This window comes from Micromonospora sp. NPDC047074 (assembly GCF_040643815.1).
In the GTDB taxonomy this organism is placed as follows: domain Bacteria; phylum Actinomycetota; class Actinomycetes; order Mycobacteriales; family Micromonosporaceae; genus Micromonospora.
In genome coordinates, this window is record NZ_JBEYVB010000003.1 from 114,648 (window position 1) to 345,333 (window position 230,686).

Below are 230,686 nucleotides of genomic sequence, written 5' to 3' on the forward strand. Positions count from 1 at the left end.
CACGCCACCGGCCAGGTCACGTCAACGGCCGGTCACCACTACTGGTTGCCAGACGTGGGACGGTGGGTCACCGCCGACACGCTCAAGCCGGGCATGTGGCTCAGGGCCTCGTCGGGCGTCTGGGTCCAGATCAGTGCGGTGGACCATGAACGGCGCCATGAGCGCGTCTTCAACCTCACCGTCGACGCTGATCACAACTATTACGTCCTGGCCGGCGGCCAGACGATCCTGGTCCACAACGAGTGCCCGGACTACGACGAGCAGGCCTACGAGCGCGCCAAGGAGCTTCACGAAGGCCTCAAGAAACCGAACAAGGAAGACGGCGGCTATGCCTACAAGAACGACACCACAGCCGTTGTCATGGCGCGGGACCAGGCTGGCGACATCCGGACGGTAGTGGCCTCCAACCGGAAGCACGTTCCAGGGGCCATCAAGGACCGGTTGGGCGCTGGCGAGGTTCACGCCAACGGTCGGGGGCACGCGGAGATGACCGCCCTGAAGTACATCGACGACCAAGGGTGGGAGTTCCTTGGCGGTGCGGCCAACCGAAACGTCTGCGCATACTGCGAGAACGCAGTCCGTGATCGCGGCGCATCGCTGAGGGGAGCCAAGTTCCTCGGCTTCGTGCAGACCTTGGGTGGTAGGTTCGCCTTCATGGGTGAGAGAAGGTTCAAATGAGCCTGACGGATGATATGCGTCAGGCACCCCTGCTCGACACGTTGGCTCGGCAGAGCGCGGCAGCACTGGTCCTGGTTCGGTACTGCAATTTCCATCAGGATCCGAAGTTCTCTCCCTGGTTCGAGCAGCATCGAGAGGTCCTGTCCAGGTCGGTTGACCTCGCCACGCGTATCTGCCGGCAGGGCGCGGAGCGATCTACGGAGATTGTGGACGATGTGACTGCCCTCCGAGGCAGCTTGGGTGAGGTGATCGACGGAAGTGACCCGGACGGGCCACCCTTTGAGACGGAGGTCGTTGATCATCTGGTCCTGGCTACCGAAGTGCTGGACTTCGTGGCTGCTCCGGATGGTTTGGATGAGTTGCAGGAGGTATTCGAGCGCGCGGAGGAGTTGGCGGAAGCTGCGAGGGAATTGGGGGAGACAGACTTCCCCGGCGGCGAGTGGGAGGTCGTGGACTTCGTCGGTTTGGAGAGTGAAGCCCGGCAGGCTGATCTTGCCGAACTGCGAAGCGCCCAGCAGGACGGGCGTGATCCGAACCCTGCCAACCTGCTTTCCCGCAGTGAGTCTTTTGCTCGGCGCTACGCTGAAGTGATCGAAAGATGCTATTCGGATGAAGATGCGGGTCGCTCGTAGAGAGCGCTGATCTGAGCGGCGCCCGTCCCCTCGGGGCGGGCGCCGACTCATGGGCGGACTGTGTCCAACGAATGGGCGTGGGTACTTGGATGCAGGCCGGTGTGGCTGCCGAAGAATCGTGCTGTGGCCGGCACGGCCAAGAGACCGCGTTGGCGTGACCCATTGCTGTGGACAAGCCGGGTGCGGCGCCGGAGGGTGAGGAGCCGTACAACGCGTTCCGGTTCAACGCCTCCCGGTGGGGCGGGGACGGGCAACCAGGTGCTGCGCGAGGAGGGCATTGATAAGCCGACAGAGGAGAAGGAGTTGACCGCTGTTTGCTCGACGCATGCACCCGCCACTGTGGAGAGTGAGAGTGCGGGCCCATCCTGGTCGAAGTCGGCCCGCTGTCGACTTGCCCACCATGGGCTGGCTCCTTCCCGCCGCCGACGGGCTGCCGTAATCCATGGGGCGACGGGCGAGTTGATCAGTCCGTCTGCGTCCGGGAGCGCTTTCGATCTCCGATTCGTTACGGCGACACGCCTGCGAGATATATTGACGTTTGTCACATTCAGACTCTTGTTTTCTGCCTTGTAGCTCCCGCAGCGGTCCCACTAGCCTGGGCGCGCTCAAGCTTCAACGGGGGAGCGGCGCATGAAACTACAGATTCGGCTTCTCGGCAGTGCGGAGCTGTGCGTTGACGGCCAGCTCGTCACGCCCGGCGCGGCGAAGCGACGCGCCGTCCTCGCCGGTCTGGCACTGGAGGCCAACCACCCGGTCTCCTTGCCGAGGCTGGCCGACATGGTCTGGTCCGACATTCCACCCGCCTCCGCGATGCCGAACCTGCGTTCTCACGCCGCCGGGCTTCGGCGGGTGGTGGGCGACCGGCTGGTCGCCCGCCCGAACGCCTATGAGCTGCGGCTTTCGTCGCACGAACTGGATGTGACCGAGTTCCACCGGCTGGTGGGCGAGGGGCGGGCCCTGCTGGCCACGCCCGATCCCGCCAGTGCCGTCGGCGTCCTCACCGCCGCACTGGGGCACTGGCGTGGGATGGCTGGCGACGGCCTGCCCCGGGGCACCGCGCTGGACAACCGGTGGGCGAGCCTCGACGAGCAGCGGCTCCAGGTCTTCGAGGAGCTCGCCGAGGCCCGGTTGGCCGCTGGTGAGCACGGCGAACTCCTGCCGGAGCTGCGCGGGCACCTCGCCGCGTACCCGCTGCGGGAGCGCGCCTGGGCGCAACTCATGCTGGCGCTCTACCGCTGCGGGAACGTCCCGGCGGCGCTCACCGCCTACCGGGACGCCCGGGCCACGCTCGACGAGCAGCTCGGCATCGAACCGGGCGAGGAGCTGTCAACCCTGCACCGCGCGATGCTCGACCGGGCGGCCGAGCTGGCGTACACCCCGCCGTTTGCGCCGGCCACGACGACCGTGCGGGCCACGCCGGTGCCGGCACCGGTTGTGGCCAGGTCGGCGCCGCCCCGCCCCGGCGGGCCCGCCGGGAGCGCCGGCTGGGCGGTGCCCCGTGAGCTGCCGGCCGCTCTTGTCACGTTCGTCGGACGGGCCGGCGAGACCGCCGAGGTGGTCGCCGCCGTGCGCGGTGCGGCCCCCACCACCGTGGTCGTCACCGGCGCGTTCGGCACGGGCAAGACCGCCCTGGCGGTACGCGCGGCGCACACCGTCGCCGCGGACTTCCCCGACGGGCAGGTCTTCGTCCAACTCGGCAACCGGGCTCCGGCGACCCCCGGTGAAGTGCTGGCCCGGGTGCTGCGTGCGATCGGGATCGCCCCAGGTGACGTGCCCGCGAACACCGACGAGCGGGCCGGCTGGTTCCGGTCGCTGGTCGCCGGGCGACGGCTGCTGCTGGTGGTCGACGGGGTCACCCGCGCCGCCCAGGTTCGTCCGCTGCTCCCGGCCGGGCCCGGCCCGGGCCTGATCGTGGTCGGGCAGCGCCGATTGGGCAGCCTGGACGGCGTCCGGCGGGTGACGCTGCGCCCGCTCGCCGCCGTCGGCGCACGTGACCTGCTGGCGGCGCTCGTCGGCCCGGAACGGCTTGCCGCCGACCCGGTGGCCACCGGCGAGCTGGTGCGACTCTGCGCCGGGTCGGTCCTCGCCCTGCGGGTCGCCGGCACGCGCCTGGCGGCCCGTCCGGGGCAGTCGGTGGCCGCTCTGGTCGGTCAGCTCGCAGACGGGCGGGAACGGCTGGACCTGCTGGACTACGAGGACCTTTCGGTACGGGCCAGCCTGCACACCGCCGTTGCCGCCGTCCGCGCCGACGACGAGGTGGCCGGTCGGCTCCTCGCCCTGCTCGGCGCGACGCCCGACGCACTGCTCCAGCCCGAGCGGGTCGCCCGGCAGCTCGGGATCTCCGCCGCGCGGATGCGCCGCACCCTGGACGAGCTGGCGGAGGCGTATCTGGTCAAGCCCCACCGTGGCGGGCCCGGGGGCCACCTGCTGCCGGAGCTGGTCCGGGAGTACGCCGCCGAGTTGGCGGCCGAGCGGACGGTCGGGGTGCCTCCGTTGACGGGCCGGCGGGTGGACCCGCTCGTCGCCTGACGGAACTCAGGAGACCTCGCCGCGCACGATCGCCACCGCCACCCGGCAGAACTCGTCCATGTCGGGCTGGAAGCCGGCGGCGATGTCGGGGTGCAGCCCGGAGCGGGTCTCGTCCAGCAGCCGCTGGCAGACCTGCTCGACCGGCTCGCCGGCGTAGCTGGCGCTGACCCGGTCCGTGGCTGCCTGCAACGCCGAGGTCAGCTGGTCCTCCAGGGGGCCCCGCAGCTTCTGCTGAACGGGATCCAGCCCACGGGGGTCCAGCGTGACATGTGGCTCCGACATCGGCGCTCCCTTCGTCGGCGTCCGCGGTACCCCACCGCGGCCCTCGGTCAAACCACGTTCGGTACGGCGGCCACCCGTACCTGGTACGAGAAGTCCTCCGCCGGCTCCTCCGCGTACGACAGCCGGCGGATCTGCCGGTCGTCGTCGTAGAGGGCGACGTCCACGAGGACGCCGAGGTGGGCCAGGCCGATGCTGGCGACCCGCTTCTTGTCCTGGAGCACCGCGCACACCCCGCCGAGCAGGGTGCTGGCGTCGGAGGTGCGGTGCCCCGGCGGGCAGCGCAGCACGAGGTCCACCTCGACGGGCCCGGACAGCGGGGTCCAGCCGGTGCGCTGGGCCGCGGCACAGGCCGCCTGGAGCAGGGCGCGGACCCTCGTCGCCTGCCGGTGCCCGGCGGCGAAGATGGACAGCGCCTCGGTCTTGACCGGTGGCAGGCCGCTCACCTCGAACGTCAGGGCGAGAGCGCGGGTGTCCTGCACGACGGCACCTCCTCGTTGGGGACGATCCTGCCCAACCGGTGGAACGGCGGTGGGAAGTTCCCGTGAGAACCCACCGATCGGGGCGGGTCGGGTCGGCCGGAGGCGTGTCGACGTCGACGGCGAACGCGCTGGCTGTGAGCTAAGGAAACGCTAGTGCACCCGGCGGGCCCTGGGTAGCTCCGTCGCTCACTGGCTGGGACGCGGCGCGAAGGCGCGAACTTCGTCGCCCTCCGGGTCGGCGAGGATCCACCAGTCGAGCGCGTCGTCCGGCTCGCGCAGCAGCGTCGCGCCGGCCCCGAATAGCGCCGTCGGGTCCGGGGCGGTGAGGTACGTCCCGGACTGCGCGCTACTTCCGCGCCATCCCGGGACTGCGCGCTGCTTCCGCGCCATCCCGGGACTGCGCGCTACTTCCGCGCCACCCCGGGACTGCGCGCTGCTTCCGCGCCACCCCGGGACTGCGCGCTACTTCCAGGAAGTAGTGGCGTCCCGGGCACGCCGACCCCACTACTTCCAGGAAGTAGCGCGATCTTGGCGGCACGGGCACGGGCACGGGCGCGGGCGCGGGTCGGGCACCGGCGGTCGGGTGACGATCACCCACCAGAGCGAGCGGGCAGGGGCCGGGCGCGCAGGCGGGCGGGTGCGCGGGCAGGCAGGGGCCGGGCGGGCTGGCGGGCGGGTGCGCGGGCGGACAGGCGGGCTGGCGGGCTGGTGCGCAGGGGGGTGGGGTGGGCGGTCTAGTGGCGGGCGCGCTTGACCTCGTGGAAGGCGGGCATGCGGATCAGCGGGAGCAGCGAGTCCCAGATGGTCAGGGCGTCGTCGGTGCCGGGGACCTCGGTCAGGATCGGGCCGTGGATGCCGCGCTCGGCGCCCGGCACCATGAGCACCGGCGCACCGATGTCCGGGCCGGCCGAGGCGTACGCCAGGGCGTGCGACTCGCGTACCGCCTCGTCCCAGCGGGCGTCGTCGAGTGCCGGCGCGGCCTCGCCGAGGCCGGCCGCCGCGACGGCCGCGTCCACGGTCCCGGCCGACAACGGGTTGCCGGCGTCGTGGGTGCGGGCGCCGATTTCGGCGTAGAACCGCGCGATGTCGTCGTGGCGGCCCTCGGCGCGCAGCGCCTCCACCAACCGCAGGGCCCGGCTGGAGGCGGTCATCGCGTCGGCGAACTCCGGCGGCACCCGGCCCGAGTTGAGGATGGCCAGGCTGAACGCCCGCCACTCGATGTGCAGCCCCCGGGCGTCGGCGACCGCGACCAGCCAGCGGGAGGTGCGCCAGGTCCACGGGCAGGCGGGGTCGAAGAAGAAGGTGGCGTCCATCGGCCGAGCCTACGGGCGGCCGGCGCGACCCGCATGGCGGTGGCCTGCGCCACAGCCGCTCCGGTGGCCGTCGTCGCGGCGGCGTCAGGTTTCGCGTCCGCGCAGGTCGGGCAGTGTTGGGACCACGAACGTGCGGGGCGACGGAACCGCTGGTCAGAGCCCCCGAACAGCTCGCCGCGCGCCGGGGCGCGGAGCTCACCCCGGCCATGGCCGACACGAGGGGAGGGGTGATGAGCGACCCGGACAAGGCTGGGCGCCGCCGCCGGCCACGCGTGCGGGCGGTGGCGGCGGCCGCGGCGTTGACGCTGGTGGCGCCGCTGGCGGCTGCCTGCGGTTCCGGCGAGGACGGCGGTACGCCCACGATCAACCTGTACTACCCGCCGGAGCAGAACCTGCAGAAGGTCGTCGACGACTGCAACGCGCAGGCCCGGGGGCGCTACGAGATCGCCTACCGGGTGCTGCCCCGGCAGGCCGACGACCAGCGGGTGCAGTTGGTCCGCCGGCTGGCCGCGCAGGACACCGGGATGGACGTCCTCGGCCTCGACGTGACCTGGACCCAGGAGTTCGCCAGCGCCGACTGGATCCTGGAGTGGACCGGGCAGGACAAAGCCGAGGTCGAGCGGGGCACCCTCGCCGGCCCGCTGGAGACGGCCCGCTACGCCGACAAGCTCTACGGCGCGCCGAAGAACACGAACGTCCAGCTGCTCTGGTACCGCAAGGACCTCGTGCCACAGCCGCCGAAGACGTGGGACCAGATGATCTCCACCGCCCAGGAGCTGAAGCAGCAGGGCAAGCCGTACCAGGTGCTCACCATGGGCGCCCAGTACGAGGGTCTCGTCGTCCTCTACAACACCCTCGCCGAGAGCGCCGGAGGCAAGATCCTCAGCGACGACGGCAAGCAGGCCGTGATGGACGCCGGCACCGTCCGGGCGTTGGAGCAGCTCCAGCGGTTCGCCACGTCGGGCGTGACGTCGCCGTCGTTCAGCAACGCCACCGAGGACCCGGTGCGGCTGGAGTTCCAGTCCGGCAACGGCGCGTTCCAGGTGAACTGGCCGTTCGTCTACCCGGCGTTGCAGGAGGCCGACCCGGAGCTGGCGAAGCAGGTCGGCTGGGCCCGGATCCCGGGCGTCGACGAGAACACCCCGAGCAAGGTCACCATCGGCGGGGTCAACATGGCCGTCAGCGCGTACTCCAAGCACCCCGAGGAGTCCTTCGAGGCGGCCCGGTGCATCCGCAGCGAGCAGAACCAGAAGTTCTCCGCCGTCAAGGACGGGGTGCCGCCGACCATCGAGAAGGTCTACGACGACCCGGAGATGGCCGAGGCGTACCCGATGCGGGACACCATCCTCGAGGAGCTGAAGGAGCCGGCGGTGCGCCCGCTGACCCCGGCGTACCAGAGCATCTCCACCGTCATGTCGGCGATCCTGTCGCCGCCGTCGGAGATCCGGCCCGAGCAGACCGCGGACGAGCTGCGCGACGCCATCGCCGACGCCCTCGAATCGAAGGGGGTCCTGCCGTGAGCGAGCGCACGATGCCGACGCGGGAGGCAGCCACCGCCGACCGCCGGGAGGCGGCGGCATGAGCGTGAACGCCACGCCGGCCGGCGCCGACGCGACCGCCGAGCAGACCTCCAGCGCCCGGTCCGGCCGGGACGCGAAGGTGCCCGCGCAGCGGGCCGGTGGCGGCCGGAAGGCCCCGCTGAGCGAGAACAAGAAGGCCGAGCGCCGGCTGGGCTGGTTGCTCTGCGCCCCCGCCGCGCTGGTCATGCTGCTGGTGACCGCGTACCCGATCCTCTACTCGGTCTGGCTCTCCCTCCAGCGCTTCGACCTGCGGTTCCCCGACGAGCGCGAGTTCGTCGGGCTGGAGAACTACGCCACCGTGCTGACCAACGAGTTCTGGTGGACGGCCTTCGGGGTCACCGCGCTGATCACGGTGGTCACCGTCGCCGTCGAACTGGTGCTCGGCATGGGGCTGGCGCTGATCATGCACCGTACGCTTGTCGGCCGGGGCATCGTGCGGACCGCCGCGCTGATCCCGTACGGCATCGTCACGGTGGTCGCCGCCTTCTCCTGGCGGTACGCGTGGACGCCGGGCACCGGCTACCTGGCCAACGTGTTCGGCGACGGCGCGCCGCTCACCGAGCGGGCCAGCGCGTTGGCGATCGTGATGCTGGCCGAGATCTGGAAGACCACGCCGTTCATGGCCCTGCTGCTGATGGCCGGCCTGGCCCTGGTGCCGGAGGACCTGCTGAAGGCCGCCTCCACCGACGGCGCCACCGCCTGGCAGCGGTTCACCAAGGTGATGCTGCCGGTGATGAAGCCGGCGATCCTGGTCGCGCTGCTGTTCCGCACCCTGGACGCGTTCCGGGTGTTCGACAACATCTTCGTGTTGACCGCGGGCGGCAACGAGACCTCGTCGGTGTCGATGCTCGCCTACAACAACCTGATCCGGGGCCTGAACCTCGGCATCGGGTCGACGATGTCGGTGCTGATCTTCCTCACCGTGGCGATCATCGCCTTCGTCTTCGTGAAGCTGTTCGGTACCGCTGCCCCCGGCAGCGACGACGGGGAGAGGCGCTGAGATGGCCGACACCACCTCCCGGGCGAAGCTGCGCTGGGGCCTGCTGGACGCCGTCGTGGTCGTCTTCGCGTTGGTGCCGGTGCTCTGGATCATGTCGCTGTCGTTCAAGACGCCGGCGACCCTGACCGACGGGAAGTTCATTCCGCAGGAGTGGACGCTCGACAACTACCGGACGATCTTCCAGACGGACCAGTTCGTCCGGGCCCTGGTCAACTCGATCGGCATCGCCCTGATCGCCACCGTGATCGCCGTGGTGCTCGGCGCCATGGCCGCGTACGCGATCTCCCGGCTGGACTTCCCCGGCAAGCGGCTGCTGGTCGGCGTCTCCCTGCTGATCGCGATGTTCCCGCAGGTGTCGCTGGTGTCGCCGCTGTTCGAGATCGAGCGGCAGCTCGGTCTCTTCGACACCTGGCCGGGCCTGATCCTGCCGTACATCACCTTCGCGCTGCCGCTGGCGATCTACACGCTGTCGGCGTTCTTCAAGCAGATCCCGTGGGACCTGGAGAAGGCGGCGAAGATGGACGGCGCCACCCAGGCCCAGGCGTTCCGGCGGGTGATCGCCCCGCTGGCCGCGCCGGGACTGTTCACCACGGCGATCCTGGTCTTCATCTTCTGCTGGAACGACTTCCTCTTCGCGATCACGCTGACCTCCACCGAGCGGGCCCGCACGGTGCCGGTGGCGCTGTCGTTCTTCACAGGCGAGTCGCAGTTCGAGGACCCCACCGGGGCGATCTGCGCCGCCGCCGTGGTGATCACCATTCCGATCATCCTGTTCGTCCTCTTCTTCCAGCGCCGCATCGTCTCCGGCCTGACCTCCGGCGCAGTCAAGGGATAGGTGGTACTCATGGCTGACATCGTGCTCGACAGGGTGAGCAAGAAGTTCCCGGACGGGACCGTCGCGGTGGCCGACGTCGACCTGGAGATCGCCGACGGCGAGTTCGTCATCCTGGTCGGGCCGTCCGGCTGCGGAAAGTCCACCACCCTCAACATGATCGCGGGCCTGGAGGACATCAGCTCCGGCGAGCTGCGCATCGGCGGCCAGCGGGTCAACGACAAGGCCCCCCGCGACCGGGACATCGCGATGGTGTTCCAGTCCTACGCCCTCTACCCGAACATGACGGTGCGGGAGAACATGGCCTTCCCACTGCGGCTGGCCAAGCTGGACAAGGAGACGATCCACCGGAAGGTGGAGGAGGCGGCGAAGGTCCTGGAGCTGTCGGCGCTGCTGGACCGCAAGCCGGCCAACCTCTCCGGCGGGCAGCGGCAGCGGGTGGCGATGGGCCGGGCCATCGTCCGGCAGCCCAAGGCGTTCCTGATGGACGAGCCACTGTCCAACCTGGACGCCAAGCTGCGGGTGCAGATGCGCACCGTGGTGTCCCGCCTGCAGAAGAAGCTCGGCACCACCACCGTCTACGTGACCCACGACCAGACCGAGGCGATGACCCTCGGCGATCGCGTGGTGATCATGCGGGGCGGCGCGGTGCAGCAGGTCGGCCCGCCGCAGGAACTCTACGACCACCCGCGCAACCTCTTCGTCGCCGGCTTCATCGGCTCGCCGTCGATGAACTTCCTGCACGCCGCGGTCGAGGACGGCACGCTGCGTACGGCCCTCGGCGACGTGCCGATCGGCGAGCGGATCCGGCGCGAGCTGGAGGGGGCCGACGCCCCGCGCGAGTTGATCCTCGGCATCCGGCCGGAGCACTTCGAGGACGCCGCGCTGATCGACGACGACACCCGCCGCCGGGGCATGGAGTTCGAGGCGCCGGTCGACATCGTCGAGTCGATGGGCTCCGACAAGTACGTCTACTTCAGCGTCGAGGGGGAGCGCGCCAGCGCCGCGGAGCTGGAGGAACTGGCCGCCGACGCGGGTGCCGACTTCAGCGGCGAGGGCGCCAACCTGGTGACCCGGCTGTCGGCCGAGTCCCCGGTCGAGGAGGGCCAGACGCGGCGGGTCTGGTTCAACCTGGAAAAGATCCACCTGTTCGACCCGACCAACGGACGCAACCTGACCCTGCACGAGGGGCGCGCGGCCGGCGCGCTCGCCGACTGACATCCCGACGAGCGGGCGGGTGGGTCGGACCGACCCACCCGCCCCGTTGCCGTGCCGGAGGTCAGCGGCGTCGCCGGCTGCGCTCCGGGATGTCGGCGTCGACCTTCTCCCGCCGGATCTGGTCGTCGATGGCCTGCTCCTCGACGACCTCGTCCTTGGCCAGGTGGACCCGCTCGACGGGCACCGTCTCCTTACCGACCACCGGCCGCTCGGCCCGCAGGATCATCTCCTGTTCGGCCTCACCGATATCGGCACGGACGCCGCGCGCGTCGCGGGCCGCGATGGGCTCCCGCTCCACGTACACCTCGTCGTGCTCGACCGGCACGGTGGTGTGCACGTTCTCGGTGACCACGTACTTGCGCAGCCGCGCCGTACCGGCGGGCTCGCTCTCCGTGCCGACCCGCAGCCGCTCCTCGGACCGGACCAGGTCCTCGCCGGCCGCCGGTGCCCGCCCTCGGGCAGCGGTCGGCGGGGTCTGCGGCGCCAGGCGGTAGTGCGCGTAGAGCTGCTCGATCTGCGCCGTGTCCAGCGGCTGGTCGGTGCCGGCGTCCACGGACGGGGCGCCCTTCACGGTGGACTTGTCGTAGTCGACCGCGAGCCCGCCGTCGGTGATCCGCGCCTTGTCCAGTGGAGCCATCGACTCCTTGTGGCCGGTCAGGCCGGTCCGCACGCTGACCCAGGTCGGCTCACCGGCGGCGTCTGCCCAGATCTGACCCACGCTTCCGATCTTCGAGCCGGAGCGGTCCTTGACGTCCTGGCCGTACAGCGAGCTGGCCTGCTGTTCACTGAGCCTCATGGTCGTCTACCTCCCTCTCGTGGCACCAGCCGGATACCCGGCCGCCGGGAGCGGATTCGTCGATGGCCCGTCGGATAGGAGCAGCGCCCTCGGTCGGGGCGGGACCTGCGGTGACGGTGGGCCCGGCGGGGGTGGATGGGGCACCGGGACGGATGGGGCTGCCGGGGCGGCGTCCCGGTGCGCCCGGGAAGGCGACGACCGGCCTCAATTGGCCCAGAGCACCCGTGACGGCAGGTGCAGGAAGTCGGCGTAACGGCTCAGGACGCCCTCCACCCGGGCCCGGGTGGGCTGGTCGACGGCGGTCAGCGGGTGGACGGTCACCGTCACCCGGGTCTTGCCGACCGTGCGCTTCCAGGTGCCCATGACCCGCCCGTCGCGGACGACCGTGGCCTGGAAGACGCCGTTGCCGCCCGGCACGATCGCGTCCTTGTGCGCCGGGTCGAGCATCAGCGAGCGGTCCTTGAAACCCAGCAGGTATTCGTCGAACCCGGGCAGCACCAGCAGGTCGTCCAGCGGCTCGCGGGGCGCGTCCAGCAGGGCGGCGTCGGCCAGCGCCTCCTCGCCGTCGACCCGTACCGGGGCCAGGGCGTCGCCGGCCGCCGCGAAGCCCCGGCGCGCGTCGGTGAGCGTCAGGCCCGTCCAGCCGGCGAACTCCCGGGCGGTGACCGGCCCGTGGGACCGCACGTAGCGGTGGGCGAGGATCGCCAGCGCCTCGTCCCGCTCGGGCCGGCGTGGGGCGGGCGCCCACTCGTCGAGCAGGGCGAAGGTCTGCTCGGTGCCGACGTTTGGCGCGAGGCAGGTGACGCCGCGGATGCTGGCGTAGCAGAGCAGGTGGTAGCCGCGCTGGGCGCCGGTGTCGATGCCGGCTGCCGCCAGCGCGGTCAGGCACTGCGCCCGGGTGAGCCGGCCGCCGCCGGCCAGCGCGGCGCCGAGCACGTCGACCGCCCGGTCCGTCTCGGCGTCGCTCAGCCCGAGCTGCGTGCGGCGGGTCGCCATGCCGGCCAGCACGCGTACGCCGGTCAGCTCCAGCATCCAGCGGGCGTCGCGGGTCGGCACCAGGTGCACGGTGCCCCGCATCGGCCAGGTGCGCAGGGCCTCCCGGCGTTCCAACGCGGTGTGCACGGCGGCGTGGTCGAAGGTGGGCAGCCGCACCCCGAGCGACCACATGCCGCTGGCCAGGTCCTGCGCCTGCATGGCCCCGAACCACTCCACCACGTCGGCCACGCCGTCAGGCCGGGTGGTGGGGTGCGGGCGGAGCAGGAGGCTGGTCATCCGCAGCGCGAGGGCCTCGCGGCCGGTCAGGTCCACGGGCATCGGAGCTCCTCGCGTCGGGTGCGGCCCTAGCCTAGGAGCCGCCTCCGACATTCGACGCATGGCGCCGGTCGTAGCGGGAAAGCGGGCCGCCAGTAGGCGCACAACACGTGCGCGCCCGGAGGGAGCGACATGACCGCGTCCAGCGAGCCGGCCCGGGGTGCCGGCGTGCCGACCCGTGCCGGCCGGACCGGCACGGCGGCGAAGACCAGCGCCGCCGCGACCTTCGCCCTGGTGTTCGGGGTGGCCGCGCTGATCAGCGTACTGACGGTGATCCTGTCCTGGATCGGCCTGCTGCTCGGCGTCATCGGGGTGATCCTGGGGATCGTCGGGCTCAAGATGGCCCGCCGGCCAGGGGTGACCGGGCGGGGGGTGGCGATCGGCGGCCTGGTGCTCAGCGCCCTGGCGGTGCTGATCGGGTTGGCCTTCGCCGCGGGGATCACCACGTTCCTCAACAACGAGGACGCGGTCAACCGGATGCAGGAGCAGGTCGACGACCTGCGCGACCGGCTCGACTGACGGGCGCACCGACGCGGGGACGGATTCCCTGATCGCGCTGCGCCGGCGACGCTGCCGGCGGAGCGCGATCCCCCGTTCAGGTCGGCCGGTGTCGGGCGGCTGCCGGTCCCGCCGGTACCGGTGCGACCCAGCATTCCCGCCCCGGTGGTCGCGCCGCCACGGAGAGCATCGAGTCTTGCGGATATCTTGAGCTGTCCGGCCGCGCCGGCAGCCTGGCGAGCAGGCCCGGCCCAGGCGGGCGATGCCCGAATGACCGTTTGGCGGGGCGGGCACCGGGTAGTCGCCGGAGCTGACCCGACAATGACGGAGGGAACATCCGATGGCTGCCCAGACCAAGGTCGCGGTGATCTACTACAGCGCGACCGGCATCACGTACCAGATGGCGCAGGCCGCCTGCGAGGCCGCCGGTGAGGCCGGCGCCGACGTGCGCCTCCGCAAGGTGCACGAGCTGGCGCCGGACGAGGCGATCCGCTCCAACTCGGGCTGGCACGCGCACCACATGGAGACCCAGGACGTCCCCGAGGCGCAGCTCGACGACCTGTCCTGGGCCGACGTGGTGATCTTCGGAACCCCGACCCGGTACGGCGTGATGGCCGCCCAGCTCAAGCAGTTCATGGACACCACCGGGCCGCTGTGGTCGCAGGGCGCCCTGGCGAACAAGGTCTACGCCGCGTTCTGCTCGACGGCCACCTCCCACGGTGGGCAGGAGGCGACCCTGCTGTCGATGTTCAACGTCTTCTACCACTGGGGCGGGGTGGTGGTCACCCCCGGCTACACCGACCCGAGCCAGTTCGTCGCCGGCAACCCCTACGGCGCCTCGCACACCAGCAACAACGGCGACACGGCACCGGACGACATCGCGCTCGGCGCCTGCGCGTTGACCGCCAAGCGGGCGGTGCTGATCGGTGCCGCGCTGAAGTCGGGCCTGGCCGGCTGATCCGGCACCGGCAGGCCGGCCGGGCCGGCGGCGACCGACTGACCGGCCGGGCCGGCGGCGACCGGCGGCCCGGGCGAGGGCTCTCGACCCGCCCGGACCGCCGGTCGCAGGCACCTCTACCCCCGATCGGCGCGGCTATGCCCGCTCGGTCGCCCCCGACAGCTTCCCGGCCCCCGGCGACCGCTCGGCCGGTGCCGGCAGCAGCCCGGTCAGCAGATCGGCGAGGACGGCCAGGCCGTCGGGGCTGAGCACGGACTCCGGATGGAACTGCACCCCGGCGAAGCCCCGGCCACGCAGCGCGTGCACCGCGCCGTCCGCCGCGTCCCGGGCCACCTCCACCGGGCCGTACCCGGTGGCCAGCCGGTCGGCGTCGGCGAGCGCGGTGAACGAGGAGTAGAAGCCGACCCGGCGGGGCGCGCCGAACAGTTCCACCTCCCGCTGGAGCCCCTGATAGGGCGCGTCCCGGCGGTGCAGCGCCAGCCCGAGCAGGCCGGCGAGCAACTGGTGTCCCAGGCAGACGGCCAGCGTCGGCCGCCCCTCGGCGAGCAACCCGGCGAGCAGCCCACGCATGGTGCGCATCTTGGGCTCGGCGGTGCGACCCGGGTCGCCCGGGCCGGGGCCGACCACCACCACGTCGTGGTCGGTCACCGCACCCACGGCGTGCCACGGCCGCAGCGTCACGACCAGGCCGAGGGCGCCCAACTGGTGGGCCAGCATGCCGGTGAAGGTGTCCTCGCCGTCGACGATCAGCGCCCGCCTGCCGCGCAGCCCGGGCAGGGCGGCGGCGCCGGGGGACCGCTGGTCCAGCCAGAACCGCGCCAGCGGCGCGTTGCGGGCGGCCAGCGCGGCCCGGACCGCCGGGTCGTCGGCGAGGCGTACGGCGGGATCCGGGCCGGCCGCGGGCGCCTGCGGGCCGAGGCCGAGCGCGGCGAGCACCCCGGCCGCCTTGGCGTGCGTCTCGGCCACCTCGCCCTCGGCGGTCGAGTGCCGGACCAGGGTGGCCCCCACCGGCACCCGCAACTCGCCGGCCGGGGAGATCTCGGCGGTACGGATCAGGATCGGTGCGTCCAGGGTCTGCCGGCCGGCGTCGTCGCGCCCGAGCAGTGCCAGCACCCCGGCGTAGTAGCGCCGCCCGGTGCGCTCGTGCCGGGCGATGACGCGGCAGGCGTTCTCCATCGGGCTGCCGGTGACGGTCGGCGCGAACATCGTCTCCCGCAGCACCTCCCGCACGTCCCGGGTGCCCCGGCCGGCGAGCAGGTACTCCGTGTGGGCCAGGTGGGACATCTCCTTGAGATACGGCCCCACCACCTGGCCGCCGTGCTCGGCGACCGTGGCCATCATCTTCAGCTCCTCGTCGAGGACCATGTACAGCTCCTCGACCTCCTTGGGGTCGGCGAGGAAACGCAGCAGCGCGGCCCGGTCGGGGGCCGCCCCGGTGTGCCGGAACGTGCCGCTGATCGGGTTCATCATGACCAGGCCGTCGTCGACGCTGACATGGCGTTCCGGGCTGGCTCCGACCAGGACGCGGGTGCCGGTGTGCACCACGAAGGTCCAGTACGCCCCGCGTTCGGCCAGCAGCAGCCGGCGTAGCGCGGCGAGCGCGGCGACCAGTGGCGGGCCCTGCACGGTGGCCCGCATGGTCCGGTGGATGACGAAGTTGGCGCCCTCGCCGCGCCCGATCTCCTCGGCGAGTACCCGGCCGACGGTGGCGGCGTACTCGTCGTCGCCGATGTCGAAGCCGGCGTCGGCGGTGCGCACGGGCGCGTCGGGCAGCACGGTGAGCGCCTCGGCCAGGCCGACCCGCTCGTGCCGGTCGATCTCCAGGCACTCCAGCGGGACGCCGTCGTCGACGCAGGCGAAACCACGCTCGGCGACCTGCCGGAACGGCACCAGCGCCAGCGTCCGGGGGCCTGGGGCCTTGGCCCCGTCGGGCAGCGGGATGTCGGCGAGCCGGTCGGGCACGCGTACCGTGCCGGTGAACAGCTCCAGGTGCGTGGCGTCCTCGCGTCGGACGAGCGCGAACGGGCCGGGATCGTCGCCGTCGGCGATGGCGGCGAGCAGCGCGGGCAGGCGGGTCATCATGGTCTCCTCGGGCCGGGCGGCGGCCGGTGGGGCGACCGGAGGGCCGGGGGAGAGACCGGCGGCCGCCTCGTCGGGCGGCCGCGTGGGAAGCTACGCGCGGGGGATGGCCGCCGGGTCGGCGGGCCACCAGCAGGACAGGTGCGCGAGCATGTGATCAACCCTACGCGGCCCCCGGGGCGGCGGGAAGCCGATCGGGCGTACGGCCCATCCGCTGGGACGCCGGGACGCGGCACACCGGGTAACTTGACCGGCGATGAACATTCTCGCGCTCGATCTGGGCACCTCCTCGGTACGCGGACTCGTGCTGGACGCGGACGCCCGGCCGCTGCCCGGCGTGCTGGCCCGGCGCCGGGTCAGCCTCGCCGTGGACGACGACGGCACCGGCACCCTGGACGGCCCCGGCTACCTGGCCCTGCTGGCCGAGTGCCTGGACGAGCTGGCCGCCGGCGGTCACCTGCGCGACGTGTCCCTGGTGGCGACCTCCGCGCAGTGGCACTCCGTGGTCCCGCTGGGCGCCGACGGCGCACCCCTCGGGCCCGTGCTGACCTGGCTGGACACCCGCCCGTCGGCCCTCGCCGGGGCACCCGGCCCGGCCGACCCGGCCGACTTCCACCTGCGTACGGGCACGTGGTGGCACCGCTGCTACTGGTCGGTCCGGCTGCCCTGGTTGCGGGAGCACACCGGCTCCCGGATCGCCCGGTTCGCCGGCCTGGTCGAGTACGTGCTGGGCGAACTGCTCGACTCGGCGCCCATGTCGATCTCCCAGGCCTCCGGCACCGGCCTGCTGGACCTGCGGACGCTGAACTGGGACCCCGAGGCCTGCGAGCTGGCCGGCAGCCGGGCCGACGAGCTGCCCGAGCTGGCCCCGGCCGGGTGGCGGGGCCGGCTGCGGTCGGCGTACGCGCGGCGTTGGCCGCAGCTCGCCGACGCGCCGTGGGCCGGCCCGGTGGGCGACGGCGCGGCGTCGAACGTCGGCTCGGGCTGCGTCGAACCGGACCGGGTCGCGGTGACGGTCGGCACCTCGGCGGCCGTCCGGATGGTGCAGCGCGTCCCGGCCGGGGCCGTCATGCCGCCGCTGCCCGAGGCGCTGTGGCGCTACCGGGTCGACCACGACCACGTGGTGACCGGCGCGGCGTACTCCTCCGGCGGCAACCTCTTCGCCTGGGCGGACCGGGAGCTGCGGCTGCCCGGGGGCGCCGAGTTGGAGGCCGCCCTGGCCCGGGTGCCACCCGGCGGCGGTCGGCCGGTGAACGTCCGCTTCGGCGGGGACCGGCCGCCCGGCCTGGTCCCGGCCGGCTCGGGCGAGGTGCGGGGCCTGAGCTTCGGCACGACGGCGGTGGAGATCCTGGCCGGGCTGATGCGGGGTCTGTGCGACCTGGTCGCCGACGACCTCGTGGTGCTGGAGTCCACCGTCGACAGGCCGGTCGAGGTGGTGCTGGGCGGTGGCGCGGTGGCCGCCTCGCCCTGGTGGCGGGCCACGTTCGCCGAGGTGCTCGCGCCGCGGCCGGTGCGGCACGGCAAGCACCCGGAGGTCGGGGCGAGCGGCGCGGCGCTGGTGGCGTTGGGCCGTGTCGGTGACGCCCCCCGGCTCGCCGCCATCGGCCGGACGGATGAACCCCCCTCACCCTCCTGAGTCGCACCTCAGCCCGGCCCGTTGACACCGCTCGCGTGCCTGGTTGGATGGACTCGCTCCCCGGCTCGCGGCGGACGCGAGGCACGGAGGGGGAAGTGTGGGGGCAGGTCCGGACCTGGTGAACGGCGGCGTGCCGCACCATCGCCGGCGCCCGTTCGACGTCCGGGTCGTGGTGCACCGCCGCCGCTCCCCGTTCCGGTTGCGGGACTGGCGGATGAGTACCAAGCTCGCCACCGTGCTGGTCATTCCGTCGGTCGCTTTCCTGGTGCTGGCCGGGGTGCAGACGCACACCCTGGTCGGCCGGACGACCGCGCTGGGCGACTTCGCCCAGCAGGTGGGCATCGGCAGGCAGATCGTCGCGGTGGTGCACCAGCTCCAGCAGGAACGCGACAGGTCCGCCGGTGAGCTGGGGGAGCTGCGCCAGGGCGGCACGGGCGCCAGCCGGGACGCGGCGATCGTCGCGCTGAAGCCGTTGCAGCGCGCCACCGACCAGGCGCTGCGCGAGCTGCGGCGGGCCGCCGAGCCGCTGGCCGACGCCGACGCCTCCTGGCGGGTCGCCTACTCGGAGGTGCTGGAGGCCTACGACCAGGTCATCTACATCAGGGCCGCGATCCCCCCGGCGGTCCTGAGCAGCGACACCATCCTCAGCAACTACCACCGGGTCGTCGAGGCGCTGCTCCGCCTTCTCGCCGAGCCCTCGCCGGGCGAGAACCGGCCCGTCCTCAGCGACGCGGTGCTGCGCTACGTGCAGCTCGCCCGGGTCAAGGAACTCTCCTCGCGGGTGCGGGCCCAGCTCTACGAGGCCGCCCGGGCCGGACGGTACGGCGTGGAGGACCAGGTGGTCCTGACCGACCTGCGGGCCCAGCAGTTGACCGCGTTGGGCGCGTTCCGGGTCGCCGCGACCGCCGGGCAGATCCGCCGCTACGACGAGACCGCCGAGGACCCGGCCTTCCTGGCCGCCACCCGGCTGGAGGAGCGGAGCCTGCCGACCGGCGGCGCCACGCCGGCCGTGCTGCCGGCTCCACAGTGGTGGGCGGCCAGCGAGCAGCGTCAGGAGCTGTTCCGTCAGGTCGAGATGTCGGTGCTCGACGACGCCGTACGGCAGGCCGACGACGCCAGCGCGACGCAGCTGCGTACGACGCTGCTGGTCGTCGGCGGGGTCGTCACGGTGCTGCTGGTCGCGCTGCTCATCTCCGTGCTCGTCGGCCGCTCCGTCGCCCGGTCGATGCGGCTGCTGCGCGGCCAGGCGCTGCGGATCGCCCAGACCGAACTGCCGGACACCCTGGCCCGGCTGCGCACGGTGACCGGGGGCGTCCCCACGATCGAGGTCCCGCCGCCGGTGGTCCGTTCGCTCGACGAGCTCGGCGAGCTGGCCGAGGCGTTCGTCGCGGTGCACCGCAGCGCGGTGGCCGTCGCCGTCGAGCAGGCGACCATGCGGCGCAACGTCAACGCGATGTTCGTCAACCTGGCCCGGCGCAGCCAGGTGCTGGTGGAACGCCAACTGGAGCTGCTGGACGACCTGGAGCGCGAGGAGAGCGACCCGGACCAGCTGGAGAACCTGTTCAAGCTCGACCACCTCGCCGCCCGGATGCGCCGCAACGACGACAGCCTGCTGGTGCTGGCCGGCACCGAGTCGACCCGCCGGTGGAACCGGCCGGTGGGGCTCGGCGCGATGCTGCTGGCCGCCAGCGCCGAGATCGAGCAGTACCAGCGGGTCCGGCACGCCACGGTGGCCGACCTGCACGTCGTCGGTCACGCCGTCGGCGAGCTGGTCCACATTCTCGCGGAGCTGTTGGAGAACGCCACCTCGTTCTCGCGTCCGGACACGGTGGTGGCGGTCAACGCCGGGGCCGACGGCGCCGGGGCGGTCATCGACATCATCGACCAGGGTCTCGGCATGAGCCCGACGGCCCTGGCGGAGGCGAACGCCGTGCTCGCCACCCCGCCGGCCGCCGACGTGGCGACGGTCGAGCGGATGGGTCTGTTCGTGGTCAGCCACCTGGCCGCCCGGCTCGGCGTCGAGGTGCGCCTGCGGGGCGGCGAGGACGGGATCGTCGCCACGGTGCGACTGCCCGGCGACCTGCTGGCGTCCGCCCCGGAGCGGGAGACGCCCGTCCCGGCGCGGATGCTGTCCGCCACGGCCCGGGGCTCGGCGCCGGACGGGCTGCCGGTGGCAGGGCGGCGACCGGCCTGGAGCGGTACGGCCCCGCGGGGCGAGCTGCCGGTGGCCGGGCGGCGGCCGGAAGGCGTCCCGCACACCGCGGCCCGGCCGGTTCCGGCCCGGGGCCAGGAGTCGCGCGTCCCGGCTGCCCGATCGACCTCGCCGGCCGGTGCAGGCTGGTGGTCCCGGCAGGGCCCGGCGCCCGGCCAGGTGCCGCAGACCTCGCCCACCCCGCCGGCCGTGCCGGTGACCGGTGGGACCAACGAGCGGGGCCTGCCCGTCCGGGTGCCGATGGCACAGCTCACCGCCGTCAGTCGGCCCGAGCGGCCGGCACCGCCGGTACGCCACGACCCCGACCCGGAGGCGGTCGGGGGGATGCTGTCCCGGTTCTACGGCGGGGTACGGCGGGCCGAGGCCGAGGAGACCACGGAGATTGTCATGCCGCCGGGCGGCGTACGCACCGAAGGGGGACATTGATGACGACGTTGAGCCGGGAGGCGCGCGACCTGAGCTGGCTGGTCAGTGGGTTCACGGAGCGGGTGCCGGGGGTGGTGCACGCGATCGTGGTCTCCTCCGACGGCCTGCTGGTCGCGATCTCCGACCACCTGCCCCGGGACCATGCCGACAAGCTCGCCGCGGTGACCTCCGGGCTGATGAGCATCACCGCGGGCGCGGCGCAGATGTTCGACGGGGACGTGGTCAAGCAGACGGTCGTCGAGATGGGGCGCGGCTACTTCCTGGTCATGCAGGTGCGCGACGGCTCCATCCTGGCCACGCTGGCCGGGGCGGACGCCGACATCGGCGTGGTCGGCTACGAGATGGCCCGACTGGCCAAGCAGGCGGGGGAGATGCTCACCCCGGCACTGCGGGCGGAACTCCAGCAGGCCCTGCCCCGCTGACCCGGGGGCGGGTGCGTCCGTCGGCGGGCGCACCCGTACCCCGGCACCCGCCGACGGCGCCGGGGTACGGGTGCCGCCGGTCAGAGGCCGTTGGCGGCGATGACCTGGCGGTACCAGTGCGCGCTGCGCTTGGGTACGCGCCGCTGGGTCGGGTAGTCCACGTAGACCAGGCCCCAGCGCTGCTCGTATCCCGCGTCCCACTCGAAGTTGTCGAGCAGGGACCAGACGTGGTAGCTCTCCAGCGGCACGCCGTCGGCCACGGCCCGGTGGACGGCGGCGAGGTGGTCGCGCAGGAAGGTGATCCGGCCGCTGTCGTCGACCGTGCCGTCCGGGCCGAGGGTGTCCGGGCTGGGCAGCCCGTTCTCGGTGACGGTGAGCGGGACCGGGCCGTAGTCGCGGGTCACCCGGGTGAGGACGTCGTACATCCCGTCGGGGTAGATCTGCTGCCAGGGCGCCTGCGAGGTGGGCCAGCGCGGGGTCGTCCGGCCGTCGCCGGTGAGGTAGTACGGCGTGTAGTACTGCACGGCGAGCAGGTCCACCGGCGTGGAGATGGTCGCGAGGTCCCCGTCGTGGATGCCGCGGGCGAGCCGGCTGTCGGGGCCGAGGTCGTCCAGCACGTCCTGCGGGTAGCGGCCGGTGAGGATCGGGTCGAGGTAGAGGCGGTTCTCGTAGCCGTCGTAGAGCCGGGCGGCGCGGGCCGCCTCGGGCGAGTCGTCGGCCGGGTAGCACGGGTGCAGGTTGAGGGCCGGGCCGATCCGCCCGGAGCCGGTGGCACGCAGGGCCGCGACGGCGAGCCCGTGGGCGAGGTGGAGGTGGTGGGCCACCAGGTACGCGGCGGCGGGGTCCTGCCGGCCGGGGGCGTGGTGGCCCTCGAGGTAGCCGTTCTGCACCACGGTCTTCGGCTCGTTGATCGTCAGCCAGACCGGCACCCGGTCGCCGAGCGCGCGGAAGACGATGTCGGCGTAGTCGGCGAACCGGTGGGCGACGTCGCGTGACTCCCAGCCGCCCGCGTCCTGCAGGGACTGCGGCAGGTCCCAGTGGAACAGCGTGGCCATCGGCGTGATGCCCCGCTCGTGCAGCCCGTCGACGAGGCGGCGGTAGAAGTCCAGGCCGCGCTGGTTGGGCGCGCCGGTGCCGTCGGCCTGCACGCGCGGCCAGGAGATGGAGAACCGGTAGCTGCCCAGCCCGAGGTCGCGCATCAGGTCGAGGTCCTCGGCGTACCGGTGGTAGTGGTCGGCCGCGACGTCACCGGTGTCGCCGTTGCGGGTGCGCCCCGGCGTGTGGCTGAAGGTGTCCCAGACCGACTCGCCCCGGCCGTCATCCTTGGCCGCGCCCTCGATCTGGTACGCCGATGTGGCTGCGCCCCAGACGAAGCCCGGGGGGAAGCGTAGGCCGCCCGCCGGCGTCTCGTCGGTCCGCGACGCGGTGTCGTCGGACCGGTTCCCGCCGCCTGCCTCGACACCGGCGGTGCCGGCGTCCGACCCGGTGCCGGCGGCGTCGGGGGCGGTGGCGGGAAGCGCGGCGCCGTGAGGCTGGCGCCGGGTGGGCATCGACATCGGTTCTCCTCGTGGTTACGTGGCCACCGCCGGGCCGGGAGCGCTCCCAAGCATAGGGCAGAAGCGCCCGGCCGGTCGCGTCCGGCCGGGCCGGGGCCGGGCGGTGGCGACCGGAGCTGGCGAAAGGGCGGTGTGGCGTACGCCGTGGGCGGCGGCGCGGGAGCGGGGGCGCGGGTGCGCGCCGGCGCTCGGCCGGCCGGTCACGAGGCGCCGGGGCGGGGCATCGACCGGTCGGTTCGGGGGCGGACAGCGGACGAGGCCGGTCGGAACGGCGACACGGCCAGTTCCGTCGGCCTCTTTTCCCATCCTGGGAGGGGGTTTAGTGTGGGGACGGGGGAGGGCAACCCCCGTCCCCACCGTTGCTGCACACGCACGGGCGGAATTGGCGTCCTGCCGTGCGTGTCGCGCGGGAGCCGGGCCACGCGAGTGGCTAGAGGATCCACCTCCCTCCACGTTGGCGGGATGGCTGACGGCGGCGTCCGGGCTGGCCCGCCGTCAGCCTTCGGGCTGATTCCCCAGGTTCCGTCGTCGGACGGTTCCCGGGTGATCTTTCAATTGGAACTCTGTCGATGGAAGCGCTCCCATTGACCGATGCTGCGACTGTAACGCCCGTCACGGCTTTGTGAAAGCCCCAAAACGAGATCGAAACATGTTGCTGCTCCCATGCGCCTGTGGCCATTGTGGGAGCGCTTCCATACATGGCACACTGTTCGCCACCGCGACGCGGAGCCAGATCGCGCACGCGTGGGTCGCCGAGGGCAGCCGGTGTCTCCGGTACGGCATCCGCGCAGCCGGTGGAGTCGCCGCCCCGCAGGGGCGCGCCCGCCGGACCCGGCCTCTGGGCCGGGCGACCACCATCCCGGGCGCCTCGCATCCCCGTTCGCGGGCAGGCGCCCCGCCGGGGTTCCGTCCCCGGCCAGGTCCGAGGAGACACCGCGCACATGAGACATCTGGCAAGACGTCGCCGCCTGGCGATGGTCGCCGCAGCCGCGCTCGCCGTCGGCGGGGTGACCCTGCCGGCCGGCGCCGCGCAGGCCGCGCCCGCCTGCGACGTGGTCTACGCGACCACCGACTGGAACAACGGCTTCACCGCCAACGTCACCATCAAGAACCTCGGCGATCCGGTCAACGGCTGGACGCTGAAGTTCGCCTTCCCCGGCGACCAACGGGTGACCCAGGGCTGGTCGGCCAAGTGGAGCCAGACCGGCAAGGAGGTCACGGCCACCAACGAGTCCTACAACGGCAACCTCGGCACCGGCGCCTCGACCAGCATCGGCTTCAACGGCTCGCACAGCGGCACCAACCCGAAGCCGACGTCCTTCTCGGTCAACGGCGTCACCTGCGGCGGCACGCAGCAGCAGCCGCCGACGGTCGCGCTGAACGTGCCGGCCGGCCCGTTCGAGGCCCCCGCCGACGTGCCGCTGACCGCCACCGCCAGCGACCCGGACGGCACGATCAGCAAGGTCGAGTTCTACCGCAACGGCCTGCTGGTCAACACCGACACCACCGCCCCTTACGCCTACACGCTGGAGGACCTGCCGGCCGGCGCGTACACCGTGCAGGCCAAGGCGTACGACAACGCGAACCTGACGGCCACCGCGGAGAAGGCCTTCACCGTCGCGCAGGCGTCCGGGCCGGTGCTGGTGGCGACCCCGTCGGCGGTGAGCGTGGCCGAGGGCGGCAGCTCGTCGGTCAACCTCAAGCTCAGCGCCGCGCCGACGGCCAACGTGCCGGTGACCCTCGCCCGCTCCGGCGACACCGACATCACCGTCTCGCCGGCCTCGGTGACGCTGACCCCGGCCAACTGGAACACCGGGGTGAACGTGACCGTCGCGGCGGCGGAGGACACCGACACGGTCGGCGGCACCGCCACCGTCACGGCCTCGGCCACCGGCTTCGCGCCGCTGGCGATCACCGCCACCGAGATCGACAACGACACCGGCGGCGGGGACAACACCTACGTCAAGCGCTTCCTGGACCAGTACGGCAAGATCAAGAACTCGGGCTACTTCAGCCCGGAGGGCGTGCCGTACCACTCCATCGAGACGCTGATCGTCGAGGCGCCCGACCACGGGCACGAGACCACGTCCGAGGCGTTCAGCTTCTGGCTCTGGCTGGAGGCCCAGTACGGGCGGGTGACCCAGAACTGGGCCCCGTTCAACAACTCCTGGAACGTCATGGAGAAGTACATCATCCCGTCGCACGCCGACCAGCCCACCGCGGGCGCGGCCGGCACCGCGCAGTACGCGGCCGAGCACGACCTGCCCAGCCAGTACCCGTCGGCGCTGGAGCCGTCCGTGCCGGTCGGCCAGGACCCGCTGCGCGCGGAGCTGCAGAACACCTACGGCACCGGTGACATCTACGGCATGCACTGGCTGCTCGACGTGGACAACACCTACGGCTACGGCCGCTGCGGCGACGGCACCAGCCGGCCGGCGTACATCAACACCTTCCAGCGGGGCACCCAGGAGTCGGTGTGGGAGACCGTGCCGCAGCCGTCCTGCGACACCTTCGCCCACGGCGGCCGGTACGGCTACCTCGACCTGTTCGTCAAGGAGGCGAACGCGCCGGCGAAGCAGTGGAAGTACACCAACGCCCCCGACGCCGACGCCCGCGCCGTGCAGGCCGCGTACTGGGCCCTGACCTGGGCCAAGGAGCAGGGCAAGGAGGCCGACGTGGCGGCCACCGTGGCCAAGGCCGCGAAGATGGGTGACTACCTGCGGTACGCCATGTTCGACAAGTACTTCAAGAAGATCGGCAACTGCGTCGGGGCCAGCACCTGCCCGGCCGGCACCGGCAAGGACTCGGCGCACTACCTGATGTCCTGGTACTACGCCTGGGGCGGCGCGTACGAGCCGAACCAGAACTGGTCGTGGCGGATCGGCTCCAGCCACAACCACTTCGGCTACCAGAACCCGTTCGCGGCCTGGGCGCTGACCAACATCAACGAGCTGAAGCCGAAGTCGCCGACCGCGGTCGCCGACTGGACCAAGAGCTTCGAGCGGCAGCTGGAGTTCTACACCTGGCTCCAGTCCGCCGAGGGCGGCATCGCCGGTGGCGCGACCAACAGCTGGGGCGGCCACTACGGCCAGCCGCCGGCCGGCACGTCGACGTTCTACGGCATGTACTACGACGTCGACCCGGTCTACAACGACCCGCCGTCGAACCAGTGGTTCGGCATGCAGGCCTGGTCGATGCAGCGCATCGCCGAGCTGTACCTGGAGACCGGCAACGCCAAGGCCAAGGCCCTGCTGGACAAGTGGGTGCCGTGGGCGATCGCCAACACCACGGTCGGCACCAACTGGTCGATCCCCTCGGACATGAAGTGGACCGGCCAGCCGACCACCTGGAACCCGGCCAACCCGCAGCCCAACACCAACCTGCACGTCGAGGTCACGGTGAAGGGCCAGGACGTCGGCATCGCCGCCGCCTACGCCCGCACCCTGATCGCGTACGCGGCCAAGTCGGGCAACGCGGCGGCGAAGAACACCGCCAAGGGCCTGCTGGACGCGCTGCACGGCGCCAGCGACGCCCAGGGCGTGTCCACGGTGGAGAAGCGGGGTGACTACCGCCGCTTCGACGACACCTACGACGCCAGCACCGGCCAGGGCCTCTACGTGCCGCCGGGCTGGACGGGAACGATGGCCAACGGTGACGCCATCGCACCGGGCAAGAGCTTCCTCGACATCCGTTCCTTCTACAAGAACGACCCGGCCTGGCCGAAGGTCCAGGCGTACCTGGACGGCGGACCCGAGCCGGAGTTCAGGTACCACCGGTTCTGGGCACAGGCGGACGTCGCCATGGCCTACGCCGACTACGGCAAGCTGTTCCCCAACGGCTGAACCGACTCCTCCGGGTGGGCGGCGCGGCCCGTCCACCCGGAGGCCGACCGGGCCTGGGGGAACAGAGACACCCGGTCGGCAGACGGCCTGACTCCCACGGTCAGGCCGGGGTGGGCCGGTCAACTGGCCGACGCAGCGGGGCAGCCGGCCCACCCCACCAGCACCCGGATATGCACCCGGCGCGAAAACGCCCGAAAAACCGGCCGCCACGGGATCACGTGTGGGACCGGGACGGAGTAACGTACGTCACCGGAGAGGCCGCTCCCCCCGTGGCGGCCTCTCCCTCAATTTTCCTGCGGCTCCGCCGGAGCCCGGGTCGGGTCGACCGGGTGTCGCACCCCCGGATGCCCGGCCGGCAGCGACCGGCGCACCACCACCCAGCTCACCGCGAGCACCGCCGCCACGAGCGGCCAGGACAGCGCGACCCGGGCCACCGCCAGCGCGACCACCTGGCCGCCGAACCACAGCGGCAGGAAGACCGCCACCCGCACCACGTAGCTCGCCGCCCAGACCCAGCTGCCCCGGCCGTACGCGCGCAGCAGCGCCGGGTCCCGCCGCCACCGGGTCCGCTGGCCGAGCACGGCGCCCAGCACCACCCCGAGCAGTGGCCAGCGGACCACGATGCTGACCACCCAGGCCAGCGCGCTGGCCGCGTTGGACAGCAGTTGGACGAGGAAGAAGTCCTCGGCGCGGCCGGTGCGCAACGCGACCAGCGCGGCCACACAGACCGCCAGCAGCCCGATCAGCACCGAACGTGGCCGGTCGCCCCGCCTCAGCCGCCAGCCGGCCAGCGCCGTGCCGGAGACCATCGCCGCGCCCACGCCGGCCCACAGCGAGTGCCCGCCGAGCAGCCAGCCGACCGCGAACGCCACCGGCGGCAGGGTGGCGTCGACCGCGCCCCGGCGCCCGCCGAGCAGGTCCGTGAACGTCTCCGGCCGGTCCGCCGGGCTCGTCTCCGGTTCCGGTGTACGCGTCACCGCACCTCCTCAGGTCCGCCACCAACCTAGCCGCCCACGCGCGGCGGGCCACCCGCCGATCGGGGAGGGCGGCCGGCCGCTACGGTGTGCGGGTGCGAGCGACGCCGAGGGGTTGGACCGCGGTCTGGTTGGTCGTCCTGGCGATCGTCCAGGCGGCGGCCTTTCTCGCCGTGTGGCGGGTCGCCGTGCACGTCGAGGTCGGCCAGTGGGTCGACACCGTGGCCCTCACCGGCAACCGGATCGGCCAGGACCGCATCGAGGACCCGGTGGACCAGATCCTCAACGCCATGTCGGTCGTCTCGCTGCTGGCGGCGACCGCGGTGATCGGCTTCATCGCCCTGATCCGGGGCCGGATCGCGCTGGCCGTCACCGCGACCCTGCTGATCGCCGGCGCCAACGCGACCACCCAGCTACTCAAGTACGGCCTGGCCCGGCCCGACTTCGGGATCGACCCCGAACGGATCTACGCGGGCAACAGCCTGCCGAGCGGGCACGCCACGGTCGCCGCGTCCGTCGCGGTCGCCCTGGTGCTCGTGCTGCCGCGCAAGGTACGGGTGTTCGGCGCCTTCCTCGGTGCCGGCTACGCCGCGATCGCCGGGGTGGCCACGCTCTCCGCCGGCTGGCACCGGCCCAGCGACGCGGTCGCGGCGTTCCTGGTGGTCGGGGTCTGGGCGGCCCTGGCGGGGCTGCTGCTGCTGATCACCCAGCGGGAACAGGCCCAGGTGGAGTCGGCCGACGCCCACCGGGCCGCCGCGACGGTGCTCGGCGTCGGCGGCGTGCTGGCGCTGGTGGCCTGCGGCATCGCCCTGGCCTGGCTGGTCGACCTGCGCGGCACCCCGCCCGCCGAGCTGGCCCGCCGGCCGCTCTTCGTCGGCTACGCCGGCACTGCCGCCGGGATCGCCGGGACGATGGGCGTGGTGATGGCCCTGGTGCTCACCGCCGTGCACCGGCTGGTGCCCCGGGTCAAGGGCTGACCCCGCTCAGCGGCGGTAGGTGCCCACCATCGTTCCGCTGGCGAGGTCCCGCTCGGCGAGCATGCGGTGCACGTCCTGCGCCTGCGGCGCGTCGGGCAGCTCCAACGGCCGGTCCAGGGCGTAGAGCCGGAAGAAGTACCGGTGGGGGTCGTCGCCCTGGGGCGGGTGCGGGCCACCCCAGCCGGTCGTGCCGAAGTCGTTGGGCCACTCCCGGCCGCCCACCGGCACCCCGCCCTCCGGCGCCCCGGCCGCGCTCGGCGCGATCCCGGTGACCAGCCAGTGCAGGAAGGGCGTCTTCCCGGCGTCCGGGTCCTCGACGAACAGGACCAGCTCGGCCGCGGACTCCGGCACCTGCGCCCACTCCAGCGGCGGCGACACGTTGCCACCCTCCTTCGAGAAGCGGCTCGGCAGCATGTCGTGGTCGTTGAACGCGGTGCTGCGCAGCATGATCCCGGCCATTCCTGGCGCTCCTCTCGTCGATCCCGGCGGCGCGTACCCGCCGGACCGGCGCCGAAACGGCGGGGGCGCGAGGTCGGTGTGAGAGGGTCCCGGGGCGGGAAGGCACGGGGGAGGGGAAGACCGTGGAGAACGTACGGGCGGCGTTCCGGGACGAGTGCGAGCGGCTCGGCGAGGCGCTGCGCGGCATCGACGAGGCGGATCTGGACCGCCCCACCGACTGCCGGCCGTGGACCGTACGCGAGCTGCTGGCGCACGTGCGCACGGGCGCGGGACGGCTGGTCGACATGCTCGCCGCGCCGGCCCCGCCCCGCGCGGTCCTCGACGCCGCCGGCTACTTCGGCGCGGCGAAGTTCACGCCGTCCGTGGACGCCGCCCGTGTCGACAGCGGCCGGCGGGAGGCCCGGGAACTCGACGGGCCGGCGCTGGTGGCGGACTTCGACCGGGCCTGGCGGGCCGCCCTCGACGCCGTCGACGCCGCGCCGCCGGGCCGGGTGGTGCGCACCCGGCACGGCGACGCGATGGCGCTGGCCGAGTTCCTGCGTACCCGCGTGGTGGAGGTCGGCGTGCACGGCCTGGACCTGGCGGCGGCGCTGGAGCGGCGGCCGTGGCTGACGCCGGCGGCGGCGGCGGTCGTGGCCGACCTGCTCACCGGTGGGCGGGCCGTCCCGCCCGGGTTGGGCTGGGACCGGCTCACGCTGATCCGCAAGGCGACCGGCCGGGCCGGCCTCACCGACCAGGAGCGGGCCGCCGTCGACACCGCCGGCTTCCGCTGGCTCTCCTTCGGCGGCTGACCGGGCGGCCCGGCCGGGGCCCAGCGCGTGCGCGCCGCCCGCCTGGAACGCTGTCACGAACGCCCACGGCATCGGGTGCGGCGGCGCGGTCGAGCGGGTCAGGCGTCGGCGCCGAGCTGGTCGGCCGCCGGGCGCGGCGCGGGCACGTGCGGGGCGGCCCGGCGCAGGTGCTCCAGCACGACCGGGTCGATCCGGCCCGGCACCAGGCGCTCCTCCAGGTTCTCCAGGCCGGCCCAGGCGAAGAGCGCCTCCTCGGGCCGGGCCGGATCGACGGGGTGGCCGAGCGCGGCCAACAGGGCGCCCACCTCGGCGGCGACCGCTCCCGTCAGGTCGAGCAGGGTGGCCGGGTCGGGCCGGCTGAAGAGCAGGGTGTGCACCGCGAGCAGCCGGCGCAGCTCGGTCACCGGATCGGGGTGGTCGTCGACCCGCAGGTCGACCAGGACGTCGCTGCCGTCGTACCCGCCGCCGCGCTCGACCACCAGCAGCCCGGCGCTCTGCCGGCCGCGCCGGTCGCCGCCGGCCCGGTCCCCGGCGCGCAGCGCGGCGAGCAGCCGGTCGGGGAACGGCAGCGCGTCCCCGCCCAGCCAGGTCTCCCGCATCGCGTCGATCACCTGTGGGCCGACGAGGATGTTGCCCTGGGCCGCCCAGCCGTCCCCGGCCTGCCCGCCGGCCCAGGGGTGGCAGCTCGGACCGGTCCAGGTCGCGCCCGCGCCGGAGGCGGCGACGACGCCGAGCTGACGGTGGGCGCGGTCCGGGTCGGCCGCGACCAGCCCGGCCACGACGTCGGCGGCGGCCACCCCGGTGCGCAGCATCGTCAGCCCCTGCGGGCGGTAGGCGAGGTTGACGTGGGCCTGGGTGGCCAGCGCGCCGACCTCGACCTCGGCGGCCGGGACCAGCGCGCCGGCGGCCAGGAACCTGCTGGCCACGGCGACGCCGTACCGGCGGCCGTCGGGGCAGCGGGCGACGAGCGAGAAGGTCACGCATGGAGATTATCCCGCGCCACCGGGTAGGGATCGTTGCGCGCGGATGGCTAGAAGGGTGGCGCTGCCGCCTCCGGCGGTGCACCCCTCGCCCGCCGGGCGTCGGCGATCGCGACCGCGACCAGCACGGCGACGACCAGGGCCGCCGACACCAGCAGCGGCAGGCGCGTCAGGACCGGCACCGGGGCCAGCAGCACGATCGCGGCGATCCACCGGGAACGGGACACCCGGCCGAACACCTCGTACTCGAAGCGGGCCCGACCGACCAGGAAGAGCGCCGGCCCGCCGATGATCATCGCGATCCAGGACGCCTCGGGATTCTGCAGCGGATGCTCGACCGCCAACTCGTAGCCGATCGCGGTGCCGGTCAGGCCGACCACCATCACCAGGTGGGTGTCGGCCGCCGACCGGCCGATGGTGTCTGGTTGCCGGGCCTTGCGGACGGCCTCGCCGAGGATCTGCCCGGCCCGTTGGATGTAGATCCGCCAGAGGGCGATCGAGGTGGCCAGCGCCAGCGCGAAGGCGGCGCTCTGGGCGATCCCGTAGACGCCCCCGCTGTAGGCGAGACCGGCCACCAGGATCGTCTCGCCCAGTGCGATGAGGAAGAACTGCTGGTACCGCTCGGCCAGGTGCTCGCCGGCGATCTCCCACTTCGACCTCCTGGACCGGCCCAGGCCGGGCACCGGGAAGCCGAGCCGCGCGGCGACGTACTCGCCGGCGAGCGCCGCCGTCCAGCAGATCACCCGCGGGGTGCTGGGCAGCAACGCCCCGACGATCCACAGCACCCCGCTGGCGCCGTAGGTGATCGTCATCCGCAGCTTGAGCCGCCGGAGCGGATGGGGGCCCAGCACCACCAACAGGGTCAGCGGCCGGGAGACCTGCGCCACCACGTACGCCACCGCGAAGGCCATCCCGGTGGCGCGGAACGCCTGGGTGATCGCCACCCCCATCACCATGCTGCACACCAGCGCGTTGACCACGATCAGTTGCAGCCAGATGTGGTGCGGGTCGTACCGGCTGGTGGTCCAGGCCGTGCCCTGCCAGACCGTCCAGAGCGCGAAGAGCAGCAGCAGGGTCTTGCCGCCGCCGGTGAGCGGCGCCCAGCCGACGTTGCCCCCGGGGTCCAGGGCCAGATCCTCGAACGCGCGGGCGGAGATGCGGGTGAGCGCGAAGACGAACACCAGATCGAAGAAGAGCTCCAGGAAGGTCGCCCTGCCCGGCTCCTCCGTGCTGAGTGTCAGCTGTCGCGTGCCGCGGGTGGCCATGATCAGCGGTCGCCGCCGGCTAGGGTGCCCACCAGGCAGTCGTAACACCCCCGCCGGGTCCGACCGGCGGTATCCGGGAAACTGGTCAGTCCCAGCGGAACAGGAACGCGGCGACGGTCGCACCGACGACTGCGCTGATCGCCAGACCCGCCAGGTTCGACGCGTCGACCGAGGCCCCCGACCAGGCGTTGGAGAGCCCTTCGACAGTGGCGCCGAACGGCAGCCACGAGGCGACCCGGGCCACCGGCTCCGGTAGGGAATCGGGGCCGCCGAACAGCCCGCCGACGGCCCCGAGGGCGAAGAAGGCGATCAGGCCGATGGCGACCGACGAGTTCGGGGTGGGCGCCACCGAGGCGACGATCATGCCCAGCCCGTACATCGCGGCCACCGAGAGCCCGGCCACGGCGAGCGCCATGCCGACGTCGGCCGGCGGACGCGCGCCGAAGCCGACGACGGCGATGGCGTACGCCAGCCCGATCCCCACCACCGCCTGCGCCAGGCTCACCACCATCTGGGCGACGAGCACCATCGTCGGCGACGCCGGGGTGACCGCGAGCCGGCGCAGCAGACCACTGCGGCGGTAGTAGGCCAGGAAGCTCGGCATGTTCACGATGCCGATCGTGGCGAGGACGATCGTGAAGACCAGCGGGAGGACGTAGACCTCCAGCGCCGAGCGTCCGCCGGCAACCTCCTGGTCGCCGGCGGCAGCGGCGTTCATGATCAGGATCAACAGCGGCAGCACGATCGGTACGACCAGCCCGGCCGTGTCCCGGGCGACCATCTTCGCCTCGCACCCGATCAGGGTCAGCCACGAGCCTGCCCCGGGCCGCCGTACGGTCACCTCGTTCATGCGTTCTCCTCCGTGACGATTTCCTTGCCGGTGAGGCGGACGAACGCCTCCTCCAGGTTTGCGACGCCGGCCTTGGCGACCAGCCCGGCGGGGGTGTCCAGGGCGACGATCCGGCCGGCGTCGAGCAGCACGACCCGGTCGCAGAGCCGCTGGACCTCGTCCATCGCGTGGCTGACCAGCAGCACGGTCTCGTCGCGCAGCCCCTCCACGCCCGCCCAGATGTGCCTGCGGGCACGGGGATCCAGCCCGGTGGTGAGTTCGTCGAGGATCACCACCCGCGGGCGGCCGGCCAGGGCGAGCGCGATGGAGAGGCGCTGCTGCTGGCCGCCGGAGAGCTTCTCGAACCGCGTCCTGGCCTGCCCCCGCAGCTCGACCAGGTCGAGCAGTTCCTCGGCGGGCCGCGGATCGGGGTAGAAGCTGCGGTAGAGGCCGAGCAGCTCACCCACGGTCAGGGCCGAGTGCAGTTCGGCCTCCTGCAACTGCACGCCGAGCAGTTGGCGTACGGCGGCGCGATCCCGGCGCGGGTCCCGGCCGAGCACCCGGACGCGTCCCCGGTCGGGGACCCGAAGGCCGGCGATCAGCTCGATCATCGTCGTCTTGCCAGCCCCGTTGGCGCCCAGGACGCCCAGTACCTCACCGGGGGCCACCGCCAGGCTGACGTCGTCGACGGCGACGACCTCGCCGTACCGTTTGGACAGGTTCTCGACCTCGATGGCAGGTTGGCTCATGCTCCCCATGCTGGTCGGCGCCACCCGCCCGCCGCCTGTGCCGGAGGTCAGCTCCGCCGGCCATGACTTTCGGCACCCGTGGCACGCCGGCCGCGGCGGCTAGGGTGGCCGCATGCGTCGGCTCGGCCTGGATGAGTGGTCCGGCCTGGTGATGCTCGCCGTGTGCGTGGGCGTCGGGTCGCCGGTGATGTTCGGCCTGGTCGAACCCGACATCCCGGTGCCGGTGTGGATGGGGCTCTTCGTGGTCACCCTGGGCGCGGCGCTGGGCGCCGTGGCCGAGTGGGGCCGGCCGTCCCGGCGGTGGACCGCCTACGGCATCGCGGTGGCCGCCGGCTGGGGCGTGGTCGCGACCGCACCCCGCGCCGGCATGCTGCCGATCCTGCTGGTGGTGATCGCCTCGCTCGGGCCGGAGGCCGTCCGGTTGCCGGTCAACCTGCTGGTGGTCGCGCTGAACACGGCCGTGATCACCCTGACCGTCAGCCGGGTCCGCGACGGCCTGGTCGAGCCGCTCACCGCCGGGGTGTTCTACGGGCTGATCCAGATCGCGACGACGTTCAGCGTCACGGCGGTCCTGCGGGAGCAGCAGCACCGTCGGGAACTCACCCGGGCGCACGTCGAACTGCGCGCGGCCAGCCTGCTGCTGGCCGGGTCGGCCCGCACGGCGGAACGGCTGCGCATCTCCCGCGAACTGCACGATCTGCTCGGCCACCAGCTCACCGTCCTCACCCTGGAGCTGGAGGCCGCCCGGCACCGTGCCGGCGACCCGGCACGGGAGCATGTCGAACGGGCCGGGAGGGTGGCCCGCGAGGTGCTCGCCGACGTCCGCGACACCGTCAGCGCGCTGCGCGCCGAGCCCGCCGCTGATCTCGCGGCGGCGCTGCGCGACGTCGGCCGCGACATCCCGGGGCTCGACGTGACGGTCGAGGTGGGGGAGGACGTCGAGGTGAACGAGGAACAGACCGCGGCCCTCGTCCGGGCCGTACAGGAGATCATCACCAACGCCCTCCGGCACGCCTACGCCCGCGAGCTGGGCGTCACGATCGTGCGCGACGGTGACGCGATCCGACTGACCGCGGCCGACGACGGGCAGGGCGCCCGGGACGTGGTCCCCGGCAACGGGCTGCGGGGCCTCGCCGAGCGGTTCGCGGCACTCGGCGGGGAGATCGCGTACGACGGCGGCGCGGGCTTCCGGGTGACCGCCCGGATGCCGGCCCGGTGACCCGCATGGCCCAGCCGGACGACCCGGGCGGCTGGAACGACCGGAGTGCCGGCGTGACCAGGGTCGTCGTGGTCGACGACCAGACGCTGGTCCGGCAGGGCATCCGCACCCTGCTCGACATGGCCGGCATCGAGGTGGTCGGCGAGGCCGACGACGGCGAGGCGGCCCTGGACGTGATCGACTCGACCCGGCCGGACGTCGTCCTGCTCGACCTGCGCATGCCGCGCCGGGACGGCATCTGGGTCCTGCGACGGCTACGCGAGCGCGAGGCGGACGTACCGGTGCTGGTGCTCACCACCTTCGACGACGACACCCTCGTCCTCGACGCCCTGCGCGCCGGAGCACGGGGCTACCTGCTCAAGGACGTCACGCTGGAGCAGCTGACCCGGGCCGTCGAGACCCTCGCCGCGGGCGGAACGCTCATCGCCGTGTCGATCACCGATCGGCTCCTGCGCGCCATCCGCTCGGCGCCGTCCCCGGTCGGGGTGAGCGCCCCACCGTCGCAGGAACTCACCGAGCGGGAGCTGGACGTGCTGCGGCTGGTCGCCGAGGGCTACACCAACCGGGAGGTCGCCGGCCTGCTCCACCTCGCGGAGGGGACGGTCAAGAACCACGTGTCGGCGATCCTGCTCAAGCTCGGCGCCCGGGACCGCACCAACGCGGTGCTGCGGGCGCTGCACGAGGGCGTCCTGCGGTAGTGCCGACGAGTGGGATCCCCGACGGGATCTTGCTCTGCGGCCCGGCGAGCGGGCACCATCGACCGATGACGACGCGATGGGGCATGACGGTGCCGTTGGACGGCATCCCGCTCGCCGACCATGCCGCGGTCTACGCGGCGCTCGACGCCGCCGGGTTCACCGACGTCTGGTCCTCCGAGGTCAACGGGGCGGACGCGTTCACCCCGCTGGCGCTCGCCGCCGCCTGGCAGCCCCGGCTGCGCCTGGGCACCGCGATCACGCCCGTCTTCACGCGGGGGCCGGGTCTGCTGGCGATGAGCGCGGCGGCGCTCGCCGACGCCGCCCCCGGCCGGTTCGCGCTCGGCATCGGGGCGTCCTCACCTGTCGTCGTGGGCAACTGGAACGCGGTGCCCTTCGACGAACCGTTCCGGCGCACCCGGGACGTGCTGCGGTTCCTGCGCGCCGCGCTGTCCGGCGAGACGGTCGACGGCGAGTTCGACACCTTCGCCGTACGCCGGTTCACCCTGGACCGGAAGCCGGCCGTGCCGCCGCCGCTGCTGCTCGCCGCGCTGCGGCCGGGGATGCTGCGGCTGGCCGGGGCCGAGGCCGACGGCGTCATCCTCAACTGGCTCGCCGCCGACGACGTGCCGCGGGCACTCGCCGAGGTGGGGGAGCGGCGCTCCGGCTTCGACGTGGTCGCCCGGATCTTCGTCTGCCCCACCGAGGACGCCGCGCACGCCCGCGCCCTGGGCCGCCGGCTGATCACCAGCTACCTCACCGTCCCCGCGTACGCCGCGTTCCACCGCTGGCTGGGCCGGGAGGAGGTGCTCGGGCCGATGTGGCGGGCCTGGGCCGCCGGCGACCGGCGCGGCGCGGGCGCGGCGGTGCCCGACGAGGTGGTGGACGCGCTGGTGCTGCACGGCTCACCCGAACACTGCCGCGAGCAGGTCCTGCGCTACGCCGACGCCGGCATCGACGTGCCGGTGCTGGCCCTGCTGCCCACCCCCGGGTCGGCCGGCGGCGGTGCGGCGGCGCTGGGCGAGCTGGTCACGCGGCTGGGCGGGGGTGAGCGGCGGTGAACCTGACCGACCGGGTAGTGATCATCACCGGGGGCGCCGGCGGCATCGGCTCCGCCCTGGCCCGCCGCTTCGCCGCCGAGGGCGCGGCCACCGTGGTGGTGGCCGACCTCGACGCCGACGCGGCCCGCGCGGTGGCCGACGGCGTCGGCCCCGTCGCCCACGCCGTCGGGCTCGACGTGACCGACGAGGAACAGGTCCGGGCGCTGGTCGCCGACACCGAGCAGCGGTACGGGCGGATCGACCTGTTCTGCGCCAACGCGGGCGTCACCGCCGGCGGCGGGATCGAGGTCCCCGACGCCGGCTGGGACCGCGCCTGGCGGGTGAACGTGCTCTCCCACGTCTACGCCGCCCGGGCGGTCCTCCCGGCGATGCTGGCCCGGGGCGGCGGCTACCTGCTGCACACCTGCTCGGCGGCGGGCGTGCTGACCTCGGTCGGCGACGCCCCGTACGCCACCACCAAGCACGCCGCCGTCGGTTTCGCCGAGTGGCTCTCCGTCACCTACCGCGACCAGGGCGTCCGGATCAGCGCGCTGTGCCCCCAGGGCGTCGACACGCCGATGCTCGCCGGCGGGCTGGCGGCCGGCCACCTGGGCGCCCGGGTCATTGCCGCCTCCGGCGCGGTGCTCACCACGGACCAGGTCGCCGACGCGGTGATCGCCGGCCTCGCCGAGGAACGCTTCCTGATCCTGCCGCACCCCGAGGTAGCCGACTACGCCCGCCGCAAGGCCGAGGACCCGGACGGCTGGCAGTCCGGCCTCCGCAAACTCGTCCGCCGGCTGCGGGGGTGAGGCCGCGGCCTGCCCTCTTCCGCTTCGGCCTGGGGCCAGTAGTCTGCGGTCGGCCCCGAACGGGCAGTTATCGGAAAGGTGTCCTGGCGTTGGCCGCGTCGCCCAATCCTGTTTGGACGACGCTCCAGGATCGTGAGATGTGAGGAAGGCGAATCAATCACCTTCACCGCTCACGACGCATCGCCGGCCGTTAGTCCCGCTTCGAATGCGGCCAGGAAGTCCAGCTGTCTCACCTGGAGCCTCGCCCTCATCGATCCCGGGCTACGCATACCGCCTCCGACATGCAAGGTCAGGATGAAGGGCTCACTATTTGCTGCCGACGACGCGGGCCAGCTCACCCCGAGAGCGAATGCCGAGCTTGGGATAGATTCGGGACAGGTGTGTCGTCGCAGTCCGGGGAGACAGGAACAGGTGCTCGGCAATGTCACGGTTGCTGAGCCCTTGCGCGGCCAGCCGCGAGATTTGCATCTCCTGTGGGTGAGGCTCTGGACCGCGCCGGTCGACCGGCGCAGCGTTTCCCCGGACGCGCGCAACTCGGCCCGGGACCGGTCGCCCCACGCCGTCGCGCCGAGCGCGTCGAAGGTGGCGGCTGCTGCTGACTTGAGGTCGGGCACGACGTGTCCATGTCAGAGCGCCGTTGTCTCGCCAGTTGTGCATGGGTAGCCGCATCCTCGGTAGTGGCAGGTTCGGACTTGGTGTTGGCGTCTTCTGCGCCAGTAGGACGGCCCAGACTCGCTCGGGTGGGTGAGTTGATCGCACTACGAGTGCGGTGAGCAGTCTTCGGATCTCCGGTACGGTGTAGCCGATCATCATGCTTTCGGTGGGGCTGGTTTCCCTTTTGTGGCAAGGGATCGGGCGACAGACAGCCAGGCGTGGGCGGCCATGGACAGGGTGATGTGGGCGTACCAGGCCCGCCAGTCGCGGATCTGGTATTCGTCGAGGCCGGATTCGTTCTTGGGCCTGCTGGACGGGGGTCGGCCTGTGGTGAAAGGTGCTCGACTTCCGCCCCGGCACCCTCGAACGCTGAGGGCTCGGCCCGGATGAGCTGCACGCGGTCAACCCGCGGCTGGCCGTCGCCCGGATCAGCGGCTTCGGCCAGATCGGCCCGTACGCGCCCCGGCCCGGGTTCGGCACCCTTGCCGAGGCCATGAGCGGGTTCGCCGCAGCCACCGGGGAGCCCGACGGGCCACCGACCCTGCCGCCGTTCGGCCTGGCCGATTCGGTCACCGCGCTCGCCGCCGCGTACGCCATCATGCTGGCCCTACGCGGCCGGGACCTGACCGGCCGGGGCCAGGTGGTTGACCTCGCCATCATCGAGTCGATCATGGCGATGCGCGGCCCGCAGATCACTTGGTGCGACCAGCTCGGCACGTGCAGCCCCGGCTGGGCAACCGTTCCAACACCCCCCCGCAACACCTACCGGTGCGCCGACGGACGCGATGGCTGTCTCTCATCTACGCAACACGCCCAATGCCGGGCAGGTCGTACCCCACTTCCGTGGACGCGACCCCAGGTCAGTGGGCCTGGCGGGGGTGCGGTCGCCGGCCCGAAATCGCCGGAGCGAGGTGGTGTCGTCGAAACGAGGTCTTGACGAGCCGGGAAGTTTGACATTTTATAAATCCTGCCGATGCAGGAGGTCTCATGTCAGCTCGCACCCGTCTCGTCGCGGCCGTCGCCGCAGGGGTTCTCACACTCACCGTCGCCGGCTGTGGTGATTCGGAGAAGGTCGATTCCCCCGATGCCACCTCCGTCACCTACCTGACCTCCTTCGGGACGTTCGGTCGGGACGCGTACGCGTACGTCGCCCTGGAGAAGGGCTACTTCAAGGAGGCCGGGCTCAACGTCACCATCAAGCCCGGCACCGGCACCGTCGATGTCATGAAACTGATCGGGTCGGGGCAGGCCGACTACGGCCCCGGCGACCTCTCCGGGGTCATCACCACGCTGGCCAACGAGAAGATGCCCGTGCGCGTGGTGGCCGCCATCCACCAGCGGTCGATGGCCGGCATCGCCTCGCTCGACAAGGCGATCGACTCGCCGGAGAAGCTGCCCGGTGCCAGCATCGCGGACAGCTCCGGCTCCACCAACATGATCATTTTCCCGGCGTACGCCAAGGCGGCCGGCATCGACCCGAAGTCGGTGAAGTTCGTCCCGTCCTCGCCGCAGTCGCTCCCGCAGCTGCTCGCCGCCGGCTCGGTGGACGCGATCGGCCAGTTCGCTGCCGGCAAGCCGCTGCTGGAGAAGGCGGCCGGTGGCAAGACCGTCACCATGCTGCCGTACGCCGACAAGCTCCCCGACCTGTACGGCAACGGCCTGCTGGTCTCCGCCGCGAAGCTGGAGAACAACCGCGCAGAGGTCGAAAAGTTCACGGCAGCGCTGGTCAAGGGCCTGCTCTACGCGGTGGAGCACCCCGAGGAAGCAGCCCAGCTGCTCAAGAAGCACGACCGGACGGCCGACGAGAAGGTCGCCGCCGCCGAACTCACCGAGATGAAGCCGTACGTCCTGGGCGACAGCGGACCGGCCGGAAAGCTGGACCGGACGCGGGTGGAGGCGATGATCAATCTCCTCGCCGGCACCGGCACCCTCAAGTCGACGCCGAACGCCGACGACATCGGCGTCTACGACATCGCAAAGCCATAACCACCTCTTCGACGGCGGTGCGCGCGGCTGGTTGCGGCGCGCACCGCGAGGGGCGAAACCATGATCGGAATTCGTAACGTTTCGCAGATCTACCGCACCCGAGCCGGTGACGTGGAGGCCCTGCGCGAGGTGTCGCTGGAAGTCGCCGACGGCGAGTTCGTGGCGATCGTCGGGCGGTCCGGGTGCGGCAAGTCCAGCCTGCTGCGGCTGGTGGCGGGCCTCCAGGAGGCCACCTCGGGCGAGATAACCGTCGCCGGCACCACGATCCGGGGGCCACGGCGGGACATCGGCTTCATGTTCCAGCGTCCGGCCCTGCTGCCGTGGCGGTCGGTCATAGACAACGTGCTGCTGCCGACCGAGGTGTTCAAGCAGGACCGACGGGACGCCCGGACCCGCGCCCACGAACTGCTCGACCTGGTCGGGCTGAACGGCTTCGAGAAGCGCCTGCCGCACGAACTCTCCGGTGGGATGCAGCAGCGGGTCTCGCTGTGCCGGGCCCTCATCCAGCAGCCGCGCGTGCTCCTGATGGACGAACCGTTCTCCGCGCTCGACGCGCTCACCCGCGCCGACCTGACGGTCGAACTCCAGCGCCTCCAGATGAAGCACGCCTCGACGGTGCTCTTCGTGACGCACTCGGTCGACGAGGCCGTGCTGCTCGCCGACCGGGTCGTCGTACTCAGCCCGCGACCGGGCCGGCTGCGACAGATCGTGGGAATCGACATCGCCCGCCCGCGCTCGCTGGGACGCGACGGCCACTCGGCCGAACTCGGCGTGCTGCGCGCCCAACTGCACGACCTGCTCATGACCCCCGAGGAGGTGGCACGGTGACGGTCACCGAAACCCGTCGTACCAGCCGCGACAAACCGGGCGTTGCAGCCCGCTGGGCCCAGCAACTTCCGCCCGTGCTCGGCGTCGTGGCCGCCACCGCCCTGTGGTGGGCGATCACGGTCGTCTTCGAGGTGGAGAGCTTCATCCTGCCGTCCCCGGTGGAGGTGGCGCAGACCATGGTCGAGGAGTCCGCCTACCTGTGGGACAACACCCTGGTCACCCTCGCCGAGACGCTGCTGGGCTTCCTGATGGCCATCGCGATCGGGGTGCCGCTGGCGCTGATCGTCACCGCCTCGCGGATGCTGGAACGCACCGTCTACCCGCTGTTGCTGATGCTCAACGCCGTACCGAAGGTGGCCGTCGCGCCGCTGCTGGTGGTGTGGATGGGCTTCGGCCAGTTCCCCAAGGTCTTCCTGGTCTTCCTGGTCTGTTTCTTCCCGATCGTCATCTCCACCGCCGCCGGCCTCAGCTCCACCCCGGCCGACCTGGTGGAGCTAGGCCGGTCGCTGAAGACCAACTGGTGGCAGACGTTCCGCATGATCCGGATGCCGGCCGCGATCCCGCAGCTCTTCGTCGGTCTCAAGCTCGCCATCACCCTCGCCGTCATCGGCGCGGTGATCGCCGAGTTCGTCGGCGCCACCGAGGGGCTCGGCTACGCGATTGTCGCCTCCGGCGCCAGCGCCGACACCGCGTTGGCCTTCGCCGCAATGATTCTGCTCGGAGTGATGAGTGTCGTGCTGTTCTACCTGCTCGCCGCGGTCGAGCGGTTCTTCGTACCGTGGGCGGACCGGTCTTGAGCGCGCCGAACTTCCCGTCGACGGTCCCGGTCCGGTGGCTCACCGACTCCGTCGCCTCGGTCTTCCGCGCACTGGGCTACTCCGAGCAGGCGGCCGGCCTGGTCGCCGGCTCCCTCGTGGACGCCGACATGCGGGGCATCCCCTCGCACGGGGTGATGCTGCTGCCGATGTACGTGGACCGGATCAGGGCCGGCTCGGTCAGCCGGGCCGAGCAGGCCGAGGTGGTCCGCGACAAGGGCGCCATCGCGGTGCTCGACGCCGGCCACGCGTTGGGGCAGCTGACCGGTGACCAGGCGATGCGGCTGGCGGTGACGAAGGCGCAGACGTACGGCGTCGGCGTGGTCACCGTCCGCCGGGCGTTCCACTTCGGCGGGGCGTTCCGCTACGTGGAACTCGCCGCGAACACCGGCTGTGTCGGCATCGCGGCGGCCAACACCCGTCCGCTGATGCCCGCCCCTGGTGGCGCGTCGGCGGTGGTCGGCAACAACCCGCTCGCGGTGGGCGTACCCCGCGCGGGTGGCAAGCCGGTGATTCTCGACGTGGCGCTCTCCGAGGCCGCGCTCGGCAAGGTCCGGCTGGCTGCCGGCGAGGGCCGCGAGATCCCGGCGAGCTGGGCGACCGACGCGCAGGGGCGGCCCACCACCGATCCGGCCGCCGCCCTGAAGGGACTGCTGCTGCCGTCCGGCGCCCACAAGGGATACGGTCTCGCGCTCATGATCGACGTACTGACCGGGGTGCTGTCCGGTGGGGCGTACGGCCGGGGCGTCCAAGGCCTCTACGCCGACGTGTCGGTGCCCAACGACTGCGCGCACTTCTTCCTCGCCCTGGACGCCGAGGCGTTCGCCGAGGACGCGGAGGAGCTCGCCCGCCGGGTCGACGACCTGGCCGACCAGGTGCTCGGCTCCGCGCTGGCGCCCGGCACGGAGCAGGTTCACCTGCCCGGTGACATCGAAGCCAGCCGGTACGACCGGGCGTCGCGCGAGGGTGTCGCGCTCCAGCCGTCGGTCTTCGCCGGACTGGCGGAGGTCGCCGCCGGGCTGGGTGTGCCGCTCCCGTCACCGGCCAACGCCGGCTGACCTCGGTCGACGAAGGAGGAAGGAAGTCATGCAGGCCAGTTTCGACGCCACCGGCGAGGTGCTCGTGGTCACCGGCGGCGCCAACGGGATCGGCGCCGCCCTCGCCCAGGCGTACGCGGACGCCGGGGGCACGGCCGTCGTGTTCGACGTGACATCGGGCCAGCCGCACCCCAGGGTGCAGGAGTACCGGGTGGACGTGTCCGACCGGGACGCGGTGCACGCTGCCGTCGCCCGGGTGCTCGCCGAGCACGGACGGATCGACGCCCTGGTGGCCGGGGCGGCGGTGCAGCCGCGGTGCGACGTGGTCGACATGGACCCCGAGCAGTGGCGCCGCACGCTGGCGGTCAACCTCGACGGGGTGGTCTGGTCCGCGCAGGCCGTCCTGCCGGGCATGATCGCCCGCCGCTCGGGCGCGATCCTGGTCTTCGCCTCGGGCCTGGCCACCGCCGGCCGAGCCCAGGCGTCGGCCTACGCGGCGAGCAAGGGGGCGTTGATCGCCTTCGCCAAATCGCTCGCCGCCGAGGTCGCCGAGCACCGGATCCGGGTGAACACCGTCTTCCCCGGGGTGGTGGACACCCCGCAGTTCCAGCAGGCCAACCCGACCGGTGGCGAACGGGAGCACTGGGCGCGGGCCACCGGCATCGGCGCGCCGGCCGACGTGGTCGGTCCGCTGATGTTCCTGCTCTCGCCCGCCGCGACCATGACCGGATCCACCCTCACCCGTGACCGGGCATACCCGAGGAGCGAAGCACAATGAGCAGCACGACCGAGCAGTTGCCGGTGGGCATCGTGGGCGCCGGGCCCGTCGGCCTGGTCACCGCGCTGGGCCTGGCACACTACGGCGTGCCGGTGGTCATCTTCGAGGAGGACGAGCGGCTGTCGCTCGACACCAAGGCCGGCACCGTCCTCACCCGCACCCTGGAGGTGCTGCACCGGTACGGCGCCCTGGACGACGTGCTGGCCGGGTCGCTGCGCATCGACGAGATCGGCGAACTGGACCGGGCCACGAACACCCAGACCCTCAGTGTCCGGACCGGGGACCTCACCGAGGACACCCGCTTCCCGTTCGTCATCAACATCCCGCAGCACGAGCTGGAGCCGATCCTGCGGCAGCGGCTCGAAGCCACCGCCCCCGGCGCGCTGCACATGGGACACCGGATGCTCGACTTCGTCCAGCACCCGGACCGGGTGGACGTGCGGCTGCACACGGCCGAGGGGGAGCGGACGGTTCCGGTGCGGTACCTGCTGGGCTGCGACGGCGGCCGGTCCGTCGTCCGGGACCAGATCGGCGCGCGGGTCGAGGGCGAGACGTACCAGGAGCGCTACATGCTGGTCGACCTGAAGGTCGACCTGGACGTGGAGAACCCGCGCGACTACCCGTACCTGGCGTACTTCGGTGACCCCCAGGAGTGGATGATCCTGGTCCGCCAGCCGCACTGCTGGCGTTTCCTCTATCCGCTGCCGGCCGGGCAGGCCGAGCCGGGCCGGGAGGAACTGGCCGACAAGGCGCGCCGGTTCATCGGGGACACCAAGAGCCTGGAGATCGTCGGCACCAACATCTACAACGTGCACCAGCGGGTGGCCGACCGGTGGCAGGACGGGCGGGTCTTCCTGCTCGGCGACGCCGCACACCTGATCACCCCGATGTGGGCGCTGGGCCTGAACACCGGTGTCCTGGACGCCTCCAACCTGCCCTGGCGGATGGCCTGGGTGCTGCGCGGCTGGGCCGAGCCGAGCCTGCTCGACGGTTACCAGGTCGAGCAGGAACCGGTCGCCACCAAGGGCTCCGCGGCGATGGCCGCGGCGGCGCGGGCCTACATGGCCCGGCGCGCGGACGACCCGGGGGTGATGACCGCCGGCAACTGGGGCAACGCTTTCACCCGCGCCATGCTCGGCGTACGTCTCGATGTGGGCGGCACAGGCGACTGGTCGATGGTCGCCGCCGGTGACGAGCCGCTGCCGGTGCTGGCCGGGGCGCGCAGCCCCGACCTGCCGCTGGTCGGCCAGTCCGGCACGGTGCACCTGCACGACCTGGCTGCCGACGCCTTCGTGGCGCTCTACTTCACCGACCCGCGCCGGGGTCCGGCACTGCCGCCGCAGGAGTCGCCCGCGCTACGGCACTACGTGGTGAGCCGGTGGGACGCGCCGCACGACTCCGGGCTGCGGGACCGGGCGCTGTTCGACCCGGGAGACCGGGTGCGGCGCCGCTTCGGGGTCGACAACGACACACTGGTGCTGGTCCGCCCCGACGGGCACGTGGGGGCGATCGTCCCGTTCGACCCCGTCTCCGGCATCGACACGGCCGCCCAGCTCTACGCCCGGGTCACCGGCTGCCCACCGCCCGTGACCCGGACCGACAACACGCTCGTCTGCGAAAGGGATGACAATGAGTAACTACGGTCACGCGACCGGCCCGGACGGAACCCAGGTCGAGCTCGGTGCCGTCGGCCAGCAGGTGGTCTTCGAGAACGACCAGGTGCGGGTCTGGGAGATCAGCCTGGCGCCCGGCGAGCAGCAGCCCTGGCACCACCACCTCAACCCGTACATGGTGATCGCGCTGGAAGCCGCCGACAACCGGATTGACGCGCTCGCCGGCGGCGACCCTCGCCTGGTGCACGAGGACATCGGCGGGGTGGTCTACCGCGAGCCGGGAGAGATCCACATGCTCACCAACAACGGCACCACCCGGTACCGCAGCCGGCTCGTCGAGCTGAAGTGCCTGGGGGAGAACCTCGTGTCCGGTCAGGGCGAGCAGTGAGCGACCTGCCGCTCGTACCGACCCCGCCGGTGCCGGCCGGCGTCGACCCGCAGGAGTGGGCCAACAACCTCTCCGAGCCGTCGAACTACGGCGGCGAGGCGGCCGACCGGTCGAGGGAGGAACTGGTGCCCGGCCCGGACGGCCTGGTGCTGGCCCGCTTCCGCGAGATCCTGCTCCAGACCGACGAGCTGGACTGGGCGGACAAGACGCTGGCCGGCCTCTCCCACAAGGCGCTGTGGCGCAACGAGGAGACCGAGGCGTCCATCTCGCTGATCCGGTTCCGCAAGGGCGCCGGCATCCCGCTGCGCCACTCCCACGCGTCCAACCAGTTCATGTTCTGCCTCAGCGGCCGCTACACCTACGTGCCCACCGGCCTCACCCTCACCCCGGGCTCCTTCTACTGGAACCCGAAGGGCAGCCTGCACGGGCCCACGCTCGCCGAAGAAGAGAGCGTCCTGCTGGAGATCTACGACGGGCCGCACTACCCGACCCAGCCGGACTGGTACACCGACCCGGCGGACGCCCGCTAGCTCCACCTCGAAGAAAAGAAGATGACGATGCCCAAGCAGCAGATTGTTTCCCCCGAGCTGGCCGCCCCGAACGGTCACTTCGCCCAGGCCATCCAGATCAGGGCGCGGGGCCGGATGGTGTTCGTGTCCGGCATGACCGCCCGCAACCGTGAGGGCGGAGTCACCGGTGTCGGTGACGTGACCGCCCAGACGCACCAGGTCTGCCAGAACCTGCGCGCCGCGATGACGGCTGCCGGCGGGACGCTGGAGGACATCGTTCGGGTGGACGTCTACGTCCGCAACATGGAGGACTTCAAAGCCATCCACGAGGTGCGCCGGCAGTACTTCACCGGTGAGCCGCCGGCCTCGACGATGGTGGAGGTCTCCAAGTTCGTGAACAAGGACTACCTGATCGAGATCAACGCGATCGGCGTGATCGACGACGAGCAGGACGCCTGATGAAGCTCGCCAGCGTTCGTACCGAGGCCGGCCGGCGAATCGGGGTGCTGGACGGCGACACCGTCGCCGTGCTCCCCGCCGAGATGGGCGACCTCGACGAGGCGATTCGTGGTGGCGCGGACGCGTTGGAGAGCGTCCGCGCTGCCGCGCGGCAGGTCGCCCCGGTGCCGTTGGCCGAGGTCCGGCTCGACGCGCCGCTGCGCCGGTTCAACCGGGACATCCTCTGCACCGGTTGGAACTACTGGGACCACTTCGAGGAGTCGCGCGGCAAGCGGGAAGGGCAGGACCCCGCGGAACGGCCGAAGCACCCGACCTTCTTCACCAAGGGCCCGGACACGGTCGTCGGCCCGTACGACGACATTGCGTACGACCCGGAGATCTCCGCCAAGTGGGACTACGAGGCGGAGGTGGCGCTGGTCATCGGTGCGGACTGCCGTTCGGTGAGCGAGGCGGACGCGCTGTCGTACGTGGCGGCGTTCTGCGTGGCCAACGACGTGTCGCAGCGCGACCTGCAACGCGCGCACGGCGGCCAGTGGCTCAAGGGCAAGAGCATCGACGCCACCATGCCGCTCGGGCCGTGGCTGACCACCGTGGACGAGGTGCCTGACCCGGCGAACCTGCGCATCCAGTGCGAGGTCAACGGCGTACTGCTCCAGGACGCTTCGACCGCGCAGATGGCCTTCCCATTCGCCCGCATCATCGCGGAACTGAGTTGGGGAATGACGCTGCGGGCCGGCGACGTGGTGCTCACCGGCACGCCGAGCGGCATCGGGAACGCCCGTGACCCACAGGTGTTCCTCAACGACGGGGACTTGGTGGTGACCAGGGTCGAAGCGCTCGGTGAGCTGCGCAACCGGGTGCGGCTGACGAAGCTGCACTGACCCACGACGGGTGCGGGGCGGCGCAGCGTGGCGCCGACCCGCACCATTCCACAGCGACGAAATTGGTACCATTTCCAGGCCCTGATGCGTTTGTGGGAACACCCGACCACCCCATGAAACATGGGTCATGCCCCGCGAGAACGGGACGAGCACGGCATCCCACCAGCGGCTCTATCCGGAGGCAAACCGTGGCAACAACCCATCGTCGACCCGTCCTGAGCGACGCCAACGACGACGGCCGGGCCGGTGCCGGTGGAGCCGACGGACAGCACCGCACCCTCGCCGACTCGGCGACCGCGGTCCTGCACGAGGCGATCCTCACCGGTCGGCTGCCGGCCGGCACCCCGCTGCGCCTCAACGAGATGGCCGACCTGCTCGGCATGAGCATGAGCCCGGTCCGCGAGTCGATCCGGCGGTTGGCCGCGCTCGGCCTGGTCGAGGTGGTTCAGCACAAGGGTGCCTGGGTCATGCCGCTGACCGTCGAGGATGCGGTCGACACCCATGAGACCCGGATCGCCATGGAAACGGCACTGATCGAGCGGGCGGCGACCCGGTTCACCGCCCAGGACGCCCGGCGGGCCGAGGCGGCACTCGACGAGCACGTCGCCGCGTCCGCGCGCGGCGACGCCACGGCTGCCCGCAGGGCACACACCGAGTTCCACTTCACCATCTACCGGGCGGCCGGATCGCGTTGGCTGCTGCGCGGCCTGGAACCGGTCTGGGAGAACAGCGAGCGGTACCGGTTCGCGACGGTCACCCCGACGGGGCAGAACGAGGAACGGCTCCGCGAGCACCGGGCCATCCTCGACGCGTGCGTGGCGGGGGACGTGGCGGCGGCGGTGGCCGCCGTGCAGGTCCACATCCAGCACGCGGCCGACCGGGTGATCGGCAAGATGAACACCGACGCCGCCGCGGTGCCTGCCGCCCGGGCCACAGGACACGCGCCGATCGGAAGCTGACCGTCGGCGTCACCGCGTCAGCCGGTGGCACCGCCCTCCAACCGTCGGGGCACCTCCGCCCCGACGGACCGTCCACCGTGGGCGGCCACGCCCGCCACCGTCCCGTACCGTCGGCGCGTCTCGTCGTGACCGCCGGTCGGGCCAACCGTTAGGAAACCTCGTTGCCTGGCATCGACATGCACGCCCACCTCGCCCCCGACCTGCGCCCGGCCGACCTGCCAGGGGTCGCGGTCGACGACGACGGCGTCGCCGTTCTCGGCGGCAACCGGGTCGGCCCGCCCGACCTGTACCACCCGGACCGGCTCGAGAAATACCTGGACCAGGCGGAGTTGGACGAGGCGATCGTCAGCGTGCCGCCGCCCTTCTACCGTCAGCGGCTGTCTGGGCCGGAGGCGGCGGCGTGGGTCCGTTCGGTCAACGACGGCCTGCTCGCGGTGGTCGCCGACCGGCCCCGGCTCACCCCGCTGGCGTACCTGCCGATCGAACATCCCGAAGTGGCCCTCGCCGAGTACGACCGGATCGCCGCAGACGACCGCTGGGCCGGGGTGGTGGGCGCCGCCGGTGGAGACGCCGGGCCGCTCGACGGCCCGCCGCTGCACCCCCTGTGGCAGCGCCTCGACGCGGACCGGCGCACCGTGCAACTGCACCCCGCGCACTCCGCGGACCCCCGCCTGGAGCCCTACTACCTGGCCAACCTGCTGGGCAACCCGGTCGAGACGACGGTGGCAGTGGCCCAGCTCGTCTTCGGCGGCGTGCTCGGCGGGCACCCGGGGATCCGGTTCGTGCTGGTGCACTGTGGCGGTTGCGTGCCGGCGGTGGTCGGGCGCTGGGAGCGCGGTCACACCACCACTCGACCGGGCGTACCGGTGCTGTCGCCCACCCCGGCCGAGGCGGTGCGCGCCCTCTACGTCGACAATCTGGCCCACGACCCTCAGGTGGTCGACCTGGCGGTGTCGGTCTTCGGCGCGGATCGGCTGGTGCTCGGCAGCGACTGGCCGTTCCCGATGGGCACAGACGCTCCGTCCGCCACGGTGGCACACCGTGGTGCTGACTACGCCCGGCAGGTGGCCACCGACAATGCGGCGCGGGCTCTGGGGCGGGCACCCGGCGGTCGGTGACGGGTCGGGGCGAGGACGCCGTCGAGCTGCCGTGTTCACCCGGCATCGGGGCCTGACAGCGGTCCGTTGTGGCCTGGTACTGCAACGGCAGTAGGCGAATCGAGTTCGGCTCGTGTTCGTTGGTCTGCCGGTGACGGATCCGTGATCGCCGAGGTGACGCGAAACGGTCCGGCACCGGCCGGTGTCGCGCACCTGGCGACGCAGGTCGGCCTGACCCGATGACGTTGCGTTGCAGGTGGGCTTCGTCTCTCAGCGGCAGCCCAACTGGGATGGCCTGCCTAGCATCGCAGCCATGACCTACCAGCCGATGCCCGCGCCCGCCCCGAAGTCCGGCCGGACGACCCGCACGATCCTGATCGTCGTCGCCGTGGTGTTGGCGGTGTGCTGTGCGGGCGGCGTCGGTGGCGGCTTCTGGCTCTACCGCACCTACGACAGCGCGGCTGAGCCGGCCCGCGACGCCACGTCGGCGTACCTGGACGACGTGCGGGCCGGCAACTACCAGGCCGCCTACGGGCGGCTGTGTGCGAGCACGCGCGACGTCACCACCCCGGAGGAGTTCACCCGGGTCCAGTCCGCGCAGGCGAAGATCACGAGCTACACGTTCAGTGGTACGAACGTGTCCAACCACAACGGCCAGGTCCGTGGGGTCGTCACCGTCCGGATCGTCCAGGAGACGGGTGCGGAGGTCACCTGGAGCATCCCGCTGGTCAAGGAGGGCGGCGAGTGGCGTGTCTGCCCGTAGCCCCGCGCGGGGATCCGCTCACAGGCGGACGATCTGACCCACGCGTGGCGGCGTCCGGCCGGCGAGCGTCTCCGACCAGGCGCGGCGCAGGGCGTCGGGGCCGGCGTCGACCCGGACGTCGAGCCAATCGCCCACGACCCCGGCGAACCGCTGCCAGGCCTCGGCGAACCGCCGGTCGAGCCCGTCGCGGCCCCAGTCCTGGCGGCGCTTGCGGATCTGCACCGGGGCGAAGAAGACCTCCCCGGCGGCGTCGGCGTTCGGAATCTGGGTGGTGAGGCCGACCGCGACGTCCCGCACGAGCAGGTCGCCGAGGCGCGCCCGCAGGGCGGCCCGGGTCGATGGCGCCCCGGACAGGTCGAGATAGACGGTCGGTACGGCGTCGAGGGCGTCGATGTCGTCGTAGGTGAGGACGTCGTCGTAGCAGCCGAGTGACCGCGTGAACGCGAGGTTGCCGGGGGAGGTGAGCCCGACCAGGCGCGGGCCGCGCCCGTGCAGCTCGAACGCGGCGGCGTACGCGGTCTTGCTGGACGCCGACGACAGCACCAGGGCCGCCGCGCCGTGGAAGTCGTGATCGACGACCCGGTCGGCCAGCATGAACGAGGTGAAGAACAGCGGCCGGAACAGGACCAGCAGGTCCTCCTGGTCCTCCCGGTACGCCGGGTCGCCGGTGGTCGACCGGTATCCGTTGTACGGCGAGGGCAGGTCGGCGCGGTGCCCGCTCGCGTCGCGGAAGCCGGCGGCGTCCACCCGGTCGGGCCGCACCACCAGGTGACCCGCCGGCGGCAGGTAGCCGTAGACCCGCTGCCCCGCCGGGACCCCCGCGACCGTCGACTCGACCACCTCGGCGAAGCCCCACAGCGGCGGGAGCCCCCACTGTGGCCCGAGCCCTCGCGGGCCGGGCGGGAAGAACTGCCAGTACCGCATCGAGTCGCCGAGCACCGCGTACGTGATGTTGTTGGCGGTGAGGCCGACGCGGTCGACCCGCAGCAGCGCCTCGCCGTCGGTCAGGGCCGGCGTCGTGCCTTCGGTGAGCGTGGTCCGGCCCAGGTCGTCTCGGGCCACGGCGAACGTCCAGGAATCAGGCATGAGCCGACGCTAAGCAGCCCCGGAACCCGAGACAAGTGCACTGTGAGTGCAAAATCCCACTCGCAGTCCGGTTGACGGCCCGGCCCGTCAGCCGGGGCTCAGCGGGGCCAGCGCAGCGGGCCGGGGTGGACGGACCACAGGACGCGGCGCCACCAGGGGCGGGCGGCGCGCAGCGCGGCGGCGTAGTCGCCGGCGGTCGTGACGGCCCGGGCCGCCTGCTCCTCGGTGGCCGTGCCCGGGGCGAAGGCCACCTGGTTGAGCAGGCCGGCCAACTCCACCAACCGCGCGTCGAGATCCCCCGCGCCCGGCAGCACCGCCCCCGCAGAGACGGGGCCGGCGGGCACCGGGTCCGGCGGCGGGCCGGACATCCCGGTCCCGGCACCGGACACCCCGGTCCCGGCACCGGACACCCCGGTCCCGGCACCGGACACCCCGGCTTTGGCACCGGACATCCCGGCCCTGGCGTCGGCGACGGCCCGGCGGGCGTGGGCGGCGACCTCCGTGGCGGCGAGGTCTCCACCGACCGGCCGGCCGGCCAGCCGCAACGCGTCGGTGACCACCCGCCAGGCGCCGGCGATGCGCTGGCCGGGGTCACCCCGCTCCAGCCACGCCCGGCTCCGCGCCCGGCGCAGCACCAGCAGGGCGACCAGCGCGGCCACGACCAGCAGCAGCGTGCCGCCTGCCCCACCGCCGGCCAGCAACGCCGTCGACGGCCCGCCGGTGCCGGCCCGGCCGCCCGGCGCGGCCACCGGCGCGGGCGGCTCCGTCGGCTCGACCGTCGGCTCCGGCACCTCCGACGGGGGCGGATCCTCCGGCGTGGGACGGAAATCCTCCTCCACCGGGCGCGGCTCCTCGTCCGGCCGGGGCAACGGGTCGAACGGCACCCAGCCGAGCCCCGTGAAGAGCACCTCCGGCCAGGCGTACGCGTCGCCGGCCCGGACCGGACCGTCGCCGCCGGTCCGGAAGCCGACCACCACCCGGGTCGGCAGCCCGGTCAACCGGCCCAGCACGGCGAACGCCGCCGCGAACTGCTCCGAGGTGCCCCGCTGGCCACCGGCGTTGCGCGGCCCGAAGAGGAAGAAGTTCAGATTCGGGTACGCGTGCCCGCTCGGCGCGTCCGCCACCAGCCGGTAGTGCTCGGCCAGGAACTGCTCCACGGCGAGCGCCCGCGCGTACGGGGCACCATTGGACTCGGCGAGCTGCTCGGCGAGCCGGCGCAGCGGATCGGGCACCCCGTCGGCGACCCGCAGCACCCGGGCCACCTCCTCGCCGGCCGGCACGTCCGCCGTACTGAGCAGGTTGAAGTCCGGCGTCTCCACCGCCGACGTCACGGTGTACCGCAGCCCCGGCGCCAGGCCCTCCGGCCGGATCAGCGTCCCGGTCGACGGGTCGTACGCCACCCGGGCCCCGGTCACCTCCCGAGGCGTGGCGACGGCGGGCAGCAGCCGGCCGCTCAGCTCGGCGACGGTGATCTCCTGCCGTACCGTCCGCACGGTGCTGTCCGGAGCCGGCACGGTCGACGGCAGGATCCGCCCCGCGTTGCGGTACGTGGCGCCGACCCGCCAGGTCACCCCGTCGTAGTCGCTGAGCACGGCCAGCCGGATCGGCGCCGGACGGTCGCCGGCATCCGGCCCCGCCGCATCCTCCTGCTCCGGCGCGGGGCTGGGCGGCCCGGACGACGGGACCGTGCCCGACGGGTCGGTACGCACGTCGAGCAACTGCTGGCCCGGGTTCAACGCCCAGCCGGAGATGCGGATGAGCGGGCTTGAGTCCAGCGTCTCCACCTGCGGCGGCTCGACGTACCGCCGGGGGTCCACCGGCCGCCCGTCGACCTGGCCGGCGAGCAGCGGACCGAGCAGGGCGGCCAGCGCGACCACCACCGCCAGCCCGGCGGCGGACGCGGCGGCGAGCCGGGCCCGGACGGCGGCGCGGACCGCCGGCGCCAGCCCGGCCGCCGGGTCGTCGCCGGCCGTCGCCGGGCCGGCCGCCGGCACCGCCAGGCCCAGCACCGCCACGGCCACGAAGGCCAACGTCGACCCGATCGCCGGATCGGCGTTCGGGCCGACCACGTAGAGCGCGGCGGCGTAGAGCAGCACCGGCGGCAGGTAACCGAGCAGCACCCGGCCCGCCCGCAGCGCCACCTCCGCCGCGGCGAGACCGGCCAGCCACGCGGCGACCACCGGCACCAGCACCGTGTCCGGGGTCGGCTCCACCGGGATCATCGCCGTCAGCAGCCGGGGGATCCCGTTCGTGGCGGCGTCCGCGGTCACCTCGGCCAGCCCGCCCGGCAGGTCGGCCCGCGCCGCCGTCAGCCGCAACGACCAGGCCGTCCAGCCGGCCATCGCGACCACGGACAACGGCGCGACCAGCCACGACGGCAACCGGCGGGCCGCCACGCTGACCAGCACCGCACCGAGGGCAGCCCCGAGCACCAACCGGGCCAGCAGCGGGCCGGCGTAGACCCGGCCGAGCACCGCGCCGGCCAGGCCGATCATCGCGACCAGCGCCAGCGGCACCGGAGCCGCCCGCAGCCCCCGCAGCAGGGCCCGCACACTCACCACCTGCGCACCCCGTCCCACTCCGCGGCGAACGCGGCACCGTCCACGGCGTCGATCACCACCAGACCGGCCGCGCCCGCAGGCGTCGACTCCGCCGCCCCGAAGACCCCCACCACCACCGAGGCGTACGCGGCGCGCAGCGCGCCCACCACACCCAGGCCACCCCGGCCCCCCGCACCCGTGAGGAAGACCAGCGTGTCGCCGAGCCGCTCCCGCCGCAGCCGGGCCGTCGCGGCGTCGAGCACGTCGTCGTCGACGAGCCGCACCGCCGCCAGCCGGTCCAGCGGCCCACCGGCGTGCGCCATCCCGTCACCCGCCGCACCCGGACCGTCCGGCTCCGGGGCGACCAGCAGCAACACCACCGGCAGATCCGCGCGGTACGCGGCGACCAGCACCGAGGCGGCAGCCTCGCACGCCGACTCGAACGACTCGGCCACCCCCGCGACGCGCTCCGGATGGGCGGCCGCCCGGTTGTCCAGCAGCACCACGATCCGGGGCAGGCTGGTGTCCACGTTCTCCCGCACCATCAGCTCACCCACCCGGGCGCTGGTCCGCCAGTGCACCCGGCGCAGCTCGTCACCGACCACGTACTCCCGCAGCGAGTCGAACGTGATCGACCCGTGCGGCACCCGGTCCACCCGGCCGTCCAGGCTGCGCCCCGCGCCCGTCGGCACCGCGTTCAGCGGATGCACGCGCGGATGCACCCAGACCGGCACCGTGTCGCCGTACGGTCGGGCCAGCGCCACCAGGCCCAGCGGGTCGCGCCGGGTCACCCGCAGCGGCCCCACCGGCACCACCCCCCGGCGGGCCGTCGGCACGTCGTAGCTGACCGTCGTGTCCCGGCCCGGCCGCAGCCGCAGCAGCGGCACCGGAACGGCCCGGTCCCCGCACCGGTCCTCGGCCACCAGGCTCGCCGCCCGCAGCCGCCCCGCGTTACGCACCGTCAGCGTCATCACCGCCGGCTCACCCCGCGCCACCCGGTCCGGGTCCGCGCTGCGGGTCACCGCCAGCCGGGGCCGCCGGGCCGCCGTCAGCACGGCGTAGCCGACCGCGATCCCGGCCGCCGCGCCGAGCAGCGTCAACTCGGGGTACGCGAAGCGGAAACCGGTGCCGACCAGCACGACGGCGGCGACGAGCAGCCCGACACCTCGGGCGGTGAGCGCGGACACCTGCGTCGCCGGTCAGCCCTGGGCCGGGGCCGGCTGGCCCGAGGGCAACGGCACCGGCACCGAGGCGACCGCCTGGCGCAGCACCTCGGCGGCGGTCACCCCGCGCACCTGCGCGTCGGGGGTGAGCAGCAGCCGGTGCGCGAAGACCGGCTCGGTCAGGGTCTTCAGGTCCTCCGGCATGATCCAGCCCCGCCCGTCGATCAGCGCGTACGCGCACGCCGCCCGGGTCAGCGCGATCACACCCCGGGGACTGACACCGACCCGCACCTGCGGGTGGGTACGCGTGGCCGCGGCCAGCCGCACCGCGTACGCGTAGAGCGGCTCGGCGATGTGCACCCGGCGGGCCATCCGGACCATCTCCCCGACGGTGGCCGTGTCGGTGACCGCGGTGAGCGCCTCCGGCGAGCGGACCGTCGCCCCGCGCAGCACCTCCACCTCCACCGCCTCGTCGGGATAGCCCACGGAGAGCTTCACCAGGAACCGGTCGAGCTGGGCCTCGGGCAGCCGGTAGGTGCCGTCCATCTCCACCGGGTTCTGCGTGGCCACCACCAGGAACGGCTGCGGCACCGGGTGCCGGACCCCGTCGACCGTGACGGTGCGCTCCTCCATCACCTCCAGCAGCGCCGACTGGGTCTTCGGCGACGCCCGGTTGATCTCGTCGGCGATCACGATGTTGGCGAACACCGGCCCCGGATGGAACTCGAAACCCCGGGTGGCCTGGTTGAAGATCGTCACCCCGGACACGTCCGACGGCAGCAGGTCGGGAGTGAACTGGATGCGCCGCCACTGCCCCTGCACCGTCGCGGCGACGGCCCGGGCCAGCGTGGTCTTGCCGACCCCGGGCACGTCCTCCAGCAGCACGTGCCCCTGGGCGAAGAGCGCGGTCAACGCCAGCCGGACCACCTGCGGCTTGCCCAACACCACCGCGTTGACGTTCTCGGCCAGCCGGGCGGCGAGGGCGGCGAAGCCCTGCACCTCCTGCTGGGTGAGCGGTTCCTGGGTGTTCACGCGGTGGTGCTCCTCGCCTGGGTGGGTCAGCAGGTGGGCAGGACCTTGATGTCGTCGCCGCCCTCCAGGTTGAGCCAGGCCCAGGGGATGTAGTTCTTCCCCTTGTACTCGACCTGCACCCACCAGGTGCTGCGCTTCTCGTTGTTGTAGATGTAGGCGTAGACCTCTTCGCCCTGCTTCTTGCAGTACGCCTTGAGCCGGGTGCCGTTCGCTACCCAACCGGCCTGCCGGTCGTCGTCCTGCCGGGTGATCTCGAAGATCTCGTTGCCGTTGCGCTCGCCCGGGATCTCCCGGCTGCAGTAGCGGGCCTCCTCGCCGGACGAGCCGTTGCGGCAGGTCGCGATCCCGTACAGGGGGTCGGTGCTCTGGGCGCGGCTGACGGTGCCCTTGCCGGCGGCGTTGCTCGCGGTAACCGTGAACGTGTACGCCGTGCCCGGCGTCAGGCCCGTCATCGTGATGCTGGAACAGTTGCCGGCCTTCGCCGGCTCACCGGGCGTGCTCAGCGTGCACGACACCTGCCCGCCGCCGGCGTCCACGGTGAACGTCACCGTCGCCGACGTGGCCGCCGCCGACGAGCCGGTCACTGTGACGCGCGGCTGGGCCACCGTGCGCGCCGTGGTGGTGGCCTCCGGGCCGGGGCCGGCCTCGTTGACCGCCTTCACCTTCACGGTGACGTTTTGGCCGTCGCCCAACCCGTCCACCGTGACCTGGGTGTCCGTCACCTCGCGGGTGCGCCCACCCACCTCCACGACGTACTTCGTCACCGGCCGGCCGTTCGCCTCGGCCGGCGACCACTGCACCGCGACGGTGCCCGGCCGGTCGGCCACCGTGGGCGCCCGCAGGTCGGCCGGGCGCTCCGGCGGCGCGTACGGCACCACCGTGTTGCTCACCGGCGAGGCCGCCGAACCGGCACCCTTGTCGTTGACCGCCACCACCGTGAACGCGTACTGCGTGCCGTACTCCAGCTCACCCGCCGGCACCACCAGCTCCGTCCTGCGGGACTCGCCGGCCGGGGCGTTGCTGCCCGCCGAGGTGGCCGTGACCACGTACTTCGCGATCCTGTTGCCCTGCCCGTTGGCGGCCGGCCACCTCACCAGCACCGTGCCGTCGGGCCGCTCCTTGGCGGTGACGCCGGCCGGCGGATCCGGCACCGCGGCCGTCGGCGTCACCGGGTTGCTGGTCCGCGCCGGCCCGTCGCCCTTCGCGTTGACCGCGTGCACCGAGAAGCGGTACGTCTCACCGTTGGTCAGGCCCTTGATCTCCACGGCCCGCTGGTTGGCGCCCACCTGCACCCGCTGGCCGGCGCCCTGCACCACGTACCGGATGATCTCCGCCCCGTTCGCCGGGGCCGGCCGCCAGCTCACCCGGGCCTGCGCGTTGCCGGCGGCGGCGGTGACGCTGCGCGGCGCACCCGGCTTGCCCACCTTCGGCTTCTTCGGCGGGGGCGGCGGCGGGGGAGCCGGCGGCGGGTCGCCGCCGAGCACGTCGTTGGCGTACTTGTCGACCTCGCGAACCTGGTGCCGGTCGTTCACCACCCGCGCCGTCGCCGACTCGGGGGCGTTGATGAAGAGGTGGTTCTCCCGCACCTCCAGCTCCAGCGGCCCGGTGCCCCGCCCCCGGATCGTGTCGACGAGCTGGCCGTTCGAGTCGAACGCGTAGACCGTGCCGGACGCCTCGTCGGCGCAGTAGTACCGGCCGGCCCACGCCACGGCCGGGCTCAGCTTGTCGCCCGTGCCCGGCACCGTGAACGCCCGCACCGCGCCACCACCGTCGACCACGTGCACCCGCCGCTCGCCCGGCACCGTCACGGGCACGTCCGGCCCGCTCGTCCGTTCCGGCAGCGCACCCGGCGCGGTCATCGTCAGCGGCGTCGTCCGGACCTTGCCCCGCTGCACGGTGACCAGCGCCCCGGCGGTGCGGTCGAGTACGGCGACACCGTCGTCCAGCGTGGAGACCACCAGCTCGTGACTGGCCGCCGCCACGTCGTACGTCTCGACCCGCTTCGGACTCAGGCCGGCGCCCGCCGGGGCCGGCGACGCGGTCGTGGAGGGCAGCGCCGCGGCGGTGATCGCCGAGACGGTGCCCTCGCCGGGCACCGCGATCCAGAGGCGACCCGCACCGTCGAAGGACCCGCCGGTGATGCCCGGCGGGTAACGCACCGGCTCGCCGACCGGGGTCAGCGACCGTGGGTCGAGCTGCCGGACGATGCCCTGCACGGCGTCGACGACGAACGCCGCGTCCTCGTGCAGCGCGACGCTCACCCCGAGCCCCGGCGTGGTCGGGGTGGTCGCGGTGATCTGGAGGGTGGCCAGGTCCAGCGAGCTGACCTGACCGGTGTTCAGGTCCCGCAGGACCAGCAGCCGGTCGGTCTGGACGACCTGCACCGGGTGCCGGCGGGCGCCGGGGATCCCGACCCGCGTGTCGACCCGGGCGGTGACCCCGTTGACCCGGGCCATCTCGCTGCGCGCGGCGCTCCACAGCCAGGAACTCGCGTCGTAGCTGGCCACCGCGTTGTCGGCCGCGCCGAGCCCGTGGAGGGTCAGCCCCATGGCGGCCAGCAGCGCGGCCACCGTCGCGATGGTGACCAGACCACCGCGCATCCGGCGGGGCCGGGAGCGCGGCGTGCCGGCAGCGGTGTGTGCGGCGTCATCGATGGTGGCCACTACCGGCTGCCTCCCGTGTCGTCCCTGGCAGGTGGCGCGCCCTCCACGGGCGACCCTCCCCTGAGCCGGCTGCCATCATATGGCCCGGTCGGGGGCGGGGGAACCCGCACCGTCCCCCTGTGGACACCGAGCGTGTGCGCCGCGACGTGGCAGGTCAGCTCGACGAGGCGCCGCCCTTGCGCTCCGTGCACACCTGACCCGACGTGGCGAACGAGTCCGTCGAGTAGACCGCCAGGACCGTGAAGCAGTAGTCCACCCGCGAGTTCAGCCCGTTGACCCGGTAGCTGGTCTGGCCCGGGTCCACCGTGGCCATCACGCCCAACGACTGCCCGGTCCGGCCGCCGGCCACCATGAACGGCACCCCGCCCCTGGCCGGGTCCGTCCAGCTCAGAGTGATCGTCGCCGAGTCGTCCTTCAGCGTCAGGCCACCCGGTGGCGGACCGGCGGCGGCCCCCGTCGTCGCGACCGGCGCGGCGGGTTCGGCCGGGGGCGCCGCGTCCCGGTTGAGCACCACGACGCCCACGCCGACCAGCGCCGCGACGGCCAGGACCGCGACGACCACCGCGACGATCACCGCCGTCCGGCTCCGGCCGCCCTCCTCGGCCATCGCGGGGTACGCCAGCGGCGGCGGAACCGGTGGCGGCACGACGGACGGCGCCGGACCCGGCTGCGCCTGGTGGGTGGCGCCCCCCGGCGAGGAACCGGCCCGGTACGGCTGCGCCCGCATCGGGAACGTCTCGTCGATGTCGAGGTACGCGGGCGGCTGGTCACCGTCCTCCTGCCGCTCCGGTTCCTCCAGCGCCTCCTCGCGTTCCAGCTCCGCCCGCGCCAACTCCTCGTCGACGTCCAGGTGGTCGTCGTCGGCGTTGCCGTCGTCGGCCGTCGGGCCCGTCAACGCCTGCGGGGGAGCCGTACTGCTCCACGGCGGCGCGGTCATGCCCCACGGCGGCACGGGCGATCCGCTCACCGGCTGCGCGACCGGAGGCGGCGCGCTCACCGGCTGCGGACGCGGCGGTGGCGCGGCGAACTGCTGCGGGTGACCGGGCGGTGCGCTGACCGGTGGCGCGCTGATCGGCGGTGGGGTCACCGGCGGGCGCGGGACCACCGGCGGGGCCGGGATCGCGGCTTGTCCGGACACCGGTGCCGAACTGACGGCCCGCGGCGGCCCGCTGACGGGGAGTGCCGGCGGTGCGCTGACCGGCTGCGCGGCCTGCGGTCGCGCCGTCGGTGGAATCCGGTCCGGCTCCTCGGGCGACCGCTCGGAACTCTCCGCGCCATCCCGGTCGGCGGGCACGCCACCGGCCCGGGCGATCTCCTCCGCGAGCAGCGGCTCGATCTGCTTGACCTGGATGGTCGGCTTGGCCCAGCCGGGCCCCGGTGCCGGGGGATCCGGCACCTCCGCGGGAGCCGGGGCCGGGGTGTCCGCCGCTCGTACCGCCGAAGCCTGGGCGGCCGGCGCGGTGGTCGGCGCTGGCTCGGCGGCAGGTGTGGTCGCTTCGGGAGCCGGCGGCGCGGCAGCCGCCACGGCGGCCGGTCCGACTGCCGACGCCGCAGGGGGCGGTTCGGCCGTCGACGGTGACTCGGTCGCCGTCTCGGCCGGCGCCGGCACTGCCGCCGAAGGCTTGGCGGTCGACGGTTCCGGCCCGGCGGTGGGCGGCGCCGGTGCGGTGGGCGATGCCGTTCCCGTCGGCCGGGCGGTCACCGGTGTCTCGTCGGCGGCCCGATGGCGCGGGGGAGCGGCGGGGCCGGGGCGAGCTGCCGCGACCTGCGGCTGCGCGGCGGACTCCGGGTTCGGGTCGGGAACGGTGGGGGGCGTCGGCGCGGTGGTCGGCTGTACCGGCGTCGCGACGACGGGAGGGGAGGCCGCATGTCGGGGGACCGGCGGGGCGGGCGGCGTCGCCCGCGCCACCACGGCGGGTGGAGACGACACCGGATGCGGTACCGGCGGAGAGGACACCGGGCCTGGCACCGGCGGCACCGGCCGTGCGGTCGCCCTCGTGGTCGGGACGACCGGTGGCGGCGGTACCGGTGGGGCGGGGACGGGCGGGCTCGGCGGCGCTGGCGTCGACGTGCCCGGCGTCGCGGACGGTGTGGTCGGCCCGGATGGCGGCGCCCAGGGCGACTGCGGCGGCGTCGGCCCGGGACGCTGCGACGGGACGCTGGGGGGCGGCGGCACGGGCACCGGCGGCACCTGCGCCGGCCGCGCGGGGGTGGCAGGCGAGGGCGGCGGAACGACCGGGGGCGGCGGCACCGCGGCCCGACCCGTCCCCGGTGGCACTGCGGCGCGGCCCGGGACGGAGGCACGGCCCGGCCCCGGTGGCGCGGGCACGTTCGGTGGCGGCGGGATCGTCGTGGGCGGCGGGACGGTGGGCGGCGCCGGTGGGATCCGCTGCGGTGGAACGGCGTACGGGGCGACCTGACCGGACCCACCGACGTGCGGCGCGACCGGCGGCGCCGGGTGCGGGGCGGCCTGCGGCCGGGCCGGCGCGTGCGGCGGGGCCGGCGGCGCCCAACCCATGTGCGGCGGGGCGGGAACCTGCGGCGGAGGCGGGACCTGGGCGTGCTGCGGTGGCGCCGGGTACGGCTGCTGCGGCGCGGGCGGCACCTGCGGTGCGTGGGGGGCCGGGTGCGGCGGGTACGGGGACGGCGCGGCGTGCGGTGGCGGGGGAACAGACGCGGCCCGACCCTGGACGGGCGCCCCCGGAACGGGCGGGGGCGGCGGGATCGGCGGCTGGTACGAGGGCGGCGCTGGGGCCGGCGGGCCGCTGGTGACCTGCGGTGGCGTCGGCTGCGCGACCGGCGGCACCGGTGGGCGCGCGACCGCCGCCGGCTCGTGCGGCCGCCAGGAGGTGGAGAGAACCGCCAGCGACATCGTCGGCTCGGAGAGCGCCGACACCTGTGACGGCACGACCGGTGGAGCGGGCTGCGGAACGGGCGCGGCGTCGCCGAGATACTGCCGCGCCGTGCGTACCGCCGGGTGGTCGGCACCGAGCACGGCGGGCCCCAGGCTGGCGACGCGGGTGTAGTTGCGGCGCGCCTCGTGCCGGTTGCCCAACTCGTCCGCCACGGCGGCCAACTCGAAGGAAAGCGCCAGCATCAGCGGATCGGCGGGCGGCCAGAGGCGCTCGCCGGCGGCGTACGCCTCCTCGAGCACCCGGCGGGCCGAGCCCGGGTCATCCGCCTCCCGGTGCAGGCGAGCCAGCAGGTGTGCGGTGCTCAGCACATCCGGGTGATCCTTGCCGTACGGCGGTCGGGCGGCGCCGACGGCGTCGGCGAGCAGTCGACGGGCGGAGTGGAGATCGCCCGCGGCACGCAGGGCGAGGGCCCGGTGCTGAACGGCGGCCAGTGGAGAGGGATGGGACACGTGGCCATGCTGCCGCGTGAGACCCGCCGGACGCTACCCAGGTCCACCGGTTGGCTGCGGTTCGCCCTGCTCCAGGCACCACTCCGACCTGCGCACTCCGGCCGGACGGAAGCTGATGTGCATGATCCATCCGGGGCGTGTACAGTAACTCCCCGTGCGGCCCACCAGGGGCGGCCGGTGGGTGACAGGCCCGACCCGGTCGACACGGTAGGCTGAACGAGTAGGTCCGGGTGGCGGAATGGCAGACGCGCTAGCTTGAGGTGCTAGTGCCCGTATAGGGCGTGGGGGTTCAAGTCCCCCCTCGGACACGTACAGTTACCCTACAGTAATCAGCGTCAGGCTTGGCCTCGACGCTGATTTTGTTTTGCCCGGGGTCGTAGGTGAGGGCGAGCCGTAGCTCGCGGTACAGGGTGCTCTTGTCCCCGCTGTGGGCGTTCCGCAGGGTGTTGCGGATGTCGTCGAAGGTGCCGACGAGGCTCCGGATGTCGTCTTCGGTGAGGCGGGCGGGAGCCCGTTGTTGTGCTGCTGCTTTGTCGCGTTGGGCGAGCGCGGCGGCGCGTTGGGCGTTGACGTCGGCCATCCAGGTGGCGACGCTGGCGGGGTCGCCTCCGGCGTCTGCGATGGCGCGGTACTGAACGAGTTTGGCGTCACACGCGGCAAATGATCTTGTTCACGGCGATGATTTCCGGCGCGACGTTGTCGGGTCCGGTGTGGGGTTGGGCGGCGTGGGGCCGGCGGATGGTGTCGGTCAGTCGGTGCGGGGCGAACGCCTTGAGGAGCCAGCTGTCGAGTGCGGGGATGATGTCTCGTTCCGCGACGTAGACGTTGCGGGGATGTTGGACGTGGTTGGCGAGGGCGTACTCGTTGGGGTAGCGGCACCGGTAGTAGGCGGTCTCGTGCGCCTGGTGGCTCTGCATCCTGCGGCCGCACAGCCCGCAGAGCATGAGTCCGCGAAGGACGTAGTGGTGGCGCACCTTGCGTGGTCGGGTGCCGGTGCGGCCTCGTCCGCTGGCCGCCATGGAGACGCGGCCGTAGAACGCGAATCGCTTGTACGCGTCCGTCGACCATCAGGGATTGGGTGGCCGGCGGACGCACTGATACACGGATCCAGGCATACCGGCATGAAGTGATCAAGCGCCGGTGGACTCGACCGGTCCCTGACGAGCATTGGCTGAGGAGCGTTGCAGCAAGGCCAGCAGCGCACGAGCCACGGCGTCAGTCAGCTCCGGTTCGCTGCTGAACTCGCTCATCAGTGCGACATCACTCGGGTTGGGATAGCGGTTCGATCGCGCAGCCTTCTGCGCGAGCCTTTTCCAACCTGATCTTGCAGGTCAGCATCGGTAGGCCGAGGGCCGGGGATCCGGTCCATGGCGGTGGCCAGGTCGTCGGCGGCCGACGCGAGCAGGGCTATCGCTTCCTGCACGTACCGCCATGCGGTGCTCACGCCGGCGGCGAATCGGGCAGTGAGTCGGGTGTAGGGGTCACCGCTGGATGCGGCCGGGTGTCGCGTCGAGCCGGTTGCCTTGTGGTGGGGTGATCTGGAGCTGGGCGACTACAGCGTCCGCACGCTTCGCGCTTACAGCTTCGCCGCCTTGACGTGGCTGCGGGTGTTGTGGGCCCTGGAGACGCCGTGGGACCGCGCGGGGGAGTCGGATGCAGCTGCGATGGTGGGCTGGCTTCCCCGGGCGGCGAACCCGCAGTCTTCTGGGGCCGGCATCGACGGCCTCGGCTTTCCGAGGCGGATCAGGCCGACCCCGACGAGCACGACCACCATCCCGATGGCGATCCGGAAGCTGAGAACCTCGTCGAGCACGATGGCCCCCAGCGCTACCGAGACCACCGGCAGCAGATAGCCGACCGTCGCGGCGCTGGTGGCGCCCTCGGCGGCGATAATCCGGTAGGTGAGGTGGAAGGTGAACCCGGTGGCGACGACGCCCAGGAACACGACGGCGATCAGGGTTTTCGGGCCGATCTCGATTGACGTCAGACCGCCGGCCGGCAGAGTCGACGCGGTCAGGCCGGTCGCCGCGATGAGCTGCGCTGCGGACAACGAGATGGTGGGGATGCCCTTGCCGACCAGGTTGCGGCCCATGTACGCGAAACCGACGGCATAGCTCGCCGCTGCGGCGACGATGGCAAGAGCGCCCCATCCGACCGGCCCGGTCGTCTGCCACGGCGCGAAGATCAGCGCAACTCCGGCGAACCCGAGCAGGAGTCCGCCCAGCCGGACCGGCCGCAACCCACGCTCCGAGCCGATCACGATGCCGATCAGCATGGACCACAGCGGCGTCGTCGCGTTCAGTACACCGGCCACCCCGGAGTCGATGGTCCGCTGGCCGATGCTGAACATGGCGAACGGCAGGGCGTTGCAAAAGAAGGCCGCCACGACGATGTGACCCCAGACCGCCCCACCCCGAGGCAGCCGTCGACCCGAGCCGAGGCACGCGACCAGCAGAGCGGCCGATCCGAGTACGCACCGGCTGATGGTGACCTGGACCGGAGTCAGGGCGTCCAGGGCCAGCTCGATCCAAAGGAAGGTCGATCCCCACAGCAGGGCGAGCACGCCCACCCGCATCCACGCCCATGTCCTGCCCACAGCACCGTTCACCCTGGCCTCCTTGGTCCCTTTCCGTGAACACTGCCGCGCCCCACGGAAAAGAAAAAGCAAAAGGTTCTGCATGAGCGTTAAGCTCTGCTACATGATGGATGTGAGACGCATGCAGGTGTTGCGGGCGGTGGTCATCAGCGGGTCGGTGACCGCGGCGGCAGCGCACCTCGGCTACACCCCCTCCGCCGTCAGCCAGCAGGTGGCAGTGCTGGAAAAGGAGGCCGGGATCGCGCTGCTCGAACGAGTCGGCCGAGGTGTCCGGCCCACGGCGGCGGGCCGACTGCTCACCAGGCACGCGGCCATCATCAGCCAGCATGTCGCCGAGGCCGAGACCGCATTGGCCGATTTGCGCGCCGGGCGTACAGGCCGGCTGACGATCCGCTACTTCGCCTCCGTCGGCCCAACCCTGCTGGCACCCGCCCTCGCCCGACTCCGGCGCGAGTACCCCGGTGTGACCATCGATGCCAAGGTGACCGATCCCAATGATCTGCTGCCGAACGTGGAGCAGCACAGCGGCGACTTGACCATCGTTGTCCGCCGACCAAGCGACGAGAGTCACCAGGGCATCCGCGTGGTGCGCCTGCTCGACGACGCGTACCGGGCCGTGCTGCCCACCGGACACCCGCTCGCCGCGCAACGGATGATCGACCTAGCCGACCTCGCCAGCGAACCTTGGGTCGGCAGTGAACCCCCCGGCCTCTGCCTGGAGCCCATCATCGATGCCTGCGCCGCGGCAGGCTTCAGCCCGCACATCGTGGCGCAGTCGGAGGACTACGCCACGGCTCAGGGATTCGTCGCGGCTGGCCTCGGCGTCAGCCTCATCCCCCGACTGGGACTGGGCACCCGCCATCCTGGCGTCACCATCCGCCGGGTCCGTCGCCCGGAGCCAATCAGAACGATCTACGCCGCGGTCCGGGAGATCTCGCTGGCGCAGCCCGCACTGGGCGCGCTGATTGACGCCCTCACGGACGCCACAAGAGAGTGAAAAGATAGGCGTCCCAGGTGGCGGTCGCGACACGGCTGATCCATCGGAAGACTCTTTGCGCGGTAACGGAGCCGTGCCGTACAGAAATGTCACGGCGCCGACGAACTCCGGGGACGGGCCGACCGGGCGTTATCTGCTCCGCGAAGGTAATCCTCACACCTCCCCGACGCCCATGGCCGCCGCTGAGCTTGCCCGCCCCGCCCCGCCCCGGCGCTACGCAGACCCGGCAGCCGGCGCGGCATCGACCAAGCCGTCGAGGAACCACGGCAGGTGCTGCCCAGCCACAGTCAGCCACGATTCGTACCCCACATGCCGACCCCACGCTCGCCGACCACCACCACCGGCCCGGGACGTTGCGCTGTCCCCTGGACGTCAGAATCGACGGCGCGGCGCCACGTCCTCAAACAACATCGACACCACGGAGTCCTGGACTGAGTGACGCGTCAGATCGAACATGCTCATGCCGCTGAAGTCCCGCAAGGTCAGGTGCGTGCTCATGCCGCGATCCGCGCGCCACGCAGTGGCACCACAACAGATCAAGCCAGCGCCCGGTCAAGCCGATGTGAGTGCGTGCGGGCACGGTGTGGCGCCTGCGATACCTGGTCGACGACTGTGCATGGTCGTTATGCGCGGCGGCTGGCCGATGTCAGGTTGGGTGGCCATGAGGTGCTGGTCGCGTTGACGGTCCGCCGATTCGTTTGCGGCAGCAGCTGTCAGCGGCGACATTTGTCGAGCAGGTGCCCGGCCCGACTCGTCGGCATGCCCGTCAGACCGTCTTGGCGACGGGCGACCTGGAAGCCGTCGCGGTGGCGCTGGGCGGTCGAGCGGGCAGCCGGTTGGCGCAGCGGTTGGCGGTGTCGGTGTCGCGGATGACGTGGATCCGGATGATCCGGCCGGATGCCCGATCCGTCGCCGCTGACGCCGACGGTGCTGGGCGTGGACGACTTCGCCCCCCCGTCGTGGCCACCGATACGCGACCGTGCTGATCGACATGCGTACCCACCGGCCGATCGACGTCCTGCCCCGACCGCACCGCCGACACCCTCGCCGCGTGGCTGCCCGAGCATTCTGGCGCTCAAGTCGTGAGGCCCGCCAGCTAAGTTCGCGCTCCCGCGAACGCTGAAAAGAACCCCCAGCTTCGGGTCATACAGTGAAGGATTTATTTCCACCCATGCCGTTGGTACTGTGCTGCCGTGCCCGTCCCCCGCACCGTCAACACCCCACCAGATGACCGCGCATCGACCATAGAGCCCACGCCCTCCGCCGTTCGGCGGGGTAGGCCGGCACGCTTCACCGAGTCCGGTCTCGGGTGGCTGCTTCTCCTACCGTCCGTCGTGGTTTTCGCGTTGTTCGTATTCTGGCCGCTGGGACGCACCCTGTACCTGTCCGTCCACGGCAACGACCTCTTCGGTGCCCCGTCGGTGTACGTCGGCGCCGAGCACTACCGGGAGTTGCTGTCCGCCGAGTTCGGCAAGGTGCTGGCCACGACGGGCCTGTTCACGCTCTTCTCCGTGGTGCCGGCTGTCCTGGGCGCGCTCTTCGTGGTGCTGCTGCTGGAGGCGCGCATCCGTGGCGTACGCGTGTTTCGCACCGCCTTCGCGCTGCCGTTCGCGTTCTCGGTGGCGACCGCGTCGGTCATCTTCGCCGTCATCTACAACCCTGCGATCGGCGTGGCGAACGGCCTGCTCGGTTCGCTCGGGTTCGACCGGGTCAACTGGCTCACCGACCCGTCGATCGCGCTGCCCGCCGTCTGCGTCGCGACGGTCTGGATGAACTTCGGTTACAACGTCCTCGTGCTGTCCGCCGGCGTCGCGGCGATCCCGCCCGAGGTGGTCGAGGCGGCGCGGCTGGACGGCGCGTCCGGCTGGCGACTGGCGTCCCGGATCACCGTGCCGCTGCTCTCCCCGCAGCTGTTCTTCCTCGTCGTGGTGTCCACCATCCACGCGTTGCAGAGCTTCGGGCAGATCCACATCCTGACCAAGGGCGGCCCGGACCAGGCCACGACGACGCTGGTCTACTCGATCTACGAGAAGGCGTTCGCCTTCGGGTCCTCCGACTTCGGGTCGGCCAGCGCGCAGGCCGTCGTGCTGCTGGTCGTCATGCTCGGCTGTACGGCTGTCCAGTTCGGCGTCCTCGAACGGCGGGTCCACTACCGATGAAAAAGTTCAGCCTCGGGCGCGTCGCCGTCTACGTGGTGCTCGGCTTCGCCGCGATCCCGGTCCTGTTCCCCATCTACTACGGCTTCGTCGGGGCCGTGATGGGCCCCGGTGATCTGGCGACCTACCCACCCGCTCTGGTGCCGCACGAGCTCTACTGGCAGAACGTCACCGACGTCTTCCGTTCGGTGCCGCTCGGCCGGTTCTACGTCAACTCGGCCGTCCAGGCCGGGGCCATCACGGTGGCGCAGATCGTCACCAGCATCCTGGCCGCGTACGCCTTCGCGTTCCTCCGCCTGCCCGCGAAGGCGGCGACGTTCGGTCTGTTCCTCGCCACCCTCATGGTGCCGTGGGAAGCGATCATCATCCCCAACTACCTGGCCATCTCCGGTTGGGGCCTGGCCCGGGGCGGGTTGACCTACCTCGGCCTCGTGCTGCCCTTCCTCGCCTCGGCCTTCGGCACGTTCCTGCTGCGGCAGGCCTTTCTGCAGTTCCCCACCGAGTTGCGGGACGCCGCGGTGATCGACGGGTGCGGTCACTGGCGCCTGTTGTGGCGGGTCATCGTGCCCCTGTCCAAGCCCTCGATTGCGGCGGTCGGGGTCTACGTCTTCCTCTCGGCGTGGAACCAGTACTTCTGGCCGCTGATCCTGATCCGTGACTCCGAGTACCAGACGCTGCAGATCGGCATTTCGCAGCTCAACGACGCCGAGGTGGCGCAACCGGGTCTCGTCCTCGCGGGCGTCGCGTTGTCCCTGCTCCCGACGTTGGCTGTCCTGCTCTTCGGTCAGCGCTACATCGTCCGCGGCCTCACCGCCGGCGCACTGCGTTAACTCAAGAAGTGGAGAACCCGTGAGACAACCCAAGCTCCGTCGGGCCCTGGCGGCGTTCGCCGCCCTGGCCGCCACCGTCGCGCTGACGGCGTGCGGCGGCTCGGGGTCCGGCACCGATTCGGCCACGGATGCGCTCGAGGCGCCGGGCGCGGAGGTGCTGGAGAAGGCCACCGACAAGACCACCATCGAGTTCTGGCACGGGATGAAGGGCGCCAACGCCGCGGCGATCGACAAGCTGGTCGCCGACTTCAACGCCCAGAGCGGGGGCAAGGCCGAGGTCAAGGCGATCTACCAGGGCAACTACGACGAGACGATCGCCAAGTACAAGGCCTCGGTGCAGCAGAAGAACACCCCGGCGCTGGTCCAGATCTACGACATCGGCTCCCGGTTCATGGTCGACTCCAAGCAGACCGTGCCGATGTACAAGTTCATCGAGAAGGACAACTTCAACGCCGGCGACATCGAGCCGAACATCGCCAACTACTACTCGATCGACGGCAAGCTGCAGTCGATGCCGTTCAACACGTCCACCCCGCTGCTGTATCTGAACAAGGAAGCCTTCGTCAAGGCCGGCCTCGACCCGGCGAAGCCGCCGCGGAACCTCGACGAGATCGGGGAGATGGCGAAGAAGCTGACCGTCAAGGACGCCGGCGGCAAGACCCTCCAGTACGGCTTCGGCGCCGCCATCTACGGCTGGCTGGTGGAGCAGTTGATCGCCACCGACGGCAAGGAGTACTGCGACAACAGCAACGGCCGCAAGGGCCTGGCCACGAAGGTGCAGTTCGACCAGGAGACCGGCGTGCGTGTCGCGCAGTGGTGGGCGGACCTCGTCAAGGGCGGCTACGCGACGAACACCGGCCGCAAGACCGACGACGCCCAGGCCGCCTTCAAGGCCGGCGCGGTGGCGATGCACCTGGAGTCCACCGGCGCCATGCGCGGCTACATCGACGCGGCCAAGGGCAAGTTCACCGTCCTCACCGCGCCGTACCCGAAGGCGAGCAGCTCGGCCACGGGCGGGCCGATCATCGGTGGCGCCTCGCTGTGGATCAACGGCGTCGGGCACAGCGACAAGGAGAAGCGGGCCGCCTGGGAGTTCGTGAAGTTCGCCTCGAGTCCGCAGCAGCAGGCCAAGTGGCACACCGGCACCGGGTACGTGCCGGTCAACGCCAAGGCGCTCGACGAGCAGATCGACAAGGACTGGGTGGCGCAGTATCCGCAGTTCAAGACCGCGGTGGACCAGCTGCACGCGCTGCCGCCGTCGGTCGCGTCGGCCGGCTGCCTGCTCGGCGTGATGCCGCAGGCCCGCAAGGCCTCCGAGGACGGCCTGGAGGCCGCCATCGTCGGCAGCAAACCGGCCGACCAGGCCATGAAGGACGCCGCCGCGAGCGTGCAGCCCGCGATTGACAGCTACAACAAGTCGGTCAGCTGACCGACGCGGGGACACCTCGGGTCGAGGGGCCGGCTCCGTCGGGGCCGGCCCCTCGATGCCCGGCCCGGCCGCACCGGTCCCGCCGGGTCAGACGAGGTACGCGTGCAGGTCGACGATCGCGCCGTCGGCGCGGTGCAGCCCGGCCGAGTCGCCCTTCGTGCCGTTCCAGACGGCGGCGGCGCGGCCGTTGTGACAGTTGGCCGCGTCATCGGTGCCCGGCCCGGTCCACACCCGCAACAGCCCACCCGGCGGGATGACGTAGCCGTCGCCCACCATGACCCGATCCGATGACTGGCTCCGCAGGTACCAGCCGCTGACGTCCACCGGCTGCCCGGAGACGTTGCGCAGGACGACATGCTCGCCGGCCCACGGCGGCTCGTCGCCAGGGGAGTGGTGGACGACGTCCTGGACGACCACCCCCGCCGCGTCGGGCAGCGGGTCGCGGCCGTGGAGCAGGTTGTTCAGGGCGTACGGGTAGTTGGTGATCATCCCGTCGACGCCGGCGTCGAGGGCCCACCGCCACAACTCCGGCGCGTCGACGGTCCACGGCACGACGGCCAGGCCCGCCTCGATGACGCGGGCCACGTCCTCGGGCCGCAACCGGCGGATGTCCGGGTTGACCGAGAAGACCCACTCGGCCAGGTCGGTCAGCCTCCCGCTCGCCGGCACGTCGTAGGCGATCAGCGCGACCGAGACGGCGGGCAGCCGGGCGTGGAAGTCCCGGATGGTCTGCTCGTCGAAGGAGCCGACGACGAGCGGCTGCCGCGGCCGGCCGTGCGGATCGGTCCAGTCGCGACGCCGACGCAGCCGGGCGGCGACGGCTCCCGCCAGCCCCGGATTCAGCGCGGGCGCCTTCAACTCGAGGTTCAGGCCGACCCGGCCCCCGAGCAGGTCCAGCAGGTCATCGAGCGTCAGGATGTGCTGGCCGCTGAAGGCGTCGTCGTACCACCCGCCGGCGTCGAGCTTCTTCAGCTCGGCGAGGGTGAAGTCGTGCACGTTCCAGGGCGCACGGTCGGCGAACGCCAGCCTGGCGTCGGTGGTACGGGCGAGCGTGACATCGTGGATGATGACCAGCTCCCCGTCGGCGCTGAGCTGCACGTCGGTCTCGACGTAGTCGGCGCCCTCGGCGATCGCCAGCTCGACGGCGGCCGCGGTGTTCTCCGGCGCCATGCCGGACGAGCCCCGGTGCGCGTACGTCATGCGCGGCCGGGGAGTCGCCGCCGTGGCGACCAGCGCGCCGGACCGTGCCGGCAGGATGGCGCTCATCCAGGAACTCCCTCGGCTCGGGACCGCCGGCTCCGGTGGTTGCCGGCTCGACGCCGGCAGGTCGGTTGGCCTGGTCGAGGAGCGCGGTCGCCGGTCGGCGTGGTCGGCGCGCCCTTGACGTGCGTGTCGCTGAAGAACTGCGGCCCGATCCACGCGGGCAGTGCCGCGGAGACCGCACGCCCCATCAGCACCCCGGCGACGTCGGTGATCGGGTTGTGTCGCCCGGTCGGCAGCGGCCCGACCACGACGCCGAGGTCGCCGGCGCGGCGGCCGGATGGCACCATGTTCGTCACGGCGACGCAGTCTAGTGCCGCACCCTCGGTCGCCGGCGCGGCGCGGCCCTCCGCGCATGCCGGCAAGCGGCTGAACCTGGACGCGGCGACTTTCCGACACCCCCCCCGCCAGCGGCAGAGGACGGGCGGTCGGCGTCGGCGCCGCTGGAGGTTGGCCCCCTCCCACGCAGCACTCTTCTCGCCGCAGAAGACGAGGCTCAGGAGTCGGTTCCCGGGACGACCAACCATTCGCGCGGGTTCCTGGCCGTCGCACGCGGCTGTGGACGTTCCTGCACGATCTCGCGCTGTCTCTCGGTGGGCAACCCGAGCTCGTGCAGCACGTTGCCGGCTGCGGTGCGGCACTGGTGTGGGCTCAAGCTGGGATCGGGCCATGTTGACCGGCGATCCTGTCGCAGACCTGCTCGTGGTGTATCCGTCGACGGCCTTGAACGACATGGTCGCCCAGGCTCAGCGTGCAGTGCTGGGTGGTGAGGGTCGTACGGCGCGTCACCGGGTTGGTGATCGGGCACGCCTCGCCGGGAACGGAGGTAGCGCACGCCGCCCGCTGTGGCCGAGTCGACATCGGGTCCGCCTGCAGGGCACGACGAGGGCCGGCACCGTGTCGGCGTGCCAGACGTGTGCGGTGCCGGGTGGATCGTGACGCGGTGAACGGACACGTCGTCGGCGTCGAGCACTGTGGTGGGAGGTGGCTCCGGTAGCGCCCGGTTGGCTGCTCCGGACCACCTGGGGAATCGACCTCCCCGCGATCGCTCGCGCGCTCGGGGCCGGCAGGCCCATGCGCATTCGCGGCACCTGGTGCGGGACCCGTCTCGCTAGCCGGGCCATCACCGCCGCGCTGACCGGACCGGCCATCACCACGGCCAGGTCGTTTGTGAGAAGTGACTCCGTGCGGATGGGGGGCGTGGAAGGTCTCCTAGAGTGGGTATTCATGCTTTACGGCAGGTCGGCGGAGGTCAGCGCACTCGACAAGGTGATCGCGTGGGCTCGCGACGGCTCTGGCGGTGCTGTGGTGTTGCGGGGCGAGGCGGGGGTGGGCAAGACGGCCCTGCTCGACGCGGTGGCCGTGCGGGGCGGCGCGATGCGTCTGCTGCGGACCACCGGCGTCGAGGCTGAGACCGACCTTGCGTTCGCAGCGCTGCACCAGGTGCTGTGGCCGGTTTCCAGCATGCTCGACGCGCTGCCCGAACCGCAGCACGACGCTGTGCGCGCGGCGCTGGGTCTCGCCGCGGGCACTGCTGGCGATCGGTACCTGCTGGGCGCTGGCGTGCTTTCGCTGTTGGCCGAAGCCGCCGCGCCGGACGGGTTGATCTGCGTGGTCGACGACTTCCAGTGGATCGACCAGGCCTCGGCCGACGCACTGCTGTTCGCCGCCAGGCGGCTGGCGACCGAAAAGATCGCGATGTTGTTCGCTGTGCGCGGGGACGCTCCGGTCAAGGGTGTGCCGCTGACGGTGGAGGTGCGTGGCCTGCCCGGAGCCGCCGCGGCCAAGATGCTGGAGTCCTGCTGCGGTGCGCAGCCTGATGTGGCGCGGGAACTCGTCACGCTGACCCGCGCGAACCCGCTCGCGCTGGGCGAGATCGCCGCCCGCCTGACACCCGCGCAACTCGCCGGACGCGACCCGCTGCCCGACCCGCTGCCCGGGGGTGCCCTGCTGTTCGGCGATCGGGTGGCGGCGTTGTCCGCCTCTGCCCGGCTGCTCGCACTGGTCGCCGCCGTGCAGGCTGACCTCGTCCTGGTCCTGAGCGCCACCGACCGGTTGTCCGCCGAGCGAACGGTACGGCCCGGAGAGAACATGGGGTCGTGGACTGGGCGGATGGCGCTGGCCGAGCTGGAGGAGTCCGGGTTGGCCGAGCTCTCGGGTACGCGCGTGCACTTCCGTCATCCGCTCATCCGGTCGGCGGTGCACGAGGCGGCCAGCCCGGCCATGATCCGCCGGGTGCATGCTGTACTGGCGGAGCTTACCGAGGGTGACCGTCGCGCCTGGCACCTGGCCGGAGCCGCCATGGGCCAGGACGAGCGGGCTGCCACCGAGTTGGTGGCCGCCGCGGAGCTGGCGCGCGACCGCGGTGGATACGGGACCGCTGCCGCCGCCCTGGCCCGGGCCGCCGAGCTGACCCCCGAGCCGCGCGCCCGTGCTGCCCGCCTGAAGGACGCCGCCGTCGCGGCCTGGCTCGGTGGCCGCCCGGGGCAGGCGGAGTCGCTGCTCGCCGAGGCCCGCCACCAGGCTGGCGCGGATGCCGGCCTCGCCATGGAGATCGCCCAGCTGCGAGGCCGGTTCGAGCTGAACTCCGGTGACGCCGCCGAAGCCGTGCGGATCCTGGCGGCGGGCGACACCCTGGAGATGCTGGCCGATGCCGTGGAGGCCGCCTCGTACGTCGGCGACACGGCCGCCATCATCGAGCTCGGGCGGAGGGCGGCCGCACACCGCGAGGGATTCTTGCGGGACACGGTGGCCGGAATCGGCCTGGCGCTGGACGGCGACGCTGCCGGGCCGGGTCTGCTGCGGCGGGCGCTGGCACGGGTTGGCGAGCTGGGGGAGGCGGCGGAGTATCTGTGGGCGGCGGCCGCGGCCAGCCAACTGGGCGAGTCGGATCTGGCGACCGAGATGGCCGAGCGGGCCGGTCGGGTGGCCAGGGTGTCGGGGATGACCGGGCAGTTGCCGGTCGTGCTGGAGTTCGTGGCGACGGCCGAGCGCATCGCCGGGCGGCTGGCAAGCAGCCAGGCCATCTCCGAGGAGGGCCTGGAACTGGCCCGCGAGGCCGGCTATGAGAACACCGTGGCCGCGCACCTGGCCAACCTGGCGGTCCTGGCGGCGCTGCGAGGCGAGGAGGAGACCTGCGAACGGCAGGCCCGCGAGGCGCTGGCCATCGCCATACCGCATCGAGTGGGTCTGCGGGCAGGGGTCGCCGCGTACGCGCTGGCGCTGCTCGACCTGTGCCTGGGACGCTACGCGACGGCGCATGACCGCTTCACGGCCATCGCCGCGGCGGGACCGGGGGTCGGGCATCCCACCGTGGTGTGGCGGACGGCGCCGGATCGCGTCGAGGCCGCCGTGGGCGCGGGCGACGAGGTGGGTGCGCGGACGGCGCTCGAGGCGTACGAGCGATGGTCGGCGTACGCCGCGACGCCCGAGTCGCGCGCCCTGCTGGCCCGCTGTCGGGGCTTGGCCGAGTCGTCCGAGGAGGCCTTCGGCGAGGCGCTGCGGCTGCACACCAACCCGTTCGAGGCGGCCAGGACGGCTCTGCTGCTGGGTGAGCGCCTGCGCCGCGCGCAGCGGCCGGGCGACGCGCGGGCGCATCTGCGGATGGCGTGGGAGACGTTCGAGCGGGCAGGCGCGAGGCCGTGGGCGAGGCGCGCACAGGGTGAGCTGCGGGCGGCGGGCGAGAGCGGGCAGGCCCCGAGCTCGGCCATGCTGGACGCGCTGACCCCGCAGGAGTTGCGCATCGCGGGCCTGGTCGCCGACGGGTTGTCGAGCAAGCAGATCGCTGCCCAGCTGTTCCTGAGCCCCCGCACGGTCGAGTATCACCTGTACAAGGTCTATCCGAAGCTGGGCATCGGCTCCCGCACGGAACCGGCGCGACTAGTAGTTCTACAGAAGGCGCCTGCGGCGGAAGAGGACATGCTCTGAGACATGCATGAGGTGAACATCTGGAGTGAAGAGTTCGGCGCCGTAACGGATGCGCCGATCTTGTTGATTATGGGGTCGATGTCGCAGGGCGTCCTGTGGCCGGACGAGTTCGTTGGCCGCCTTGTCGCCGGAGGTCGCCGGGTGATCCGGTACGACCACCGTGACACCGGCAAGTCGGGCACGGTCGACTTCGCGGCGGAGCCGTACACGTGGGACGACATCAAGAACGACGTGTACCGCGTGCTGGACACCCACGGTCTGGAGAGCGCCCACCTGGTCTGTCACTCGGCCGGCGGGCTGCTCGGTCAGTTCGTCGCGTTGGAGCAGCCGGAGCTGGTGCGCTCGCTGACGGTCATCGGCTCCTCACCGCTCGGCGGCGGGGAAGGTCAGGTGATCCTGCGGGCTCTGCTGGGGCAGCCGCAGCCTGAAGGCAGCCTGCCCGAGCCGGCGCCGGAGTTCGTGGCCTTCTACCGCGCGCTGATGGCTGCCGCACCGCCAGCGGACCGGCGCTCCCAGATCGACACCATGATCGCCGAACAGCGCGTGCTGCACGGCACCGGGCTGCCGTTCGACGAGGACGCGGCGCGTCTGCTACAGGAACGAATCTTCGACCGGGCCCGCGACCTGTCGGCGGTAACCAACCACCGGCTGGCCGCAGCGGCCAACCCGGACTTCGAGCCGGTGGGCGTGCTGCACCAGCTGAAGGTGCCCACGCTGGTCATCGAGGGCAGCCACGAGCCGGTCAAGCCGGGCCACGGCGCGATCATCGCCGAGCAGATCCCAGGAGCACGGCTGATGATCACGGCGGGCATGGGGCACACGCTACCGCCGGAGGTGCACGAGGAACTGGCCACCGCCATCCTCATGCACGCAGCCGGGTAACAGCTATCTGACGGCACAGTGTGTGCTCTGGCGGGAGCGCCACGGCGGGGACGAAGGCGTTGAGGAGTCGGCGGATCTCGGCGACGGTCAACGCAATGATCTCCGGGTGAGGGTCGGGCTGTTGAGCGGCGAGGGATGGTCAGGACGGCCAGTGCCAGCATGGCCAGGGTGATGAGCCGGTGCCAGCCAGTCCAGCCCCGGAGCTGGTAGTGGTCCAGGCCGACCTGGCCCTCGCCGGTCTGGAACAACTCCTCGATGCTCCGGCGGGAGCCGGCCACGGCCACGAGGGTGAGCAGCGGGCCGGGCGGGATGACCAGCACAGGTAGAAGGCCAACTCGCCGGTGGTGCGGTTGCGGCGGATGAGCAGCCACGAATGCTCGTCCGGCCGGATGGCGGTGGTGATCCAGGTCCACAGGTGGTCGCGGGGTCCGTTCGCTCTCAGCCCGCAACTGTGCGGCTGCCACTCGGCGGCCGGTATCCGCGCGGCGAGGTCGTCGACGCGGATCAGGGTGCGGCCGTCGTTGACCGTCACGCGTCGGTCGCACCAGCGTCGAGGGCGGCGGCGATCATCTGCCCGGCCAGGGCCGGTTTCGTAGCGAACCCGACGTCGTCCGGGACGCCGGCGGCGGTCAGACGGTCCGGACGATCCCACCAGGTCGTCTCCGGTAGGTAGAGCCGGCGGTCGATCAGCGCCCGCCCCGGCAGGTGAGACACAGGCCAGGAATACCCCGGCCTGGGTGTTCTCCACCCGGCCGTCGGTACCGGTGTACTGCCGCTGCACCCCGACCGGGCACACGCCCTTCTCCAGGAAGCCGGTCTTATCGGTGACCAGCACTGCGTCGGGGTGGCCGTGACCTGATTGTCGACGTCCGCGAACTGACCGCCGAGCTGGCCGGCGGGCGACCGACGATGTGCCCGGGTGGGACTGGTGGCCGGACGTCATGATCTTGATGCGATCGTGTGACCCGGCGTTGAGGGAAGGTTCCGTCGTCGTTCAACCGGGTCCGTGAGCGTTCTTCACGGCCTGCCCAGGGCCCATGTCGCGACTACGTCAGGGATCTCCCACATGAACCGGAAACCTCACCGGCTGACCGCTGTCGGTGTTCCCCTCGCCTCTGCCGCTCTGCTCGCCACCACCCTCGTCGCATCCGCGCAAGTGGCGCCGCCCCCGGTGCCGACCTCGCCGGTGGCGTACCCCGTCGCGGACATCCGGAAGGCCCTCAAGATCGACTGGCTCGACAACGGGATCACGGCCCACCGCGGCTGGTCCGGTGCCTACCCCGAAAACACGATGATCTCCATGGAGAAGGGCATCGAGCTCGGCGCCGACTGGATCGAACTCGATGTCTTCGTCAGCGCCGACGGCCAGGTCGTGGTGAACCACGACACCACCACGGGCCGGACCGGTGACCAGAACCTTCTCATCGAGAAGTCCACCTGGGATGAGCTGAAGACCGTTGACGTGGCGCATGCGTTCCGCCAGCAGTACGGCCTCTCAGACAAGGAGTTGCCGTTCACGCGGATGCCACTCCTGTCCGAGACGCTCAAGATGGTGAAGAAGCAGGGCAGGACCCGCGTCTCCATCCAGCCCAAGACCATCCCCGCCGTCGATGCCGCCGTCGCGGTCGTCAAGGAGCTCGGCGCGGAGCAGTGGGTGGGCTTCAACGACGGCAGCCTCCCGGGAATGAGCCGGGTCAAGGAACTCGACCCCAACCTGCACGTCTTCTGGGACACCAACACCGCTGACATCGACGGCTCCATCGCCACTGCGCTTGACCGGGGCTTCGAGGCGATCGTCATGAACCAGTCCCGGGTCAACCCGGAGTCGATCCGCAAGATCCAGGCGGCCGGGATGGAAGCGGGCGCCTGGACAATCAACGACATGGGGGTCGCGAAGAAGTTCTGGGACTGGGGCATCGACCGCGTCTACACCGACCACGCCCGCGAAGCGCTGATGGCGACCGGCCAGGACACCCGCCCCGGTCTCAGCCGCAACCTGATCGCGCACTGGACCTTCGACGACACCGGCAAGGGCTGGCGCAAGGGCATCACCAGCGGCGACACCCCCAACCCGCGCCAGGACGGTCGCCTGACCGGCTACGGCCTGAAGGCTGACCCGTCCACCGGCGGCAAGCTCGGGGGCGCCGTCGAGTTCGACGGCTGGCGCGAGTACGTCGATGTCCCGGCCATCGTCGTTCCGGCCGGCTCCGGGGCCCTGACCGCGTCCACCTGGTTCAAGCCCGCCGCACCCGGTTCGACCCGCCAGACAATCTTCGAGACCAGCGGCCAGTGGTCCATCTCGCTGGAACTCACCGCCGGCACCGGTCGCCTGAAGTTCAGCATCCAGGACGGCACCGAGATCATTGCCGAATCCGGCACCACCCCCACGGCGAACGAGTGGCACCACGCCGCCCTGACGTACGACGCGGCAGCCGGCCAGGCCCGCCTCTACTTCGACGGCGCCGAAGTGACCAGCTTCCCGTACGACGCGAAGGAGCCGGTGACCTCCACGACCGGCCTCGCGAGCAACACCGGCCTGCACTTCGGTACCCACCGCGACGCGAACGACCGCTGGTTCAGCGGCGCCATCGACGACACGGCCATCTGGAACCGGGTCCTGACCGGGGGCGAGATCGACTGGCTCTGGAACGGCGGCCTCGGCCATGCCGTCCCGAAGCAGTAGCGCGGCCAAGCCAACCGCGCTCGGCCGCGCACACCACAACTGAACAACCTCGAGAAGCACTGGGGGTCGCGGTCTCAGTTGTGGCCACGACCCCCAGGGCGGCCGTTCATTGCTTGGCTCGCCACCCTGCTGTTCACCGACGCCGGTTATCCGCTGCGCGCCCTGCGGTGGAACCTGACGGAGATCTGCCGGGCGCTGGGCGACGAGGGTACGGCCGACGGCGACCTGGTGACGCCGACGTTGAGGAACAGGTTCGGCCGAGGTGACGCGGGCGCGACGTGCCCTGTCCAGGTCTCGTGGTACCCGCGGGGGCGCAGGCGCATCCGGGGCAACGGGAACTGGCCCGGTAGCGGAAAGGGCTGCGTCGACGAGTTGACGCTCTGGTGTCGTGTGCGCCGCCGCTGCCGTCAGAACCGGGGCGGCTGCGAAGAAGCCGGCGTCAGGATCCCGCCGGCCCGGGTACGCACCGCGTGCGCCGCTGCCGCGGCGTTGCGGACGACCTTGCTGGTGTCGTGGCTGACCATTTCCCGGTCCTGCTTGACGATGCGGCCGTCGATCAGGACGGTGTCGATGTTGGCCGGGGTCGCCGACCGGACGACGGTCGATTCCAGATCACCGATCGGCGCGATGTTGATGTCGTCGGCCCGGATCAGCACGATGTCCGCCCGCTTGCCCGGCGTGATCGACCCGGTCACCGCGTCCAGGCCCAGCGCCCGCGCACCGTTGATCGTCGCCATCTCGATCGCCTGCCGGAACACCACGGCCGGCAGGTCAGCGGTGTCCGTGCCCACGTACGGGATGCCCAGGTTCCAGGCCACGTTCATCGACTCGAACATGTTGATCGGCGCCAGCGACGAGGCGTCGAACGACAGCGAGACGGTGATTCCGGCGGCCAGCATCCGCAGCAGCTGACCGTGGAAGCCGCCGGCGGTGCCGAGACGCAGTTCGGAGTGGACCGAGAAGCTCACCGGCGACTTCGTGCGGACCATCGCCTGCCGGTCCGCCTCGTCGAACGGCAGGGCGTGACACAGGAGGAAGTCGGGTCCGAGGTAACCCATCTTCTCGATGTCGGCGGCGTGCACCGCGGTGGTGGGCCCCTGCCCGGAGTGGACCGAGACGGGCAGCCTGCGCTTGCGGGTCTCGGCCATCTCAAGGTGGAAGTTCGCGAGTTGGCCGGGGCCGCGCAGGTTGACGCCGAGGTGCACCAGGCCGTCGAACGGTGACTTCTTGCCGAACCACGTGCGCTGCACCCGGTCGATATCGGCGAAGTCGATCGGTTGGGTGGCGGGTTGCCCGTCACGGTGGCCGTACGAGTACCGCGCCCGGACGAGGCCGTCGGCATGCGCCTGCAGTTCGGCGTCGGCGTACTCCGGCCCGCGGGTGTTGTGCGACCAGTTGTTGACCGTGGTGATTCCGGCACCGGCGCACTCGACCAGACCGAGCAGCACGCTGTCGTAGAAGTCGTCGGGCTGATAGGCGGCGACAGTCGCCGACTTCGCCGCGAAGTACTCGAAGCCCGTGGAGACGAAGTTTCGTCCCAGCGCACTCCACATGTGGTAGTGCGTCTCGACGAATCCGGGCATGGCGATCATGCGGGAGGCGTCGATGACCTTGGCGCCGCGGGCCCGCAGGCCGGCACCCACGGCTACGATCCGACCGTCCTTGACCTCGATGTCGGCGTTGGCCTGCGTGCCGATCTTCGGGTCGACGGAGACCAGCGCCGCACCTTTGATCAGATAGTGGCCGCGCGGTGGCTTCCCGCCGGAGCCGCCACCACTCGGGACACGCCGTGGACCGGCAGCTGCCGCCGGCGACGGCACGGCCAGCGACGTGACCGCGGTGGCGCCGACTGCGGCGAGCAGTGCCCGACGCCCGATGGCCGGTACCGGACGGCCACAGTCGTCGAACAACGGCGCGCTGCCGATGGCATCCGTACCCCCATTGACCTGCTGCGATGGCTCATTGCCTGGCTTGACCGACATGCCGGGGACCGTAGAGAGCGACAGTTTCGAGTTACCTGGCAGTCCCGTTACCGGGCCGTTTCACGAGACACCGACAAGACGACAAGGGACCTGAACCAGGCATATCCGTCCGGTTGACGCAAGGCGCGCGGAACTGCTGCCAGGAGCCACGAGCCAGGGCGACGACGGCGTCGCCGCACCCATCGAGGTGCCCGGTGCCCAGCCCGCCCTACACGCTCATGCCCTTCATGATCAGCAAGACCTCGACGTAGATCAGCGACGGGGACATGGCGTGGTCCTCGCGGACCTTCGGCTCGTGGGTCCGGGCGTCGTCGGCGGCAGGCGAACTCCAGTTTCCCGCGACGGTCGCCTCCGTCCGCTGCGGGGCGTCGGCGATGTGGCGGCGGCGGGCGACCCGGACCTGTACGTCGCGCGGCTCTGGGGCGAGGTGTAGCCGGATCTTCAGCCCGGTGGGAGAGCGGCGGTGCGCCTGGCTCCACTGGCCTGCAGCGGTGGGCGACGTCGGATGTCCGGCGACGTCATCACCATGCATGAAGAGGGGTCGGTGGCGGTTACCACCCTGTGATCTGGATCATATTGTTACTCAGCGTCGTGCGTCGATCATGGCGTGTGAGTGCGCCGCTCTCGCGCGCGCTGCCTGCGTTGGTTCGCCGACCGTGACCAACCGTGAACCCGTGTCGCTCCCGCCGGTCGCTTCGTCGCGGCGCCGGCGGGCGACGATGGGAATGCCGCAGTAACGTCGAGCCCGGTCAATGTCGAACGGGGGACTCGTGATTTCGCTACTCGGCCCGCTCGTATTTCAGTGCGACGGTGAACTCCATTCCATCGCTTCCTCGAAGCGCCGTACCCTGCTGGCGGTCCTGGCGACGAGAGCGAACATGTTCGTACCGTTGCAGCAGTTGGTGGAGGATGTGTGGGACGGCGTGCCCCCGCCGTCGGCGGAGAACCTGATCCGGCAGTACGTCCTGCGCCTGCGCCGGCTGCTGGAGTCGGGGACCGGACCAGCGCACACGGTCATCGAGACGCGGCCCTCCGGGTACCAGTTGAGCGCACCGCGAACCGAGGTCGACAGTCACCTGTTCCGGGATCTCGTGCGGGACGGCACGGCGGTCCTGCGCCGGGGCCGGCACGAGGAGGCGATCGCCCTGCTGACCCGGGCGCTCGGCCTGTGGCGCGGTTCGGCGCTCGTGGACGTGACCCCGTCCGCCCTGGTGACTGCCGAGGCCATGCGGCTGGAGGAGTGCCGCGGCGCCGCGACCGAACTGCTGATGGAGGCGCGGCTGGCCCGTGGCGACCATCAGAGCGTGGTGGACGAGCTGACCTATCTGGTCGCCGCTCATCCGCAGCGTGAGCGCCTGCGGGGGTTCCTCATGTCGGCGCTGGCCGCTACCGGCCGCCGCGCGGACGCCCTCGCGGTCTATCGGGACGGGCGGCGCCTGCTCGTCGACGAGATCGGCATTGAGCCGGGCCCGGAGCTGCGGGCTCTGCACCAGCGCATCCTCGCCGACGGCGGCACCGAGGCGGCGCCGTCCCTCGCCGCCGCGGTCGAGCCCGCCCCGCCGAGTCGGCCCTGCGACCTGCCGGCCGACGTCGTCGATCTGGTCGGCCGGAACGCGCTGGAGAACCGGATCGAGGCGGAGAGCCTGCGCATCCTGGACGGCGCCCGGCGTGGCGGCGCTCCGCGCGTCCTGGTGATCTCCGGCGCGACAGGTGTGGGCAAGACGGCACTCGCCGTCCGGGTCGCCCACCGTATCGCGGAGCATTTTCCGGACGGGCAGTTGTGCGTGTCACCGGCGGATGCGGAAACCGAATTGCCGCGCGTGCTGCGGGCCCTGGGTGTGCCCGCCCGCCGAATTCCCGGCTCAATGCAGGAACAACACGAGTGCTATCGGGCCACGTTGCGGGACCGGCGAATGCTGATTCTGCTCGACGACGCCTCCGACGAGTCCCAGGTGCGCTTCTGGCTGCCACTCGGTCGGCACAGTCTCGTGCTGGTGACGAGCAGATCGGTGCTCGCCATGCTCGGCGGCGCCGTACGCGTCACCTGCCCACCGCTGCGGCAAGCGGACAGTGTCGAGTTGCTCCGCCGTACCGTCGGCGGTGAGCGTGTCGACGCGGACGTGTCCGGGTTCCGAGACCTCGCCCTCTGGTGCACGGGCGTCCCCATGGTGCTGGAGGCCGCCGGGGCGTTGCTGCTGCGGCGACGGGACTGGTCCGCCCATCACCTGGTCCGCCGGCTCTCCAACGGTCGTCCCCTCGACGAACTCCACCTGGAGGGGCACGCCGTCCGGTGCCGGCTGGAGCGCAGCTACGAGCGGCTGCGCGCGATGGAACGTCGCCTGCTGTCCTGGCTGGTCCGGGCCGGTGATCCGACGCCTCCACTGCCCCGGTTCGCCGCGGAGTGCCAGGTGGACCCGGCCGACGCGGAGCGGGCGATGGAACGGCTGCTCGACCTGCACCTGGTGGACGTGCAGGTGCGCGCGCCCGGTGAACCGGTCCGGTACGTGCTGAACCAGGTCACCCGGGCGCTCGCCTGGGAGAAGTCCGGCGCGGAGGGACGGCCGGCACACTGACGGCGGCCGTCGTGGCCACACACCGGGCGCTAATCGACCGCAAAGCACGACTAAAGCGAGGGTAAATCTGGCCGGGGCACAGCCCAGGCATGACGCTCCTGCACTCCGATCCCACGACCACCCGGGCACCGGGTGCCCTCCCTCCCGTATCGCCACGACTGAAGGTCGGCGCAGTCGACCCCACCCTCTACGACTGCCTCGCGGTCAACCTGGCGGTCCTGGCGCAGGCGCACCACGGCGCTGTGGCCGCATCGGCCGCCGGGGCGGAGCTGAGGTTCGCCGCCAGGACGACGGCGAGCGGCCTGCCGACCGTGGAGCCGACCGTCTCGCAGCACCTGCGGACCGCGCGTACGGCGCTGGGCATGACGCTGCTGGACGACAGCCGTGTCAACGCCCGGGACCTGGCTGGCGCTCCCGCCGGAACTCCCGTCTACGTCGTGGCCGACGCCTTCCATCTACCCTGGGTGCCCTACCACGGCCACCGGCACATGGAACACAGCTTCCTGCTGTGGTTCGGCGCTGGCGGCGCGGCAGTGGCGGACGCCTACCACAACGAGACGCCCTGGGGACCGGCCCGGCCGCTGGTCCGGCGGTTCGAGGTGGACGAACTCCTCGCCGCGCTCCCGGCCGGCCTGCGCGTCGTCCAACTCGCTGCGGGACCGGCGCCGGAACCGGGCGAGGCGACGCTGTCCGGTTTCGACGCCGCCGCGATCGACAGCTACGCCGACGCGTACGCCGATCACGCCGACCGGCTCGCCGCGCTGGACCGGCTCACCCTGGAGACCTGGCTGCTGGCCCGGCAACGCCGGCTGCACGCGGCGTACCGCGCGGCCGTCGGCTCCGCCCCGCCGGCCGCGGAGGTTACCGAGCACCTGCGTGCCTGGTCCGCGCTGGCCGAGGCGGTGTTCCTGGCCGAGCGCCGGGTGCGGCGCGGGCGTGCCGAACCGGCCGGGCTGAGCGACCGGCTCCGCGCGTTGCTGCACCGCGACCGCGAGCTGTTCGGCCGGCCCGCCGGAACCGGCGTCTCCGACCCGGTCCGGGAGGTGGTCACCCGGGCCGTGGCCGACGTGCTCGGCGTGCCGGTCGCGGCGCTGCCCGGCGCGGACCTCACCGCGCTGCCGTCGTTCACGTCGTTCAGCGTCGTGGAGATCGTCGAACGGATCGAACGGGACCTGGACGTCGAGTTCGACGCCGCCGACATGGTGCCGGAAAGGCTCCACCGCGTCGACGCCCTCGGCGCGGCGGCCCAGCGCGCGCTCGACGCCCGCGACGGCATCGCGGGGGCCCGCGCATGAGCCGCCGACCGACCCTGGTGCACCACCTGCTGGACGACGCCGCCGGGCGCTGGCCGGACCATCAGGCCGTCTCCGGCGGCGACCGGCAGGTCACGTACCGGCGGTTGTACGAGGACAGCCTGCGACTGGCGGGCTGGCTGACCGAGCGGGGCGTCGGCCGGGGCGACCGGCTGGTCGTGGTCGCGCCGGGCAGCCCGCCGGTCGCCGCGCTGCTGTTCGCGGCGTCCCGGATCGGGGCCGTCTTCGTGGTCCTGCACGAACAGGTGACGGGCGCCCCACTGCGCCACGTGCTCACTGACTGCGAACCGTCGCTGCTGGTCAGCGCCGAACCCGCTGACCGGGAGACGGCGGCGCAGCTGGGTGTCGCGGTGGCGCATCCGGACGAGGTGGACGCCCGGTGCGACGCGGCGGACGGCCCGCCCGCGACGCCCACGAAGCCCGAGCCCCTGACCGTGGACCCGGTCTGCCTCGTCTACACCTCCGGTACGACGTCCCTGCCGAAAGCGGTCGTCAGCGCCCACCAGCAGGTGGTGTTCGTGACCGGCGCCATCGGGTCGCAGCTGCGCTACCGCGACGACGACGTCATCTACTGCGCCCTGCCGCCCTCCTTCGACTACGGCCTCTACCAACTCTTCCTCGCCGCCGGCAGTGGCGCGCACCTGGTGTTCGGGCGCAGCGCGCAGACCGGCCCGCTGCTGCTGCGCAGCCTGTCGGCCTGCCGCGCCACCGTGTTCCCGGCGGTGCCGGCGCTCGCCGAGGCGCTGGCCCGGCTGGTCCGCCGGGGCGGCGCCGGCGACCTGCGGCTGCGCCTGCTGACCAACACCGGGGCGGCGATGGCGACGCAGACACTCGGTGTCCTGCGCGCCGCCCTGCCCGGCCTGCGGGTGCAGCTGATGTTCGGCCTGACCGAGTGCAAGCGCACCGCGATCATGCCCCCGGACGGGGACCTGCGGCGGCCGGGCGCCTCCGGCCTGCCGCTGCCCGGCACCGAGGTGTTCGTGGTCGACGAGGAGGGCCGCCGGCTGGGCCCGGGGGCGGTGGGGGAGTTCGTCATCCGTGGACCGCACGTCATGCTCGGCTACTGGCGCCGACCGGAGCTCACCGCCGAGCGGTTCCCGCGCCGCGACGGCCTCTTCCCGGAGCTGCGCTCGGGCGACTACGGCTGGCTGGACGACGAGGGCTACCTGTACTTCGACGGGCGCCGCGACGACATCTACAAGGAACGCGGCTTCCGGGTCAGCGCGACCGAGGTGGAGACCGCCGCCCACCGCGTGCCGGGCGTCGACTCGGCGACTGTGCTGCCGCCTGAGCGGAGCCGGGGCGCGGTGCTGGTGGCCGTCACCACGCGCCCGTCCGACGAGGTCCTGGGCGCCATGCCGGCGTACATCGAGCCGTTCAAGATCCCCCAGCGCTGTCTGACCGTCGACGTCCTGCCGCTGACCCGCAACGGGAAGGTCGACCGCAAGGCCCTGACCGTGCTCGCCGAGGAGGGTTCCGATGCTCGGTGACTCCACCGTCCTGACCGCGGAGCTGGCCGAGGAACTGGTCACTCCGGCATACCTGTACGACCTGGCGGAGGTGCGCGGCAACCACGACCGTCTGGTGAACGCACTGCCGGCGGGGACCGGCCTGTACTACTCGGTCAAGGCGAACCCGCATCCCGCGGTCCTCGCTCAACTACGTGACAGCGGCGCGCGGGCGGAGGTCTGCTCGCCCGGGGAACTGGCCGCCGTGCTGGCGGCCGGCTGGCCGGCCGGCGAGGTGCTGTACGGCGGCCCCGGCAAGCGGGACAGCGACGTCGACTCCGCGCTGGCGCTCGGCGTGCGGACGTTCTCGGTCGACTCGCCGGAGGCCCTCGACCAGCTCGACCGCCTCGCCGCCGGGCGGGGTGTCACCTGCCAGGCGCTGGTCCGGATCAACGACGACCGGCCGGTGCCCGGGCAAGGGCTGGCCATGACCGGCGTGCCGTCCCAGTTCGGCGCGGACGCCGCCTGGGTGGTCGCCGAGCCGCGGCGGTTCGCCGGACGTCCGCACGTGACCGTGGTCGGCCTGCACCTCTACATGGGCACCAACCTGGTGCGGATGGACGACCTGGTCACCCAGTTCGCGCGCTCGGCCCGTACCGCGCTGCGGGTGACGCAGGCGCTCACGCCGTACGGGATGGATTTGCGGGTGCTCGACCTCGGCGGCGGCTTCGGGGCGCCGTTCGCCACGGCCGGGACGGCGGTGAGCCTGGACGGTCTCGCGCCGCGCCTGGCCGAGCTGTTCGACGAGACGTTCCCGGCGTGGCGCGACGGCCGCCCGCGCCTGGACTTCGAGTCGGGGCGGTACCTGGTCGGCACGGCGGGCACCCTGCTCGTGCGGGTGCTCGACGCCAAGACCTCACACGGCCGCCGGGTCGTCGTCCTGGACTCCGGCATCAACCACCTCGGCGGGATGTCCGGGCTGCGCCGGCTCCCGCCGCTGCGCCCGGCGCTCGTCCGCCGCCCCGGCGCACGACCGGACATCGACGACGACGTCACGGAGACGCTCGTCGCCGGTCCGCTGTGCACACCGCTGGACACCTGGGCCCCGGCGGCGCCGCTGCCGCCACTGCGCCCCGGTGACCTGCTCGCCGTGCCGAATGTCGGCGCGTACGGCCTCTACGCCAGCCTGGTCGCCTTCCTCGGCCACCCGATGCCGACGGAACTCGTGGTCGACAGCGAGAAGTCTCCCGGATCGGTGCTGCACGCCTCCCAGCTCACCCTCGCCCGGGCGCAGCGCCCGGGCACCCACTCGCGGAAGGAAACCCGTCATGAACGATCGCTTCGCCCAGGTCGTCACGCCGCACCTGAAGTTCCTCGGTGACCGGCCGCTGACGCCGGAGGCGTCCCTGTCGGCCCTCGGCATGGACTCCATGCAGGCCATCAACGTGCTTTTCGACCTGGAGGACGCCTTCGAGGTGTCGCTGCCCGACGATGAGCTGAACGAGCAGACCTTCGCCACCGTCGGCAGCCTCTGGGCTGCGCTGTTTCGGGCCGCCGACGCCCAGGGCGTGGCGCTGGAAGAGCGGGCGGCCGCATGAGCGCGCCGGCTCTCACCGAGGCCGCACGCCGCCCGGCGACGACCCTGGCCGACCGCGTCGAGCAGGTGGCCGCGGTGACCGCCGCGCACGCCCGCCGCACCGACGAGCTGGCCAGCTTCCCGGTCGAGGCACTGACCGAGATGAGGCGTACCGGCCTGTTGGGACTGCTGGTCCCGGCCAGGTACGGCGGCCTCGGCGGCACGGTCGACGACCTGCTGACTGTCGGCATCCGGCTGGGCCGCGAGGACATGTCCGCCGCGATGGTCCTCGCTATGCACTGCCAGCAGGTCGCCGCGCTGGTGCGGTTCGCGGCGGGACCGCTGTCCATCCGCCTCCTGCCCGCGATCGCCGAGGGCCGGGTCTACCTGGGCTCGGTGACCACGGAGGCCGGCAGCGGAGGCCATCTGCTGACCTCGGGGACCGGGTCGCGGGCGGACGGTGGCCGGCTGGAGTTCGACAGGTTCGCGCCGATCGTCACCGGTGGCGCGTACGCCGACGGTTTCCTGATCACGATGCGCAGCCCGGACGCCGGCCCGGAGGGGGGCGTCTCCCTGGTGTACGCGGACCGCGACCAGCTCGCCGTGGAACAGAGCGGCGACTGGCAGCCGCTGGGCATGCGGGCCAGCCACAGCGTGGCGCTGCGGCTCACCGGCGCGGTGCCGGACGACCAGGTCGTTGGTGCTCACGGTTCCTTCCGGACCGTGGCCACCACGGTGTTCGCGCCGCTGGCCCACCTCGGCTGGTCGGCCTGCTGGCTGGGCACCGCGGCGGGGGCACTGTCGCGCGTGCTCACGCTGCTCCGCTCCGCCGAGGGGCGCAAGCGTTATGACGTCTCCTCGGAACTGCTGCTCAGCCGCCTGTCCCGGGCCCGCCAGCGGGTGGACACGGTGCACGCCCTGTTGCGCCACACCGCCGCCGCGGTCCGGCAGGCCGACGACGTGTCGAGCACCCGGATCCAGCTGCAGCTCAACGCCCTCAAGATCACTGCTGCGGAGCAGTGCCACGCGGCGGTCGAGGACCTGATCGACGCGGTCGGGCTGCGGCACGGCTACCTGAAGGACTCGCCGACCGGCCTGGAGCGGGCCCTGCGTGACCTGCGTTCGGCGAGCCTCAACTACAGCAACGACCGCCTGCATCTGGCCGATGGCCGACTGGCGCTGCGCAACCCGGAGGTCACCCTTGTCTGAGACACGACTGGGTCCGACCGCCGATGCCGCGCCGCCGACACCGGACCACCCGGCGCGCGTACGGGCCACGCTCGCGGCGCAGCCCTCCGCGGCCTGGTGCGTGCTGGGCCGGGCCGGCCTGCTGGAACCGCTGTATCACGGCACTCCCCGGCGAATCCGGCGAGATCGGCTCGCCGGCCTGCTGACCGAACTGGACGCGGCCCGGCCGGTCGGGCAGACGCTGTCGGTGTGCGTACAGGCCGCCACTGTCGTGCCGCTGCTGGACGAGATGGCGGCCCACTCGCCGGTCGCCGCCGCGATACGCGACGCCGCGCTCGCCGGGCACGCCACTGTCGCGCTGGCCGCCACCGACGCCGGCCCCGGCTCCGATCTCGCCGCGCTGGACTGCCGCCTCACCATCGAGGGCGCGGACGTGATCCTGGACGGCCGGAAACGTTGGATCACCAACGCCACGGTGGCCGACCATCTGCTGGTCCTGGCCCGGCACCGGCCGGGCCGGCACTTCACCAGCTTCACCTGGGTCCTGGTGCCGGCCACCGCGCCCGGCGTCCGGGTGGACCCGGCGGACACCCCGCTGTTCACCGGCGCCGGCCTCGGCGAGGTGGAGTTCACCGACGTGCGCCTGCCCGCCGCGCACGTCGTGGGCCGGCGGGGTCACGGTCTGGCCGCCTTCGCCCGGCACATCGCCACCGAGCGGCTGGCCGGGGCGCTGTGGGGCGTGGCGCTGTGCCGCCGTGTGGTGGCCGCCACCGCCGAGCGGCTCGCGCACCGTGTGGTGGTCGACCAGCCACTGGTCCGGCATCCCGTGGTCCGGCAGTCACTGGCCCGCGCCGTGGTGCGGACCCGGCAGCTCGCCGCGCTCTGCGACGACCTCGGGCCGCGGGTGACGAACGGGCCCGACGCCGGGGCCGCGGCGGCGCTCAAGGTGGCGGTCGCGGACACGACGCGCGAGGTGCTCGACCTGTGCGGCCAGTTGCAGGGCGCGGACGGCTTCGGTCCGGCCGGTACCCAACTGACCCGCGCCGAGGCCGCCGTGTTCGGCATCGGCGGCGGCACGACCGAACTGGTCCTGGACGTCGTCGCCGACCACCTGGACCCGCTGCTGAACGGAGCGGCGGCGTGAGCGCCCGCGTCGCCGCGCCGTGGCCCGGCGTGCGGCTGACCGTGAGCACCGTCGCGGCGTCCGCCCCGCCCGGCGGCGACACGGCGCACCCCGCCGACCAGCGGCACGCGTACGCCATGCCGCCCTGGCGCCGCGCGGAGTTCCTCGCCGGCCGGGCGCTGCTGCGCCGGCTGCTGGCGGCGGTCGCGCCGCAGGCGGCCGACGCCGAGGTGGTTCCCGACCGGCGGGGCCGTCCCGAGCTGGCCGGCTGGCCCGTCGGGGTGAGCGTCGCGCACGACCGGGGCGTCGTCGCCGCGGCGGTGGCACTCGGCCGGTCGGTCGGGGTCGACGTGCAGCAGCCCGCCGCGACGCCGTCGGAGGGCATGGCCCGCCGCCTGCTCGGCCCGCGCCGCGCGCTGCTCGCCGCCGCCCGGCCGGAGGTGATGGCCACGGAGTTGGCCTGGATCTGGACGGCGCAGGAGGCGTGCGTGAAGGCCGCCGGCACCGGTATCGCCGGCAAGCCCTGGCAGATCGACGTCGCGCCGTACGCCGGCCGCGGGCGGTGGGGCCGCTATCTGTGGGTCAGCCTGCGGGGAATGTCGGCCGTCCCACTCAGCTGCGCCGTGGGGCCCGCCGGCAGCGCCCCGCCACCTGACGAGGACGGAAGCCATGACTACTGACGACACGATGTTCGCCCGCTTCAGCCGTACCGCCCGCCGATGCGGTGACCAGGTGGCGCTGGAGGTGCGAGGGCGCCGGGTCAGCTACGCGGAACTCGACGAGCTGAGCGCCCGGCTGGCGGACCTGCTGACCCGGCGGCACGGCCACCCGCCCGGCCCGATCGGGCTGCTGGCTCTGCGCAGCGTCACCGCGTACGCGGGTTACCTGGCGATCCTGCGCTGCGGCCGTACCGTGGTGCCGTTGAACCCGACGTTCCCGGCGGCGCGCAACGCCGTGGTGGCGCGCGCCGCCGGACTGGCCGGGGTGCTGGCCGACGGCGATGCCGCGAGCGCCGACCTCGGGGTGCCCGCGACGGTGGTGCCGGACCCGGGGGCGCTGCCGCCCGCGCACGACGCGGCGGCGCACGGCACGGCAGACGACCTCGCGTACGTGCTCTTCACCTCCGGCTCCACCGGCGCGCCGAAGGGCGTGCCGATCCGGCACCGCAACGTCACCTCGTACCTCGACCACGTGGTGCCGAGGTACGAGGTGGGCGTCGGCAGCCGCCTGTCGCAGACGTTCGACCTGACGTTCGATCCCTCGGTCTTCGACATGTTCGTCGCCTGGAGCACGGGCGCGACGCTCGTGGTGCCGGACCGCCGGGAGCTGCTGGCCGTGCCCGAGTTCGTCGAGCGGCGCGGGATCACGCACTGGTTCTCCGTGCCGTCGGTGGTGTCGCTGGCGCACCGGCTGCGGCGGCTGCGCCCCGGCTGCATGCCGGGGCTGCGCTGGAGCCTGTTCGCCGGCGAGCAGCTCACCCTGGCCCAGGCCCATGCGTGGGCGAGCGCGGCGCCGGGCAGCCGGATCGGCAACGTCTACGGGCCGACCGAGCTGACCGTCACGTGCACCGAGTACCGTCTGCCGGTCGACGTGCGCGAATGGCCGGTCACGCCGAACGGCACGGTGCCGATCGGGCGGCCGTATCCCGGCCTGGAGCACTTGATCCTGGACGACGAGGGCCGCCCCGCCGACGAGGGCGAGCTGGTGGCCCGGGGGCCGCAGCGCTTCCCCGGCTACCTCGATCCGGCCGCCGACGCCGGGCGGTTCGTCCACTTCGACGGAACGCGCGCGGTCCCGTACGACGGCACCGGCCCGCTCACCGCCAAGAACTGGTACCGCACCGGCGATCGGGTGGTACGCCAGGGCACGGACCTCGTCCACCTGGGACGGCTCGACCAGCAGGTCAAGGTGCAGGGCTACCGGGTCGAGCTGGGCGAGGTCGAGGCGGTCCTGCGGGACCAGCCCGGCGTACGCGACGCGGTGGTGCTCGCGGTCGCGGACGCCTCGGGCCACGTCGACCTGTTCGCCGCGTACACCGGCGCCGGGGACGACCCGCAGCGCCTGCTCGACCGCCTGCGGGAGCGGCTGCCCGGCTACATGGTGCCGCGCTCCGCGACCCAGCTGGACGCGTTCCCGCTCAACCCCAACGGAAAAGTCGACAGGCGCGCGCTGGCCACCAGGATCTCCCCGGCTGGCCGCGCCCGTAGCCCGGAAGGATCGTCATGAGCATCGCCGTCGCCCGACCGCCACGAGCCGCAGTCGACCCCGCACGCTTCCGCGCCGTCATGGCGGAGTTCCCGACCTTCGTCACGGTGGTGACCTCCGCCGGCAGCGGCGGACCGGTCGGCTGCACCGCCAACGCGGTCCTGTCGCTGTCGCTCGACCCGCCCAGCGTCGTGGTCTCGCTGGCCAGCCGCGGGCACACCGTGGTGCGGGTCCTCGAACGGGAGATGTTCGGCATCAACGTGCTGACCTGGCGTCAGCGCTCCCTGACCCGGCGCTTCGCCAACGGTGAGCCCTGCCGCCGCTTCGACGACGTGCCCCATCACCGCAGGAACGGGGTGCCGATCCTCACCGACGCCGCCGCGAGTCTGGTCTGCGTCCTCGAACGGCAGGTGCCGGTCCACGACCACACCCTGCTGATCGGCCGGGTGATCGAGGCGACCACCGGCCCGGACACGCCGGCGCTCGTCTTCCACCGCAACACCCAGCACCCGCTGCTGCAACTGCCGGAGGACCTGCGATGACCGGCTCCGTACGGACCCGACCCACCGCCGCCGGGGCGGCGTCGCGGACCCGCCACGCCGCCGCCACGACGGCGCGGTGGTCGCCGCCCGGCCCCGGCGCCGTCGACGAGGCCCTGATCCGGGGCATGGTCGCCAATTTCTGCCTGCGGCACCACGTACCCGGCGCGATCGTCGGACTGTTCGACACCCGCGGCCCGCGGCACACGTTGACGGTCGGACGGCTGAGCGCGGAACTGCCGGCCGGCACGGTCGGCCCGTCCTCGGTCTTCTCCACCTACTCGGTGGCGAAGCTGCTCAACGCCAGCATGCTGTGCCTGCTGCACGAGGCCGGAGAGGTCGACCTGGACGCCCCGGTCACCCGGCACCTGCCCGGGCTGCGCCTACGCCCCGGCACCGACCCCGATGCGCTGACGCTGCGGCACCTGCTCAGCAACAGCTCCGGCCTGGTGCCCGACCGCACCGACCACGACGGGCTCAGCCGCAACCAGGAGGACCTCGGGCGGGAGATCGTCGCGCAGGTGCGGCGGCTGCCGTTCGTCGCCGAGCCGGGCGCCGTGTTCGCGTACAGCAACGCGGGCATGTCCCTCGCCGGGCACGTCGCGGAACGGGCCACCGGCCTGGGCTTCGCCGAGCTGATGCGGGAACGGCTGCTGGAGCCGCTGGGCATGGAACGCACCACGTACGACCCGGCGGTGGCGATGACGCATCCGCTGCTCCAGCACCACGTGATCGGCGCGGACGGTAGACCGACCGTGGCGCACCAGCCCAGGGCCGGGGTCCGACACCAGCCGGCGGGACTGTGCTTCTCCACCGTCCCCGACCTGGCCCGCCTCGGCGCGGCCCATCTGCGTCAGGCGCGCCGGCCGGGTGAGCCGGACCCGGTCTCCGGTCTGCGTGGCCTGGCGCGTGCCCACGAGCCGATGGTGGACGTACTGGTGGAGAGCGACCTGACCTACGGGCTCGGCACCCTGGTCACCCGCCGGGGCGGCCGGCGGTGCGTCGGCCACGAGGGATTCAACCCCGGCATGTGGTGCAAGCTCATCGCGGTGCCGGCCCACGGCGTCGGGCTGGTGTGGGCGGACAACCGTGGCCCGGAGCTGCGCACCGAGCGGTACCGGGTCATCGACCGGATCCTGGCCCAGTTCGGCGTCGCGCCGGTGGACCGGCGGCCGGCCGCCGGGCCGGAGCTGCCGGCGGCAGCCGTGACCGGGCGGTACGTCCGGGTCGGCGCCGCGCCGATCGAGGTGGACCCGTCCGGCCCGGACGGCATCCGGCTCACCTGCGGCGGGCGGCAGGCGCGGCTGACCCGATCGGCCCCGCAGGTGTGGTCCGCCCCGGCGGGCCCGCCGCTGGAACCACCGTGGGCACCGCACATGGACAGCACCAGCCTGGCCGCCGGCTTCCGGATCGCGCCCGCCAGCGGCTCGGTCAGCCACCTGCAGTTCAACGGTCTGCCGTACCGGAGGGCGAACGGATGAGCACCGGACGTGTTCGTCCGTGCCCCGCCGGGGGCAACAGGAGTGGCGACCCAGAGTGCGACGGCTCGACGCCAGAGGAGTCCCACCGATGCCGACCACACCGCGCACCGCCGACGACAGCCCGCTCGCGCCGGCCCCGGCGGCCCCGGCCCGGCCGGCACGCCCCGGCGGCGTCCTCGCCCGGTACACCACCGCCGCGGTCGCGGTCCGCCTGACCGACGAGGGCGCGCGGGTCGCGATGGTGCTGCTGGCCCTGGAACGAACGGGCAGCACCGCGTACGGGGGGCTGTTGGTGGCCGCGCTGATGGTGCCGCACGTGGTCGCCGCCCCGCTGGTCGGCGCGGCGGCGGACCGGGTGCGCCGCCGGCGGCTGTTCTACATCGGCTCGCTGACCGGGTACGCGGCCGCGCTGGCCGGTGCCGCCGTGCTGGTGGAGACCTCCCGGCTGTTGACCGTGGCGCTCGTGATCGTCGCCGGGTGTTTCGCGCCGCTGCTGATCGGTGGCCTCACCAGCCTGCTCAGCGAGCTGGCGCCGGACCGGTTGAAGCGCGCGTACGGGCTCGACTCGGCCTCGTACAGTCTCGCCGGCATCGCCGGACCGGCCCTGGCCGCCGTCCTGGCCGGCCTGGTCGGTGCCACCACGACGCTGATCCTGCTGGCCGGGGTGGTGCTGCTCGGGTGCGTGACGCTGTGGACCCTGCCGTTGCGCACCCGCCCGCCCGGGTCGCGCGAGGGCGGGCACGCCCCGGTCCTGGCCGCCGTGCCGGTGCTCTGGCGGCGCCGCGCGCTCGGGGCGGTCACGCTCGGCACCAGCCTCGGCCAGCTGGGCATCGGCGCGATGCCGGTGATCGCCGCCTTGCTCGCCCGCCACTACGGCGACGCCTCGCTGACCGGTGTCTTCATGTCGACGGCCGCGGTCGGCGGTCTGGTCGGCTCGCTCGTGTACGCCCGGTACCCGCTCCGCGGTCCCCAGCCGGAACGGGTGGTGGTCGTGGCCCTGCTCGCCACCGCGGTCCCGTTCGCGCTCGTCCCGCTGATGCCCTCGATGTGGCTGACCCTGCCGCTGTTCCTGCTGGTCGGCCTGATCAACGCGCCCCTGTTCTGCGGCCTGCTCGAGGTGCGCGAACGCGAGGCCCCGCGCGACGTGCACACCCAGGTCTTCGCGCTCGGCGCCGGCCTGAAGAGCACCGCCGCGGCGGCCGGCGCGGCGCTCGCCGGGGTGCTGACCGGCTGGGGTACGGGCGCGCTGCTGTTCGGCGTCGCCGCGTGCCACCTGCTCGGTGCCCTCACCGGCGAGGCGGTCCTGCGGCGGGCCGATTCCCCCGTTTCCACGTCACCCCTGGAGAAGATGTCGTGAGAATTCTGTTCGCACCGCTGGCCGGCGCCTACGGCATCGGCGGGATCACCCGATGCCTGGCCGTGGCCGAGCAGTCCGTCATGCGCGGGCACGAGGTGGCCTTCCTGGCGCCCGAGAACTACCCGCTGCTGGACCGGTATCCGTTCGGTCGCCGGTACGAGGTGCCCCGGCCCAGCCGTCCGGTGCCCAGAGACGGCAACTATCTGTCGTTCGCCGAGGCGCTCTACGTCCGGGGGATGACGCAGCCGGACTACCTGGAGGCCGCCGTCGCGGCCGAGACCGAGGCCGTCGAGCGGTTCCAGCCGGACATGATCTTCACCGAGTGGCAAACCACAGTCGCCGTGTCCGGCGCGCTCACCGGCGTGCCGTTTGCCGCGACCGTCGCCACCCCGGACGTCACCCGCCTGGTCGGCGGGTACGACGACGCGCGTTTCGACCACGTGCACGACGCCTACGCCCGGTTGTGCCGCTCGCACGGCGTCGAGCCGGCGCCCTCGGTGGAGAGCCTGCTGCACGAGCGCGCGGCACTCAATGTCGCACCCACCGTGCCGACGATCGAGCCGCTGCTCGCCGCTGTGCCCCGGACCCGGTACGTGGGGCCGCTGCTGTTCGCCCCGCTGGAACTGGCGCCGCTGCCCGGACGGGTGGACGCGGACGGCACCACGCACGTGCTGGTGTACCTGGGGGTGGGCACGTTCACCGTGGAGGACCTGCTCCCCGAACTGGCCGAGGCGTTCCCCGCGCCGAAGCACCGGGTGACCGTGGCCGCCTCACACGACCGGGTCGCCGGCCGGGCTGTGCCATTCACCACCGGTCACATCACCGTGGCCCGGGGCTTCGGGATCACTCGGGCGTTGCGCGACACCGACCTGCTGATCGCCCGGGGTGGACAGAACGGGCTGATGGCCGCGCTGCTCGCCGGCGTACCGGTGATCGGCGTCCCGGGGGAGCACGTGGAGCCCCGCTTCAATCTCAACGTGCTGGCGGCGCACGGCGCCGCGTACGTCGTCGACGAGCCGCGCGCGAGCGCGCTCAAGGAGGCGGCGCAGCAGTTGCGGGCCAGCGGCGCCGCGCGGCGGGCACGGCTGCTCGGCGAAGCGCTGCGCCGCACCGGTGGCGGCGTTGCCGTCGTCCAGGCCCTGGAGGAGACCATCCTGACCGCACCCGTGCGGGACAGGAGTGTCCGGTAGACCGGACGGCCGGCCTGCTGGCCCCGATCGTCATCCCGACCCGCGACCGCGCCGACATGCTGGCGCTCGACCCTGGACCACCTGATCGGGCGACCGGGCCATGATCGGCCTGATGTACGGCTCGCGGGTGTCAGGAACATCGCCAGACGACGGCGATCGCGTGGTGATCGTTGCCGTTCCTGTCCTCTTCCGCTTCCTGACCTTTCCCGGCCGTCGCGCTGACGGCGGTGGTCTTTTCCGAGATCCGAGGCCCTCATCCGCGAAATGCATGAGCGGGGTCCTGGTTCAGGCGACGTTGGCGGTGGCCAGGACTTCGTCGCCGAAGACTTGGCCTCATGCGCCGAAGCTCTTGTTCGAGGTGAGCAGGGTCGAGCGTGCGGCGGTGAAGGGCTGGTGCCGCCAGACCGACAGCGGCCGACGGTCGACGACGACCTGGGCCGCGGCGGCCCGGTTCAGCAGCGCCTGCAACGGGCCGCCGCCGAGTGCGGGGCGGTTGCATGGTGGTGGTGTGTCGCCGGTGGCGGTCGCCCGGGTGTGTCCGTCGGGCAGGCCGTCCGAATGGGCAGGGTCAACGACCCGGGCAAAGACGTCGAGGATCTGCTCGATCTGTCCGCGAGGATCTCACCGACCCGGCCGGCGGCGGCTCGGAACGTCCGGGCTACCGCCGGCCGGTGCTCACGCGGAGGTGGTCCGCCAGGGCTGGTCGGTCCGGGCGTGGTCGAGCGCCCAGTCCAGGGCGAGGTCGGCGACTGCCTCCCAGCCGGGCGCGCCGCAGGTCCAGTGGTCGCGGCCGGCGAGTTCCTGGTAGTCGGTGACCGCGGGTGAGCGGTGGTAGTGCCGGGCGTTCGACCTGTTCACCGACGGCGGCATGATGTGGTCCTTCTCGCCGGCGACGAACAGCAGCGGCGCCCGGTCGGCGTCGTAGTCGACCCAGGTGTCCTGGTGGCCCGGCTTGAAGTTGGCGAACAGGCCGTACTCGAAGATCCAGTGCCCGGGGGCGGGGATCGCATACCGCTCCCAGACCTGCCGGGACTCCTCCTCGGTGAGGGTGTTGGTGAAGGCGTAGTGGAACTCCTTCGCGGTGAAGCCGACGGCTTTCTTGCGGTTGGCCGGGTTCTTCAGCGCCGGGAACAGGGACCGCGCCTGGGACAGCGGCTGAACCCGTACGCCCTCGGTGGGTGCGGAGTCGATGACCACACCGGCGGACCCGAGGCCGCGCGCGAGCAGAAGCTGGGTCAACGTGCCGCCGAACGAGTGGCCGATGATGATCGGCGGTGTGGCCACCGCTTCGATGACGCTCGCGAGGTGGTCCACCGTCTCGGGAACGGTCAGGTTCGCGATGATTTCGGGCTTGTCGCGTAGTGCCTCGACCTCGATCTCGAAGCCGGGGTAGGCGGGTGCCAGGACGGTGAAGCCCTTGGCCTCGTAGTGGGCGACCCAGTCGGCCCAGCTCCGGGGTGTGACCCAGAGGCCGTGGACGAGGATGATGGTATCGGGGCGGCGGTTCGTCTCGGTCATGTCGGGTGCTCCTCAGTTGTCGATGAAGGCGAGCAGGTCGGCGTGCAGGCGGGCGCGGTCGGTGTCCGGCAGTGCGTGTCCACTGCCCTCGTAGACCTTGAGGCGCGCCCCGGCGATCATCTGGGCCGAGCGTTTGCCGCCGACCTCGAACGGGACGATCTGGTCGTCGTCGCCGTGGATGACCAGGGTCGGAACGTCGATCTTGGCGAGGTCGGGCCGGAAGTCGGTGGCCGAGAACGCCGCGATGCACTCGTACGCCGCCCGATGGCCGCAGGCCATGCTCTGCGACCAGAACGCGTCACGGAAGCCCTGGTCGACGTCGCCGGTGCGGTTGTGGCCGAAGAACGGGCCGTCGGCGAGGTCCCGGTAGAGCTGGGAGCGGTTGGCGCGCTCGCCGGCCCGGATGGCGTCGAAGGTCTCGATCGGCAGCCCTTCGGGGTTGTCGTCGGTGTGCACCATCAGTGGGGGTACGGCGCCGACCAGTACCACCTTGGCCACCCGCTCGGTGCCGTACCGGCCGACGTAGTGGACGATCTCGCCGCCGCCGGTGGAGTGCCCGACGAGGGTGATCTCGGTGAGATCGAGCTTCTCGACAAGGCAGGCCAGGTCGTCGGCGTAGGTGTCCATCTCGTTGCCGTGCCAGGTCTGGCTGGACCGGCCGTGACCACGGCGGTCGTGGGCGATGGCCCGGTGGCCGTGCTCGGCCAGGAACAGCGCGGTGGCCTCCCAGGCGTCCGAGTTCAGGGGCCAGCCGTGACTGAGTACGACCGGCGTGCCGTCGGTCCCCCAGTCCCGGTAGAAGATCCGTGCGCCATCGTCGGTTATCACATAAGGCATGGGCCCCTCCTCGTGTCCGGTGCGAGCCGCTGCCAGCCTGCTGGTCCGGGTGGCCCTCGCGGACCACGTACGACACGTAGTCGGCCAGGCTCAGCTACCCCCGAGGCGGTCCGCGAGCTGCCGTCGCGAGGAGATGCCGAGCTTCTGGAAGACCTTGCGGAGGTGGTAGTCCACCGTGTTGACGCTCAGAAACATCGCCGCCCCGATCTCGGCGTTGGTGTGGCCACCGGCGGCGAGTTCGGCGACGGTGAGCTCCTGGGACGTGAGCCCGGCGGGGCGTCCGGGCGCCGCCTCGCTCCAGGTGTCGCCCAAGGCCTGCAACTCGCGACCCGCGCGGTCGGCGAACGCGTCGGCGCCCGCCTGGCCGAAGATCTCCGCCGCCCGTCGCAGGTGCGGGCGGGCGTCGGCGCGCCGTTTGGCCCGGCGCAACCACTCCCCGTAGGCAAGGTGGGCCCGGCCCTCGTCGACCAGCGCGCGGCAGCCGTCGAGGGCAGCGACGGCGGTGCGGAAGTGCTGCTCCACATCGGCGCCCGAGGCTGCGGCCTCGACCACCGCGCGGGACCTCGCGGCCACACCCCGGGCCCACGGTGTCCGGCAGGCGTCGGCTTGTTCCTCGAGCTGGACGACGGTGGCCCGAGCCTCGGTGAGGTGGCCGCTGCGGGCGGCCGCCTCGGCGAAGTCCGGCCACGTCGTCGCGGTGACGTGCAGGAACGGGTCGTCGATGAACGGTTTCAGCCTCTCGTAGGCGTCGGCGTTCCGGCCTTCGGCGATGTCGACGGTGGCGAGCACGGCCAGCGCGGCGGCCTGCACCCCACCGAAACCCATCTGGTATGTCGAGTCGGCCAAGGCCAGGGCCTGATCGCGGGCGGCTGCGGACCAGGCCAGCACGGCCACGTTGACCACGTGCTCGGCGTCGTAACCGATCGCCCGGCGCAACTCGCGCACCTGCTCCATGTACTGCACCGCCCGCCGCGGTGTGCCACCGGTCGCCTCGGTCATCGACAGCACCCACAGGGCGTTGTCCAGCATCTGGAGCGCGCCCGCGTCACGGGCCGCATCGGCCCACCTTGTCACCAGTCGATGCCGGACCTCGACGTCCCACACCGCCGTCGCCAGGGCGACACAGCTGTGACCGAACTTGAGGATCTCGGCGGCGTCCATCCGCTCGTAGGCGTCCAGAGCAGCCCGGATCGGCACCACCGCAGCACCGTAGGGCTCGAGAATCAGGGCGCTGACGGCACGCAGGATCGTCGCGGCGTACCCCTCCTTGACCTGGGCCCCCGCAGCCAGCCGGCGACCGAGGTCGGTCCAGTTCAGGCCGATGGTCAGCCGCTCCGAGGGCAGGGCACACTCCCAGGCCCTGATCAGGCAGGCCTGTTCCAGGTCGGCGTCCTCGCCCCGAAAGAACTCGGCAGCGGCGAGCATGTCGGCGGCGGCATGCGTCAGCGCGGGCGCGGCGACAAACAACGAATAGTCGGCCCCGACGGCGCGAAACCGCCCCCGGGACACCGAATCGAGCAGATCCTCGTCAATCTCGTCGATGAGGTCCTTGGCCAGCTGACTGGTGCCCGCCGCCAGAGCTGCCTCGGCGGCGCGCACCAGCCGCGCGTACTTGCGCCCGCCGGGCAGGCTCAGGGCGGACGCCTCGACCAGCACCCGGGCACGCGAGGCGAACCCGCCGCGCTGGGCCGCCAGGTCGGCGACCAGTTCGAGGCGCTGCGCGACGTCCTCGTCGGCGCCGAGCGTCGCCTTGGCCGCGTGCCAGACGGCCTGCTCGACCAGATCGAGCTTCTCGGCGACGCCGGACAGGGCACGGTGCGCCCGCCGGCGTTCCCTGCCATGGGCCGCGTTGTACGCCGCGGACCGGACAAGTGGGTGCCGGAACCGCACGGCTCGGCTCAGCTCGACCAGACCCGCCGCCTCGGCCGCTTCCGCGATGTCGTCGGGTAGGCCCAACTCCCGGGCGGCCCTGGTGATCAGATCGAGGTTCCCGGTGGATTCGGCCGCGGCCACCAGCAGCCAGAGCCGTACGTCGTCCCCGAGCAGGCGCACCTGTAGCAGGTAGTGCTGCTCAAGGTGCCGTCCGATGGGAAGCGGCTCGTCGACGAAACTGGACTCGGTGAGCTGCCGGACGGTCAGCTCACCGGCCAGGTCGACCAGGGCGAGCGGGTTGCCGCCGGTGGCGGCGACCACCTTGACGGCGACCGCCGGATCGATGGGCGCGGGCAGCGACCGGGTGAGCAGCCGCATGGCGGCCTCCTGCGGCAGGCCGGTCAGCCGGGCCGTCGCGATCCCGGCCGTGCGGGCCAGGACCTGTGCCGTTTCGCGGCTGGCGAGCAGCAGCGTCACCGGCTCCGCCTCCAGGCGGCGCCCGACAAAGGCGAGGACGTCGAGGGACTCCGCGTCCAGCAGATGCGCGTCGTCGACCACGCACACCACCGGGGTGACCTCACCCGCCGCGCCCAGCAGGCCCAACACTCCGAGGCCGACGAGGAAGCGATCGGGCGCCGGACCGGCGATCTCACCGGAGGTGACCAGCAGGGCCTGCCGGTGCCGGTCGGGTACGGCGGCGAGGTGCTCGCGCAGCGGGCGGATGAGCCGCTGAACGGCCGCGAACGGCATCGTCATCTCGGCCTCGTAGCCGTCGACCCCGACGAGCTGCATGCCCACCATGCTGCTGGTCGCCGCCGTGAGCAGTGTGGTCTTACCGATCCCGGGCTCGCCGAGTAGCAGCATCGCGCCGCCCCGGCCGTTGCGTCCGTTACCGAGGAGCGTTCCGAGTTTGCCCAGCTCCTCGTCGCGACCGAGTATGTTCACGATTCCCCCACCGATACCGCCGCCGATGGGCACGACCATATGGAGGTAAGCGGTCCGGCCGACATACGTGGGGTGACGTAACTTCAGCTCGCCGGGCCGGCGCCCGACCGCTCCTGAGCGACCAGATCACGAAGCTGCGTCCGCGACGGCACACCCAACTTCGGGAACGCGTTGTAGAGGTGCGTGGACACCGTGCGGGCCGACAGGAACAGCGACGCGCCGATCTCGCGGCTGGTCATGCCGGCCGCGGCCAGCCGGACCACCTCACGTTCCCTGACCGGTGAGCCCGGCCCAGGCCGACGGCACGGGGTCCTCCGTAACCACACCCGCCGCCCGCAGCTCGGCGGTGGCCAACTCCCCCCACGGCCGGGCATCGAGCCGTTCGAAACCGGCCAGCGCCAACTGCAGTTGCGTCCACCGATGCCAGCGCCTGCGCGGGCGGTTGGTCGCTCGCGCACGGCCAGCGCGCACAGCACGCCTGTGACCTGGGCCGCAGGCAGGTCCGCTCTGATCAACTACGCTGCTGGAGCTGTCGCACGTGACCGGAGGACGCACATGGCCCGCCCCTACGATCCCGGACCGAAGCAGTTCGTCTTCTCCGTCGGGGACGGCAACGATCAACAAGTCTCGGTGGGCGACCCCCAGGAGGCCTACGTGGCGTTCTCTGCGTTCTTCCGGGGTCGAGAGTCCGACACCTACACCATCAGGGACGAACCGGCGGGGCAGAGTCTGGTACTCATGCCCCGGCTGGGGGTGATCTCCCGGATCAGGGACGCGGACCAACCTCGGTCGGAACACCTCCGAGTCGGCAGGGCCAACCGCTACCTTCCGGGCGCGATGCTGTTCTTCGAGAACGGATACGCCGGCCTCGACCGCTTCGGTCAGTGGTTCTCCGACCTCTCGGACCTCGACGCGTCACCGGAAGCCCGCGGTGCCGCCCGCGCCGCCACGATCACGACGGAAGCAGCGGCAATCGAAGAAGTCGCCCGGATCTGGGCAGATTCGGGGATCGTCGACCCGAGCGACAAGTACTACGTCTTCTTCGACTCGCATGATGTCGACGATGACCGGGCCGAGCGAGCCGAACTGCTCCAGTTGATCGAATTCCTCGGTCTCGAACGAGTCGACGCCCCGGCCGAGGCCGCCGGGGGCGAAGTCTGGGTGCGCACCGACCCACGCCTCGACGTCGAATGCGCACGGTGGTCGTGAACAGGTGGTGCAGGGTGGGCTGCGACATCGCCGCGAGACTCGCCATGGCTGCGAAGCACCACCCATGCCCAGCCGGTGCCGCTCCCGGGAAGCCTGAGCGATGAGAGACGTCGTCTTCACGCGTAGCAGCGGCTGGATCCCGAACGTGATCCGCGAGGACGGCGAGCTGAAGCTGACGCTTGCCGCCGGGGCCGACGCCAACCATGAGCCTCGCACGTTCACGTTCCCGATCTCCGAAGCCCATCTTGCGGTGATCCGGGAGGACCTGGCCAGGCACCTGCTGCTGTGGAGTGCGGTCCTTCCGCTGTGCGACGCTGCCGGAACCCGGGGCCGGCTCGACGAGGACGCTGCCGTCGCGCTCCTGGACCCGGTCCTGCTCTCCTCGCCCGCGGACGTCGACGCGCTCTTCCGGCGCATCCGGTGGGACAGGGGCCGGCTCGTCGCCCATGGTGCCGACATCGATCTACTCGATCGCGGTCGGGTCTGCGAGGCGATGCGCGCGGCGACGGAGGGGTCGAACGAGAAACGTGCGCAGGAGTATCACGCGGACCGCCGTCGCGCCGAGCGCGGAGCAGTCCTCGGGCCACTCGACGCCGCGATTCTGCGGTACACGGGCCAGTATCTGCATGGCGCGACGATTCCCAGGCGGCTGCCCGATGCCGTCGACCCCGCGCTGCTGCCCCAGGTGATGCGGGTGATCGCCACCGCGGAGCAGGCGTGCGCCGGGATGCGGATCGGCCTCGATCCGCGGCGGGGACACCGGGCCACGGACAAGCGCGACTGGGATCGGATGGCGGCGACGGTCGACGCGGCCGTGCGCCGCGCATACCCCGAACTTGTCGATGACGCGGTGCGTACGGTGAGCTTCCTGATGTGCTCGGAGGCTGCGGACCGTTCCAGGAGCACCCCGGTGGAAGACGACGAGGCTGCCGACGACCACGCCGGCCTCGGTGGGAGTGCGAGAAAGACGGCCCTGTCGTTCACCGATGACAAGGGCGGCGAGAAGAAGTGGCTACGGGACGGTCCTCGCACTGCCTCCGCCGAGTTCTGGCAGTTCGTCGCCGATCGCTCTGCCGCGGACAACGAAGTGTTCACCATCGAGGACGAGGAGATGGGCGAGGGGATCCAGCTGCACTTCTACGCGGACTCCATCGCCCGGATCACGACGGTGCGGCACGGGGAAGCCGGGTCGGATCCGCAGTACCAGGTCGAGTACAGCCTGGTCGACGGGATCGGCGGGTACCGGAACCTGGTGAGCGCCTTCGTCTGCGGCGGCTGCGCCGCACTCGAACAGCACGGGCCCTGGATGTCGGATGTCGCCGAGTTCGAGCGCGCGCGTCGTCGGCGCGACGCCCGGTAGGCCCAGAGGAGACCCGCGCCGCACCGTTCTGTCGGAAGGTCTTGAGATTCTCGGGACAGGACCTCGGCGGTGCGGTCGTACCCAGGACGCGGACGCGGCGGTTGGCGTGCTCGATCATCGCGAGCACGCCAACCGCGCTCTCGTCAGGGTGACGGCCCCGAAGAAGTCGCAGGCCAGCAGGGCGTCGGCCGGTGAGCGACGCTGACGACCGACTCCGGCAGACGGGAGGCCTGGAGCCAACCGTCCCGGCGGTCTCCCACCGTTCGCCGCCTCTTGCCGGATCGGATCCGGTAGCTGCAGCTGGTCGCGGCATGGGTCGCCTCCTGGAGCGGGGCGGCCAGGCCCGACACTATGCGCGTAAGGTCCTTGCCCTTCCACTCCGGATCACGGTTGCCTCACTACCGGCAGGGCGCCATCACGCCGCCTGTCAGCGGGCTGCGGCTCGTCGAGCAGGCCGAACTCGGCCAGGCGCGCCAGAAGGGAGTCGAAGCGGTCAGTGGTCATCCGTTTCGCCTCGATCTCCTCGGGTGTCTCGAGCGCGCGACCCCGACGCGTCCACACGCGGCCGGTCGTTCGGTCCGCCATCGTGAACGAATCCGTCCTTGATGGACCTCGCATGAGCAGTGCCACCGTATCGGCGCCAGTCACCACGCTGTCGATCGATCGATGATCGAGCGTGTAGGCGGCTTCAGCCTCCGCCTCCCAGATGGTCGTCGGGGTCGACACCTCGAGTCCCGAGGAGACGTCTGCCGGAGGTCGCGGTCGATGCAGCTCGTGTCCGATGCGCCCGTGGACGATCAGGTTGGTGAGTGGCCACCGGTGGTCGTGAGGACGGTCGAACGCCTGGTCCGGGTAGAGGTGGAGCCGGATGCGGAAGCCCCGATCGAGGGCGTCATACAGCACGATCTGGTCGATGTTGTCGAAGTGCTCCGCCATGGCGAACAGGTCGGGATCGCACCGCACGCGATCGAGCAGCGTCGACAGGACCCGCGGACGTGCCGCACGACGCAGGATGGCGAGGTTCACGTCGTGAGCCACCTCCAGGTCGTCCCATGGCAGCGCCGGGATCTCGTCCAGCCATGCCAGGTCGGTATCGGCGTGTTCGGTCACATCGACCTCGGTCGGGGCGGCAGCGGCGGGAGTGCGATGTGACGCTCGATCCGAGCCGGGTCCCACAACGCGGCAAGGGCGATCGAGCGGGGACAGTGGTAATAGGCCTCCTCCACCTTGATGACGAGGCCCTGGATCATCCTGAGCTTGGGGTCGATGCGCTCGCCGCGAAGGTCATCCACCAGCTCGAGGACCTGGTCCTGATCCACCACTCGGGCTACCCCGTTCACTCGCACGGTGTCGTTCACGCCGGGAATGAAGAAGACCAAGCCAACCTGGGGGTTGGTCTGGATGTTCCCGAGGCTCTGGAACAACCGGTTGCCCCACCGATCGGGGATGAGGAGGTGTTGATCGTCGAGCACCCGGACGAACCCGGGTTCACCACCGCGCGGCGACGCGTCCGCCGCGCCGGTGCCGTCGGCCGTGGCCATCACGAGGAACGGCGACAGGTTGATGAACTGCTCGATCCAGGGGTGGAGCGTGCCGCGTACCTTGGCCGCGACCCGGGGTTTCGGATCACCGAAGATCCGGCGGAACGGTTGAGGATCCGCGGCACGCGATGCCCACGTGGTGCTCCGGCTCTCCCCGGACGTGACGGCGCCGAGCACAGAGGTATCGAGATCCTTGAGAGACTCGAGTACCAGAGTGGCAATCGCGAAGCGCGGATTGAAGCGATCAGCGGCCTCGGGAACGGCGACGACCGCCATCTGGGCTGACACGCCAGCGAGGACGCCGTTGAGCGAGTCCTCGATCACCACGCATTCGCCGGGTGACGCACCGAGGGCGGCGGCGGCCCGGAGATAGGCGCCCGGGTGGGGCTTGCCGTGTTCGTCGTCTTCGGCCGAAAACACGGCGTCGAAGAATCGGTCGAGGCCAGCGCCCGCGAGCGCATGCCGAATCACCGACTCCGGCGACGATGACACGACGGCGATCGCTCTCGACGCACGCGCACAGGTCGCGACGGCGTGATCGGCGCCGGGCTTCACCGCCACTCCCTCCCTCAGCCTGCGGCACACCGCGGCGACGATCTGCTGCTCGACGTCGTCGGGGTCGGCTCGGATGGGGGCCCGATCGAACCAGTAGGCCACCATGTCCCTTTGCCGCATTCCGCGCGTCGCCGCCTGCATCTCCGCGGTGAGGTGCAGGCCGAGCGGACCGAACACTTCACGCTTTGCCGCGTCCCAGATCGGCTCGGAGTCGATCAGAAGCCCGTCCAGGTCGAATAGGACGACCGGTTGCATCAGCTGAGGCGGTCTTCGATGACGCCCATCGCGATGAGCTCCCGACACCAGTGGTCGAATACCTCGCGTCGCATCTGACGCTTCGATCGGCGCGTCGCGGATTCGCCCTGCTCGCCGACCCGCCAGAAGAACGTGCCGGCCGACGCCTCCAGCGGCTCGAACTCGCCGGGGACCGCACCGGCCAAGGCTTCGGCCTGCTCGTCGGCGGACAGTTCCGACGCGCGGTCCTCGCGGAACAGGACCGGTGCTCGTTCCTTCTCCGCTGGGCCGCGGAGGATCAGCGACACGGTCCCGGCTTCGACGAGCGGCGTCGAGTGGACGGCCTCGTGGTGAATCGTGAACACGTCGCCCGGACCGTCTTCATGGATCCACACCGGCACCACGTCGTCGAGCGAAGTGCCGGCGCCGAAGTCACCGCTGACCCGGTAGGTGCGGTGGAGGTAGCGGCCTCGGAGTACCAACGTGCTGAACGAGAAGCGGTGTTGATGAGCTAGCTCCTCCTGGTACTGCTTCGACAGGCGGAGCCTGAGGCGGAACTGCCGTTCGGGGTCGTCACAAAGGACGATCTTGTCTTCGACCGTGTCTTCCTCGCACTTGGACCAGAGCACAGGATCGGCGGGTGCGCCGTAGACCAGCGCGGTCATCAGCTCTCGATCCGCCGCTATCTCGCGTAGCATGGCCTCGCAGCGCGACGCCGTCCCATCAAGGTCGCTCCAGTCGAGTCGGTCGACTTCCGGAAAGAGGCTGGCGGATGTGGTCTGCATGCCCAGTTTCTCCTTCATTGGCGATCAAGCGAGGACGAGGCGGTTGAACCGCTCCCGCAGGGAATGGAGTGCCTCTTCGCCGAGGCCGACCTTTGCCCGACGCTCTGCTGGCTCCTGCTCGGCTCCGAACCTCCACCAGACCCGTCGGGTCTCGGCATCGAGGATAATCGACCGCGACTTCACGGCGGGTCCCCGGAGGAAGAGCGAGAACGTATCGGGCTTGGTGAAGGTGGTGTGGATCACAGAGTGATGGAGGCTGTAGCAGTTGCCGGGTCGTTCGTCGCGCACGAGCATCGGCTCGATCACCTCGAATGCTTTCTCGGCTGTTTCCGACTGGTGGAGATCCATCACGCTGAGCGCGTCCGCTTCGGACCGTGAAGCGTAAAGGTCGGTGTCGAGCCGATGCCACGTGTGCCGGTAGCCCCCGGTCAGGATCACGCTCGAGAACGAGAACCGGTGGTCGTGGGGCCGGTCGCGATGGACGTCGGTCGAGCAGTGAAGGCGCAGGCGGAAGCCCTGGTCCGGCGCGTCGTGAAGCACGAGATAGTCGAGCAGTTCATGATGCTCCGCCATCGCGCGCAACGCCGGGTCGTTGAGCGAGCGGTCAACCACGTCGGCGAGCACCGCTTTGTCGGCGGCGATCCGCTGGATGAGATCTCGCGTTCGTCGACCGGTTTCCTCGAAGTCATCCCAGTCGAACTGGGCGTGCTCGATCTCGGCTAGCAGGGAGGACATGGTTTTCAACTCCTCGTTCAATCGTCGTTCGAAGATCCTGGGCCTCGTCATTCACGCGTCCACCGAGAACTCGTCCGCCCCGTAACTGAGCCGTAGATGCCCGGCGCCGGCAGATGATCAGTCGCCTCGATCCCGCTCCCAATGGGTCAACGCCGCGTCCAGCACCTCGACCATGACGTCAAGATCGTCATCGGAGATCACGAGCGGCGGGTGAATATTGAGAACGTCCGGCGCCATGCCCGTCGCCGCGACGATGAGCGCGGCCTTCGGGTGCACCGTCAGGCACAGTTGGCGGACCTCGGGCGCGGTGACGCCGGCCAGTTCGACTCTGGCCGCGGCACCGAACGCGGCGACGCCGCGCACCGTGTCGGGATGGCGCTCGCGCACGGCGTTGAGCCGGTCGAGCATGCGAGCCTCGAGGCGAGTCATGTCGGCGGTCGGGTCGGCCCAGCCCTCCCAGCGGTCCAACACGGCCTGCACCACGGCGAGCGCGTGCGGGATGCCGATATATGTGGAGGAGTGGCTGCCCGGCCGGTACGTCTGCGGGGCCGCCAGCGGTTCACGAGCCCACACCGCGCTCAGCGCCGCCGCCCCGTTGGTCAGTGCCTTGCTCGTCACCACGATGTCCGGTTCGACACCGGCACGCTGGAAGCCCCAGCGCGGGCCGGTACGGTGCATGCCGGTGAAGATCTCGTCCGCGATCACCACGGCGCCGTTGGCCCGCGCGTGCTCGACCGCCGCGCGCAACAGCCGCGGGTCGGGCTCGACCATGCCGCCGACATTCTGGATGGACTCGAAGACGAGAGCACTCACGCGCCGGCCGTACCCGGCGCCGCCCACTCCCGTCACCTCCGAGCCCCACCGCGTCACCGCGTGGACACAACCGCTGGCACAACCCGCCGCCGCGCCGTCGTGGTGGCTGCACCGCCCGCAGTCGGGGCTGGGCAGGCGGACCACCTCAAGACCCCAGGCCGCCAACAGCTCGCGGTAGCGCGGGCTCGAACTGAGCATGCTGGTGACCCCGGACCGGCCGTGGAAGGCACCCTCGAACACCAGGACGGTGCCGGGACCCACGGCGCTGAAGGCGATCCGCAGCGCGGTCTCCATGCCCTGCGCCCCGCCGAGATCCAGCTCCACCCGACCGGAAGCGCCGAGCACGCCACCGAACAGCCGTTCCAGCCGTTCCAGTACGGACACGCGAAGCTCGGACTCGCAGAACGACGGCAGTGCCGGCAACTGTTCGCAGACACGCAACGCGTCGCGCAGGATCTGCGCGTCGTAGCCCCACGCCACAGTGCCGTTGGCCGCCTCCGCGTCCAGGTAACGGCGGCCGTCGGCGTCGGTCAGATAGCAGCCGTCGGCCCCGACGAACCGAGGTACCTGGGCCGCGCGGTAGATGAGGTTGCCCGCCCCGACATGCGCGGGAATGTCGCGACGTGTGGCCGGGATCGTGGAAAGGGTCATCGAGCGCTCAACCATTCGTCCGGCCGCGCCGTGGGGATGACGGCGGCAACGTTCGGCTCATTGCATTCGATCCAGCAGGTGAGCACGGTCAGCAGGTCCCACCGCGCGGCGCCCGGTGGCAGCGGGACGCGCACCAGGGCGGCCAGCCAATCGCCGATGTGCTCACGGCTGGCAGACCGACGGGCGTGCGCACCCCATTCGTCATCGCGGTGCCGCAGGCGCTCCAGGCTGGCCCGTAGGTCGAGATCATGGGCCGGAATCTGCGCCTCCAGGTCGGCCACCAAGGTGGCCACCCGTCCGGCGGCCCGCTCCAGTACGGCAGGGTCGGTCTGCGCACTCCTGGTCAGCGCCTCGGCGCACCAGTCCCATCCGGCATCGAAGGCGAACAACTGCAACTGCCGCACCAGGTCGGCCGGGTCGTCAGCGGTGTGGACGAAGTTGAACAACCCGTTGACCCGACCGAACCGCTGGCGCAGGTCGGCCGGGTGGGCGCCGGTCGGGTCGGCGGCGCCCTTCTGGGCGGTCAGGCGGACGCTCGCGGGCAGCCAGTCGGGTCGCTGGTGATCGGTGAGCAGCACCAGCAGGCTGTCCCCGGAGCCCAGCAGATGGTCGACCACCGCGATGCGCTGCTCCGAGGCGGCGTTGAACTGGTACCGCCACACCTCGCGGGTCAGCACTGGATGGAACCGGACGGTGGTCGCCGCCACCGGCAACCATCCGCGCTCCCGCAGCGTGTCGATGATGAGCTGGCATCGCCGGCCGGCCACCGCGTCGGGCTTGAGCACGACAAAGGTCAGGTCATGCGCCACCGACAGCGCGCCAACCGTCGAGAAGTGCAGCAGCCCCTCGCGCAGGTACGGATCCACCAGGTACAGCCGGTGCTTCCTGTCGTCCGCGGTGAGCGAACGCAGTACGTCGGACGGCACCGCGCTCGTGCCGGGCTGGCTCAGAGTATCGAGGTCAGACATGGTCGATCCGCCATCCGCCGAGGGCCGTCGCCTGGCCGTCGACGGCCACGACCGGGCTGCCGTCGGCGTGCCGGTCGGTCGTCAGGGCCAGCCGGCCGGCCGCGTAGGCCAGGACCGTCCACTCCAGGCATGGCCGGTCGCTCGCCTCCTTCTGCCGCAGCTCCTGCTCCCACGCGTCCTCCGGCGTCGCCGCGCGCCCCGCGGTGGACACCGGCGGGCCCTGGCAGAGCACGGCACCCCCGTCCTGGCTCTCGTCAACGAGAAAGCAGGAGGTACGCGTGGTCGCGTAGCCGAGTCCGATCGCCGTGCGCACCGGGTCGCGCCCGACGAGCACCCGGCGACCGGCGTCGTCGAGCGCGCTCAGGTCGCCGGGGTGCTGGTTGATGATGCGGCCGCGGTAGCGGTCGAGAAGGTCACCCTCGATCCACCGGTGGTAGGCGAGCACGATCAGGTCCAGGTCGCCGTGCTGGTCCTCCCATCGGCGCAGCCGCCGGCTCAGACCGTCGTGCCACAGCCGGGCGCGGCGACGGTACTCGGCACGCGAGGCCGCGTCCGTGGCCGCCGAGGCGAGGCCGCACTGCTCGTCGAAGTCGCCCGGCCAGGCCTCGATGCCGTGATCACGGGCGACCTGGAGCGCCTTGACCGTGGTGCCGTGCGACGCGACGAGACACACCTCGACCGTCTCCGGCTGGCGCCGGGCAAGGTCGATCAACGTGCTCAGATTGGCCCCCGTGGCCGACACGAGTACACCCACCCGAATGGGCCCACCCGCGCTGAGCCTCGGCAGGACGACGGGGACGGGCGCACTCACCGGCCGCTCGCGACGAGTTCGCCCCACGCGGCCGTGGCCGTTGCGGTCAACCGCTCGTCCTCTTCGATGCCGAGGGCGCGATGCGCCGTGCCGGCCGCCAGTGTCCACAGCTCAGAACCGACGATGTCACGGTCGACGGCGTTGCGCATCTGCCGCGCCAACGGCTGCGAGCCGGCGGCGACGACGCCGAGTTCCTGGTACCACAGGCCATTGTCGGCGTTGGGGAACAGCTCCTGGCCGCCGAGGCGGGCCGAGTCGCATCGGTCCGTCATGATCATCGAGTTCTCGATGCCCATGAGACGTACCGCGCGGGCCGCGATCGCGCCATCGACGTGCTCACCGTCGAAGTTGATGCACGCGGCCAGCCGCCCCGCAGCCGCCTCGTTCATGATCGCCGCTGGCACAGGCCCGGCGATCTCCGCCATGTCGGCGAGCGTCCAGCCGGGAAGGTCGTAGGCGGCGATGGTCGCCTCGCGCGTCTGCCGTGCCCTGCTGGTCCGAAAAGCGTGCCGAATGTTGAGTGGCATGTCGTTGAACAGGTGGTCGGTGATCACGCGCGCGCCGGACCCCTCCCACGACGTCGACCACGCCAACTCCACCATCTCGGTGACCAGCTCGGCGCTGCGCTGCGGGTCCGCGCGGGTGAAGTGGCCCAGCGCCGGACGGACGCCATGTTGCACGAGCGTGGGCACGATCCAGTCGAAGCCGGGATGGCGCGCGAGCACCTCGCCGTAGAAGTCGGAGGCGAGCGTGAACGCGTCGGGCGACATCACCATGTAGACCAGGCCCAGGTTGCCCAGCCGCGCCAGGCGCTCCCATTCATGTCTGGTCGGGGCCCATACGGTCGCGGCGGGGGTGCCACCATGGCTGGCGAGCAACGGACCCTCGAGAGCGATGCCCCCCACGTGCGGCAGCCGGCCCGCCCGGCGCAGTGTCGCGAACCGGTGCATGAACCGCTCGAAGTCGTCGAGCCGGTCGCGGTGCAGGTAGAGCGTGGGGATGCTCACCACCGACTCGGCGATGCACATCTGTTCCAACAGCTCCAGGTCGAGCTGGGCGAACTCGGAGAAGTCCACCCCGGCGAAGCCGTGGCAATGCACTTCCACCGGCAGCCCGGTCAATTTGCCGAGCTCCTCACCTGAAATTTTGTCCATTTGTCTCACATCGATTCGGCAAGCGTTGGCGACAGGCACCGCCGGCGGCGTGACGCATGCTGAACCCGCCATTGACTCCACCCGTGACAGCCCCTGGACGTTGTTCGCTCGCCATCCACGTCATTGTGGATAGCCGAGCGCCTACCGACGACACCGGAGCGCGAGGACGGCTGCACGGATCATCGATAAGTCGGCATCTATCTTGCGCTGCATCCTACTCACAGCGCAACGCCGTTTGTGACCCCGCGATGACCCGGCGATCACACTTTAGGTGGGTTCCGTGCCGGGTGGCGGGGTGGCACGCAGGGCCATTGCGTGTTCGGCGGCAGCGTCCTGAGAATGGGGTAATTGGGACGAATAACCTTTGTGAAGACAATCGTGGCGGGTGGGCCCACATAGGTGATCGTCGAGATCTTCACGCTTCCGGGCGCCTCTGATCAGCAGTGGTCCGGGGAGGCGGGAGTTTGCCGTGGTGATCGTCGTGACCTCGTGTGTGAGGCCTGCATCACATGCAAGACCCTGGACTGATTCGGCAGGATCTGCGTATGCGCACTGGCCAGGGTCGCGGTGATGCCCGCGAGCGACTGTTGTGATCAATCAACCGACGACACTGCTTGTATGTCGAGGCCCTTCAATCTTGCCGGTGCGGAATGGTTGACGATCGCAGGCCCGTCATGAACGATTGTCGGGGCGCCACTCGAGGGCTGCCGAAGTACGGGGGAGATACGCCAAATGGGCTTACCGACCAACGTGGACGCTTTCGATCTCGACTGTGATCTTCTATCCGTGGAGACAGAGTCCGGCCGGAGCCGGGCCGAATCCACGATATTTCGCGAGCACGGCCAAGAGCCCGGCGATGGCCAGAAGCAACTGCTCGTCGGCCGTACGCTGGAGGCCGGCGGCGACGCGACGACGGAGTGTTTCGGCCTTGCCGGCGCTGGACCCGCGCTGGCCGCGCACGTGGCCGATCTCGCGCGGCAGGGGCTCAAGACGGGCGCGCTGGCGCCTCCCGGGGCTCGGCGCAACAGGACGCGGGAGATTTCACTCTCCCGGCGAAGCCACTGTGACATGTCGATGGGCGGACGGGGTCTCGTCGTTCCCGTCGACGAGGCCACGGACGACATGGCCGAAGTGCTCGGGTAGCTCGCCGAGCCCGGCCTGGTCCAGGTGGTGGGATGACGTCTCCCTGGCTCACCCGGACCGCACCCGCCTCACCCCGCTACGCACCACGGAACGCTTGCTGGAAGGGACGTGTGAGCTGATGCTGGACGCCTTGAACCGCATGACGATCGACTGGTCCGACCTGCCGAAGGCGCGACAGCAGACCAAGGAGGTCCTGCTCGCGCTGGCCGAGGACAAGCAGGCTCTCGGTGAGCTGCTGGCACGTGCCCGCGAGGAGGAGGACCTGTTCGACAAGTGCGAGCACCACAAGCTGCTCGACAAGCTGGTCGTCTACGACGCTCTTGACCGCGGGTTCCGGATCCGGGTCCACGTCTCCACCGATGATCATCGGGACCGGCCGCACGACCACCGGTTCTCCTTCACCTCGCTGATCATGCGTGGGGGGTACCGCCACGTGCGCCACCAGTTGGTCGGGCGGGCCGAGGACATCCCGGACGACGTGCAGAACGACTGGGAGGCCCGCGACACCGACGTGCGGGTCGTGCCGCTGTTCGTGACGAACGAGGTCGAGGGAAACTGCTACACGCTGCACCACAACGAGATCCACACGACGTTCACCACGCCGAATACGGTGTCGCTGTTCCTGCGGGGTCCCGCCGAGAAGGAACGGTCCATCATCACCGAGCGGGAGACCGGCAAGGTCTGGTGGCGGTTCGGTGAGGACAAGGAGAAGGAGTCCCGCCGGGCAAGCAAGCGCATCTCCAAGGAGTACTTCGACGATCTCGCGCAGCGGCTGCGTGCGCTGGAGGTGCTGTGATGGCCAGCCTGACGAGCACGAGCACGAGCACGAGCACGAGCGTGGAGGCTGACGCCGTCGCGTTCATGGAGTCCCTGCCCGTGGTGCGCTGGGACGACATCGAAGCGGCCGCCGAGGTCGCCGAACGCATCGCCCGCCGCATCGGCGAGGACAAGGAAGTATTGCGTCTGCTCGTCGACCGAGTGCTGCGCACGCCGGAGCTGCGCGAGCAGTGCGCGTGTCATGCGCTCGACGACAAGATCGTCATCTGGGATGAGCCGGAGAAGGGCCTGCAGATCCAACTGCGGTTGGCCAACACCAGTCAGTACGAGCGTGTGCACAACCACCGGTACAGCTTCACCGCCCTGATCCTCGCGGGCGCCTACAACCACACCCTGTACGCCACGGACCAGCCATTGGACGAGACGGCCGACGTGACCCGGTTCTGGCCGCACTTCCTGCGCGAGGAGCAGGCTGGTCGGTGCATCACGCTTGACCATGAGCAGTTGCACACGACGACCACCGAGCCGGAGACCGTCTTGCTTGTCATCCAGAGCACTGCCCAGAAGCAGCGAGCCTTCGTGCTTCGCCAGGACGACGGGACGGTGTCGTACCGCCACGGCGCCGCGGAAGAGACTGCTGAACGCCGGGCCGAGATGCGTATGAGCGACGAGCGGCTCCAGCACTGGATCACCCGCCTGTACGCGCTTGGCGTCCTTTGAGTATCACGGAGGGCGTGCTCCGCTACGGCGGCTCGCCGTGGCAGCGCATCGACATCTACCGGGCTGCGGAGCGCGAGGATGGTCCGCGGGTCGTCGTCGTGCACGGCGGATTCTGGCGCCACGACCGAACGGCTCGCGACTTGGAGCCGCTGGCCGTGGCCATGGCTCGGCGGGGTTGTCAAGTGGCGGTCGTCGAGTACCGGCCGGCGTGGGACGGCGGTACGTGGCCGGGCGTGGCCGAGGACGCCACGGCTGCCCTGGACACGCTCGTGCACGACGACAAGGAGTGGGCGAACGGCCGCTTCGTCGCCCACTCGGCGGGAGCACACGTGCTGTTGTCCGGGCTTGCAGGCCGGGCCGGCGGGCACCGGGCCGTCCTGCTCGCGCCGGTCGTCGACGTGGCGCTCGCCGCAGCCCGTGGGCTGGGCGACGGCGCGGCGGTGGCGCTGACGGTCGCACACGTGCGAAAGGGGGGTGCGATTGGCGACGCCACTCCGCGACTGAGCCCGGCCGATGTGTCGATGTTGGACGTCGTCGTGGTCGTCGAGGACCAGGTGGTGCCTCTCGACGTGGTCACGACACAGGTGGCGGCGTGGACGGCAGCGGGCCTGCCCGTACAGGTGCGCGAGATGGCCGGCGCCGGGCACATGCATCTGGTCAATCCGCAGCGACCGGCTGGTGCGGAGATCGTCGCCAGCCTGGCTGCGGTCTAGCTCTCCAGGAGGGGAGAACCACGGTGGACTCGCCGCCTTCGCCACAGCTGACCGATACCGTGCGTGTCAATGGCCCGGATATCGAACGCCGCTGCCCGAACGTCGTGCTCGAAGCCTGGCAGGAGGCGGTATGAGCACTCATATCTGCGTCTGTAACCGCGTCACTGAAGACGAGATCGTCAGCTGGATTCAGCGAGGTGTCGTCACGATCGACGGCCTCGGCGAGTACTGCGACGCCGGCACCGCCTGCGGCGACTGTCAGGACATGCTCGAAGAGCTGATCGAGGACTTTCGGACCGACGAGGTGACCTCGCGACGCGCGCCGGAGGAACTGATCGGTTCCCGCTGACGGCGTGCTGGACAGCTCTGGCGAGAGGCTGTCCAGCAGGCTGACGGACATCCCCCGGCCGTGTCGTGCGTCGCGACCGCCAGCCTCTGCGGCGGATACGTCACGTCGCTTCGGGCGCACCGGACCGACTTCTGCTGACACGGATCCCAGGCTCGGGAGGAACCATGAACACCGACCCGTTCGCCGTGCCTGAGAACGGCGGCACAAGTCTGGGCTGGAGGTGCGTTCGCCGGTGGCGGCTGTGGCTCGGGTCGACGTTCGAGTGTGCGTCTGAGCATGCCGACGAACTAGCGGGCCGCCTCCGATCGCGCGGCGCGGCGGATGTCGAGCAGGTGGTGTTCGCCCTCGTGGATGGTGTGTCGGCCGAGCCACAGCAGCGTGCGGGCCTGCGGTCGCGGCCACGGGTAGACCCCGGTGCGGGCGAGTTCCGCGGGGCCGAGCACGCCGATCCGGGCGGCCAGGTCCTCGGCGGTCGCGCCCAGCGCCGCCAGCACGGTCGCGGGATCCTGCTCGTTGTACGCCTCCGCCACGGCGCGCTCGTCGCGTCCCATCGGGGCGAACTCAGGCTCCTCGACACGCAGCGCCAGCGCGAGGCGTTCGGCCTGCACGCCGAGCACGTCGCGGACGTGGCAGGCGTACTCCAGCGGCGACCACACCCCCTCGGCCGGTCGCCGGCGCACCTGCCGCACCTCGGCGAGGGCGGCTGAGTATCGCCCGCCGAGCGTGCGCAGGAGCGGCGGCAGTTCGTCGGCGGAGACCCCGGCGTAGTCGAAGCCGCACTCGTCGCACCGGTCCACAGGCCGAGGCTAGCGGCGTTGCCGTCCGCCGTCACACCCCCGGCCGCCGCGCGGCGGCCGGGGACGGACCCGTCCGGAAACGTGGCGGCCAGCGCCGCCGACAGCCGCCAGAGCCCGGGCTCACCCGGTCGCGCGGTCCGGTAGTGCGCCCAGGACGGCGGGGAGGGCGCGGTACGGCCCGTGCGGTACGGCCCACCGCATAGTTTCCTCGGCCCACCCGGCCCGACCGGTCCGACCGTTCGGTCTGACACTCAGTCACCATGCCGACACAGGCGTTGTGAGTATTTCCCGCGATCGATGTGCTGGCGCGGACCAGCGCCGTCGGTGACGGCCATCGGACGAACGAGGTGTCTCATGGTGGCTCTACGACGGCTGCTCGCCGTGGTGGTCGCGACGGCGGTGACCGTCGCGTTGGGGTTGGTGTGGACGGCGGCCCCCGCCCAGGCCGACGAGGCGTGGGAGAGCGCGTTCAAGAACCTGATGTCGCGTACGGCCACCTGGGCCGACGGCGGACTGTCCCAGCTGGGGCTGCTCGGTCAGCCGCTGCCCCTGCTCGGCGTCAGCCCCGGCGCGCTCGTCGACGCCGACACGCTCGTGGACAAGGCGTCCGACGCGCTGGCCAGCGGCCTGACCAAGGACGACATCGATCTCGGCGGCGGCACCCGGCTGACCAGCTCGGTGAGCACCAGCGGCGGCGACCACCTGCTGGACGTGCTGCTGACCACGAAGCGCGAGGTGGTCGACAAGGACCTCACGCTGGCCGGGGTGACGCTGGACAAGGCGGTCAGCGTCACCGGCTGGGCCACTGTGCACCTGCGGGCCCGGCACACCGCTGCGGGGGAGACCTACCTGGTACGCGACGGGGACACCCCGCGCATCGACATCGACGCGGCGGCGCGGCTGCGCGCCGACCTCGACCAGGCCACCGCCTCGGTCGGCATCCTCGGGGTCACGCTGACGGCCGGCAGCACCCTCACCGCGCGTACCCATCTCAAGGTCACCGTGACCGACCCGGACGGCGACGGCCGGCTCGCCTTCGACTCGGCCGCCGGCGCGAACACCGGCGAACTCGGCGCGGCGGGCTCCCTCGCCGGCCTGGTGCAGGTGGCCCTCGACAACTCCGGCGGGGGGAAGATCTCCGACACCGAGACCGAGCCCGGCCCCGGTTCGGTGCACGGCGTGGTCAAGCTCGGTGCGGCCGTCTCCGGCGCGCCCTTCGCGCTGCCCGCCGTGGCGGCGACCGTGAACGTCGACTGGAACGACATCTCCGTCGGCGCCCCCACCGTGACCACCAGCGGGCTGGACGAGACGATCGCCAAGTTCCGCAACATGAGCCCGCTGGATCTGGCCTCCGGGCTCGCCCAGCTCGCCGCACTGCTCAGCGGCGTGCAGCAGAGCGGTCCGGCCGGCAACCTCAACCTGCCCTTCCTGCGCGGCACGTTTGCCGATGCGGTGAAGGTCAACGAGAGGCTCACCGACTTCCTCCGCGAGCACGTCCACCCGCGTCCGGACGACCCGCGGTTCGACCCGGACACCGACGACCCGGCCCTGGCCGGACAGCCGAAGTTCAGCTCCGTCCAGCAGCTGCTCGCCCTGCTCGCCGCCGAAGGGCTGCCGGTGGACAACCTCTCCTTCGACGACGACAAGCTGGTCTTCCGGGTCAAGCTGGAGCGGGAGTCCACGGTGGAGGTGCCGCTCGATCCGGGTGCCGCGGAGCTGTCCGGGCGCGGAGCGACCTTCGCCGCCAAGGGCTTCAGTGTCAGCGGCAACCGGTTCGCCCCCGGCGCGCTGGTCGGTCAGCGGGTGGTCGCCGGCACCTCCGCCGGTACCGTCGCCGCCAACACCGCCACCTCCGTCACCCTCACCCAGGACTGGATCGGCGGGCAGCCGCCGAACGACAGCGCGTGGGTGATCAGCGGCTCCAGCCCGAACATCGGCGCCGTCGAGCTGGCCGGCACCCTTGCCAAGCCGGTCGGCGGCGACAAGACGGTCGGCCTGCGGGCGGCGAACGCCCAGGCCAGCTTCGCCGAGGTGAAGCCCCGCTACAGCGCGTCCGTCACGCTCGTGCTCGACCTGCGCGACGACCTCGGCAGCCCGGAGGCGAACGCCGACCGGGTGCTGCTGCGCACCGACCCGGCGACGCCGCTGTTCGCCGCCGATTTCCCGATCACCACCGGGATCGACTTCTTCGCCACCGCCGGCTTCCTCAAGGTCAAGCTCGGTGGCGACCTCTCCGTCGGCCCGGCCGCCGCCGGCGAGCGGATGCTCCAGGTCAGCTTCAAGCAGGCACAGGACATCAGCCTCGGCACGCTCTTCGCGCGCTTGAAGTCCGACCCGGGGAACCTCCTGGCCGTGTCGTCGTCGGTGAAGACCACCGGCCGGGTCACCGTCAGCGTGCCCGGCGCCACCGGCGCCCTCGGGCAGGGCATCGGCGTCGACGTGAGCTGGAAGGCCGGAGGGCAGCCGGTGGTGGACACCTCGGCGCTGGCCGGGCTGATCGCCGCCGACTTCGACTCCGACGATCCGAAGGCGCTCTTCGCGGTCGTCGTCGAGGCGCTGCGGCTGGTGAACGCCGCGCTGTCCCAGCCCGGCGGCGGAAGCGGCCCGCTGGACAAGGAGATCCCGCTGCTCGGCCGCTCCGCCCGGCAGTTGCTCGGTGGCGACGAGAGCGGCGTCGGCAAGGACGTCACGTTCGTCGCCGACGGGGCGAACTTCCTGCTCAAGGACGCCTCCCGGGACGGTGACTCCGGCTTCGACGCCCGGCTCGCCGGGCGGACCGTCGTGGTCGGCAGCAAGGCGTACCGGGTGTTGGCGCGAGTCGACGGGCAGACCCTGCGCGTCGACGCGGCCGGCACGCCGAAGCCGGCCGACGGCAGCGCGTACGCGCTGCGCCCGGAGTTGGCCGACGCGCTGGACCGGCTGCTCGCCTCGCCCCCCGACAACCTCCAGGACGCGCTGGACGTGCTCAACGGCGCCATCGGCGAGGACAGCGGGATCAGTTTCACGCTGGACGAGCGCGCGGGCGGGCCGTTCCTGCGGCTCGGGCTGGACTGGAAGCGCAAGTTCCACACCGGTGGCCCGCTCAACTTCGCCTGGGACGCCCACCGCGAGCTGGTCACCCTGGACAGCTCCGGCACGTTCGCGGTCGACGTGGACGCCCGGGCGCAGCTCGGTCTGCTACTGCCCCTGCGGCTGAACACCGCGCCGTTGCTGGACCACAGCTCCTCGGCCAGCGTCACCGTCGCGGGTGGGGTCACCGACGCGGCGATCGCCGCGCGCGTCGGGCCGCTCGCCCTGGACCTCGGCAAGGACCCGGACTTCGCCACCGTCAAGGCCAACCTCAGCGTCGGCCTGGGCGGGCTGACCGAGGACGGGCCGATCAGCGGCCTGCTCGGGGTGACGCCGCAGTTCACCACCGCCGGCGTCGACTGCGGCGACGGGGTCGGCGGCGCGAACGTGCCGCTGTGCGCGAAGGCACCGCTGTTCGTCAACAACTGCGACCCGGCCGACGACACCAATCTGCTCACCCTCACCGTCGGCCTGGACCTCACCCCCACCCCCGGCCTGCCGAACCTCGACTCCTGCTTCGCCAACCTGTCGCTCAAGCTCACCGACTTCAACGTCGGCATCGACGGGTACCTGGCCAAGGTCGAGGAGGCGTTGCGGCTGGCCAGTTTCGACGGCAAGCTGCCCCTGGTCGGCGACGACCTGCAGCAGGGCCAGCGGTTCGTCGCGCAGCTGCGCGAGGACGTCAAGGCCGCGATCGGGCCGGTGCTGGCCAACGCCACGCTCGACAGCGCGGGCGTGCAGACGGCCCTCAACGAGGTGCTCGCCGACCTGGACCCGGGCGTGAGCGCGGTGGTCAGCTGCCGCGGCGGCGTCGCGGCGCCCTGCGCGTCCGAGGACTTCCAGGCGATCCGGATCAAGCTCACCACCTCCAAGGGCGCGCCCTCCGCGGCCGACGGGTGCAAGGCCGCGAGCGCGTCCGACGAGTGCCTCAACCTCAACGTGCCGCTCGACCTGGGCATCCCCGGCCTGTCGCTCAAGGCGAAGAAGGGCGCCCCGGACGGCATCCAGGCCAAGCTGGGCTGGAAGCTGCACCTGGACCTGGTGCTGGACCGGGAGGAGGGCTTCTACGTCCCCACCCACGACGGTGACACCTCGCCCGAGGTGCAGGTCGGCGCCCAGTTCGACATGACCGGCGACCTCGCCGCCCAGCTCGCCTTCATCCAGGTGAAGGCGACGAAGCGGAGCACCGACCCGCTGGTGAAGGCGTACTTCGGCATCGACCTGAAGGGCTCGACGGGGGAGAAGAGCTGCTTCGACCCCACCGTCACCGCCGACTGCACGGCCAACCCGGACGACCGGCTCACCCTCGCCGAGTTCGCGGACCTGGGCTCGCTGCTCGCCACCGACCTCACCGCCCAGGTCAAGATCGACTGGAAGCTGGCGGCGGCCGTCGACACCGGCGGCGAGGACTCCGCGCTGCCCGGCATCAGCGCCACCTTCGGGCTGCAGTGGGGCCTGGAGCACAAGCGGGGCGGGCTCACCGCGACGGGCGACGGCGTCACCACGCCGCTGAAGGTGACGTTCACCGACATCGCCCTGGACGCCGGCGCCTTCTTCGACAAGATCCTCAAACCGGTGGTGGAGAAGCTCAAGGCGGTCACCGGGCCGCTGCAGCCGGTCATCGACACCCTGTACGCGCCGATCCCGGTGCTGTCGGACCTGTCGAAGGCCACCGGCGGCCCCGACATCACCCTGGTCTGGCTCGCCAAGACCTTCAGTACCCTCAACGGCGGGCCGAAGCTCGACTTCGTCGACACCGTGCGCGCCGTGGTCACGTTCGTCAACCGGATACCCGACTGCGACTCCGGCTGCTCCATTCCGCTGGGCTCGTTCAAGATGGACAGCGCCAAGGCGCTGACCACGGAGGTCTCTCCCGCCTCCGCCGAGGGCCTGATCGACCGCACCTCCGAGTACCACCCGGCCTCCGGCGCACAGGTGAAGGCGAAGGTCGACGAGGCCGCCGGCGACGATGGCGAGAAGCTGTTCACCCCCGCCGCCGACGGCAGGAGCAACGCCCAGAAGACGGGCTTCAGCTTCCCGGTCTTCGACAACCCGGGCTCGCTGTTCGGGCTGCTGCTCGGCCAGGACGTCGAGCTGGTCAGCTTCGACTCGGGCCCGCTGGAGCTGGGCTTCAGCTGGCGGCAGTCGTTCGGCCCGGTCTACGCGCCGCCGCCGGTCTTCGTCACCCTGTCCGGCAGCGCCTCGGTGACCGCCCGGTTCATCGCCGGCCTGGACACCGCCGGCATCCGGCACGCGGTCGAGGCCGCCACCGACGGCACGTCCGTCGACGCGGTGAGCCTGCTCGACGGGTTGTACTTCAAGACCTCCGACAGCAGCGGCAAGGCCGTCCCGGTGGTCACCCTGCGCGGTGAGATCGCCGCCGGGGCCGAGGTGAGCGTGTTGATCGTCAAGGTCGGCATCGAGGGCGGCATCCAGCTCACCGTCGGCTTCAGCTGGAACGACCCGAACAACGACGGGAAGTTCCGCACCCGCGAGTTCCTCCAGGCACTCCTGGTCAACCCGATCTGCCTCTTCACCACCAGCGGGCGGCTCTCGGTCTTCCTGCGGGTCTACGTCACCATCGACCTGTTCCTGTTCAAGAAGAAGTTCGCCTTCACCCTGGTCGACGCGACCCTGCTCGACTTCCGGGCGCAACCGGACTGTTCCCCGCCACCCCCGGAACTCGCCGGCACCGTCGGGGACACCCTGGTCGTCTTCGCCGGCAAGTTCGGCAAGAAGGAGCAGCGCGGGCACGAGGTGTGGGACAACGACGCCGACACCTACGCCGGTGACGTGGTCAAGGTGTACGCGCTGCACTACGCCGACGCGGGCACCCCGGGCGCCACCGACGACTTCGACGGCTTCGCGGTGGAGGCCCTGGGCCGCCGGCAGGAGTTCCTCGACCCGGCCCTGACCCGGGTGGTCGTCGACGGGCGCGGCTACGAGGTCGCCGACCCGGACAAGAGCTCCCTGTCGGTGCTGCTGCTCGGCGACGGCGACACCAGCGGCGACGGCACCAGGACCTCCGCGTTCGACAGGACCGCGGTGGTGCTCGGCTCCGACGGCAAGGACCGGATCAGGACCGGGACCGGGCCGGCGTACGTGGACGGCCGCGGCGGCGACGACGTGATCGTCACCGCCGAGGCGGCCGGCGTGGTCAGCCGGGTCGCCGGCGGCGCCGGGAACGACAGCATCACCACCGGCGACGGCGACAACGTGGTCGCCGGCGACAGCGGCCTCGGCGGCACCGACCGGGGCGCCACCACCGTGCGCACCCCGGCGGGCGACCGGACCCTCGACGGGTTGGTCGACTGGACGACCCTGGACGCCCCCACCGGCGCGCAGGCCGGCGCGGACGACCAGGTCACTGTCGGGCACGGCGCGAGCACCGTCTACGGCAACGGCGGCGACGACACGCTCGGCGTGGTCGTCGACGACCGGCCCAACGGCGGGAACACCATGGTCGGCGGCCCCGGCGCGGACACCGTCAACGGCGGCAGGGGCGACGACACCATCCACACGTACGGCACCGACGTCCCCGCCGATGCGGACCAGGCCGGCACCGGCGACGCCGGGCTGGTCAACCAGGTCGACACCGGCGCCGGTCAGGACACCGTGCACGGCAGCGCCGGGGTGGACCTCGTCGTCTCGCACTCGGCCAACGGCCAGACCGGCCGCGTCTACGGCTACGGCGGCGACGACGTGCTGGTCGGCGGCTACGGCACCGACGAGCTGTTCGGCGGGCCCGACGAGGACTACGTGATCGCGGAGCCCGCCCAGGTCGGCGAGCCGGACGGCTCGGACGGCTACGGTCCGTTCCGTCAGGTCGTCCACGAGCCGCTGCCGGCGGGCACGCAGCCGCAGACCAAGCTGCTCGTCGGCGGTCTCGGCAGCGACCACGTGATCGGCGGCGACGGCGGCGCGACGGTCTTCGGCGACCGGCACCTGCCCGCCGAGACCTGCGCCGACGCCACCCTCGCCGACGCCCAGCCGGCCCCCGCCGACCAGGGCGCCGCCGACCTCGTCCTCGGCGGCGCCGGCGTCGAGGTGGTGTCGGCCGGTGGCGGCAACGACCGGGCCGACCTCGGCGGCGGCGACGACCGCGCCTGCGGCCAGCTCGGCGACGACACCCTGCACCTCGGCGGTGGCGCCGACCGGGCCTGGGGCGCGGCGGGCGTCGACCAGCTGCACGGCGACGACGGCGACGACCTGCTCTTCGGCAACGCCGGTGACGACGGCCTCTTCGGCGGCACCGGCGCGGACACCGCCGAGGGCAACGCCGGCCGCGACCAGGTCTTCGGCGGCCGGGACGGCGACGTGATCTACGGCGGTGGGCGCACCGCCGGCGCGACCGACGGTGCGGACCACCTGTACGGCGAGGAGGGGCCGGACCGGATCGTCGGCGACAACGGCACCCCGCGCCTCGGCGACGTCGGGCCGTACCCGCTGGACCTGGCCGGCGACGTGGCCGGGGCCGGCGCGGGGGACGTGATCTCCGGCGGGGGAGACGACGACCTCGCCTACGGCGGGCTCGGCGACGACCGGATCGACGGCGACCTCGGGCACGACCAGCTGGAGGGCAACAACGGCGCCGACACGGTCCACGGTGGCCACGGCCGGGACGAGATCGTCGGCGGTTCCTCGCAGGAGCCGGCCGCCGGCGCGGGCCGGCCCGACGTCGGCGACCAGCTCCACGGCGACGGCGACAGCGACCTGATCGCCGGGGACAACGCCCGCTTCGCGCCGGCCGACGCCGACGCGACCCGGGTGACGCAGGGCCGGGCCGGCCCGCCGCGCAAGGTCACCCTGTTCGACCTCGGGTTCACCCCGGCGGCCGGCACCAGCGGCGGCGACCTGATCTTCGGTGGGGACTCCGACGACGTCATCTTCGGCCAGGGCGGGCCCGACCGGGTGCACGCCGGCGGTGGCGCCGACTTCGCCGAGGGCGGCCCCGGCGTCGACTGGGTCGAGGGCAACCACGGCGACGACGACCTCGTCGGCGGTTCCAGCACCGCGTACGACGGAACCGGAGCGGCCACCACGGGCCAGCCGGACGCCGCGGACGCCGTCTTCGGCGGACCCGGGTCCGACGCCGTCATCGGCGACAACGGCGCGGTGCTGCGCCCGCTCGCCGGTGAGCAACCGACTCCGGTGACCGTCCGGGTCGGTGCCGGCGGCGTGCCGTTCGGCCCGCGGATCGTGGTGCTGCTGGACCGGGCGGCGGCCACCGCCGGCCGGTACGGCGACGACCGGATCAGCGGCGGCGACGGCGTCGACACGCTGTGGGGTCAGGACGGTGCCGACGCCCTGACCGGTGACGGTGACGGCGACTACCTGGAGGGCAACGGCGGGACGGACGTCCTGCGCGGGGACAGCGCCCTCGGCGCGGCGGGACGGTCCACGGTCGCCCCGCTGCCCGACCCGGGCTGGCCGGGCGACCCGGCGGCCCCCGCCGACCTCGTCGGCGACGGCACGCCGGCCGGGCAGGACGACCTGATCGGCGGCAGCTCGGCCCCGGGCTTCCGCGACGGCGCGGACGTTTTGGAGGGCAACGGCGCCGACGACGTGCTCCTCGGCGACAACGGCTCGCTGCTGCGGAGCGTGACCACGGTCGACGGCAGCCCGACCGAGCGGGTCTACACCGAGCGGTACCCGACCGGTGCCGTGCCGGCCGACGCCACCCGGGCCCGTACCCACGATCCGGCGCTGCCCGGCCCGTCCACCCGGTTCTGCACCACCGCCCAGGCCACCTGCGAGCCGGCCGGCGCGTTCGGCGGCGACCAGCTCTACGGCGACGCCGGCAACGACGGCGTCTGGGGCCAGGACGGCGACGACGCCATCCGCGGCGGCGACGGCGACGACGACCTCTTCGGTGAGCTCGGCGCCGACACCCTGTACGGCGACGACGGCCGGGACGCCATCCTCGGCGACCGGGGTGGCGTGGTGAGTCAGTACCTCAACGCGGACGACGTGGCGGCGCTGGGCTTCACCGTCACGCTGTCGTCGGTGCCGCAGGAGACGTACACCGGATTCCGGGCCGGCGACTACGACCGGCGCGTGGATCTGTCGCACGACACCGACGGGGACGCCTGGATCGGCAGCGCCACCTCGGCGCCGATGCCGCACTCGGGGTTGACCGCCGGCTCGGGGGACCGGGTCCGGGGCGGCGCCGGGGCGGACAACATCCACACCGGGTTCGGTGACGACGTCGCCAACGGCGACAGCGGCGGCGACCAGCTCTTCGGGTCGGCGGGGTCGGACGTCCTGTGGGGCGGCAAGGGCTGCGACCCGGTGCTCGACGCGGCCAACCCGCAGTGCCAGGTGAACGGTGTCTTCAGCGCCGCCGCCCGGGGCGACCGCGACCAGTACGTCGACCACCTCTTCGGCGGCGCCGGAGCGGTCGACGGCCCGGCCGTGACCGCGGTGCTCAGTTCCGACCTGCTGGACTTCCGTCCCCGTGGGGCGTACCCGGACAACTGCGCGGCCGGGGCCTGGCCGGCGGACCTGGCGTCGGGCACGGTCGACCCGTGCCTGTGGTTCGAGATGACGAACCTGGACGACGCCGCCGTGGCCGACAACCAGCACCACCACGGCACCGACTGGATCTACGGCGGCTGGGACCGGGACGTGCTGCAGGGTGACGTGACGGCGAACGGCCCGAACAACGGCGACCGGCTCTTCGACTGGAACGGCGCCTACAACCTGTACACGCACTGCAACGCGGCCAACGGCGGGTTCAACGACATCCGCCAGCACAGCCCGGCCATGCAGAATTTCCTGACCCGGGTGGCCTGGGCCTCCGGCGCCGGTCGCAGCCCGACCGACGTCACCACGGCCGGCACCTCGGCGTTCCTCGAGTTGTCGTACGTCTATCCACGCGACACCCGCGAGGGGGGTGCCGGACCGGCGTTCCCCGGCACACCGGGGCACTTCGACCAGCCGTCCTGCACGGACTGATCGCGCCGATCGGACCGGGCCCGGCTCTCCGTCGGGAGGGCCGGGCCCCGTCGCCGGTCCGTGCTACCCGCGGAGGCGACGACCTACCCCCAGGAGTCGGACGTCAGAGGCGGACCCTGCTGAGGTAGTGCACACCGGTTGCCGCCTCGGCGATCGCCCACTGCCGGGCGGCCCGGTCCGGGTCGTTGCCGGGCGCCACGATGGGTGCGAAGTGGACGCGCTCGTCCCACTTGCGCTGGGACGGTCCGTGGAAGGCATCGGACCGGGCCCGGGGGTCGGTGGCGGCGAAGAGGATCGGCAGCGCGCCCGCCTCGGCGCTGCGCGCGACCAGGGCGCCCAGCGCCGCCACGAAGACCCGCTCGGCGATGTTGCCCGGGTTGTCCTGCATCCCGGTCCAGGCCATCCCCGGGTGGGCGGCGAAGCTGCGGACCGGCGAGCCCGCGGCGCGCAGCCGGCGGTCCAACTCCTGGGCGAAGAGCAGGTTGGACACCTTCGACCGGACGTACTGGCGCAGCGGCTGGAACGTTCCCGTGGCGGCCAGGTTCTCGTCGTCGGTGCCGGAGCGCACCTGCCGGTAGAAGTTGGAGCCGACCGTCACCACCCGGGGCAGCCGGTCCGGGCGAAACCGGTTCAGCAGCAGCCCGGTCAGTGCAAATGGTCCCAGGTGGTTGGTGGCGATCACCCGCTCGTACCCCTCGGGGGTGAGCGCGCGCTCCCGGGCAGGGGTGCCGGCGTTGTTGATCAGCGCGTCGATCCGGCGGTGGCCCAGCGACTCCGCGAAGGTACGGATCGAGCGTGGGTCGGCGAGGTCGAGCCGGTGCACCTCGACGTCCCCGCGCATCTCCGCGCGGACGCGCTCGCCCTTTGCGGTGTCGCGTACCGCCATCAGCACGGTCGCACCCGCCTCGGCCAGCCGGGTCGCGGTGATCCTGCCGAGCCCGCTGGTGGCACCGGTGACCACGACGGTCCGTCCGGTCTGGTTCGGCATGTGGTCCAGGGTCCAGGTCAGCGCCATCGCCATCTCCTTAGCGGATGAACTATCCGTTCCTGCCGCAGAAGCTAGCACGAGAACGGATAAGTTATCCTCCAGGTGTGTCTCCCACCACGAACGCGGAGAGCCTGCGCGCCGACTCGGCCCGGGTCCGCGCCCGCATGCTCGCAGCCGCCCGGGACCGCATGGCCGCTGGCGGCCCCGACCTGTCGATGAACGCGGTGGCCAAGGCGGCCGGCGTCGGCGTGGGTACGGTCTACCGTCACTTTCCCACCCGGCAGGTCCTGCTGGAGTCGCTCGCCGCGCAGAGCCTGGAAACTCTGGTCGCCGACGCGGTGGCGGCGTCCCGCGAGCCGGACGTGGGCACCGGCCTGGCCGCGCTGCTGCGGGTGGGCCTGCGGATCCAGCTCTCCGATCCGGCGCTGGCCGAGGTGCTGGCCACCGCCGACGCGGCCTGCGACGAGACGGTGGACCTGAGCCGCGACCTGGCCGCGGCCATCGCCACCCTGCTCGACCGGGCCCGCGCCGAAGGCGTGATCCGCCCCGACCTGACCGCCGACGACCTGCGGCGCCTCCTGTGCGGCCTGCAGCACGCGGTGCGGATCGGCGGCACCGACGACGCGGACCGCTACCTGGACATCCAACTGGCCGGGCTACGCCCCTGAGCCGGCCAGTTGGTGCTGGCGGTGGCAATGCCGGTGCCATGGCGGAAGGCTGGCGCACGTCCGGACCGTCCTGATTGGTCAGAGGGATCGCCAGGTGGCCTACCCGGTGACGGTGACCTTTAATTGGGCGACATTCAAGATCACAGTCACCCTGAAAAGGGCGAGGCTAGGATCGGGAGATGCCCTTGACCGCGGAGGACGTCGACCGGTTCGAGGCCTCCAGGCCGCGCCTGGAAACCATCGCCTACCGTCTTCTCGGCTCCGCCGGGGAGGCCGAGGACGCCGTGCAGGAGACGTTCCTGCGCTGGCAGGCCGCCGACGTCGACCGCATCGGGGTCCCCGAGGCGTGGCTGACGAAGGTCCTCACCAACCTGTGCCTCAACCAGCTGACCTCCGCGCGGGCGCGCCGCGAGACCTACGTGGGCCAGTGGCTCCCCGAGCCGCTGCTCGGCGGGGACCCGATGCTCGGCCCGGCCGAGACCGTCGAGCAGCGCGAATCGGTGTCGTACGCGGTCCTCACCCTGCTGGAGCGCCTCGCCCCGCGGGAACGGGCGGTGTACGTGCTGCGGGAGGCCTTCGACTACCCGCACCGCGAGATCGCGGAGATCCTCGACATCACCGAGGCCGCCAGCCAGCAGATCCTCCACCGCGCCAAGAAGCACGTCGCGGACGGCAAGACCCGTACCGAGATCGACAGGGCCGCCGCCCGGCGGATCGTCGAGGAGTTCCTGGCGGCCGCCACCAGCGGCCAGACCGAGCCGCTCGTGCGCCTGCTCACCGCGGACGCCATCGCGATCGGCGACGGCGGCGGGAAGGTCCCGGCCCGCGCCAGGGCGTTCGAGGGCGCCGTCGCTGTCGCGAAGTTCCTGCGGGGCCTGTTCAAACCCAGCGAGGCCAAGCGCGCCATCGTCGGCGGCTCCCCCGAGGTCCACGCCTGGACCGCCAACGGCGAACCCGCCGTCGTGGTCGTCCTGGACGGCCGGGTCGTCGGCGTCATGTGCCTGGAGGTCACCGCCGAGGGCATCGCCGCGTTCCGTAACCAGGTCAACCCCGACAAGCTCGAACGCGCAACCGCGCAGTGGGCGACCTCCGGCCACGGGGAGCCCCTGTTCCACGCCTTCTGAACGCTCTGTGAGGTGCTTCACGTCGTTCCCTGTCAGGAAACGGCGGGCCGCCCGGTTCAAGTGGCAGACCCGCAGAAGACAGGAGCAGCGAAATGCCGCACCGCATCCTCGTTCTCGGAGCCGGATACACCGGAGCCATCGCCGCCGGCCGCCTCGCCAGGCGGCTCCGCCGCGAGGACGTCGCCATCACCCTCGTCAACTCCGAGCCCGACTTCGTCGAACGCGTCCGCATGCACCAGCTGGCCGCCGGCCAGGACCTCAGGCTCCGGCCACTGCGCGGAATGTTCGCTGGCACCGGCGTCGAACTGAAGCTTGCGAAGGTCACCGGTGTCGACGCCGACCGCAGGACGGTCGCCGTCGTCGACGCGAACGGCGCCGGAGAACTCGCCTACGACACGCTTGTCTACGCCCTCGGCAGCGGCTGGAACACCCAGGGCGTCCCCGGGGTCGCCGAGCACGCCCACGAGATCGCCAGCCGGCCGGGAGCACTCCGGCTGCGCGAGCGCCTGGCCCACCTCGATGCCGGGCTGGCCGTGGTCGTCGTCGGTGGCGGCCTCACCGGCCTGGAGGCCGCGACCGAGATCGCCGAGGCCCGCCCGGACCTCGACGTCGCCCTCGCCGCCTCCGGCGGCCTCGGCGACTGGCTCTCGCCGAAGGGCCGTAGGCACCTGCGGAACGTCTTCGACAAGCTCGGCATCACCGGGTACGAGCACTCCGCCGTCACCGCCGTCGAAGCCGATCACGTCGCCACCGCCGACGGCAACACCATCCCGGCCGCGGTCACCGTGTGGACTGCCGGCTTCGCAGTCCACCCGATTGCGAAGGCGACCGCCCTGGAGGTCACCGGGACCGGCCAGATCGTGGTCGACCGGACCATGCGCTCAGTCTCGCACCCCGATGTGTATGCCGTGGGCGACGCCGCCTACGCGATGGGGCCGGCCGACAAGCCGCTACGAATGTCGTGCGCCTCGGGCAGCCCGGGCGCGTGGCAGGCCGCCGACGCGATCGCGGCGCGCCTGACCGGCGGAAAGCTCCCGAACGTCTCGATCCGCTACGTCAACCAGTGCGTCTCGCTGGGCCGCAGGGAGGGCTTGATCCAGTACGTCACCGCCGACGACCGCACCAGGCGGGCGGTCCTGACCGGACGCCTCGCCGCCGTCTACAAGGAGTTGGTCTGCAAGGGGGCCGCCTGGGCCGTCGCCAACCCCACGCTCGCACTGCCGACCCGGCGCCGCCGCGTCGAGCGGGAGCAGGCCGCGTCGGCCTCGACCGTCGAGAGGCTGGCGTAGCGCCCGAAGCGAAGCGGGCACCCTCCGATACGGGGGCGGGCCCGCTTCGCCGCCGGTTGACCCCTTCCAGGGGTGGGGGATCATGGGAGGGTGACGTTCGCGGTGCATTACCTCGTGCCGGCGGCCGGTCTGCTGCCCGTGCCGGCCGGCGACGATGTGCTGGTGTTCGACGTGACGCTCGCCGTCGAGGCGGGGGAGCGCAGCGTCGTGTTCTCCGTGTTCGCCGAGGGCGCCGGCCTGCGGATCGCCACCGACCTCGACCACACCGCGCTGCTGCGCCGCGAGCCGGCCGAGGTCGCCGCCGTCGCGGCGGTCGACGCGTGGGTGCTGGAGCGGGCGCCGCGCGCGATCCGGCTGCACGAGCTGCTGCTCGACGTGCTGCCGCCGCGGGCGGACGCCGAGCGCTGGTTGGCCGCCCGGGACCCGGCCGGCGACTACTGGCGGGCGCTGGTGCGGTCGCGGTGAGGCTCCGCGCGGGTCAGATCATGCCGGCCCGCAGCGCGTACGCGACCGCGTGCGAACGGTTGCGCAGCTTCAGCCTGTGCGTGACGCCGTAGATGACGTTCTTGACGGTCCGCTCGGAGTAGCAGAGCTTGCCGGCGATCTCGCCGGTGTCGAACCCGTCCGCCATCAGTCGCAGCACATCGACCTCGCGCGGGGTGAGACCGGAGGCGTTCAGGCCGTTCGGGGCGAGCACCTCGCGCTGGAGCCGTTCGATGTGCTTGAGCAACTCGCCGACCAGGTTCGGCGGCATGACGCCTCCACCGCTGGCCGCGGCCAGCACGCTGTGCGCCAGTCGCTCGGCGGTGACCGCCGCTCGCGGCAGGATGGCCACCACCCGGCACTCCACCGCCGTGAGCAGCTCGCTCTCGGTGATCTCACGGAGCACGAGGACCACTGGCAGGCCGGTCTCCGCAGCCGAGCGTCGCAGCGTCGCCACCACGTCCACGGTCAGCTGCTCGCAGCCGAACACCAGCACCTGCGCACCCGCGCGATCGTCGGCCGGCAACAGCTCGATCGCCGGACGGGACCGCAGGAAGCTGTCGAGCCCCGCATAGCTGAACGGGTCTGACGCCTGCAGGACAAGCCGAACCTTCTCCACCGGAACCTCCGCGTCTCATGGCTGCGGCGAAAGTCTGCGAAACGACCCTTCAGAAAATCTCCACGCCGTCTTCACGGCTGGTCGCCGGCACGTGAAGGGTTGCGGCCACCGCGTTCAGCGGTCGGTGGGCCGAGGAGTCCCGGGCGGCACCACCCGGGCCCGGCGCAGCGCCTCGATGTACTTGGGAATCTCCGTCGCGGCCAGCTCCAGCCGACCGGGCGCGAGCTGGTCGGCGAAGACGGCGTCGACGACGTCCAGGGCGAGGTCGTCGGGGATCTCGTCCACCCGCTGGGTCGGCACGTGCCGCCAGATCCGCAGGACCCGGAGCCGGGCCCGTACCGCGGAGAGGGTGCGTTCCAGCTCGGCTATGACCTGGTCGGCCTGCGCCGCGTCCAGCACGAACCGCCCCTCACGGGCGAGGGTGAGCAGAAGCTCACCGGCGAACGGGTCCGCCGGTGGATTCGGATCAGCCGACACCGGTCGAGTGCAGCAGGCCGCCGGCGGAGGCGGAAGGCACCGCCTCCGGGTGTGCCCGGACTCCGGTCCGATCTGCCCGGTCTTCCGCCCGCCGTGCTCCGGCCTGCCGGGTGGACGGCGCGGGCTGCCGTCAGCCCGACGATCATCCTGACTGGCAGATGCCGTCACGGATGGTGGACAATCGGCAGGTGGGGAGTAAGCGGGTGGGGCGTTCAACGAGATTCCGCCGGTAGCGGGGTGCCAGACGCCCCCGACCGTTTCGCGGGGCTTCAGGCACTCGAAGCAGCGAGCTAAGGGCAGCCATGTCAGCGGAGCAGGTGGGGATCGACCTCCGTTTGTTGGGTCCGGTGCGAGCCTTGCGGGACGGGGCCGAGCTCGTGCTCGGCTCGGCACGTCGCACAGCCGTACTCTGCGTGCTCGCCCTGCACACCGGGCAGGGTGTCTCCCGCGACCAGCTGGTCAGCGCCGTCTGGGGTGCGGACGCGCCGCCCAGCGCGACCGGCAACATCTACACGTACGTCTCCACGCTGCGTCAGATGCTTGAGCCGACCCGGAGCCGGTGGACGGCGGGACGGCTGTTCAGCTCGGGCGGCGGCACCTACCAGCTGCATCTCTCGCCGGACTCCGTCGACGTCCTCAGATTCCAGTCGCTGCGCGAGGCGGCCCAGCGGCAACGCTCCGCCGGGCACACCGACGCCGAACTGGCCACCGTGGCGGCGGCCCTGCGCCTGTGGCGTGGCGAGGCGCTCGCCGGGGTCCCCGGGCCGTTCGCCGAGGGACAGCGGCTGCGCCTGGCCGAGCTGCGGCTCGCCACCACCGAGCGGTACGCCGAGCTGCTGACAGGCAGCGGCCGCCACGGGGAGGCCGCCCAGCTTCTGCGCGAACTGTCGACGGCCCATCCGCACCGGGAGGACCTGCGGGACAGACTCGCCGGGCTGCCGGCGGCGGGCCGGCCCGCGAGCCGATCCGTCGTGACAGGCGGCGGTGTGCCGGCCGTCGGCGTACCGGTCGCCAATGGTCGCGTCGAGCCGGCCGGCGGGTCGGAGCTCCCTACCGGAGGCGTCCCGGTGGCCAAATCCGGGCCCGGTGTCCGGACCGGCGCCGACCTGCTGCTCGGCCGCGGCGCGGTACTGCACCGGCTGCGCCGGGCCTTGACCGAGGTCGCCACCGGGCGGGGCGGCAGCATCCTGCTCGAAGGTCCGGCCGGCATCGGCAAGACGGCCCTGCTCACGGCCGCGCTGCCCACCGCGCCGGAGGGGTGCCGCATCGGCTGGGCGGTCGGCGACGAGGTCGCCCGGGATACCCCACTCGGCACCCTGCGCGACTGCGTCGAGTTCGCGCTGGCGGCCGGGCCGGAGCATCCCACGGTGGAGGCACTGGTCGCCGTGTCCGCACGACCCGAAGGGCCCGACGCCGATCAGTCCGCCGGCGCCCACCTCGCCGATCGTGCCGGTGCCGACGGGACGGACGAGGTGGACGCCGAGCGCCGCCGGGCCGCCCGGGCGGACGCCGACGCGGCGGCCCGGGCGGTGGAACTGGTCCGTCGCGCCACGGCCGAGGCACCGCTCATCCTCGTCGTCGACGATCTGCACTGGGCCGATCCGACCACGCTGCGGGCCTGGGCCACGCTGGGCGGGCAGGCGAGCGAGCTACCGCTGCTGCTGGTGGCCGCCGTCCGGCCCGGCGCGGGATGGGCGGCCGAGCAGTCCGCCGCCGAGGTCGTCACGTTGGGCCCGCTCGACTCCGGCGCGGCGGGCGCACTGGTCCGGGCGGTCGCCCCGCAACCGCCCGAGCCCCAGGAGCTGGCCCGGATCCTCGACGATGCCGGCGGGCATCCGGAATACCTGCGGCAGCTCGCCGCGGGCGGGATCGACCCGTTCCCGGAGGCCGGTCTGCTGGCGGCGGTCAGGGCGCACCTCTCGCCGTACCCCGAGGAGACCCGCCAGGTGCTGCGGGCCGTCGCGTTCCTCAGCGCGTACGAGGTGCGGGCGCCGGGCACGCAGCCGGCCGGCTGCACGGTGGCCGAGGTGGGCGCGGCCACCGGGCACCACCTCGACGATCTTGCCCGGCTGCTGGCCCCGGTGCGGGCCGCCGGGATCCTCGCGCCGGGGGACCGGCTGCGCTTCCGGCACCGGGTCGTGGTCCGCACCCTGTGCGGGAGCACGCCGGCCGCGCTCCGGGTCACCCTCTGCCGCCTGTACGCGGGCCGGCTCGCCGCGGCGGGCACGGCGCCCGAACGGGTGGTGGCGCTGATGCTCGCCGGGGATGTCCCGGTCGACGACTGCACCGGCGGCTGGCTGGCCGAGCACGTCGAACGGGTCGCCGAGGCGGCACCGCAGATCGCCATCGCCGCGCTGGCGCAGGCGCATGCCCAGCACGCTCTCGACCCCGCCCGGCGGCTCACGCTCACCGCCTGGCTGGCCCGGCTGCTGCTGCGGGAGGACCGCAACGCCGCCGCCGAGGCCGGCTGGGTCGCCGCGCGTACCGCCGATCCGGAGCTGGCGGGTGAGATGCGCTGGATCGCCGCGCACAGCCACGAGCGGCGGGGCGACTTCGAGACCGCGGCAGAGATCGCCCACGTGGCGTTGCGGGAGCGCCGGATCGGCCCGCGGTGGATCGACCGGCTACGGGCCCTGCTCGGCCGGATCCGGCCGAGCCTGCCGGGCAATCCGACGGAGCCGCACTTGTCCCGGTCCGGGCTCCTCGGCGAGGGAAGGACCACCGTCCCGTGACCGGTGGCCCCGTCCGTCGCGAGGTCCGGTTCCCGTACCCCAATTCGAAGGGTCGATGGTGACCACCGCGGAAGAGCCGCTGCGGGTGTCCGTCCTCGGGCCGGTCCGGGCCTGGCGCGGTGATCGGGAACTGTCGTTGGGGCCGGCCCGGCAACGGCTGGTCTTCGCGTTGCTCGCCGTAGCCGTCGGGCGCGACGTCGGGCGCGACGAGCTGATCGCGGGGGTGTGGGGACCGACGCCGCCGCCCACCGCGGTGGGCAACGTCTACACGTACGTCTCCGGGTTGCGTCGTAGCCTCGGACCCGGCGCGCTGACCTCCGGTCGGGGCGGTTACGCCCTGCGCCTGCGTCCCGAGGACCTGGACAGCGAGCGGTTCGAGGCGCTCAGCGCCGAGGCGGAGCGGCTGGGTGCGGCGGGCGACCGGGCGGCCGCCGTGGCCCGGCTCGACGAGGCGCTGCGGCTGTGGCACGGCGAGGCGTACGCCGGGCTCACCGGTGATCGTTTCGACGCGGAGCGGATCCGGCTCGCCGAACGGCGACTCGGCGCCGCCGAGCGGCGTGCCCGGCTCCTCGTGGAGTTGGGCGACGACGGCGTGGTGGCCGACCTCGCCGTGCTGGTCCGCGACCACCCCCTGCACGAGCCCCTGCACGAGCTGCTGATGCTCGTCCTGCACCGCAGCGGCCGGCGAGCCGAGGCGCTGGAGGTGTACCGGGCGGCCCGGGACACGCTCCGTGCCGAGCTCGGCGTCGAACCGGGCGTCGCCCTCGCCCGGCTGCACGAGATCGTCTCCGGCGCCCCGCCCGGGTCGCGCCCCGATTCTGGGGCACCGGCCCGATCCGAGCCCGTGCACCGGGCGGCGCCGGACGGGCCGCGTCCGCCGGTCCTTCCCGGCCGGGAGACCGAGCTGCGTCGGCTGCGGGAACTGGTGGCGGCGGTCGCCGCCGGTCAGGGCACCGTCGTCTGGGTCGAGGGCGAACCCGGCATCGGCAAGACCGCGCTGCTCCGCGCCGCGTTCGACGACGCGGCCGAGCGAGGCTGCCGGGTCGTCTGGGGGCTCGCTCAGGAGCTGGACCAGGACGTCCCGCTCTCGGCGGTGATGCGGGCGTTGGGACTGCCGGCCGATGCCGCCGCCGGTCACCCACCCGCCGCCGGGCCGGGCGGGATCGCCGGGGTGGCCGGGACCGTCACCCCGGCGACGTCCGAGCGGGTGCTGGCCGAGGTGCGCGCCGCCTGCGCCACCACTCCTCTCGTGCTGGTGCTCGACGGTCTGCACGTCGCCGACCGGTCCGGTGCCCCGTTCTGGGAGCGGCTGGTCGCGGTCACCCGCCGGTCGCCGCTGCTGTTGGTGGCTGCCGCCCGGCTGGAGCCGGGCGCCCGGGACCTGGCGCGGCTGCGCCGCGCCGTCCAGGCCCGGCAGGGTCACCTGCTCCAACTGGAGGCCCTGCCCGAGAGCGTGGTCGAGCAGGTGGTGACCGGTCTGGTGGGCGTGCCCCCCGGGCCGAACCTGGCGAAGGTGGTCGCCATCTCGGCGGGTAACCCCCGCTACGCCCACGAGCTGACCACGGCCCTGCTGCGACGGGACGCGGTGCGGGTGGCCGACGGTAGGGCCGACATCCCCGACTCCACCCCGATCGACGCTCCGCGCCCGCTGCTCGCGATGATCCGCGCCGCCATGGACAGCCTCACCGCCGACACCCAGGAGGTGCTCCGGACGGCCGCGCTGCTCGGTGCCCGGTTCTCCGTCGACGACGTCGGCGCGGTGGCCGGTCGCTCCGCCGTCGACCTGGTGTCGAGCCTGGAGGAGGCGCTCGCCGCGAGGGTCGTCGTGGACGCCGGCACCGACCTGGCGTTCCGGCACCGGTTCCTGCGGCAGATGCTGTACGAGAGCATCCCCGCCCCGGCCCGGTCGGCGCTGCACCGGCACACCGCCGAGGTGCTGGCGAACGGCGGCAGCCCGGTGGGTCGGGTGGCCGAGCAACTCGCCGCGGCGATCTCGACGGTGGACGGCTGGGTGGTGTCCTGGCTGGTAACCCATCACGTCGAGCTGGTCCGCCGGGCACCAGGGCTCGCCGGCGCGCTGCTCCGCCGGGTGCTCGACACCGACCTGCCCGACCCGGGGCAGCGGGAGCGTCTGCTGGTCTCGCTGGTCCGGCTCGAGTTCCGGCACGGTCGGCCGGCACTGGCCGCGGCGCGGGAGGCGTTCCGGCTCGCCTCGGACCCGGCCGACCGCGCCGAGATGCGTCACCTGCTCGCCGCGATGACCCATCGCAGCGGTGACGTCGCGACGGCGCTCGGCATCCTCGAGGAGGCGCTGGCCGACCCCGCCGTACCCGCGCTCTGGCACACCCGGCACCGGGTGCTGCTGGCCAACCTCCACCGGGGTCCGCTCGACGACCTGGACCGGGTGGACCGGACGGCGACCGCGCTGCGCACCGCCGCGCTCGCCGCGAACCAGCCGTACGACGCGGCGTTCGCCCTGCAGACCACCTGGTTGACCAACACCATCCGGCGCGACCACGAGCGGGCGCTGGAGTACGTCGATCGCGCGCTGGACATCATGCGCGACAACCCGGCCTTCAGCGGCCTGTACCTGGACCTGCTCGACAACCGGACGTTCACGCTGCAGAACCTGGACCGGCTGGACGAGGCCGAGCGGACGCTGCGCGAGGCCGCGCTCCTCGCGTTGCGGCACCGGCTACCGGCCGGACTGCACGTCGCCGCGGCGGTGCAGCACTACTGGTCGGGCCGCTGGGACGACGTGTCGTCCGTGGTCAGCGCGGTCACCGAGGACCCGGCCGGGTCCACTCTGCTGGGCACCCGGGAGCCGGGTGCGGTCGCCATGCTGCTGCACGGCGCGGCCGCGCTCGTCGCCGCCCGCCGCGACGACGCCGTGTCGGCCAGCGGGCACCTGGACTCGACCGACCTCACGCCGGCCACCGGGGCCGAGCGCGAGAGCTGTGACTTCCTGCTGGCCGCCCGCGCCCTGATCGCCGAGCAGCAGGGCCGCCCGGAGCAGGCCCTGCGCATCCTCGACCCGCTGCTGGTGCCGGCGTACGCCCCGTTGCTGCTGCGGCACCAGTGGCTGCCCGACACCGTCCGGCTCGCGCTGGCGCTGGATCGACGCGACGTGGCCGAACAGGCGGCGGCCGTCTGTGCCGACGAGGCGGCCAGGGAGGTCCGGCCGGTGCGGGCGCATCCGGCGGCGGCACGATGCCGGGCGCTGCTCACCGGCGACCCGGAGCCCGCGCTGGCAGCGGCGGCGCACTACCGCGCGGTCGGCCGGGTGGTGGAGTTGGCCGCCGCGCTGGAGGACGCCGCGGTGCTGCTCGCCGCCGGTCGGCGTCCGCACGCGGCGGCCCGGGCCGGCGGCGAGGCGGCGGACCTGTATGCCGTGCTCGGCGCCCGGTGGGATCTGCGCCGCGCCCGTCGCCGGCTGGGCGGGTACGGCGTGGACCTCTCCGCCGGCCGGCAGCCGGAGGGGCGGGACGCTCAGCGGACCTCGATCTCGTACAGGGAGTAGCCGTAGTTGCCGGAGCGCTGGGTGCCGTACATCCGGATGTAGCGGCCCGCCGCGCCGTCGGTGGCGATCCGCTCGACCCCGCCCTGTCCCGCCGAGGTGCGGTGCACCGTCGTCCACCGCCGGCCGTCGGGGGAGACCTCCAGCCGGTAGCCGGTGGCGTACGCGTGTTCCCAGCGCAGCACGACCTCGTTTATCTGCCACTGCGCGCCGAGGTCCACGGTCAGCCACTGGTTGTCGCTGAACTGGCTGCCCCATCGGCTCAGGTGGTTACCGTCGACGGCGTAGCCGGCGGCCCACACGTGACTCTCCACGCCGGAGGAGGTCGCGGGTCGACCGAGGGCCAGATTGCGGCCAGAGGTGTTCACCGAGGCCCGCGTCGCGGGGCTGGCCGCGGGACTGGAGGGCTCGTTCCCGGCGGCCGGCGCGCTGCGCGTGCGGGCCGGGGTGGGTACGGCCGAGGGCGGCGGCGTCGGCTCCGGGGCCGGCGTCTGCGCGGACACCGCGCTCGTCGGCGACGGCGGCAGCGGCAGCGACCCGGTGGGCGGCGACGTGACAGGTTCCGCCTCCGGTCGGAGGTCGGTGGTGGCGACCACGCCGGCGACCGTCAGACCGACGAGCACCGGCAGCGCGGCGAGGGCGATCAGCGCCGCCCGCCTGTGGCGGGCCGGCCGGGTCGGACGTTCGGGCACCGCCGCCCGGGGCTGGTCGACGGTGGGCGCCGCCGCCCCGGACCGGGTGCCCAGCAGCATCGCGAGCAGCTCCGGGGCGGTCGGCCGGTCGGCCGGCTCCTTCGCCAACGCCGCGCGTACCGGTTCCTGGAGGGGCTCCGGTAATCCGTCGAGCTGCGGCGGCTGGGTGAGGATGCGCGCCGCGGTGGCGGATGGCGAGTCGCCGTGGAACGGCGTCCTCCCGGTGCCGGCGAAGGCGATCACACAGCCCCAGGCGAACACGTCGGCGGCAGCGGTGACCGGCTTGTCCGACTCGCCCGAGAATCGCTCCGGGGCCATGTAGGCCACCGTGCCGACCATGACGTCGGTGCGGGTGTACTTGCTGGTGACCTCGAACGATCGCGCGATGCCGAAGTCGATCACCTTGGGGCTGCCGGGTGCCAGCAGGACGTTGTCCGGCTTGAGGTCGCGGTGGATGATGCCCGCCCCGTGGATGCCGGTCAGCGCGGTGGCGATCCCCACCGCGAGCGACTGCAACGCGCCACCCCGTAACGGACCGCGTTCGGCGACGACCTCGTCCAGGCTCGGGCCGTCGATGTACTCGACGACCAGGTACGGCGGGTCGTGGTCGAGGTCGGCGTCGAGGAACTCGGCGGTACAGAAGGGTGGCACCTGCCGGGCCCGCTCGACCTCGCCACGGAAGCGCCCGGCGAACTCGGGATCGGTCGCGAGGTCCGGATGGATGAGCTTGATCGCGGCATAGCTGCCGTCGTCACTCTCCGCGAGGTAGACCAGGCCCATGCCGCCCCGGCCGAGGCGGCCGACGAGCAGGTAGTCACCCATCCGCTCGGGGTCGGTCGAGTGCAACGGGCTCACGCGGTACGCCGTGTCGATTGTGTCTCCCTCTTGGACGGATCCGACGGATCCGCGCGAGCGCCTACGCCGGCATCGTCAGGTATATCAAGACATCGACCCGTCGACAACGACACGTACCGTGGCCGGCCAGCGCTCCCGCCGGCGCGGCGGGATGCCGCGCGACGCTGATGCCGACGACCGAGTTTGGCTACGCTCCGTCACGCGATGCCTGGGAGGTGGGTGAGGCGGGGCACCGTCGCCTCGCCGACCCGGCCACGTCGGCCGGTCGCCGTCCATCGGTCGTGACAACGGAGCAGCGAGGTGAGCGCGAGGTCGTCGAAGGGACCGCGCTGGCGGACCGGTTCTTCGGCGGTGAGTTCACGCAGCAGCAGGCGGCCGGGGCGATCCCGATCCGGTTGCGCCACCTCCAGCACCTTGAAGCGGGTACCGGGCAGGAACAGCACCCGGCTGGCGGCGCGATGGTCGTCCGCCGGCTCCAGCAGCCGGGTCCGGCGGGCGGTCATCGACCAGAGCAGCACGTCGACGTTTCCCGGGACGTTCATGGGCGGCTCGGTCAACGCGTGGGTGAACCCCCAGTCCGTCAGCGTCTCCCGCGCGGCGATCTCCCGCAGGTCTTCGCCGGAGAGCGTGGCGGAGAGGCAGGCGGCGCCCCGGTGCGACGGCAGCCGGGCGACCCCGGCCGCCACGCACCGGGCGAAGTACACCGCGTCGCCGGCCGACCCGGCGCGCAGCGCCCGGTCCACGGCCTCGCCCCGGGCCGACAGGTAGAGGCGTACGGCGACCGTGTCGACCAGGGAGTCGCCGCCGGCGTGCAGACGGGGATGCTCGGCGAGCAGCCGGGAGATCGCGCTGGTGGCGCCGTCGAACTCCTGGCCGAACCGTTGTCGCAGCCACGACCGCTCCGCGTCGAGCCCGGTCGAGGTGGTTAGCCCCTGCGCGTCAGGCGCCGGTGTGGTCTGGAACCGCAGGGGTCGCCGGGCGGCATCCGGTCCGCGGGTCGCGCTCTGTGCCGGAACCGCGGCCGGCGGCTCGGCCGGACCGGGTCGGGTGGCGGGATCCCGGTGCGGGGCGGCCGGGCCGGAGGGGGCGGCAGGCAGCGGGTCCGGCCGCGCGGGCAGCCTCGGGCTCGCCGCCGGTGTGGCGGCCGACGGTTCCGGCGCAAGGGGTTTGCCGGTGGGATCGTCCGCCTGTGCGGGCTGGTCCCAGAGCGGGGCGACGACGGCGGGGTCCCCCGGACGGCCGGGCGCCACCCGGACCGGGACCGGCAGATGCGACACGACGACGGGCGGGCGCGACGGGGACCCGACAGGCAGACGCGGCGGGGACACGACGGGCGCGCGCGACGGTGCCGCGACCTCGCCGAGGCAACCGCCGGCCGTTCCCGCCGGCCGGCCGCCGAGCGCCTCGGTGCCCCCGGTGGTGGCTGCGGCGGCGGCCTGCGCGGTGGCGGTGGTGGCGGGCGGCCGCACCGCGACCGGGCCGGGTCCGGCTTCCGGCAGGTCCGCGACGGGCGCGGTCAGGAAGTCGGCGGCAGCGACGTTCGGTCCGCCGGCCACCGCCCGGGTGTCCGACGTCGGCACCCAGGACGGGGACTGTGGCCCGGGAACGGACATCATCGCGAGCGCCTCGGCGGGCGGGGGCGCCACCTCGATCGACTCTCCCAGAGCCAGGTCCGCGGCGGTGAACCGGTAGGTCCGGCCGTCACCCAGGTCGCCCTGGGCGCTGCCGCCGGATCGTCCTCGCCGCCCGGCCGCCACCGCCGACGCGAGGTGCAGGGTGCTGCGGGCCCTGGTCGCCGGATCCAGGCGCGCGGCCAGGTCCTCGGCGAGCTCACGCAGGCGCGGGACGCGGGACGGGACCGTGTCGTCGACGATGAGGGCGTGCCGGGCGGGATCGGCCGGACGGGCCCGGATCCGGCCGGCGGCGCGCGGCGGGTCGTCGGTGCGGATCCAGAGCCCGGACTGGACGATCTCGACGACCGCGTCCGTGGCGTAGCGGTGGACCAGTGGGCCGACCGGGTCTCCGAGCAGCGCCGGGGCGCGGTGGCTGAGGATCCGTGGCAGCTTGGCGGCGGCGCCGGGGGTGGGGCGGGGGGTGAAGGCGAGTTCCCGGACGAGGACCTGCCAGCCGAGGCGTCCGTCCGGCGTGACGGTGTGCATGTGCGTACGGTCGGGGCGCCCGACGGGGACGCCGCCGAAGCAGACGACCGGCGTCTCCAGCACGTCCGCCAGCCGTTGGCCCAGAGCCTCGCCCGCCGGCAGCTGGACCGGCCCGTACTGCACGAACCGGGCGTGTCGCCGGCCGTCCGGGTCGAGTCCGCGCCAGAAGCGGGCGACGTCGTCTATGGCGAGGGGCGGCGTGCCGGGGCAGCCGAGGACGACCGTCATCGCCTCGGGCTGGCAGGGCAGCACGGCCACCAGCCACTGCCAACGGGAACTGACCACGGCCGGATCGCGGGTGTCGCGGATCCACACTCCGCCGGGGATGGGTTCGACGGCGGCCACCGCGCTGGTCGGCCGGAACCGCGTGGCGGCGGCGTCCCAGGCCGGGGCGGGGAACCGCTGGGACTCCCAGGCCGGCGTCCGGCCCGGCCGATACCGCACCCAACCGCTGCCCTCGGCGGCGTGGGCGAAGATGGTCCCGGCCGCCGCGCGGACGGTCCGCCCGTGCGGCGTGACGACCGGACGGCGTAGCCGGTCGCAGAGCCACTGCGCGGCGAGGGCACCGGTGTCGGCGGACGCCCCGCAGACGACGAGCCGGATGCCCCGCCGGCTCCGTTTCAGCGCCGCGGCGACCGACCCCCAGGTGCCGATCGGCAGGTCGTCGTGGAGATCGAGTACGACGATGTCGTTGTCGGGGTCCTCGGCGACCGCCAGGGCCAGCGACCGGGCCTGGACGCTGATGCGCTCGTCGGCGTGCAGGACGAGCGCGTTGCCGACCCGGTGCCGGAAGACCCCCGCCGGCGCCTGGCCGCGAGGGGAGTGCATCATCCTCATTCGACTGGTCCCCTCGTACGCCCGGCACCGCGCCGGTCAGTAGAGATTGATCTCGACTGCGCCCATCTTCTCCTCGGCCAGCGTGGCCGCGTTGGCGGCGGCGGCCCGGATCGACTGGGCGATCGCGTTCTGCAGGGCCGTCACGTCGCGGGTGTCGAACACGGCGGGACTGACCTGCACGGCCCTGAGCTGTCCGAGGCCGCTGGCCAGCACGACCACGGTGCCGTCGGCGGAACTGCCGGTGACCAGGGCGTGTTCGAGACTGGCCTGCGCGCTGCGCAGCCGCTGTTCGAACGCGCGGCCAGCCTCGATCATCTCCTCGCGCGAGGGCTGCGGCTGCGACATGACGTCTCCTCTCAACTGACCGCGGCGAGGCCGCCGTGGTGGCGGGCCGCCAGGACGGCCGGATCGTTGCGGCTGACCAGTCCGTTCAGGTCGGCCAGCGCGAGGGTGCGGGATCCGGTGGACCGGCTCAGGCTCCGGGAGAGCAGGTGGGCGGCGCGTACGGTGCGCTCGGGCGCCCGCGCGGCCAGCCCGGTGAGCGCGGCCCGGACGTCGTCGGGGATCTCGTGGCCGCGCCGCACCAGGTGCCGTGCCACGACCTCCGCCAGTTCGGCGACGGTGAGTTCGGGGATGCTCCACTGCTGCCCGAACAGATCGGTGAGAGTGGGCACCGCGGCCCCGAGCCGGGTCAGCACGGCCGGCTCGGCGGCCAGTACGACGACGGGGTCGCCCAGCCCGGCACGCAGCTGCCCGATCAACGCCTCGACGATCTCCGGTGCGCCGCCGGTGCCGTCGTCGACGTAGTCGATCATCAAGGTGCCGCCGGTCGCGTCCTGGAGCGCGGCCCGGACCAGGCTGTGGACCTGCCCCGGCCACTGGGGCGCGAGGTGCTCGACGGTCGAGACCCGCACCACCTGGCCGACCGCGACCAGGTCCAGTTCGGACAGGGCGGCGGCGTAGAGCCGGACCAGTTCGCCGCGGCCGCTGCCGGGCCCGCCGGCGAGCAGGACGTTGCCGTGTCTGCCGTAGGAGCGGCGGCGGTTACGCAGCTCGCACAGCCGCAACAGGGTCGCGCCGGCAGCCTCGCGGGCGTCCACCGCACCGACCAGCCGGCAGATCCGCTGCCAACTCTGGGTGGCGTTGATCGCGCCGGTCGGGTTCTGGCTCGGGTCGGGGCGGCTGTTCTGCTCGACGGGCAGATCGTCCAACAGCTCCAGTTCGGGGGCGAGGTCCTCGACGGTGAGCCGGTTGATCTGGGTCTCCTTGGTCGGCGGAGTGACCGCCAGCCGGGACGCCTGGTTGTTGATCATCGCCTCGAACAGCTTGCGGGCCACCCGACCGTTGCCGAACGTCGAGGTCCTCGGGGTCCGCTCGAAGTAGGCGGTCAAGCCCTCGACGGCGTCGTCGGTCAGCTCGAAGTAGTGCTTGCGGCACAGGTTCGAAGTGATGGTGACCAGCTCGTCGACCGAGTAGTTCGGGAACTCGATGGTCCGGGTGAACCGGGAGGCCAGACCGGGGTTGGAGGCGAGGAACCGCTCCATCAGTTCCGAGTATCCCGCCACGATCACCACCAGCTCGTCGCGCTGGTCCTCCATGATCTTCATCAGCGCGTCGATCGCCTCCTGCCCGAAGTCCGGGCCCGACCCGCCGGAGCCGGCCGACAGCGTGTACGCCTCGTCGATGAAGAGCACCCCGCCGATCGCCTTGTTGACCAGCTCGGTGGTCTTGATCGCGGTCGAGCCGATGTACTGGCCGACCAGGTCCGCCCGGGCCGCCTCGATCATGTGGCCCTTGGCCAGGATGCCCAGCTCGGCCAGGACCGCGCCGTAGAGCCGCGCGACCGTGGTCTTACCGGTTCCGGGCGGGCCGGCGAAGACCAGGTGCCGGCTCATCGGTGGCATGGGCAGGCCCATCCGCTGCCGGACCTGCGCCATCTTGATCAGGTTGATCAACGCGGTGACCTCCTGCTTCACCCCGCGCAGACCGATCAGGCCGTTGAGTTCACGCAGCGGTCCGCTCAGCTCCCCGTCCGTCGGTTCCGATGCGGCGGGCCCGTCCGGGTCGGGAACCTCGGGGGCGTACCCGGAGCCGACGGGGGCGGGGGAGGTGGGCGCCACGGACTGGGCGGCCCGTCCCGTGGTCAGCGCGGTGACGGTCAGGTGGGCGTCGTCGGCCTGGCGGACGTCCTCGCCACCGCTGTCCCGAGCGACACAGCGGGTGATCGACACCGGCTCCGTGGTGTCCACGTCGAAACCGGCGGCGCCGCTCTCCAGCACCTCGCAGTCGGTGAAGGTGCCCCGGGAGCCGCGCTCCAGCCGTATCCCCGCCTGGCGGGCCCGGCGGATCCGCACCCGGTCGGCGGTCACCGCGCCGGACGCTCCGACCTGAAGGCCGTCCCCCGTCACGTCGGTGCACTCGGCGTCCTGCAGCCGCAGGTCCGCGTCGTCGGCCACCCGCACACCGGCTCCGTCGAGCGCCGCCGACCGCAGGTCCAACGTCGCGCCGGAGCCGACCACGACGCTGGCGGCCGCCGTACCGCTGAACCGGGCGTCGCGGACGGTGCCCCGCGCCGAGTCCCGCAGGTCGAGCGCGACGGCGTCGCCGGCGTCGATCACCAGGTCGGCGCCGTCGAGGCCGGCACCCTCGGTGACCAGCAGCCCGGAGCCGGCGGTGACGGCGAGGCGCAGCCGCCGCACGGTCGTCGAGGCCGCACCGGTCAGCACCGCCGCCAGCTCGCTGCTGCCCCGGATGGTGATCCCCTCGAACCGGGGCGCGCTCCTGTCCTCGACGGTCACGCCGACCGGCGAGTCCAGGAAGACGCAGTCGGTGAACGTCGGCTCCGCCGCACCGGTGACGTGGGCGGCGCTACGCCCGGCGGAGCCGAACGTGCAGCCCCGGAAGGCCGGGGCGGCACCGCCGGCGACGTGTACGGACTGGAAGAGCGCGCCGGTGAACTCGGAGTCCGTGACGACCGCGTCGATCTCGCCGCGCATGAACACGTCGACGTTGGCACTCTCCCGCACCCGCAGGCGGTTGATCCGGGCGTGACCGCGCTGCTCGACCACGAGCGCCGGTTTGCCGGCGGCGGTGATCTCGCACTGCTCGACGACGAGCCGGCCGTCACCGTTCACGCAGATGCTGTTGGCACCGGTCCGCTCCACCGTGCAGCGGCGCAGTGTCAGGGATCCCTGGTCGCTGACCACGATCCCGGAGGTGGCGACGTCGCGGATCACCGTGTCCTCCACCGTGCTCGCGCCCGGCGCGGTCACCACGATCGCGGCACCCGAGGAGGAGCTGACCTCGCAGTTGCGCAGCGCGATCGTGCCCTGCAACCGGGCCAGCAGCGTCACCCAGGCGGTGCCCTCGACGCGACAGCCGTCCAGGGCCGCCTCACCGGCGTACGCGTCGACCACGGCGAGCTTCGGGTCGGCACTCGACAACGAGATTCCCCGCACCTGGGCGCCCTCACCGTGCACGGCCAGGACGCTGCCCTCCTCCACGTGCACCTCGACGTTGGCGCCCGGCTCGGCGGCGATGGTGATCCGGTTGCCGACGACCAGCTTCTCGGCGTACCGGCCGGAGTGGACGGTGATGGTGGCACCCGGCTCGGCACGGGCGACCGCCGCGCCGATCGTGGCGTACGCGCCGGGCTGTCCGCCGCCCACCGTCAGGACCTGTCGACTCATCGCGGAATCACCCCTTCTTCCCGGCCGGCGGGCGGACGAGGCCGGGCAGCGTGCCGAAGCGGCTGGCCGAGGCGGTGCCGATCCGCGTGCGGGCGTCCGCGCCGGCCCACCGGTCGAGGCTGCGGCGCAGGGACGTGACGGCCAGATCGTCGAGCGACAGCCGCTTCTGGTCGACCCGGCCGTCATCGTCGATCTCGTTGGCGCCGATCTCGCGGAGCAGGATGACGCCCCGGCGGCCACCGGCCGGTTCCGCCGCCTCCAGGATCTTGAAGTGGGTGCCGGGCAGGAACACCACCCGGTCCTCGACGCGCTCGTCACCCTCCGGCTCCAGCAGCGCGGTACGGCGGGCGGTCATCGACCAGATCAGCACGTCGGTGTCGCCGTCCTGACCGGCGCAGGGTGCGGTCAGCATGGTGACGAAGCTCCAGTCGGTGACCAGGCGTCGCCCCCGGTACAGGCGCCACTCGTCGCCGCCCGGCGAGGCCCGCACGACGGTGCTGCCACGGAACGACGGCAGCCGGGAGAGGCCGGAGACCGCGCAGCGGGCCAGCGGGACGTGCGGACCGGTCGCGCCCGACCGCAGCCCGGCGTCGATGCCCGCGCCCCGGCGGGTCAGGAACAGCCGGGTCGCCACCGAGTCGACGAGGATGTCGTCGGCGGCGTTGTCACCACCGCCCTTCATCCCCGGGTGTTCCGACATGATCCGGGCGACCGAACTGGCCATGCTGTCGAAGTCCCGGCTGAGTGAGCGGCGCAGCCAGGCCCGCTCATCCGCCAGCCCGTGGCTGGGCACCAGGGCGCAGGCGTCCGGCGTCACCACCGGCTGGAGCCGATGACCGGCCGGGTCGTCTTCCGTCGGCGGCCCGACCGTGCGAACGGACGCCGTCTCCGTCGGCACCTCCACGACCGCTGCCACCGACACCTGCACGGGCACGGCTGGCGGCGGCGCGGGCGGGACCGCCGCCTCGGCCGTCCGGGGCGTCTCCCCGGGCGCCGGAACCGGCGCGACGTGGGGGATGGGACCGGCGGGCGCCGGCACGCTGGGCGGGGCGACAACGACAGGCGGCGCGGGTACGACAGGCGGCGCGGGAACAGGAGGCGGCGGGGGGATGACAGGTGGCGCGGGTACGACAGGCGGCGCGGGCACGACGTCGCCGGTTGCTTCGATCGAGGACTCGGTCGGAATCTCGACGGGAGCTGGTGGGACCACCGGAGCGGGCGCGGCCATCGGGGTGGCGGGCGCGACCGGCGGGACCGGGGACAGATCGAGCGGCTGGGGGATGGCCGTGACGCCGACGGTCGGGGGTGCCGCCGGCACGTCGGGAGCGGCGGGTGGAGCGGCTGTCGGCGGCGTTGGCGGCTCCGGCGCCAGGTTCGCCCCCGCGTGGCCGCCCGGCTTCTGCCCCGGCACCAGCGCCGAAGCCGGGAACAGTGCGCTGGACTGCCCCGTGCCGTGGTCGATCCGAGCCGCCAGGTCCTCGGCGAGTTCCCGCATCCGCGCCTTCCGGGGCGGCGCGGTGTCGTCGAAGATCATCGTGATGCCGTCGGGGTCGAGCGGCGTCGCCCGGACCCGTTCCGAGTTCCCCGGCTCCTCCGCCGGGCGGACCCACAGCCCGGCCTCGATCACCTCGACCACCGCGTCCGGGGCGTACCAGTACACCCGGGGCGCGATCTCCTCGGTCCACTGCAACGGGCCACGGTGGCTGAGCAGGAGCGGCCGGCGGGCCAGCGAGTTGGGGTGCGCCCGTGGGGAGTAGCCGAGTTCCAGGGCGAAGGGCGGCCAGCCCAGGACGCCGTCCGCGCGTACCGTCCGGATCTCGAACCTGCCGGGCGCGCCGATCGGGACTCCCGGATAGCAGACGACCTTCGTGGCGAGCACGTCGGCGAGCGTCTGGCCGAACGTCTCACCCTCGGGCATGCGCACCTCGCCGTACTGCACGAAACGGGCCCGCAGCCGGCTGTCCGGGTCCAGGTCGCGCCAGAACCGGACCACGTCGTCGAGGGAGAGCGGCTCGGTGCCGGGGCAGCCGAGCAGGACGGTCATCGTCTCCGGCTGGCACGGCAGGTCGGCGACGAGGCGACCACGGTGCTCGGCGACGACCTCCGGCGCCCGTACGTCGTGGATCCACACCCCGCCGGGCAGCGGCTCGATCTCCCCGGTGGAGCTGGAGGCCCGGCGCTCGGTCGCGGCCGTGTCCCAGACCGGGGTCGGGTACCGCTTGGAGTCCCAGGCCGGCGGCTTGCCGGGCCGGAACCGCACCCAGCCGCTGCCCGGCTTCGAGTGCACGAAGAGCGCGCCGGCCGAGCCCCGGATCAGACTGCCGTCGGGCGCGATCACCGTACGGTTGAGCCGCTCCGACAGCCACTGCCCCGCCATCGCCGCCGTGTCGTCGCGTTGCCCGCAGGCGATCAGCCGGATACCGCGACGGCGGCGCGGCAGGACACCGGCCATCGACTCCCAGGAGCCGATCGGGATGCCGCTGCCCAGGTCCAGCACGACCAGGTCGTTCTCGTCGTCCGCCACCACGGAGAGCGCGAGGGACTGCGCCTCGCCGCTGATCTCGTCCGGGTGGTGCAGAACGAGCGCGTTGCCGACGGTGTGCTGCACCACGTCGCCGGGCTCTCTCCGCCCGCCGCGCAGCAGATCTCGGATGGATGCCATGCGCTACCCCCTAGCAGGACCATTGACGGCGGTACGGCTGAGCACCGGGCCCTGCGGCACGACCGCCAGCAGGTCCCTCGGAAACGGAACGGCGGGCGCCGAGGTGAGCTTCAGGGCGGCGACCGTGTCCGGGTCGGCGAGCCGGTACGCGATGCCCTGATCCGAGATCAGCACCACCTCGCCGGCGGGGCCCGCCTTGGGCACCGGCGTCACCGTCATGCCGGAGCCCGGCTCGGCCAGCACCACGGACGTGCCGTCGGCACCGACCCCCGACGCGTGCCGGTCGGCGAGCACCAGCTCGCTGACGACCCGTTCCGCGTCGACCGGCCGCTGCCGAAGGCAGAGCACCCGGCCGCCGGGATCCTGCCACCGGTGGCCGGTCAGGTCGGGCAGCCGGTCGGTCAGCGTCCGGTCGCCGGAGCGCGGTGCCCCGGCGACGTCGGCCGCTTCCACGGTCACCGGCGCGTCGCCACCGCGCACCGAGGCGAGGACGAACTCCATCCGGTTGACCGGTGCCAGCCCGTCCTGGCGGAGCACGAAGAGCTGCTCCGCGCCGGCGGCGGGTTGCTGCCGGAACAGCGTGCCCACCGGGTGGACCCGCCCGCCGACCCGTGGGCCCGGGCTGCCCGCGCCCGGGATCCGGGCCGGACCGAGCGTGACGCCGGTCGGCAGCCCGTCCAGCCAGGCGGTCGGCGCGACGGCCGCCCGGGCGTTGGCGGCGCCGAGGGCGACCAGCACCGAGTCGTCGGCCACCGGGAACTTGTACGGCCCGGCGAGCAGGAACGTGCCGCCGCCCGCGTCGCGTACCACCGCGAAGGTGTTCCCGGTCAGCGGCGCGGCTGCGGCGCGCGGATCGAGGTTCACGCCGAGCCCCGCCCGGGGTTGGTCCACCACCGAACCGGGCAGGCAGACCAACCACGGGCCCCGGAGCAGCGCGGCGGCGGCGGGAACGGCCTGCGGCGCGCCGGCGATGCCGATCTCCGGGCCGCGGGGCAGATCCTTGAGCGAGTTGCGCGAGATGAGCTTCACCGTGGCCGACGGGCCCTGCAACAGCATCGCGGAGGTCAGGTTCGGCGTCGGGTACAGCACGCCGTCGCGGTAGACGTACCGGACGCCGCTCTCCTTCTCGACCAGGATCGCGCCGGCCTGGCGGTACGCCCGGCTGCCGCCCGGGACGAGCCAGCCGTAGACGGCGAACCCGCCGCCGGCCAGGAGCACCACGATGATCCCGATCAGCAGGCCGGTCAGGGCCCGCTGCCCGGGGATCTGCGCGCTGGTCGGGTCGCCCTGCACGAGCGCCGAACTCAGGCGCCCCATCATGAAGCTGTGGGCGTGGACGTGGTCGCGCTGGGTCTGCATCGCGGCTACCCGAAGAGCCCGCGAGCCCAGGCGTAGACGCCGAGGACCTGCGCCAGGATCGGCAGGACGGCCACGCCGGTGGCGACGTCGAAGAAGGTCGCCGCGTACTCCCAGAACGGCAGCATCCGCCGGGGCCAGGGTCGCAACGCCGCCATCACGAGCGGCACCAGCAGCCCGACCAGGGCGCTGAGCAGCACCCAGCGCCAGGCGGGCGACAGCATGTCGGCAAGCTTCGTGATGACCATGAGGCAGCCGACGGTACCGGCGGCGACGAGCGCACAGCGCTGCCAGAGACCGAGAAAGGTACGCGAGCGCAACAGGATTGCACTGGCGACCACCAGCACGAAGCTCCACCCCGCCCAGCCGCGCACGCTCATGGTGAAGTGGAACAGCACCGGCAGCACCAGCGCCGCCGTGACCGTCGCGACCGTCAGGTAGGTGTCCGCGTCGTCGGTGCGCCGGTGCACCTGGTCGGACGGCGCGGGCGCGATGTCGTACGACATGTCCTCGCTGGTCTTCGGCAGTTGCGGACCGCGCAGGCGGGACAGCTTCACCGCCATCCGGGGGGCCAGCACGATCACGACGAAGACCAGCAGGACGGCGACGGCGGCGGCGCGTGGCATGCTCATCCCGCTGCCGTCGCGCATCAGCAGGATCACCACGGTGACCAGGCCGGTCACCCCGGTCACCAGCACCGGCGGGGCCGGCAGGTGGGGCGCGAAGGTCCGTTGCGCGAGCAGCAGGGCGGCGGCGACGGTGAGTACGGCGACGGCGGCGGCGAGGATCGCCGCGCTGGTCACCGCGATCCGCTCCGGATCCCCGTCGACCGCGCTGGACGCGGCGACCGCCGCGAACCCGGCCGCGCCGCCGCCGAACAGCAGCGAGAACGCGCCGTCGTCCAGGCGGCGGCCGCAGAACAGCGCCGCGGCCAGTGACGCGGCGCCCAGCACGGCACCGGCCACGACCTGTGGCAGGGCCGGGCCGTGCGCGGTGAGCACCGCGGCGACGGCCCCCATGAGGACGACCGACAGCAGGATGAACAGGATCCGCCGGTACTCGGGCTGCCAGCGGTCGTGCCGCCGGTTGACGGCGATGGCGATCCCGTCGGCGAGGTCGTCGAAATCCAGCTCGGGCAGCGGGTCCTCGGCCGGTCGGAGGTGCAGTTCCTCACCTTCGAGCCAGTCCAGGCTCTCCGGGGTGCCGGCCAACTCGAACGGTGCCTGGCCGAGGCGCTGCAACACCCAGGCTCCCTCGCCCACGCCCGAATCGGGCCGCTGGCCGCTCTCCGTGGTCTGCTGCACCAGAAGCGGCAGCAGGGCGGCCACCGTGGTGGTCGCCGGGACCGCCAGATCGACCCGGCGGGCCGGACCGACGATGGTGACCCGGCAGAGTTCGGCGCTGAGCGTGGCGCTCACCCGTGCTCCTCTCTCATGCGACATGTCCGGTCTGGATCAGCTTCACGCTGCGGCGGGTGACCAGTTGGGCACGCCCGGGCGGCAGCCTGCGCGGCACCGCCTCGCCGAGGAACCGGCCCTCTTCCTTCGGGTACGACAGCAGCGCGGCCGGGGTGCCGAGTTCCCACATCCGGCGCAGGACCGGGTCCATCATGGCCCGCATCGCGCCCGAGGTACTGCGCGCGATGATCACGTGTAGCCCGATGTAGACCCCCTGCGCCAGCAGCGGCAGCACCGGGTCCAGCGCGGAGCCGGGAGCCGTCGAGCGGGTCATCAGGTCGTAGTCGTCGACGACGACGAACAACTCCGGCCCCTCCCACCAGTCGCGCCGGCGCATCCGCTCCGAGGAGATGTCCGATCCGGGCACCCGACGGTTCATCGAGACGGCTGTCTGCCCGGCCAGCTCGTGGAGCCGGTCGCCGGTGAAACCGAACCCGACCTGGTAGTCGGGGGTGATCGCGGTGTCGAGGTCGCGCCGCGAGTCGCCGAGGACGACCTTGGCCTGCTCCGGCGTGTAGTGCCGCTGGATCGCCCGCAGCACCAGCCGGAGCAGGTTCGACTTGCCGGTCTCGTTGTCGCCGAGGACCAGCAGGTGCGGGGTGGTCATGAAGTCGTGCCACACCGGCGCCAGCCGCTGTTCGTCCCGGCCGAGACACACCCTGAAGGCCGGCTCCGGCACCGGCAGGCTTTCCACCGGCAGCTGGGTGGGGAGCAGCCGGACGCCCGGGGCGCCCGGGCCGGGCCAGAACGTGGTGATCTCCTCGACCGTCGCCTTGGTCGCCTCGGCGAGGTCGTCGACGGACGAGCTGCCGTCCATCCGGGGCAGCGCCGCGAGGAAGTGCAGGCCGCCGCTGGTCAGGCCCCGCCCCGGCTGGTGCGGCACGGTGGCCGCCCGGCGCGAGCCGACGTCGGACTCCATCGAGTCCGCGAGCCGCAGCTCCAACCGGGTGCCGAGCAGGTCCCGCAGCCAGGTGCGCATCTCCGACCACCGGGTGGTGGAGACGATCACGTGGATGCCGAACGACAGCCCCCGCGAGGCCAGCTCCTGGAAGCGGGTCTCCAGGTCGCCGAAGTCCTGCTTCATCGTGTACCAGCCGTCGACGACCAGGAAGACGTGCCCGTACGGGTCGTCGATCTCGCCCCGGGCCCGGGCCGCCAGGTAGGTGCCGATCGAGTCGAGGCCGCGGTTGGCAAACTCGTACTCGCGGCGCTCCATGACCTGCCAGACCTCCTCGACGGTCCGGACCACCCGGTCGCGTTCCATCCGGGTGGCGATGGAGCCGATGTGCGGCAGCCCGGCGATCGAGGCGAGCCCGCCGCCGCCGAAGTCGAGCCCGTAGAACTGCACCTCGCGCGGGGTGTTGGTGAGCGCCAGCGCGAGGATCACGCTGCGCAGCAGCGCGGACTTGCCGCTCTGCGGCGCGCCGGCGATGCCGACGTGCCCGTCCGCCCCGCCGAGGTCGACGGTGAGCAGTTCGCGTAGCTGGTCGGCGGGGCGGTCGACGAGGCCGACCGGCACCCGGAGCCGCCCCTGGGCGCTCGGGTCGTCCACGGTCATGCCCCGCACCGGGTCCGGTACGACGCTGGGCAGGAGCGTGTCGAGGCTGGGCGCGGTCGACAGCGGCGGCAACCACACCTGGCGGGCCGGCGGACCCGAACCGGCGATCCGGTCGAGCAGCACCTCGACGAGGCTCGGCCCGGTGACGCTCCCGGTCTCCTCCGGCTCGGTCTCCTCGACCGGTTCGGCGGTCCGGACCCGGCCCGGATCGTGGCGGACCGCGACCTGCCCGGTGACGAACGGGACGACCTCGGCGAGGATCCGTTCCTCCTGGTCGTCGTCTCCCTTGCGCAGCCCGCTGCCCTGGTACGGCCCGGACACGTAGGCGGACTTGAAACGGACCAGGTTGGAGGTGTCGATCTTCAGGTAGCCGTTGCCGGGCTCGGGCGGCAGCTCGTACGCCTTGCCGACGCCGATCACCGAGCGGGACTCCATCGACGAGAAGGTCCGCAGGGCGAGCCGGTACGACAGGTGGCCCTCGACCCGGTTGATCCGGCCCTCGTCCAGGCGCTGGGAGGCGAGCAGCAGGTGCACGCCGAGCGACCGACCGAGCCGGCCGATCGAGACGAACAGGTCCATGAACTCGCTCTTGCTGGAGAGCAGTTCGCTGAACTCGTCGACGATGATCAGCAGGACCGGGAACGGCACCAGCTGGGCACCGGCGGCCCGGGCCTTCTCGTAGTCGAACAGCGAGGCGTACCCGCTGGCCCGCAGCACCTCCTGGCGGCGGGTCATCTCCCCGTTGAGCGCGTCCTGCATGCGGTCCACGAGCGGCAGCTCGTCGGCGAGGTTGGTGATCACGGCCGAGGTGTGCGGCAGCTTCTCCATGCCGAGGAAGGTCGCCCCGCCCTTGAAGTCCACCAGCACCAGGTTGAGGATCTCCGAGGAGTGGGTGGCGGCCAGCGCGCAGACCAGGGTCCGCAGCAGCTCACTCTTGCCGGAGCCGGTCGCACCGATGAGCAGTCCGTGCGGTCCCATCCCGCCCTGCGCGGACTCCTTCAGGTCCAGCTCGATGACCTCGCCGCCCTCGGTGACACCGATCGGCACGGTGAGGCGGTTGCGCTGCGGCGCGCGGGTCCGCCACAGCGCTGCGACGTCGAAGGTGTGCGCGTCGCGGATGCCGAGCAGGGTGGTCAGCTCGAAGTCGCTCTCCAGCGGCTCCTCGACCGCGTCCAGGACGCCGCTGGTCCGCTTGGGGGCGATGATCCGGGCCAGCGCCGCACACTCGGCGACACCGAGCCCGTCGGGCACCGCCGAGCCGGTGGTCTCCCCGGCGGGGAACGTCACCAGATCGCCGTCCAGGGTCAACCGCAGCACCTTCGGTCCGCCCGGCATCCGGCCGGTCAGGTCCAGCAGGACCATGTTGCGGATGCCCGCGCCGAGCAGCCGCGAGCCGTCCGGCAGGTCGGCCAGGTGCGCGACGATCACCACGAACGGCTCGGCGGACGACGGCCGGGCATCCCGGTCGTGGTCCCCCCGATCGGCCATCTCCAGACCGATCAGGTCCATCAGCTCCTCGTGGCCGCCCGCGAACAGCCGTACCGGACCGGCCGCGTCGAACGCGGTCGGGTGGGCGTTGTGCGGCAGCCACTTGATCCAGTTCCACGGGCCCCGGTGGACCTCCGGCGCCAGCACCGCCACCCGCAGCTCGTCCGGCGCGTGCAGGGTGACCAGCGCGGCGACCATGGCCCGGACCAGGTCGACGGCCGCGTCGGCGTCCCCCTCGAACTCGACGCTGGTGAAGCTGCGCAGGCCCACCGAGGTCGGGACGCCGGAGACCGTCCGGTACGCCTCGGAGAACCGGCGCAACGAGATCGACGCGAGCGGTTCGAGATCCTCGATCGGCTTGGTCTGCGGGGGCAGGAACCGCAGCATCGCGTTCTGCCGGCCGAGCCCGATCCGGACCCGGCCGAAGTCCTCGTGGCTGGGCCGCCGTTCCCAGAGCCGGCTGCTCATCGCCACCGACCAGAGCCAGTCCGGCTGCGGGTGGGTCCAGATCACCGCCTGACGCTGCTGCTCGGCCGCCGTGCGCGCCTGCCGGCGCAGCTGGGCGATGTACCGCAGGAAGTCGCGCCGTTCGCCGCGCATCTGGCGCTTGCGTTCGGCGGCCGCCCGGCCGATCTGCAGCAGACCCATGAGCAGCATCCCGGCGGCCATCGCGCCGCCCATCACGTACATCACCGGGGCCCGGCTGTAGAGGCCGAACATGGCCATCATCGCGCCCATGCCGAGCCCCATCGGCACGATCATGGCGAACGAGCGGAAGTCGAGCGGTGCCTCCTCCGCCATCAGCGGTGGTTCCTGTAGCTCGATCTGCCCGTCCGGGGCCTCCGGGCCGGTCGCGCGGGGCGGGCGTTTGACCGTGACCGTACTCATGCCGGTGTCCTGTCTCCACTCACCCGAGCACCCCCGATCCCGCGCCGCCGCCGCCCCAGGCCGAGTCGTCCTGCCGGAGCAGGTTGACCGCGTACCGGTCACGGCGGAGCCGCTCGGCGGTGAGGTACTCGTCCTCCTCGTCGGTCTGCTTCGCGTGGCGGCGCCTGGCGGCCTCGCGCGCCTCGGCCTCCTCCCGCTCGCGCCGGGCCTCGTCCATCGCCCGCTGCTTCTCGCGCATCAGTTCGAGGCGTTCCGCGGCGGTGTAGTCCGGGCCGCCGCACATCGCCGGCCGTCCCACGCCGGGCGGCGTCGTCGGGCGTTCCCGCTTCCACGCCTTCATCGGCATCGAACCGATCTCGTCAGCCACCGGTCGTCCTCTCCGCATGCTCGACGTCGCCGTACAGCCACCACGCGCCGCCGGTGTCGTCCCAGCCCGACGTGTCGGCACCCGCCCCGGCCGGCCGTACGATCGGTACCCGGTCGGCGTCCGGGGGCGGCTCGGTCCCGGTCCAGGTCGGCTTCTCCTCGCGGAGCAGTTCGGCGGCGTCCGGACGGTCGACCGGCGTCCGCTTCTCGTCCCCGGTCCCGGATACCGGAAGAGGGACGCCGACGACCGCGGCCGGGGCCGCCGGGGTGACGTGGAAACCCGTCCCACCGGACGCCGTGTCGGTCAGCGCCGCCGGACCGGCGGGCGGGTCAACGCCGGCGGTCGCCCAGTCGGCGCTTTCCCCCTCGACCAGACCGGCGGCATCCGGACGCTCCGGCGTCGAACCGTTGCCGGCCCCCGCCCCCGGCGCACCGGGAGCACCCGGCATCGGCGGCAGTCCGGCGATCGGCACGGGCCCGGTGACGGGCACAGCCGGCCCGGGCCCGGTGACGGGCGACGGCGGAGCCGGCACCGGCGGATCGCCGGGTCCGGGCCGCTCCCCGAGACCGGCACCACCGGCGGCGGCACCTCCCGGAGCATCCGGAACGTCCACACCTCCCGTGGCCGGCTTCCAGTCCGCCTCGTCGCCCTCCACCAACCCGGCTGCATCCGGACGCTCCGGCGTCGAACCGCCCCCGGTGCCCGTCCCCGGCGCACCGGGAGCACCCGGCATCGGTGGCACCAACGGCACACCACCACCCGGAACCCCGCCGACCGGCGGCAGCCCACCCGGCACCTGCCCTGGCGGAGGCCCACCCGTCCCCGGGCCGCCGGGGGTGGCACCGCCGGGGGCGAACGGGTCGCCGGGTTTGGGGCTGCTCGGGGCCCAGTCGTCCTGGTCGCCTTCGACCAGGCCGGAGGAGTCCGGACGCTCCACCGGCGATCCGCCGCCCTGACCGGCGCCGGGCGACCCGGGCATCCCCGGCATCGGACCCGGCACCGGTGCGCCGGGCAGCAGCGGGGTACCGCCGGGCAGTTGGCCCCCACCCGGCAGATCACCGCCACCGGGCACACCACCGGGCAGTTGACCCCCGCCCGGCAGACCGCCCCCGTCGGGCAGGTCGACACCGCCTGGCGGGTCGACACCGCCCGGCAGGTTGCCACCGCCCGGCACGCCGTCGGGCAGGTCGACCCCGTCGGGCGGCGTGGGCGGGCCACCGACGCCGCCCGGTACGTCACCGATGACCGGCGGGGCGGGCCGGTCCCGGTCGTCGTTGCCCGAGTTGCCGGCGTTCGGCGGGGGCGGGATCACCGGCGGGACCACTCCGCCCGGTCCTCCACCACCTCCGCCGGAACCGCCTCCCGGCGGACCTTCGAGCACCGGGGGGTTGAGGCTGGGTAGGCCACCGCCGGGCAGACCGGCGCTCGGCGGAGGGCCGAGGGACGGTCCGTCGTCCAGTCCCGGCGGATCGAACCGCATGTTGCCGGGCGGGTCCGAGACAGGCGGGTCGTCCGTGGAGAAGTCGGAGTCGCCCGAGACGGGCGGCGGCTCGTACGGGGGTGGCTCGTACGGCGGCGGATCGGGTGGAGCCTCGTACGGCGGCGGATCGGGCGGCGGCTCGTACGGCGGCGGATCGTACGGTGGAGGATCCGGCGGCGGCTCGTACGGCGGCGGATCGGGCGGCGGCTCGTACGGTGGAGGATCGGTCGGGGGGTCCACCGGGCCGAGGCTGCCGTCGCCCTCGGGCACGTTGACCGAGCCGTAGTTCAACCGCGCGTACTGCTTCGCCAGTTGCTGTGCGACCTGGAGCATCTGGTCGGTCATCGGTCGGGCGAACCGGGTGGAGCTGATCGCCACGTTGCCGCCATCCGTGTGGTTGGCACCATCGGCAGCGGCGATCTGCGCCCACGCCACGTCGAGGTAGTCGAGCTGCTCCTGCGCCCATTTGAGGTAGCTGGCGTTCATCATGAGCTGGTGCGGCACGCTCGCGGTTCCGGGCATGCCGTCACCACCGAGCAGCCGTTCCGCCTGGTTGCCCAGGAACTTGCTCAGGTAGTCCATCTTCGCCAGGAACGCGTCGGCCGCCGTGCCCTGCCAGGCCCGCTCCTCGCCGGCGATCGCGTGCGCGTGGGAGCTGATGAAGGTCTCCAGCCAGTGCAGCAGGTTGTACGCCTGCTGGAAACCGTTGGCCGCCTCCATCAGGCTCGGATAGCTGACCAGGCCCTCGGCGTACGCCTGCCCCGCCTCGTTCTCGATCGCCGACCCGCCCTTGACGGCCGCCTTGATCCGACGCCACCCGGGTGGGTCCATCCGCGCCCAGGTCTCCAGGTCGTTGACGTCGTCGATAGCCGTGTTCGGCGGAGGAAAGGTCGCCGGCGGGTCCACGGAGTTGGTCCAGTCGTCCTGCTCCGAGTCTGAATCTGGCATGCCCTACACCAAGCCCCTAGATGAATTCGAAGACGCCGCCGTGCGGCACCGGGACGTCCCGGCCGAGCGCGACGTCTAGTTGTCTCCGCCGCCCGATTCGTCCCCGCCACCGGGACCGTCGCCGTCACCGCCGTCGCCACCGCCGTTGCCACCCTCGCCCGAGGAGTCGATCTGGCCGAAGTCGTCGATGCCGTTGATGTGCCCCCACGGATCGCTCAACGCGTCGCCGAGTTCCTCCTCGGTCATCGCGTTGAACTCGGCGGTGTGCTCCTCGAAGTCCTTGCCGGTGCGGACGTTGCCGTCCTCGGTGAGTTCGTAGGAGTCGGCCATCTCGAGCAGGCTGAGCCGGAGGGTGTAGAGCGTCTGGTGGATCTTCTCCAGCAGGCCCTGGGTGTCGCCGACCAGGCCCACGCTCTCGCCGCCCCCCTGGATCTTGCGCCGCATGATCTCGGCCACCGCGAACTTCCCGGGCCGGACGTCCAGGGTGGCGAGTTCGTCGCCGACCCGGAGCATGAGGCTGCCGCCCCGGCCGTTCGGGTCGTCGAAGAGCTCGCCGATGGAGTTGGCGAAGTACCGGATGGCCGCGGTGCTGACCAACAGGTCCCCGGCCGTGTTGTCGCCACCGCCGGTGTAGACACTGACCTCCGGCGGGTCGATCGACCCGTCGATGTCGAGGTGGTCGGACTCGTCGAACTCGTCGAAGTCGACGGAGTCCTCGTCCGGGACGTCGTTCTCCTGGAAATCCGCGACCAGCGCGTTCCAACTGTCGATGTCGACCACTTCCGCCTTGTACCAGTCGTAGGCGGCCTTTTCTTCGGCGGTGTACTCCGACCAGTCGACCTTGTTGAACTCGCTGTCGCTCGACATGATGTCGGCCTGGACCCGGTCGATGACCGCCTGGATCCAGCCGTCCGGATGCTCCTGCGGGAACCCGTCGACCTCACCGTTGTTGAACTTGTCGAGGATGCCGATGTGATCGATGGCTCTGTCGTTGGGATAGCCGAAATCGATGGAAGCCACCCGTCCACAACCTTTCCGACGTGGCCGACTCTAGGAAATTCGGTGCCCGGGGAGCGCCGGCCGCCGGGGGACACCGGCCCCGGCAGCCGGCCGGCGATCAGCCGCCGCGAACGTCGTTCCAGATCTTGGTGTGCCGCTGCTCGGTGGTCCCGTAGTTGTCCGAGATCGCCAGCAGCGTCTGGCGGGCCTGTTCCAGGTAGACCGTCATCTGTTGGGCGGCGGCACGCCACTCCACCTTCGCCACGTGGTAGGCGCCGCGGGCGTCACCGCTCCACTGCTCGATGCTCCGCTCGACGTTGCGCTCCATCTCGTCCAGCGAACCCGAGATTTGTCCGTTGATCCGATTCATGTCGTAGAGGGTGGCGTCGGCCTGGTTGAAATCGAACCGGTAGTCGGACACGGTCAGATCCTTTCGGGGTGGGGGATACGGGGTCAGACCCCGGGAAGCGCCGTCATGAAGTTCTGGGCGGTCTGCGAGGCCTCGTCCTCGGCGGCCCGGTAGCCGGCGGTCGTGGCGCCCATCACGTCCATCATGTGCAGCAGTTTCTCGATGATGGTCTGGAAGGACCTCTCCCAGTTGTCCATGGCCTGGTTGAAGTTCTTCGAGGCGGCACCGTGCCAGCTCGCCTGGAGGGTCGCCATCTGAGAGTTGACGGCGCGCAACTGGTTGGTGAACTCCTGGGCCTTGTTGGCGAACTCGGTGGCCGCCGCCTGCATGCCCGGATCGGCGGTCTGGACCGTTGGCATGGTCACAACGACACTCCTTTCGTCGTACGTCAGAGAATGACGACGTCGAACTCCTCTGCTCGGCGTCCGCCGTGCCGAAGATTCCTGGCGAACGACCGTTCCCGGCAAGGCTCCGGCCCGGTGGATGTCCGAACGACGGGCGAACTCTGCCTACTTCCCCCTTCACTCCTTCCGCGCGCCCGGCCGCCGCGAGACAGCAGCGGCCGTGCGGTCGGGAAAAGGCCCTGCACGTTCGTGCCCGACCGGCACCACGCCCCTTCCGTCCCGCGCAGCGGCGGACCTGTACTGGTAGCCCGTGCAGAAGGGAGCCGACCGATGAGCTTCGACGATCGCGTCGAGGAGCTGTTCGCGGAGTACCAGCGTCAGCGCAGCAGCGTTGCCACCCTCCAGGAGCGGATGAGCAAGGTGCAGGGTTCCGCCACCTCCCCGCGCCGCGAGGTGACGGTCACGGTCGGGCAGAACGGCGTACTGACCGAGATCAGCTTTCCGACCAGCGCGTACCGGCGGATGACTCCCGCCGAGTTGCAGGCCACCATCATGCAGACCTTCAGCGAGGCGAAGGAACAGGTCATGGAGCAGGCGGCGGCACTGATCGCGCCGCTGCTACCGCCCGGAATGGACGCGGCCAAGATGGTCCGTGGGCAGGCCGGCCCCGACATGTACCTGCCGCCCGAGGGCCCCCGGATGACCAGCGGTGTCCGTGCGCTGCTCGGTCTCGATCCGGAGCAGCCGTGAACCAGCCGCACGGCGTCGTCTGGGTCGACCCCGAAGGCGTCATCTCGGTCGGCGACTCGTACGCCCAGCACCTCGCCCGCTACGACGAGTGTCTCCGCCGGCTGAACCTGCTGCGGGCGCGGTACGCACCCGCGTGGGGCGACGACGAGATCGGCCTCCAGTTCCAGCAGCAGTTCAACCAGACGCTGGACGGCGTCGAGGGCGCCATCCTCGCCGTCCGGGGTTATCTGGAGTACGCGGCGGTCGGGCTGCGGATCAGCGGCGAGGGCTACCAGCAGGCGGACGAGGACGCGGCCGTCGGCGGGCAGATGATCGCCGCGGAGTTCGCGAACCTGCCCCTACGGCCCGCTGTCGGGGACGCCGTGCCCACCGAGCGCGCCCAGCGCATTCCCTTGGAGCCGGTCGTCGGCGAGCGTGCACGGTACGCCCTCCGGAAACCCGTCGACGGCGAACTCGGCAAGCTCACCCCCCGGCTGCGCGTCGCAGGCCCGATCATCGACCCGGATTCGGTCGGGTCACCCACCAGCTTTCTGGCGTCGAGAAGGCCGACGGAGCTCACCGAGGCGTCTCCCGCGATCTCCGCCTTCCGGCGGTACGACACCACCGGCGTCCTCGTCGACGGTGACCCGGTGCCCCCCGGTTACGAACTGCGCACCCTGACCACGTTCCCGGACGGCACCGCACGGATCGACGCCAACGGCTACGACTCGATCGTCCCGCTGGGCAACCGGGTGCCGACCACCGCCGACGGCCAACCCGTCGACGCCGACGGCGACCAGTTCTTCCTGCTCAAGCCGAAGGAGGACGCCGTTGTCGACCCCACCGTCCCCGGTTACCGTCCACTGCTGATCAGCTTCGGTCCGGACGGCTCGGCGACGCCGTTGTTCGGTAATCCCGCCTGACGCCGTTCCATGGGCGACTTCCACATCCCCAACGATCCCAACTGGCAGTGGGCGTACGACGCGATCCTCTACACCGTCGGTGAGGAGTTCCCCAAGGGCGACCCGTCGGAGCTGAAGGCGCTCAGCATCGAACTCGAGCGGTTCAGCGCCAACCTGGCCAGCGGCATCGCTGCCACCCAGGCGCTCGGCCTCGGCCTGCAGGGCAACCTCGACGGTCCCGCCGCCGACGCGTTCGCCCAGTTCCAGCAGATCATCACCCGGCCGCTCCCCGGGGGCATCCGGACCACCCTGATCGCCGGCGACGTCGCCAACCGGGCCAACCAGCAGATCGACTACGGCCAGACCCAGATCGTCGTCGCGGCGTTCATGATCGTCCTGGACATCGCGATGGCGATGGCGTCCGGTTTCGGCGTCTCGCTGGTTCCCGCGTACCTCAAGATCGGTCAGGAGATCACCGAGGCGCTGCTCGACCGGCTGGAGAACCGGCTGCACCAACTGATCGCCCAGCTCGCGATCCAGGGCGCGGAGGAGGGCCTGGAGGAGGGCGCCGAGAGCGTCATCGCCCAGACCATCGTCATCGCCAAGGACAACAAGGACGACGGTTTCAGCTGGTCGGACCTCGGGGAGGCGATCGGCGCCGGCGTCGCCATCGGCACCGTCGCCGGCGGCGTCATGATCGTCGGTGGCCGCTACTTCCCCAAGCTCTCCGACACCACGCACGGAAAGGCCGGGCTGGGCGCGATCGGTGAGACGCTCGGCGAGTTGGCCTACCTGGCCATGGTCGGCGGGCTCGGTAACTTCAACGCGCTGGCCACCGCCGTGTCGTCCGCTGTCGGGACCTACGCCAGCCAGTACGCCCACGACCTCGGCAAGGCCCTCGGCGGTGGCCCGGCCGCGCCCGATCCGTCCGGTCTGAAGGGGGGCCCTTCGAAGGACCTGGCGGCGACGGGTGGCGGTCCCGGCGCCGGCGGAGCGGATGTCCACGACACCGGCGAGGAGGTCGGTAACCGGCCCCGGCCCGACGGCACGGACCTCGACGTCGACCCGCTGGAGTCCGGCGACACGTCGACCTCCGGTTCCGGAGGCGCTCTGTCGGGCGGGCTCGGCGCGCCGCCGGTCGCCCCGCAGGGTCCGCAGCCGCCGCGCCCCCAGGCCGCGCCGGCCACCACCATCCCGGACGGCGGCCTCTCGTCAACGGGGCGCCCCGGTGATCCGTCCGGAAACGCATCCACCGTGCCACCGCCCCCCGCGACGGACCTGGTGCCCGGCCCGCCCACCGCGACCGGCCTGGTGCCCGGCCCGCCCGTCATCCCGGGCCCGGGACTGCCCGGCTTCGACGCCCCGTCCACCACCGATACGCCGGACGGCGCCACCCAGCAGCCCACCGGTGGCCCACCGCCCGTTCAACGGCCGGAACCGGTACCCGGTCCCCACGGCCAGCCGACCGACCCGATCGGCACCCCGCCGCCGATGGCCGCCCAGCCCGGTCCGGTGGGCGTTGTCCCCGGCACCGTGCAGGGCGTCCCGACGGACCCGATCGTGAACGGTCCCAGCACACCGGAACCGCTCGACCCACCCGTCGTCACGCCGCTCGACCCACCCGTCGTCGCCCCGGCCGCGCCGCCTCTCGCACCACCCGTGACGCCCCCTCTCGCGCCACCCGTCGTCCCCGGGTCCACCTGGACACCCGACCCGACCGGCGCCACGCCGGTCCCCCCGGGTCTGGAGGTCGGCGCGACACCCGTCGGCCAGCCGACCACCCAGGCCCCGCCCCCGCCAGCCCCGCCGTCCGCCACGGGGCCACCGGGAACCGCCCTGCCCACCACGGCCCCGAGCACGCCCCCACCGGTCACGACCCCACCGAGCACGATCCCCGCCGGCCCCACCTCCGGCGGTGCCCCGCAGGCCGGCACCACCCCCACCGGCAACCCGCAGGCCGGCGCCGCCTCCTCGCCGCCGGGCCCGACGGACACGAATACCGGTTCGACGTCGGACACGACCGATCGCCCGGCACCGGCACCGGCGGAGGCACCGCCGTCGTACCTGGACGTGGTCGGACCGGTGGAGCCGGAGGCACCGCCGTCGTACCTCGACGCCATCGGACAGGTGGAGCCAGAGCCGGAGGCACCGCCGTCATACCTCGACGCCATCGGACAGGTGGAGCCGGAGGCGGAGGCGGATCTGGAGCCCTCTCCCCCGCCCTACGAGGTCGAGCAGGGCCCGCCCCTGTCCACGCCGGCCGAGCCGGGCCAGCTCGCCCCCGGTAAGGAGGTGTCACCGGGCAGGCGCTCCGACCCGAAGGCCCACGCCACGTCTCCCGACCCCGCGCGGACGCCGCCCCCGCCGGTGCCGGCGAAGGTGGAGCAGTCGACCACGCCCCGGCCGGTGACCGCACCCCGGACGACGACCACGGTCGAGGGGCCCGACGTCAAGATCCCGTCGAGCGCCGATGCCAAGGTCGTACGCGACGCCGACCGCGCCGGACGCACGGTGGTGCCGCCGTCCGGCGGTGAGAAGGCCCGTCTCCGCGCGGTCGTCGCTCCGGTGCCGCCGTCCGGCGGTGAGAAGGCCCGCCTCCGGTCGGTCTTCGCTCCGGTTCCGCCGCTCGGCAAGGGGCCGTGGCTGCGGGACGTGCCACCCGCCGTGTTTGCGAAGTCGACCGCCGAGACGGTCTGCGTCGGCGACCCGATCGACGTGACGACCGGCCGGATGATCTACACCGAGACCGATGCCAACCTGCCCGGCCTGCCCTTGGAGCGCACCCACCGGTCGGACTACCGCTGGGGCCGGTCCTTCGGCACCACGTGGGCGTCCACGCTGGACCAGCGCATCGTCGCCGACGGGAACCGGGTCTGGTTCCTGGCCGCCGACGGTTCGGTCCTCACCTACCCGCTGCCGGCCGAGGGCGGGGAGGCGCTACCGCTGCTCGGCCGTCCCGCTCCGCTGCGCCGGCTGGTCGGCGGCGGCTGGTCGCTGACCGATCGGGGCGCCCTGCTGCTGTTCGCCCCCGGCGGGGACGGCCACGAGGCGTTCCTCTCCGACGTCGCGACGGTACGCACGCGGTGGCACGTCACCCGGGACGACGACGGCACGCCCAGGCTGCTGGAGTCGTCGTCCGGCGACCGGGTGGAGCTGCGCACCCACGCCGGCCTGGTGACCGGCGCGCTGTTCGTGCCGGCCGACGCCGGTGACGAGGTCGAGTTGCCGGCGTTCGACTACGACGACCGGCACCGCCTGGTCGCGGTGCGGAACTCGTCCGGCGATCCGGTGCTGCTCGACTACGACGACGACGGCCGGATCACGCGGTGGGAGGACCGCAACGGCGAGTGGTACACGTACGCCTACGACCGGGCGGGCCGGTGCGTGCTCGCCGACGGCAACGGCGGCCACCTGCGTTACGCGTTCACCTACGGCGACGGCGTCACGGTCGTGACGGACTCGGTCGGCGGCGTCCACCGCTACGAGCTGAACGAGCGCCTCCAGGTCACCGCGGTCACCGATCCGCTCGGCGCCACCACCCGCGAGGAGTGGGACGCGGCGCACCGGCTGCTGTCGCGGACCGACCCGCTGGGGCGGGTCACCCGGTTCACGTACGACGAGACGGGCCGGCGGGTCGCGACGGTCCTCCCGGACGGCAGTCACCGCCCGGTCACCTCCGACGACGGGCGGACGGACGGCGTACCCGGAACGGATTTTGATCTTGATGGTCTGGGGCGGCCGAGGTCGGCGCGGCTGCCGGACGGCGCCGTCACGGAGTTCGGCTGGACCGCCGAGGGCGATCTGGCCTGGCGCACCGGCCCGGACGGCTCCACGCAGGAATGGCATTACGACGGCGAAGGGAATCTGGTGGAGAGTATCGACGCCCGAGGGCGTTCCGTGCGGATCGAGTATGGTTCGTTCGATCTGCCGACCGCCCGGATCGACGAGGCGGGCAACCGTACCGAGTTCGCCTACGACACGGAGTTACGGCTGGTCGCGGTCACCAACCCGCAGGGCCGGGTGTGGCGGTACACCTACGACGCGGCCGGGCGGCTCGCCACGGAGACCGACTTCGACGGGCGCGCCCAGCATTACGCCTACGACGCGGCGGGGCAGCTGGTCGCCCGCACGAACGCGGCGGGCGAGACCACCCACTACGCCCACGACCTGCTCGGTCGGGTGGTCGAGCGCCGGGTCGGCGACGTGGTCACGCGGCTGGAGTACGACGCCGACGGTCACCTCGCGGGGGTGGAGAGCCCGGACGCGGTGGTGCGGTTCGAACGGGACGCCCAGGGCCGGGTGGTCGCGGAGACGATCAACGGCCGCACCGTCCGGACCTCCTACGAGGGTGACGGCGCGATGGCCCGGAGGACGCCGTCGGGCCGCTCCAGCCGGTGGACGCTCGACGCGCGGGGCCGGCCGGTCATGCTCGTCACCGGCGGGCACGTGCTGCGGTTCGGCCACGACGCGGCCGGGCGGGAGATCAGCCGGACCGTCGACGACGTGGTGGCACTGCGCCAGACGTTCGACCCGGCGGGCCGGCTGGCGGCACAGCACATCGCCGACGCCGCCGTGCGGAGCTTCGACCACGACGCCACCGACCGGGTCGTCGCGATCGCCGACACGCTCGACGGCGACCGTTCGTTCCGGGCCGACGAGACCGGCCGCATCCACAGCGTGGCCGTCGACGGCACCGAGCGGGAGCGGTACGACTACGACGCGGCCGGCAACCTCGTCGGCACCGGCGGCGGGCGCTGGGAGTTCGCCGGCAGCATGCTCCTGCGCTCGGACGACGCGCGGTTCGAGTACGACGACAGGGGCCGCCTGACCACCCGGGTCGACCCGGCGGGCACCTGGCGGTTCACCTGGGACGCCGAGGACCGGCTGGTGCGGGCCACCACGCCGGCGGGCGACCGTTGGCGTTACCGCTACGACGGCTTCGGCCGCCGCGTCGCCAAGCAACGCCTGGCCGACGACGACACGGTCCTGGAAGAGACCCACTTCGCCTGGGCCGGCGACGTCATCGTCGAGCAGACCGACGCCACCGGCACTGTCTCGTGGGACTACTGGCCAGACGGCTCCGCCCCGGTCACCCAGACCGACGGCGACGACAGGCTGCACACCGTCGTCACCGACGCCATCGGCACCCCCACCCACCTGGTCGAGCCCGGCGGCCACCTGCGCTGGTGGTCACGCGGCGACCTGTGGGGCCGCACCAGCGACCCGGTCGGCACCCCGCTGCGCTTCCCCGGGCAGTACCACGACGCCGAGACCGGCCTGCACTACAACCGGTTCCGCTACTACGACCCGGCGACCGCCCGCTACCTCAGCCCCGACCCGCTCGGCCTGGCCGGCGGACCCAACCCGACCGCGTACGTCGACGATCCGCTGACCACCTCCGACCCGCTCGGCCTGGCGCACTGCAAGGGAGGCAACAGAAGCAGCAGCAGATCGTCCGAGAGCTCGCAGGACTCACACCGGTCGGGCCGTTCGCATCGTTTACACGGCTCACAGCGCTCGCACGGCTCACACCGCTCGCACCGTTCGCACGGCGAGCCGAGCAACCTGCCGCCGCAGCCGGCCCCGCCGACGCCGGAGGACCTGGTCGGCGATCCGCAGTCCGAACTGGACGCCGCCTTCGACCCGCTGGTCACCGAGGACGACCACTCGCGACAGCACTCGATCAGCCAGCTCTCGTCGGACAGCTCGTCGTACGACGACCTCCTGGAGAACCTCGAACCGCTGCTCGGGGACGCCCCGACAGTCGACTTCGTGCACTCCCAGATGGACTGGGAGAGTATCGAGTACCGCTCTTCCCGGTACCACAAGCTGTGGAACAACCCGCAGGTGAAGAGTGCCTACTACGGCTTCAAGGAACAGCTGGTCTTCGAGCTCAAACTGAAGGCCAAGGGGCTCACCGACGACGAGATCGACGCCAAGGTCATCAAAAAGTTCGGCGACGACCGGGTCGCCCCCTTCGCGCAGATCCTGGCGGAGAACCACGCCTTCTCCGTTCCGGCCGAATGGTGGGTCGCGAACCAGAACGAGCCCAACTTCGACCAATCCCTTCAGGAAGCGGTGGAGGACTACCGCCCGAATCTCGCCCTCTGGGGCAAGATCGGTCCGGCGGTCGCCGAGCGGATCACGAAGGAGGACCACAAGCGGATGCTCGAAGCATCCCCCGGCGGGGTGATGTTCGACGCCAAGACGCTCGGCACCAAGGACTTCTACCACTACCCGCCCGGGTACAACCGCATGTGGGTGCTGTTCTCCCACCACCTCGTGGACCGCACCTCCGGAATCGTCGACGCGCATGTGTTCCGCGGGGTCATCAAACCGAGCGTCCTGTACGACACCGAAGCGAAGACGCTCTTCAGCAGCCCCAACATCGAAGCCCTGCGGGTCGTCATCTGGGATTTCGTCCCCGGGAAGAACGGCATCCAGAGGGTGGGCGAATACGTCGTCCGCTCCCAGGGATCCCTGGACGGGCGGGTTCCGATCCTCGAGGCCAAGAATCTCTCGCAATCGTTCAAGGATCACCAGCAGAAACTCTACGAACAGCTCGTCTACCGCCGGGAGAACTACAACCGGCTCGGGCTGCAGAACTCCATGGACGATTTTCCGGCGGTCGAACGAAGAGACAGCAACTACATCTTCATCGTGTCGGACGCGTCCCAGCCCAAGTTCGACGAGAGCCCGGCAGCCATCACCCGGAGATGGTCGCTGGCGCGGGACCACGCGCCTGCGGACAACCCGCTGGCCCGGGTGGACCAGATCCTGGCCGTGCTCGAGTACCAGCAGAACAACCCGGACCTGTCGGGGAGCGAATCCCCGATCGAGGAACTCATGGACGAGTTCTCGGCCATGAACGTGGACCCGACCGGCAGCCGGTCCGGCTCGGTCGACAGCATTCCCGTGCCCCCGGCCCGGCACAACTCCGCCTACGACCCGGCTGACAACCAGACCGGGCCGTTCCCGGAGAACCCGAACCTCAGCCCGCGCGGATCCGACTACTCACCGACACTGGACGCCGTACCGGAGGATGGCGCTGCCGTCGAGAATCCGGACTGGGACAACTACGACTTCTCCCAGGCAACCGGCAGCGGGCGCCGTGACTCCAGCGACGTGGGGCCGACCCAGCGCAGCCACCGGTCCACCGGATCGTCCCGCAGAAGATCCAGCAAGCACTCGGGCAAGAGTTCCCGCAGCAGTTCCTCCAAGTCCAGCAGTTCGCACAGTTCCCGCCGCAACGCCCCCGCCCCGGTCCCCACGGACACCACCTGGGACCACCAGAACGACCCGGCGTACGGCACCGGGGAGGCGACGTACGCGGAGCCGAGTTTCTTCGCGGACCGGATCAGCTACTCCGACCGGATCACCGACGACCAGGTCGTCTACTCGAACCTCCACCAGGACCAGTCGCCCTACACCGGCGTGCCGTTCAGCGACCTGTCGCCGACGGCGTCGGTGAAGAGCACCGACGAGACCTACTGCGAGTCCGACCCGATCGACGTGACCACCGGTCGCATGATCCTCACCGAGACCGACGCCACGCTGCCGGGTCTCCCGCTGATACGCACCTACCGCTCCGACTACCGCTGGGGCCGGTCGTTCGGCCCGGCCTGGGCCTCGGCGCTGGACCAGCGGATCGTCGTCGACGGCGAGCAGGTGCGCTACCTGGCCGAGGACGGATCCATCCTGACCTACCCGCTCGTCGCCGAGGGCGAGACGGCGCTGCCGACGCTCGGGCGGGCGCTGCCGCTGCGCCGGCTGGTCGGCGGCGGCTGGCTGCTGACCGACCCGGCGTCCGGCCGGGCCTGGGTGTTCGCCCGGGAGCGGCGCGGCGAGTCGTTGCTCAGTGACGTGACCGACGGTGGACTCCGGTGGTCGTTCGCCCGCGACGACGCCGGGACCGTGACGACCCTGCGTTCCTCGGCGGGCGCGACGATCACCTTCACCTCGGCCGAGGGCCTGGTGACGGGGATGCGGCTGCCGGACCACAACGGGGTGCTGGTGGGGGCCGCCCGGTTCGGCTACGACCAGGACCGCCAACTGGTCGAGGTGGTCAACTCCTCGGGCGACCCGGAGCACTTCACCTATGCCGACGGGCGGCTCGTGCGCTGGGACGACCGGAACGGGGAGTGGTACACCTACACCTACGACGAGGCCGGCCGCTGCGTCGCCACCGACGGCAAGGACGGCTACCTGCGCTACCGGTTCGCGTACTCGGACGGCCTGACGGTCGTCACCGACTCGCTCGGCGCGGTGCGCAGGTACGAACTGAACGACCGCCTCCAGGTGGTGGCGGAGATCGACGGCCTCGGCGCGACGACCCGGCACGAGTGGGACGACGCGTACCGGCGGCTGTCCCGGACCGACCCGCTCGGCCGGACCACCAGCTACGGGTACGACGCCGACGGGCGGCCGACCGTGGTCACCCGACCGGACGGCAGCCGCTCCACGACCAGCTACGACGAGCTGGGTCGGGTCACCTCGTGGACGGACTTCGACGGCTCGACCGGCAGTCGGGAGTTCGACACCGACGGCCGGGTGCTGGCCGAGATCGACGCCAGCGGTGAGGTCGTGCGGTTCGACCGGCCGGCCGACCACGGCCGGGGAACGGCCATCCAGGTCGGTCCGGCGGTCGTGGTGCGCAACGCGGTACAGCAGGTCACGTCGATCACCACCGGCGACGGCGACACCCACTACGAGTACGACCGCCTCGGCCGGGTCGTCATGATCGAGACCGATCAGGGCATCACCGAGGTCGGCTGGACGCTGGAGGGCGAGCTGGCCTGGCGGGAGAACCCGGACGGCAGCGTCGAGGAGTTCGGGTACGACGGCGAGGGCAACCTGGTCGAGACCGTCGACGCCGCCGGCCGCCGCACGTACCTCGAATACGGCGCGTTCGACCTGGTCACGGCCCGGATCGACGACGATGACAACCGCACCGAGTACGCGTACGACACCGAGTTGCGGCTGACCGGCATCACCGACCCGGAGGGTCGGACCTGGCGGTACGCGTACGACCCGAACGGCCGGCTGGTCGAGGAGACCGACTTCGACGGCCGCACCCAGCGGTACGCGTACGACGTTGCGGGCCAGCTCATCGCGCACACCGACGCGGCGGGCGAGGTCACCCACTTCGCCTACGACCTGCTCGGCCGGGTGGTCGAGCGCCGGACCGGCACGACCGTGACCCGGCTGACCTACGACGCCGCCGACCGGATCGTCTCGGCCACCGACGGCGACTCCGAGATCCGGCTGGAACGGGACGCGATCGGCCGGGTCGTCGCCGAGACGGTGAACGGGCGCACGGTGTCCAGCTCGTACGACGAGCAGTTCGGCGCGGTCACCGCGCTGACCCGCCCGTCCGGTGCGGCGACCCAGTGGTCGTACGACGAGTCCGGGCGGCCGGCCGTCCTGGTGGCCGGCGGGCAGCGCCTCCGGTTCGCCTACGACGGAGGACGTGAGGTGAGCCGCAGCTGGGACGCGGGCCTGACGATCGAGCAGGACGCCGACCAGGCGGCGGCGCTGGACGGCCACCCGGACGCCTCGGGCGACGTCCGGTACACGGTGGACGCCCTGGGCCGGCCGGTCACCCGGTCGGACGCCTCCGGTGACTGGCACCTGACCTGGGACCACCAGGACCGGCTGACCACGGTCACCACGCCCGGTGGCGACCGCTGGCACTACCGGTACGACGCGTTCGGGCGGCGGATCGCCAAGCAGCGCCGCAGCGCGAAGGGTTCGGTGCTCGAGGAGACCGGCTTCGTGTGGTCCGGTGACCTGCTGGTCGAGCAGCAGCACCGGGGCCGCGGCGGCAGGGTCACCACGACGGCCTGGGAGTACCACCCGGCCGTGGCGCATCCGGTCGCCCAGATCACCGACGGGACGGTGCACGCGGTGGTGACCGACGACGCGGGCACGCCGACGCGGGTCGTCGGCACCGACGGCAGCGGGCCGGGCGAACCGGGCGGCATCCCGCTGCGCTCCGGCGGTCGCTACCTGGACGCGGAGACCGGGTTGCAGTACGACGGGTCCCGCTACTACGACCCGGTGACGGCCCGGTTCCTGCCGGAGTCGCGGACGGCCCCGGTGCCGGTCGGCTGAGTCACGGTGCCTGCCCCGACCACCTCAGGTGGTCGGGGCAGGCAGCGAGCCGGATGCCGGTCGGATCCGTTCGCCGGACCCGGTCCGGAAGCCGAGCAGCGCGGCGTCGAGAGCCGCGACCATGCGCCGGTGCAGCTCGCGGGGATCGGTCGTCTCCTGGGCGCCGACGAGTCCGGCCGCTTCGACGGCGCCGATGGCGGCGCCGACCATCGGGGCCACCGAGTGGACGGCGGTCATCGTCGACCGGGCAATGCGCAGGGTGAGTTCGTTCGCCAGTGCCATCAGGTGTGCCGCGAGCGATCGCGGCAGCCGTCCGGTCGTCCCGAGGGCGGCTCGGATGCGGGCCTGCCGTGCCAGGGCGTCATCGGCACATGCCGCGTCGATCAGCGCGTGAACGGCACGGCCGACCCTTTCCACCGGGTCGGCCGTGTCCGTCTCGTCGGCGACGCGCCAGGCGATCTCCGCGAAGTCGTACACGTGGGCGAACAGGACGTCTTCCTTGGCGGGGAAGTGCATGTAGAAGGTCCGCTCCGAGACGTTCGCCCGCGCCGCGATCTGGGTGACCGTCGTGGTCGCGTAGCCATGCTCGTCGAAGAGCTGCGACGCACCGGCCAGGATCGCCTCGCGGGTGCGTCGCCGGCGGGCCTCGTGACCGTTCCCGTTCGTCACGGCCCGAGTCTAACCGTGCGGGGTGGAGTTTGCAGATCTGCAAACTTCGGTCAGAATGAGATCATGCAGACCCCGGTCGGGCCCCGTACCTATGTCGTCACCGGCGCGGACTCGGGCCTGGGCAGAGCCGCCGCGGACCGGCTCGCCGGCCAGGGACGCGTCATCACCTGTGGACTCGGCGGCGAGATGGACGTCCGTGCGGACCTCACGACGCCGCAGGGACGTGTCGAACTCGTCGAGCGCGTACGGGGACTCAGCGACGGGCGCGTCGACGGGGTCCTCGCGGCCGCGGGCGCCGGTGCGCCGAGACCGGAGACAGCGGCGCTCAACTACTTCGGCGCGGTCGAAGTCCTCGAAGGGCTCCGTGGCTGCCTGGCTGTCTCGGACGCGCCCGCCGCCGTGGTCGTCTCCTCCTCGTCCACCCTGAACCGGGGGAGTGTGGCCCTCGCGCGCGCGTGCCTGCGCGGCGACGAGGCGGGGGCTCTCGCGATCGCGGGCCGCCTGATCCGCACCCGAAGAGGCAGCCAGATCTACCGCTCCAGCAAGCTCGCGCTCAACCTGTGGGTCCGGTCCGCCGCGGTGACAGCGCAATGGGCCGGTCAGGGCATCGTGCTCAACGCGGTGGCTCCCGGGATCATCGCCACCGAGGCCGTCACGCGTTCCTGGCCGCAGGAGCGCCTGCTGCTGGAGACCGCCCTTCCGCAGCCCCTCGGCTCGCCAGGCCCCGTCGAGTCGGTGGCGGACCTGCTCGCGTACCTCGTCTCGCCCGGGAACCGGTTCATGACCGGTCAGATCGTCTACTGCGACGGTGGCACCGATGCGCTCATGCGGCGGGGACGACCCCAGCGGGTGTTCCTGCGTTACCGGATGCGCGACATGGCGGTCATGTGGCGCGAGGCCAGGCGGCTGGCCCGCGAGACCCCGACACCTTCCCCGGCGGCTGGCGGTCGGGAAGGCGACGCCTGACCGTCTCGGCAATGGCTGGCGTCCGGCGTGGGTGTCGGGTCCGCCCGTTGGCCGGAGAGCGCGTTGAGGCCAACCACCACCCACTGTGACGGCTTTGGCTCGTGATCTCGGCCTGCCTCGTCTGACCAGCCGTCGTCCGATCTACGGCGATCTCCCGCTTTGTGTCGCTTGATCGCGGCCCGGGACATTACAGCGAATTCCCTGTTGGTGACCGTGGTGGCGGTATTTTGCGTGGCTCCCCGTGGGCGGAGGGGCACCGAAAGTGTCGCTCGGAATCTTTGTCGCCCCGATCTCCGCAGAGTTCTTGACTTGTGGCCGGTGACCTCCGAACATTGGCCGCGAACGCGAGATTCAACGTTAAAGTTACTGGGGGTGTTCGTGATGGGTGGCTGCCCGGACGGCGGGTTGCGAGGGGTGGGCGCGGCTGGCGCTGCCTGGGGCTGGGCGGGCGGCCGGATGGGCGCGGCGCGGCGTCTGAGCCCCGGCTCGCACCCGGAGAACTCCTAGTGAGCAAGCCGAGGCGGCGGGAGGGCCGGCTGGCGCTGCTGGTGCTCGCCCTGCCCGGGATCATCTGGTTCGCCATCTTCGCCTACGGTCCGATGGCCGGCCTCGTCGTCGCGTTCAAGGATTTCAACATCAGCGACGGCATCTTCGGCAGCCCGTGGAACGGCCTTGACAACTTCCGCTACTTCTTCACGAGCGGCACCGCCCCGCGCCTGGTGGTCAACACGATCTTCCTGAACGTGCTGTTCCTGGCCGCATCGCTGGCGGCGGGCATTCTGCTCGCGATCATGTTGAACGAGATCCGGGCGCGCCACGTCAAGCGGACCCTCCAGTCCGCGATCTTCATTCCCTACTTCGTGTCGCCCATCGTCGTGAGCATCATCCTCCAGGTGCTCCTGGCCGGCGTGGGCGGCAGCGGAGGCGCCGTCAACGATCTGCTCAGCGTCTTCTCGCTTCCGGAGGTGAGCTGGTACACCGAGCCCGGGCCGTGGCCCTGGATCCTCACCGTCGTCAAGGTCTGGCAGCTCGGCGGGTACATGTCGGTGATCTTCCTGGCGGCGATCACCGCGATTCCCGAGGAGGTCTACGAGGCCGCCGCGATCGACGGGGCGAGTCGGGCCCGGATGGCCTGGTCGATCACGGTTCCGTTCCTCGGACCGACCGCGGCCATGCTCATCGTCCTCGGCGTCGGGCGGATCTTCTACGGCGACTTCGGAACGATCTACGCCATCATCGGCGACAACGGCACGCTCTTCTCGACCACGGACGTCATCGACACGTACGTCTTCCGATCGATGCGTACCGTCGGTGATTTCGGCGCCACGGGTGCGGTGGGCCTGTTCCAATCCGTGGTCGGGTTCGTGCTGGTGACGGTGGCGGTGCTCATTCATCGTCGCGTCAGTCGAGAGAATTCGGTGATCTGATGTCCCTCGCCACCCCGTCCGCGGTGTCAGCCCCGGCCCCAGTCGCCCCGCGAGCCCGTACCCGTAGGAAACGGTCGAGACCCGAATCCTTCACCGTCGTCAGCTACCTCGGTGTCGGCGTGTTCGCGCTGTTCTGTCTGCTTCCCCTGTGGGCGATTCTCGCCGGTTCCTTCACGGCCGAGAGTTCGTTGGCGACATCGGGATACAGCTTCTTCCCCGCCCCCTTCTCGACGGAGGCGTACGAGCAGATCTTCTCCGGCACCGCGGTGTTGGACGCGTACGCGGCGTCGCTGTTCATCACGGTCGTCGGGACCGTCCTGTCGACCTGGTTCACGGCCGGCCTGGCCTGGACGATCGCCCGCCGGGTGCGTGGACTGTCGCGGTTCACCGCCATCTACGCGTACATCCCGATGCTGTTCACCGGCGGCCTCGTGCCGATGTACCTGTTGGTCACGCACGTCCTCCAACTACGCAACAGCTGGTGGGCGGTCATCCTGCCCAGCCTCATGGCGCCTTTCCTGGTCTTCATCGCCGTCGCGTCGTTCCAGCAGATGCCCGGCGAGATCCTGGAGTCCGCCCGCATGGACGGCGCGGGTGAGCTGCGGATCTTCTTCTCCATCGTGCTTCCGCTGTCGAAGCCCATCATCGCGGTGATCGCACTGTTCTACGGGGTCGCCTACTGGAACGAGTGGTTCCACGCGCTGCTGTTCCTGAGTGACACCGAGAAGTTCCCACTGCAGCTGGTCCTGCAGAACCTGATCGCCAACGTCACAAGCTCGGCGGAGTTGCCCGGCTCGATCAACGCCGCGCCGCCCGTCTACCAGATGCGCCTGGCCCTCACCGTCATCACCATCGGGCCGATCATCCTCGCCTACCCGTTCGCTCAACGCTACTTCGTCAAGGGCCTCACGCTTGGGGCGACCAAGGGCTGACGCCCGTGAAGGGACAACAGAAATGTCTCACAAGATTTCTCGACGGGGCTTCCTCGCCGGTGCGGCGGCAATCGGTGCCGGCAGCGTGTTCGGGCTGTCGGGCTGCTCGAACTCCGACTCGTCCGCCAAGGGTTCCAAGAGCACGACGCTGCTCCCCACCTCTGCCGCGCCCGGCTGGGACGCCGTGCTGGAGAAGGTGAACGCCAAGATGCAAGCCGACATCGGCTGCACCCTCGGCGCGGAATACTACAACTGGTCGAACTTCGGGCAGCAGTCCCTGCTCAAGTTCACCGCCGGTGAGAAGTTCGACAGCAGCCTCCAGGCGATGTGGCTGAACATGGCCCAGCTCCAGTCCTCCGGGTCACTGGCCGACCTGACCGGCATGGTCGACAAGTACCCGAACCTGAAGGCGACTATCGACAAGGTCCTCCTCGACGCGAACAGCTGGGGCGGGAAGCTGTGGGGAATCCCGCAGGTCAACGCCGCCGGGCGGCTGCACCACCAGGTGGTCCGCCAGGACTTCGCCGAGAAGCTCGGATTCGGCGAGATCAACGACTACGAGACCTTCGAGCGGTTCCTCTACGCCGTCAAGCAGAAGCAGCCCGGCGTCATCCCGTTCTGCGCCGCCAACGGCACGGCCTTCCTGCTCGCCATCCCGCGGCCCACGGCCCAGTTCGACCCGGCGTCGTGGGAGAACCCGAACACGATCCCGCTCTCCTTCGGCGGAAAGGGCGTCTGGTTCTTCCCGGCGAAGGACGCGGCGACCACCGGCTCGTCCCGGCTGGTCCCGTTCTGGGAGGTGCCCCAGGTCGTCGACACGTTCCGGCGCATCCGGAAGTACTACCAGGACGGCATCATCAACGCCGACGCCATCACCGTCGACGCGGCCACCGTCAAGAGCCAGTGGATCGCGGGCAAGTACGCCGCCACCTGGGCCGTCACCGACGGGCTCACCAGCACTGTGCTGACCGCCATGCAGAAGGCCAACCCCAACGCCAGGCTGGCCAACGTCCTTCCGTTCAAGGACGGATTCGCGGCCAAGCCCAACCAGACCTTCCAGTCCGACAACCTCGTCGTGGTCAACGCGAAGGGAGGCGACGTCGAGCGTGCCATGAAGATCCAGGACTGGCTGTCCATCCGGGAGAACCACGACCTGCTCGCCTACGGCATCGAGGGCAAGGACTGGAAGCCGATCGGCGAGGACCGGATCGACGTGCTCTCCGACTACACCTTCCCCGGCTACGCCCTGTGCTGGCGCGCGCCGCTCGAGCGTAAGCCCAAGGTGATGACCGAGACCGAGGAGAAGGTCTTCGGCTGGGCGCAGAAGGTGGAGAACTTCACGCTCGACCCGTTCGCGTCGTTCGTGCCGGACCAGCGTGAGCTCGGCCCCGCCATCGCCCAGATGACCCAGGTCATCACCCAGTTCGGTAACCCGCTCTACTACGGGACCGTCGACGTCAACTCGCAGATCGACAAGCTCAAGCGCGCGGCCGACGCCGCCGGCCTGGACAAGCTCCAGCAGCAGCTCGAGAGCCAGGCCAACGCCTACCTGGCCGCATCCCGTTAAGGACGACGCGACATGTCCGTGCAGAACGTCCTGCTCGCGAACGCTCACCGTAAGAAGATCGTCCACAACCTCGTCTACCGGCATGCCGACTGGAGCGCGGCCACCGCGAAGTGGGGGAGTCTCTTCCCGCAGACCTTCTGCATCGACGAGGTCGCCGGACAGATCTTCACCATCTCCGACCAGCCGTGCGTCGTCTCGGTCTACGACTGGAACACCGGCGCCTACCTCCGCTGCTTCTCCGTCGCAGGGAAGACGGCGCTGTCCCAGAGCGCCGTGATCCGGTACATCAACGGCCGGCGCTACCTGTACCTGAGGGTCGCGCCCGACACGATGGGCCGGGTCGACATCACCACACTCCCCGCGAACCTGACCGCGGTCAGCCCCACGAACACGTACCAGTTTCCCCTGATGTACGACTTCGACTGGCGCAACGGCGTGTGGACCTGCGGCACCCCGATCTCCAACTTCGGCGACACGGACTTCATCAACCGGGGCCGGTTCATCCGCCGGAACGAGAGTTTCGCCGAGGTCGGCCTGATGGAACTCCCGGCGATGCGCTACGGCGGCAACGTCGGCAGCACCAGTCAGTACGCGCTCAGTTACATCCCCAAGGCGCAGGGCTTCTGCGAGGGGCCGAACTGTTTCGCGATCGGCATGGGTGGCGGGTTCCATCCCGACAATCCGCCGCCCGAGGGCGAGACGCTCTTCCACATGCACGGGGTCCGGGTGTTCAACGCCGGCGGCGAGCTGCTGGCGGAGAGCCTGGTGCCGGCGACGCAGCTGATCCAGGCCTACGCCGACCTCGGGCTGAACCCGACCTTCCTCGAATGCGAGGGAATCGACTACGCGTTCGGCAACTTCTACACGCTGAACATCATCAGCCGCGGTGCGGACCCGGGCTCGGCGGTCGGCGGTTTCCTGATCCAACAGGAGTTCGTGCCGGAGGGTACCCCGGGCTCGTTCGAGGTGGACCCCGTCACCCGGGGCTACACCACACCGACGACCCAGTTCACCGGCGCGGGACTGCACCCCATCGGCGACGACCGTAAGCTGCGCAACCAGGTCACGTGGGAGCCGCTGACGAGCCTGGACGCCGCACTCAAGCTGATGAGGAGCATCGGGCAGCACCGGCTGGCCTTCTACACCCCGGTCTCGAACCTCACGGACTTCGCCGGCGGGAACTTCCCGTCGAACAGCTTCGTCGAGATCGTCAACGTGGGAAACCTCGTCTTCGACATCACCATCAAGAGCCCGTCCGACACCCACCGGCTACGGGTCACCGCCAGCAGCCCGTCCAGCGGCTGGGCGACGACCAAGTCGGACACCGGATGGGTCGACATCGCCGTGGCCTCCGGATTCTCGCCGATCTCCACCCAGGAGCGGCCACAGATCAGGCGCAAGGAAGGCGTGTACTACTTCCGGGGCGGTTGGTCGAACGCGGGCATCAGCGCGACCGCCAGCAGCTACAACGTGGGGACGCTGCCGGCGGACCTGCCACTGGCCCAGAACGCCGTCATCCAGGTCGCGTCCAGCAACGGGGCGAGCTCCGCCTGCATCCACCTGAGCGCCACCGGCGGCATCCAGCTACGGACGGGTTCGTCCGTCGGCTCCTACTACAAGATCGACGGCATCAGTGTGCCCGTCAACTGAGGCGGGTGAGTGACGATGTCGGAGAGCGGAATCAACGAACCGGGTCAGCCGAGGGGTGTCACGCTGACCCGCCGCAGGGTCATGGTGGGCATGGCGGGCGTCGCCGCGTCGGGACTGGTGGGCCCCCTCCTGCGCGCACCGTCGGCGTCGGCGGCGAGCGCGACCGTCCAGGTGTCCCTGCCGGCGGACGTCCTGTCGAAGTCGGTCCCGGTCAACCTGGGCTCCGCGCTGCACGGATCGGCCTTCAACCTGCCCCGCCAGGCCCTCGACGTCGTCTCGGACCTGCGGCTACGACTCGTACGCGACCGTCTCGTCCCTGGCGTCCTCAACCAGCAGCGGGCGTTGGAGGGGCTCGCCAAGCTCGGGGTGAAGGTGCAGGGGATCGCGGCCTTCCCGGGCGACGACGAGGAGTGCGTCCGGCGTCGGGTCGCGGTCGCCGCCAGGTGGCCGGGGGTCGTCACCTCCGTCGGCTACGACAGCGCCGTCCGCGACACCCGGCCCGAGTCGGTCGACTGGCTCCGGCAGGCGCTGCGCAGCAGGCGGGAGCTTCGCGGGCACGCGGTCCGGGAGCATCACGCGGCCACCCGCCGCCCCGGTGCGGAGGCGATCTCCGCCGCGTCCTCGGCCGTCGATTTCCCGACCTGGTTCGAGAGCCTCGACCAGACGGACTCCGGCATCGCCGCCCCGAGGGCCTGGCTCAGCCAGGTGAGTTCGGCCGCGACGAGCGGGGAGAATGCGCTCGATTACGACTGGACCCTCTTCGGAGCGCGGAGCGGACTCGTCCGGACGGGCGGCGACGTCACCACCGGCCGTTGGCACCGGACCAGCGCGTACGAGGCGCTCCGGAACCTCCTGCGGCTCGCCGACGAGGAGCCGGGCGACGCCCCGGCCGCCCCACCACCGCGGACGATCACCATCGACACCCCCGCGGCGGTCCGCTCGCTGGCCGCACGGACGTCCGGTGGCCGACTGGTCATCGCCTTCTGGCTGCCGGTGACCCCGGGGCGGCCGGTGACCGGCGGGCCCGAACACACCGTCCGCGTCACCCTGGACGGACGTTCCCGGCTGGAAACCCATCTACCGTCTCTCGGCTCGTCGGCGGTCCGCACCTCCGTCGGCGACTCGTGGGACTTCCCGGTTCGCGATCACGCCGTCGTGTGCACGGCCGGCCCCGGAAGGTCATGAACGTGCTGCTACACATCATCAGGCACGCCGATCCCGACTACAGCGTCGACTCGATCACGCCACGAGGTGTCGACGAGGCCAAGGCGCTGGCTGACCGCATGTCCCGTCGCCCCATCGACGGTCTCTACACCTCACCGCTCGGGCGCGCGATCGCGACGGCCGAACCGGTCGGGCACGCGCTGGGCATGCAGCCGGTCGTCCTCGACTGGGCCCACGAGTTCAGCTCGCCCCTGGTCGACGACGGGGTGGGCCGGACGGGGCTCGCCTTCTGGAACGTGGCCGGGCAGTACGTCCGTGGTGGAGACCTGGACCTCGAACGGCCGGACAGCTTTCCCCTGTACCTCGAAGGGGAAGCCGGGACGCTCATCGCGGCCGAGGTCGAACGCGTACGGGAGGGCTCCGACCGCTGGCTCGCGAGCATCGGCGTCAGCAGGGACGGCGGCGTCTACCGGCTGGCCGACAAGGTGCCGGGTGAGGTGGCGGTCGTCTGCCACGGCGGGCTGGGGGTGACCTGGGTGGCGCACCTGCTGGGGCTGCCGGTGGGGCTCGCCTGGTGTGGTCTCTTCGTCGCGCCCACGTCGGTGACGACCGTCGCGTTCGAGACGCGATCGCCCGGGATCGCCGTGCCCCGGGTGATCGCGCTCGGCGACACCTCGCACATCTACGCCGCCGGCCTCGCCGAGAACCGGAGCGGTTTCCCGGGTGATTTCGGGTGAACCCCTCCGGCGGCGGCGCCGAAACCGTTGTCGTGCACGTGTCGGACCTGCACCTGGAGCCGAGGGAGACCGAACAGTACCGGGGAGTCGTCGAACGGCTCCAGCGGATCCAGGCGACGATCCGCGACATCGGGGCCGGACTGGTCGTGGCGACAGGTGACCTCACCAACCGCGGCGCCGCGTACGCGGACCACTTCGAGATGGCGCGGCGCTGGCTCGACGGGCTGGACACGCCGTATCTGGCGGTTCCCGGCAACCACGACCTGGGGGCGAATCCGGAACGCGGCCGGATGTTCCCGGAGTACGAGCGCTACGAGGCGGTACCGTTCGCCGACACCGGTTACGCCGGGGCGTTCGGTGCCGACCTGGTGCCGCGGGCCACGGCGGGGCCCCTCACCGTCCTCGGCGTCGTTCTCCGCGAGGACGATCCCGACGACGCGCTGTCCGTACTCGCCGCGGAGATCGCGCGGGCCCCGGGGCCGGTGCTGGTCGCCGGCCACTATCCGGTCGTCGAGACCCGGCGGATTCCCTCGATCGAGCACTTCGGCGCGCGTGGTTACGTCGATCGCGCGGCCGAGCGACTGCGGGAACTGCTGGCGGGGTCGGAGAACGTCGTCGCATACCTGTGCGGCCACGTGCACCTCACGTCGCTGCGCGCGATAAGCCCAGGGTGCGCCCAGTTCACCGCCGGTGGACTCGGCCCGGGGGAGGCGAGCTTCCGGATCTACCGGGTCTCCGGTGGGTCACTGCACTACAGCACCAACCGGGTGGAGGGACCTCGGACCTTCTGGGAGGGGGGTTCGGCGGAAGCGCGGTCGATCCCGTACTTCTCCAGCGGTACCGAGGAGGAGCGCCGCGGGGTCCTGCCGGTACCGGCATCGATCAGCCACGGCTGACCGGTCCGGCGCGCACCGACGCGCGCCGGAGCGGTCGCTCGCCAGCCAGGACACCCGCAACAGGAACGAGGTCGTGACCGTGACGAACAACGCCCCATCCCGCCCGTGGCCGGTGCGGATCGCCCGCGACGCCGCTCACGGTGCGGCCATCGAGCCCTGGCACGGGGTGTCGGTGATCGACGAACCGGAGGGCGCGGGGTGGTCCGGACTGACGACGGCCGGTCCCGATCCCCTGCTGCTGCGGGCACGGCTCGACCCGGCCGCCGGCGGACCGACGGAGGGGTACGCCCTGCGTCTCTGGGCCGACTCCGACGGCCGCCGCCGGCTGGAGGCGGTGGCGGCGACCCAGGCGGGCCTGCGCCACGCGCGCCGCACGGCCGAGGCCATCATCCAATCCCGGTACGCCGTGACGACGACCATCACCGATCACCCTGAGATCGCCCGGCGGGGCCTTCTCGAATGCTTCTACGGTCCTGCGTGGAGCGAGCGCGACCGGCACACGATGATCACCGAGGCGGCGGCCTGGGGGATGAACTCCTACTGCTACGGACCGTCCGGCGACCCGCACGTCGGCGTCGGCTGGCGTCAGCCGTACGACGTGGCGAAGCGGGCCGAGTTCGAGCGCCTCGCGGCCCTGGGCGCCCGGACCGGCGTCGAGATCTGTTTCCGGATCTCGCCGTCGGCGCCGCTTGAGCCTGCTGCGGGCATGGTGTTCTCCGATCCGGACGAGACGGCGCTGCTCCTGGCCCGCCTCGACGACCTGCTCGACACCGGCCTGACGACGATCCTCCTCGCCTTCGACGACGTGGAGAACGGGCTGGTCCACGAGGCGGACCGCCGGGCCTTCGCCGCCGACCCGCATCCGGTCGCGGCAGCCCACGCGCGGGTCGCCCGCGCGGTCGGCGAGCATCTCGCCGCCCGGGGCGCGAACCTGGTGATCTGTCCGATCAGGTACTGGGGCACCGAGCCGGACGCCTACAACACCCGGCTCACCGAACTGATCGGGGACGCCCCGGCGGCGGTCGAGTACTGCTGGACCGGGCCGAGGGTCACGTCGGCGCGGATCACGGTCGCGGACGCGGCCGGTGGCGCCGCCCGGCACGGGGGACGACCGCTGTTCCTGTGGGACAACTACCCCGTCAACGACTGGGACAGCGTCGACCCCGCCACCGGCGCGCCCGCGCGGCGTCGCCTCTTCCTGGCACCGATGCAGGGCCGGGCGGGGGGCATCGGCCGCCACCTGGGCAGCTACCTGGTCAACGGCACGGGGGAACCGCTGCCGGGCATCCCCGCGCTGGCCACGGCCGCGCAGTGGGCGTGGAATCCGACGGCGTACGAGGCCGGTGCGGCCTGGCAGGACGTGCTGGAGCGCTACGACGAGCACGGCGGCCTCGCGCAGCTCGCCGCGATGGCGTCGTCGTCGCCGTTGCACCTGACGCCGCCTCACCCGCTCGCGGTGGCCGTCTTCGAGTACCTCGCCGGAGCGCGGGACGCCGCCACCGTCCGGTCCCGTCTGGCCGACGCGCGCCGGCACCTGCGTGGCATGCCGGAGGCCCTCGCCCTGACGCAGTGGGTCTCCGACGTGACCTTCCAGTTGGACGCGGCCGAGTCGGCGGTGAACCTGATCGAGGCCTTCCGCCACGACGACGACCACGCGCTCGCCGATGCCGCGCAGTGGCTGGCGGACCGCCGGCACCGCCTGGACGCGCCCTTCCCACCGGCCCTGCTGGACGGCGCGCTCATCCCGCTCGTCGAACGCGGTCGCGGACTCGCCGGTGGCCCCATTCCGCCACACGATGTGTGACCGCGCCCGGGTCATGTCTGTGGCAACCGCACTCATCGGTCTGGCGACCGTGTTCGTGTTCGTCTGCGGGGCGAACGACGGTGGAGCACTGCTCGCGCTCGCCCTACGCCAGCGTGAGGCCGGCAGCGTGGTGATGATCGGAATGCTGCTGGCGGCGATCGTGGCCGGACCGGCGCTGTTCGGCCTCGCGGTGGCGCGTACGTTCACCGACCGGCTCGTCACGACGCAGGAGCGGGGTGGACAACTGGTCGTCGCCCTCGGGGTGCTTGTCGCGGTCCTCCTCGTGCTCGGATTCACCTGGCGTGGCGTGCCGACCAGCGTCACGCTCGCCGTGGTCGGCGCGCTCGGCGGCGCGGGCCTCGGACTGGGCTCCGCACCGTCCTGGACGGCCCTCGGGCAGATGCTGGCGATCGGGGCCGCCGCGCCGCTGGTGGGCGGTGGGCTCGGCTATCTGGTCGGGCGGCTGGCCCGCCGGGCGCCGACCACCGGGCGCCTTCCGTCGGCCCTGCGCCTGGCTCAGATTGCCGCGTACGGCGGCCAGTGCCTCGCCTATGCCGCCAACGACGGCCAGAAGATGTTCGCCGTGGCCGGCGTGGCGCTGGCCGCGGCGCACGCGGGCCCGCTCGACCTCCCGGTGCTGCTGCTGCTCGCCACCGTGTTCGCCGCGGGCGCCCTCACCAGCGTCCGCCGCCTCGCGCGGGGGAACACCTTCAACCTCGCCCCGGCGCGGCCCTGGCAGGTGGTCTCGGCGGAGGTCGCCTCCTCGGCCGCCGTGTTCGGCACCGCCGGATTCGGGATGCCGGTGAGCATGACCCAGTCCGTCGCGGCCGGACTGGTCGGCGCGGGCGCGAGTCAGGGCGCCCGCCGGGTCCGGTGGCAGTTCGCGGTACCCGTACTCACCTCCTGGCTGGTGACGCTCCCCGCCTGTTTCGGCGCGGCGGCCCTGGCCGGTCTCCTGGTGACGGTGCTGACGTGAGGCTGCCGGGACGGCGACTGCGCAGGCGCACCCGGCGCCTCGTCGACGACCTCTCCGGACGGTCGCACCACCGGATGGTCGAGATTCTGTTGCGCCAGATCGACGCGGCGAAGACCGGCGCTGACCTGGCCGTCTCCGTCGCGAGCGGTGTCGTGCCCTCGGCGCTGGGCCGCGCCCGGATGGCCGAGATCGAGCACGCCGGGGACCGTCACCGTGGTGAGCTCGTCAGCGAGCTGTCCACCGTGCTCACCACACCGATCGACCGGGAGGATCTCTTCCGCCTCTCCCGCTCGGTCGACGACGTGCTCGACAACCTCCGCGACTACGTCCGGGAGACCGACCTCTTCGCCGTCACGGCCGCGCCCGGATCGGTCGCGGCCCTGGAGTCCGTCAACGAGGGACTCGGTCTGCTCCGCCTGGCGACCGCCCGCCTGCCGGCCACCCCGCGCGGCGTCGCCGAACTCGCGCTGGCCACGCGGAAACGCTCCTCACGCGTCCGCCGGCACTACCAGATCGCGATCGCCGACCTCATGTCCGAACCGATCGGCCCGGACACTCTCAAACGTCGCGAACTGCTGCGCCGGGTCGACGTCATCGGCCTCCGCCTGGGCGAGTGTGTCAACGCGCTCAACGACGCGATGCTCAAGCGCAGCGTGTAGCGACCATCGTCGCGCCCGGGCGTGCGGTCGCCGCCATCGCGGTCGGGGTGCCGCTACGACCGCCGCGGCGGCGCGGTCGAGCCGCGCACCGTCAGGGTCACCGGCACGGTGGTGTTGCGTTGGGTCAACCTGCCGCCCTCGGCGAGGGCGATCAACTGCTCCGCGGCCAGGACACCGATCCGCCGGTGATCGGTGCTGAAGGTGGTCAGTGGGGGGCCCAGCAACTGGGCGAACTCCGTGTCGTCGTGCCCGATGACCGACACGTCGGCGGGCACGTTGAGCCCGAGGTCGCGAGCTGCGAGATAGACCGCCAGGGCGAGCCGGTCACTGTTCGCGATCACCGCCGTCGGCCTCGACCCGGCCGGTGTGTCCAGCGTACGCACGAGGGCCTGACGGGCTTCCTCGAGTTCCCATCCGGCGGCGACGAGGACCGGATCGATGCCGTGCCGCTGAGTGGCTGCGCGAAAGGCCTTCGCCCGGGACGGCCCGCTGGGGAAACGTTCGCTGCCGGTCATCAGGGCGACCCGGCGGTGCCCCAACTCGGCGAGGTGTTCGACGGCCTGGTCCACCGAGGCCAGTTCCTCGGCCCGTACGGAGAACGACTTCGGCGCGGTGGGGGATGTGGAATTCGACAGCAGGGCCAAGGGGCGGTCCCCGGTGCGCCGCCAGGCGTTGGTGGCAGCCTTTTCATCCAGTGCGACAATCGCCAGGCCGTCAATTCCGCGGCCGGCGAAGGACTCGATGAGATTGATCTCCCGGTCGGGATCGAGACGTGACGAGCCGAGCATGACGTGATAGCCGCGCGAGTTGCACATCTCGTCGAAGCCCTCGATCAAGCTGGGAAATGCCGGATTGTGGAGATTTCGGTAAATTATCCCCATCATGTGGGAGCGGACGGTGCGCAGGGTGCGAGCCGCGTAGTTCGGCTGGTATCCGAGCTCGCGGGCCAGGTCGTGTGCCGCAGCCCGCAACTCGTCGCCCACGCCGGGTCGTCCGTTGAGCGCCAGCCCGACGGCGACCGTGCTCACCCCCAGCCGCTCCGCGATCTCGGCCAAGGTCGGCCCATTTCGCCGACGCGGCGAACGCCCTGACGTTCCGCCTTTCACCGCCACGGGCTCCTCCGATCCTTGTCCGGGGAAAGCCTACAGGCTGGTAGGTGGCCAAGGTGAAGTCGGGCACCACCGAGGTTACGACCGGGAAGCCCGGCGGTGAATGACCCGATCAGGGACTGCCCGGCAGCCGTCGTGCCGCCTGAATCGGTGGGAGCGAGTTCCGGCCGGGCGTGCCGTCGGTCTGGTGGCTGTTCTGTTACGAATTCCCCGCGAGGACCTCGAAAACCTCATTCAGGACCGCCAGGCATTCCCATGAGCCGAATGTGGGGCCGAACCTGCGGGGTGCTCCCGGGCAGGACGGTCAAGGGTGGCGCGAGGGCTGAACGCGGTTGCCGGAAAGGCTGACACCCGGCCCGGCGGCATTGATGCCCGTCGCGCCCTGTCGCCTTCGAGCCTTCCCCGGGTCGGGTGCGGATGGGAGACTGAGCCGTGCCGCGTGACGACGTCGGGAGCCGACCGGAGCACCATCGCGTCGAGTCGGTGCCGGCGTGATCGACGGCCACTGGGACGTCGTCGTGGTCGGCGGCCGGATCGCCGGGGCGTCCACCGCCTGGGCTCTCGCGCCGTACGCCGAGCGGGTCCTCGTCGTCGACGCCTCCCGGGCCACCGCGTTCTGGCCGCAACAGTCCACCTGGGACCGGTCCGGAAATCTCGCCTGGTCCGAGCTCGGCCTGCTGGAGACGGTCCTGGCCTGCGGGGCCCCGCCCACCTACGGCGACACCCAGCGCGTCGGCGAGGACGTGACCGAACGGGTCTACCCGCGCGAGGACGCGTACTCCTTCCGGATGAGCGTGCCCCGCGAGGTGCTGGACCCGGCGCTGCTGGCCGCGGCGGGCAGCCGGGGCAACGTCACGGTGCTGCGGCCGGCCCGGGTGCGGGACCTCACGATCGAAGCGGGTCGGGTACGCGGGGCGACCGTGCGGCACGGCGCGGTGGACAGCGAGGTCACCTGTGACCTGCTGGTGCTCGCCGACGGCCGGCTGTCCCGCAACGCCGAACGCGTGGGGGCCAGCGCCTACCGGGTCGTCGAGTCGCCATGGTTCGCGCTGCTGGCCTACTACGAGGACCTGCCGCTGCCCACCGACCGTTCCTACTTCTCCCTGCAGGATCGCAGCGTGCTCATCTCGACGCCCTGCGGCGGCAAGCAGTGGTGCGTCGCGGTGGACCTGCACCAGAGCCTGATCGACCAGACCGGCCGGCACCCGGCGCGCTCGTACGAGCGGATGGTGCGTGACGACCCGTGCCTCGGCCCGGCCGTCGCCGCCGGCCGCCGGGCCACCTCGATCGGTGGCGCCGGGCGGCTGCGCATGCTGCGCCGACCGATGAGCGGGCCGGGGTGGTGCCTGGTCGGCGACGCCGGCTACCACCTGGACCCGGTCACCGCCCAGGGCACCCGGGCCGCCCTGGTGACGGCGCGGATCCTGCGCGACCGGATCGCGGGCGCGGGCCGCGTCGCGGGCGCGGACCTGACCGGCCTGACCGACGAACGCGACGCCGCCCTCGACGCCGACTGGGCCTACACCGAGCAGATCGTGCGCGGCTGACCGGCCGCCGACCACCACCCCGGCCGGCGGCCCGACGTCGTGGGCGACGCGACGTCTCCTGCCGCGCCGGCGGCCCGACGACACGAACGGTCACCCGGTCGGCCGGCCGCCGTTGATGGTCACCCGCTGGCCGTAGCGGGAATGGGGGTAGTAGTCCCACACGGCGTGGTGCTGGGTGCAGCGGTTGTCCCAGAACACCAGCGTGTTCGGCGTCCAGCGGACCCGGCAGCTCAGGATCGGCTGCTGGGCGACCCAACCGAAGAGCATGTCCAGCAGTGCCCGACTCTCCACCCGGGACAGTTGCACGATGTGCGAGGTGAAGCCGGCGTTGACGAAGAGCAGCCGACGGCCGGTCTCGGGGTGGCGTACGACGACCGGGTGTTCGCTCTTCGGCACGACGTACTCAGGTGGGGGAGTGTGACCCTGCCACGGGATCAGGCCGTCGTGGATCGCGGTCAGGCCGTCGAGGAAGGCCCGCATCGGCGGGGAGAGCATCTCGTACGCCAGGTGCATGTTCGCCCAGAGGGTGTCGCCACCGACGCCGATCTCCGGGGTTTGGGTGACGTAGAGCATCGAGCCCAGCGACGGCTCGGCCTCGGCCGTGCCGTCGGTGTGCCAGTCCTCGCCGGCCACGAAACGTGAGTTCGGCCCGGCGCTGATCTCCAGGATGGCGGGGTCGCCGCCGTCGAGGTCGGCCAGGGGCTGCTGGCGCAACTCGCCGAAGTGGCGGGCGAAGCGTTTGTGCTCCTCGGCGGAGAGCACCTGGTCGCGGAAGACCAGCACGTGGTGGGCGAGAAAGGCGTGCCTGATCTCGGCCAGTTGCTTGTCCGACAGGTCGGCGAGGTCGAGGCCGGAGACCTCCGCGCCGATCACCGGTGAGATCGGCCGGACGGTGATGGTGTCGTAGTGCCCGGGCGGCCGGGTCGTCGCCAGCTCGACGGCGGCAAGGACGTGCTCTTCCATTCGTTCCCTCCAGAGGATCCGGTGTCACAGTCCCCGGGCCAGCAGGTCGGCCACGATCAGCCGGCCGAAGGCGAGGTTGCCGTGGATGGGGTCGTCCGGCTCGCAGAAGGCGGCCCGCTGCCGGCCCGTGCCGTCGGTCGTCCGGGCTCGCAGGTCCACGATCTCCACGCCGAGCGCGACGAGCGCGCGGCGGATCGTCTCCTGGGCGGCCGCGAAGACCTGCGGGTCGGACATGCCCGGCACCCGTTGCGGCGGCAGCACCGCGAGGACGCGCAGCCCGCGGTCGAGGACGTGGCGGTAGAAGGCCAGCGCGTCGCGGGCCATGGCGCGCACGATGCCGTCGAAGAGCCCGCCCGCCAGGAAGCCCGGCGCGAAGGTGCCGTCGGTCGACCGGTAGATCCGCCAGTTCTCGGTGGTGGCGAAGAAGTGGGCGCTGAGGCCGAACGTCGAGACCAGCGGGACGGTGAGCTGGCCGATGCCGGCCACGCCCAGCTCGGCCAGGAAGCCACGGTGGCGTTCCTGCACGGCGGCGTCCCGGAACACCAGGTCGTCGTGGCGGATGTCGAAGAAGCCGACGTTGAAGTCGCGCCCCGAGCCGACCGGGCCCCCGGCGAAGGGCAGCCCGGCCGCCGTCGCCGCCCGGGCGATGGGCCCGGCGTGCGAGTCGCCCAGCAGCAGGAACCTAGCCGGCGCGGTACCGGTCGAGGACGGCGTCGTCACAGTAGAGGTCACCTCCGTCGGCGGTGTCGGCGCGGCGCTCCGACGCCGGGGCATTGATGTCCGCCGGCCGGGTCGCACCGCGTACGCGGTCGAGGGCGGCGAAAAAGTGGCGCATGACGAAGGCGACCCCGGCCGGCGTCACGGTACGCAGGTTCGGCGCGAAGAAGACCCCCCGGAACGGAAAACCGGTGATCAGCTCGTACGAGGGGAAGTAGTCGACGTGGTCGTCCTCCTGCGCGAGCTGGCCGGCCGCGGCCCGCAGCACCGACTTGGAGTACCCGGTCGCGGCCAGCACGTGCGCCCCGGTCGCCGTCGCGGTGAGCGGCACCGGCGACACGGTCAGCAGGACGGTCAGCCGGGGGTTGGCGGCGCGCAGCAGCGCGACGGCGGCGCGCAGGTCCCGGTGCACCTCGGCCACGGTGAAGTTGTGGAAGACGTGCCGCCCGGCGTCGAAGGTGCCCCGGACGGTGCCCGGGCAGACCGGATAGACGGTGCCGGTGACGCTGTCGCGCCAGGCCTCGGTCAGGCCGAGGGTGAAGATGAGACAACCCGCCTCGGCGACCGCCCCCCGGATAGCGGCCAGGGTGACCCGGCGTGCGGCCAGGGTCTCCTCCGCCGAGGCGTAGCCGTCGGGTTCGACCGACGGGCGGTACGGGTCGAAGTACCGGCCACCGTCGCGCCAGACCTCGTCGGGCCCGGTGTCGCCGGTCAACGCCCAGCCGAGCCACTGCCGCAGGGCGGCGGCGGTGTAGACGGTGCCGGTGCGGAAGGAGAACGCGCCGTAGTGGCGGGCCTGGCGCTCGGCCTCGGTCAACCCCGGCGGGGGCAACTCGGCCGTACGCCAGTTCATCCCCTCGTCGAGCAGGGCGGGACCGAGGTGTCGGGCGAAGCAGGAGCCGGCGGTGAGGACCGGATCGTCCGGGTCGATGGTGAACTTCGGCGTCCACACCTCCTCGATGGCGTGCATCTCCGGCTCGGCCACGGCGCTGCGCCAGAACGACCGCGAGGGCAGCGACCGGTACGGATTCATCGCGTCGCCGCCGGGTCGGCGGGCGGCTGCGCCCCGCTGATGGCCTCGGCCACCGTCCGGACGTGGGGTGCCGCGACGATGCCGTAGTGGGTGGTGTCGACGAGGTGCCATGCGAGCCCGGCGAGGTGCGTGCGCCACTGCCGCGCCTGCTCCTGCGGGGCGGGCAGCGCCGGCAGACCGGCCGTCGGCCGGCCCGCGAGCCAGAGCCGGCCGGGTGTCCCGGCCAGCCGGGGCAGCGTGTGCAGCGCCATGCTCGCCAGGTTGGCCCGGCAGCAGCGGGCCAGCGCCTCCGCGTACGCCGTAGCCGCCGTGTCCGCGCCGGTGGCCGCCCCCAGTTCGTGGGCGAAGAGCGCGGCGAGCCGTTCCTCGTCGTAACCACGGAAGGTGGGCGCGGCGTCCGGCGGCGGCGGGTCCAGCAGGTAGACCTCGTCCGCCGGCTGGCCCGCCGCCTCGGCCTCCGCCGCCATCCCGAGCGCCACCCAGGCGCCGAACGACCAGCCGCCCAGCCGCCAGCGCCACTCGTCGCGGGGGAAGCGCTCGCGCAGCGCGGCGTGGTAGCGCGCGGCCCGCTCCGCGAGCGACCAGGCCGGCTGCTCGGGGCGGGCCAGCGCGGGATCGGCGATGACGCAGACCGTGAGCTCCGGGTCGAGCGCCGACACCAGCGGCCGGTACGCCCGCACGTCGCCGCCGACCGGATGGACCAGGCAGAGCACCGTACGCCCACGACCCGTCCGCCAGACCTCCACCGGCACGGCGGACCCGGTGGGCTCGGCGGCGCGGGCCGGCTCGCCGAGGAGCCCCAGCACCTCGGTCAGGCTCACCCGGTGGCTCAGCTGGGACAGGCTGAGGCTGACGCCGAACTGCTCCTTGACCTCGTCGATCAGGTCCAGCAGCAGGAGCGAGTCCGCCCCCAGGTCGTAGAGGGAGGCGGCGGGGTCGAGCCGCTCGGTGCCCAGCCTGTCACGTAGCCAACCGTCGATGTCGTCGGCGGCCGACCGGGGTGGTGCGGCGGCGGTGGCCACCGGTGGATCGGCCGGTGGCGCGTAGAACTCCCGCGCCCGGTCCAGCGCGGTGGTGCAGACGACCAGGTGGGGCAGCCGTAGCCGCAGGGCCTGCGCGAAGATCCGTAGGCCCTCGTCGACGGAGAGGCCGACCGCGAGGTGGGCCCGGTGCCGGGCGTCGGTGGGCAGGGCGTCGCGGGCCATGCCCACCTCGTTCCAGACGTCCCAGTCGACGCAGACGCGCAGCGTGGTGTCGGCGGTGTTCGCCCGGTGCCGGGCGAAGCCGTCCAGCAGCCCGTTGCTGGCGGCGTAGTCGAGCTGGCCGACCCCGCCGAGCTGCGCCGACATCGACGAGCAGTAGACGACGAACGCCGGCCGGTGGTGCGCGACCAGCCGCTCCACGAGCAGGGCGCCGCGGATCCTGGCGGCCGTGGCCCGCCGCATCGCGGCCGCGTCCCGCCGGCCGATCAGCCCGCCGGCCGCGACTCCCGCCGCGTGGACGACCCCGTCGACGCGTCGGTTGCCGAGCCGCGCCACCAGTTCGTCGGGATCGGCCTCGGCCAGGTCCACCTCGACGAGGTCGACGCGGTCGGCCCAGGGCGCCAGCTCGGCCGGCAGCGGCCCGCGCCGCGCCAGCAGGGTGACCCGGCAGTCGCCCCGCTTCAGCAGCCAGGACGCGATGTTCCGCCCGATGCCGCCGGTGCCGCCAAGGACCACGTACCCGGCCGGGCCGGACGGGGCCGGGGGCGCTGCCGGCCCGGCCGGTGGGCGGACCGGCAGCAGTGCCTGCTCCCACCAGTAGCCCTCGCGCAGCGCGAGGCGCCGGGGCGGTGGTGTTCCCTCCGTCAGCAGCGCCGCGAGCGCCGGCGCCCAGTCGGCCGGATCGGGGCCCGGCAGGTCCACCCAGTGGCTCTCGACGTCGCCCTCCTGGTCCGCGACCGCACCCGCCCCGGCGAGCAGGCCCGACTCGGGCCGGCGTACGTCGCCGGTGACGGGTTGCGCCTGCCGCGACAGCCACCAGGCCCGCAACCGGATCCGGGAAGGCAGCCCGGCGACGGCCGCCAGCAGCGCCGCCGGGGTGTCGACGCAGGCGTGGTACGAGTGGGCGAGCGTGTCCGCGCCGACCGGTCCGTCGACCGCCAGCGGCAGCGCGTGCAGCCACTCCACGCCGCTCTGGGCGGCGGTGGCAGTCGAGGCGGTGTCGGTCAGCGCAGCGAGCAGCCTGCCCAGCGAGTCGGGGTCGGCCGGGTCCACCCGGTAGCTGTCCGGCCCGACCCGGGCGAAGCCGTCGGCAGCGGTGACGGCCACCACCCGGGCGTGGGACGCGGCGAAGGCGCGCAGCGCGGCCGGCGACGGCGGCGCCGCTGCCATGATCACGACCGTCTCCGGACGGCGGGCGCCGGGCTCGCCTCCCGCGTGCCGCCAGCGCACCCAGTGCGGCTGGTGCAACCACTCGGCCTCGGGCAGCCGGGCCGGCCATTGCTGGGCGGTCGGCGGGGCGGGACGGGCGAACTCGTGGTCCTCGAGCGCGAACGCCGGCGGCGGAAAGTCCCAGGGTGGCTGCGCCGGCCCGGCCGGCCAGCGGATCGCCCCGCCGGCCAGCCAGGTGGCGACGAGGTCGGCCGGCGGGGGCGTACCGGCCGGGCCGACGACCTCGACGGGCGCCACCTCGACGGGGGTGCCCTCGACGGCGGTCGCGGTGCGCAGCCACGCCACGGCGGCGGTCACGTCCGCGCAGACGGCCGCCGCCCGCCAGCGACCGGGCGCCCGGCCGGCCTGCAGGTGACGCAGCACCTGGTGGTAGGTCCCGGGCCGGGCCGCCAGGTAGTCGGCGACCCGGTCGGCGTCGGCGCGCAGCCCGGCGGCGCTGCCGCTGGCGAGCACCACCACCGGTACGCCGGCCCCGGGTGGCGTCGCCGGGCAGGTGTCGGCCGGTTCGGCCGCCTCGCAGACCAGATGGGCGTTGGTGCCGCCGATGCCGAAGCTGCTCACCGCCGCCACCCGTGGCCGGTCGACCGGCCAGGGGCGGATCTTCGCGGGAACGTAGAAGGGGGTGGGATCGGGGCCCAGCCGTGGATTGAGGCGACGGAAGTCGACGTTCGGCGGGATCCGTCCGTGGTGGACGGCGAGCACGGCGCGAACCAGGCCGACCACCCCGGCCGCCGCACCGAGGTGACCGAGTTGGCTCTTCACCGAGGCCAGCGCGGTGCGGCCCGACCCGGCCAGGTCGTACGCCTGGCGCAGGGCGGCCACCTCGACCGGGTCGCCCAGTTCCGTCCCGGTGCCGTGCGCCTCCACGTAGCCCACGTCACCGCTGGTACGCCCGCTGCGCCGCAGCGCGGTGCGGATCACCTCGCGCTGGCCGGCGACCGAGGGCGCGGCGAAGCCGAGCTTCTCCGCTCCGTCGTTGTTGACGGCCGAGCCGGTGATCACCGCGTAGACGGTGTCGCCGTCGCGCCGGGCCAGCCGCAGGGGCTTGAGCACGACCACACCCACCCCGCTGGCGCCGACGGTGCCGGCGGCGTCGTCGCTGAACGGCCGGCAGTGCCCGTCGGGGGAGAAGATGTGCTGCGACTGGTAGCGGTATCCGGCGGTCAGCAGCGGGTCCACCAGCACGCCGCCGACCAGCATCACGTCGCTGTCGCCCTGGCGCAGCAGTCCGGCGGCGACGTGGACCGCCACCAGTGAGCTCGCGCAGGCCGCCTGCACGGTGAAGGCCGGCCCGGTCAGGCGCAGGTGGTAGGCGACCTTCGTGGCGAGGAAGTCCTTCTCGTGGTGCAGTGCCAACTGGAAGGAGTCCGGCAGCCGTGCCGGGTCGGCGTCCCGCAGCATCGTCTGGAAGTAGGTGTTCTCGCCGCAGCTGGCGAGCAGCCCGACCCGCCGTCGGGCGGGATCGGCGATGCCGGCGTGCGCCAACGCCTCGACACAGCTCATCAACAGGTGCCGTTGCTGCGGATCCATCAGCCGGGCCTCCTGGCGGCTGATGCCGAAGTGCCCCGGGTCGAAGCCGAGCAGCCCGGACAGTTGGCTGCGGGCGCCGACCAGGCCGTCGGCGGCGGCGAAGTGTTCGATGCCCCGGTCGCCGGCCTCCACCATCGCCCAGAAGGCGGCGAGGTCGTCGGCGCCGGGCAGCCGGACGGCCATCCCGACCACGGCGACCGGCTTGTCCGGCGGGCCCGCGGCGGCCTCGTCCCGCCCGGCCGCCGCCACCCCGGCCGTCCGCCGCGCCGGCTCGTCTGCCGCAGGTTGCGCCGGCTCGTCTGCCGGTGATCGCGCTGGCGTCGGTCGGCCCGCCGGCGTCGGTTCGCCCGCCGGAAGCGGCCCGCCCGACCCGGGTGCACGCGTGCCGGCCCGCTGCGCGGTGAGGAACCGGGCGAGGCGGCGGATGGTGACGTGCTCGAAGAGGTCGGGGATGGTCAGCGGCAGCCCTTCGGCGACGCAGCGCAGGTGCAGGCGCATCAGTTCCAGGCTGCCCGCGCCGCCGTCGAAGAAGCGCCGGTCGGGTTCGATGGGCGTCCCGACGACCTCCTCGAAGAGCCCGGCCAGCCGCGCCTCCAGCGCCGACATGACCGGGGCCGGCATCGCGCCGGCCGGCCGCAACTCCTCGCCCGGCGCGCGCAACGCCCGGCGGCGGTCCAGCTTCCCGCTGGCGGTACGCGGCAGTTCCGCCAGCCACCGGAACCGGTCCACCCGCGCGTACCCGGGCAGGAGCCCCGCGAGATGGCGGGTCAACTCCTCCGGGGCCGGTGGGTCGGCCCGGAACTGCAGGCAGGCGACCAGGTGCGGATCGTCGCGGACCACCACGGCGTTGAGCACCGCCGGATGCGTGAGCAACGCCGCCTCGACCTGGCCCAGTTCCAGCCGGTGCCCGCTGACCTTCACCTGCTGGTCGTCGCGGCCCAGGTAGTGCAGCAGACCGTCCCGGTCGAACCGGGCCTGGTCGCCGCTGCGGAAGAACCAGCCGAGGCCGGGCAGCTCGACGAAGCGGGCCCGGTCCAGTGCCGGATCGTCCAGGTAGCAGGGCGCCGTCAGCTCCCCGCCGATCAGCAGCTGACCGGGGCAGTCCGGCGGCACCACCTCGTCGGCCGCGTCCACCACCCGCAGCCAGGTGTTGGCGACCGGGCGGCCGATGGCGGGGCGGGCCGGCCAGGCGGCCGGGTCGCCGTCGAGGCGGAGGCTGCTGACCACGTGGGTCTCGGTCGGGCCGTAGTGGTTGAACAGGCGGGCGCCGGGCAGCCCGGCGAACCAGCGGCGGATGCTGTCGGTGCAGATCAGCTGTTCGCCGGCGGTGACGACGTCCCGCAACCGGGAGGGGTACCGGCCGAGGCGTACCCCGTGCTCGGCCAGCAGTTGCAGGGCGACGTACGGCAGGAAGATCCGCTCGATGCCGGCGGCGTCGAGGTGTTCCAGCAGCGCCGGCATGTCCTGCCGCCGGCCGGGCCGGGGCAGGTGCAGGGTGCCGCCGCCGCAGAGCGTGCCGAAGATCTCCTGGAAGGAGACGTCGAAGGAGAGCATGGAGAACTGCAGGGTCGCGGCCCCGTCCGCCAGGCCGCCGTCCTCGCCCTGCCAGCGCAGGAGGTTGACCAGCAGGGCGTCGGATACCTGGACCCCCTTGGGCGTGCCGGTCGAGCCGGAGGTGAAGAGCGTGTACAGCGGCCGGCCGGCGTACGACGGCGCGACGGGCGTGGCCGAGGAGGACAGGACGACCGGGTGGCGGGGGTGACCGCCCTCGTCGATCTCGTCGAGAGCGGGCTCGTCGCCGGGCGCCAGCAGCACGCAGAGCGGATCGACCTGACCCAGGACCTGGCGCAGCAGCGCCGGTGGGTAGGCCCGGTCGAGGGGCACCACGGTGAGGTTCAGCCGGGCCGCCGCCAGCAGCGCGACCACGTGCTCCACTGACGGCTCGAAGAACAGCGCGACGTGGTGCCGGCCGTTGGTCGACACCGGGTGGTGCCGCACCAGCTCGGCGGCGAGGGTGGCGGCGTACCCGTCCAGGTCCGCGTAGCTGAGGCGGCGGTCACCGGCGACGAGCGCGGTCGCGGTCGGCGCCGCGCGCACCCGCCGGGCGAAGGACTCGGCCACCGTGGGGAACTCCACCGGGGTACGCGGGCCCCGCCCCGGCTCGGGCAGGCCTCGGCGGTAGGGGCGCACCAGCTCGGCGAGGGTGCTCGTGCCAGTGCCGGTCAACGCGTCCAGCCCGCGCCGGAACAGGTCGGCGGCCGCCGCCACCTCGGCGGCCTCGAAGTGGTCGTCGGCGTACTCCCAGAGGCAGTCGAGGCCGGCCTCGTGCGCCACCACCGAGAGGGTGAGCGGGCACTTGGCGTCGGTCGGCGCCAGCCAGACCGGGCGGGACGCGCAGCCGGGCAGCGCCAGCGCGGAGAAGTCGGTGTTGTCGAGGACGAAGAGGAAGTCGAACAGCGGCGCGTCGGCGCCGAAGTCGTGGTCGGCGACGGCGTGCGCGAGCGCCACGTCCTGGGCGTCGAGCACCGCGCGTACGGCGCCGGCCTGCCGCCGTAGCTGCGCCCGCAGTTCCTCCTCGGGCGCGAGCACCAGGGGCAGCAGGACGGTGTTGGCGAACATCCCGACGGTGGCCTCGAAGCCGCGTACGGGTCGGTTCGCCACCGGGCTCGCGACGCGCGGGCGGGTGCGGCCGGTCACCCCGTGCACGGCCCAACCGAAGAGCGTCAGCAGCAGCGGGAAGCGGGTCAGACCCAGCTCGGCGCCGAGCCGGTCGAGCGCGTCGCGGCGTGCCGGGTCGATCGTGGTCCGCAGCAGGTGGTCCCCGCCGTCGCCGCGCGGCCGGGCCGGGCGCAGCGGCGCGGCGGTCTCGTCCACGGCGGCGTAGTGCTCGCGCAGGGCCGCACGCCGCGCCCGGTAGGCCGGGTGGGCGAACCAGTCGGCCTGCCACCGGGCGTGGTCCAGCGGGGTCGCGACGGGCCCGCCCTCGTCGGCGGTCGCGCCGTCCAGTGCCGCCGCGTACCCGGCCGACAGGTCGCGGAACAGGACGTCGAGCGACCAGCCGTCGACCGCGACGTGGTGCAGGTGCAGCAGGAGCACCCCACCCTCGTCGCCCGCCAGCCAGTACGCCCGCAGCATGCGCGGCTGCCCGAGATCGAAGGGTACGGCGAACAGGGTGCGGGCGTCCTCCCGCCACCCGGCCGCCTCGCCGTCGGCGGTCCCGGCGCAGCCTGGCCGGGATGCGGTCGTGACCGGAGCGCCGGGAGGCTCGCACCACGGGTCGTAGGGCTCGGCCACCTCCTGACGCAGCCCGTCGGGTGCGGCCCGGAAGGCGGTCCGCAGCGCCGGATGACGCGTCACCACCCGGCGCAGCGCCTGCCGCAGCGCGCCCGCGTCGACCCGGCCCCGAAGCGCGAAGGCGAGCCCCACGTGGTAGGCGGTCCAGGCCGGTGACCGCTGCTGCAACAGCCAGAGCCGCTGCTGCTCCGAGGTGGCCGGTGCGGACCGGGCGCCGGCCGGGGGAGCCGGCACCGGGTAGGGCGAACCGGTCGTGTCGCGGGCCGCCGTGATCGCCGCCGCCAGCTCGGCGAAGTCGCCGTCCAGCACCACCGCCTGCGGCACCTCGCCGCCCCAGCGCCGCTGGATCTCGAAGCGCAGCCGGAGCGCCTTCAGCGAGTCGCCGCCACTGGCGATCCACCGGTCGTCCGGGCGCAGGTCGGGCACGCCCAACACCTCGCCGGCGAGCCCGAGCACCGTTCGCTGCCACGCCGTGACGGGCGCGTCGACCGGGCCGTCGTCGCGTCGGTGCGGTTCGTCGCGCCAGGGCGGGTCGTCGCCGCGCAGCAGCGCGTCGGCGTCCACCTTGCCGTTACGGGTCAGCGGCAGCGCCCGGACGCGGTGCACCCGGTGCGGGCGCAGGTACGGCGGCAGGGTCGCCCCCAGGTGCCGGTCGAAATCCGCGAACGAGAGGTCGGCGGCTGCCACCACGTACGCCAGCAGCTCGGTGGTCCCGCGCGCCGGGTCCCGTCGGGTGCACACGTACGCCTGCCGGATCCCCGGGTGGGCGAGGATCTGCCGCTCCACCTCGCCGGGCTCGACCCGGAAGCCGCGGACCTTGACCTGCCGGTCGACGCGGCCGACGTACTCGACGAGGCCGGCGGCGTCGGCCCGCACGAGGTCCCCGGTGCGGTAGTGGGGGCCGGCACAGCCGTCGAGCCAGGGCAGCCGGACGAAGCGGGCGGCGGTCTCGTCGGGCAGGTTGCGGTAGCCGGCCGCCAGCGCCGCGCCGCAGAGGTGGAGCTCGGCGACCTCGCCCGGCGCGGCGAGGCGCTCGCCGTCGACCACCAGGTGCGCGTCGGTGCCGGGCAGCACCCGGCCGATCGGCACCACGCCCGCGTCGAAGTCGCGGGGGATCGGATGGCACAGGGCGAAGGTGGTCGCCTCGGTGGGGCCGTAGACGTTGTGCAGCCGGGTGCGGCTGGCCGGGTTGTCCCGGTACCAGCGGCGGATCAGCCGGGCGTTGAGCTGCTCGCCGCCGACCAGCACCTGGCCGACCTCGGCGAAGCAGTGCGGCACCTCGTCGACCACCGCGTTGAACAGCGCCACCGTGATGAAGAGCGTGTCGATCCGCTCCCGGCGCAGCGCGGCGTCGAGCAGGTGTGGCGTCGCCACCGTCTCGTCGTCGAGGACGACGCAGCAGCCGCCGGTCAGCAGCGGCACCCAGACCTCGAAGCTGATCGCGTCGAACGCCGGGTTGGCGAGGCTGGCGTAGCGGGCCGCCGGGGGCAGCGCGAGGTAGCCGGGTCGGGCCAGCCGCAGGATGCCCGCGTCGCACACCTGCACCCCCTTCGGGCGCCCCGTGCTGCCCGAGGTGTAGAAGACGAAGGCGACAGGTGCGGGGGCGGCCTCCGGTGCCGGCTCCGGGTCCGCGCCGGGCGGCGCGTCCGTCGGCAGCGGCGCGTCCGGCAGCAGCGCCGCCACCGGCAGCGGCCGGACCGCCTCGGGCAGCTCACCGGGCGCGTCCGGACCGTGGACGACCGCCACGGCGGCCGAGTCGCGCAGCATGTGCCCGCGGCGTTCGGGCGGGCTCTGCCGGTCCACCGGCACCACGGTCGCGCCGAGCTGCAGGACGCCGAGCATGACGCAGACCAGCCGCCAGCCGCGCGGCAGTTGCACCGCGACCGCCTGACCCGGGCGGACGCCGGCCCGGAGCAGGGACCGGGCCACCAGGGCGCTGGCGGCGTCCAGCTCGGCGTAGCGCAGGCGCCGGTCGCCGTCGACGACCGCGACCGCCTCGGGGGTACGGCGGGCCTGGGCGAGCACCGCGGCGCAGAGACCGGGATCCTGCGCCATCACGCCTCCCGCAGCGCCGGCGTCGTCGGACGGGCGTCCGGGATCCGGTCGATCTCGCCGCGCAGCAGCGCGGCGACCCGCGGCACCACCGCGCTCTCCAGGATGTCCCAGTGGTCGCAGTGCACCTGCTCCAGCAGGAAGTCGGCCTCGCCGCGCCGCCGCCAGAAGGCACGCACCTCCCGCAGGAAGCCCTCGTTGCGCCCGGCGGTGGCCTGCAACAGCACCAGCCGGGCCGGCGACACCGGGGTGGGATAGTCGCGCATGGTCGACCGGTTGTGGTTGTAGACGCGGTGGTACTGGTCGATCTGCTCGTCGTCGATGCCCGGGTACATCCCGTTGAACTTGACGAGCTTGTCGCGGAACTCCGCCATGTCCACCGGTTCGATCGCGCCCCGGTGCGCCGGGTCGTCGGTGCCGAGGGTGTCGAGCAGGACGACGCTCAGCCCGCCGTGCCCGGCGAGGGCCAGCCGGCGGCCCATCTCGTACGCGACCAGGCCGCCGTAGGAGAGCCCGGTGAGCACCACCGGCCCGTCCAGCAGGTGCCCGACCAGCCGCAGGTACGCCTCGGCCATCGCCTCGACCGTGGGCAGGAACTCCTCGCCCGGGTTCACCCCCGGGGACTGGATCCCGTACACGCCGAGGGACTCGGGCAGCGCCTTGGCCAGCGAGAGGTAGCAGAACGCGGTGCCGCCGGCCGGATGGACGCAGATGACCCGGCCGGCGCCGGCACCGGCCCGGAACTCGATCAGGTTGCTCGGTGGCCGGCCCGCCGCGCCCCGCCGCAGCCGGCCGCCGAGCGCCTCGATCGTCGGGTGCAGCATGATCTCGTGGACCGGCAGCGGCTCGCCGAACGCCTCGCCGATCGCGTGGGCCAGCTTGATCGCCGAGATCGAGGTGCCGCCCACGTCGAAGAACCGGTCGCCGATGCCGATGTCCGCGTGCAGCAGCAGGCGCTTCCAGATCTGGTAGAGGGTCAGCTCGATCTGGTCGCGCGGGCTGGCCAGGTTGACCTGCCAGGGCGCGTTGGTACGGGCCAGCCGCAGCACCTCGGCCCGGTCGAGCTTGCCGTTGGCGGTCAGCGGCAGCCGCGGCAGCTCGACGAAGAGCGACGGGATCATGTAGCCGGGCAACCGCCGCGACAGCGCCTCCCGCCACTCGCTCACCAGCAGCGGCGTCGCCCCGCCCCGGACGACTCCGGCGACCAGCCTCGCCTCGCCGGCCTCGGAGTCGACAAGCACCGCCGCGTCCCGCACGTCCGGCCGGTCCAGCAGTGCCGACTCGATCTCGCCCAGCTCGACCCGGAAGCCCCGGATCTTGACCTGGCTGTCCCGACGGCCGAGATACTCGAGGTTCCCGTCGGGCAGCAGACGGGCCAGGTCGCCGGTGCGGTAGACCCGTTCGCCGGGCACGAACGGGTCGGGGACGAACCGCTCAGCCGTCGCCCCCGGCCGGCCGAGGTAGCCCCGGGCGACCCCGGAGCCACCGATGTGGATCTCTCCGGTGACCCCGACCGGCACCGGCTCCAGCCGCTCGTCGAGCAGGTAGACGCGGGTGTTCGCCACCGGCCGGCCGATCGGGCACTGCCGGGCCGTCGGCTGTGGGTCGAGGTAGGCGGTGCTGTAGACGGTGGTCTCGGTCGGCCCGTACCCGTTGCGGATGCGCAGCCCGGGCAGGGCCTGCCGGATGCGGTGCAGACCCTGCTCCGGCAGGGGTTCCACCCCGACCAGGAGGTGGCGCAGCGCCAGCCCGGCCAGCCGCTCGGCCGGGTCCTCGTCGAGCCAGCGGACGAAGGCGGGCGGCAGGTAGGCCTGTACGACGCGGTGCTCGCGCAGCCAGCCCATCAGCGCCGCCGGGTCGCCGCGCAGCTTCTCGGGTACGAGGTGCAGGGCGCCGCCGGTGCTCAGCGGCAGGAAGATCTCCTGCACCGAGACGTCGAAGCCGACGCTCGACCAGAGCGCCGCCGGCTCGCCCGGGGCCGCGCCGACCCGCGACACCCAGTCGTCGAGCAGGTTCACCACCGCGCCGTGCGCGACCGCGACGCCCTTGGGCCGGCCGGTCGAGCCCGACGTGTAGATCACGTAGGCCAGGTTGGCGGGGTGCGCGACGACGTCGGGCGGGCCGTCGTGGCGCCCTTCGGCCTCGACGGCGGCCAGGTCGTCGTCGCCGAGCACCAGCGCCGGCGCGGCGTCGGCGACCATGCCGGCGAGCCGCTCCGGCGGCAGGGCCGGGTCCAGCGGCAGGTAGGCGGCCCCGGCCTTGAGCACGCCCAGGATGGCGACGATCAGCCCGGCCGAGCGCCGCGCGTGCAGGCCGACCACCTGGTCGGGGCGTACGCCGCGGGCGATCAACGCGTGCGCCAGGCGGTTGGCCCGCCGCTCCAGCGTGGCGTAGTCGAGCCGTTCGTCCTCGTCGGCCACGGCGAGCGAGCCGGGGCGCCGCCGGGCCTGCGCCGCGATCCGCGTCACCACGTCCGCCGGTCCGGTGCGCGGTCGCGCGGTGCTGTTCCACTCGACCAGCAGGCGGTGGCGTTCGTCCGCACCGAGCAGCCGCAGCGCGCCGACCGGCGTCGACGGGTCGGCCGCCACCTGGCCGAGCAGGTGGACAAAGTGCCCGGTCAGCCGGGCGATCGTCGCGGCGTCGAAGAGGTCGGTGTTGTACTCGACGACGACGTGCAGCTCGTCGGCGTGCTCCAGCACCTCGACCGACAGGTCGAACTTCGCCGCACCGGTGCTGCTCGCCAGGGGCCGCAGCACCAGGCCCGGCAGCTCCAGCCGGCCGCGCGGAATGTTCTGGAGCACCAGCATCACCTGGAACAGCGGCGAGTAGCTGGTGTGCCGCTCCGGGTTGAGCGCGTCCACGAGCTGCTCGAACGGCAGGTCGGGATGGGCGTACGCGTCGAGCAGGTGCCGGCGGACGTCGGCCAGCAGCGCCGCGAAGGACTGCTCCGGGGCGAGCCGGTTGCGGATCACCACCGTGTTGACGAAGTGACCGATCAGGCCCTCCACGTCGCGGTGGTTGCGGTTGGCGAACGGGGTGCCGACGCAGACGTCGTCCTGCCCCGTGTAGCGCCACAGCAGCACCGACAGGGTGGCCATCAGCGTCATGAAGAGCGTCGCGTCGCCGGCCCGTCCCACCTCCCGCAGCCCGCGCAGCACCGCCGCGTCCACCGTCGTGCCGTGGGTCTCACCCCGGTAGCGCTGCACCACGGGCCGGGGCCGGTCGGTCGGCAGGGCCAGCAGCGCGGGCGCACCGGCAAGCGTCCGCGTCCAGTGGTCGAGCTGGCGCTCCAACTCGCCGCCGCCGAGGTGCCGGCGCTGCCACAGCGCGTAGTCCGGATACTGCACGGGCAGCTCGGCCAGCGCGGCGGTCCCGCCCCGCGCGTACGCGTCGTAGAGCGCGGCGACCTCACCGATCAGGATGCCGACGGACCAGCCGTCGGCCACCGCGTGGTGCACGGTGAGCAGCCAGCGGTGCTCGTCGGGGGCCAGCCGGAGCAGGGCGCTGCGCAGCAGCGGGCCGGCGGCCAGGTCGAAGGGCGCCCGCGCCTCGGCCTCGGCGGCCTCGTCGGCGCGCCGGGCCCGATCCGGGCGGGGCAGCGCGGTGAGGTCCGTGACCGGCAGGGCGACCGGCCCGGCCGGCCGCACCACCTGGTGGGGCTCCTCGTCGATGAGCGTGAAGACGGTACGCAGCGCCTCGTGCCGGCGTACCACCTCGGTCAGGGCGCGGGTCAGCGCGGCCACGTCCAGCGCACCCACGACGTCGAAGGCGACCGGGTTGTTGTAGAACGGGTTGCCCGGGGAGAGCTGGTCGAGGAACCAGAGCTGCCGTTGGGCGAACGCGACCGGCACCGGCGCGTCCGGTCGCGGCCGGCGGGGGATCGTGTCCGCGTCGGCGCCGGTCAGGAGCGCGACCAGCTCCTCCTTGTGCAGCTTGATGTCGGCCAGCAGGTCGGCCGTGAGGACCTCGCGGGAACCCGTCAGCCGCAGGCGGTCGCCGTCGACGCGCAGCCCGACCGCGTGCCGGTCGAGCACGTCGAGCAACTCGCGGGCGTTCACAGTTCCACCGTGATGGTGTCGGTGGCCGGGGCCTCGGGTGCGGGGCCGTCCACCCGGGCGCCGCCGAGCAGCGCGTAGACCAGCCGGTGTGAGGGTTCGAGGTCGAACAGGGCGGTCAGCTCGGTGGTGTCCAGTGCGCCGATCCCGCACAGGCCGAGACCGTGGTCGGGGGCGGCCATCGTCAGCAGCTGGGCCATGGCACCCGCCTCGACGGCGGTGAACGTCGCGCTCTGCTCCGGGTAGAGGGGCTCGATTGCCGCGCGCTGCGCCACCAGGAACAGCGCGAACGCGGCGGCCTCGAAGACCGGCCGGTTGACGAAGTAGTCGAAGGCGTCGGGGCTCAGCTCGCGGTCGCGACCGAGCGCCAGCAGCCGGTGCGCCGCCGGATCGTGGTAGTAGGCCCCGCCCGGCACCCCGCTCACCCGCCCCGCCTTCACCAGCACGTACGTCTGCACGGCATAGGTGCCGCCGGCGGAGCCGTACTGGAACTTGGCCCGCCCGTCGACCTCCCGCTCGGAGAGGGCGGCCAGCAGCCGGCCGAGCGCCTCGGCCGGCAGGGGGTCGGCGGCGAAGCGGCGCACCGAGCGGTAGCCGGTGTAGCGCCGGTCGTACGCCGGGTCTGCCGGCGCGGCCAGCTCGACCGCCGGGGTGCCGGGCGCGACGTCGCGGCGGCCCCGCCCGTCGGCCGTGAACGCGGCCCGGGCGGCCGGGTCCTCGACCACCGCGGCGGCCCGCCGCGCGGTCGTGGCGACGGCCCGTTCGGCGGTGTGTTCCCGGAACATCCGCAGCAGGTCGGCGAGGGTCGGTTGACCCATCAACCGGGCCAGCTTCGGCCGGAAGCCCAACGCGGCGGAGAGGGCGTTCGCGATCCGCACGATGTCGATCGAGGTGGCGCCGAGCAGCAGCAGGTTGGCGTCGGGCGCGACGACGGGGAGGTCGAGGATCTCGGCGACGATCTCCGCCAGCCGTCGCTCGGCCGCGTCGGTGAGCACCGGCGCCTCGACGGCGGTCCGCACCGGCGGCGGCTGGTCGGGGAGCAGGGCGCGGTCGACCTTGCCGTTGGCCGACAGCGGCAGCGCGTCGAGGACGGTGAACGACGCCGGCACCATGTACGCCGGCAGCCGCCGTTCCAGGTGCGCGACCAGGGCGGCCGGGTCGGGCGGGGCGCCGTCGGGCACCACGTACGCGGCCAGCCGCTTCTCGCCCTGCGCCGCACCGAGCAGTCGCAGGGCGGCGGCCCGCACCGCCGGGTGGCTCTCCAGCGCCGCCTCGATCTCACCCAGCTCGACCCGGTAGCCGTTCACCTTGACCTGGCCATCCTCGCGGCCGAGGAACTCGATCGTGCCGTCCGGGCGCAGCCGGCCCAGGTCGCCGGTGCGGTAGAGCCGCTCGCCGGTGACCGGGTGGACGACGAAGCTGGCCGCCGTCGCCGTCTCGTCGCGCCAGTAGCCCCGCGCCAGCCCGACGCCGCTGATGAACAGGTCGCCGGTGGCCCAGGTGGGCCGTGGGCGCAGTGCCTCGTCCAGCACGTGCACCCCCTGGTGAGCCAACGCCCGTCCGTAGGGGATGCTGCGCCAGGCCGGATCGACCTCGTCGACCGGGTGGTGGATGGACCAGATCGACGCCTCGGTGGCCCCGCCGAGACTCTCCACCCGGATCCCGGGCAGCGCCTTGCGCAGCCGGTCGGGCAGGACGAGCGGGATCCAGTCCCCGGAGAGCATGGCCAGCCGCAGGGACGCCGGCAGCGGGTGGCCGGCGTCGGCGTAATCGAGCAGCATGCCGGCGAGCGCCGGCACCGAGTTCCAGACGCTGACCCGGTGGGCGTGGGCCAGCTCGCACCAGTGGGCCGGATCGCGGGCCAGCTCCTCGTCCAGCGTCACGACCGCCGCGCCGGCCGCGAGGGCGCCGAAGATGTCGAAGACGGAGAGGTCGAAACTGAGCGCGCTGACGGCCAGGACCCGATCGGCCGGGCCGACGTCGAAGCGCGCGGTGACGTCGAGGAGCGTGTTGACCGCGCCGCGATGGTCGATCGCCACCCCCTTCGGCGTGCCGGTGGACCCGGAGGTGTAGATCACGTACGCGAGGTCGGTCTCCGCCAGGTCGACCGGCCGCAGCGCCGGGCCGCCCGCGCCGACGGCGGCCGCGTCCACCACCAGGCGCGCGACGCCCTCGGGCAGGGCCACCCGGTCCGATCCGACCAGGACCAGCCCCGCCCCGGAGCGCTGGAGCACCCGGGCCATTCGCTCGGCCGGCCACTGCGGGTCCAGCGGCAGGTACGCGCCCCCGGCGTGCAGGACCGCGAGGGTGGCGACGACCTGCTGCCAGCCCCGGTCGAGCAGGACCGCCACGAGCTGGCCGGGGCGCACGCCCCGATCCTGGAGCCGCCCGGCCAACCGCCGCGCCTCGACGCGTACCGTGGCGTGGTCCAGCCGCCGGTCCACGGCGAGCACCGCGGGCGCGGTGGGGGTCGCCAGTGCCCGCCGGTCGACCAGCTCGTGCAGGAGCCCACGGTTGGCGGGCGGGGTCACCGGCACCGGCGGGGCGGACGGCCCGTCCACAGTGGTGTGCCAGGCGTCCGGCTCCGCCAGCCGCCCGAGCAGCGTCGTGTACGCCGCGAACATCTCGGCGACCAGGCCGGCGGGGAAGAGCTCGTCGATGCTGTCCCAGTTGACGTGCAGCCGCCCGCCGGCCTCCAGGACCGTGTGGTCGATCCACACCTGCGGGGTCTGGGTGATGCCGTGCACGACCTCGCCGTCGAGCGCCCCCGCGAGGCCGCTGTCGCCGACCTCGGGCGCCGCCTCGGTCAGGGTGCTGTTGAAGACGACCGGCAGGGCCGCGTGGCGGGTGCCCCGGGCGCGGGCGAGTTCGCGGTTGACCCGTACGCCGCTCACCGCCGAGTGGTCGATGTCCTGCCAGAGCTGCTCCTGCACCGCGCGGGCCCGGGTCACGAAGTCGACCCCGGCCGCCACGTCGACCTCCAGCAGCACCAGCGAGGTGAAGTCGCCGATCACCGCGTTGATGCCGGGATGCAGCGGCAGCCGGTTGAACAACGGCAGGCTCAGCGTGAACCGTGGCTGACGGCTCCACCGGGCCAGCACCTGGGCGAACGCGGTCACCAGCAGCACCGACGGGGTCACTCCGTACCGGCCGGCGACCGCCTTCAGCCGGCTCCAGCGTCGCGCCGGCACGACCTCGTCGTAGCGGGTGAAGCGCGGACGTTCGACGCTCTCCGGCTGCCGTTCGAGCGGTAGCTGGGGCGCGGGGGCCAGCGTGCCGACGCGCTCCCGCCAGTAGTCGAGCGCCCGCTGGTAGCGCGGCGTGCGGCGCAGGGCCCGTTCGGCGAGCACGTAGTCGCGGAAGGTCACCGCGAGCGGCGGCAGGTCGGCGTCGGGGTCCGCGTAGAGCAGCGCCAGCTCGTGTTCCAGGATCTGCCCGCTGGCCGCGTCGAGGATCAGCGCGTCGATGCTGACGTGCAGGCGTGCCTCGCCGTCGAGCAGCGTCACCGCGAACTCGAACAGCGGCCAGCGCCCGGCGTCGAGCACCTGGTGGGACATCCGCTCGCGGGTCTCGCCGAGCCGTCGGGCGGCGGTCTCCGGGTCGAGCCCACGCAGGTCCTGCCGGGCCATCGCGTAGCGCGGCACGCGCGGCAGGACCCGCTGGACGCCGTCGTGGAAGACCGCGCGGAGCATGTCGTGCCGGTCGATCAGCCGGTGCAGCGCGCGGGTGAAGCGCTCCTCGTCGAAGTCGCGCAACCGCAGTTCGCTGTAGCCGTGCGCGCCGACCCCGCCGAGTTCGATGGTGGACCCGCGCCCCACCCAGTAGGCCTCCTGGATGTCGGTGAGTGGGAACGGCTCGTGCCGGGCGACGGGGTCGGCGACCAGCGGCGGGAGCGCGTCGACGGCGCGGGAGTCGGGCTGCGCCAACTCGGCCGCCAGGTCGGCCAGGACCGGTTTCCGGAAGAGCGTACGCAGCGACAGCCGCGCCGACATCCGTTCGTTGATCGCGTGGACGAGCCGCGTGGCCAGGAGCGAGTGGCCGCCCAGCGCGAAGAAGTCGTCGAGCGCGCCGACCCGGTCGCGGCGCAACACCTCGGCCCAGATGGCGGCCATCCGGGCCTCCCGCTCGTCGCGCGGCGCGACGTGGACGGTGGCGACGTCGGCCTGCTCCGGCGCGCGCAGGGCCCGCCGGTCCAGCTTGCCGTTGGCGGTGAGCGGCAGCCGGTCCAGCACGACCCACCGGGTCGGCACCAGGTGCTCGGGCAGCCGGCGGCGCAGCTGCTCGCGGGCCACCTCGGCGGTGACGTCACCGGCCAGGTAGCCGACCAGGTGCGGGTCGCCCGGGGTGTCCTCGCGCAGCAGTACGGCGGCCTCGCGGACGCCCTCGACGTGCCGCAGGACGCTCTCCACCTCGCCCGGTTCGACGCGGAAGCCGCGTACCTTCACCTGGTCGTCGGTGCGTCCGACGAACTCGATGGTCCCGTCGCCCCGGCGGCGGACCAGGTCGCCGCTGCGGTACATCCGCTGGCCGGTTCCGGCGAACGGGTCGGGCAGGAACCGCGCCGCGGTGGCCGCCGGCTGGTGGAGGTAGCCCCGCGCCAGGCCGGCCCCGCCGATGTAGAGCTCGCCGAGCACGCCCGCCGGCACCGGCTCGCACCGCTCGTCGAGCACGTAGAGCCGCGCGTTGGCGATCGGCCGGCCGATCGGCGGCAGCGCCGGCCAGTCGGCCGCCGCCGAGGTGGCCATCGCGAACTGGCTGACCACGTGGGTCTCCGTCGGGCCGTACTGGTTGTAGAGGTACCGGCCGCCGAGCCCGGCTACCAGGGCGCGTACGTCGTCGTTCACCCGCAGCGCCTCGCCGGCGGTGACGATCTCGCAGCCTCGCGCGAGCGGGGCGTCGGCCGAGGCGAGGCCCGCCACCTGGTGCAGTACGGCCGCCGGCAGGAACGCCCGCCGCACTCCCTGCTCGGCGAGGACGTGCCGCAGCTGCCCCAGGTCCCGGGCGCGTTCCTCGCCGAGCAGCACCAGCGTGCCGCCCTGACAGAGGGTGCTCCAGATCTCCTGGGCGGAGACGTCGAAGCCGATCGAGGCGAACTGGAGCACCCGTTCCGGCGCCGGGCTGCCCGGCGCGGCGTAGCGCAGTTGCCAGTCGATCAGGTTGTCCAGGCACCGCCAGGTCTGCGCCACGCCCTTGGGCCGGCCGGTGGAGCCGGAGGTGTGGATGACGTAGGCGAGGTGGTCGGGTCGGCTGCCGGGCTCGGGGCTGGTGCTGGGCTGGTCGGCCCAGTGGTGGGCGTCGGCGTCGAGGTCGACCAGGGGTGCGGTGGTGAGCCCGTCGAGGGTGGCGCGGGTGGCGGCGTGGGCGAGTACGGCGACCGGGGCGCCGTCGGCCAGCAGGCGGCGCAGGCGGTCGGCGGGATGGGCCGGGTCCAGGGGCAGGTACGCGCCGCCGGCCCGGGCGACGGCCACCAGCGCGACGATCAGCTCCGGTGACCTGCGCAGGCAGATCGCGACGAGGGTGTCGGGGCCGACGCCGTGTGCGCGCAGGTGGTGGGCGAGCCGGTTGGCCCGCGTGTCGAGGTCGCGGTAGGTGAGCGGGGTGCCCTCGAAGGTGACCGCGACCGCGTCGGGGTCCGCCGCGACCCGCTCCGCGAGGCGGGCGACGACGCCCCGGTCCACCGGCGACGGTGCGGCCTGGCGCAGCGCCTGCTCGCGCTCCCGCTCGTCGAGCATCGCGAGCTGGTCGACGGGCCGGTCGGGGTGGGCGACGAGTTGGGTGAGGACGTGCTGCAGGTGGCGGACGTGCCGCTCGGCGGTGGCGGTGTCGAACAGCGCGGTGGCGTATTCGAGGCTGCCGGTGATGCGCCCGTCGTGTTCGGTGAGCGCGAGGGTCAGGTCGAACTTGGCGGTGGCGTGGGGCGGCGGCAGGGCGGTGACCCGTACGCCGGGGAGGGTCAGCTCGCCGTCGTCGGTGTTCTGCCAGGCGAACATGACCTGGAAGAGGGGGGTGTGGGCGAGGTTGCGGGTGGGGTTGGCGGCTTCGACGACGTGTTCGAAGGGGAGGTCCTGGTGGTCGAGGGTGGTGAGGGTGAGGTCGCGGACGCGGTGGAGCAATTCTGTGGTGGTGGGGTGGTTGGTGAGGTCGATGCGCAGGGCGAGGGTGTTGACGAAGAAGCCGATGAGGTTTTCGAGTTCGGTGCGGCGGCGGTTGGCGGTGGGGGTGCCGATGATGAGGTCGTTTTGGCCGGTGAGTCGGGACAGGACGATGGCCCAGGCGGTGAGCAGGGTCATGTAGAGGGTGGTGCCGTGGGTGGTGGTGAGGGTTTTGAGGGCGGTGGTGAGTTCGGGGTCGATGGTGATGGGCAGGTAGGCGCCGTGGTGGTCCTGTTCGGTGGGTCGGGGTCGGTCGGTGGGTAGGTCGAGCAGGGTGGGGGCGTCGGTGAGGACCTGTCGCCAGTGGGTTTCCTGGCGGTGGAGGGTGCCGTCGGTGAGCCATTGGTGTTGCCAGGCGGCGTAGTCGGCGTACTGGACTGGCAGGGGTGGTAGCGGGTTGGGTCGGCCCTCGTGGTGCGCGGCGTACGACACCCCCAGCTCGCGGGTCAGGACGCCGATGGACCAGCCGTCGGAGACGATGTGGTGCATCGTGACGAGCAGGACGTGCCGGTCCGGGGCGAGGGTGACCAGGCGGCCCCGGATCAGGGGACCGGTCGTCAGGTCGAACGGGGCGGTGAACTCCTCGTCCTGAAGCCCGGCCAGCCGGGCGGCGGCGTCGGGCGCGCCGGTCAGGTCGTGCGTGAGCAGGGTGAAGCCCGCCCCGGGCGGGTCGACGTGCTGGTGCGCGTCGGCGCCGGCGGGGACGATTCGGGTGCGCAGGGCCTCGTGCCGGGCGACGAGGGAGTCCAGGGCCGCCCGCAGCGCGGCGTGGTCCAGCCAGCCGGCCAACTCCAGGGCGAGCGGCATGTGGTACGCGTGGCCGAGGCCGCCGAGCCGCTCCAGGAACCACAGCCGCCGCTGGGCGAAGGAGAGTGGCAGCGCGCCGCGGCGGTCGACGGGGCGGATCGGGGGCAGCACGTCGCGACCGTCCGGCGTCAACCGGGCGACGAAGGCGCTCAGGGTCGGCGCCGCGAAGAGCGCCGCCGGTGAGACCTCCCGCCCCAGCACCTGCCGGATCCTGGCGACCAGCCGCATGGCGAGCAGCGAGTGGCCGCCCAGCGTGAAGAAGTCGTCGTGCCGCCCGACCCGCTCGATGCCCAGCACCTCGGCCCAGACGCCGGCGACCATGGTCTCCAGCAGGCCGACCGGCTCGACGTGCCCACGCTGGCCGAAGGCCTGCCCGTCCGGTGCCGGCAGTGCCGCCCGGTCCAGCTTGCCGTTGGGCGTCAGCGGCCAGGCGGGCAGCGGTACGTACGCGGCGGGCACCATGTAGTCGGGCAGTTCGCCGGCGAGCCGGTCCCGCAACCGCGCGGCGTCCGGCACGGGCCCCGCCCCGGCCAGCACGTACGCGACGAGCCGCTGGTGGCCGCCGGCGTCCGGGCGGGCCACGACGACCGCCTCCCGTACGCCCCCGACGGCGGCCAGCCGGGACTCGATCTCGCCGAGCTCGACGCGGAAGCCCCGGATCTTCACCTGGAAGTCGTCGCGGCCCAGGAACTCCAGGTCCCCGTCCGGCAGGCGGCGGCCCAGGTCACCGGTGCGGTAGAGCCGTTCGCCCGGCACGAACGGGCTGGGCCGGAAGCGCCGCGCGGTCAGCTCCGGCCGGTTCAGGTAGCCGCGTGCCACCCCCGCGCCGCCGATGTGGATCTCGCCGACCGCCCCGTCCGGGACCGGCTCGCCCTCGCCGTCGAGCAGGTAGACCCGCACGTTGGGCAGCGGCCGGCCGATCGGCAGGCAGGTCGCCCCGGCGGGATCGGCCGGGAGCAGGTGGCAGGTGCTGTCGACGGCCGCCTCGGTCACCCCGTACGCGTTGACGATCCGCACCCCCGGCCCGCACCGGGCCCGGAGCTGGGCGGCGTTGGCGGCGGTCCAGGCGTCCGAGCCGCAGACCACCGTCGCCAGCGCGGCGAGGCTGCCACCGGTGGACTCCAGGTGTGCCAGCAACGGGTTGAGCACCGCCGGCACGAAGTCGGCGAAGTCCACGTCGTGGCGGCGCAGCAGTTCGTACAGGCCGGCGCTGTCCAGCAGCAGCGGTCGGGGGCAGAGCACCAACCGCCCGCCGAAGCCGAGCGCCCGCACCACGTCGGCGGTGAAGACGTCGAACGAGAAGCTCGCCATCTGCAGGTGCACCAGGCCGGGGCGCAGGTCGAGCAGGCGTTCCCAGGCGGCGGCGACGGCCACCAGCTGCCGGTGCTCCACCAGCACCCCGTTGGCGGTGCCGGACGTGCCGGACGTGTAGATCACGTACGCCAGGTGGTGCGCGCCCAACCCGTCGACGACCGGGTCCGTCGCCGGCAGCTCCGCCCAGCCCGCCGCGTCCCGGTCCAGGTCGACCACCGGGGTGTCGAGCCCGGCCAGCGCGGCGTGCAGCCGATCGCGGGCGGGGCCGTGGGTCAGCGCCGCCACCGGCGCGCTGTCGCGCAGCATGGCGGCGAGCCGGTCGACCGGGTACGCCGGGTCGAGCGGAAGGTAGGCGCCACCGGCCTTGAGGACCGCCAGCAGTCCCACCACCGTGTCCAGTGACCGCTCGACGCAGATCGCCACCAGCCGGTCCGGGCCGACGCCCCGGGCCCGAAGGTGGTGGGCCAGCCGGTTGGCCCGGGTGTTCAACTCGCCGTAGCTGAGCCGCTCGTCGCCGAGGACGAGCGCCACGGCCTCCGGGTCGCGGGCCACCTGGGCCTCGACGAGGTGGTGCACCAGACGCCCCGGCGGGTACGCGACGGTGGCGTCGTTGCCCTCCTCGACCAGTCGACGCCGCTCGGCGGGGGGCAGCACGTCCAGCCCGCCGATCGCCGCGTCCGGCGTTCGTTCCAGCGCGTCGGCAAGCGTCTCCAGCGCCCGTTCGACCATCGCGCAGACCCGCTCGGGCGCCACCCCGGCCGCGACGGCGACGGTCAGCACGACGTCGTCGCCCAGGTCGTCGACGTCCAGCGCGAGCGGGTAGTTGCCGCGTTCCTGCGCGGCCAGGTAGGTGAGGTCGTCCGCGTCGGGCGTCGGCGCGGGCGTCGCCGACTCGGCCAGCACCTCGGCGTGCCGGTAGTTGAGCAGCGCGGTGAAGAGGGGAGCGGGCGGCGCCACCTGGCTGCACGACTGGGCCAGCGCCAGCGACGCGTGCTCGTGCCGGATCAGCCCGGTCAGCCTCTCGTGGGTGCGCAGCACGCACTCGACGGCGCCGGTGGCGTCGACGGTGACCCGCAGCGGGAGCGTGTTGAGGAAGGGCCCGAGGACCCGGTCGCTGCCCGCACCGGCGTCCATCCGGCCGGAGAGCACGGTGCCGAAGACGACGTCCCGCCGGCCGGCGGCCCGCGCCAGCACCTGCCCCCAGGCGACGTGGAAGAGGCTGGTCACCCCGACCTGGAGGGCCTGGGCCCGCTGCCGCAGCCGCCCCGTCAGCTCCGCCCCGAGCCGCAGCCGGGCGTCGCGCATGGTATGCCCGTCGCCGTGGATGTCCCGCAGGCCGAAGGGCACGGTCGGGCTGTCGACGTCGGAGAGCATCCGGCGGAAGAAGCTCTCCTGCCCGGCCCGGTCGGCGCCGTGCCGGATCCGCGCGACGAAGTCGCGGAAGGGCAGCGGCGGCGGCAACCGGTCGCCCTCGCCGGCGAGGTACGCGCGGACCTCGGCCCGGAGCTGCTTGAGGGAGGTGTTGTCGTCGACGATGTGGTGCAGCAGCTCCACCACCAGCCACCCGCCGTCGCGCGGGTCCCGCCCGACCAGCAGCCGCAGCAGGGGAGCCTGGTCGAGGGGCAGGCGGCCGTACCGCCGGTCGACGTGCTCGCGCAGCTGCCGGAGCGGGTCGTCGCCCGCCGGATCGAGCGGGACCTCCGCCACCGGCAGTGGCGCCCGGCGCCACACCACCTGCACCGGTTCGTTCATCCCGTGCCACACCACCCCGGTACGCAGCACGTCGTGCCGGGCGATCACCGCCTCCAGCGCGGCGCGGTAGCGGTCCAGCCGGTCCCGGTCGGCGAAGCGCAGGACGGTGGTGACCAGGTAGGGGTCCCGGTCGCGGGCCATCAGGTGGTGGAAGAGCATGCCCTCCTGCACCGGGGCCAGGGGGTAGATGTCCTGCACGTTCGGCGCCCCGCCGGGGACCGTGGCGACGACCGCGTCGATCTCCGCCTGGCTCAGCTCCACCAGCGGCAGCAGGTCCGGGGTGATCCGTTCGCAGCCGACCGGGATGGGTTCCGTGCGCGCGTCGACCCGTTCCGCGCCGGCACCCACCGCCGCGGCCAGGTCGGCCAGGACCGGCGCGGCGAAGAGCGTGCGGACGTGTGCGGAGAGGCCGTGGCGGCGCATCCGTTCCAGCACCCGCAGGGCCAGCAGCGAGTGCCCGCCCAGCGCGAAGAAGTTGTCGTGCCGGCCGACCCGTTCGACGCCGAGCACCTCCGCCCAGATGGCGGCGAGGACGCTCTCCGTCGCGCCGACCGGCGCGGCGTAGTGCCGGGCGGCGAGGGCCGACCCGTCGGGTTCGGGCAGCGCCCGGTGGTCGAGCTTGCCGTTGGGCGTGAGCGGCCACTCGGCGACCCGCACGTACGCGGCCGGGACCATGTGCTCCGGCAGGACACCGGCCAGCCGGGCCCGCAGCGCCTCGGCGGTCAGCCGGCGTACCGACGCGGTGTAGTAGCCGACCAGGCGCGGCTCACCGGTGGCGTCGGTCGTGACCCTCACCACCGCGTCGCGTACGCCGGGACAGGCGGCGAGCTGGGCCTCGATCTCGCCCAGTTCGACGCGGTAGCCACGGAGCTGCACCTGGGAGTCGTTGCGGCCCAGGTAGTCGAGACCGCCGTCGGTGCGGTGGCGGACGAGGTCGCCGGTGGCGTAGAGCCGGTCCCCGGCCACGAACGGGCTGGGCCGGAAGCGGTCCGCGGTCAGCGCCGGTTGGTTGAGGTAGCCGCGGGCGACCCCCGCGCCGCCGACGTGCAGCTCACCGACGACCCCGGGGGGCACCGGTTCGCCCCGCCCGTCGAGCACGTAGAGGCGCAAATCCCCGATGGGCCGCCCGATCGGGCTCGCGCCCGGCCGTTCGGCGTCGGCCGGGGTCAGCGGGCGGTAGGTCACGTGCACGGTGGTCTCGGTGATGCCGTACATGTTGACCAGCCCGGTGCGTCCGTTGCGCGCGTCGGCGTACCACGGCCGCAGCATCGTCGGGTCCAGCGCCTCGCCACCGAAGACGACCGTACGCAGCCGGTGGGATCGGGCACTGTCGGCCTGTGCGGCGATCAGGCCGCGGAACGCGCTGGGGGTCTGGTTGAGGATGGTCACGCCCTCGTCGCAGAGGAGCCGGTGGAAGTCGGCGGGGGAGCGGGTGGTCAGCCGGGGGACGATCACCAGCCGGCCGCCGTGCAGCAGTGCCCCCCAGATCTCCCACACCGAGAAGTCGAACGCGTAGGAGTGGAAGAGGCTCCACACGTCGGTCGGACCGAAGTCGAACCACCCGGCCGTGGCGGAGAAGAGCCGCACGACGTTGGCGTGCTCGACCATGACGCCCTTGGGCCGGCCGGTGGAGCCGGAGGTGTGGATGACGTAGGCGAGGTGGTCGGGTCGGGTGCCGGGGTCGGGGCTGGTGGCGGGCTGGTCGGCGACGTCGGTGGTGTCGAGGTCGACCAGCGGTGCGGTGGTCAGCCCGTCGAGGGTGGCGCGGGTGGCGGCGTGGGCGAGTACGGCGACCGGGGCACTGTCGCGCAGCAACTCGGCGAGGCGCTCGGCGGGATGGGCCGGGTCGAGCGGGACGTACGCGCCGCCGGCCTTGAGGACGGCCAGCAGCGCGACGATCAGCTCCGGTGAGCGTTCCAGGCAGACCGCGACGAGGGTGTCGGGGCCGACGCCGTGCGCGCGGAGGTGGTGGGCGAGCCGGTTGGCGTGGGTGTCGAGGTCGCGGTAGCTGAGCGAGCTGCCCTCGAAGGTGACCGCGACCGCGTCGGGGGCCGCCGTGACCCGCTCCGCGAACAGCGCGGGGATCGTCGTTCCGGCCGGGTGCGCGGTCGCCTCACCCCAGGCCGCGAGAAGTTCGCGGCGCTCGGCCGGGTCCAACATCGCCAGTTGGTCGACGGGCCGGTCGGGGTGGGCGACGAGTTGGGTGAGGACGTGCTGCAGGTGGCGGACGTGCCGCTCGGCGGTGGCGGTGTCGAAGAGCGCGGTGGCGTATTCGAGGCTGCCCGTGATGCGCCCGTCGTGCTCGGCCAGGGAGAGGGTGAGGTCGAACTTGGCGCTGGTCCACGGGCTGCGCAGCGCGGTCACCTGCACACCGGGCAGCTCCAGGTCCACGCCCTCGGCGTTCTGCCAGGCGAACATGACCTGGAAGAGGGGGGTGTGGGCGAGGTTGCGGGTGGGGTTGACGGCTTCGACGACGTGTTCGAAGGGGAGGTCCTGGTGGTCGAGGGTGGTGAGGGTGACCTCGCGGACGCGGTGGAGCAATTCTGTGGTGGTGGGGTGGTTGGTGAGGTCGATGCGCAGGGCGAGGGTGTTGACGAAGAAGCCGATGAGGTTTTCGAGTTCGGTGCGGCGGCGGTTGGCGGTGGGGGTGCCGATGATGAGGTCGTTTTGGCCGGTGAGTCGGGACAGGACGATGGCCCAGGCGGTGAGCAGGGTCATGTAGAGGGTGGTGCCGTGGCCGGTGGTGAGGGTTTTGAGGGCGGTGGTGAGTTCGGGGTCGATGGTGATGGGCAGGTAGGCGCCGTGGTGGTCCTGTTCGGTGGGTCGGGGTCGGTCGGTGGGTAGGTCGAGCAGGGTGGGGGCGTCGGTGAGGACCTGTCGCCAGTGGGTTTCCTGGCGGTGGAGGGTGCCGTCGGTGAGCCATTGGTGTTGCCAGGCGGCGTAGTCGGCGTACTGGACTGGCAGGGGTGGTAGCGGATCGGGTCGGCCCTCGTGGTGGGCGGCGTACAACACCCCCAGCTCGCGGGTGAGGATTCCCAGCGACCAGCCGTCGCTGACGATGTGGTGCATGGTCAGCAGCAGCACGTGCCGGTCCGGGGCGAGGACGACCAGCCGACCCCGGGCCAGCGGGCCGGCGGCCAGGTCGAACGGGGCCGTGCTCTCCTCCTGCTGGAGCCCGGCCAGGGCGGCGGCGGCATCGGCGTGCCCGGTCAGGTCCTCCAGCCGGAGCGGGAACCCGCCCCCGGGCGGGTCGATGCGTTGGGCCGCGTCCGCGCCGTCGGCGACGACGCGGGTGCGCAGGGCCTCGTGCCGGTCCACCAGAGCGTCCAGGGCCGCCCGCAACGCGTCGCGGTCCAGCCGGCCGTCGAGCTGGAGGGCGAGGGGCATGTGGTAGGCGTGCCCGACCCGACCGAGCCGCTCCAGGAACCACAGCCGCCGCTGCGCGAAGGAGAGCGGCAGGAGACCGGACCGGTCCGGCAGGCGCTCGACCTCGGCGGACGTTCGTGCCGGCGGGACGCCGGCGGGGGCCGGGACGCGGATCGGGTGGTCGTCCGGCAAGTGTGCCCCCTTGAGTATCCGCTGGGTCGCGCCGCGTCACATCGGCCAAAGTGGATCCACAGTAGATGACTCGGCAGGCCGAAACCAGGGGCCGACGGACGGGTCCGGGGGGCCCTAATCCGACACGTCGTGCAGACTTTCGGCCAGCGCCTCGGCCAACCGTCCGTACGCCGCCCGCACCGCCTCCGGCGCACCCACCGGGTCGGCCCGGTTCGCCGCCGCCAGGGCGTACGCGCGCGCCAGGGCCGCCGGGAACGTCTCGGCGTACGCCCGCTCGTCCGCCGCCGCCAGGGCGCCCGCCAGCGCGTCGGCGTTGGCGATGGCGTTGGCGTCGGCGAACGCCTCGGCATTCGCCCCGGTGCTCAGGTCGGCGTAGTGCCCGGCGAACTCCACCACGTCGTCCGGACCGTATCCGTTGGCGGTCGCGTAGGCGTGGGCGTTGGCGTACGCGACCGCCCGCGCGTCGGCGTACGGGTAGGCGGCCCGGTACAGCTCGCGCAGCGCGGGCCGCAGCGCGCCGCGCCACTCGTCCGCCCCGGCCCGGTCACCGGCCAGCGCCCGGCGGAGCAGGTCGCCCACCACCCGGCCGGCGTCACCACCCGGTGTCGAGGCGAGTACGCGTGCGGGCCAGTCGTACACCACCCGGAACGGCACCCGGCCGGCGAGCCGGTCGAGCTCGACGTCCACCCGCCGTCGCCAGTCCGCTGTCGTGTTCGGGGCGGCGTCCCCGGGGCCGGCTCGGACGTCGCCCTCGGCGAGCGCGGCGAGCACCGCCGCCAGCCAGGCCGGCGGCTCCGGCGGACCGGTCACCCGTCCCACCTCGACGGCCGGTCCATCCCGGCGAGGAGGTCGTCGACGTCGGCATCGGTCAACGTGTCGAGATACTCCGCGCCGGAGTGGGGCGCCGCGCCGGTCCCCGCGGGTTCGACAGCGCCGGGCGCCGCGGCGACCCCGGCGGCGGTGACCGCCGAGGCCAGGCCGGCCACGGTGGGGTCGTCGAAGAGCGTCCGGACCGGGAGGTCCACGCCGTACGCCGTCCAGATCCGAGCCATCAGCTGGGTGGCCTTCACGGAGTGCCCGCCCAGCGCGAAGAAGTTGTCGGTGACCCCGACCGGTTCGGGCAGGCCCAGCAGGTCGGCCACCAACCCCGCCAGGTCCCGCTCCGTCGGGGTGCGCGCAGCGACCCGCGCCTCGCGGAGGCCCGCGGTCCTGTCGGGCGGCGGCAGGGCACGCAGGTCCAGCTTGCCGCGGGAGGTCCGGGGCACCTCCGGCAGCGCCACGACGACCGCCGGCACCATGTGCGCGGGCAGGAACCGGCGCGCGTACTCGGACAGCCCGGCCGGCGGGCCGGTCGTGGCCGGGTCGGTGACCACGTACCCGACCAGCCGTACGCCGTCGTGGTCCACGTCGGACACGGTCGTCACGACCGCGTCACGCACCTGCGGGTGGCCGCGCAGCACCGCCTCGACCTCTGCCGTCTCGACCCGGAACCCGCGCACCTTCACCTGCCGGTCGGCCCGCCCCAGCGGCTCGATACGCCCGTTCGGCAGCCACCGGCCCAGGTCCCCGCTGCGGTAGAGCCGTCCACCCGGGGCGAACGGGTCGGGCACGAACCGGTCGGCGGTCGCACCGGGCGCCCCGGCGTAGCCCTGGCCGACTCCCGCGCCACCGATGCAGATCTCGCCGACCACACCCGGCGGTACCGGGCGCAGCCACCGGTCCAGCACGTACACCCGGCTGCCGGCGACGGCCGGGCCGAGGTCCGGCGGCACCGACCCCGGCTCGACCTCCGCCCCGGTCGAGTAGACAGTCGTCTCGGTCGGGCCGTAGAGGTTCCACAGGCGCGTGCCCGGCTCCGCGAGGGCGTCGGCGAGGGCCCGGGGCAGGGCCTCCCCGCCGCTGAGGCGCAGCCGCACCCCGGCCGGCACCCCGCCGGCCGCGACCAGCATCCGCCAGGTCGTCGGCGTCGCCTGGAGCATCGTGGCCCCGGTCGTGTCGAGCAGCCGGCGCAGCCGGTTCCCGTCGATCACGTCGTCCTCGCCGGCCACCACCACCGGCGCACCGCACAGCAGCGGCAGCAGCAGGTCGAGCAGGGCGATGTCGAACGCGAAGGGGCTCACCGAGAGCACCCGGTCGGCCGGCCCCAGCGGGACCAGCTCGCGGAACGCGTGCAGCAGGTGCGCCACCGCGCCCTGGGTGACGGTGACCGCCTTCGGCCGGCCGGTGGACCCCGAGGTGAACAGCACGTACGCCGCCGCGGTGGCCGGCACCGCACACGGCGGCGGCAGAACCGGCTGCGCCTCCGCGGCGGCCGGCAATGCTGGCTGCGCGCCGGAGTTGGCCGGCTCCGGCGCGGCCAGGTCGAGCAGGGTCACCGACGCTGCCAGCTCGGCCAGCAGCGGGGCGGGGACGGCGCCGCTGTCGGTGACGACCACCCGCACCCCGGCGTCGGCGAGCATCCCGCGCAGCCGCCCCGGCGGATGGGTCGGGTCGAGCGGCAGGTACGCCGCGCCGATCCGCCAGACGCCCAGCAACGCCGGGAGCGGCCGTGCTCCCCGGGGCAGCACGATGCCGACGGTCTCCTGGGCCCGTACGCCCAGACCGCGCAGCCCGGTGGCGATCCGGGCGGTGAGCCCGCGCAGCGCGGCCCCGGTCAGGGTCGCGTCGTCGCCGGTGATCACCACCCGGTCGCCGGCGTCGATCCCGGCCACGAGCGACGCCCCGGTGCTCCCCGGCGGCGGGACGGACCCGGAGCGGGCCGCCGGCCACACCCGGGTGACGAGGTCGGCCGTCGCGGGGGAGAGCAGGTCCACGTCGCAGACGCGGGTCCGGGGGGCGGTCGCCAGCGCGGTCAGGATCGCGGCCAGGGCGTCGGCGAAGCGGTCCGCGCTGGCCGGCGCGAAGAGGTCGGTGAGGTAGCGCAGCCGTACCGACAGCTCGTCGGGGCCGACGACGGCGGCCAGCTCCAGTTCGAACTTGCCGGTGCCGGTGGGCACCGGCTCGGGCCGCCACCGCACCGCCCCCCGGTCCACCGGCGGCAGGGCCTCCTCGACCGTGCACATCACCTGCACCAGGGGTGCCCGCGACGGCTGCCGCGGGGGCCGGCACAGCTCGACCACCCGTGCGAACGGCAGGTCCTGGTGGGCCTGGGCGCGCGCCGTGGCGGCGTGCAGCCGGTCGAGGAGTTCGGCGAGCGTCGGGTCGCCGCGCAGCGCCGCCCGGATCGCGACCGTGTTGGCGAAGAGGCCCAGCATCGGCTCGGTCTCGATCCGGGTACGCCCGGCCACGGGCACGCCGACGAGCACCTCGTCCGCGCCGCTGAGCCGGGACAGCAGGGCGGCGTACGCGGTCAGCAGCACGGCGAAGAGGGTGCTGCCCCGGGCCTCGGCCAGGCGGCGCAGCGCCCCGGCCAACTCCCCGTCGACCGGCACCGCCACCTCGGCGGCGGCCGGCGACAGCCGGTCCGGGTACGGGTGGTCGACCGGCAGCGGCACCTCCGGCGGGGCACCGGCCAACTCGGTCGACCAGAAGCGTTCCGCCTCGGCGTGGCCGCCCGCGTCGACGTGCTCCCGCTCCCAGAGGGCGAAGTCCGCGTACTGCAGCGGCGGCTCGACCGACGCGGGCGGCCGGCCGTCGCGCAGCGCCTCGTAGTCGGCGCAGAGCTCGTCGAGGAGCAACCGCAACGACCAGCCGTCGACGATCGCGTGGTGTGCCACCAGCGCCAGCACGTGCCGCTGCGGGCCGAGTCGCAGCAGCCGGACCCGGGCCAACGGGGCCCGCTCCAGCGACAACGGGGTGCGGGCGTGCTCCCGCAGCGCGGCCCGGGCCGCCGCCTCCCGGTCGGCCTCGGGCAGGTGGTCGAGAGCCAGCGCCTCCAGGGCGGTCGCGCGGGCGCCGTCGTGGACCACCTGGACCGGTCGCCCGCCGTTGGCCCGGAGGGTGGTGCGCAGGATCTCGTGCCGGGCGACCGCCGCCGCCCAGGCCCCGCCGAGGGCGGCCCGGTCCAGCGGGCCGTCCAGCCACACCGACCAGCCGACGTGGTAGGTCGGCTGGCCCGGGTCCAGCTGGTCGAGCAGCCACATCCGCCGCTGGGCGGCCGACGCCGGGAACTCGAAGACGTCCATCTCAGCGCACCTGCCCGTCGACCGCGACGACCCGCAGCTCGGCGGTGTACCGGCCGTCGGGCCCGGTGAGCCAGAGCTGGTCCGGCGCCGGCAGCATCTCCACCACGGCGACCCTGGCGTCGTCGCCGGCGTGCCGGCGGGCCCGGCGTACGGAGCGGGACACCAGGTCGACCGAGGCGAGGCTGGTCAGGTCGGCGTGGACCGGCTTCCGCTCGCCCGCACAGCGCAGGAACACGTGCCGCGGCAGGCCGTGCCCGCCGGCCCAGGCCCGCGCCTGCCGGAACCGCAGCGCCTCGTCCCGGGTGTCGGCGAAGGCGAGGTCGGCGGCGGCGAACGTCCAGGACTCGCGGCTGACCACGAGGGAGTCGATGGTCACCCTGGGCTGGTGCGCCGCGGGGGGCAGGACGCGGAAGAGCTGGGACAGCCCGGCGCCGACCACGTCGCCGAGGACGTGCATCAGCTCCATGTCGAACCGCCCGTCGCGCGACCGTACCCGCAGCCCGCCGGCCACCTCGACCAGGTCGCACTCGCCGACGCGCAGGCTGCGGCGCGGGTCGTGCCCGAACGAGTCGTGGGCGAACACCAGCCGGATGTCGCCGGGGCCGGTCAGCGCGTTGCTCTGCCTGGTCGGTACGCCGCCCTCCTGGCCGGTCTCGGCGGGATAGACCGCCCCGGCGCCCAGGTCCTGGGCCAGCGCGGCGCGCAGGGCGGCCACCTCCGGGTGGTAGGCCACCCAGGTGGCGTACCGCAGGGTGTTGACGCCCGGGTGCAGCTCGCCCAGCACCCACTCGTCGCCGGCCCGCATCAGGTCCGGGCTGTGCTGCCGCGCGGTGGGCCAGCCCGGCCGCCCGGCCGGGAAGGCGGTGGCCACCGCCGGCGCGAGCCGCGCCGCCGTGAGCCGGATCCGCCGCTGGCCCGCCGGCAGCGCCAGCACGTCGGCCCAGCGGCGGTGCAGCGCGGCGGTGAGCAGGGCGGTCAGCCGTTCCGGTGGGTGGAACAGCGCCTCGCCGGCCAGCAGCCAGAAGTCGGCCAGCGGGATCGTGCCGGTGCCCAGTTCGGCGGCGCGACGCCGGTAGATCTCGGTGCAGAGGCGCTGGTAGAGCGTCGCGCCGGCAGCGGTGAACCAGCGTGCGCTGTCCAGGACCAGGCCGAGCGCCGCACGGATCCCGTCCAGACCCGCCTCACCGACGGCGACCGTGCCGGCCCGCAGGCACTCCTCGTAGACCGGGGTACGCCCGGCGTACATCGTGCCGGCGCGCCGGGTGGCCGGGACACCGGCGAGCCGGGTGAACGTGGTCTCCAGGCGGGCCATCGCGGCGGCCAGGCCGTCCGGGTCACCGGCGCAGGCGGCGAGCGCGTCCCGGGCGGCGCACAGCTCGTCCACGGCGGCGAGCGCGGGCGCGCGCACGGCCTCGTCGTCGACCCGGGCCAGCCGGGCCCGCACGGTCTCCTCCGGTCGGGTGTCGTGCGGCGCCACCTCCGGCTGCCAGGCGATCCGGTGGGCGGCGGCCAACGTCTGCAGCACCTCGTGCACCTCCCGCGTCGAGCGCAGTCCCGACCCCGGCGTGGCCAGCACGGCCCGGGCCACCTCGTTCGCGTCGCGGACCCCGTCGCAGGCGCGCAGCACCGCCGCCTCGGCCTCGCGTAGCGCCACCGGCGCGGAGAGCGGCACCCGCAGCGTCGTCCCGGCCAGGTCCAGGAAGGGCATGAGCCGGGGTACGAGCCACGGACGCAGCCGGACCGCGTACGGGGCCAGCACCGCCGCGACCGCCCATCCCTCCAGGTAGACGGTCCGCTCGGCGAGCAGCGCCGGCGGGTCGGCGGGGTCGACCCGCACGCCCGCGCCGGGCTCGATCCGGGCCCACCCGACCGGCCCGAAGAACCCGATGGTGTCGTTCTTCGCGCAGTAGCGCTGGAGGTAACTGGTGACCAGCGCCTCGTGCTGGCGGTGCTTGGTGTTGCGGGTCGGATTCCCGGGCCCCCTGCGCAGCAGCGCGTCGACGCCGGTGCGCAGCGCGTGCGGGTTCTGCCAGGCCACCGCCTCGCGGAACCGGGGATGGCCCGCCACCGCGTGCAGCGCGACCGTGAGCCGACCCACCGCCGCCGGGTAGGTGGCCGCGTACGCCGCCTCGGCGCGGGCGATGCCGGCCGGGTCCCCGTCGGCCCGGGCCGCCACCACCCGGTCGGCGGCGGCGGCGAGTTCCGGGTCGCCCAGCGGGGCGAGCAGGTCGACCGGAAGGCCGGCGCCCCGCAGGCAGACGGTGCGCCACAGGGCCCACCCGTCGGTCAACCGGGCCAGGCGCTCGGGCCGGTCCCGCCCGGCGTGCTGCGACACCCGCTCGCGGCGGCGCAGCGCGGGCCCGGGCCCACCCGGCGCCGATCCGGTCGACGTGTCGAGCGCCGCCGCGGTCGCGGCCAGGGTCGGCGCCTGGTAGAACGGGCCCACGCCCAGCTCCACGCCGAACGCCTCGCGGATCCGGAACATCAACCGGGTGGCCGTCAGCGAGTTGCCGCCGAGGGCGAAGAAGCTGGTCTCCCGCCCGATGCTCGTGGGCGGACGACCGCCGGGCAGCAGCCGGGACCAGAGTTCGGCCAGCCGGTGTTCCGTCGGCGTGGCGGCCCCGACGACGTCCGGGTCCCCCTCGGCGGGCTCGGGTGCCGGCAGCGCCGCCCGGTCGACCTTCCCGTACGCGGTCAACGGCAGCCGGTCGAGGACGACGAACCCGGCCGGCACCAGGTGGGCCGGCAGCCGGGCGGCGACGTGGTCACGCAGGTTGTCCGGGGTCGGCGCCGCCGGGCCGGCCGGCGTGACGTAGCCGACCAGGTGGCGCTCCGCCCCGTCGCCCCGGACGCCCACCGCTGCCGCGGCGACCGCCGGGTGCGCCCTGAGCACCGCCTCCACCTCGCCCGGTTCGACCCGGAATCCTCGGATCTTCACCTGGTCGTCGCGGCGGCCGAGGAACTCCAGCACCCCGTCCGCGCGCCAGCGGACGACGTCACCGGTCCGGTAGAGGCGTTCGCCCGGCACCTGCGGGTCCGGCACGAACGCCCGGGCGGTCGCTGCCGGATCGCCGAGATAGCCGCGGGCCAGCCCGTCGCCGCCGGCGTACAGCTCGCCGGCGACCCCGACCGGCACCGGCCGGCCGTTCGCGTCGAGCACGTGGACGGTGGTCTGCGGCACGGGACGGCCGATCGGCACCCGGTCACCCACCGGCCCGGCGCCGCTCATCCGGTGGCAACTGGTCAACGTCGTGTTCTCGGTCGGCCCGTACGCGTTGACCAGCGGAAGTCCGCCGCGCGCGGCGAGCACGGCGCGGACCGCGCCCGGGTCGGCCACGTCCCCGCCGGTGAGCAGCTGCCGGACGCCCGCCAACGCCGTGACGTCCTCCTCGGCGAGCTGCCGGAACAGCCCGGCGGTGAGGAAGGCGACCGTGACCCCACCGGTACGGATCAGCGCGGCCAGCCGGGTGAGGTCGACCGGGTCCGGCGGCGCGACCACCGCCGTGGCGCCGGTCAGCAGCGCACCCCAGATCTCCCAGGTGGACGCGTCGAACGCGGTCGGGGCGAACTGGAGCAGCCGCTCGCCGGGCCCGAGGGTGGCGAAGTCCGGGCCGGTCACCAGCCGTACCACGCCCCGGTGGGTGATCCCGACCCGCTTGGGCGGCCCGGTCGAGCCGGAGGTGTGCAGGACGCAGGCGAGCCGCAACGGGTGGATCCGCCGCGGCGGTGGCCCGGCCGGCACCGGTTCCCCGGGCGTAGCGTCGATGTCCAGCACCCGGACCTCACCCGGATCGGGCAGGCCGGCGGCGATCGTGGGGGTGGTCAGCAGCAGGCGGGTACCGCTGGCGGCCAGCAGGCCCGCGATCCGGGCGGGTGGCGCGGCCGGGTCCACGGGAAGATAGGCGCCGCCGGCCTTGAGCACGCCCAGCAGGGCACGGATCAGCGGTTCGCCGCGGGGGAGCAGCACGGCGACCGGGCTCTCCCCGGTCACCCCGTACCCGCGCAGCGCCCGGGCCAGCCGGTCGGCCGCCCGGTCAAGTTCGGCGTACGAGACGGTGTGATCGCCGACCACCAGCGCGGTGGCGGCCGGGTCGTCGGCCACGCGGGCCGCGAAGACCTCGGGAACGGACGCGTCGCGGGGATAGGGCCGCCGGGTGACGTTCCAGGCGGCGCGCAGCGGTGCCTCCCCGGCGGCGCCGAGATCCAGGTCGGCCAGGCGGGCGTCCGGCCGCTCGGCCAACTCCAGCACGGTGTGCTGCAACTGCGCGAGGATCCGCCGGGTCGAGGCGGTCAGCAGCCGGGTGGCGTCCCACGCCACGCCGAGGCGCAGCTCCGGTTCGTCGAAGGCGTGCACGGTCAGCGGATAGCCGGGCAGGCGGTGTACGCGCGCGGAGCGCCGGGCCGCCTCCGGCCCGCCCTCGGCCAGCGCGGTGCCCAGCCGCTGCCGTTCGAACACCACGAGGCTGTCCAGCATCGGGGTGTCGGGCTCCAGGCCGGCCTGGTTGAGGATGCGGTGCAGCGGCGTGAGCTGGTGCTCGCGGATCTGCCGGATCCGGTCCGCCACCTCGGCGAGGAACCGCCGCACCGTCCACCGCGGGTCGAGCCGGATCCGCAGCGGCACCGTGTTGATGAGCAGCCCGAGGATCTGCTCGGCGTCCGGGACGCTGCCGTACCGGCAGGATCTGGTGACCGCGAAGGTGACGTCGTCGACCCCGCCGTAGGCGCCGCGCAGCAGCGCCCATGCCGCGTGGACCACGGCGCCGACACCGGTGTCGACCCGGGCGGCGGCGGCGCGGAGCCGGTCGGAGTCCGGCCGGGACAGGAAGACCTCGTGCGAGGCCGGCACGCCGCGCGCGCCCGGGTCGGCGTCGAGGCGGCCCGGGAGCCCGCGGGGCATCGGGGCACCGGCGAGCTGTTCCTTCCAGAACGCGTCGCCAGCGGCCGGGTCGCGCGTGCCCCACCAGTGCACGAAGTCCGCGAACGGCGGCCGGCGCGGCGGGTCCGGTACCCGGCCGGCTCGACGTGCGGCGTAGTCGGTGAGCAGCTCGTCGAGCAGCATCCGGGTGGAGCGGCCGTCGAGGATCGCATGGTGGAAGGTGACGACGACGTGGTGGTCACTCAGGGCGGTGACCCGGAGCAGGGGCGCCCGCCCGACGTCGAAGGGTTCGTACCGGTCGGTGGGGAGGAAGTCGCCGAGCGTCGTCTCCCGCCATCGCAGGTCGGGCTCCACCGTGGACCGGACGACCTGGACCACGCCGTGGTCACCGTCCACCTCGAAGGCCGTACGCAGCACCGCGTGCCGGCGGGTCGCGGCCTGCCAGGCGGCGACGAAAGCGTCCCGGTCCGGTGGGGCGTCCCACCTCATCGTGACCTGCTGGACGTCCACGCCCGCGTCGGGCTGCCGAAGGGCCTGCAACACCATCCCGCGTTGCACGGCGAGGGCCGGATACCGCTGGAGACTGTCGTTCATGCGCCCTCGTCCGCCGCGGCGTCAGCCGGTGGTGGCGTGCTCGTCCATCCAGCGCCGCAACGACAGGGGCCGCATGTCCGTCCACACCTCGTCGATCCGGGCGAGGCATTCGCCGCGTGACCCGGTGGTGCCCTCACGCCGCCAGCCGGCGGGCAGTTCCCGGTCGTCCCACCAGATCGAGAACTGTTCCTCGTCGTTCACGACCACCGCGTACGTCCGGGTGTCGTCGTCATCGCTCATCGGATCGCCTCCGCTCGAAGGATTCCAATGTGTCCATACGCTGTCAAGGAGTTGGTCGATCTCCGACCGTCAGGCGGAGGTGGGCCGTGCGGTGGTCTCGACGGCCGGTCCGGACGTCGCCGGAAGCGCGCCGGTGCGTCCGTCGGTCCGGGGCGTCCGGGCGACCCAGCCGACGGCCGGGCCCGCGGCGAGCGCGCAGCCCACGAAGATCGCCGCGACGACCCACCAGCCCCAGCCACCGGTCTGGACGGCGAGCAGGGTCAGGCCGACCGGGGCGAAGACGTCCGCCGCCGAACTGATGGTCTGCGCCGTGCCGAGATAGGCACCGCGCGCGGCGGCGGGCGGCACGTTGGTCTGGAAGTACCAGAGCGCCGCCGAGAACCACAGCTCGGTGGTCGTCACCAGCACCACGACGCCGACGAGCGCGACGACGGTCCACCCGCCGCCGGTCCGACCGGCGAGCGCGGCCACGGGGCAGGCGACCGCGGTGACCAGGGCGCCCCGGCGGATCAGGCGGGCCGCGCCGGGAAGCGAGTCCGCGCCGCGCGCCGCGGGCACCTGCAACGTGATCACCAGCACCGTGTTGAGGGCCAGCATCGCGCCGAGGACCGGTTTCGGGACGTCGGTGTGGGTGATCGCCCAGAGCGGCAGGATCTCGACGAGGATCACCGAGTGGAACATCATGACGGCGAGCAGCACGGCGGTCGTGACGTAGGGGAGATCCTTCAGCACCGCCCACCGGGAGGCGGGGGCCGATTCGTCGTGCCGCACCACCGGCGCGGCCGGCAGTCGGGCGACCAGGCCGGCGTTGAGCAGCGACAACGCCGAGTTGAGCAGCACCATGGCGACGAGCGCGGCGGGGGAGTCGAACGCCAACGCGAGGGCGCCGAGCCCGGTGCCGACGGTGAATCCGGCGTTCAGGTACGAGCGCGCGTACGCCATCGTCCGCACCCGGTCCTCCGCCGGCATGGCGGCGGCGGTGTAGATGGTGCGCCCGGCGTTGGCGAACGAGTCGGTGACGGCGGCGACCACCATCAGCACCACGAAGCCGGCGAAGGACGTCACGAGCGGGTAGGCGGCGAACGTCAGCGCCGATCCGAGCGCGCCGAGGGCCCATGACCGCTGCCCGCCGATCCGGTCGGCCAGCGCGCCCAGCGGCAGCGAGGTGACCACCCCGGCGAGCCCCGCGATCGAGAAACCGATCCCGATCTGCACCGGGCTGAGCCCGAGGACCTCGGTGAAGAACACGATGCTGCCGGTGAGGAACGTGCCACTGCCGACGGCGACCATGCCGGACTGGTACGCGATCGCCCGGGGCAGGCCCGGCGGTGGCAGGAGCCGGGACACGACAGATCGGTGACCGTCCATGATGGCGGTCAGGCTACCCGGAAGGCCGGCGGCAGTGCGGGCCTGCGGCGCGGGGTAGCGGTGACGGTGACTGCCCAGCGCCGGCACAGGCTTCACTTCACCCCATTAGTTGAACGTTAGTTCTAATTGAACTATCGTACAACTGTTTGTGGGTCGAACAAGGAGGAGCTGATGAGCGGAAGAGCTGCCGTACCCGCGGGCGTACGGGCGTGGGCGGGGATGGCGGTGTTGGCGCTTCCTACGTTCCTGCTGGGATTGGACGTGACGGTGCTGTATCTGGTGCTGCCGGCCATGGCGGCCGACCTCGCGCCGTCGGCAACGCAGACGCTGTGGATCATGGATGCCTACGGCTTCTTGCTGGCCGGGTTCCTCGTCACGATGGGCACCCTGGGGGACCGTGTCGGGCGGCGCCGGTTGCTGATGATCGGGATCGCTGCGTTCGCAGCGGTCTCGGTGGTCGCGGCGTTCGCGCCGAGCGCGGAGCTGCTGATCGCTGCACGCGCCCTGCTGGGGATTGCGGGCGCGACCCTGATGCCGTCCACGCTGTCGCTGATCTCGAACATGTTTCCCGACCCGCAGAAGCGGGCGGTGGCGATCGGGGTGTGGGCCACGATGTTCGCCGCCGGGATGGCGGCCGGGCCGATCGTCGGCGGTGTGCTGGTCGACCGCTTCTGGTGGGGTGTCGCGTTCCTGTTCGCGGTGCCGGTCGCTGCGATCGTGCTGCTGGGGCGGGCGCTGCTGCCGGAGTACGCGGACCCGCATGCTGGTCGGCTCGACTTGACCAGCGTGGCGTTGTCGCTGGCGGCGATCCTTCCGATCGTCTATGCCGTCAAGCACGCTGCCGGCGAGGGCTTCGATGCCAGCGTCATCATCGCCGTGGTGGTGGGGGTGATCGCCGGCGCGGCGTTCTGGCGCCGGCAATCCCGCCTGGCCGACCCGTTGCTGGACGTCTCCCTGTTCGAGA

At 72.7% G+C, this 230,686-nt stretch carries 157 protein-coding genes, 1 tRNA gene and 3 pseudogenes (2 of these 161 only partly in view); 86 read left to right on the forward strand and 75 right to left on the reverse strand.

The window, feature by feature from the left end:
- The 3 genes from ABZ809_RS07290 to ABZ809_RS07300 all read left to right on the forward strand — a co-directional run.
- Window positions 1-678, forward strand: partial view of a DNRLRE domain-containing protein gene (locus ABZ809_RS07290; RefSeq protein ID WP_357561582.1) — the 3' end only. The gene continues 8,403 nt to the left of window position 1, outside the view; 678 of the gene's 9,081 nt are visible here — the last part of the coding sequence; its start codon lies off the left edge, out of view; it ends in the stop codon at window positions 676-678.
- The gene (locus ABZ809_RS07295) at window positions 675-1,310 is read left to right on the forward strand and encodes a hypothetical protein (RefSeq protein WP_357561583.1); all 636 of its coding nucleotides are present in this window, start codon (window positions 675-677) and stop codon (window positions 1,308-1,310) included. The genes ABZ809_RS07290 and ABZ809_RS07295 overlap by 4 nt, the downstream gene beginning before the upstream one ends.
- 630 nt (window positions 1,311-1,940) lie before the next feature.
- Window positions 1,941-3,839 (forward strand): BTAD domain-containing putative transcriptional regulator, encoded by a 1,899-nt coding sequence (locus tag ABZ809_RS07300; protein WP_357561584.1) that lies wholly within the window; start codon window positions 1,941-1,943, stop codon window positions 3,837-3,839.
- Window positions 3,840-3,845: 6 nt separating this feature from the next.
- Here ABZ809_RS07300 and ABZ809_RS07305 read toward each other — a convergent pair whose 3' ends face one another.
- From ABZ809_RS07305 to ABZ809_RS07320, 4 genes are all read right to left on the reverse strand, one after another.
- The gene (locus tag ABZ809_RS07305) at window positions 3,846-4,121 is read right to left on the reverse strand and encodes a hypothetical protein (RefSeq protein WP_357561585.1); all 276 of its coding nucleotides are present in this window, start codon (window positions 4,119-4,121) and stop codon (window positions 3,846-3,848) included.
- A gap of 47 nt (window positions 4,122-4,168) precedes the next feature.
- Window positions 4,169-4,600 carry a hypothetical protein gene (locus ABZ809_RS07310; protein WP_357561586.1) on the reverse strand — a complete coding sequence of 144 codons (432 nt, stop codon included), beginning with the start codon at window positions 4,598-4,600 and terminating at the stop codon, window positions 4,169-4,171.
- A gap of 186 nt (window positions 4,601-4,786) precedes the next feature.
- Window positions 4,787-4,990 carry a hypothetical protein gene (locus tag ABZ809_RS07315; protein ID WP_357561587.1) on the reverse strand — a complete coding sequence of 68 codons (204 nt, stop codon included), beginning with the start codon at window positions 4,988-4,990 and terminating at the stop codon, window positions 4,787-4,789.
- 344 nt (window positions 4,991-5,334) lie between these two features.
- Window positions 5,335-5,913 carry a DsbA family protein gene (locus ABZ809_RS07320; protein WP_357561588.1) on the reverse strand — a complete coding sequence of 193 codons (579 nt, stop codon included), beginning with the start codon at window positions 5,911-5,913 and terminating at the stop codon, window positions 5,335-5,337.
- Between the two features lie 230 nt (window positions 5,914-6,143).
- Between ABZ809_RS07320 and ABZ809_RS07325 the strand changes: the two genes are divergently transcribed.
- The 4 genes from ABZ809_RS07325 to ugpC are packed head-to-tail and all read left to right on the forward strand — an operon-like array spanning window position 6,144 to window position 10,543.
- Entirely contained in the window at window positions 6,144-7,433 is a 1,290-nt protein-coding gene (locus ABZ809_RS07325; RefSeq protein ID WP_357561589.1) for an ABC transporter substrate-binding protein, read from the forward strand.
- A 58-nt stretch (window positions 7,434-7,491) separates the two neighbouring features.
- Window positions 7,492-8,493, forward strand: coding sequence for a sugar ABC transporter permease (locus ABZ809_RS07330; RefSeq protein ID WP_357561590.1), 1,002 nt, complete (start codon window positions 7,492-7,494; stop codon window positions 8,491-8,493).
- Between the two features lies 1 nt (window position 8,494).
- A complete protein-coding gene (locus ABZ809_RS07335) occupies window positions 8,495-9,328 on the forward strand; it encodes a carbohydrate ABC transporter permease (RefSeq protein ID WP_357561591.1) in 834 nt (277 codons plus the stop codon).
- A gap of 9 nt (window positions 9,329-9,337) precedes the next feature.
- On the forward strand, window positions 9,338-10,543 hold the full coding sequence (gene ugpC, locus ABZ809_RS07340) for a sn-glycerol-3-phosphate ABC transporter ATP-binding protein UgpC (protein ID WP_357561592.1): 1,206 nt from the start codon (window positions 9,338-9,340) through the stop codon (window positions 10,541-10,543).
- A 61-nt stretch (window positions 10,544-10,604) separates the two neighbouring features.
- Here the strand turns inward: ugpC and ABZ809_RS07345 are convergent, their stop codons facing one another.
- Both ABZ809_RS07345 and ABZ809_RS07350 read right to left on the reverse strand, forming a co-directional pair.
- Window positions 10,605-11,339: a YsnF/AvaK domain-containing protein gene (locus tag ABZ809_RS07345; RefSeq protein WP_357561593.1), complete on the reverse strand. Its 735-nt coding sequence runs from the start codon at window positions 11,337-11,339 to the stop codon at window positions 10,605-10,607.
- A 204-nt stretch (window positions 11,340-11,543) separates the two neighbouring features.
- Window positions 11,544-12,653: a winged helix DNA-binding domain-containing protein gene (locus ABZ809_RS07350; RefSeq protein WP_357561594.1), complete on the reverse strand. Its 1,110-nt coding sequence runs from the start codon at window positions 12,651-12,653 to the stop codon at window positions 11,544-11,546.
- 129 nt (window positions 12,654-12,782) lie between these two features.
- Here ABZ809_RS07350 and ABZ809_RS07355 point away from each other — a divergent pair, with 129 nt between their 5' ends.
- Together ABZ809_RS07355 and wrbA are read left to right on the forward strand one after the other, a co-directional pair.
- Complete coding sequence (locus ABZ809_RS07355) at window positions 12,783-13,169, forward strand: DUF4190 domain-containing protein (protein WP_357561595.1); 387 nt, start codon at window positions 12,783-12,785, stop codon at window positions 13,167-13,169.
- A gap of 319 nt (window positions 13,170-13,488) precedes the next feature.
- Entirely contained in the window at window positions 13,489-14,106 is a 618-nt protein-coding gene (wrbA, locus tag ABZ809_RS07360; RefSeq protein ID WP_357561596.1) for an NAD(P)H:quinone oxidoreductase, read from the forward strand.
- A gap of 135 nt (window positions 14,107-14,241) precedes the next feature.
- On the opposite strand, the gene ABZ809_RS07365 is transcribed toward wrbA, so the two are convergent.
- On the reverse strand, window positions 14,242-16,185 hold the full coding sequence (locus ABZ809_RS07365) for a chorismate-binding protein (RefSeq protein WP_357561597.1): 1,944 nt from the start codon (window positions 16,183-16,185) through the stop codon (window positions 14,242-14,244).
- Between the two features lie 256 nt (window positions 16,186-16,441).
- Here ABZ809_RS07365 and ABZ809_RS07370 point away from each other — a divergent pair, with 256 nt between their 5' ends.
- The 3 genes from ABZ809_RS07370 (at window position 16,442) to ABZ809_RS07380 (ending at window position 20,881) form a co-directional block, all read left to right on the forward strand.
- Window positions 16,442-17,821: an FGGY family carbohydrate kinase gene (locus tag ABZ809_RS07370; RefSeq protein WP_357561598.1), complete on the forward strand. Its 1,380-nt coding sequence runs from the start codon at window positions 16,442-16,444 to the stop codon at window positions 17,819-17,821.
- Window positions 17,822-17,918: 97 nt separating this feature from the next.
- Window positions 17,919-20,459, forward strand: a complete 2,541-nt coding sequence (locus ABZ809_RS07375) for a nitrate- and nitrite sensing domain-containing protein (RefSeq protein ID WP_357561599.1) — start codon at window positions 17,919-17,921, stop codon at window positions 20,457-20,459.
- 8 nt (window positions 20,460-20,467) lie between these two features.
- Window positions 20,468-20,881 (forward strand): roadblock/LC7 domain-containing protein, encoded by a 414-nt coding sequence (locus ABZ809_RS07380; RefSeq protein WP_357561817.1) that lies wholly within the window; start codon window positions 20,468-20,470, stop codon window positions 20,879-20,881.
- An 80-nt stretch (window positions 20,882-20,961) separates the two neighbouring features.
- Here the strand turns inward: ABZ809_RS07380 and ABZ809_RS07385 are convergent, their stop codons facing one another.
- A complete protein-coding gene (locus ABZ809_RS07385) occupies window positions 20,962-22,437 on the reverse strand; it encodes a GH1 family beta-glucosidase (protein WP_357561600.1) in 1,476 nt (491 codons plus the stop codon).
- A gap of 950 nt (window positions 22,438-23,387) precedes the next feature.
- On the opposite strand from ABZ809_RS07385, the gene ABZ809_RS07390 reads away from it, so the two are divergent.
- The gene (locus tag ABZ809_RS07390) at window positions 23,388-26,279 is read left to right on the forward strand and encodes a glycoside hydrolase family 48 protein (protein WP_357561818.1); all 2,892 of its coding nucleotides are present in this window, start codon (window positions 23,388-23,390) and stop codon (window positions 26,277-26,279) included.
- A gap of 284 nt (window positions 26,280-26,563) precedes the next feature.
- Here the strand turns inward: ABZ809_RS07390 and ABZ809_RS07395 are convergent, their stop codons facing one another.
- Window positions 26,564-27,256, reverse strand: coding sequence for a DUF3159 domain-containing protein (locus ABZ809_RS07395; RefSeq protein WP_357561601.1), 693 nt, complete (start codon window positions 27,254-27,256; stop codon window positions 26,564-26,566).
- Between the two features lie 86 nt (window positions 27,257-27,342).
- Here ABZ809_RS07395 and ABZ809_RS07400 point away from each other — a divergent pair, with 86 nt between their 5' ends.
- Window positions 27,343-28,230 (forward strand): phosphatase PAP2 family protein, encoded by an 888-nt coding sequence (locus ABZ809_RS07400; RefSeq protein ID WP_357561602.1) that lies wholly within the window; start codon window positions 27,343-27,345, stop codon window positions 28,228-28,230.
- Between the two features lie 6 nt (window positions 28,231-28,236).
- Here ABZ809_RS07400 and ABZ809_RS07405 read toward each other — a convergent pair whose 3' ends face one another.
- On the reverse strand, window positions 28,237-28,689 hold the full coding sequence (locus tag ABZ809_RS07405) for a YbhB/YbcL family Raf kinase inhibitor-like protein (RefSeq protein ID WP_357561603.1): 453 nt from the start codon (window positions 28,687-28,689) through the stop codon (window positions 28,237-28,239).
- 122 nt (window positions 28,690-28,811) lie between these two features.
- Here ABZ809_RS07405 and ABZ809_RS07410 point away from each other — a divergent pair, with 122 nt between their 5' ends.
- On the forward strand, window positions 28,812-29,480 hold the full coding sequence (locus tag ABZ809_RS07410) for a maleylpyruvate isomerase N-terminal domain-containing protein (RefSeq protein ID WP_357561604.1): 669 nt from the start codon (window positions 28,812-28,814) through the stop codon (window positions 29,478-29,480).
- A gap of 98 nt (window positions 29,481-29,578) precedes the next feature.
- On the opposite strand, the gene ABZ809_RS07415 is transcribed toward ABZ809_RS07410, so the two are convergent.
- The 4 genes from ABZ809_RS07415 to ABZ809_RS07430 all read right to left on the reverse strand — a co-directional run bounded on the left by ABZ809_RS07415 (window position 29,579) and on the right by ABZ809_RS07430 (window position 33,303).
- On the reverse strand, window positions 29,579-30,460 hold the full coding sequence (locus tag ABZ809_RS07415) for a DUF1028 domain-containing protein (protein ID WP_357561605.1): 882 nt from the start codon (window positions 30,458-30,460) through the stop codon (window positions 29,579-29,581).
- 50 nt (window positions 30,461-30,510) lie between these two features.
- Window positions 30,511-31,725: a low temperature requirement protein A gene (locus ABZ809_RS07420; protein ID WP_357561606.1), complete on the reverse strand. Its 1,215-nt coding sequence runs from the start codon at window positions 31,723-31,725 to the stop codon at window positions 30,511-30,513.
- 85 nt (window positions 31,726-31,810) lie between these two features.
- Window positions 31,811-32,575 (reverse strand): ABC transporter permease, encoded by a 765-nt coding sequence (locus ABZ809_RS07425; protein ID WP_357561607.1) that lies wholly within the window; start codon window positions 32,573-32,575, stop codon window positions 31,811-31,813.
- Window positions 32,572-33,303, reverse strand: coding sequence for an ABC transporter ATP-binding protein (locus ABZ809_RS07430; RefSeq protein ID WP_357561608.1), 732 nt, complete (start codon window positions 33,301-33,303; stop codon window positions 32,572-32,574). The genes ABZ809_RS07425 and ABZ809_RS07430 overlap by 4 nt, the downstream gene beginning before the upstream one ends.
- A 112-nt stretch (window positions 33,304-33,415) precedes the next feature.
- On the opposite strand from ABZ809_RS07430, the gene ABZ809_RS07435 reads away from it, so the two are divergent.
- From ABZ809_RS07435 to ABZ809_RS07450, 4 genes are all read left to right on the forward strand, one after another.
- Complete coding sequence (locus ABZ809_RS07435) at window positions 33,416-34,522, forward strand: histidine kinase (protein ID WP_357561609.1); 1,107 nt, start codon at window positions 33,416-33,418, stop codon at window positions 34,520-34,522.
- Between the two features lie 5 nt (window positions 34,523-34,527).
- Complete coding sequence (locus ABZ809_RS07440; protein WP_357561610.1) at window positions 34,528-35,220, forward strand: response regulator transcription factor; 693 nt, start codon at window positions 34,528-34,530, stop codon at window positions 35,218-35,220.
- Between the two features lie 83 nt (window positions 35,221-35,303).
- Window positions 35,304-36,278 (forward strand): LLM class F420-dependent oxidoreductase, encoded by a 975-nt coding sequence (locus ABZ809_RS07445; RefSeq protein ID WP_357561819.1) that lies wholly within the window; start codon window positions 35,304-35,306, stop codon window positions 36,276-36,278.
- Entirely contained in the window at window positions 36,275-37,066 is a 792-nt protein-coding gene (locus tag ABZ809_RS07450) for an SDR family oxidoreductase (protein ID WP_357561611.1), read from the forward strand. The genes ABZ809_RS07445 and ABZ809_RS07450 overlap by 4 nt, the downstream gene beginning before the upstream one ends.
- A gap of 306 nt (window positions 37,067-37,372) precedes the next feature.
- Here ABZ809_RS07450 and ABZ809_RS07455 read toward each other — a convergent pair whose 3' ends face one another.
- Window positions 37,373-37,879, reverse strand: coding sequence for a helix-turn-helix transcriptional regulator (locus tag ABZ809_RS07455; RefSeq protein WP_357561612.1), 507 nt, complete (start codon window positions 37,877-37,879; stop codon window positions 37,373-37,375).
- Window positions 37,876-38,022, reverse strand: a pseudogene (locus tag ABZ809_RS07460) (IS701 family transposase); the annotation flags it as partial. The pseudogene ABZ809_RS07460 and the gene ABZ809_RS07455, both read right to left, overlap by 4 nt.
- Window positions 38,023-38,147: 125 nt before the next feature.
- On the opposite strand from ABZ809_RS07460, the gene ABZ809_RS07465 reads away from it, so the two are divergent.
- The 14 genes from ABZ809_RS07465 (at window position 38,148) to ABZ809_RS07530 (ending at window position 49,833) form a co-directional block, all read left to right on the forward strand.
- Window positions 38,148-38,657, forward strand: a complete 510-nt coding sequence (locus tag ABZ809_RS07465; protein ID WP_357561820.1) for a CoA transferase — start codon at window positions 38,148-38,150, stop codon at window positions 38,655-38,657.
- 50 nt (window positions 38,658-38,707) lie between these two features.
- A complete protein-coding gene (locus ABZ809_RS07470; protein WP_357561613.1) occupies window positions 38,708-39,706 on the forward strand; it encodes an ABC transporter substrate-binding protein in 999 nt (332 codons plus the stop codon).
- A 60-nt stretch (window positions 39,707-39,766) separates the two neighbouring features.
- Window positions 39,767-40,534: an ABC transporter ATP-binding protein gene (locus ABZ809_RS07475; protein ID WP_357561614.1), complete on the forward strand. Its 768-nt coding sequence runs from the start codon at window positions 39,767-39,769 to the stop codon at window positions 40,532-40,534.
- Window positions 40,531-41,331 (forward strand): ABC transporter permease, encoded by an 801-nt coding sequence (locus ABZ809_RS07480; RefSeq protein ID WP_357561615.1) that lies wholly within the window; start codon window positions 40,531-40,533, stop codon window positions 41,329-41,331. Before ABZ809_RS07475 ends, ABZ809_RS07480 begins: the two co-directional genes overlap by 4 nt.
- Window positions 41,328-42,407 (forward strand): Ldh family oxidoreductase, encoded by a 1,080-nt coding sequence (locus ABZ809_RS07485; RefSeq protein ID WP_357561616.1) that lies wholly within the window; start codon window positions 41,328-41,330, stop codon window positions 42,405-42,407. The genes ABZ809_RS07480 and ABZ809_RS07485 overlap by 4 nt, the downstream gene beginning before the upstream one ends.
- 28 nt (window positions 42,408-42,435) lie before the next feature.
- Window positions 42,436-43,164 carry an SDR family oxidoreductase gene (locus tag ABZ809_RS07490; RefSeq protein ID WP_357561617.1) on the forward strand — a complete coding sequence of 243 codons (729 nt, stop codon included), beginning with the start codon at window positions 42,436-42,438 and terminating at the stop codon, window positions 43,162-43,164.
- On the forward strand, window positions 43,161-44,801 hold the full coding sequence (locus tag ABZ809_RS07495; protein WP_357561618.1) for an FAD-dependent monooxygenase: 1,641 nt from the start codon (window positions 43,161-43,163) through the stop codon (window positions 44,799-44,801). Before ABZ809_RS07490 ends, ABZ809_RS07495 begins: the two co-directional genes overlap by 4 nt.
- Window positions 44,794-45,165, forward strand: coding sequence for a cupin (locus ABZ809_RS07500; protein WP_357561619.1), 372 nt, complete (start codon window positions 44,794-44,796; stop codon window positions 45,163-45,165). The genes ABZ809_RS07495 and ABZ809_RS07500 overlap by 8 nt, the downstream gene beginning before the upstream one ends.
- Entirely contained in the window at window positions 45,162-45,695 is a 534-nt protein-coding gene (locus ABZ809_RS07505; protein ID WP_357085911.1) for a hypothetical protein, read from the forward strand. Before ABZ809_RS07500 ends, ABZ809_RS07505 begins: the two co-directional genes overlap by 4 nt.
- A 27-nt stretch (window positions 45,696-45,722) precedes the next feature.
- On the forward strand, window positions 45,723-46,133 hold the full coding sequence (locus ABZ809_RS07510) for a RidA family protein (RefSeq protein WP_357561620.1): 411 nt from the start codon (window positions 45,723-45,725) through the stop codon (window positions 46,131-46,133).
- On the forward strand, window positions 46,133-47,014 hold the full coding sequence (locus ABZ809_RS07515; RefSeq protein ID WP_357561621.1) for a fumarylacetoacetate hydrolase family protein: 882 nt from the start codon (window positions 46,133-46,135) through the stop codon (window positions 47,012-47,014). Before ABZ809_RS07510 ends, ABZ809_RS07515 begins: the two co-directional genes overlap by 1 nt.
- A 188-nt stretch (window positions 47,015-47,202) precedes the next feature.
- A complete protein-coding gene (locus ABZ809_RS07520) occupies window positions 47,203-47,973 on the forward strand; it encodes a GntR family transcriptional regulator (protein WP_357561622.1) in 771 nt (256 codons plus the stop codon).
- A 161-nt stretch (window positions 47,974-48,134) separates the two neighbouring features.
- Entirely contained in the window at window positions 48,135-49,091 is a 957-nt protein-coding gene (locus ABZ809_RS07525; protein ID WP_357561623.1) for an amidohydrolase family protein, read from the forward strand.
- A gap of 292 nt (window positions 49,092-49,383) precedes the next feature.
- On the forward strand, window positions 49,384-49,833 hold the full coding sequence (locus ABZ809_RS07530; protein WP_357561624.1) for a DUF4878 domain-containing protein: 450 nt from the start codon (window positions 49,384-49,386) through the stop codon (window positions 49,831-49,833).
- 18 nt (window positions 49,834-49,851) lie between these two features.
- Here the strand turns inward: ABZ809_RS07530 and ABZ809_RS07535 are convergent, their stop codons facing one another.
- The 6 genes from ABZ809_RS07535 to ABZ809_RS07560 form a co-directional block, all read right to left on the reverse strand.
- On the reverse strand, window positions 49,852-50,919 hold the full coding sequence (locus ABZ809_RS07535; RefSeq protein ID WP_357561625.1) for a DUF2855 family protein: 1,068 nt from the start codon (window positions 50,917-50,919) through the stop codon (window positions 49,852-49,854).
- Between the two features lie 98 nt (window positions 50,920-51,017).
- On the reverse strand, window positions 51,018-53,480 hold the full coding sequence (locus ABZ809_RS07540) for a transglutaminaseTgpA domain-containing protein (protein ID WP_357561626.1): 2,463 nt from the start codon (window positions 53,478-53,480) through the stop codon (window positions 51,018-51,020).
- A complete protein-coding gene (locus tag ABZ809_RS07545) occupies window positions 53,474-54,646 on the reverse strand; it encodes a DUF58 domain-containing protein (protein ID WP_357561627.1) in 1,173 nt (390 codons plus the stop codon). The genes ABZ809_RS07540 and ABZ809_RS07545 overlap by 7 nt, the downstream gene beginning before the upstream one ends.
- 12 nt (window positions 54,647-54,658) lie before the next feature.
- On the reverse strand, window positions 54,659-55,654 hold the full coding sequence (locus ABZ809_RS07550; protein ID WP_357561628.1) for a MoxR family ATPase: 996 nt from the start codon (window positions 55,652-55,654) through the stop codon (window positions 54,659-54,661).
- 26 nt (window positions 55,655-55,680) lie between these two features.
- Window positions 55,681-58,254 carry a fibronectin type III domain-containing protein gene (locus tag ABZ809_RS07555; RefSeq protein ID WP_357561821.1) on the reverse strand — a complete coding sequence of 858 codons (2,574 nt, stop codon included), beginning with the start codon at window positions 58,252-58,254 and terminating at the stop codon, window positions 55,681-55,683.
- A gap of 217 nt (window positions 58,255-58,471) precedes the next feature.
- Window positions 58,472-61,681 (reverse strand): tetratricopeptide repeat protein, encoded by a 3,210-nt coding sequence (locus tag ABZ809_RS07560; RefSeq protein WP_357561629.1) that lies wholly within the window; start codon window positions 61,679-61,681, stop codon window positions 58,472-58,474.
- Between the two features lie 224 nt (window positions 61,682-61,905).
- Between ABZ809_RS07560 and ABZ809_RS07565 the strand changes: the two genes are divergently transcribed.
- Window positions 61,906-61,989 (forward strand) — tRNA-Leu (locus ABZ809_RS07565).
- Here the strand turns inward: ABZ809_RS07565 and ABZ809_RS07570 are convergent.
- The 4 genes and pseudogenes from ABZ809_RS07570 to ABZ809_RS07585 all read right to left on the reverse strand — a co-directional run bounded on the left by ABZ809_RS07570 (window position 61,971) and on the right by ABZ809_RS07585 (window position 64,244).
- Window positions 61,971-62,261, reverse strand: a complete 291-nt coding sequence (locus tag ABZ809_RS07570; protein ID WP_357561630.1) for a hypothetical protein — start codon at window positions 62,259-62,261, stop codon at window positions 61,971-61,973. The genes ABZ809_RS07565 and ABZ809_RS07570 overlap by 19 nt on opposite strands.
- Before the next feature lie 67 nt (window positions 62,262-62,328).
- The gene (locus ABZ809_RS07575; RefSeq protein WP_357561631.1) at window positions 62,329-62,598 is read right to left on the reverse strand and encodes a hypothetical protein; all 270 of its coding nucleotides are present in this window, start codon (window positions 62,596-62,598) and stop codon (window positions 62,329-62,331) included.
- A 440-nt stretch (window positions 62,599-63,038) separates the two neighbouring features.
- Window positions 63,039-63,170, reverse strand: a pseudogene (locus ABZ809_RS07580) (IS5/IS1182 family transposase); the annotation flags it as partial.
- Between the two features lie 87 nt (window positions 63,171-63,257).
- On the reverse strand, window positions 63,258-64,244 hold the full coding sequence (locus ABZ809_RS07585; protein WP_357561632.1) for a DMT family transporter: 987 nt from the start codon (window positions 64,242-64,244) through the stop codon (window positions 63,258-63,260).
- A gap of 115 nt (window positions 64,245-64,359) precedes the next feature.
- On the opposite strand from ABZ809_RS07585, the gene ABZ809_RS07590 reads away from it, so the two are divergent.
- Entirely contained in the window at window positions 64,360-65,274 is a 915-nt protein-coding gene (locus tag ABZ809_RS07590; protein WP_357561633.1) for a LysR family transcriptional regulator, read from the forward strand.
- Window positions 65,275-65,646: 372 nt separating this feature from the next.
- Here the strand turns inward: ABZ809_RS07590 and ABZ809_RS07595 are convergent, their stop codons facing one another.
- A complete protein-coding gene (locus ABZ809_RS07595; protein ID WP_357561634.1) occupies window positions 65,647-65,772 on the reverse strand; it encodes a hypothetical protein in 126 nt (41 codons plus the stop codon).
- Window positions 65,773-65,886: 114 nt separating this feature from the next.
- Here ABZ809_RS07595 and ABZ809_RS07600 point away from each other — a divergent pair, with 114 nt between their 5' ends.
- The 4 genes from ABZ809_RS07600 to ABZ809_RS07615 all read left to right on the forward strand — a co-directional run bounded on the left by ABZ809_RS07600 (window position 65,887) and on the right by ABZ809_RS07615 (window position 69,689).
- Window positions 65,887-66,147, forward strand: coding sequence for a hypothetical protein (locus ABZ809_RS07600; RefSeq protein WP_357561822.1), 261 nt, complete (start codon window positions 65,887-65,889; stop codon window positions 66,145-66,147).
- A 473-nt stretch (window positions 66,148-66,620) separates the two neighbouring features.
- Window positions 66,621-67,433, forward strand: a complete 813-nt coding sequence (locus tag ABZ809_RS07605) for a sugar ABC transporter permease (protein WP_357561635.1) — start codon at window positions 66,621-66,623, stop codon at window positions 67,431-67,433.
- Window positions 67,430-68,260 (forward strand): carbohydrate ABC transporter permease, encoded by an 831-nt coding sequence (locus ABZ809_RS07610; protein ID WP_357561636.1) that lies wholly within the window; start codon window positions 67,430-67,432, stop codon window positions 68,258-68,260. The genes ABZ809_RS07605 and ABZ809_RS07610 overlap by 4 nt, the downstream gene beginning before the upstream one ends.
- 19 nt (window positions 68,261-68,279) lie before the next feature.
- The gene (locus ABZ809_RS07615) at window positions 68,280-69,689 is read left to right on the forward strand and encodes an ABC transporter substrate-binding protein (protein ID WP_357561637.1); all 1,410 of its coding nucleotides are present in this window, start codon (window positions 68,280-68,282) and stop codon (window positions 69,687-69,689) included.
- Between the two features lie 87 nt (window positions 69,690-69,776).
- On the opposite strand, the gene ABZ809_RS07620 is transcribed toward ABZ809_RS07615, so the two are convergent.
- Together ABZ809_RS07620 and ABZ809_RS07625 are read right to left on the reverse strand one after the other, a co-directional pair.
- Window positions 69,777-70,955: a glycerophosphodiester phosphodiesterase family protein gene (locus ABZ809_RS07620; RefSeq protein WP_357561638.1), complete on the reverse strand. Its 1,179-nt coding sequence runs from the start codon at window positions 70,953-70,955 to the stop codon at window positions 69,777-69,779.
- Window positions 70,952-71,248: a hypothetical protein gene (locus ABZ809_RS07625; RefSeq protein WP_357561639.1), complete on the reverse strand. Its 297-nt coding sequence runs from the start codon at window positions 71,246-71,248 to the stop codon at window positions 70,952-70,954. Before ABZ809_RS07625 ends, ABZ809_RS07620 begins: the two co-directional genes overlap by 4 nt.
- Before the next feature lie 892 nt (window positions 71,249-72,140).
- Here ABZ809_RS07625 and ABZ809_RS07630 point away from each other — a divergent pair.
- The 3 genes from ABZ809_RS07630 to ABZ809_RS07640 all read left to right on the forward strand — a co-directional run bounded on the left by ABZ809_RS07630 (window position 72,141) and on the right by ABZ809_RS07640 (window position 76,084).
- On the forward strand, window positions 72,141-74,876 hold the full coding sequence (locus ABZ809_RS07630) for an AAA family ATPase (RefSeq protein ID WP_357561823.1): 2,736 nt from the start codon (window positions 72,141-72,143) through the stop codon (window positions 74,874-74,876).
- Window positions 74,877-74,879: 3 nt separating this feature from the next.
- Window positions 74,880-75,758 carry an alpha/beta fold hydrolase gene (locus ABZ809_RS07635; protein WP_357561640.1) on the forward strand — a complete coding sequence of 293 codons (879 nt, stop codon included), beginning with the start codon at window positions 74,880-74,882 and terminating at the stop codon, window positions 75,756-75,758.
- A gap of 179 nt (window positions 75,759-75,937) precedes the next feature.
- Window positions 75,938-76,084 carry a hypothetical protein gene (locus ABZ809_RS07640; RefSeq protein ID WP_357561641.1) on the forward strand — a complete coding sequence of 49 codons (147 nt, stop codon included), beginning with the start codon at window positions 75,938-75,940 and terminating at the stop codon, window positions 76,082-76,084.
- Between the two features lie 238 nt (window positions 76,085-76,322).
- On the opposite strand, the pseudogene ABZ809_RS07645 reads toward ABZ809_RS07640, so the two are convergent.
- Window positions 76,323-76,602 (reverse strand): annotated as a pseudogene (locus tag ABZ809_RS07645) (transposase); the annotation flags it as partial.
- Window positions 76,603-76,824: 222 nt separating this feature from the next.
- On the opposite strand from ABZ809_RS07645, the gene ABZ809_RS07650 reads away from it, so the two are divergent.
- A complete protein-coding gene (locus ABZ809_RS07650) occupies window positions 76,825-78,441 on the forward strand; it encodes a glycerophosphodiester phosphodiesterase family protein (RefSeq protein WP_357561642.1) in 1,617 nt (538 codons plus the stop codon).
- Window positions 78,442-78,848: 407 nt separating this feature from the next.
- Here the strand turns inward: ABZ809_RS07650 and ABZ809_RS07655 are convergent, their stop codons facing one another.
- Together ABZ809_RS07655 and ABZ809_RS07660 are read right to left on the reverse strand one after the other, a co-directional pair.
- A complete protein-coding gene (locus ABZ809_RS07655) occupies window positions 78,849-80,423 on the reverse strand; it encodes an amidohydrolase family protein (RefSeq protein ID WP_357561643.1) in 1,575 nt (524 codons plus the stop codon).
- A 208-nt stretch (window positions 80,424-80,631) separates the two neighbouring features.
- Window positions 80,632-80,955 carry a hypothetical protein gene (locus ABZ809_RS07660; RefSeq protein ID WP_357561644.1) on the reverse strand — a complete coding sequence of 108 codons (324 nt, stop codon included), beginning with the start codon at window positions 80,953-80,955 and terminating at the stop codon, window positions 80,632-80,634.
- Between the two features lie 220 nt (window positions 80,956-81,175).
- On the opposite strand from ABZ809_RS07660, the gene ABZ809_RS07665 reads away from it, so the two are divergent.
- The 13 genes from ABZ809_RS07665 to ABZ809_RS07725 all read left to right on the forward strand — a co-directional run bounded on the left by ABZ809_RS07665 (window position 81,176) and on the right by ABZ809_RS07725 (window position 96,416).
- A complete protein-coding gene (locus tag ABZ809_RS07665; protein WP_357561645.1) occupies window positions 81,176-82,996 on the forward strand; it encodes a BTAD domain-containing putative transcriptional regulator in 1,821 nt (606 codons plus the stop codon).
- An 89-nt stretch (window positions 82,997-83,085) separates the two neighbouring features.
- Window positions 83,086-84,291: an acyl carrier protein gene (locus ABZ809_RS07670; protein WP_357561646.1), complete on the forward strand. Its 1,206-nt coding sequence runs from the start codon at window positions 83,086-83,088 to the stop codon at window positions 84,289-84,291.
- Window positions 84,288-85,799: a class I adenylate-forming enzyme family protein gene (locus tag ABZ809_RS07675; RefSeq protein ID WP_357561647.1), complete on the forward strand. Its 1,512-nt coding sequence runs from the start codon at window positions 84,288-84,290 to the stop codon at window positions 85,797-85,799. Before ABZ809_RS07670 ends, ABZ809_RS07675 begins: the two co-directional genes overlap by 4 nt.
- The gene (locus tag ABZ809_RS07680) at window positions 85,789-87,138 is read left to right on the forward strand and encodes a type III PLP-dependent enzyme (RefSeq protein ID WP_357561648.1); all 1,350 of its coding nucleotides are present in this window, start codon (window positions 85,789-85,791) and stop codon (window positions 87,136-87,138) included. The genes ABZ809_RS07675 and ABZ809_RS07680 overlap by 11 nt, the downstream gene beginning before the upstream one ends.
- On the forward strand, window positions 87,086-87,355 hold the full coding sequence (locus tag ABZ809_RS07685) for a phosphopantetheine-binding protein (protein WP_357561649.1): 270 nt from the start codon (window positions 87,086-87,088) through the stop codon (window positions 87,353-87,355). The genes ABZ809_RS07680 and ABZ809_RS07685 overlap by 53 nt, the downstream gene beginning before the upstream one ends.
- Window positions 87,352-88,542, forward strand: a complete 1,191-nt coding sequence (locus ABZ809_RS07690) for an acyl-CoA dehydrogenase family protein (RefSeq protein WP_357561650.1) — start codon at window positions 87,352-87,354, stop codon at window positions 88,540-88,542. The genes ABZ809_RS07685 and ABZ809_RS07690 overlap by 4 nt, the downstream gene beginning before the upstream one ends.
- Window positions 88,535-89,665: an acyl-CoA dehydrogenase gene (locus tag ABZ809_RS07695; protein WP_357561651.1), complete on the forward strand. Its 1,131-nt coding sequence runs from the start codon at window positions 88,535-88,537 to the stop codon at window positions 89,663-89,665. Before ABZ809_RS07690 ends, ABZ809_RS07695 begins: the two co-directional genes overlap by 8 nt.
- Entirely contained in the window at window positions 89,662-90,324 is a 663-nt protein-coding gene (locus tag ABZ809_RS07700; protein WP_357561652.1) for a 4'-phosphopantetheinyl transferase superfamily protein, read from the forward strand. The genes ABZ809_RS07695 and ABZ809_RS07700 overlap by 4 nt, the downstream gene beginning before the upstream one ends.
- Window positions 90,314-91,870, forward strand: coding sequence for an amino acid adenylation domain-containing protein (locus ABZ809_RS07705; protein ID WP_357561653.1), 1,557 nt, complete (start codon window positions 90,314-90,316; stop codon window positions 91,868-91,870). The genes ABZ809_RS07700 and ABZ809_RS07705 overlap by 11 nt, the downstream gene beginning before the upstream one ends.
- On the forward strand, window positions 91,867-92,391 hold the full coding sequence (locus ABZ809_RS07710) for a flavin reductase family protein (protein ID WP_357561654.1): 525 nt from the start codon (window positions 91,867-91,869) through the stop codon (window positions 92,389-92,391). The genes ABZ809_RS07705 and ABZ809_RS07710 overlap by 4 nt, the downstream gene beginning before the upstream one ends.
- Window positions 92,388-93,869 (forward strand): serine hydrolase domain-containing protein, encoded by a 1,482-nt coding sequence (locus ABZ809_RS07715; protein WP_357561655.1) that lies wholly within the window; start codon window positions 92,388-92,390, stop codon window positions 93,867-93,869. The genes ABZ809_RS07710 and ABZ809_RS07715 overlap by 4 nt, the downstream gene beginning before the upstream one ends.
- A gap of 88 nt (window positions 93,870-93,957) precedes the next feature.
- Window positions 93,958-95,226, forward strand: a complete 1,269-nt coding sequence (locus ABZ809_RS07720; RefSeq protein WP_357561656.1) for an MFS transporter — start codon at window positions 93,958-93,960, stop codon at window positions 95,224-95,226.
- Window positions 95,223-96,416 carry a hypothetical protein gene (locus ABZ809_RS07725; RefSeq protein ID WP_357561657.1) on the forward strand — a complete coding sequence of 398 codons (1,194 nt, stop codon included), beginning with the start codon at window positions 95,223-95,225 and terminating at the stop codon, window positions 96,414-96,416. Before ABZ809_RS07720 ends, ABZ809_RS07725 begins: the two co-directional genes overlap by 4 nt.
- 333 nt (window positions 96,417-96,749) lie before the next feature.
- Here ABZ809_RS07725 and ABZ809_RS07730 read toward each other — a convergent pair whose 3' ends face one another.
- The 5 genes from ABZ809_RS07730 to ABZ809_RS07750 all read right to left on the reverse strand — a co-directional run bounded on the left by ABZ809_RS07730 (window position 96,750) and on the right by ABZ809_RS07750 (window position 101,851).
- Window positions 96,750-96,884: a hypothetical protein gene (locus tag ABZ809_RS07730; protein WP_357561658.1), complete on the reverse strand. Its 135-nt coding sequence runs from the start codon at window positions 96,882-96,884 to the stop codon at window positions 96,750-96,752.
- A gap of 207 nt (window positions 96,885-97,091) precedes the next feature.
- Entirely contained in the window at window positions 97,092-97,934 is an 843-nt protein-coding gene (locus ABZ809_RS07735) for an alpha/beta hydrolase (protein WP_357561659.1), read from the reverse strand.
- Window positions 97,935-97,946: 12 nt separating this feature from the next.
- Window positions 97,947-98,771: an alpha/beta hydrolase gene (locus ABZ809_RS07740; RefSeq protein ID WP_357561660.1), complete on the reverse strand. Its 825-nt coding sequence runs from the start codon at window positions 98,769-98,771 to the stop codon at window positions 97,947-97,949.
- Between the two features lie 90 nt (window positions 98,772-98,861).
- Entirely contained in the window at window positions 98,862-101,588 is a 2,727-nt protein-coding gene (locus ABZ809_RS07745) for an AAA family ATPase (RefSeq protein WP_357561661.1), read from the reverse strand.
- A gap of 83 nt (window positions 101,589-101,671) precedes the next feature.
- On the reverse strand, window positions 101,672-101,851 hold the full coding sequence (locus tag ABZ809_RS07750) for a helix-turn-helix transcriptional regulator (protein WP_357561662.1): 180 nt from the start codon (window positions 101,849-101,851) through the stop codon (window positions 101,672-101,674).
- A gap of 292 nt (window positions 101,852-102,143) precedes the next feature.
- Between ABZ809_RS07750 and ABZ809_RS07755 the strand changes: the two genes are divergently transcribed.
- A complete protein-coding gene (locus tag ABZ809_RS07755) occupies window positions 102,144-102,797 on the forward strand; it encodes a hypothetical protein (protein WP_357561663.1) in 654 nt (217 codons plus the stop codon).
- A 100-nt stretch (window positions 102,798-102,897) separates the two neighbouring features.
- Complete coding sequence (locus tag ABZ809_RS07760; RefSeq protein WP_357561664.1) at window positions 102,898-104,157, forward strand: DUF6357 family protein; 1,260 nt, start codon at window positions 102,898-102,900, stop codon at window positions 104,155-104,157.
- Between the two features lie 384 nt (window positions 104,158-104,541).
- Here the strand turns inward: ABZ809_RS07760 and ABZ809_RS07765 are convergent, their stop codons facing one another.
- The 8 genes from ABZ809_RS07765 to ABZ809_RS07800 all read right to left on the reverse strand — a co-directional run bounded on the left by ABZ809_RS07765 (window position 104,542) and on the right by ABZ809_RS07800 (window position 112,404).
- Window positions 104,542-105,267 (reverse strand): hypothetical protein, encoded by a 726-nt coding sequence (locus tag ABZ809_RS07765; protein WP_357561665.1) that lies wholly within the window; start codon window positions 105,265-105,267, stop codon window positions 104,542-104,544.
- A complete protein-coding gene (locus ABZ809_RS07770; protein ID WP_357561666.1) occupies window positions 105,264-106,508 on the reverse strand; it encodes an HAD-IA family hydrolase in 1,245 nt (414 codons plus the stop codon). Before ABZ809_RS07770 ends, ABZ809_RS07765 begins: the two co-directional genes overlap by 4 nt.
- On the reverse strand, window positions 106,508-107,290 hold the full coding sequence (locus tag ABZ809_RS07775; RefSeq protein ID WP_357561667.1) for a hypothetical protein: 783 nt from the start codon (window positions 107,288-107,290) through the stop codon (window positions 106,508-106,510). Before ABZ809_RS07775 ends, ABZ809_RS07770 begins: the two co-directional genes overlap by 1 nt.
- Window positions 107,291-107,296: 6 nt before the next feature.
- Window positions 107,297-108,028, reverse strand: a complete 732-nt coding sequence (locus ABZ809_RS07780; protein ID WP_357561668.1) for a hypothetical protein — start codon at window positions 108,026-108,028, stop codon at window positions 107,297-107,299.
- 96 nt (window positions 108,029-108,124) lie between these two features.
- Window positions 108,125-109,471 (reverse strand): aminotransferase class III-fold pyridoxal phosphate-dependent enzyme, encoded by a 1,347-nt coding sequence (locus tag ABZ809_RS07785; protein ID WP_357561669.1) that lies wholly within the window; start codon window positions 109,469-109,471, stop codon window positions 108,125-108,127.
- Complete coding sequence (locus ABZ809_RS07790; RefSeq protein WP_357561670.1) at window positions 109,468-110,439, reverse strand: nucleoside-diphosphate kinase; 972 nt, start codon at window positions 110,437-110,439, stop codon at window positions 109,468-109,470. Before ABZ809_RS07790 ends, ABZ809_RS07785 begins: the two co-directional genes overlap by 4 nt.
- Window positions 110,432-111,250, reverse strand: a complete 819-nt coding sequence (locus ABZ809_RS07795; RefSeq protein WP_357561671.1) for a formyltransferase family protein — start codon at window positions 111,248-111,250, stop codon at window positions 110,432-110,434. Before ABZ809_RS07795 ends, ABZ809_RS07790 begins: the two co-directional genes overlap by 8 nt.
- A complete protein-coding gene (locus ABZ809_RS07800) occupies window positions 111,247-112,404 on the reverse strand; it encodes a hypothetical protein (protein WP_357561672.1) in 1,158 nt (385 codons plus the stop codon). The genes ABZ809_RS07795 and ABZ809_RS07800 overlap by 4 nt, the downstream gene beginning before the upstream one ends.
- Before the next feature lie 786 nt (window positions 112,405-113,190).
- On the opposite strand from ABZ809_RS07800, the gene ABZ809_RS07805 reads away from it, so the two are divergent.
- From ABZ809_RS07805 to ABZ809_RS07825, 5 genes are all read left to right on the forward strand, one after another.
- Window positions 113,191-113,547: a hypothetical protein gene (locus tag ABZ809_RS07805; RefSeq protein WP_357561673.1), complete on the forward strand. Its 357-nt coding sequence runs from the start codon at window positions 113,191-113,193 to the stop codon at window positions 113,545-113,547.
- A 118-nt stretch (window positions 113,548-113,665) separates the two neighbouring features.
- Entirely contained in the window at window positions 113,666-114,343 is a 678-nt protein-coding gene (locus tag ABZ809_RS07810) for a hypothetical protein (protein WP_357561674.1), read from the forward strand.
- Window positions 114,343-115,044: a hypothetical protein gene (locus tag ABZ809_RS07815; RefSeq protein ID WP_357561675.1), complete on the forward strand. Its 702-nt coding sequence runs from the start codon at window positions 114,343-114,345 to the stop codon at window positions 115,042-115,044. The genes ABZ809_RS07810 and ABZ809_RS07815 overlap by 1 nt, the downstream gene beginning before the upstream one ends.
- 14 nt (window positions 115,045-115,058) lie before the next feature.
- Window positions 115,059-115,757, forward strand: a complete 699-nt coding sequence (locus tag ABZ809_RS07820) for an alpha/beta hydrolase (protein ID WP_357561676.1) — start codon at window positions 115,059-115,061, stop codon at window positions 115,755-115,757.
- Window positions 115,758-115,887: 130 nt separating this feature from the next.
- Window positions 115,888-116,106, forward strand: a complete 219-nt coding sequence (locus ABZ809_RS07825) for a (2Fe-2S)-binding protein (RefSeq protein WP_357561677.1) — start codon at window positions 115,888-115,890, stop codon at window positions 116,104-116,106.
- A gap of 287 nt (window positions 116,107-116,393) precedes the next feature.
- Here ABZ809_RS07825 and ABZ809_RS07830 read toward each other — a convergent pair whose 3' ends face one another.
- Window positions 116,394-116,903, reverse strand: a complete 510-nt coding sequence (locus ABZ809_RS07830) for a DinB family protein (RefSeq protein WP_357561678.1) — start codon at window positions 116,901-116,903, stop codon at window positions 116,394-116,396.
- 354 nt (window positions 116,904-117,257) lie between these two features.
- Here ABZ809_RS07830 and ABZ809_RS07835 point away from each other — a divergent pair, with 354 nt between their 5' ends.
- The gene (locus tag ABZ809_RS07835; protein ID WP_357561679.1) at window positions 117,258-126,929 is read left to right on the forward strand and encodes a calcium-binding protein; all 9,672 of its coding nucleotides are present in this window, start codon (window positions 117,258-117,260) and stop codon (window positions 126,927-126,929) included.
- Between the two features lie 103 nt (window positions 126,930-127,032).
- Here the strand turns inward: ABZ809_RS07835 and ABZ809_RS07840 are convergent, their stop codons facing one another.
- Entirely contained in the window at window positions 127,033-127,944 is a 912-nt protein-coding gene (locus ABZ809_RS07840; RefSeq protein ID WP_357561680.1) for an SDR family NAD(P)-dependent oxidoreductase, read from the reverse strand.
- Window positions 127,945-128,021: 77 nt separating this feature from the next.
- On the opposite strand from ABZ809_RS07840, the gene ABZ809_RS07845 reads away from it, so the two are divergent.
- The 4 genes from ABZ809_RS07845 to ABZ809_RS07860 all read left to right on the forward strand — a co-directional run bounded on the left by ABZ809_RS07845 (window position 128,022) and on the right by ABZ809_RS07860 (window position 131,463).
- Window positions 128,022-128,585: a helix-turn-helix domain-containing protein gene (locus ABZ809_RS07845; RefSeq protein ID WP_357561681.1), complete on the forward strand. Its 564-nt coding sequence runs from the start codon at window positions 128,022-128,024 to the stop codon at window positions 128,583-128,585.
- 179 nt (window positions 128,586-128,764) lie between these two features.
- A complete protein-coding gene (locus tag ABZ809_RS07850; protein ID WP_357561682.1) occupies window positions 128,765-129,709 on the forward strand; it encodes an RNA polymerase sigma-70 factor in 945 nt (314 codons plus the stop codon).
- Between the two features lie 92 nt (window positions 129,710-129,801).
- Complete coding sequence (locus tag ABZ809_RS07855; protein ID WP_357561683.1) at window positions 129,802-130,998, forward strand: FAD-dependent oxidoreductase; 1,197 nt, start codon at window positions 129,802-129,804, stop codon at window positions 130,996-130,998.
- Window positions 130,999-131,088: 90 nt separating this feature from the next.
- The gene (locus ABZ809_RS07860; RefSeq protein WP_357561684.1) at window positions 131,089-131,463 is read left to right on the forward strand and encodes a hypothetical protein; all 375 of its coding nucleotides are present in this window, start codon (window positions 131,089-131,091) and stop codon (window positions 131,461-131,463) included.
- Window positions 131,464-131,476: 13 nt separating this feature from the next.
- Here the strand turns inward: ABZ809_RS07860 and ABZ809_RS07865 are convergent, their stop codons facing one another.
- Window positions 131,477-132,100, reverse strand: coding sequence for a response regulator transcription factor (locus ABZ809_RS07865; RefSeq protein ID WP_357561685.1), 624 nt, complete (start codon window positions 132,098-132,100; stop codon window positions 131,477-131,479).
- A gap of 114 nt (window positions 132,101-132,214) precedes the next feature.
- Window positions 132,215-132,577 carry a hypothetical protein gene (locus tag ABZ809_RS07870; protein WP_357561686.1) on the reverse strand — a complete coding sequence of 121 codons (363 nt, stop codon included), beginning with the start codon at window positions 132,575-132,577 and terminating at the stop codon, window positions 132,215-132,217.
- 302 nt (window positions 132,578-132,879) lie between these two features.
- Between ABZ809_RS07870 and ABZ809_RS07875 the strand changes: the two genes are divergently transcribed.
- Both ABZ809_RS07875 and ABZ809_RS07880 read left to right on the forward strand, forming a co-directional pair.
- Window positions 132,880-135,309 (forward strand): AAA family ATPase, encoded by a 2,430-nt coding sequence (locus tag ABZ809_RS07875; protein WP_357561687.1) that lies wholly within the window; start codon window positions 132,880-132,882, stop codon window positions 135,307-135,309.
- A 55-nt stretch (window positions 135,310-135,364) separates the two neighbouring features.
- The gene (locus ABZ809_RS07880) at window positions 135,365-138,829 is read left to right on the forward strand and encodes a BTAD domain-containing putative transcriptional regulator (RefSeq protein WP_357561688.1); all 3,465 of its coding nucleotides are present in this window, start codon (window positions 135,365-135,367) and stop codon (window positions 138,827-138,829) included.
- On the opposite strand, the gene ABZ809_RS07885 is transcribed toward ABZ809_RS07880, so the two are convergent.
- The 13 genes from ABZ809_RS07885 to ABZ809_RS07945 all read right to left on the reverse strand — a co-directional run bounded on the left by ABZ809_RS07885 (window position 138,799) and on the right by ABZ809_RS07945 (window position 161,035).
- Entirely contained in the window at window positions 138,799-140,373 is a 1,575-nt protein-coding gene (locus tag ABZ809_RS07885; protein WP_357561689.1) for a protein kinase, read from the reverse strand. The two genes, ABZ809_RS07880 and ABZ809_RS07885, sit on opposite strands and share 31 nt — an antisense overlap.
- 197 nt (window positions 140,374-140,570) lie before the next feature.
- Window positions 140,571-143,360 carry a hypothetical protein gene (locus ABZ809_RS07890; protein ID WP_357561690.1) on the reverse strand — a complete coding sequence of 930 codons (2,790 nt, stop codon included), beginning with the start codon at window positions 143,358-143,360 and terminating at the stop codon, window positions 140,571-140,573.
- 45 nt (window positions 143,361-143,405) lie between these two features.
- Complete coding sequence (locus tag ABZ809_RS07895) at window positions 143,406-143,714, reverse strand: YbaB/EbfC family nucleoid-associated protein (protein WP_357561691.1); 309 nt, start codon at window positions 143,712-143,714, stop codon at window positions 143,406-143,408.
- Window positions 143,715-143,725: 11 nt separating this feature from the next.
- Window positions 143,726-147,058 (reverse strand): right-handed parallel beta-helix repeat-containing protein, encoded by a 3,333-nt coding sequence (locus ABZ809_RS07900; protein WP_357561692.1) that lies wholly within the window; start codon window positions 147,056-147,058, stop codon window positions 143,726-143,728.
- Window positions 147,059-147,065: 7 nt separating this feature from the next.
- A complete protein-coding gene (locus ABZ809_RS07905; RefSeq protein WP_357561693.1) occupies window positions 147,066-149,720 on the reverse strand; it encodes a hypothetical protein in 2,655 nt (884 codons plus the stop codon).
- A gap of 3 nt (window positions 149,721-149,723) precedes the next feature.
- On the reverse strand, window positions 149,724-151,079 hold the full coding sequence (gene eccB / locus ABZ809_RS07910) for a type VII secretion protein EccB (protein WP_357561694.1): 1,356 nt from the start codon (window positions 151,077-151,079) through the stop codon (window positions 149,724-149,726).
- Window positions 151,080-151,084: 5 nt separating this feature from the next.
- The gene (gene eccD / locus ABZ809_RS07915) at window positions 151,085-152,494 is read right to left on the reverse strand and encodes a type VII secretion integral membrane protein EccD (RefSeq protein ID WP_357561695.1); all 1,410 of its coding nucleotides are present in this window, start codon (window positions 152,492-152,494) and stop codon (window positions 151,085-151,087) included.
- A 13-nt stretch (window positions 152,495-152,507) separates the two neighbouring features.
- Window positions 152,508-156,467: a type VII secretion protein EccCa gene (gene eccCa / locus ABZ809_RS07920; RefSeq protein ID WP_357561696.1), complete on the reverse strand. Its 3,960-nt coding sequence runs from the start codon at window positions 156,465-156,467 to the stop codon at window positions 152,508-152,510.
- Window positions 156,468-156,486: 19 nt separating this feature from the next.
- Complete coding sequence (locus ABZ809_RS07925; RefSeq protein WP_357561697.1) at window positions 156,487-156,834, reverse strand: hypothetical protein; 348 nt, start codon at window positions 156,832-156,834, stop codon at window positions 156,487-156,489.
- Entirely contained in the window at window positions 156,827-159,262 is a 2,436-nt protein-coding gene (locus ABZ809_RS07930; protein ID WP_357561698.1) for a hypothetical protein, read from the reverse strand. Before ABZ809_RS07930 ends, ABZ809_RS07925 begins: the two co-directional genes overlap by 8 nt.
- A 75-nt stretch (window positions 159,263-159,337) precedes the next feature.
- Window positions 159,338-160,282 carry a hypothetical protein gene (locus ABZ809_RS07935; RefSeq protein WP_357561699.1) on the reverse strand — a complete coding sequence of 315 codons (945 nt, stop codon included), beginning with the start codon at window positions 160,280-160,282 and terminating at the stop codon, window positions 159,338-159,340.
- A 97-nt stretch (window positions 160,283-160,379) separates the two neighbouring features.
- Complete coding sequence (locus ABZ809_RS07940) at window positions 160,380-160,682, reverse strand: WXG100 family type VII secretion target (protein ID WP_357561700.1); 303 nt, start codon at window positions 160,680-160,682, stop codon at window positions 160,380-160,382.
- Window positions 160,683-160,714: 32 nt separating this feature from the next.
- A complete protein-coding gene (locus ABZ809_RS07945; RefSeq protein ID WP_145834324.1) occupies window positions 160,715-161,035 on the reverse strand; it encodes a WXG100 family type VII secretion target in 321 nt (106 codons plus the stop codon).
- A 309-nt stretch (window positions 161,036-161,344) separates the two neighbouring features.
- On the opposite strand from ABZ809_RS07945, the gene ABZ809_RS07950 reads away from it, so the two are divergent.
- The 3 genes from ABZ809_RS07950 to ABZ809_RS07960 are packed head-to-tail and all read left to right on the forward strand — an operon-like array spanning window position 161,345 to window position 172,758.
- Window positions 161,345-161,764, forward strand: coding sequence for a YbaB/EbfC family nucleoid-associated protein (locus ABZ809_RS07950; protein WP_357561701.1), 420 nt, complete (start codon window positions 161,345-161,347; stop codon window positions 161,762-161,764).
- A complete protein-coding gene (locus tag ABZ809_RS07955; protein WP_357561702.1) occupies window positions 161,761-162,666 on the forward strand; it encodes a hypothetical protein in 906 nt (301 codons plus the stop codon). The genes ABZ809_RS07950 and ABZ809_RS07955 overlap by 4 nt, the downstream gene beginning before the upstream one ends.
- Window positions 162,667-162,675: 9 nt before the next feature.
- Window positions 162,676-172,758: a DUF6531 domain-containing protein gene (locus ABZ809_RS07960; RefSeq protein ID WP_357561703.1), complete on the forward strand. Its 10,083-nt coding sequence runs from the start codon at window positions 162,676-162,678 to the stop codon at window positions 172,756-172,758.
- A 24-nt stretch (window positions 172,759-172,782) separates the two neighbouring features.
- Here ABZ809_RS07960 and ABZ809_RS07965 read toward each other — a convergent pair whose 3' ends face one another.
- Window positions 172,783-173,427: a TetR/AcrR family transcriptional regulator gene (locus ABZ809_RS07965; protein WP_357561704.1), complete on the reverse strand. Its 645-nt coding sequence runs from the start codon at window positions 173,425-173,427 to the stop codon at window positions 172,783-172,785.
- A 63-nt stretch (window positions 173,428-173,490) separates the two neighbouring features.
- On the opposite strand from ABZ809_RS07965, the gene ABZ809_RS07970 reads away from it, so the two are divergent.
- The 11 genes from ABZ809_RS07970 to ABZ809_RS08020 all read left to right on the forward strand — a co-directional run bounded on the left by ABZ809_RS07970 (window position 173,491) and on the right by ABZ809_RS08020 (window position 186,205).
- Window positions 173,491-174,393 carry an SDR family oxidoreductase gene (locus ABZ809_RS07970; RefSeq protein WP_357561705.1) on the forward strand — a complete coding sequence of 301 codons (903 nt, stop codon included), beginning with the start codon at window positions 173,491-173,493 and terminating at the stop codon, window positions 174,391-174,393.
- 506 nt (window positions 174,394-174,899) lie between these two features.
- Window positions 174,900-175,820 (forward strand): ABC transporter permease subunit, encoded by a 921-nt coding sequence (locus ABZ809_RS07975; protein ID WP_357561706.1) that lies wholly within the window; start codon window positions 174,900-174,902, stop codon window positions 175,818-175,820.
- 119 nt (window positions 175,821-175,939) lie between these two features.
- Window positions 175,940-176,752: a carbohydrate ABC transporter permease gene (locus ABZ809_RS07980; protein WP_357561707.1), complete on the forward strand. Its 813-nt coding sequence runs from the start codon at window positions 175,940-175,942 to the stop codon at window positions 176,750-176,752.
- 22 nt (window positions 176,753-176,774) lie between these two features.
- Complete coding sequence (locus ABZ809_RS07985) at window positions 176,775-178,319, forward strand: DUF3502 domain-containing protein (protein ID WP_357561708.1); 1,545 nt, start codon at window positions 176,775-176,777, stop codon at window positions 178,317-178,319.
- Window positions 178,320-178,331: 12 nt separating this feature from the next.
- Window positions 178,332-179,969 (forward strand): hypothetical protein, encoded by a 1,638-nt coding sequence (locus ABZ809_RS07990; RefSeq protein WP_357561709.1) that lies wholly within the window; start codon window positions 178,332-178,334, stop codon window positions 179,967-179,969.
- A 15-nt stretch (window positions 179,970-179,984) separates the two neighbouring features.
- Window positions 179,985-181,154, forward strand: a complete 1,170-nt coding sequence (locus tag ABZ809_RS07995; RefSeq protein ID WP_357561710.1) for a hypothetical protein — start codon at window positions 179,985-179,987, stop codon at window positions 181,152-181,154.
- A gap of 2 nt (window positions 181,155-181,156) precedes the next feature.
- Window positions 181,157-181,870, forward strand: a complete 714-nt coding sequence (locus ABZ809_RS08000) for a histidine phosphatase family protein (RefSeq protein WP_357561711.1) — start codon at window positions 181,157-181,159, stop codon at window positions 181,868-181,870.
- The gene (locus ABZ809_RS08005) at window positions 181,867-182,766 is read left to right on the forward strand and encodes a metallophosphoesterase (RefSeq protein ID WP_357561712.1); all 900 of its coding nucleotides are present in this window, start codon (window positions 181,867-181,869) and stop codon (window positions 182,764-182,766) included. The genes ABZ809_RS08000 and ABZ809_RS08005 overlap by 4 nt, the downstream gene beginning before the upstream one ends.
- Before the next feature lie 73 nt (window positions 182,767-182,839).
- Window positions 182,840-184,570: a beta-N-acetylglucosaminidase domain-containing protein gene (locus ABZ809_RS08010; protein WP_357561713.1), complete on the forward strand. Its 1,731-nt coding sequence runs from the start codon at window positions 182,840-182,842 to the stop codon at window positions 184,568-184,570.
- A gap of 19 nt (window positions 184,571-184,589) precedes the next feature.
- Window positions 184,590-185,546 (forward strand): inorganic phosphate transporter, encoded by a 957-nt coding sequence (locus tag ABZ809_RS08015; protein WP_357561714.1) that lies wholly within the window; start codon window positions 184,590-184,592, stop codon window positions 185,544-185,546.
- The gene (locus tag ABZ809_RS08020; RefSeq protein WP_357561715.1) at window positions 185,543-186,205 is read left to right on the forward strand and encodes a DUF47 family protein; all 663 of its coding nucleotides are present in this window, start codon (window positions 185,543-185,545) and stop codon (window positions 186,203-186,205) included. Before ABZ809_RS08015 ends, ABZ809_RS08020 begins: the two co-directional genes overlap by 4 nt.
- Before the next feature lie 53 nt (window positions 186,206-186,258).
- Here the strand turns inward: ABZ809_RS08020 and ABZ809_RS08025 are convergent, their stop codons facing one another.
- The gene (locus ABZ809_RS08025) at window positions 186,259-187,260 is read right to left on the reverse strand and encodes a LacI family DNA-binding transcriptional regulator (protein WP_357561716.1); all 1,002 of its coding nucleotides are present in this window, start codon (window positions 187,258-187,260) and stop codon (window positions 186,259-186,261) included.
- A gap of 545 nt (window positions 187,261-187,805) precedes the next feature.
- Here ABZ809_RS08025 and ABZ809_RS08030 point away from each other — a divergent pair.
- The gene (locus ABZ809_RS08030) at window positions 187,806-188,861 is read left to right on the forward strand and encodes an NAD(P)/FAD-dependent oxidoreductase (RefSeq protein WP_357561717.1); all 1,056 of its coding nucleotides are present in this window, start codon (window positions 187,806-187,808) and stop codon (window positions 188,859-188,861) included.
- 90 nt (window positions 188,862-188,951) lie between these two features.
- On the opposite strand, the gene ABZ809_RS08035 is transcribed toward ABZ809_RS08030, so the two are convergent.
- The 11 genes from ABZ809_RS08035 to ABZ809_RS08085 all read right to left on the reverse strand — a co-directional run bounded on the left by ABZ809_RS08035 (window position 188,952) and on the right by ABZ809_RS08085 (window position 229,701).
- On the reverse strand, window positions 188,952-189,824 hold the full coding sequence (locus tag ABZ809_RS08035; protein ID WP_357561718.1) for a TauD/TfdA family dioxygenase: 873 nt from the start codon (window positions 189,822-189,824) through the stop codon (window positions 188,952-188,954).
- Between the two features lie 24 nt (window positions 189,825-189,848).
- Window positions 189,849-190,544 (reverse strand): hypothetical protein, encoded by a 696-nt coding sequence (locus tag ABZ809_RS08040; RefSeq protein WP_357561719.1) that lies wholly within the window; start codon window positions 190,542-190,544, stop codon window positions 189,849-189,851.
- A complete protein-coding gene (locus tag ABZ809_RS08045) occupies window positions 190,507-191,574 on the reverse strand; it encodes a GSCFA domain-containing protein (RefSeq protein WP_357561720.1) in 1,068 nt (355 codons plus the stop codon). The genes ABZ809_RS08040 and ABZ809_RS08045 overlap by 38 nt, the downstream gene beginning before the upstream one ends.
- Window positions 191,571-200,885 (reverse strand): amino acid adenylation domain-containing protein, encoded by a 9,315-nt coding sequence (locus tag ABZ809_RS08050; protein ID WP_357561721.1) that lies wholly within the window; start codon window positions 200,883-200,885, stop codon window positions 191,571-191,573. The genes ABZ809_RS08045 and ABZ809_RS08050 overlap by 4 nt, the downstream gene beginning before the upstream one ends.
- Window positions 200,885-204,940, reverse strand: coding sequence for an amino acid adenylation domain-containing protein (locus tag ABZ809_RS08055; RefSeq protein ID WP_357561722.1), 4,056 nt, complete (start codon window positions 204,938-204,940; stop codon window positions 200,885-200,887). Before ABZ809_RS08055 ends, ABZ809_RS08050 begins: the two co-directional genes overlap by 1 nt.
- A complete protein-coding gene (locus ABZ809_RS08060) occupies window positions 204,937-218,520 on the reverse strand; it encodes an amino acid adenylation domain-containing protein (RefSeq protein WP_357561723.1) in 13,584 nt (4,527 codons plus the stop codon). Before ABZ809_RS08060 ends, ABZ809_RS08055 begins: the two co-directional genes overlap by 4 nt.
- A 114-nt stretch (window positions 218,521-218,634) precedes the next feature.
- Window positions 218,635-219,330, reverse strand: coding sequence for a hypothetical protein (locus tag ABZ809_RS08065; RefSeq protein ID WP_357561724.1), 696 nt, complete (start codon window positions 219,328-219,330; stop codon window positions 218,635-218,637).
- Complete coding sequence (locus tag ABZ809_RS08070) at window positions 219,327-222,644, reverse strand: amino acid adenylation domain-containing protein (RefSeq protein WP_357561725.1); 3,318 nt, start codon at window positions 222,642-222,644, stop codon at window positions 219,327-219,329. The genes ABZ809_RS08065 and ABZ809_RS08070 overlap by 4 nt, the downstream gene beginning before the upstream one ends.
- A 1-nt stretch (window position 222,645) precedes the next feature.
- Window positions 222,646-228,114 carry an amino acid adenylation domain-containing protein gene (locus tag ABZ809_RS08075; protein WP_357561726.1) on the reverse strand — a complete coding sequence of 1,823 codons (5,469 nt, stop codon included), beginning with the start codon at window positions 228,112-228,114 and terminating at the stop codon, window positions 222,646-222,648.
- A gap of 21 nt (window positions 228,115-228,135) precedes the next feature.
- Window positions 228,136-228,354, reverse strand: coding sequence for an MbtH family NRPS accessory protein (locus tag ABZ809_RS08080; protein ID WP_357561727.1), 219 nt, complete (start codon window positions 228,352-228,354; stop codon window positions 228,136-228,138).
- 69 nt (window positions 228,355-228,423) lie between these two features.
- A complete protein-coding gene (locus ABZ809_RS08085) occupies window positions 228,424-229,701 on the reverse strand; it encodes an MFS transporter (RefSeq protein ID WP_357561728.1) in 1,278 nt (425 codons plus the stop codon).
- A gap of 192 nt (window positions 229,702-229,893) precedes the next feature.
- Here ABZ809_RS08085 and ABZ809_RS08090 point away from each other — a divergent pair, with 192 nt between their 5' ends.
- Window positions 229,894-230,686 carry the 5' portion of an MFS transporter gene (locus ABZ809_RS08090; RefSeq protein WP_357561729.1) on the forward strand. The gene runs 731 nt beyond the window's last position, so the window shows 793 of its 1,524 coding nt (coding positions 1-793); it begins with the start codon at window positions 229,894-229,896; the stop codon falls past the right edge of the window.

What these genes read in the sequence shown, in the direction of transcription:
- ABZ809_RS07455 (WP_357561612.1), bottom strand. Translation starts at nt 37,879, where the DNA reads ATGATGATCGGCTACACCGTACCGGAGATCCGAAGACTGCTCACCGCA.
- ABZ809_RS07715 (WP_357561655.1), top strand. Translation starts at nt 92,388, where the DNA reads ATGACCGGCTCCGTACGGACCCGACCCACCGCCGCCGGGGCGGCGTCG.
- ABZ809_RS07650 (WP_357561642.1), top strand. Translation starts at nt 76,825, where the DNA reads ATGAACCGGAAACCTCACCGGCTGACCGCTGTCGGTGTTCCCCTCGCC.
- ABZ809_RS07890 (WP_357561690.1), bottom strand. Translation starts at nt 143,360, where the DNA reads ATGCACTCCCCTCGCGGCCAGGCGCCGGCGGGGGTCTTCCGGCACCGG.
- ABZ809_RS07905 (WP_357561693.1), bottom strand. Translation starts at nt 149,720, where the DNA reads ATGGCATCCATCCGAGATCTGCTGCGCGGCGGGCGGAGAGAGCCCGGC.
- ABZ809_RS07635 (WP_357561640.1), top strand. Translation starts at nt 74,880, where the DNA reads ATGCATGAGGTGAACATCTGGAGTGAAGAGTTCGGCGCCGTAACGGAT.
- ABZ809_RS07735 (WP_357561659.1), bottom strand. Translation starts at nt 97,934, where the DNA reads ATGACCGAGACGAACCGCCGCCCCGATACCATCATCCTCGTCCACGGC.
- ABZ809_RS07900 (WP_357561692.1), bottom strand. Translation starts at nt 147,058, where the DNA reads ATGAGTCGACAGGTCCTGACGGTGGGCGGCGGACAGCCCGGCGCGTAC.
- ABZ809_RS07420 (WP_357561606.1), bottom strand. Translation starts at nt 31,725, where the DNA reads ATGGCCACCCGCGGCACGCGACAGCTGACACTCAGCACGGAGGAGCCG.
- ABZ809_RS07350 (WP_357561594.1), bottom strand. Translation starts at nt 12,653, where the DNA reads ATGCCCGTGGACCTGACCGGCCGCGAGGCCCTCGCGCTGCGGATGACC.
- ABZ809_RS07815 (WP_357561675.1), top strand. Translation starts at nt 114,343, where the DNA reads ATGGCCAGCCTGACGAGCACGAGCACGAGCACGAGCACGAGCGTGGAG.
- ABZ809_RS07495 (WP_357561618.1), top strand. Translation starts at nt 43,161, where the DNA reads ATGAGCAGCACGACCGAGCAGTTGCCGGTGGGCATCGTGGGCGCCGGG.
- ABZ809_RS08045 (WP_357561720.1), bottom strand. Translation starts at nt 191,574, where the DNA reads ATGAATCCGTACCGGTCGCTGCCCTCGCGGTCGTTCTGGCGCAGCGCC.
- ABZ809_RS07680 (WP_357561648.1), top strand. Translation starts at nt 85,789, where the DNA reads ATGCTCGGTGACTCCACCGTCCTGACCGCGGAGCTGGCCGAGGAACTG.
- ABZ809_RS07490 (WP_357561617.1), top strand. Translation starts at nt 42,436, where the DNA reads ATGCAGGCCAGTTTCGACGCCACCGGCGAGGTGCTCGTGGTCACCGGC.
- ABZ809_RS07810 (WP_357561674.1), top strand. Translation starts at nt 113,666, where the DNA reads ATGCTGGACGCCTTGAACCGCATGACGATCGACTGGTCCGACCTGCCG.
- ABZ809_RS07425 (WP_357561607.1), bottom strand. Translation starts at nt 32,575, where the DNA reads ATGAACGAGGTGACCGTACGGCGGCCCGGGGCAGGCTCGTGGCTGACC.
- ABZ809_RS07720 (WP_357561656.1), top strand. Translation starts at nt 93,958, where the DNA reads ATGCCGACCACACCGCGCACCGCCGACGACAGCCCGCTCGCGCCGGCC.
- eccCa (WP_357561696.1), bottom strand. Translation starts at nt 156,467, where the DNA reads ATGAGTACGGTCACGGTCAAACGCCCGCCCCGCGCGACCGGCCCGGAG.
- eccB (WP_357561694.1), bottom strand. Translation starts at nt 151,079, where the DNA reads ATGCAGACCCAGCGCGACCACGTCCACGCCCACAGCTTCATGATGGGG.
- ABZ809_RS07330 (WP_357561590.1), top strand. Translation starts at nt 7,492, where the DNA reads ATGAGCGTGAACGCCACGCCGGCCGGCGCCGACGCGACCGCCGAGCAG.
- ABZ809_RS07385 (WP_357561600.1), bottom strand. Translation starts at nt 22,437, where the DNA reads ATGTCGATGCCCACCCGGCGCCAGCCTCACGGCGCCGCGCTTCCCGCC.
- ABZ809_RS07320 (WP_357561588.1), bottom strand. Translation starts at nt 5,913, where the DNA reads ATGGACGCCACCTTCTTCTTCGACCCCGCCTGCCCGTGGACCTGGCGC.
- ABZ809_RS07685 (WP_357561649.1), top strand. Translation starts at nt 87,086, where the DNA reads ATGAACGATCGCTTCGCCCAGGTCGTCACGCCGCACCTGAAGTTCCTC.
- ABZ809_RS07475 (WP_357561614.1), top strand. Translation starts at nt 39,767, where the DNA reads ATGATCGGAATTCGTAACGTTTCGCAGATCTACCGCACCCGAGCCGGT.
- ABZ809_RS07825 (WP_357561677.1), top strand. Translation starts at nt 115,888, where the DNA reads ATGAGCACTCATATCTGCGTCTGTAACCGCGTCACTGAAGACGAGATC.
- ABZ809_RS07570 (WP_357561630.1), bottom strand. Translation starts at nt 62,261, where the DNA reads ATGGCCGACGTCAACGCCCAACGCGCCGCCGCGCTCGCCCAACGCGAC.
- ABZ809_RS07995 (WP_357561710.1), top strand. Translation starts at nt 179,985, where the DNA reads ATGTCGGAGAGCGGAATCAACGAACCGGGTCAGCCGAGGGGTGTCACG.
- ABZ809_RS07675 (WP_357561647.1), top strand. Translation starts at nt 84,288, where the DNA reads ATGAGCCGCCGACCGACCCTGGTGCACCACCTGCTGGACGACGCCGCC.
- wrbA (WP_357561596.1), top strand. Translation starts at nt 13,489, where the DNA reads ATGGCTGCCCAGACCAAGGTCGCGGTGATCTACTACAGCGCGACCGGC.
- ABZ809_RS07835 (WP_357561679.1), top strand. Translation starts at nt 117,258, where the DNA reads ATGGTGGCTCTACGACGGCTGCTCGCCGTGGTGGTCGCGACGGCGGTG.
- ABZ809_RS07325 (WP_357561589.1), top strand. Translation starts at nt 6,144, where the DNA reads ATGAGCGACCCGGACAAGGCTGGGCGCCGCCGCCGGCCACGCGTGCGG.
- ABZ809_RS07855 (WP_357561683.1), top strand. Translation starts at nt 129,802, where the DNA reads ATGCCGCACCGCATCCTCGTTCTCGGAGCCGGATACACCGGAGCCATC.
- ABZ809_RS07335 (WP_357561591.1), top strand. Translation starts at nt 8,495, where the DNA reads ATGGCCGACACCACCTCCCGGGCGAAGCTGCGCTGGGGCCTGCTGGAC.
- ABZ809_RS08080 (WP_357561727.1), bottom strand. Translation starts at nt 228,354, where the DNA reads ATGAGCGATGACGACGACACCCGGACGTACGCGGTGGTCGTGAACGAC.
- ABZ809_RS07785 (WP_357561669.1), bottom strand. Translation starts at nt 109,471, where the DNA reads ATGACCCTTTCCACGATCCCGGCCACACGTCGCGACATTCCCGCGCAT.
- ABZ809_RS07880 (WP_357561688.1), top strand. Translation starts at nt 135,365, where the DNA reads ATGGTGACCACCGCGGAAGAGCCGCTGCGGGTGTCCGTCCTCGGGCCG.
- ABZ809_RS07950 (WP_357561701.1), top strand. Translation starts at nt 161,345, where the DNA reads ATGAGCTTCGACGATCGCGTCGAGGAGCTGTTCGCGGAGTACCAGCGT.
- ABZ809_RS07630 (WP_357561823.1), top strand. Translation starts at nt 72,141, where the DNA reads ATGGGGGGCGTGGAAGGTCTCCTAGAGTGGGTATTCATGCTTTACGGC.
- ABZ809_RS07800 (WP_357561672.1), bottom strand. Translation starts at nt 112,404, where the DNA reads ATGGACAAAATTTCAGGTGAGGAGCTCGGCAAATTGACCGGGCTGCCG.
- ABZ809_RS07970 (WP_357561705.1), top strand. Translation starts at nt 173,491, where the DNA reads ATGCAGACCCCGGTCGGGCCCCGTACCTATGTCGTCACCGGCGCGGAC.
- ABZ809_RS07660 (WP_357561644.1), bottom strand. Translation starts at nt 80,955, where the DNA reads ATGCATGGTGATGACGTCGCCGGACATCCGACGTCGCCCACCGCTGCA.
- ABZ809_RS07305 (WP_357561585.1), bottom strand. Translation starts at nt 4,121, where the DNA reads ATGTCGGAGCCACATGTCACGCTGGACCCCCGTGGGCTGGATCCCGTT.
- ABZ809_RS07775 (WP_357561667.1), bottom strand. Translation starts at nt 107,290, where the DNA reads ATGAAGGAGAAACTGGGCATGCAGACCACATCCGCCAGCCTCTTTCCG.
- ABZ809_RS08035 (WP_357561718.1), bottom strand. Translation starts at nt 189,824, where the DNA reads ATGGAAGAGCACGTCCTTGCCGCCGTCGAGCTGGCGACGACCCGGCCG.
- ABZ809_RS07370 (WP_357561598.1), top strand. Translation starts at nt 16,442, where the DNA reads ATGAACATTCTCGCGCTCGATCTGGGCACCTCCTCGGTACGCGGACTC.
- ABZ809_RS07790 (WP_357561670.1), bottom strand. Translation starts at nt 110,439, where the DNA reads ATGTCTGACCTCGATACTCTGAGCCAGCCCGGCACGAGCGCGGTGCCG.
- ABZ809_RS07500 (WP_357561619.1), top strand. Translation starts at nt 44,794, where the DNA reads ATGAGTAACTACGGTCACGCGACCGGCCCGGACGGAACCCAGGTCGAG.
- ABZ809_RS07295 (WP_357561583.1), top strand. Translation starts at nt 675, where the DNA reads ATGAGCCTGACGGATGATATGCGTCAGGCACCCCTGCTCGACACGTTG.
- ABZ809_RS07705 (WP_357561653.1), top strand. Translation starts at nt 90,314, where the DNA reads ATGACTACTGACGACACGATGTTCGCCCGCTTCAGCCGTACCGCCCGC.
- ABZ809_RS07575 (WP_357561631.1), bottom strand. Translation starts at nt 62,598, where the DNA reads ATGCAGAGCCACCAGGCGCACGAGACCGCCTACTACCGGTGCCGCTAC.
- ABZ809_RS07960 (WP_357561703.1), top strand. Translation starts at nt 162,676, where the DNA reads ATGGGCGACTTCCACATCCCCAACGATCCCAACTGGCAGTGGGCGTAC.
- ugpC (WP_357561592.1), top strand. Translation starts at nt 9,338, where the DNA reads ATGGCTGACATCGTGCTCGACAGGGTGAGCAAGAAGTTCCCGGACGGG.
- ABZ809_RS07470 (WP_357561613.1), top strand. Translation starts at nt 38,708, where the DNA reads ATGTCAGCTCGCACCCGTCTCGTCGCGGCCGTCGCCGCAGGGGTTCTC.
- ABZ809_RS07850 (WP_357561682.1), top strand. Translation starts at nt 128,765, where the DNA reads ATGCCCTTGACCGCGGAGGACGTCGACCGGTTCGAGGCCTCCAGGCCG.
- ABZ809_RS07770 (WP_357561666.1), bottom strand. Translation starts at nt 106,508, where the DNA reads ATGCAACCGGTCGTCCTATTCGACCTGGACGGGCTTCTGATCGACTCC.
- ABZ809_RS07300 (WP_357561584.1), top strand. Translation starts at nt 1,941, where the DNA reads ATGAAACTACAGATTCGGCTTCTCGGCAGTGCGGAGCTGTGCGTTGAC.
- ABZ809_RS07710 (WP_357561654.1), top strand. Translation starts at nt 91,867, where the DNA reads ATGAGCATCGCCGTCGCCCGACCGCCACGAGCCGCAGTCGACCCCGCA.
- ABZ809_RS07365 (WP_357561597.1), bottom strand. Translation starts at nt 16,185, where the DNA reads ATGACCCGCCTGCCCGCGCTGCTCGCCGCCATCGCCGACGGCGACGAT.
- ABZ809_RS07595 (WP_357561634.1), bottom strand. Translation starts at nt 65,772, where the DNA reads ATGAGCACGCACCTGACCTTGCGGGACTTCAGCGGCATGAGCATGTTC.
- ABZ809_RS07670 (WP_357561646.1), top strand. Translation starts at nt 83,086, where the DNA reads ATGACGCTCCTGCACTCCGATCCCACGACCACCCGGGCACCGGGTGCC.
- ABZ809_RS07620 (WP_357561638.1), bottom strand. Translation starts at nt 70,955, where the DNA reads ATGAGCGCCATCCTGCCGGCACGGTCCGGCGCGCTGGTCGCCACGGCG.
- ABZ809_RS07355 (WP_357561595.1), top strand. Translation starts at nt 12,783, where the DNA reads ATGACCGCGTCCAGCGAGCCGGCCCGGGGTGCCGGCGTGCCGACCCGT.
- ABZ809_RS07990 (WP_357561709.1), top strand. Translation starts at nt 178,332, where the DNA reads ATGTCCGTGCAGAACGTCCTGCTCGCGAACGCTCACCGTAAGAAGATC.
- ABZ809_RS07755 (WP_357561663.1), top strand. Translation starts at nt 102,144, where the DNA reads ATGGCCCGCCCCTACGATCCCGGACCGAAGCAGTTCGTCTTCTCCGTC.
- ABZ809_RS07315 (WP_357561587.1), bottom strand. Translation starts at nt 4,990, where the DNA reads ATGGCGCGGAAGCAGCGCGCAGTCCCGGGATGGCGCGGAAGTAGCGCG.
- ABZ809_RS07665 (WP_357561645.1), top strand. Translation starts at nt 81,176, where the DNA reads ATGTCGAACGGGGGACTCGTGATTTCGCTACTCGGCCCGCTCGTATTT.
- ABZ809_RS07690 (WP_357561650.1), top strand. Translation starts at nt 87,352, where the DNA reads ATGAGCGCGCCGGCTCTCACCGAGGCCGCACGCCGCCCGGCGACGACC.
- ABZ809_RS07430 (WP_357561608.1), bottom strand. Translation starts at nt 33,303, where the DNA reads ATGAGCCAACCTGCCATCGAGGTCGAGAACCTGTCCAAACGGTACGGC.
- ABZ809_RS08075 (WP_357561726.1), bottom strand. Translation starts at nt 228,114, where the DNA reads ATGAACGACAGTCTCCAGCGGTATCCGGCCCTCGCCGTGCAACGCGGG.
- ABZ809_RS07590 (WP_357561633.1), top strand. Translation starts at nt 64,360, where the DNA reads ATGAGCGTTAAGCTCTGCTACATGATGGATGTGAGACGCATGCAGGTG.
- ABZ809_RS07405 (WP_357561603.1), bottom strand. Translation starts at nt 28,689, where the DNA reads ATGGCCGGGATCATGCTGCGCAGCACCGCGTTCAACGACCACGACATG.
- ABZ809_RS07895 (WP_357561691.1), bottom strand. Translation starts at nt 143,714, where the DNA reads ATGTCGCAGCCGCAGCCCTCGCGCGAGGAGATGATCGAGGCTGGCCGC.
- ABZ809_RS07555 (WP_357561821.1), bottom strand. Translation starts at nt 58,254, where the DNA reads ATGCGCGGTGGTCTGGTCACCATCGCGACGGTGGCCGCGCTGCTGGCC.
- ABZ809_RS07345 (WP_357561593.1), bottom strand. Translation starts at nt 11,339, where the DNA reads ATGAGGCTCAGTGAACAGCAGGCCAGCTCGCTGTACGGCCAGGACGTC.
- ABZ809_RS08070 (WP_357561725.1), bottom strand. Translation starts at nt 222,644, where the DNA reads ATGGACGTCTTCGAGTTCCCGGCGTCGGCCGCCCAGCGGCGGATGTGG.
- ABZ809_RS07655 (WP_357561643.1), bottom strand. Translation starts at nt 80,423, where the DNA reads ATGTCGGTCAAGCCAGGCAATGAGCCATCGCAGCAGGTCAATGGGGGT.
- ABZ809_RS07440 (WP_357561610.1), top strand. Translation starts at nt 34,528, where the DNA reads ATGGCCCAGCCGGACGACCCGGGCGGCTGGAACGACCGGAGTGCCGGC.
- ABZ809_RS07740 (WP_357561660.1), bottom strand. Translation starts at nt 98,771, where the DNA reads ATGCCTTATGTGATAACCGACGATGGCGCACGGATCTTCTACCGGGAC.
- ABZ809_RS07610 (WP_357561636.1), top strand. Translation starts at nt 67,430, where the DNA reads ATGAAAAAGTTCAGCCTCGGGCGCGTCGCCGTCTACGTGGTGCTCGGC.
- ABZ809_RS07930 (WP_357561698.1), bottom strand. Translation starts at nt 159,262, where the DNA reads ATGCCAGATTCAGACTCGGAGCAGGACGACTGGACCAACTCCGTGGAC.
- ABZ809_RS07435 (WP_357561609.1), top strand. Translation starts at nt 33,416, where the DNA reads ATGCGTCGGCTCGGCCTGGATGAGTGGTCCGGCCTGGTGATGCTCGCC.
- ABZ809_RS07985 (WP_357561708.1), top strand. Translation starts at nt 176,775, where the DNA reads ATGTCTCACAAGATTTCTCGACGGGGCTTCCTCGCCGGTGCGGCGGCA.
- ABZ809_RS07760 (WP_357561664.1), top strand. Translation starts at nt 102,898, where the DNA reads ATGAGAGACGTCGTCTTCACGCGTAGCAGCGGCTGGATCCCGAACGTG.
- ABZ809_RS07510 (WP_357561620.1), top strand. Translation starts at nt 45,723, where the DNA reads ATGCCCAAGCAGCAGATTGTTTCCCCCGAGCTGGCCGCCCCGAACGGT.
- ABZ809_RS07840 (WP_357561680.1), bottom strand. Translation starts at nt 127,944, where the DNA reads ATGGCGCTGACCTGGACCCTGGACCACATGCCGAACCAGACCGGACGG.
- ABZ809_RS07875 (WP_357561687.1), top strand. Translation starts at nt 132,880, where the DNA reads ATGTCAGCGGAGCAGGTGGGGATCGACCTCCGTTTGTTGGGTCCGGTG.
- ABZ809_RS07535 (WP_357561625.1), bottom strand. Translation starts at nt 50,919, where the DNA reads ATGCCTGATTCCTGGACGTTCGCCGTGGCCCGAGACGACCTGGGCCGG.
- ABZ809_RS07530 (WP_357561624.1), top strand. Translation starts at nt 49,384, where the DNA reads ATGACCTACCAGCCGATGCCCGCGCCCGCCCCGAAGTCCGGCCGGACG.
- ABZ809_RS07445 (WP_357561819.1), top strand. Translation starts at nt 35,304, where the DNA reads ATGACGGTGCCGTTGGACGGCATCCCGCTCGCCGACCATGCCGCGGTC.
- ABZ809_RS07515 (WP_357561621.1), top strand. Translation starts at nt 46,133, where the DNA reads ATGAAGCTCGCCAGCGTTCGTACCGAGGCCGGCCGGCGAATCGGGGTG.
- ABZ809_RS08050 (WP_357561721.1), bottom strand. Translation starts at nt 200,885, where the DNA reads ATGGCGCAGGATCCCGGTCTCTGCGCCGCGGTGCTCGCCCAGGCCCGC.